Genomic DNA, 230,686 nt, shown 5'->3' on the forward strand with positions numbered 1-230,686 from the left:
GATATAAGCAAGAACCATTTCTCTTATCGATTGAATTTTTATCAATGAAAACTGACAAGGAATGAATCATTCTCTGGAAGGGGCGTTGACCAATGAAGCAAATCGTGAAGCAGGGGTATAGACAGGAGAAGAAAAATCGCATCGCTGTGTGGAGATTAGAGGTTGATTATGAGCTTTCTACGCTTCATGAAGCCATCGAACAAAAAGATGACATACAAATCGAACGCAGCAAACGAAAGCTTGAGCGCCTAAGAAAAGAATGGGAGCAGCTTCAAGGGTAAAACAGGGTGAGGTAAAAACGAACCAATTCATCGGTTCGTTTTTGTATGAAGCTGCTTTTTTCTTGCTTTTACGTACATAATATCAGTATGCTATTACAAATAGGTCCTACATAGAAAAGAGGTTTACAATCTGATGACAAACTGGGTGGAAATTGACCGTCTTGCAAAGCTCTGGGTAAAAGAAGCAGGGAGCCGTATTAAAGCGTCCATGCAGGAAGGTCTATCAATTGAAACAAAATCAAATCCAAATGATCTAGTCACGAATATCGATAAAGAAACAGAACGTTTTTTTATTGAAAAAATACAGTCGGCATTTTCAGATCATCACATTTTAGGAGAAGAGGGACAAGGGGAAGAGGTCACCTCACTCGATGGAATTGTGTGGATTATTGATCCGATTGATGGCACAATGAACTTTGTCCATCAAAAGCGCAACTTTGCCATTTCAATCGGGATATTTGAAAATGGTGTGGGGAAAATCGGTCTTATTTATGACGTCATTCATGACGAGCTCTACCATGCCATTAAAGGAGAAGGAGCCTATATGAACGATATCCTGCTCCCTCCATTAAAAGATGTGGAGATTGAAAAAGCCATTGTGGGTATTAATCCGACATGGGCGATTGAAAGTCCTTATTTTGACGCCAAACCATTTGCCCGTCTAGTGCGTGACGTGAGAGGGACACGAACGATTGGATCAGCTGCCCTTGAGCTTGCTTATATTGCAAGCGGCAGAAGTGACGCATATGTCACCTTAAGGCTTGCACCGTGGGATTATGCAGCGGGCTGCGTGCTGCTTGATGAAGTAGGGGCCGTTTACTCAAATATTCACGGAGAACGTCTTACGTTCCTAGACAAAAACAGCATAGTGGCTGGAAATCGATCCATTTGTGAAAAAATCTTGCATGATTACATAAAAGGAAGCGGAAATAAAAAATAAACGACATCACTTCATGAGAATGAAGTGATTTTTTGTTTTTCCTGAAACTTTTTGGTAAGGCGGATGTCTATACGAATGAGGCCTTAATTTCATGTAAAGGATTGTGTATCAATGTTTGATTTGTTTAGTGATTTATCGCTCCATTTTGAAAGGTATTTTATTTTAAATGAGTACAGTATCCACATCATTCAATGGTGTGTACTTGGACTATTTGTCCTTTTCGTGACACTCCCCATATGGAAAGAAAAGAGGAGTAGTTATGTATTCTATGCTGGTATCGTATTAAGAGTAGTGCTATTAGGCGGGATGACAGTTGAAATGATCCACCAAGTCCTGTCTAGACAGTATACGATCGAAACATTTGAAGTGCTGACAGATTTCATGCAATTTCTCATTTATGGGTACGTCTTGCTTGCATCACTGTACTATGTCATTACTCTTCCTTATTTAAAAAATAAAGGTATGTTCTTTGCTTTTGATTTATCTGTATTACTTCTGCCTTTATGTCAAACAGTGTTTATTGTGTTTGCTGAAAGCAAAAAGTTCTTTCTTAGCAGTGATACGGGGTTAGTATGGAGAGATATGATCACCATTTTGGCTATGGCTTGCTTTGCCGCTTTGCTGCTCCACCTTTTCTTTCGCTTGTTTTGGCATTGGAAGTGGAAGGAATTGCTTTTGTTTTATATCTTGATTTTCGCAGCCTTGCTTTATATATTTTATCCTTCTATTTCGAAGTATGAGCTTCAATCTACATTTAAATCGATTGTCATTTTAGTAGCAGCGGCAGGAAGCTTTATGACGATTGATTTGTTATCTGCTTTACTACGGGACAAGGTGAGATTAAGGCAGTGGGGCGCTGGTTGTATAGCTGTCTTTTTTCTGCTATTACTCAACCCGATTGTCAATATTCCTCATACCATGCTCCAATTCACCAAAACGGAACTGGTAGATACTTTTTCAGAAGAATATCGCCCTTTATCAGCAGTAAGTGCAAAAGCATTCGCTTCAAAATTTGTACCAGAGGATCAATCGCTTTATTTAAATGCTAGTCATCAGCCTATCCCTTATCATTACGTGTTTGCAGATGATCAGTATGAAGTGAATATTTCTGCGTTTACAGGCGATTTAAGCGGATATTCTTATCGAGGTCGTGTAGAGGGGAAGGAACTGACCGATAAAGAATATAAGAAAAAAACCATTGAATTTTTCGAAAGAAGCGGGCGGTCAATCGATCTACAGCGCATTCAATTAGCTGTAAAAAAAGAGGACGGAGAGACGAATGTTCTTCTTCTGCCAAAAATGTCTCAGAATGAACGTGACAGCTTTGCGTTTGCCACTTGGAAAAAAGGGACCCTTCGACAAGCGCAATACGAAAACGCCATCTTTCAATTAAAGGATATAGACGGCTTCCGTTTAACAGAAACTGAGATAAAAAACAGGGTCAACAGTATTTATCAAAATTTAAATCTAAAGCCGCCAGTATATCAAATCACAGGCATTGATGATTTTTATTATGATTGGCAGCATGAAGTGAGGGTCACAACAAAAGATCAATCGGAGTTTCTGTTTAATGGCTCATCAAAAGAACTCATCAGCTTCAAGTTGTCAAAAGCGTTTCTTCAACAGAAAAAAGAGAACGTCAGCGATGAAGATTTGTTAAAAATCATAGGGAAAAAGCCAAAAGACGTAAGAAAAGTAACAGGCACTAGTGAAAGTAAACAATATATATTTAAACGCTCCTCTCATGTCGTCAATCTGTTTAAAGGGGATGATGGAATTGAGTTGAGAGTACAAGCAGATTCTTCAATCCCGCACGCAGTATCTAATCAAGATCGGGAGGGGGTCTATCAGCAAGTACTTAAAAGGTATAAACCATATACGATCTATAAAAAACAAATAAAACCTGTGAGGATGATCGACAAAGAAGGGAACATCGACATTTCATGGCTTGTCATTATACAAACCTTCGGATCAAATGAGCATAAAATCTATGAAGTGAATGGGCGAACAAAAGAGGTGCATCGTTTTGACAGATAAAGAAAAACAAGCCATCTTTCAAGACTTATATGAACTGTATCAAGAAGGGGATCTAGGAGCCGAGGCAGCCAGCTGGATGAAGGCACACGAACAGCAATTTCAGCATACGGCCGCGGGAAGAAAGCAGTCTTCAGCGCCGATGGAAAGCCATAATGACTATGACGAGTTAAAACGCATGAAAGGGTTTATTTACTCGTTATACTTCTTTTTTATCGTTTTATCGATTTGGATGACTGTGTGGTTTTATTTTTGATGTCCAGACCAGCCGACCAAATTGAAAAAATCTATGAAGAATATTTTCAGGAAATCACCAAATATTTATATCGCCGGACGGGAAATATGGAAACGGCCAAGGACCTTGCGCAAGACGTATTTATGAAGGCACTGCATGGGTTGTCCTCCTTTAAGGGACATTCTAGTATGAAAACATGGCTTTATACCATTGCGTATCACACATTTGTGAATGACTATCGCCGAAAAATAAAATGGACTTTTACGAACGTAGAAGAAATGGATTTCTTAGAGCAGCAGTCGTTCACAACACCAGAAGATTACATCGAAACACAAGCCGACATAGAAAGGCTGTGGCATCATATTCATCAGCTGAAGGATTCATATCGGGATGTCCTCATTTTAAGAGATATTCAAGAATTATCATATGAAGAAGTAGCTGAAATTTTGAATTGGACTTTATCTAAAGTCAAAACAACCCTTCATCGAGCGAGGTTAGAGCTGAAGCGAATGCTACATTGTGAGGAGTTCAATAAATGAGCTGTTATTTGATTGAAGAATTGTTACCACTTTATATAGAGGGAGACACAAGTGCAGAAACAAATAAAATTGTTGCAGAGCACATACAATCCTGCGAAAGCTGCCGTCACCTTTATCACGAAATGAAAGAGCCAATAACTCTTATACAGGCTCCTGATCTCGTGCCATATATAGATGAAAAGGAAGAAAAAAGAAAATTTGAAAAGCGCTACTATGGTAAGCTGCTTTATCGAGCAAGTATCGCGTTTGGTATAGGGTACGTCATGATGATCATTCTTTATTGGCTGAAATAAAAAACCCCCATCTGGATGAACCAGGTGGGGGTTTTTCTGAGATTAGCTTAATTTTTCTTTCGCAATTTGAACTGCATCATAGAACGTTTTCAATTGCTCTTGAGGAATTTTCTTAAGCATTTGGTTGAAAACAAGTAATTCAGTAGAGCTGAATCCAAGACCTTTTGCGATTTTTGAATCAATCACAACGTTTCCTTTTTTGTCTAGAACAAGGGCATCACCAGCAAGATCAGCAATTCTGATCACTGATTTGAAAAGCTTTTCAAATTTAGCCGCTTCTTCTTTTGTAAGACCAAGTTCAACAGCTTTTGCTGCATCAAAAACCAATTTCCCTTTTTCGTTTTTAGTGATGCTTTCACTGAAAACGATTGTAAGAACAGCTGCGCGATCTAAGAATTTCTCAGCAGTCGCCGCTTCTTCTTCAGTTAGTCCGAGCTCAACAGCTTTTTTCACATCAAATGTGTAGCTGTTGTCTTCCTCAACAAATGAATTGATGAGAATGTTGATGACACGCTCGTTTTTCTCCAATAATTCTTTAATGATTTGCTGCTGTTCAAAAGGAATTCCTTTGAAAGTTGCAGCGCTTGCTTGCCCAGGAGCTACTGTTGTGAAAGTAAGAATGATAGCTAAAGCGAAAAATACAACAGAGCTGAGCGATTTGCTCAAAAACTTCTTCATGCTTCTTTTCTCTCCCTTTTCTGTTAAATTTTGTTGCAAGAAAAGCATACCATGAGAAACTTTGTGGAAGAATAGGAAAAATGTAACTTTCTGTTTGATTTTGGAGAACTATAAAAGTTCTTGTCGAAAAATATAGGGGTGCAGATTGCTTACTTTTGTCAATTCTTCAAGATACGTTCCGTCTGATGAATGGAGCTTTCATAGGTGATTTGTCTTGTTTTTACTCAAAATAAAAAGCCTTCTACATATAGAATGTAAAAGGCTTTTAACTAATTTTATGATTGCACGTTTAATTTTCTTTTTAATGTAAATCCTGTACCCATGAAAATCATGGCGAACACGATACTAAAACATATACCCAGTATGTTTTTTTCTGCAAGAGATACCCCAATAAACGCCATACTGACAACTGCAAGTAATGCACATAATAATAGAAGCCATTTGATTTGTTTCATTTGTCTCCATCCCTTTTTTTAGAGTTAATATAAGTTTACAGAAAAACGATCGGCATTTAAAGGGGATTGTGATATAATATGAAAGTTATCTAATTATTTTAGGAGATGAAAATGTGAAACTTCGAAAAGACCTTCGCAACATCGCAATTATTGCCCACGTTGACCATGGTAAAACGACGCTTGTTGACCAATTGCTCCATCAAGCTGGTACTTTCCGTGCGAATGAAAATATCGCTGAGAGAGCCATGGATTCAAATGATTTAGAGCGAGAGCGCGGTATTACGATTTTAGCTAAAAATACTGCGATCCATTATAAAGATACACGCATTAATATTTTAGATACACCAGGACACGCCGATTTCGGTGGTGAAGTTGAGCGTATCATGAAAATGGTAGATGGTGTACTCCTCGTTGTGGATGCTTATGAAGGCTGTATGCCTCAAACACGCTTTGTGCTGAAAAAAGCACTTGAGCAAAACTTAACACCAATCGTTGTCGTCAATAAAATTGACCGCGACTTTGCTCGTCCGGCTGAAGTAGTTGATGAAGTGATCGACTTGTTCATTGAATTGGATGCAACAGAAGAACAGCTTGAATTCCCAGTTGTCTATGCATCAGCAATCAATGGTACAGCAAGTAACGATGCGAGCAAGCAAGATGAAAACATGGAATCTTTGTTTGAAGCCATTGTGAACCATATTCCTTGCCCAGTTGATAACCATGAAGAGCCGCTTCAATTCCAAGTGGCACTACTTGATTACAATGATTATGTTGGCAGAATTGGAATTGGCCGTGTATTCAGAGGAACAATGCAAGTAGGACAGCAGGTAGCCTTGATGAAAGTCGACGGCACTGTGAAACAATTCCGAGTAACAAAGATCTTTGGTTTCCAAGGGTTAAAACGAGTGGAAATCAACGAAGCGAAAGCGGGAGATCTTGTCGCTGTATCTGGAATGGAAGACATCAACGTAGGTGAAACGGTTTGTCCGGTAGAACACCAAGAAGCACTTCCAATCCTTCGTATTGATGAGCCGACACTTCAAATGACGTTTGTTGTAAACAACAGCCCATTTGCAGGCCGTGAAGGAAAATACGTGACATCACGTAAAATTGAAGAGCGTTTAGAGCAGCAGCTTCAAACAGACGTCAGTCTTCGTGTGGATCCAACTGATTCACCTGATGCTTGGGTTGTTTCTGGACGCGGAGAGCTTCACTTATCCATTCTCATTGAGAATATGAGACGTGAAGGTTTTGAATTACAAGTATCGAAGCCAGAAGTTATTGTAAAAGAAGTTGATGGTGTTCGATGTGAGCCTGTAGAGCGCGTTCAAATTGATGTACCAGAAGAGCATACTGGCTCTGTTATGGAATCAATGGGTGCAAGAAAAGGTGAAATGATTGACATGATCAATAATGGTAACGGTCAAGTTCGCCTGATCTTTACAGTGCCATCACGTGGTTTAATTGGTTATACAACTGAATTTCTTTCATTAACTCGTGGTTTTGGTATTTTGAACCATACGTTTGACAGCTACCAGCCAATGCAGTCTGGTCAAGTTGGCGGACGCCGTCAAGGTGTACTTGTTTCAATGGAAACAGGTAAAGCGACTGCTTACGGAATCCAAGGTGTTGAAGAGCGCGGTGTGATCTTCGTTGAGCCGGGTACTGAAGTATACCAAGGGATGATTGTTGGGGAGCATAATCGTGAGAATGACCTTGTTGTAAACGTAAGCCGTATGAAACAACAAACAAACGTACGTTCAGCGACGAAAGATCAAACGGTTAGCATGAAAAAACCTCGTATTATGTCACTTGAGGAATCTCTTGAGTACTTGAATGAAGACGAATACTGTGAGGTTACACCTGAATCAATTCGTCTTAGAAAGAAAATTTTAGACAAAAACGAACGTGAGAAAGCAGCGAAGAAGAAAAAGCTAGCAGGATTATCTTAATTCCATGAAGAATTAAAAAGATAGAACCCTGAAAGATAAGGGGAGGGAATCTTTTTGAATGATCAGGAAGTAAGTGAAAATCTATCCTTTTTCGCGATGCTGTTTCGTGTCGATGAAAATCCGCAAACAGGGATGTGGCTCCTATATGGCACCATCCTTGTTTTAGCGATTATTGTTTTTAAGCTCGGCTTTGCAAGACGTTTACCGATTTTAAAAGCGCTCGTGATTTATTTGTTTTTGATTTTTGGCTGCACGTTTCTCACATTTCTAGGTATCTTCCTTCCAGTAGCGGAAGGACTGGTTGTGGCAGCTGCCATTTTGATTATTTATAAAATACGGCTGCATCGTGCGAAAAAAGAAGGAACAGTTAATACGTAAAAAAAGACCTGAACATGTGTCAGGTCTTTTTTTATGTCTTTTGTTCTTTCTTTCCTTTTTTCTTCTTTTTCTCTTTCGTCGCAGGATCCTGATAAAGAGAGAATCTGCCAGTTTTGATGCGGGCTTCAGTCTTTATTTTAATGCGTTCTTGGCAGTCATCGCACATATATGTATGAATTGGCCGGTTTCTTAACCGTTTAGCAACAAGTGTATCATCATCAATGGTTTCAAGCTTTTCACATAATGAGCACTTCACTCTCATCATTTTCACCTCACTTTATTGCATTTATTATAGCATGTTTTCCAGCTACTTAAAATCAGCGTAGAAAAAGGCTTATATCACAGGAGATATAAGCCGTTCTCATTATTTCTTCTGATTCATATGATGGTTTGATTGGTCGTTTTGATTTTTTTCTAACTGCTTTTGATCCTGTTCTTTGAGCTGATTATTCGGATCATTTGTCGGGTCTTTTTCGTTACGCTCGATCTCATTTCTCGGCATCTCTGGCATCACGCGGCCGACAATGGCAGCCAGTTCGTCCATAATACCGCTTACCGGACGGCCTGCTTGGATTTCTTTGCCCATTTCTTTTAAACGGCTGACTGTATCTGGATCAGCAACCACAACAGCATTTGCACCTTCAGGGTCATTTCTCAGCGCTTTTGCAACTGAATATTTAATGGTTTCTACTTTGCTTCTATCTAAATCATCTTTTACATCAATACCAACAACAGCATAGCGGCCGATGACAATTGCCGTTGCATCATTGACATCTGCTACATGCTCTGTCACATTGACAAGATGCTGCGCAACATCTGTAGATGGGCGGGCTTGATTTGTCTTTTTCTTGGATGAGTCTGACACCCGTACTAAGTGCTGGCGTCCATCTTGCTTGTCCAGCGCTTCTGGCTTTTCCTGCTGCTGGCAAGCGCCTAACAGAATGATCGTTTGAATCATGAATAATGTTAAAAATAGTCGCATCTAAATTCCCTCCTTCACAAACTGCATGATTTATTTTATTGTTGAATTAACCTTCTAACTTTATTCATGAAAACATATATTTTAACAATCGTTTTGGGAAAGACAAGGATGAATGAAACCCCGATCAGGAGGCGAAGGACCTGAGTAAAATTTATGTATTAGACACAAATGTCTTATTACAGGATCCGAATTCAATCTTTTCATTTGAAGACAACGAAGTCGTCATTCCGGCCGTTGTGTTAGAAGAAGTAGACTCGAAAAAGAGATACATGGACGAGGTTGGGCAAAACGCCCGGCGCGTCTCACGGTTAATCGACGGTTTGAGATCGAAAGGGAAACTGCATGAAAAAATTACGCTAGAGTCAAAAGGGACGCTGCGCATCGAGCTGAATCATCGCTCTTTCCATGAGCTTCAAGAAATCTTTATTGAAAAAACGAACGATAATCGGATTTTAGCGGTCGCGAAAAATTTGAGCTTAGAGGAAGAAACAAAGCCTCACGGCCGGCCTGTCATTTTGGTCAGTAAGGATGTCTTAGTCAGGGTAAAGGCAGATGCGATAGGTCTTCAGGCAGAGGACTTCTTAAGTGACCGTGTGCTGCAAAACGAAGACATTGATAACGGCTATCATGAGCTCTATATTCCGACCGAGCAATTGAATACATTTTATAAGCAAAGTCAATTGCCGATAAAAGAGGTCACAAGTGCACCATTAAACCCTCATCAATTTGTCATTATGAAGGGGAATGAAGGCGGTTCTGCTTTAGGAATGCTTGATCAAAAGGCAGAGCACGTGAAACGCCTCATTTATGATCAAGAGCATGTTTGGGGAATCCGTCCGAAAAATGTTCAGCAGACGATGGCCCTAGAGCTGCTATTGCGCCGTGATATTCCGCTTGTGACATTGATCGGAAAAGCGGGTACTGGTAAAACACTGCTTGCACTTGCTGCCGGATTAATGCAGACAGAGGATCTCGGCATGTTTAAAAAACTGATCGTAGCCCGTTCCATTGTTCCTGTCGGCAAGGATTTAGGCTACTTGCCAGGTGAAAAGGAAGAGAAACTCAGACCATGGATGCAGCCGATTTATGACAACCTGGAATTTTTATTTAATACAAAAAAACCTGGTGAACTTGATGCGATTTTGGCGGGTATTGGTTCTATTCAAGTCGAAGCTTTAACGTATATCCGCGGAAGAAGTATCCCTGATCAATTTATTATCATTGATGAGGCGCAGAATTTAACGAAACACGAGGTGAAAACATTATTAACGCGCGTCGGAGAGGGAAGTAAAATTGTGCTGATGGGGGACCCGGAGCAGATTGATCATCCTTATTTAGACAGCTTAAATAATGGGCTTACGTATGTCATTGAGCGGTTCAAAGGACAGCAAATATCTGGACATGTCAAGCTTGTCAAAGGAGAAAGGTCTGGACTTGCACAGCTTGCAGCTGATTTGCTGTAGTCCAGACCCTCTGTCTTATGTAATGATGAGCTCTTTGACACCTTTTATCGGCTGAGTGAGGTTGGACTGATCTGCGAAATAAACGTGGATTGGTCCTTCTTCAGTCATCGGCTTCCCATTTTGGCTGAAGTGTGCAATGCTTTCCATTGCCTGAGAAAGCGGAACAGCAATTGTCTCTGTTTCTGTGACAAATTCGCATGTGTCTGCATGTTCAAGCGGTTCTGCATTTTTCAGCATATCACCCAGCTTCATTCCGAAGCTGCCTGTGACGAGTCTTTCCTTTTCGTACTTCTTCTCTGTTTTTAAAGTGGGTGGAAGTGTTTGACCTTCTCTGATCACCCGCTCTTGGTCAAGCTCCTGATCCAGCTGATTTTCTTCATTTGCTGCGCTGTTTTCAAAAAATGAATCCATTAAAAATTTGCGGTCATCAAAAATCCATACACTTGGATCAATGGTGATCTTGTACTTTACGTTCCCCTTAATTTGAATGATACTCATGTTCAAGACAACCCCTTTCCACCATAAATTATAGAAGTTTTCTCCTGCTTTGTCACTTTCATAAACATGCTTCTCCTTGTACACACTAATCGTACATGAAACATAGGGAGGATATTGGGCATGGCATGTCGCGACAATGAAGAGCTTCAGCGATTTGTAGAAGAAGCAAAAAAAGTGGCCAAAGATGGCAAAGTAGCATCCTATATTCCCGCTCTTGCCAAAGCGGATCAGACGGATTTATCTGTGGCTGTGTACCATGTGAGTAATACTTGCCACTCGGCAGGAGATGTAGATAAACGCTTTACCCTGCAAAGTATTTCTAAAGTATTAGCCCTTGCGCTCGTACTCTCAGAAGAAGGGCCAAAAAAAGTCTTTCAATTTGTTGGACAAGAGCCTACAGGTGATCCGTTTAATTCAATGATTAAGCTGGAAACAGCAAGTCCGAATAAGCCGCTAAATCCAATGATTAATGCAGGAGCGCTTGCAGTCACAAGCTTAATAAGAGGAGCGACTCCGCAAGATCAGCTGAACCGCCTTCTTGGCTTTATTAGAGAGCTCGCAAATGATAAAAGCATTACATACTGCAAAGAGACAGCGGCATCCGAATTTGAGACATCGATGATTAACCGGGCTATGTGCTATTATATGAAGCAATATCATATTATTAGAGGGAACGTAGAAGAGGTCATGGACGTGTATACGAAACAATGCGCCATCATGATGAACAGCTTAGATTTGGCGAAAATTGCTTGTGTTTTTTCATTAGATGGCAGACATCCAGAGACGGGCCAGCAAATTCTTTCAAAAGATGTCGCTAGAATTTGTAAAACCTTTATGGTGACGTGCGGCATGTATAATGCAAGCGGGGAATTTGCCATTAATATCGGCATACCTGCTAAAAGCGGTGTTTCAGGCGGGATTATGGGAGCGGCACCATATGATTTTGGGATCGGAATTTTCGGTCCTGCCCTGGATGAAAAAGGGAATAGTATTGCTGGGATTAAGCTGCTTGAGCTCATGAGTGAAAAATATGAGATGAGTATCTTTTAATGTGGAATGTCTTCTTTTTATTTTTACAAAGCGAACTGTACAAATCTGCTTGCAATTTTGGGCGTTTCGCTTTATGATAAATAGAAGAATTAGGTACTCGCCTGGGGAACGGAGGGATACTTTTGGCGTCAGAAATTTTAGTCGATCATCGGCAAAAAGCACTGGCTTTATTAAAATTGGATGCAGATAAAATTTTAAAATTGATCCAAGTGCAAATGGACAACTTAACGATGCCGCAATGTCCTCTTTATGAAGAGGTTTTAGATACTCAAATGTTCGGATTATCGAGGGAGATTGATTTTGCTGTCCGGCTTGGATTAGTTGATCAACATGAAGGCAAGAAACTACTCGATAAACTTGAGAGAGAGCTTTCCGCACTTCATGATGCGTTCACAAAAAAATAACGATTGAAAACTCAAACTTCCACAACATAGGTTTGAGTTTTTTTGTCCTCTCATTTCTTTTGATGGATTGACGGCAAACGGACTTGATTCTTTCATGAATGACGAACAATATAAAAGAGGTAAAACGGGATCAAACGGAGAAAATGTAGTAGAATAAGAACAGCTAAGAAGATATCAAGCAGTAGAAACAGACGTTAGGAAGAGGATTATATGTTAAAGAGAATGCTAAAATCGTATGACTACTCATTATTGTTCGCCATCATCTTAATCAGCGCATTCGGTTTGGTTATGGTATATAGCTCAAGTATGATTACATCTGTTATCAGATACGATGCCGCGCCAGATAACTTTTTTAAGAAACAGCTCTTATTTATGATTGTTGGAGCAGCCATCTTAATCTTTACAGCATTAGTTCCATATCAGCTGTTTTCAAATAAGAAATTCCAGATTGGTATGCTGCTGATTTCAGTTTTTTCCCTCATCTATGTGTACTTTCTCGGTCATGTTGCAGGGAACGCAAGAAGCTGGATCAAATTAGGCCCTTTTAGTCTTCAGCCAGCTGAATTTGTGAAGATTGTCGTCATCATCTATCTTGCTGCGGTCTATGCCAAAAAGCAGCATTATATTGATCATATTTTAAGAGGTGTCACGCCTCCAATCGTGATTGTCTCTATCCTGTGCGGATTTATCATTTTGCAGCCAGACTATGGGACAGCCTTTATTATTGGCATGATTGCCCTTGCGATGATTTTATGCTCAGGCTTTAGCGGCAAAACGCTTGCCAAGCTGCTGGCGCTATTTAGTGCAGTGATGGTCGTCGTGACCCCGTTTATTATTCTTTTTTGGGATAAAATTTTCACGCAAAATCGTCTCGGACGTTTTGAGAGTTTCCAAGATCCATTTAAAGATGCAGGGGCTACTGGGCATCAATTGATTAATTCATATTATGCGATTGGATCAGGCGGCTTTTTTGGACTCGGTCTAGGGGAAAGTGTTCAAAAGTACGGGTATCTTCCAGAACCGCACACAGATTTTATCATGGCAATTATCTCAGAAGAGCTTGGTTTTTTCGGCGTGTTTTTTGTTCTCGCTCTTCTTGGTTTCATCGTCGTGAAAGGTTTTTATATTGCGAGAAAGTGTGAAGATCCGTTTGGAAGTTTGCTTGCAATAGGAATTTCCTCCATGATTGCGATCCAAACTTGTATCAATTTAGGCGGTGTTTCAGGTCTTATTCCAATTACTGGGGTGACACTTCCGTTTATCAGCTACGGGGGATCGTCTATCATTTTACTTAGCATCTGTATGGGAATGCTGCTGAATATCAGCATGTTTACTGAATATAAAGAGCGTTATAAAAAGAAAAAATCAATGAGCAAACCATCGGTTGAAAAAAATGGATTGCAGAAAACTTTGAATCTTTAGAAAACAAAAGTGTACAGTTTTCATTTCTTCCTTTATTATAGAGTACATATAAAATTTTAAGGGATATGGAGGAGTGAGAATGTCACAGAGAACAATTCAAAAGGTTCTAGTTGCAAACAGAGGGGAAATCGCTATCAGAGTCTTCAGGGCCTGTACGGAGCTCAACTTACGTACAGTAGCCATTTATTCCAAAGAAGACTCGGGCTCTTATCATCGCTATAAAGCTGATGAAGCATATCTAGTTGGAGAAGGGAAGAAACCGATTGATGCCTACCTCGATATCGAGGGGATCATCGAAATTGCAAAACGAAATGACGTGGATGCGATTCATCCAGGCTACGGATTTTTATCCGAAAACATTCATTTTGCAAGACGATGCGAAGAGGAAGGCATTCAATTTATCGGTCCAACTTCTCAGCATTTAGATATGTTTGGAGATAAAGTAAAGGCGAGAGATGAAGCGAAAAAAGCTGGTATTCCAGTCATTCCAGGAAGTGACGGACCAGTTGATTCGGTCGAAGAAGTCGAAAAATTCGGTGAAGAATACGGTTACCCGTTTATTATTAAAGCTTCACTAGGCGGCGGCGGCCGGGGTATGCGCATTGTCAGATCAAAAGAAGAGCTGAAGGAAGCCTATGACCGTGCGAAGTCAGAGGCAAAAGCTGCTTTTGGAAATGACGAAGTATACGTTGAAAAGCTGATTGAAAATCCAAAACATATTGAAGTGCAGGTGATTGGAGACAATCACGGCAATATCATTCATTTATATGAGCGTGACTGCTCTGTTCAAAGGCGGCATCAAAAGGTCATTGAAGTGGCGCCAAGTGTGTCTCTAACAGATCAATTGCGTGAAGATATTTGCGAAGCAGCTGTCCAGCTGGCCAAGAATGTATCGTACATTAATGCAGGGACTGTAGAATTCCTTGTTGCAAATGGAGAGTTTTACTTTATTGAAGTCAATCCAAGGGTGCAGGTAGAACACACGATTACAGAAATGATCACAGGTGTCGATATCGTTCAAACCCAAATTCTTGTTGCAAAGGGGCATAACCTTCACAGCAAAGAAGTTGGTATTCCAAAGCAAGAAGATATCTTTACACACGGCTTTGCCATTCAATCAAGGGTCACAACAGAAGATCCTTTAAATGACTTTATGCCAGACACAGGAAAAATTATGGCCTACCGCTCAGGTGGGGGATTTGGTGTACGTCTTGATACAGGGAACAGCTTCCAAGGTGCGGTCATTACACCTTATTACGACTCACTATTGGTCAAGCTGTCTACATGGGCGCTCACGTTTGATCAAGCGGCTGCTAAAATGGTCCGAAATTTACAAGAATTCAGGATTCGCGGGATTAAAACTAACATCCCATTTCTTGAAAATGTGGCTAAGCATGAGAAGTTCCTAAAAGGGGAATACGATACATCATTTATCGACTCAACGCCAGAGCTATTTAATTTCCCTAAGCAAAAAGACCGCGGAACGAAGATGCTGACTTATATTGGTAACGTTACCATTAATGGGTTCCCGGGTATTGCGGAGAAAAAGAAGCCTCATTTTGACAAGCCAGACGTACCGAAGCTTCCTCTTAATCAAGAGATTCCGTCTGGGACAAAACAATTGTTAGATACGCATGGACCTGAGGGACTTGCCAACTGGGTAAAAGAACAAAATAACGTCCTTTTAACTGACACAACCTTTAGAGATGCGCATCAGTCTCTGCTTGCGACACGCTTCAGAACACATGATTTAAAGAAAGTTGCCCAGCCGACAGCAGGTTTATGGCCAGAGCTGTTTAGTATGGAAATGTGGGGCGGTGCTACATTTGATGTTGCGTACCGTTTCTTAAAAGAAGATCCTTGGGAACGATTGAAAGAGCTTCGTCAAGAAGTGCCAAACACGCTGTTCCAAATGCTGTTAAGATCATCAAATGCTGTCGGATATACAAACTATCCGGATAATGTGATCAAAGCATTTGTAAAAGAATCAGCCGAGGCAGGCATTGATGTGTTCCGTATTTTCGACAGCTTAAACTGGGTCAAAGGCATGACGCTTGCCATTGATTCTGTTCGGGAATCAGGCAAAGTGGCAGAGGCGGCGATTTGTTATACGGGAGATATTCTTGATCCATCTCGTCCAAAATATGATCTTGATTACTATGTATCTCTTGCAAAAGAGCTTGAATCTGCCGGCGCGCATATTTTAGGTATTAAAGATATGGCGGGGCTATTAAAACCGCAGGCAGCCTACGAGCTAGTCTCTGCTTTAAAAGATGAGCTTACGATCCCTATCCATCTTCATACGCATGACACGAGTGGAAATGGACTGTTCACCTATGCAAGAGCGATTGATGCAGGTGTTGATATTGTGGATGTTGCCGTCAGCTCTATGGCAGGACTCACATCGCAGCCAAGTGCAAGCTCACTTTATTATGCTTTAGATGGTCATGAAAGAAAGCCAGACATGAACGTCCAATCTGTCGAACGCCTTTCTCAATACTGGGATTCCGTCAGAAAATACTATCATGAATTTGAAAGCGGCATGAATTCGCCTCATACAGAAATTTATGAGCATGAAATGCCTGGCGGTCAATATAGTAACTTGCAGCAGCAGGCGAAAGGTGTCGGTCTTGGCGAGCGCTGGAATGAAGTAAAGGAAATGTACAGACGTGTGAATGACATGTTTGGTGATATTGTAAAGGTAACACCATCCTCTAAAGTAGTTGGAGATATGGCACTTTATATGGTGCAAAATGATCTAACAGAAGAAGATGTTTATGAAAAAGGCGCAACACTAGACTTCCCGGATTCTGTTGTGGAATTATTTAAAGGCTATTTAGGCCAGCCGCATGGCGGATTCCCAGAAAAGCTGCAAAAGCTGATTTTAAAAGGGGAAGAGCCTCTTACTGTCAGACCTGGTGAGAAGCTGAAGCCAGTGGACTTTGAAGACATTAAGAAGCAGTTCAAAGAATCTCATGACCTGACGTTAACAGAGCAAGACGCAATTGCGTATGCCTTATATCCGAAAGTCTTTTCTGAATTTGTCCAAACAGCAGAAAGCTATGGTGACATCTCTGTTCTTGATACACCAACGTTCTTCTACGGGATGAGGCTTGGAGAAGAGATTGAGGTAGAAATCGAAAAAGGAAAAACCCTGATTGTCAAACTCGTATCAATTGGTGAACCGAATCCAGATGCCACAAGAGTTCTTTACTTTGAGTTAAATGGCCAGCCGCGTGAAGTGGTGATTAAGGATGAAAGCATCAAATCCTCCGTTCAAGAAAAAATGAAGGCGGACCGTTCAAATCCAAATCACATCGCCGCATCGATGCCAGGCACTGTCATCAAAGTACTCGTGGAAAAAGGGCAGAAAATTTCACAAGGTGAGCATTTGATGATCAATGAAGCCATGAAAATGGAAACGACTGTACAAGCACCATTTTCTGCGGTCGTAGATGAAATACATGTGACAAATGGAGAACCGATTCAAACCGGTGATCTGTTAATCGTATTAAAGCCTGAATAAGAAGTGAGACACATCCACCGTGATGTGTCTTTTTTGAGCGCATTAAAATGTGCAGCAGCCAGTGAGAGTGATTACACTATAGAGTGAGGTGAAGAAAGTTGGACAACATTGTTGTGATTTGGTTTCGCCGGGATATGCGATTAGATGATCATATCGCCTTGTCAAAAGCGATCACATATGCAAAAAAACACGAGTACAAATTATTTGCTCTTTATCATCTAGATCCATTTTTTACTGAAATGGACCTCGATTTAAACAACGAACATTTTTTTCAAAGCTTGGCGCATTTTATCAAGAAAGCAAGAGAATCTCAAATGTATGTTCATCTTCTCTATGGCGATGTCTTGCGTGCCTTTCAGCAAGTTATCGATGTGTATGACATCAAAGCTGTCTTTTTTAATGAAGATCAAGTGGGAATCGGTCAAAAGCGTGACCATCAAGTAACCGATTTTTTAGAAAAGAAGGGCATTCATGTATCAAAATGGCAAGATACACACCTTCACGGGGCGCAAGATATTTTAAAAAGGGATGGCACTCATTATCAAGTGTTTACTCCATACTATCAATCATGGCGAAAGCAAGAGAAGCAGCCTGTGATAAAAGTTGACAAATCATTTCTCAATAGCGCTCATACGATTTGTGATGAGTCACTTTCACACAAAGGGAATGACAAACTGCGCAGTCTAATCATGAGATGCTCAAGAAAATTTGATCAAATCGGCTCACACAAAGCGATGAACACGCTGCAAGACTTTATCCAAAAAAGACTAACACGTTACCATGAAAAACGAGATATTCCATCTGTTTTTGGAACGAGTAAGCTGTCACGTTTCTTAAAAACAGGGACCATCTCAATTCGAACGATCTTTCATGCGATTCATGAGGAGGGGCTGTTTGACGACGAGGGCAGAGAAACCTTTATCAAAGAGCTGGCGTGGCGAGATTTTTACCATATGATTTATGCTCATTATCCAGAGATGAAAGAAAAAGAAATCAATTCAGCATTTCAAGGAATGAAATGGAATGAAGATGAGACGCTGTTTGAAGCATGGTGTAAGGGTGAAACAGGCTTTCCTCTCGTTGATGCAGGGATGAGACAATTAAATGAGGAGGGCTGGATGCATAATCGTTTAAGAATGGTTACCGCTTCATTTTTAACAAAGGACTATTTGATTGATTGGAGAAAGGGAGAAGCGTATTTTGCAAAAAAGCTTGTGGATTATGATGAGGCTTCGAATATTGGAGGATTTCAGTGGGCAGCTTCTGTTGGGACAGATGCCGTGCCGTACTTCCGTATTTTTAACCCAACGACCCAGTCGAAGCGGTTTGATCCAAGCGGGGAATATATTAGAAGATATGTACCAGAGCTAGAGCATGTTGAGGAAAAATGGATTCATGAACCAAGTAAAATGCCGGTAGATGAACAACTGAAATCGAGCTGTGTGCTGGGTGATACATACCCGCTGCCGACAGTTGATCACAAGGAAAGACGCAAAAAAGCCATCTCGCTATTCGAAGAAGCAAAACGACAATAAAGAATCCCCCTCTCTACATGAAAGGGGGATACAATTTTTATCTAAATGGCTCTTTGCTTTCATATTTAAACCGGGCAATAAGTAAGCAGAAGTAGCATAGCACCCCAAACAAACAAGAAATAAAGAATGAATGAGCCAGCGCGTAACCAAGTGCAAGCTGAGAATAAACAGACATCACACCTGAAATGGCTTGAAGTGTAATGAGAATGGCTGAAATGATCCATCCATAATACAGCTGCTTCTGTTCTTTATAATGTTTCAGGGCATGGAACATAGCGACAAATATCCAGACGAATAAAAGAAGTGCTGCTGCTCGGTGAGACATTTGAACCCACTGATTAAAATACGCTGGAAGCGCACCGTCTTTTGAACAAAACGGGAAGACAGAACAAGCAAGGCTTGACTTTGTATGTCTCACATAAGCGCCCGTATATACCACGATATACGTATACGTGATCAACCCATAAATATGGAACTGCATTTTTTTGCCGATATGAAGCGGCTTCACAAGCTTTGTTTCAGATCTGGTTGCTTCAAAGACAAGAAGTGCAAGCAGTAATACTGAAGCAAATGAAATGAGTGAAATACCGAAGTGCAGTGCCATCACAAGTGCGTTAGAACCAAATACGACGGCAAGAGCTCCTAACAGCGCTTGAAGCATTAAAAATATAATGGACATGATGACCAAAAATTTGGTTTCACGGAATACTGGACTAATTTTTTTCCAGCATAAGACCGCCAGTGCCAGAACAAGAATGGTGGAAACCCCTGTTGACATGCGGTGACTCCATTCGATGATGGAAGCGGGGTTCATTTCAGGAAAGAAACGACCGTGGCAAAGGGGCCACTGTCTACCGCAGCCAAGACCCGAACCGGTTTTCGTCACAAGCGCACCGCCAATCAGCACGATCAGCATCACAAACGTTGTGATCACGCTCAATAGCCTTAAAGCAAATTTCATCAAATTATTTCACCTTCTCTAAAAAACTTCTGATGTAAATGAAAACCTCACATGCTCTCAAGTTTAAGCCAAATGCGTGTTCTGTTGCAATTCATAATGACCAAAGTTCACAAAAAAATGATATGTTAGTTCACAAAGTTTACAGATTTAGAGTGCTTGATCTTTCTTTGACAGTCTGATAGAAATAGAGGAGAGAATATTTCATTTTGCACCGCCTTCTGAAACACACATATATCCTAATAAATTCACGAAAAGTTCACAAATAACTTCAAGTTTGTCGTTTATTATTTAATAGGATGTTTTTTTACAGCTGTTTATCTTGTATGATAGAGTTGTAATGATTTTACGTGTCATTCGTTCGTTTGAAGGTTTGGGCAAGGGAGGTTATACACATTGGCAAATTCCAAAACAGCCGCGGAAGCAGCTATTCATGGACAAATAGAAGAAACAACAGCGTGGAAAGATTTTCTTGCTCTGATTAAAATGGGCATCGTCAATTCCAATTTCATTACGACATTTACTGGAATGTGGCTTGCTTTTTATTTTACAGGTATGAGTTTTCTTGGAAATCTTGATATTGTGCTGTTAACAATGATTGGTTCTTCTCTTATTATTGCCGGTTCATGCGCAATTAATAATGCGTTTGACCGTGATATTGATATATTAATGGAAAGAACAAAAACAAGACCGACGGTTACAGGTAAAATTCAGCCGGGGCAAGCGTATGCATTTGGCATTCTGCTTGTTGTATTAGGACTCATTATGCTTCTGATGACAACCATTACATCAGCAGTGATTGGATTTATTGGAGTCTTTACTTATGCGGTTCTTTACACCATGTGGTCTAAACGCCATTACACGATCAATACAGTTATCGGAAGTGTATCTGGCGCGGTTCCGCCATTAATCGGCTGGACAGCTGTCACAGGTACAATCGACACAACGGCTTGGGTTTTGTTTATGATTATGTTCATTTGGCAAATCCCGCACTTCCTGTCACTTGCGATTAAGAAAACGGAAGATTACCGTAAGGCGGGCATTCCAATGCTGCCAGTTGTTTACGGCTTTGAAGTCACAAAACGCCAGATCATCATTTGGACAGCATGTCTTCTACCGCTTCCATTTTTCTTAGGTGGATTAGGATGGCCGATTGTCGCACTTGGTACATTGCTTAATATTGGATGGCTTGTTATTGGCCTTATGGGCTTTAAAATGAAAGACATCATGAAGTGGTCGACGCTCATGTTCGTTTATTCATTAAACTACTTAACCATCTTTTTCGTAGCGATGATTATTATTACACTATTCTAGAGTGAAATACACTTTGATCACATCAAAACAAAGGCTATATCTTATAACACAACATTTTCTAACAACTATGAAAGCCGCCTGATATTCAGTTCTATTTAGGCGGCTTTCTGTTTATACATAGATGGTATTTTGAGTAAAAACATCATTTTTTTATGAAAAGAGGAAATGTAAGTGCTTTTATAAGAGGCGGGGGTTATAGATGGGTGAGAAGTGATTTTATAAATAAGAGGTAAAAAGCGAAAGGCAAAGGAGATCAAGCAAAAGGGGTTGGGACAAATTATGATAAGAAAATGGCGTGTTTATTCACTGTTTCTCTTACTGACGCTCGTTTTGGCGGGCTGTGGTGAACCATACTTATCAACACTCAAGCCAGTTGGGGAAGTAGCAGATAAACAGTTTTTCCTAACGGTACTGAGTACACTTATTATGGTTCTTGTCGTCATTGTTGTATCGATCATTTTCTTTTACGTCATCATTAAATTCAAACGTTCTAAAGTGGGAGAAGATACGATTCCAAAGCAGGTGGAAGGGAACCGCAACTTGGAAATCACATGGACAGCGATTCCGATTCTTCTACTCATTATTCTCGTTGTACCTGTTGTTGCATACACGCTTGAACTAGGGGACACAAGCGCTATGGATAAGAAAAAACGAGATCCTGAAAAGACACTTGTTGTTAATGTAAGGGCCAGCTTATATTGGTGGGAATTTGAATACCCTGATTATGGGATTGTCACAAGTCAGGAATTGATCGTACCAACAGATCAAAAGGTGTATTTTAAGCTGAAAGCATCCGATGTCAAACACTCATTCTGGATTCCATCGGCTGGCGGTAAAATTGATACAAACACAGATAATGAGAACAAATTTTACTTAATCTTTGACTCGAAACGAACGAAAGATGCAGGGGAATATTTCTACGGGAAATGTGCGGAGCTTTGCGGGCCGTCACATGCTTTAATGGACTTTAAAGTTAAAACGCTTTCTCAAGATGAGTTCTTAGGATGGACGAAAAAAATGGCTGATTACAAGAAGCCTGAATCCACAAAGGATCTCGCTTTAGAGGGTGAAAAGCTATTTAAAGAGAAAAACTGCTTAAGCTGTCACGCAGTAGAGCCTGGTGACAAGCGGCCGGAAGCAGCAAGGACAGCACCAAACCTTGCGACCTTCGGAGAGCGAACGAAAGTAGCTGGAATCAAAGACATGAACAAAGAAAATGTGAAAGCATGGCTGAAAGATCCGGAAAGCTTTAAACCAGGTAATAAAATGACAGGAACGTACCCTAAATTAAATGACTCAGAAGCAGATGCACTTTACGAGTATTTAAAAGGTCTTAAAATCGAGTAACGCCTAGAGCAGATATTCAAGAGGGTATGGACATCTATATGAAAAGGGGCAAATGGGAGATAAGAGGGGGATTTCATGGTGAGTACAATAGCTAAAAAGCGGGGGTTTGGCGCTGTCTTATGGGATTACTTGACAACGGTTGACCACAAAAAAATTGCCATATTATATTTAGTGGCAGGGGGATTTTTCTTTTTGGTTGGCGGGATAGAAGCGATGTTTATCCGTATTCAGCTAGCCATCCCTGAAAGTGATTTTGTCAGTGCAGGGGTTTACAATGAAATCATGACGATGCATGGAACGACAATGATTTTCCTTGCAGCTATGCCGCTTTTATTTGCATTAATGAATGCGGTTGTACCAATTCAAATTGGTGCACGTGACGTAGCATTTCCGTTTGTGAATTCACTTGGTTTTTGGTTATTCTTTTTCGGAGGAATTTTCTTAAACCTTGGATGGTTTATGGGCGGAGCACCTGATGCTGGCTGGACTGCATACGCTTCGCTCACGCTGAATTCAGAAGGGCATGGAATGGATTTCTATATTTTAGGTTTGCAGATTGCGGGTATTGGTACGCTGATTGCCGGGATTAACTTTCTTGCAACGATTATTAATATGAGAGCGCCTGGCATGACGTATATGAGAATGCCGCTCTTTACTTGGACGACATTTGTCGCCTCTGCACTTATTTTATTCGCATTCCCGCCGCTGACAGCAGGGCTTGCGATGCTGATGCTTGATAGAATGTTTGACACGAGCTTTTTCAATCCAGAGCTTGGAGGAAATACAATCATCTGGGAGCATTTGTTCTGGATTTTCGGACACCCGGAAGTATATATCTTGATCCTGCCGGCATTCGGGATCTTCTCTGAGATCATTCCGGTGTTTGCAAGAAAAAGATTGTTTGGTTACTCGTCCATGGTGTTCGCTACTGTATTGATTGGTTTCCTTGGATTCATGGTATGGGCGCATCACATGTTCACTACGGGGCTTGGACCTATCGCCAATGCGATCTTTGCTGTAGCGACCATGGCAATTGCGGTGCCAACAGGAATTAAAGTATTCAACTGGCTGCTCACGATATGGGGCGGTAATGTGAAGTTTACAACGCCGATGCTTTATTCTGTTGCCTTTATTCCGTCGTTCTTACTTGGCGGGGTAACTGGGGTCATGCTTGCGGCAGCTGCAGCGGATTATCAGTTCCATGATACGTATTTTGTTGTGGCGCATTTCCATTACGTCATTATCGGCGGGGTTGTATTCGGTATTCTAGCAGGTGTGCATTACTGGTGGCCGAAGATGTTTGGGAAAATACTGAATGAGAAGCTTGGAAAAATTGGCTTTGTGCTGTTTTTCATCGGTTTCCATTTAACTTTCTTTATCCAGCATTTTCTCGGTCTATGGGGCATGCCGCGCCGGGTCTTTACATTCCTGCCAGGTCAGGGTCTCGAGCTTGGGAACTTGATCAGTACGATTGGGGCACTGTTTATGTTTGTAGCTGTTGTGATCATGCTGATTAATATCATCTGGACAACAGCCAAAGGGGAGCGTGTATCGAGCGATCCTTGGGGAGATGGAAGAACACTTGAATGGGCAGTGTCTTCGCCTCCGCCAGAATATAACTTTAAACAGCTTCCGCTTGTCAGAGGACTAGATCCATTATGGATTGAAAAAATGGATGGTAAAAAAGGAATGACAGCATCTGAACCGCTCGATGATATTCACATGCCGAATAACTCCATCTTGCCTGTCATCATCTCATTCGGTCTATTTGTGTCAGCGTTTGGTTTCATGTATCGTCAAGAGCACAGCTGGGGGCTTCCGGTGATCTTCATTGGTCTTGGCATTACGTTTGCGACCATGCTGGTTAGGTCTCTGAAAGATGATCATGGATACCATATTCACAAAGAAGATTTGACTGACGACGATGATAAAGGGGTGAAAGCATAATGGAACCACAAAAAATGACGGCGGAAACCTTTCCGGCTTCTCCTGAGAAGGCCACGTTAGAAGGGAAGAATAAGTTTGTCGGGTTCTGGCTGTTTCTTGGAGGAGAAACCGTTCTGTTTGCATCGCTTTTCGCCACTTATTTGGCGCTGAAAAACTCAAATGCAGGCGGAGCAAAAACAACTGATATGTTTGACCTCACACTTGTCTTTATTGCCACAATGCTTCTATTAACGAGCAGTTTAACGAGTGTGTATGCCATGTATCATATGAAAAACTTTGCATTTAAAAAGATGCAGCTTTGGCTTGGTATCACAGTCCTTTTAGGTGCTGGATTTTTAGGGGTTGAGATTTATGAGTTTTATCACTATGTGCATGCGTATGAGTTTACGATTACCAGCTCAGCTCTTGGTTCTTCCTTCTATACACTTGTAGGAACTCACGGAGCTCACGTTGCCTTCGGACTTTGCTGGATTACCGCTCTTATGATTCGAAATATGAGACGCGGACTTGATTTATACAATGCGCCGAAATATTATGTGGCAAGTCTCTATTGGCACTTCATTGATGTTGTGTGGGTCTTCATCTTTACCGTTGTATATTTAATGGGAATGGTGGGATAAGAATGGGAAATAAAAACACAAATCAGTCCAAAGTCGATCTTGTATATCGTAAAAAGAAAAATGCCGAGGAAATGAAGCATCAGCTCATTTCCTTCGGCTTGATGATTGGATTAACATTTGTTGCGTTTTTAACGATCGCCTCAGAAGACGTTGGAAATTGGTTCGCAGTACCATTTATTTTACTGCTTGCAGGCATTCAGGTAGCTTTTCAGCTTTATTATTTTATGCACATGAACCAAAAAGGGCATGAAACACCCGCCTTGTTTCTATACTCAGGTGTGTTTGTTGCGTTTATTACCGTATTAGCCTTTTTGACCATTATATGGTGGTAAACCCGCTTTGCCCTTGAAGGAGGCGCAGCAATGGAGAACTTAGAAATATTCGGATTTCGGGCATTATGGAGCCCTTATTATTTGACTTGTATTGTGATAGCAGCTGCTCTTTATCTGCTTCTTGTGACAAAGGGAAAGCACCGTGCGACGGTGAAAGAGAAAACGTTATTTCTGACGGGGCTTGTTCTGTTATATGCTGTGAAAGGGAGCCCAATTGATTTAATGGGGCATATTATGTTTAGTGCACATATGGCGCAAATGGCGGTGCTGTACTTAGTCATTCCGCCTCTCCTTATTACAGGATTGCCTCCAGCCATATGGGAGCGGATCATTCAAACACCAGGTATTCAAGCTGTTTTCCGTTTGTTTTCCAAACCTTTAATTGCGCTGCTTGGATTTAACGGCTTGTTTTCGCTGTATCACATTCCGCTTGTGTTTGATTTTGTGAAAACAGATCCGTTTTACCACGCATTGATGACGGTGGTTATTTTTATCGCTGCCTTTTTCATGTGGTGGCCGCTTGTCCATAAAGTCCAAAGTCAGCCGCAGATCACAGGCATTTTGAAGCTTGGATATATCATGGCAGACGGGATATTGATGACTCCGGCCTGTGCACTCATCATGTTTAGTGAGGCACCGATCTATGCAACCTATTCAGATGCAGGCGCATGGATACAAGCACTGCATTTATGTGTGCCAAGTGATATGCTTGCAGGCCTTGCTCTCACTGGCCCTGATATGTTCCACACATTGCCGCTGCTAGAGGACCAGCAGCTAGGTGCCATTTTAATGAAAATTATTCAGGAGATTGTGTACGGCTCTATTCTTGCTGTTGTCTTCTTTGACTGGGCAAGAAAAGAAAGAGCGAAAGATGCCGTACCAGATGCGCTTATTCCGAAATATGAATAAAAAAAGCACAGCCATCTGGCTGTGCTTTCATCGTATGAGGAAAAGGGCTAAAAAATCATTTTAGCTCTTTGTTTTATGCTTCAGCCGTCATGGCTTCTAGTTTTTCCTTCAGCTGTGCAAGTGTTTTTTTGCTCGATTGGATGAGAGACTTAGGGAATTCTTCGCCTTCGCCGTATTCAACGCCATGTGGATAATAGTGTTTTCCAAGTAATGGTGTTAGAAGCTGAATGTGTGCCTTTTTGGCACCGACATCTCCTTCAGTAGCGTAGCCGGAAATCCGTAAATAAAAGGTTCCCTCTACCATGCTGTACTTTCTGTCGTATGTCACACGCTCATAATCCCATTGATCGGCTCGTACAAATCCTTCGCTTTCCATAATGAAATCTAATTTATTTAAGTCAGCTGATACCTCTTCAATCCCCGTACCTTCAAACTTCACCCAAAACCCCTCCTTATAAAATTTCCCTTTACTGACAATCATAGTATGAAAGCGTTAAACTTTCAACTGTGAAAGGTATGTTCTTTTATAAGCTGGTTACAGTAATAAAGAAAATAACGGATGGAGGAATCAACGTGAAAACGAAAAAAATCAAAGATATTATGACAAAAAAAGTAGTGACATGTCAGCAAGATGACAATACGTATGAAGCAGCAGTCAAAATGAGAGATGCTGATATCGGTGCCATTCCAGTGGTTGACGGAGATCAGCTCGTTGGGATAGTGACAGACCGTGACCTTGTGCTTAGAGGCATTGCAGAAAAAAAGCCAAACTCACAGGAAGTGGGCTCGCTGATGACAAAGGAAGTACTAACAGCTGAAGAAGATGCAACACTTGAAGAAATTGTCCGGCTCATGTCAGAGCATCAGCTCCGCCGCATTCCTGTTGTAAAAAACGGCGCATTAACAGGGATTGTCGCTCTAGGTGATTTATCAGTCGAAGATTTATCAAATGATCGCGCGGGAGAGGCACTGACAGAAATCTCTCAACAGGATCAAGATCATGGACAAGGATTTCTTCATTAAGAGGGGCATATTTTAAATTCGTGTTAAATAGGCTGTATTGTCGTTGATAAATGGAGCAAGTTTTGTTTAAATGACAGTAGAAGGTACTTTTTGTACCTTGCCAATTTAACGGAGGTGTTTATTTGAAAACTGTGCTCAAAACACTCCTCATCCTCCTGATTATATCTGGAACATACGTTCTGTTTATTCAATATGGATCTTCACCAGAAAAAGAAAACAGCAATGAACCGAAGGTGTCTAATGAAGAAACATCTAGCGATAAGCCGATCAACATCCCAAAAAAGGGACTCATGTCCTTTATGGGGAAATCTTCAAACGAAGTGCTTAAACAGCTGGGAGAACCAGATCGCATTGATCCTTCCGCATATGATTATGACTGGTGGATTTACAACCAATCGAAGAAGCACTATATTCAAGTAGGGGTAAAGGATAGTAAAGTGGTGACCTTGTTTGCAACAGGAGACGGACTGAATGTAGAACCGTTTAAAATCGGTCAAGCCACAAGTGAAGTATTTAAGAAAACACAAATTGCACCTTACATTCATGTAGAGGATGAACAAAATTCATACCGCTTTGAATTCTCAGAAGATGATATGAATACAAGACCCACTGTGAAAGTCGGAGATGATGTGTATGTTCAGCTTTACATGGATAAGTTTGAAAGCACCCTTTCAAGTATCAGGGCCTTCAACGCAGATACATTTGTGAAACAAAAGCCGTATGAGGTGGTCTATCGAGGTCAATTGATAGAACCTGAGGCGATATCAGGCGAAAAGTGGAAAGATATCGAAGCTTCCAGTCAAAAACAAATTTTTGATATGACCAATATTATCCGCCATAAGTACAACCTGCCGATCTTAAAGTGGGATGATGAAACCTCTGAAGTGGCCTTCATGCATAGTGAGGACATGAAAGAGAATCATTATTTCTCCCATGAATCTAAAAAATACGGTACGCTGAAAGACCGGTTAGAAAGAGGCGAGGTGGGCTTTCAGCTCGCAGGTGAAAACATTGCTTATAACTATGTCGATGGACCCGCAGCGGTAGAGGGCTGGCTCAATAGTGAAGGTCACAGGAAGGCATTATTAAATAAAGATTACACGCATCTTGGCGTAGGGGTAAAAGAAAAATATTACACCCAAAATTTCATCAAGAAAACATCTTAAACGAAAGCAGCTGCATGGTCGCAGCTGCTTTTTTGATGGTTAAAAAGAGGCTCACCAAAACAGATGCTGATGTATATAGTATAGTAGGCATTTGTATGGGGGGTGAGGATATGACAAACAAGCAAAAACAAACATCCATTGATGAATTTAAACAATTCGTCAGACGCCATCCGAAGTTAATTCAAGAAGTGCAATCGCAAGAAAAAAGCTGGCAAAGTGTATACGAGAATTGGGTCATGTTTGGTGAGGAAGATGAGATGTGGTCACCTTACCGGCAATCGAAATCTGAAGATGCGAAAGAAGAAAAAGCCTCTAAGCCAAGTGAAACAGGAAAAGCAGATTTTATGTCTAAAATGGTTTCTGCTGTGAAAAAAATGGACGCTGATCAAATGAATGAACAGATTAACAAAATGAGCCAGTCTATTTCCTCTTTACAAAGCTTACTCGGCCAATTTTCATCCAATGGTTCAAAGAAAGGTTCATCTGGAGGCAGTCAGCACCCATTCTCCTTCAGGAAAGATTAAGTGAAAGGGGATGCTTCTGGTGCGAAAAGAAGTACAGGAATTTGTCATGGCCGAAGAGGAGCGAATCAAATTCATAAGGCAGCGTCCTATCTGGTACAGACAGCTGACGCGGCATCCTGAAAATCTAACGTCCTTTGAATTAGATAAAATGAACTTTTACGAAAAAACCATTCCTCATCGTGTGAGTCAGTTGAGCAATAGCGTCCAAATGGCTGAAATGATGATTCAAATGTTCCAAGCAATGCGCAATCAAAATGGAGCCGGCTGAGGCTTTTTTTGAGTTGATTAAGATGTCTATTTCCTGAGCATCCTATAAAAGTAGATGAAAGGAGAATCAGATGATGAAATGGATGCTGTCAATAGGCGCATTGCTTTTTCTTGTTACCGGGTGTCAAAGTCAACATGGAGAAGAGCAAGTGATTAAGCAAGACCCAGCAGTACCAGTCATGCAGCAGGCCCAAAGCGAAATGAAGCAGCAAGGCTTTTTGAAATACAAAGTGCAAGGGTCATCTGTCTATATAGAAAGTACACTTCAAGATTTTCATCTTCAGCCAGAGCGTCTGAAAAAGAACGAGAAGGCGGGATATTTTACAGTGTATGTAGACGGGAAACGTGCAGGGAATGAGTATACCGCGGCATTTGTGGTCAAGCATCTTTCAAAAGGAAAGCATAAAATGACCGTTGTGCTGAATTCCCGTCATCCAGAATATAAACAGAAAAGAGAAACATGGGATGTATTTGTCACGTAAAAGCATTTTCTGATCCATAGGTTTCGTGGTAAACTATGAATTGGAGGTGCAACATTTATGTATGCGACAATCGAATCTGTGGAGCTCCAAGAGGAAGCAAATCAATTGGCTGCTATGATTCTTCAGTCGGAGGAGGCTGAACATTACCGCAACTGCTTTAAGCGTCTCCAGCAAGACGAAGAAGCCCAACAAATTATTGCCCATTTTACAAAAGTAAAAGAGCAGTATGAGGATGTGCAGCGGTTCGGCAAGTATCATCCGGACTATAGAACGATCTCAAAGGAAATGCGTGAGGTCAAAAGAAAGCTAGATCTTCACGATACAGTGGTTGATTTCAAAAAAGCAGAAACAGCGATTCAATCCATCTTAGATGAGATTAGTATTGAAATCGGTCAAGCTGTATCAGCATATATTAAAGTTCCAACAGGGAACCCATATTTTGATGGTCTATCATCATGCGGCGGCGGCTGTGGATCAGGTGGCAGCTGCGGCTGTAAAGTATCTTGACGAGACTTGAATGTCTCGTCTTTTACATAATGAATGAAAAGAATTGAAAAGCGGCAGGTGAAAAGATGGAAACCAAACGTCAAGGGATGGTTGTCTGGCTGCATTCGTTAAAGCAGTCAAAAGCGCTAAGAAAATTCGGGAATGTTCACTATATTTCAAGGAAAATGAAATATGCCGTGATCTATTGTGATATGGATGATCTTGAGCGCCATATGGCTAAACTCAGCTCGTTACCATTTGTGAAACGTGTTGAGCCTTCATATAAACCTTTTATTAAATTAGAGTACGAATCCAAATTGGACAAAGCAAAAGAGTATGATTATAAGGTGGGCTTTTAAAGACACAAAAAAATCCCCGCGGCATCACCCGCGGGGTCCTTCTATTCTTAATGATTCATTAAGGAGAAGGCAAAGGGAGAGGAGAAACCGGAGGAAGAACTTATGGGGAAACGTAAGTCTTCTCCGCGGTTGGCAACAGCACCACATCAGATGCTGTTATAAGTAGTATGACCCCGGATTTCTTGATCTATACATAGAAAATGAATGAATATCCGCGCATTGTTCCTTGAGGAGTGATGTGATAAGATAATGTTGAATTTTTTGTCATAAACAATGACGAATAGAAGCAAGCAGAAAAAGTGGTGGAAAAATGAGAGTCATCTCTGGAACGAGAAAAGGCCGCACACTTAAAGCGGTACCAGGTCAATCAACAAGACCGACGACAGATAAAGTAAAAGAATCAATATTTAATATGATCGGCCCGTATTTTGATGGCGGATGGGCTCTTGATTTATTTGCAGGAAGCGGTGGTTTAGGGATTGAAGCGCTTTCTAGAGGATTCGATCATTGCATATTTGTTGATCGAGATATAAAGGCGATTCAGACGATTAAAGGAAACCTGAATCAATTGTCGCTAATGGATCAAAGTGAAGTGTTTCGAAATGAAGCAAAGCGTGCACTCGCAGCTGTTGTGAAACGAGAGGAATCCTTTCAAGCCATTTTCCTTGATCCGCCCTATAAAGATCAACAGCTAAAAGCACTTCTTGAAATGATTGACGAGCACGCCTTGTTAACAGATGACGGCGTGATCGTGTGTGAGCATGATAAAGATGTGAAGCTGCCAGAAGAAGCAGGGCAGCTCCACATCACAAGACAGGAACTGTACGGATTGACTGGTATTACGATTTATAGAAAGCGGGGAAATTAGCATGGGGAACATAGCCGTTTGTCCGGGCAGCTTCGATCCAGTTACATTGGGGCATTTGGATATCATCAAAAGAGGTGCAAAGATTTTTGATGAAGTGTATGTATGTGTATTAAATAACTCATCTAAAAAACCGTTATTTACTGTTGAAGAACGGTGTGAGCTTATTCGCCAAGCGACGAAGGAGCTGCCAAATATCAAAGTTGAATCGTTTCACGGCCTGCTTGTTGATTATGCAAAGCAAAAAGAAGCCAAAGTCATTTTACGCGGATTAAGGGCTGTGACGGACTTTGAGTATGAGATGCAAGGCACCTCAATGAACAAAGTGTTAGACGATGAAATTGAAACGTTTTTTATGATGACCAACAATCAGTATTCCTTCTTAAGCTCCAGTATTGTCAAAGAAGTAGCGAAATATCATGGGGCAGTCAAAGATCTTGTACCAAAAGAGGTAGAAGCAGCGCTGAAGGAAAAATTTAATGGATGAGTGCACCCAGCACTCATCCATTTTTTAATTTCCGATAGTACAGTGCGATATACACAATCAAGCTGCAAAGTGTGATCAAAGGACCAGCTGTCACAAGCTGATTCCAAACCACGCTGCTGAACATGACGACCTGCTGGCCTGCATCAAAGGCACCCGCTGGGAGAGCCATGTCTGATCGAGAGACATAAAGAGGCTTGAATAATAAAAAGGCAAAAACAGCTGCATAAATTCCGTGAAGCAAACGGGCGAAGAAAAACGGTTTAAAGCGGATATCGGTTGCCGCCAAAATGCCGGCGACTTGGGCTTGAACAGAAAACCCGCTGAATCCTAAAATAAAGCTGACGACAATGGTTTTAGCGAGAAGGGTGACTTCCTGTGACCCCGCCATCTGGCTTCCTAATGTGATTTCAAATAAACCGGCAATCATGGCAAGGTCTAATTCTGGCGGAAGATGCATCGTTTGCAGCATATATCCGAGCCCGATGGATAAAAGGTCTGTCACATGGACAACTGACAGCATTTTGCTAAACACAGAAAATAAGATAATAAAGCCGCCAATCATAAAGAGTGTTTGGACTGATGACATGACTGCATCACTTAAAATTTGGCCGAGCGGTCTTTTCTCTGCGAGTCTTGCTGTATGAAGAGCATTGAATGCCTCTTTAAACGGCGGGAATAAAAACTTCTTGCGGCTTCTTAGGTGTGCATCATGCCGCGCTTTATACGCGCGCATCGTCACACCAACAGCGAGATTCCCTAAATAATGAGCGCTGGCGAGTACAATGCCTAAAGCTGGGTGATGAAAAAAACCAACAGCCACCGCACCGAAAATAAACAATGGATTTGATGAATTTGTAAAGGAAACGAGACGCTCTGCTTCGATCCGCGTCAGCTGCCTTTCCTGCCTCAGTCTTGTCGTTAATTTCGCACCAGAAGGAAACCCTGAAGCCATTCCCATAGCCAGTACAAATCCGCCTACACCCGGCACCCGGAAGATGGGGCGCATAAATGGCTCTAATAATACCCCGACAAATCTGACAATCCCGAAACTAATTAATAGCTCGGACAAAATAAAAAAAGGAAGCAATGATGGAAATACAACCTCCCACCACATTGCAAGTCCATTTTTCGACGCTTGCAAAGAGGCTTGTGGATGTGTAATCACAGTGGCTGTTAAAAAAATAAAAAAAGCAGCGATGAACAGAGTGTTCCATTTTTTCATGGAGATTTCGCCCCTTGCCGTTATGATCTATTGGCGAGCTCGTGATATTAGAAAAAGAAACTAGCCGAGCCTGTCTTCTATTACTATACGAGCAGTAGGGGCATGTTTAGACCTATAGATTCGTATATATGCATAGAAAGAGGAGGGTGGATTTTCATGAAGCGACCGATCATCGGGCTTGCACTAGGCTCCGGGGGTGCGAGGGGAATGGCGCATATCGGGGTATTGTCTAGTCTTGAGAAGCAAGGAATACAGGTAGATATGATTGCTGGAAGCAGTATTGGCGCACTTGTTGGGAGCTTTTATGCAGCAGGACAAGACGTAGAAAAAATGAAAAAACTTGCACTTGTCTTCAGAAGAAAGTATTATGCTGACTATACACTGCCAAAAATCGGTCTTTTAAAAGGAAATCGAATTTTGCAGCTGATTCACACGTTTACATATGGGAAAACATTCGAAGAATTAAGAATGCCCCTTGCGGTGGTTGCCTGTGACCTCGAAACAGGGGAGAAGGTTGTGTTTAAAGAAGGGTCTGTCTCACAAGCAGTCAGAGCAAGCATCAGCATTCCAGGCGTGTTTGTTCCTCACGAAATGGGCGGCAGACAGCTAGTGGATGGAGCGGTTGTTGACCGCATTCCTGTGTCTGTTTTAAAAGAAATGGGCGCAGACCTTATTATCGCCTCTGATGTATCAAGGGTGAAAAAAACAGAAAAGGCGACGAGATTATCGGATGTAATTATGCAAAGTTTGGACATCCTTCAAAATGAATTGGTCCGTCATCAAACCATTCATGCAGATCTCATGATCCGGCCGAGGCTTGAAACATTTAGCTCTAGTTCGTTCACCCAGGTTCAGGAGATGATTGAAGCTGGTGAGCTCGCCGCAGATCAACTAGCAGGTAAACTGAAAGATGTCATTGATAAATGGGAGTGTTAATCGAATGAAAAAATTGAATATTGGCTGGCTCAGCTTTTTTGTCGTTGTTCTTGTCTTATTTGGCTTAACTTTTGTTAAACTGCCGTATTACGTGACAAAGCCGGGTGATGCAACAGAGATTGCCCCTCACATTCAAGTGGACGGTGGATACGGCGAGAAGGGCAGCTTCTCTCTTATGACGATAAAAGTAGGTCCAGCCAATCCGTATACGTATTTACTTGCTAAAATGAATAAATATGACGAGATCGTCCCAGAAGAAAATATTAAAGCGGACGGAGAGTCGGATGAAGATTATATGAAAAGACAGCTTCAGCTGATGAAAAGTTCTCAAGAAAATGCCATGATTGCAGCGTATACAAAAGCAGGCAAAAAAGTAGATTATACGTTTAATGGGGTATATGCCAGCTACGTCATGAAAGGCATGCCTGCTTATGGCAAAATTGAAGTGGGCGACCGGATTAAAAGCGTTGATGGCAAGACGTATGATTCTGCTGATAAAATGGTGTCGTATATCAGCCGTCAAAAAGCTGGTACATCTGTCCGTTTTGTCCTTGAACGAAACGGCAAGGATATCACGCAGAAAGTGAAGTTAAAACCTTTTAAAGAAGAGCCGAACCGAGTTGGAATTGGCGTATCATTATTTACAGACCGAAATGTGAAAGTCTCGCCTTCCATTAAGGTCGATATTGAAAATATCGGCGGCCCGTCGGCAGGTTTAATGATGTCACTTGAAATTTATAACCAGCTGACAAAAGAAGACGAAACACATGGTTATGCGATTGCAGGGACTGGAACGATTGACGCTGATGGCACGGTCGGGCCAATTGGCGGAATAGATCAAAAGGTTGTTGCAGCAGATAAAGCAGGAAAAGATATCTTCTTTGCACCAAACGATAAAGGTGATCCAAATTCAGACTACAAAAATGCAGTGAAAACAGCAAAAGATATCAAAAGTAATATGAAAATCGTTCCTGTGGACACAATGCAGGACGCACTGAACTATTTAAACAAGTTAAAAGAGAAAGCATCTTAAGTGAAAAAAGAGCAGCCTTTATCAAAAGCTGCTCTCAGCGTGTAGAAAAACCCTCGCATTCGGTGTCAGGTCTCTGCGCCGGTACTCACGAATGTCAAATTCGCTCCGTTCCGGTGCTCGCCCTTCCTAGACTTCAAAGGTTTTCTATCACGCTGAAAAGAGGACAAAGGACTAAAATAAAGATCCTTTTAGCCCTTTGTCAACAATCAGAGAGCAGCCTTAGGCTGCTTTTTTTATCGAGATTGGAAGAGACCAGTCTCTTCATCATAGCGGATCGGTGAGGTTTTAAATTCTGCTTCTGTTAACTTTGTTTGCATTGGTTCGCTGATGGGAAGGCTGAAGACGCGGGAAGCGCGAATGTCAAGATCAAGGGCAGGATGTGAAAAGGAAGACAGCTTGCTGACAAGCGGTACGTCCAATTCCTTTTTTACAAGAGATAAGTATTGCTGACCTTTCTTTGACATACCAAGTAAACGAATGTATGGTGCTTGTTTCTCCTTTAGCAGCTCATGCATGACCGTTTTCTTCACCCTCATTAAAAGGTGCGTATTCATCCGCTGCAGCCTTGTCCACGTATATCGTTTTGTTTTCACAAGTGATAGATATTCCTCGTAGGAGGACGCATGTGTGATCGCCTTTTGCATGCGGTGTTCGATGCCTTCTTCAATTTCATAGATGCCTTCTAGTTCTGCTGTATCCATTGTGTGAAACACATGTTTTAAGAAGCTGAAATAGTCTTCTTGCGTATGTAAAAGATCATAAGAAGAATAATAGTCATGTAATTGCTTAAGCGAGGCTTCCGGGAGATAAGAGGCGACAGTTTCAAATGACCCATTCTCTTTTAAGGCTTTTCGGATGCTTGTAGCGCTTGCGATTTTCTGATGTTTAGGAAGCTCTTGATCATGATAACCGGATGCAATTCTTTGAGAGGTAGAGGGCTCTATGTGAGGAGATCTCTCTAAGATGGCTTTGACATAATGGAAGCCTAAAATGTTATTAGGCCTAGACAGATCCAGTAAGTGTTTCGGATCAATGACCTCTTGAAACGCAGCGGCAGCGGCAGCCGGATAACTAAGACCTTCTTTTACCTTTGCTTTTGTGAAAAGGTCGATTTCTTCTTTTTTCTCATGCCAAGCGTGAGCTGTTCGCTCAAATGCTTTGATGTTTCCGTCCTCACTTCCGAAAAAAAGGGAGCGGCATTTTAAAGCATCTAGAATAGACACAGCGCCGTTTGCGAAGGTTTCTGCCTTTTGCACTGCATATATGTATGGAAGCTCACACACGATGTCTACACCGTTTTGCAATGCCATTTTTGTTCGTGCCCATTTGGAGACGATAGCGGGCTCTCCGCGCTGGAGAAAGGATCCGCTCATGACGGCAATGGCTACATCTGAGGAGGTATGTGTTTTCGCCTGGCGAACATGATAGGCATGTCCATAATGAAATGGATTGTACTCGACAACAACTCCTGTTGCTTTCAATAGATGTTCCGCCTTTCTTGCTATGGTTAAATGGTCTATGCTACAGTAGCATAAGGGAAAAATGAAGCCCATTTTTTTCAGTGTAGGCATTCCGTGAACTGATGTCAAACAACGCTCTGACATCACAAAGGACTGTAAAGAAAAAATATTGACAAATAGCATGATGAAAGCTATAATCATGTTTGTTGCTCTTAGAGGTGATACAATTGAAATGGACAGTTTATCAGTTACATCAAAAAGCTAAAAACAGCTTCGATTTTCATGAGACGGTTGACTTAAATGAACTTACTAGCCTTCATTCAGATATACGTCGTATTTCACCGGTAGAGGTGAAAGGGACTGGAGTGATCGAATCAAAGCAAGTCGCATTTGATTTAACCATCACAGGTGAAATGACACTGCCTTGTTCAAGAACGCTTGTTGATGTAAATTATCCATTTGCGATTTCAACGAAAGAACTATTTGTACTTCATAAGACAGACGATATAGAAGATGAAGACGTATCTGTTGTAGAAGACGATATCATCGACTTAACGCCTATAGTCAAGGAAGAAATTCTTCTTGAAGTGCCGATGCAAATCTTTTGCGACCAAACAGACGTAAAAGGTGCTGCACCACAGGAAGGGAATGACTGGGCGGTCATTTCGGAAGATGCACATCAAAACCGAATTGATCCGCGTCTGGAAGGCTTGAAGAAGCTCTTAGAAGAAAATAATGAATCTTAACTCTTTAAGGAGGTGGGAATAATGGCTGTACCTTTTAGAAGAACTTCTAAAATGAAAAAAAGATTGCGTCGTACGCATTTCAAACTACAAGTACCTGGTATGGTAGCTTGCCCAGAATGCGGTGAAATGAAAATTTCTCATCGTGTCTGCAAATCTTGCGGAACATACAAAGGCAAAGACGTAAAAAGCAACTAATGCTTGATAAAAAAGCGTAAGGGAATCTTCCCTTGCGTTTTTTTATTTGTCTATTTTTTAGGTTTCTCTCCTGCAAATAGTCTATCTACTCTAGTAAGCGCATATGATGTGGTATTCAGATTCAGGGGGGATGATCAATTGACGATTACAAGGCAGGACGCATGGACACAAGATGAAGATTTACTTTTAGCAGAAGTCGTCTTAAGGCATATTCGAGATGGAGGAACGCAGCTTTCCGCATTTGAGGAAGTCGGGAAAGCATTGTCAAGAACAGCGGCAGCATGTGGCTTCAGGTGGAATTCATACGTCAGAAAACAATATCAGGCAGGCATTGAGCTGGCGAAAAAACAGCGAAAAGAACTGCGTAAAAAGATTGGGATTCATTCCTCGGGTTTACCACAGAATACGTTAACGATAGAAGAAAAGGCAACTTCAGATCAGGCTGAATTGACCTTGCGAGAAGTGATTCAGTTTTTAGAGAAGCTTGAAAAAGAACCGTCTGGCTCAGCTTATTTACGCGAAGAACTGGCGGACACGCAGCATCAACTGAAGTCGCTCACAGAAGAAAATGAACATTTGAAGCGGCAATTAAAAATGACGGAAGAAGATTACCGGGCACTCATTGGGATTGTTGAAAGAGTCAAACAGAATATCAACTTAAAAGAATATGCTAAATAAGAAAGCGCCCCTCACAGAGAAAGGAGGGGCGTTTTGCCATCAGTGATTAAGCGGATTCACCTGTATTCTTTTGAATATGGGCAGGTTCCCAGATGAGTGGATTTTCACCTTTGTCGCGTTCCATATCATATTTTACCGCTTCAAAGCCCATTTTATCCCAAAAACCAGCAGATTTGACGCGTGGATTGGTCCGGATTGGCAGTCCGAAAGATTTGGCGAAATCAACAAGTGCCTCGCCGTACCCTTTACGCTGATACCCAGGAAGCACTTCCAGCTTCCACAGCTCTAAATAATCATGATTGTGGTCAAAATACGTTGTCGTCGAGCCGTCCACTTGATAAAGGCTCATACGTGCAACCAGCTTATCTCCAAAATAAATCCCGTAAAATGGAGAGTTGCTGTCATTTTCAATCATATTACTTTCAAGGTCTTCAAGCATGGATAGTTCTTGTATGCCATATTCCTTAAATTGTTTAAATTCCTCTAAAGTTTTGTAATTGATTAGAAGTCGTTTTACTTGTGTCATATGATCTTCCCCCTTACACACATAATGTTGACAGTGATGTCGTTGAAGGCGTTTTCATCCCATCCGCCTCAAAAAGTTTTTACACTTATTATTATAGTTTTTAAATTAAAAAAATTCAATCGCGGCGCGCCATCTGCTTTTTGCATCGCGGCTTGAAACTGTTAAAATGGTGAATATGATGAAGTAAACAGAAAAAGGGAAGTGCGGCAGTTGAACATAGGAATCATTGGCGGCGGTGCGATTGGTCTGCTTTGTGCCAGTTATTTATCACAGCATCATGACATCACTGTTTTGACAAGAAGAAAAGAACAAGCAGAGGAGATTCGAACATCAGGTATTAAGCGAACGGTAAAAGGAGACACATTCCTGGCGTCTGCGGAGGCAAGGGCAGGGATTACAGGAGTATTTGATCTGCTGATTGTGACGGTGAAATATCACCAGCTGCAAGAGGTGCTCGATGAACTATCCACATTACCTCGTCAACGAATCTTATTTTTACAAAATGGCATGGCCCACTTATTAGATTTAGAAAACTGGGAAACGCCGCATTCAATATATATAGGTGTCGTAGAGCACGGGGCGATGAAGGTATCAGATCATGCAGTAAACCATACAGGGATTGGTGTCATCAAGTGGGGGGCTTTTCATCCTGAGGATGCAGCTGCTGTGAGAAATGCTTTGAATGAAACGCCGGCCCAATTTCAGATGATTTATACGGATGAATGGAAAAAAGTGCTGGAGGAAAAACTGCTGGTCAATGTCTGTATTAACCCGCTCACGGCTTTATTGCATGTGAAAAATGGAGAATTGATCGCAACTCCTGCATATGAATACATGATGAAATGTGCATTTGAAGAAGCATTGTCCATTCTAGGTCTGGCTGAAAAAGAGCGGCTCTGGTCACACGTCGTTTCGATTTGTAAGAAAACGGCCGCCAATCAATCGTCAATGCTTCAAGATATCGTCAAAGGCCGTGAAACCGAAAGAAAAGCCATCGTTGGCTATCTTTTAAAAAAGGCTCAAGCTCAAGAAATTCTGGCGCCACATCTTACTTTCTTCAATCGAAGCTTGGAAGTATTGGAAAAAAAGCAAACAAAATCTTTTGAGTGAGCTCATTTACATGCTATACTTTTTTCGGGAAACTAACTATTTATTGAAGAAAGGAAGTTCTAAACATGCAATTGACTGAACTTTCCATCCGAAGTCAGAATTTATTCATACGTGATTATATAGAAGAAAAAAAAGAGATGACTGCTTTTTTTGATTATGATATACATTCTGAGCACACATGGAAAAAAAGATACGACGATCTCATGGAAATGAGCTTCCCGCGCGAGGCTTTAGCGGATTATATGAGCGCATACCACGCAAAGTTTGAATCGGCAGCGATGCGTCAGAACATTGAAAAGATCCGTGATGAACGGAGTGTCATGGTGGTTGGAGGACAGCAGGCAGGCCTACTGGCAGGACCGCTTTATACCATACATAAAATCATATCCATTATTCAGTTCGCAAAAGAAAAAGAATCAGTGCTTGGCGTTCCTGTGATTCCAGTCTTTTGGGTAGCAGGTGAGGATCATGACGTAGATGAAATTAATTTTGTCTACACATCTGGCGAAAAAGGTCCAGTCAAGCAAAAGCTGCCATTACATAACGTCAAAAAAACTGCTGCCAAAAGAACACCTCTGCATCAAGAAAAAACAGAGAAATGGCTCCGCGATGTGTTTTCAACATATGAAGAATCTGCGTATACAAATGACTTGCTTGATCAGCTTCTTCGATGTTTACGCAAATCACAAACATTTACGGATTTCTTTGAATGGATTGTATGCGACCTTTTTGAAGAAGATGGACTGCTTCTATTTAATTCAGGAGACTTAGGCGTCAAACCACTTGAGCGTACGTTATTCAAGCATATTGTTGAGACAAATGATGCGGTCACAGCTCGTTTGAATGAAACGCAGGCTGCCATGAAACGAGCGGGATATCAGCCGATCATAGAAGCTGGTGACAATCAGGCGAACCTGTTTTACGAATATGATGAAGAGCGTTTCCTTATTGAAAAAGAAAACGGCCAGTTTTCTATATCAGAAGTGGGGCTTACGTGGACAAAAGAAGAGCTTTTGCAGGAAATTGAGGAGCACCCAGAACGGTTCAGCAACAATGTGGTGACGCGTCCCTTAATGCAGGAAACCCTTCTCCCAACACTTGCTTTTATGGCAGGACACGGTGAAGTCAACTATTGGGGAGAACTGAAAGGAATTTTTGAGCATTTTGAATTAAAGATGGCACCCGTTCTTCCAAGACTGCACGTGACCATTCTTGAAAGGCACATCGATAAGAAGCTGCCGGTCAGAGAACTTTCTCTAGAAGAAGTGCTCACAAACGGAGTAAAAGAAAAGAAAGAGGCTCACTTTGAGCAAAGCCTTCCAGACAGCTTTGTTCAAGCCGTTGATCAGGCGAAACGTGAATTAGCGAATGTTCATGGCGTATTGAGGCAAGAAGCACTGGAGGTTGAACCAAACTTCGAACAGCTGCTGGATAAAAATGCCAAATTTATCGAAGACCAGCTTCAATTTGTTTATCAAAAGGTGGCGCAGCGTGTGGAAGAGAAGGAAGGATATATCCTTCGAGATTTTGAACGGATTGAAAACAGCTTAAAACCATTAGATGCCCCGCAAGAAAGAATTTGGAATATCATGTACTTTTTAAACAAATATGGTCCAGAATTCTTCAAAACGTTCAAAAATCTGCCATTTTCATTTCAAAACAAGCAGCAAATTGTCAAACTTTGAAATAAAGTTTTAATGAACCCTGACTAGTTCAGGGTTTTTTTTTATGTAGAAACAGTGTAAAATAAGTTTTGTGGAGAGAAGTGGTGGATAGTGGAGAGTAAGGGTGAGAAAGTGGGGCTCTGATTATCATGTTCATGGGTGAATACCAACATACGATTGATACAAAAGGGCGCATGATCATCCCTGCTAAATTTAGAGACGGTCTCGGAGAACAGTTTGTGCTGACGAGAGGGCTTGATCAATGTTTATTTGGCTACCCTATGAGTGAGTGGAAACTAATCGAAGAGAAACTCAAAGCACTGCCGCTAACGAAAAAAGATGCACGTGCGTTTACCCGGTTCTTCTTCTCTGGCGCAGTTGAATGCGATCTGGACAAGCAGGGGCGTATTAACATCGCATCAAACCTACTCCAATATGCAAAACTCGAAAAAGAATGTGTGGTCATCGGCGTTTCAAATCGAATTGAGTTGTGGAGTAAGTCGATCTGGGAACAATATACAGAAGAGCAAGAAGATTCTTTTGCTGAAATTGCTGAAAACATGATTGGATTTGATATATAATAATCCCTTGTGCAGCAAGCTTTCTACACATTCATTTCTATTTGAAAAAGGTGGGACCATAACATCATGTTCCAACATGAGACAGTATTATTAAAAGAAACAGTTGACGGTTTAAACGTCAAAGAAGACGGTACATATGTAGACTGCACGCTGGGCGGAGCAGGTCACAGCTCATATCTACTATCTCAACTATCAGAAAAAGGTACATTGATTGGATTTGACCAAGACGATGCTGCACTGGATCATGCACGAGAGAAGCTCGCGGATTCTAAAGCGAACATTCTTTTCATAAAGAGCAACTTCCGATATTTAAAAGAACGTCTGAATGAACAAGGCATTACAAGCGTAGACGGTGTGATTTTTGACCTTGGGGTTTCATCTCCTCAGCTCGACACACCAGAGAGAGGCTTTAGTTATCACCATGATGCACCTCTTGACATGCGAATGGATCAAACAGCCGCATTGTCGGCAAAACAAGTGGTGAATGAATGGCCATTTGAAGGTCTAGTTCGGATTTTCTACAAATATGGGGAAGAAAAATTCAGCAAGCAAATCGCACGCAAAATTGAAGAAGCTAGAAAAAAAGCACCAATTGAAACTACAGGTGAGCTTGTCGACATTATCAAAGAAGGAATTCCCGCACCTGCAAGACGAACTGGCGGACATCCAGCAAAAAGAGTGTTTCAAGCGATCCGAATTGCCGTAAATGATGAATTGAAAGTTTTTGAAGAAGCACTAGAACAAGCAATAGAGTTACTCAATCCGAAGGGGAGAATTTCTGTCATTACATTCCATTCACTTGAAGACCGGATTTGTAAAAGTACATTTAAAGAAATGTCTTCTCTTCCAGAACTTCCGCACGGACTACCAGTGATTCCAGAAGGACTTGAACCAAAGCTGAAGCTGATCACGAGAAAACCAATCGTTGCATCAGAACAAGAGCTGGAACATAACAACCGTGCCCGTTCAGCGAAGCTCCGAATTGCAGAAAAAAAGTAAAACGACACCATAGATGATGATAAAAAGGAGGTTTCTTATGAGTAATTTGGCTTACCAAAGAGAAGTAAAACAATATCAAACAGAGCAGCAAGGCCAATCGGTTGTTATTAAAAGAAGAGGTTCTATCACACTTGGTGAAAAAATCTTACTTGTCATGTTTGTCATGGCTCTTATGTGCAGCTCCATTCTCATCATTTCTAAAGCCTTTGCTGTCTATCACGCTAATATTGAAGTCCAGAAATTAGAACAGCAAGTATCTTTAGAATCGAAGAAGATCACTGAGCTTCAAAAAGAAAAAGACTTGCTGAGTGAACCGGAGAGAGTCATTGATACTGCGAAAAAAGCAGGCTTAAGCATTTCGAAAGATGTTAAGAAGGTCGATTAAGATGGCGATGCCTAAAAAGAATAAAATGATGAACAGAGGCGCGGCAATTGCGAGTATTTGCTTCGCCCTGTTTTTCTTTATCATCCTTGCACGTTTTATCTATATTCAGATTACAGGAACGGTCGATGGCCAAGTATTAGCCGCAAAGGCAAATGAACAATATCAATCGAAGAAAACACTTGAAGCCAAAAGAGGGTCTATTTTAGACCGAAATGGGAATGTGATTGCAGAAGATACGTCTGTTTATAAGCTCATTGCGGTCATGAGCAAGAAAATGACAGTCGACCCAAAGCACCCGATGCATGTCGTCGACAAAGAAAAGACAGCAAAAGAGCTGTCAAAAGTCATTGATATGAGTGAAAGCGAAATTTTAAAGCGTCTGAATACTAAAGGTGCGTTCCAAGTGGAGTTTGGTAAAGCTGGGAAAGACATCAGTTTTTCAACAAAGGAAAAAATTGAAAAGCTAAAGCTTCCAGGGATCGCATTTGAAAAAGACACGAAGCGATATTATCCAAACGGCATGTTTGCGTCGAACCTGATCGGTTATGCAAGATTAGATGAGGCAACGAAGGACATGTCAGGCGCGATGGGACTTGAGAAGGCGCTGAACAAATTTTTAAAAGAAAAAGACGGCTATGTGACATATAACAGTGACAGAAGCGGATGGGCTCTTCCAAATAGTAAAGAAGACATTGTCGCTCCGAAGGATGGGAAAAATGTCACGCTGACCATCGATCAAAAAATCCAGGCGTTCCTTGAAGAAAGTATGACGCAGGTTGCCAAAAAATATAAACCAAAGAAAATCATTGCCACAGTCGTTGACCCAAAAACGGGAAAGGTGCTCGCGATGGGACAGCGGCCAAGCTTTAATTTAAATGAATTAGACATTACGAATTATAACAATGATGTCATTTCATATGCGTTTGAACCAGGTTCAACGATGAAAATCTTCACACTTGCTGCAGCAATCCAAGAAGGGGTCTACCAAGGCAATGATAAATATCAATCTGGTACTTATAAAGTAGGAGGAGGCCTTGTAAGAGACCACAACAATGGAAATGGCTGGGGAAAAATTGACTTTCATGAAGGTGTTCTCCGTTCGTCTAACGTAGCTTTTGCAAAGCTGGCAAAAGAAAAACTAGGCTTCACGCGCTACGAACAATATTTGCAGAAGTTCCATTTCTATGACAAAACAGGTATTGACTTGCCGAACGAAGCGTCTAGTAAAATCAATTACAGATACGAATATGACAAAGCATCGACGGCTTACGGTCAAGCGTCTGCCATTACACCGATTCAACAAATAGAAGCAGCGACAGCGATAGCAAACGGCGGAACGATGATGAAGCCATATGTCATTGATCATATTACAGACCCGAACACAAACAAAACAATTTTACAGCACGAACCAACAGTAGCTGGAAAGCCAATTTCCTCTGATACAGCAAAGCAAGTCCGTGACATTTTAGGTGAGGTGGTTTCCTCGAAGATTGGAACTGGCCAGCCTTACCAAATCAAAGGATTTGACGTTGCTGGGAAAACAGGAACAGGACAAATTGGCGGTGCCGGCGGTTATCTCAAAGGAAGAAACGATTACGTCTTTTCATTTATGGGAATGGCGCCAAAAGATGATCCGAAGCTGCTCGTGTATGTAGCTGTACAGCAGCCGCAGCTGTCTGACACAGAAACTGGCTCTGCCCCAGTTGCACAAATCTTTAACCCAGTGATGAAAAATAGTCTGCTATATTTAAATATTGCACCAACAAAAACAGACGATAAAAAATCAGGCGAACAAAAAGTGAAGCAAGAAACAATGCCTTCATTCTTAGATTTAGAAGTGAAGCAGGCGGAAACAGAAGCCAAAAACAAAAACTTAACGCCTGTTGTCATCGGCGACGGCCTCTCCATTAAACGACAGTGGCCAAGTGCAGGCTCTGAATTCTCTGAAAGCCAGAAAGTTTTCTTGAAAACAGCAGGAAAAACGATAAAAATGCCTGATATGACAGGCTGGTCGAGACGGGAAGTCCTTCAATATGCATCCATTTCCGGTGTGCATATCGAAACAAAGGGACAAGGATATGCTGTCAAACAAAGTGTGAAAAGAGGATCGGAGATTTCAGATAAAGTCGTCACTGTGACATTTAAAAGTCCGAATTAACTGCAAAACCTAGCAAACCACTTGCTAGGTTTTTTCTTTTGCCGAGCGGGATAGACGAGACGTTCTACATAAGGACGGGCCTGCATATGATGGAAACAAGCCATATGTATGTAAGGAGTGAACCAGGCGTGCGAGTATCAAGTGTAACAGTGAGAAAACGATTGCTTTTCGTGCTGCTGTTTGGGGTGATCATTTTTTTCATCATAGATACTAGATTAGGATATGTACAGTTTATTATGGGCGAGAAGCTCACAAGCTTAGCAAAAGATTCATGGAGCCGGAACCTCCCGTTCGAACCAGAAAGGGGAGATATTTTGGACCGAAATGGGGTAGAGCTTGCGACGAACAAAAGTGCCCCATCTATATTGGTCGTCCCGCGGCAAATTAAAGATCCGGCAGAAACAAGCAAGAAACTGGCGGCAGTACTGAATATGTCTGAAGAAAAAGCGTACAAGCACGTCACAAAGAAGACATCCATCGAACGAATTTCTCCAGAAGGAAGAAAAGTATCTCATGAAAAAGCAAAAGAAGTCAGAGAGCTTGATTTAGATGGTGTTTATGTTGCAGAAGACAGCATCAGACACTATCCGTTTGGCAGTTTTCTTTCTCATGTGCTGGGCTTCGCTGGAATTGATAATCAAGGGTTACTTGGACTGGAAGCCTATTATGATGATGACCTAAAAGGTGAAAAAGGCTCTGTGAAGTTCTATTCCGATGCAAAAGGGCAGAAAATGCCAGATGAAGCAGATGATTATACACCGCCTAAAGATGGTCTTGATATGAAGTTAACTGTCGATGCGAAGGTGCAAACCATTATAGAACGGGAATTAGACAATGCGCAGGCAAAATATAACCCAGATGGGATGATTGCAATTGCGATGAACCCGAAGAACGGTGAAGTGCTTGGGATGTCGAGCAGACCGGATTTTGATCCAGCGGATTATCAATCAGTTGACTCGAAAGTGTTTAACCGAAATCTACCGGTGTGGAGCACATATGAGCCAGGTTCGACGTTTAAAATTATTACGCTTGCAGCAGCACTAGAAGAGAAAAAAGTCAATTTAAAACGCGATCATTTTTTTGACAGCGGTTCTGTGACAGTTGATGGTGCAAGACTTAGGTGCTGGAAAAAAGGCGGCCACGGATCACAGTCATTTTTAGAAGTGGTTCAAAACTCCTGTAACCCCGGTTTTGTTGAACTAGGCGACCGTCTAGGAAAGGATAAATTATTTTCCTATATTAAAAATTTCGGATTTGGCCAAAAAACAGGAATCGATCTTCAGGGGGAAGGGCGAGGCATTTTGTTCCCGCTGGACCGGGTTGGCCCTGTAGAGCAGGCGACAACTGCCTTTGGTCAAGGTGTATCTGTTACGCCGATACAGCAAGTAGCTGCCGTAGCAGCTGCGGTAAATGGCGGAACACTTTACACGCCGTACATTGCAAAAGAATGGATAGATCCAATCACAAAAGAGGTAGTGAAAAAGCAATCACCAATTGCCAAAAAGAAAGTGATTTCAGCAGAAACATCCAAAGAAATCAGATATGCGCTTGAAAGTGTAGTCGCTCAAGGAACTGGCCGAAATGCATTTGTTGAAGGATATCGAGTTGGCGGAAAAACAGGGACAGCACAGAAAGTAAAAGACGGCAAGTACATGGAAAATAACCACATTGTGTCGTTTATCGGGTTTGCGCCTGCTGATGATCCAAGTATCGTTGTATATGTGGCTGTAGATAACCCGAAAGGCACTATTCAATTTGGCGGGACAGTTGCTGCACCAATTGTGGGTCATATTATGCGGGACAGCCTCCCTGAGATGGGTGTGAAAAAAAGAAAAGGACAAATTGAAAAGAAGTACCAGTGGCTGGACACAAAAACCATTGAAGTACCGAATCTTGTAGGGGGATCTGTTTCAGACCTTGAATCCTTACTGATTAACCTTAAGATCGATGCTTCTGGAACGGGCAGTAAAGTGGTGAAGCAATCACCTGCTGCCGGGACAAAGGTCAAGGAAGGCTCCACCATCAGATTATACTTAAACGATGAATAATAAAGAATGAACAGAGGGTAGCCGCACTCATTCGGCTGCCTCTTTTTGTTGAAAGAGAAGGTCTGTTTGAAAAAAAGAGCCTAAAGTGTGTTTTTTCCAAGAGAAACTTAAGGAATACGCTGGATGTATCCTTTTTTTTACGATAAAATATAGACTGTGTGTTTTTTTCACAAGACATGCACGTGAACGAATTTGAGAGGTTTGATATGAAATGAAATTACAAGAACTCCTTACATACTTTAAAAGTGAAAATAACGAATTAATAAACGAAAATCCTGATATCACTTCCATTGAAATGGATTCAAGAGAGGTGAAAAAAGGAAGCCTTTTTGTCTGTATAAAAGGCTATACAGTAGATGGACACGATTATGCTGAAAAAGCGGTGAAAAGCGGGGCTGCAGCGATTGTAGCAGAACACCCTCTTAACATATCAGATGTACCAGTCATTATTGTAAAACACTCTCAAAGAGCTCTTGCAAGAATAGCTGATGCGTTTTACGAGCAGCCAACTCATAAGCTGAATCTCATCGGGATCACAGGAACAAACGGAAAAACTTCGACAACACACATGATTGAACAAATGATGAGAAAAGCTGAAAAGAAAACAGGCTTAATCGGTACAATGTATATGAAGGTGAATGATGACATTCTCGATGTGAAAAACACTACACCTGAAAGTGTCACACTTCAGAAAACCTTTAAACAGATGCTTGACCAAGATGTAGACACAGCCATTATGGAAGTATCATCACATGCGCTGCATCTTGGCAGGGTACATGGATGTGATTATGATATTGCCGTTTTCACAAACCTTTCGCAGGACCATCTTGATTACCACAACACAATGGAAGAATATAAACATGCGAAAAGCTTGCTATTTTCACAGCTTGGCAGTGCCTTTCATCACGATAAGCCAAAGCATGCGATTTTAAATGCAGATGATGACGCTTCGAGTTATTATGAAAAAGTTACAGCTGCTGAAGTCATGACATATGGCTTAGAGCAAAAAGCAGATGTGATGGCAAAGAATATTCAAATCAAACCGAAGGGAACTCAATTTGATTTGATCACTCCAATTGGCACAAAAAGTGTGACAGTTGCCCTCATCGGTAAGTTTAATGTGTACAACATCCTAGCAGCTGTATCAGTAGGGATCGTATCTGGCTTAACATTTGAAACGATTGTAAGTGCTATTGAAGAGCTGGAGGGAGTCAAAGGCCGATTTGAACTTGTGAACTGTGATCAAGATTTTCCTGTTATTGTCGATTACGCCCATACACCTGACAGCTTAGAAAATGTCCTGACAACGTGTAGAGAATTAACAGATGGCAAAATTTTCTGTGTGATAGGCTGCGGCGGTGACCGTGATAAAACAAAGCGTCCTCAAATGGCCCAAATCGCTGTGAAGTATGCAGATGAACCTGTATTTACATCAGACAACCCAAGAAGCGAAGATCCTTCAGCTATTTTAAAGGATATGGAAAATGGGGTGCCAGACGCATATTATCATAGTTTTGTGAATCGCAAACAAGCCATCTTTTTTGCAATTGCCAATGCGAAAAAAGGCGATACAGTCTTAATAGCGGGTAAAGGTCATGAGACATATCAAATCGTCGGCGATCAAGTTTACGATTTTGATGATGCAAAGGTTGCTATGGACGCTATTTTAGATCTAAACAAATCTTAAAATGATGAAAAGAGTGTAATGAAATGAAGCATTTTGTACAAAAACAACATACGAAGAACTTGAATGAATACCTTAATAATGAATGTAATTTTCTGATGGAAAACGGCTTTGGAAATTCGGAAGGAGTAAAGAACGATGCTTGAACAGGTGATATTGTTTACAATCATAATGGGATTTTTAATCAGTGTTCTTTTATCCCCGATTTTTATTCCGTTTTTAAGAAGGCTTAAATTTGGTCAAAGTATTAGAGAAGAAGGACCACAGTCTCACCAAAAGAAATCAGGTACTCCGACAATGGGCGGAATTATGATTATCTTTTCTATTACAATTACAACGATTGTGATGATCAACAAATTTTCTGAGATTAGTCCAGAAATGTTTTTATTGTTATTTGTCACGCTTGGCTACGGTCTATTAGGATTTTTAGATGATTATATTAAAGTAGCGATGAAACGAAACCTAGGTTTAACATCGAAACAGAAATTAATCGGTCAAATTGTGATCGCAGTGATTTTTTATGCAGTCTTCCATTATTATCAGTTTGCAACGACGATTCGCATTCCAGGAACAGATGTCAGCTTTGATTTAGGATGGGCTTACTTTATCCTTGTCGTTTTCATGCTTGTCGGAGGTTCTAATGCCGTGAACTTAACGGATGGACTGGATGGTCTATTATCTGGAACTGCTGCAATTGCCTTCGGAGCCTTTGCTATACTGGCTTGGAATCAATCACAGTACGATGTAGCAATCTTTTCAGTAGCTGTTGCTGGAGCCGTTCTAGGGTTTCTTGTGTTTAACGCGCATCCTGCAAAAGTATTTATGGGTGATACAGGGTCGCTTGCTTTAGGCGGAGCGATTGTAGCGATTGCCATTTTAACAAAGCTTGAAATTTTGCTTGTCATTATTGGAGGAGTATTTGTTGTCGAAACGTTATCTGTTATTCTTCAAGTGATCTCCTTTAAAACAACTGGAAAAAGAATCTTTAAGATGAGTCCGCTTCACCACCACTATGAGTTAGTTGGCTGGTCTGAGTGGAGAGTAGTTGTCACCTTCTGGACAGCTGGTTTATTACTTGCTGTTTTAGGAATTTACATCGAGGTGTGGTTATAATTGAATAAGATGCAAATGTTAAAAAACGAAAATGTACTAGTATTAGGTCTTGCAAAAAGCGGATATGCGGCAGCTTCAATTCTTCATGAGCATGGAGTAAATGTCATAGTAAATGACCAAAAGCCGTTTGAAGAAAATGAACCTGCTCAGCTTCTTTCTGAAAAGGGGATTGATGTCATTTGCGGCAGCCATCCTCTTCGTATGTTCGATGATAAAAAAATTACGATTTTAATTAAAAATCCAGGAATTCCATATGAAAATGTGATGGTTCAAGAGGCGCTTCGCCGCCAAATTCCAGTTTGGACGGAAATAGAATTAGCTTATCATTTAACCTCAGCTCCTTTTATTGGGATTACTGGATCAAATGGAAAAACCACTACCACGACTTTGATTTATGAAATGTTGAAACAAGACCGTCAAAAAACTTTAGTGGCAGGTAATATTGGCACAGTTGCCAGCGAAGTCGCTGCAAAGGCAGCTGGTGATGAGTGGATCGTAACTGAACTCTCTTCTTTTCAGTTAATGGGAACAGTTGAATTCAGACCTAAAATCAGCTTAATATTAAATATTTTTGATGCACATTTAGACTATCACCACACTCGTGATGAATATGAAAAAGCAAAGCAGAAAGTTTACGCACATCAACTGGATGATGACATAGCAGTCATTAACCTCGATGATCCATCAGTCGTAAAACTGGCTGAAGCTTCAAAAGCAAAAAAAGTGTTTTTCTCCGTGAAAGAGCGAGTAGAACATGGTGCGTATATTAAAAATGGTGCGATCTACTACATGAATGAACATATCATCGATTTAAAGGATGTTGTTCTTCCTGGTGAGCATAACCAAGAAAATATTTTGGCAGCTATTTGTGTCGTGAAAAATGCAGGCTGTTCAAATGAAGCAATCGCACACGTTCTCACGACATTTAGTGGAGTGAAGCACCGTCTGCAGTTTGTAGATACAATTCAAAGCAGAAAATTCTATAACGATAGTAAAGCCACCAATATACTGGCAACAAGTAAAGCATTGTCAGCTTTTGAGCAGCCGACTATTTTATTAGCCGGCGGACTTGACCGGGGCAATGAATTTGATGAATTGAAACCTTTTATGAAAAATGTAAAAGGAATTATTACATTTGGTGAGACGGCACCTAAGTTTGTGAAGCTTGGTGAAGAACTGGGAATACATCACGTAAAACATGTCGATAATGTTGAACAAGCAGTACCTGCGGCGTTTAACATTTCTGAAGAAGAAGACGTGATTTTATTATCCCCGGCTTGTGCAAGCTGGGATCAGCATAAAACATTTGAAGAACGTGGAGACATGTTTGTAAACGCCGTGCATATGCTTAAATAAGGGCTTGTCTCTCGTATGACTGACAGCCCAAATGAAATTATGCTTGGGGTGTCGGTCTCTTGACGAATAAGAAAACTTCTCCGGACTTTTTGCTTGTTGTCATTACGTTACTTTTATTGACGATTGGTTTAATTATGGTGTACAGCGCTAGTGCTGTGTGGGCATCGTATAAATTTGATGATTCGTTTTATTTTGCAAAAAGACAGCTTTTGTTTGCCGGAATCGGAGTTATCGCGATGTTTTTCATTATGCGAGTCGATTATTGGACGTGGCGGACTTGGTCAAAGATATTGATTGCTGTTTGTTTTCTCCTTTTGTTGCTTGTACTTATTCCTGGTATCGGTATGGAGAGAAATGGATCAAGAAGCTGGATCGGTGTCGGTGCGTTTAGTATTCAGCCCTCTGAATTTATGAAGCTTGCGATGATTGCGTTTCTTGCAAAATTCTTATCTGAAAAACAAAAAAATATCACATCCTTTCGTAAAGGTTTCGCACCAGCATTAGGCATTGTGTTTTCTGCATTTGCCATCATCATGCTGCAGCCAGATTTGGGAACAGGGACGGTAATGGTTGGAACCTGTATTATTATGATATTTGTTTCAGGTGCGAGAATTGCTCACTTTATATTTCTCGGTCTTTTAGGGCTCAGCGGATTTGCTGCACTAGTCTTATCAGCGCCCTACCGCATAAAACGAATTACATCGTACTTAAATCCTTGGGAAGATCCACTAGGCAGTGGGTTTCAAATTATTCAATCCTTATACGCTGTTGGTCCAGGCGGTTTGTTCGGGATGGGTCTCGGTCAAAGTAGACAAAAATTCTTTTATTTACCTGAGCCTCAAACAGACTTCATCTTTGCAATATTGTCTGAAGAACTTGGCTTTATAGGAGGATCACTCATTTTGCTGCTCTTTAGTGTTCTATTATGGAGAGGCATACGAATAGCACTTGGAGCCCCAGACTTATATGGAAGTTTCCTAGCAGTTGGCATTATTTCAATGGTTGCCATTCAAGTGATGATTAATATCGCAGTTGTTACTGGACTTATCCCTGTGACAGGTATCACGCTCCCATTCCTAAGTTATGGCGGCTCATCACTGACATTAATGCTGATGGCCATTGGCGTACTCTTGAATGTAAGCAGGTACGCTAGATACTAATGCTGCTAGTTCATGAAACCGTGATGACATTTATTTTGCAAAAGTACAAAAAAATGATTTGAAGAGTGAAAAAGACAGCTTTAGTATCCGAAAACATGTTTTTTACCTCTTCTTTACAGGTTTTAACGGAGCCCTGTTGTTTAAAACAGGGTTTATACTTTGTTCAGAGCAGAAAAAAATTGAGGGGAAATGGTATAATGCGTATAGTAATCAGTGGAGGCGGAACAGGCGGACATATTTATCCGGCCTTAGCTTTTATTAAAGAAGTGAAAAGACTGCATCCTGATGTAGAATTTTTATATATTGGTACTGAAAATGGACTTGAAAAGAAAATTGTAGAAAGAGAAAATATCCCTTTCAAGTCCATAGAAATTTCAGGTTTTAAAAGAAAGCTTTCCTTTGATAATGTAAAAACGGTGATGAGATTTCTAAAAGGCGTTCAAAAAAGTAAATCTTACTTAAAGGAATTTAAGCCAGATGCGGTCATTGGAACAGGTGGTTATGTGTGCGGCCCTGTTGTTTATGCAGCTTCTAAGCTGAAGATTCCGACCATTATTCACGAACAGAACAGCCTGCCTGGTATCACAAATAAGTTTTTAGCAAGGTATGTTGATAAGGTAGCCATCTGTTTTGAAGAAGCAAAGGCACATTTTCCATCTGAAAAGGTTGTATTTACGGGAAACCCTAGAGCCTCTGAAGTCGTCTCTATAAAAGAGGGGAAATCTCTGAAGGAGTTTGGGCTGGATGAAAAGAAAAAAACGGTTCTTATTTTTGGCGGGAGCCGGGGGGCTGCGCCGATTAATAGAGCAGTTATTGACATGCAAGATGAATTAAAGGCTAAGAACTATCAGCTTTTATATATCACAGGTGAGGTTCATTATGAAAAAGTGCTGAACGAACTAAAGGAAAAAGGTGCAGCACCTAATATGATTACAAAGCCTTTCTTGCATCAAATGCCGGAGTACTTGAAATCGATTGATGTGATTGTTGCAAGAGCGGGAGCCACAACGATTGCTGAAGTGACAGCCCTTGGAATTCCAACTATTTTTATTCCAAGTCCATACGTGACGGCAAATCACCAGGAAATCAATGCAAGATCACTAGAAAAGCATGACGCTGCAATCGTTTTAAGAGAATCAGAGCTTTCTGGAGAGAGCCTCCTTCATGCCATTGATGAAATTGCTGGTCATGAAGAAAAATTAAACGAAATGAGCCGTTTAACAAAAGAACTCGGAGTACCAGATGCGGCTGGACGTTTATATAATGTATTAAAAGAAATTACGACTACATGATGGATTGATATTAGGTAAGGCGGAGGGTAATATGGAGAACTTGAAGAATGAATTATTAGAAGCGCAAGTCGGTAAAGTGCTTGAAAATGAGCCGCTTGCAAATCATACGACAATGAAAATAGGCGGGCCGGCAGATCTATTGATCGTTCCTAAAGATATTGATGCAGTTAAAACGATCATGGATCAGATAAAAAAACACCACGCGGACTGGACGGTTATTGGAAGAGGATCAAATTTACTCGTACTTGATAAAGGAATACGCGGTGTCGTCCTGAAGTTAGGCGCTGGACTTGATCACTTAACTGTAAATGGTGAAGAAATTACAGTTGGCGGCGGCTATTCTGTTGTAAGGCTTGCAACGTCTCTTAGTAAGCAGGGTCTTTCAGGGCTGGAATTTGCAGCTGGTATTCCAGGGTCTATTGGCGGCGCTGTTTATATGAACGCAGGTGCGCACGGATCTGATATCAGTAAAATTCTTGTGAAAGCGAGAATCTTATTTGAAGATGGAAGCATCGAGTGGCTAACAAATGAGCAGATGAACTTTAGCTACAGAACGTCTGTCCTTCAAAAGGAACGACCAGGCATTGTTCTCGAGGCCGTGTTTAAGTTAAAACAGGATGATCGCGAGAAAATCACAAAGAAAATGCAGCAAAATAAAGACTATCGCAAGGAAACACAGCCTTATAATCGACCATGTGCGGGAAGTATTTTTCGAAATCCGCTGCCTGAATATGCAGGACAGCTTGTAGAAAAAGCGAATTTAAAAGGGTACCAAATTGGCGGAGCAAGAATCTCTGACATGCATGGAAACTTTATTGTGAACGCTGGCGGGGCTACTGCTCAAGACGTGCTGGACTTAATTCAGTACATCCAAAAGAAAATTAAAGATGACTACAATGTAGATATGCATACAGAAGTAGAAATTATCGGTGAAGCAAATTAAAAGCAAGATTTATGAATGATGGCATCACAGGAAAACAAACGGCATGAAGAATGCCGTTTGTTTTCTCATCAAAATGATGACCCAAAGGTGTGGACAAGCAGCTTTGAATGGGGTGAAGAATATATATGCGGCCTGATCATGAAAATGAAAAGATCGTCAATATAGAAGAACGGATTCCTAAAATTAAAGAACAAAGGAAGCAGAAAGCGAATCGGAGACTAATCTCTTTTATTCTACTGTTTTTTATCATGGTTTTAATCATTATTTATTTGCAGACACCAATCAGTAAAATTTCTTCTTTAACTATTACGGGTAACGAGCATGTCCCTACAAAACAGCTTGTGAAACTTTCCCAGATTAAAGAAGGCGAAACAGAGTTTTGGAATTTAAATAAAGATTTAACAGCAGATCATATTAAACAAAACAAACTGATTAAAAGTGTCAGTATCAAAAAACATTTTCCAAATAAGGTTAGTATTGCTGTCAAAGAATATGCCAATATTGCTTATCTTCAAAAGGGAAATCTATACTATGAGCTTCTTGAAAATGGGACAGTATTGCCAGAAGAAGTCACACCAAGTCATGCAGGACCTATTTTTGTTGATTGGGACAATAAAGAGAAGCTGAAGCAAACGGTTAGAACTTTAAATCAGCTGCCAGCCTCTATTCAGGAACTCATCTCAGAAATATATTATGTGCCGACAAGCTCAAACCAGTGGCTCGTTAAATTTTATATGAATGACGGGAACACCGTGATTGCATCAATTAAAACATTCGCTGATAAAATGAAAACCTATCCTGCCATTGTAAAAGAACTTTCGCCATCTGAAAAAGGCACAATCCATATGGAAGTCGCGACGTATTTTGAAGCGTTTAAATCTAAGAAAAAGGAAGATGAACGTTGAGAGGCAAAACAGTTATATTCTCAATTGTAATGCTTGTTCTTGGTTTTCTGATTTCTTTTTCATACCAATATACAAAGCAGCATCAGGCAGATGTCATCCGAACAGAGCAATGGAAAAAAGAATATTCCTTGAAAAGTCAGCTGACAAAGCAAGAAAAGGCGAATCAGAAACTTGAAAAAGAATTATATAGCCTACAATCACAGGTTCAAGCCACTGAGGCCAATTTGAAAAATGAAAAAGAGCAGTATTTTAATGTATTGGAAGATGTTGAGAAATACAGGATGTTTACAGGAGAGATCGGTGTAAAAGGAAAAGGGGTAAAAGTATCCCTTGAAGATGCATCTTATATCCCGAGTGGACAAAATGTCAATAATTACATTGTTCATGAGAGCCACATTTTTCATGTGATAAACGAACTGTTTATATCAGGGGCCTCTGCTGTATCTATTAATGGACAGAGAATTACACACCAATCGTACATACATTGTAACGGCCCAGTTGTCACAGTTGACGGGGTTCAGCATCCAGCGCCATTTGTTATTTCTGCTATTGGTGATCCGGCTGTGTTAATACCTGCATTAAATATTGCAGGAGGAGTAGTCGATCAGCTGACAAGTGATCACATTTCGATGACGATTGAAAAAAAGGATATTCGTATGAATCCTCTTTTAAAACACAAAGATTAAAAGTGAAAAGGTGAGTGGTGTTGAGGAAAAAGAAGCCTTTACTTAGTTTGACAGCCTTAATGGTGATATTCGGCATCATGGTCTCCATCCAATTTAATTCATTGCAAAAGCCCAAAGTTCGTGATACTCGCGATGTGTGGGAGCTAAGAGAGGATTTATCTGCATCTAAAAGTAAAGAATTGGATTTACTGAAAGAAATTGATAAATACGATGAAATGCTGAAAAAGTATGGTCATCAAGGAGATCAATCAAAAGAAGCTCAACTGACAAAAACATTAAAAGATTTAAAAGAAAAGGCTGGTTTTACAGAAGTGACAGGGGAAGGAATTGAAGTTGACATCTCTCAGCTTTTCTCCAAGGAACTGACCGGGGAAGAAGTGAAAAATATCCCGCCTGATCTTCTGAAAAAGTTAATCAACGAAGCAAATATGTATGGGGCAAAACATATTTCCATTAATGACCACCGTGTGATTAATACAAGTGTGATTCGAGATATTAATGGCACGACGAAAATGGATGGCTACAGCTTAGATGGTGATGAAGTGACCATCAAGATGATCAGCGACCAGGCCGACAAATTATATAGCCGTTTAAATGTATCAGATATTGGTGATTTGTTTGCTCAGGAAAATTTCGGCTTGAGTATTAGCCAGCCGAAGCAGCAAATTCAATTAAAAGCATATGACGGTGCGATTCAGTTAAACGAGTTGAAGCCTCTTGACGATGTAAAGGAGGGAAAATCTTAATGTGGCTTCCTGTACTTGGCTTAATCATAGGAGTTGCGATCGGTTTCTTAACAAATTTTACGATACCGAATGAGTATTCTAATTATCTTTCCCTCGCTGTACTTGCTGCGCTTGATACATTGATTGGTGGAATCAGGGCACATCTGCAAGGGGCATACGATGAACTAGTGTTTGTATCAGGCTTTTTCTTTAATATTATACTTGCAATAAGTTTAGCTTTTCTGGGCGTCCATCTTGGTGTAGACTTGTATTTAGTCGGAATGTTTGCTTTCGGCGTTAGATTGTTTCAAAATATAGCAGTTATTCGAAGAATTCTACTAACAAAATGGACAATTTCTAGAGAAAAAAAGAAAAAAAGTGAGTCATAAAAAAGGATATACATATGATGTAACGAATATTTTCAGTAATCCTAATAAAAAATGTTGATTTTTTAAGTTTTGTTACACACTTGTAAAAACACATTCATTGTATTGTTGTTCAGCAAATAATAGAATAGAAAGTATTGATATGTGAGGAGGTGCCATAGAATGAACAACAATGAAATTTACGTCAGCCTTGACATCGGTACATCCAATATAAAAGTCATCGTCGGAGAAATGGCGGATGATTCGCTTAACATTATAGGTGTTGGAAATGTCCCTTCAGAAGGGTTAAAAAAAGGATCGATTGTTGATATAGATGAGACAGTTCATTCTATTAGACAAGCATTTGAACAGGCTGAAAGAATGGTAGGTTTTCCTTTACAAAAGGCGATTGTCGGAATTAACGGAAACCACATTCATATTCAGAACACGAGCGGCGTGGTCGCAGTATCTAGTGAAAACAAAGAAATACATGCTGAAGATGTGAGACGTGTCTTAGATGCTGCACAGGTAGTATCTATTCCTCAAGAACATCTCGTCGTAGACGTCATCCCGAGACAATTTATCGTCGACGGAAGAGATGAGATCACTGATCCGAAAAAAATGCTTGGTGTTCGGCTAGAGGTGGATGGAACGTTAATTACAGGTTCTAAGACGATTCTACATAACTGGCTCCGATGTGTAGAAAGAGCTGGAATTGAAATTATGGATATTTGCTTGCAGCCGCTCGCATCGGGCTCAGCAGCATTATCGAAAGATGAAAAAAATCTAGGGGTAGCTCTCGTCGATATTGGCGGCGGATCTACAACGATTTCCGTATTTGAAAACGGGCATCTCTATTCTACTCACAGTATCCCTTTGGGCGGAGAGAACATTACAAAAGATTTGTCTATAGGACTTAGAACTTCTACTGAAGAAGCTGAACGAATCAAAAAACAATTTGGACATGCGTTTTATGATGAGGCATCGTCTGAGGAAACATTTGAAGTTTCTGTCATCGGTACCGATCAGAAACAGACGTATACACAGCTTGAAGCGGCTAATATCATCGAGGCGCGGCTGGAAGAAATCTTGCTCTTTGTGGCAGAGGAATTAAGAAATATGGGTGTCCATGATTTGCCTGGAGGATTCGTTTTAACAGGTGGACAGGCAGCTATACCAGGTATCCTTTCTCTTGCACAAACGGTCTTGCAAAACAATGTTAGAATTGCAAGTCCGAATTATATTGGGGTGAGAGAACCTCAGTATATGACAGGAGTGGGTCTGATCCACTTTGCTTATCGCAATGCAAAGATTCAGGGCAGACAGGTTGGATTCCAAATGCCGGATGAGGCGTTTCATGAAGTAGGCGCGTCCATGGAGCCGGTTTCTTCTGCACCACAAGTAAAAGAAGCGCAGCCAAGACCGAAAGTAAAACAAAAAGCACAAGAAGAGACAAATAAAAAACCGGGCAAAATGAAAAAACTATTTAATATGTTCTGGGAATAGAATTAGATTTTCGACGGATTAGGAGGATTCAGCATGTTGGAGTTTGAAACAAATATAGACGGCCTAGCATCAATTAAAGTAATCGGAGTAGGTGGAGGCGGAAATAACGCTGTCAACCGAATGATCGAAAATGACGTACAAGGTGTCGATTTCATTGCAGTCAACACAGATGCACAGGCGTTAAATCTATCAAAAGCAGAAACGAAAATGCAAATCGGTGCTAAGCTGACAAGAGGGCTTGGAGCAGGTGCGAATCCTGAAGTCGGTAAAAAAGCTGCTGAGGAAAGCAAAGAACAGATTGAAGAAGTATTAAAAGGCGCAGACATGGTCTTTGTTACTGCTGGTATGGGCGGTGGAACTGGTACGGGTGCTGCACCTGTCATTGCAAAAATCGCAAAAGATTCTGGTGCATTGACAGTTGGAGTCGTGACTCGTCCTTTCACATTTGAAGGAAGAAAGCGTCAGCTTCAAGCAGTCGAAGGAATTGCTTCTATGAAGGAAGCAGTTGACACATTAATTGTGATTCCAAATGATCGCTTGCTTGAAATTGTTGATAAAAACACGCCAATGCTTGAAGCATTCCGTGCAGCAGATAACGTGCTAAGACAAGGTGTTCAAGGGATCTCAGATCTTATTGCTACACCAGGTTTAATCAACCTTGACTTTGCTGACGTGAAAACGATCATGTCCAATAAAGGTTCTGCTCTTATGGGTATCGGTGTTGCGACTGGTGAAAATCGTGCCGCTGAAGCTGCGAAGAAAGCTATTTCTTCACCACTTCTGGAAACGGCAATCGACGGTGCACAAGGTGTCATCATGAATATTACTGGTGGTACGAACCTAAGTCTTTATGAGGTACAAGAAGCAGCGGACATTGTGGCTTCTGCATCTGATGAAGATGTAAACATGATTTTCGGTTCTGTCATTAATGATAACTTGAAGGATGAAATTGTGGTAACCGTGATCGCAACGGGATTTATTGAGCAAGAGCCAGAGGTGTCAAAACCACAAAGAAATCCATTAGGGCAAGGATTAAAGCAAAATCAATCCATTCCTCAAAAACGTGAAGTCAAGCGTGAGGAACATCAGCAGTCATCATCTCAGCCGAGACAAAATACACAATCAAGCGATGATACGCTGGATATCCCAACGTTCTTGCGCAATCGTAATAAACGCTAATCGAGTATCACTCATCCCCTTCCACCGGAAGGGGATTTTTTCATGCCCAATATATAAAGAAACCTGTATCACTCCTAATCAAAAAGTCTTAAATCTGTCTGGGCTACTTTATTCAACATATGTATTTCGGCTTAGAGTGATTAAGTAAAAAGAATCATTTTTAAATCCTATTACAAAAAGCGACAAAATGATGAACTTTATTTGACTACATTAAATAGAACACCATGAATCTTGTCATGAACAAAGGAAAGGGAGGAGTTAAACCCATACACTGTTTGACCATTTGAGGAGGAGGGATTTGATTGAAAGTGAAGTTTCGCAAGACCGCCGGCTATCGTTTGATGAGTCTTTTGGTGATTGGTACTTTAACGATGACAAGCTTTGGGATGGTTCAAGCAAAATCGACTTCTACCTCATATCAAGAGGAAGCTGTTTCCTCCAAGAAAACAAAAGCAAAGATCTCATCTAGATTAATGAAACAGTTTCAACAAGAAGACAAGGTGACCTTTTTAGTCAAAATGAAGGAACAAACCAATGTCAAAAAAGTGGCGAAGGATGCTGTGTCAAAGGCCAAAAAACAGAAGTTAACAGCAGCTAAAACGCAGTACACAAAAAGATCAGCTGTCGTATCAGAACTAAGAGCGACGTCTGAAGAGACGCAAGAAGCGCTGCTTGCTTATTTACAAAAGGCACAAAAGAAAAAGCAAGTGAAGGATATTCATTCGTACTATATTGTAAATGGTCTCGCTGTGACGGGAACGAAAGAAGTCATGGAAAAGGTGGCTTCCTTCCCAGAAGTAGATCAAGTGCTGCCAAATGAAATCCGTCAAATCCATCGTCCTGTTGATTTGAAGACTTCAAAGAAAAACAAACAAATCAAAGCAGCAGATGGAATCGAGTGGAACATTTCTCAAGTTCATGCCCCAGAAGCGTGGGCTTTAGGCTATGACGGAACTGGTACCGTTGTGGCAAGTATTGATACAGGTGTGGAATGGGATCATCCTGCATTAAAAGAAAAATACCGTGGATTTGATCCTGCACGTCCGAATGAACCTTCTCATGAATTCAATTGGTACGATGCAACGACAGGTTCTGAAGCGCCATACGATGATTTAGAGCATGGTACACATGTAACGGGAACGATGGTTGGCTCTGAGCCAAATGGAGAGAATCAAATTGGAGTCGCACCAGGTGCAAAATGGATCGCGGTGAAAGCTTTCTCAGAAGATGGTGGATCAGATGCTGATCTGCTTGACGCAGGTGAATGGATTTTAGCTCCAAAAGATAAAAACGGAACCCCTCATCCAGAAAAGGCGCCAGATGTGGTCAATAATTCTTGGGGCGGTGGGCCTGGTCTTGATGATTGGTATAAAGATGTGGTCAATGCTTGGAGAGCAGCGGACATCTTCCCAGAATTTTCAGCTGGTAATACGGATTTATTTAACCCTGGCGGTGAGGGATCTATTGCAAATCCTGCGAACTATCCCGAAGCCTTTGCGACGGGTGCAACAGATCAAAACAACAAACTGGGTTCTTTCTCTTTGCAAGGTCCCTCTCCATATGGGGTCATGAAACCAGATATTGCGGCCCCAGGGGTAAACATTCGTTCTTCTATTCCAGGGAAAGGATATGAGGATGGCTGGAATGGAACCTCGATGGCAGGTCCGCATGTTTCAGCTGTTGTGGCTCTTCTGCGCCAAGTACAGTCAGATCTGTCTGTTGAAGAGATTGAAGAAATTCTCATTGATACTGCAAAACCACTGACAGATCAACAATTCCCGGAATCCCCTAACAATGGCTATGGGGCAGGATTAGTTGATGCAAAAGAAGCGATTACAGCATTAACAGATGGAATTGGCAAGATTGAAGGGCAGGTAACAAAAGAAGGAGAAGATACAGAACCACCTGTATTTTCTCATAAAGGACCGAATGAAATTTTTGCCTCTACGCCAACACCTCTTAGTATTACAGCAGAAGATGAAGTAGCTGTGACAAATGTCTCCTTGAGCTATCAAGTGGATCAAGGGAAAAGGGAGACGCTTCAAGCAAAACGAACGGATGGAAATCATTTAAAAGGGACATATGTTGTCCAGCTCCCAGAACTTGAGGGAGAAAACGTCACGTACCGATGGATTGTGAAAGATTTTGGAGAAAATGAAGCCGCATCAGAACCGTATACGCTTCCGATTAAAACATCCATCACGACTGGCTACTCGCAAGATTTTGAAGCTTGGCCAAGTGGATGGTTCAGTGGTGGAACAAAAGATCCTTGGCAGTGGGGGAAGCCGACCACAGGTCCGAAACAGGCCTTTACTGGAGATCATGTCTACGCTACAAACCTAGACAGTCCTTATGAAAATCAAACAGATGCTCATTTATCTATGCCGATGATTGCTGTACCTGAGTCAGGCTCCTCCTTTTTACAATTTCAATACTGGCATGACCTTGAAGCAAATTATGACTATGTGCATATTCATGTGCAGCCTGAGGGGGAAGATGCTGTCCAAGTGGCAGCCTACACAGGCAAAACAAGTGGATGGACAAAAGGAGAAGTTGATTTATCTGCTTACAAAGGTCAGAACGTGAGAGTTATTTTTCAGCTAAGAACGGATGGCAGTGTGACAAAAGACGGTTTTTATTTAGATGATGTGAAAATAACAGATCAAGCCTTGCCTCAAAAGGCAAAGAAACAACTTGGCGTCATCAAAAAAGAAAAGCCAGCACAGGAGCAGAAGAAACCCGTCGATCCGAAAAGTGCAAAGCCTGCTAAACTAAAAGAAAAACATGTCCAGATGAAAAAGGAAAAAAGCTTAGATGCCCCATCTATCAAAGCTCTTCCGATGAAGGCAGAAATCAGTGTTCTTGAAAGCGGCAAGTCCACGTACACGGATGAAGCGACAGGGAGATATCAGCTTTCTCATGGTGCAGGGGAATTTACAGTGAAAGCTGAAGCATATGGCTTTGAATCACGCACCCAAAAAGTCAATATTTCTGCAAATGATCAGGCAGAGGCAAATTTCTCCTTACAGCCACTAGAAAAACGAACGATATCTGGCACAATTGTAAGCGAAGCAACGGGTGAAAAAGTAAAGGATGCTACGGTTTATCTTGTAGAGGATGCGAAAGTTGAGCCGGTGAAAACTGATGAATCTGGTGAGTTTTCTCTAGAGGCATTGAGCGGTGTGTATACAGTCAAAGTATTTGCGAAAGGGTTTAAAGGATATTCGTTTACAGCTGATGTGACAGAAAAGCCGCTTGAAAAAGCAATCAAGCTGGAACCTTTCATCGGTTTTGCTGGCGAAATTGGCTACGATGACGGAACAGCTGAAAATGCGCGGGCGTTCTATGATCCTGGTAATGGCTGGGCGGTGAAATTTTCATTAGAAAAAGGGAAGAAACAAGCGCAGGTCGCAGGGGGACTTTTCCGTTTCTGGACAACAGAGTGGCCAGCCCCTGGCGGGAATGAATTTGCGGTTGAAGTGTATGATGCTTCCGGAAAGGACGGTGCTCCAGGTAAGAAAATCGCGGGACCTTTTAAAGCGAATGCGCTGCGTAATGGTGAATGGACAAAAGTAGATTTAGAAGATCAAGCCATTACGGTGGATGGAGATTTCTATCTTGTCTATATTCAAACGAAAAAGAATACGGAATCTCCAGGCCTTGCAACAGATGAAGATGGACCAAATGCTGAAAGAAGCTGGCAGCTGACAAGCGGTGCCTTTTCTCCTTCTCCAAAAGAAGAGGGGAATTATATGATTCGTGCGCTTGTCCAATATGAAGCAGATGTGCCAGAAATAACATCTCCAAAGGCTGGAACGATCACGAACAAAGATGAACTGGAGATTGAAGGTAAAGCCTCTCCAGGGCTTGATGTAGCGATCTATCAAAACGATAAAGAGATTGCCAAAGTGAAAGCAGATCAGTCGGGTGCTTTCAAAGAGAAGGTTACAGTGTCAAGCGGAGAGCATGTATTTACGGCTGCCACTGTTACGGATAAAGGCGCAACGAAAAAATCCAAATCAGTCAAGGTGATCATTGATCAAACAGCCCCAGTGGTAACGATAGATACACCAAAAAAAGGGGAAAAATCTAACAAAGAATCACTCACTGTAGAAGGAAAGGTAACCGATGATCATCTTGATCAAGTCACTGTGAATGGAAAAAAGGCAGCAATAAAAGATGGGAAATATTCTGCAAGAATCCTGCTTGAGAACGGGAAAAATACGATCAAAGTTACAGCAAAAGATGCAGCAGGAAACAAAGCGACTAAAAAAGTCGATATCGATGTTCAATACGAAGCGCCTGAGATTTCTAAGCTGACACCAGCAGAGAATGTCAATCTATCATCAGGTGAGTCTGTTAAAATTTCATTTAACAGCAGAGAAAAGCTAGACGCAACGTTTGTCATTCATATGCCGCTGACAAACGCGAGATCAAAGCTGCAAAATACAACAGAGCTGCCGCTTCGTGAGGTAGCCGGCGGAACATATGAAGGCTACTGGACAGCTACTTCTACCGCTAAAGCAAAAGGTGCAGTCATTGAAGTGATTGTTCGGGATGATTATGGAAATGTTACTCGACAAAAGGCTTCAGGCACATTAAATATCAATGAAAAATAATCCTTAAAAAAAGGCACGACTCCTTGGAGCGTGTCTTTTTCGTTTCGAATAATTGTTTGAAAGCTTGTCCGGAAGCACACTCTCTTGCTTTGTGCTCTCATTCCTCGACAAAAACAATAACAATCCACCAAAAGTTCTCTATCATCCCCAACAAGAATTGACAGACTTCCATCTCTTGGCTGTTTTATACTGGTACAAACAAGTGCAAGTACTGCTTTTGATTCTTTGTTTCAGATGAAAGGAGCAGAAGGTGGTCATTTATTTAGATGTGATTTGGCTGTTAAACTTTTGTTTTGATCTATTGCTTCTCTTACTCACTGCATTTATTCTCAAACGACAAGTAAAAAAACGGCGATATATGTTAGGAGCTCTGATTGGATCGAGCATTGTTCTCTTGCTCTTTACACCATTTGCAATGTTTGTGTCACACCCTTTGGGCAAACTGCTTTTTTCTGTCTTGATCGTGCTTGCCACTTTTGGATTTCAAAGATTTCGATCCTTTTTTCAAAACCTGTTTGCTTTTTACTTTATCACATTTTTGATGGGAGGAGGCATGATCGGGGTTCATTCGTTTTTACAAACCAATACTGTTATTCAAGACGGGCTGTTGATTTCACAAAATGATGGCTTTGGTGATCCCATTAGCTGGCTTTTCGTTTTAACCGGCTTTCCTGCGATTTGGCTGTTTTCAAAGAAAAGATTAGGAGAGGTCGGTGCGAAAAAAAGACAGTTTGATGAACAAGTCCTTGTGGAGATACACATTCACGGGGAGATCATCCGTTTAAAGGGACTCGTCGATTCCGGTAATCAGCTGTATGATCCTATGACGAAAACACCTGTGATGATCGTTCAAGCAGATCAGCTCATGTCCATTTGCGGAGAGCCATTTATAGAGCTTATGAAGCAGTCTCATCCTGTTGAAGTGATGCAAAAGCTCGATGATCAATTTCCGCTTCTTGACCGTTTAAGACTTGTTCCATATCGAGCGGTCGGTCATGATCACGGGTTTCTTCTATGCTTAAAACCAGATACGGTCATCATTTATTCAAAGACGCATATGATCCAGCCAGCCAAGTGTTTTGTAGGCATGAGTCTGAGCGGTTTATCAGCAGATCAGGAATTTCAATCCATCATTCATCCAGATATGTTAGACGGAAAAATCATCCAAGGGGTGTCTTAAGTTTTGGTGATGTCTTTTATCTTACGAGGTCAACTTGACATTTAGAAGGGAGAAGAAGATGAAAAAATTAAAATTTAAACTCACTTACTACTGGTATAAACTCCTCATGAAGCTAGGTCTTAAGAGTGATGAGATTTATTATATTGGTGGTAGTGAGGCGCTGCCGCCGCCATTATCAAAGGATGAAGAGCAGGAACTGCTTGTCAAATTACCAAAAGGTGATCAAACAGCAAGGGCCATCCTGATCGAAAGAAATTTGCGGTTGGTGGTCTATATCGCAAGAAAATTTGAAAACACAGGGATTAATATTGAGGATTTAATTAGTATTGGAACCATTGGCCTGATTAAGGCAGTCAATACATTTAACCCAGAAAAAAAGATCAAGCTTGCGACATATGCTTCGAGATGTATTGAAAACGAGATTTTGATGTATTTGCGCCGAAATAATAAAATTCGTTCAGAAGTGTCGTTTGATGAGCCGCTCAACATTGATTGGGACGGAAATGAATTGCTTTTATCAGACGTACTTGGAACAGATGATGATATTATCACGCGGGATATTGAAGCAAATGTAGATAAAAAACTGTTGAAAAAAGCGCTGGAGCAATTAAATGACCGCGAAAAGCAGATTATGGAGCTCAGATTCGGTTTAGTTGGCGGTGAAGAAAAAACCCAAAAAGATGTCGCTGATATGTTAGGCATTTCCCAGTCGTATATTTCAAGACTTGAAAAAAGAATTATTAAACGATTACAAAAAGAATTTAACAAAATGGTCTAAAAAAATTTTTTTGAAAGCTCTGTCCCTTTACTGTCAAAGGTATCAACTTCTTTTCTCATGATTCTCATCATCACTCGTGCATATTTTTCCATCCCAAGGAGATACTGAACTTTGTACAACAGCTCCTGTAGGGAGGGAAAAAAGTGTCCAGAAATAAAGTGGAAATCTGCGGAGTCGACACCTCCAAACTGCCTGTTCTGAAAAACGAAGAGATGAGAAAATTGTTCAGACAGCTGCAGGATGAGGGTGACGATACAGCAAGAGAAAAGCTAGTCAATGGCAATTTGCGGTTGGTTTTAAGTGTGATTCAGCGTTTTAACAACAGAGGCGAGTATGTGGATGATCTCTTCCAAGTAGGCTGTATCGGATTAATGAAATCAATTGATAATTTTGATTTAAGCCACAATGTCAGATTTTCAACTTACGCGGTCCCTATGATCATAGGAGAAATCCGTCGATACTTGCGTGATAACAACCCAATTCGGGTGTCTCGTTCACTTAGAGATATTGCCTACAAAGCGCTTCAGGTTCGTGAGAGGCTGATAAGTGAGACAAGCAAGGAGCCAACGGCAGAAGACATTGCCAAAGTGCTGGAAGTGCCTCATGAGGAAATTGTCTTTGCCCTAGATGCGATTCAAGATCCTGTTTCTTTGTTTGAACCGATCTATAATGACGGAGGAGATCCGATTTATGTGATGGATCAAATTAGTGATGATCGGAACAAAGACACACAATGGGTAGAGGAATTGGCCTTAAAAGAGGGAATGCGCCGATTGAATGATCGAGAAAAAATGATTCTGCGCAAACGCTTCTTCCAAGGAAAAACGCAAATGGAAGTCGCTGAAGAGATCGGAATTTCTCAAGCACAAGTCTCAAGACTTGAAAAAGCAGCCATTAAACAAATGAATAAAAACATCTTTTAAAGCCGCCGCTTCATGTGCGGCTTTTTTCATTCTTGGAAAGAGCACGTCTCTAGTATTGACTCTGTTATTTTTTTCATTTAATCTGTTTTTAACAAATGTTATTTTAGATATCATTTGTTAGGGAACACTTAAGCGGAAAGAAGGGTTATTATGACATTCCATGATGAAAGAAGGCTGCTCATTAAGGTTGCGCATATGTATTATGAAGAAGGCGCCACTCAATCTAAAATAGCAGAAGCGGTTGGGGTTAGCCGTTCGCTCATATCGAAATATTTGGCAAAAGCACGTGAAGCAGGAATCGTGGAAATCATTATTCATGATGAAGTGAATCAACAATATGGATCGTTAGAAAGAAAAATAGAGCGGAAATATGGGCTGCGAGAAGTCGTCTGTGTGGAAACGCTCAGTCAAGAAACAACAAAAAGCCGAATTGGCGCTGCGGCGGCAGGCTTTTTATTAAAAGTCATGAAGGATGGACAAGTCATCGGTTTTTCCTCAGGAACCACTTTGCATGAAATGGCGAAAGCGCTTACGTCAGTTCAGCACTACCCATCCGTGACATTTGTTCCTCTAGTCGGGGGTGTGGGAAACGAAGATGTTGATATCCATGCCAATTATATTATTGCGAGATGCACAGAGGCACTCAAATCTAAATGTGAGTTTTTACATGTGCCTGTCATGCTTGATACGAAAGAAGCGAAGGATGTACTGATTCGGCAGCCGTCAATCAAAAAAGTGATTGAACTAGGAGAATCATCAAATATTGCAGTTGTCGGGATTGGCGGGGTTCCGCAGCATTCAACGATGGTGAAATCTTATATGACAAGCGGAGAGGAGGATATTCTTCAAGCGAAGGATGTAGCGGGTGACATTTGCTATAACTTTATTGATCACCAAGGGGAAGTGTATCCTCACCCATGGAACGACCGGGTAATGGGCATAAGCCCGCAAAAGCTGAAAGAAATCCCGCTTGTCATTGGTGTTGCTGGAGGAGAAGAAAAAATTGAAGCGATCCGGGCAGCATTAGAAGGTGGATTAATTCATGTATTAATTACGGATGAACGAACAGGAGATGCCTTATTAAAGTAACTACCTAATCATATTAGGTAGTTTTTTTGAGCCTTTAGACTCAAAAAGATTGAAAATTTTATCGATTTTATCTTGACACAAAGTTGACACATCATATAAACTAAGTTCATAACAAATGATAAATAAAATAACAAATGTTACAAGAAACAGATTTTTGTTAATTTTTATAACATTTGTTAAAAGTTTCAGATTATTTTTCTAGCAATCTACCCGAGAAGCAAGAAAACCTGAAAGGATGATTTAGATGTCAATCTATCAACAGTTGTTAGCTCGAGAACGCAGTGGAGATCCAATCAAAGTAGGAATTATTGGGGCAGGCCAAATGGGCTTTGGACTTATTTCACAAATTTCTAAAATTCCAGGCATGATTGTAGCAGGTGTTTGTGATATTCACCTTAGTGCAGCAGAGAAGGCAGCGAATTTTTACAAGCAGCATGCGAAGCCGCATCAAATGGTCGTCACAAATGATTATAGAGAAGTAATTCAATCAGATTTTGTGGAAGTTGTCGTAGATGCAACAGGAGTCCCAGAGGTCGGAGCAAACATTTCTTTGGAAGCGCTTAATTCAAAGAAACATCTCGTTCTTTTAAATGTAGAAGTTGATATTACCATCGGTTTGGTGATGCATAAATTATTCACAAATGCAGGGCTTGTTTATTCTGGATCAGCTGGAGACGAACCCGCAGCTACACTAGAATTATATGAATTTGCAAAAACAATGGGACTTGAGGTGCTCGTTGCTGGGAAAGGCAAGAACAACCCATTCTTCCCAGAAGCAAATCCAGATACGTGTAAAGCAGAAGCAGATAGTAAACATATGAGTGCGCATATGCTCGCTGCCTTCCAAGACGGAACAAAAACAATGGCAGAAATGAACTTATTAAGTAACGCGACAGGGCTTTTGCCAGATAAAGTCGGTATGCACGGAGTCGAAGCAAATTTAGAGAATGTAGCAGATAAATTGAATCAAAAACAACAAGGCGGCGTGCTCGATAACTTCGGAGTCGTGGAATATGTAAACGGACTTGCTCCAGGTGTATTCGTTATCGTCAAGAGTGATCTAGAGCCAGTAGATGAAGAGCTTCGTTACTTAAAAGTTGGAAAAGGTCCTCACTACACGCTTTACCGTCCTTTCCACTTAGCGAGCCTTGAAACACCTGTTACGATCGCAAAAGCGGTCTTACAGCATGATTCATCGATCCACCCGATTGGTGTACCAGTCTCAGAAACAGTCGCTGTTGCGAAAAGAGATATTAAAGCAGGAGAATCACTTGACGGAATTGGTGGATACTCCGTAAGAGGTGTACTTGAAACACATCAAGACATGAAAACGAACGGTCACATTCCAATTGGCTTAATCAGCGGAAAAGTTGTAGCGAAAAAAGACATCAAATTAGGACAGTTCCTTACTCATGATGATGTAGAGCTTGATTCAAACACAACCGTCTGGAAGCTGCGTTCATTACAAGATCACTTATTTCAATCATAAGGACGTGAAGCTATGGAAAAATTAGCAATCGTACTTTGTATCATTCTCATTGTGCAATATGGGTTATCTTTTATCCAAATCAAGTATTACCGTAAAAGCATGGACTCACTAATTGATGACTACAGAGGGAAACAGGGATATCACTTATTCTCAGGAATGGAACGGCGCAAAGTTGGCCCTGGAGCCATTGCGCTCATCATTGTGGATGAATCATATATCATTCAAAAATGCCATGTGCTTGGCGGCGTGTCGATCTTATCTAAATTTAAAGAAGTCCCTGCATATGAAGGCAAGCATGTAGGGACTGTGCTGGACGAGCACCATATGATGAAGAAGACGTTGAAAAAGCGCAAAAAAGCGCCAGCTGTCATGCAAGCACTTTCCATGGCGGCTGAGCAGGCACTTGTCTCGATTTCGAAAAAAAATATAACAAATGTGAACTAAGGAAAGGGGAGATGAAACATGGAATGGATTCAATGGTTTGGAGAGCACTTTATCGGAATGTTTGAAGCCGGCGGAAAGCAGTTCATGGGTCTAATTACAGGTATCGTTCCAACGCTTGTTGTGTTACTTACTTTCACTTATGCTGTCATGAAATTTATTGGAGAAGAGCGAGTGAATAGAGCCATTCAGTTTGCAGCGAAATATACCATTTTGCGCTACACGTTAATGCCGATCTTATCTGTTCTTATTTTGACAAACCCAATGGCTTATACGTTTGGCCGCTTCTTACCTGAAAAACAAAAACCAGCATTCTATGATTCAGCTGTTTCATTTGTTCATCCGGTGACATCACTGTTCCCGTATGCCAACGCAGGAGAACTATTTGTCTACTTAGGAATTGCGAACGGGATTAAAGAAGCTGGATATTCAATGTCAGAGCTTGCTGTTCGTTACTTCTTAGTCGGGATCGTCGTCATTTTACTACGCGGAATCATTACTGAATGGATTACAAAATATTTAGCAGGAAAAATGAAAGCGAATTCACAATAGGGGAGGGTTAGACATGACAAACCACAAAGTATTTGTTGCAAAAGGTGCTGGCGGATGGGGAGAAGGCTTAGAGCTTGAACCAACTGGTAAAAGAAGAAAGGTTGTTTCCATTACAGGGGGAGGCATTCACCCGGTTGCACGTAAAATTGCAGAAATGACAGGGACAGAAGCATGTGACGGCTTTAAAAACTCTATACCAGAAGATGAAATGATGTGTGTTGTCATTGACTGCGGTGGAACAGCGCGAATCGGACTTTATCCAATGAAACGCATTCCTACTGTAGACGTTTTGGCATCCTCTCCTTCTGGGCCGCTTGCTAAACATATTACAGAAGATATCTTCGTATCAGGCGTAACAGAAAAAGATATTTCCTATGCAGAAGCATCTGATGGTGAGGCGAAAGCAGAAGGTCAGGAAAACAGTGAGTCGATTGACAAAGAGAATTTCAAAGAAACGTATGCAAAGCTGAAAGAGGAGAATATTGAGCGGCAGGAAAAAGGCAATTTCCTGATGAGATTCTCACGCGGAATCGGGAAAGTCACCGGTACGTTCTACCAGGCCGGCCGTGATTCTGTTGATATGCTTTTGAAAAACATTATTCCTTTCATGGCATTTGTCAGTATGTTAATTGGAATTATCAATTATACAAAAATCGGTGACCTGATTGCCCATTTTCTATCACCTTTGGCAGGATCTCTTTGGGGGCTCTTACTGCTCGTTGTGGTCTGTACACTGCCGTTCCTATCACCTGTCTTAGGACCTGGAGCAGTCATTGCCCAAGTCATCGGTGTTCTGATTGGTAGTCAAATTGCACTAGGAAACATTCCGCCTCAATTTGCACTTCCTGCACTATTTGCCATCAACGGCCAAGTAGGGTGTGATTTTATTCCAGTGGGGCTGTCACTTGGTGAAGCGAAGCCGGAAACGGTACAATATGGGGTACCAGCTGTTTTGTATAGCCGTCTTATTACAGGGGTTCTATCTGTTGTGATCGCATACGTTGCCAGCTTCGGTATGTATTAAGTATTAAAGGAGGAATCGAGATACATGGTAACACAATCTGTCGTAAAAGAAATTGGGATCTTAGTCCCTCAATTTAAAGAAGATAAGCTGATTGTTTTATTTGGACCCGCAGCGCCGCAGGAATTAAGAGATATGTCTGTCATTCATGAGTTCGAGCATCTAGAAGAAGAGCCGCTGAAGCTAGGCGGAACCATTCAAGTGGGCGATCAAACGTACACGATCACAGCCCTCGGCAATAAAGCAAATGAGAACTTTAAAGAGCTCGGCCATATTTCGATCTACTTCCAAGAGCCGTTTGATGATGTATTACCAGGCGCTGTTTTTGCATCCCCCCACACGTTTCCTGATATAAAAGAAGGCGTACGAATTGAAATTTCGTAACCATGTAAAAAAAGCTGTTCCTAATTAGGAGCAGCTTTTTTATATGAGGTTTACCAGAAAGAGCATTTACGATATGCTGTAAACATTCATTATTTGTATATTCAGAATTTTTAATCAGGAGGAAGTTATGGTGTCACTTGAATTGAAGAATGTTTCATTAAAAAGAAATGGGAAATGGCTGCTGCAGTCTATTGACTGGCAGGTGAACAAGCAGGAACACTGGGTGCTTTACGGTTTAAATGGTGCGGGAAAAACCGCTTTATTAAATATGCTCTGCTCCTATTATTTCCCCACGTCAGGCGAGATGACAGTGCTGGGACATGTCTTTGGCAAGGAAGCTCTTGGTGAAAAGCTCAGGAGGAAAATTGGTCTCATCTCAGCGGGACTTGAAAAGAAATTGCATAGAGACGACAATGCTTTTGAAATTGTACTTAGCGGCGCATTTGCTTCTATCGGGCTTTATGAAACCCCGACAGATGAAATGAGAGAGAATGCCATTGATCTATTAAAAGCATTTGGTTCATTCAAATATGCCAACAGAACATATGAAACCCTCTCACAGGGAGAGAAGCAAAAAGTCTTGATTGCGAGGGCTTTAATGAATGATCCGCAGCTTTTGATTTTAGATGAACCTGTGACGGGTCTTGATTTTTTAGCAAGAGAGCAAGTGCTGGAGACCATCTCATTTATTGCAGCAAAGCCTGATGCGCCTACTTTGCTCTATACGACCCATCATGCAGAGGAGATTCTGCCTGTTTTTCAGCACACCTTATTATTAAAAGATGGATCTGTTTTTGATCAAGGAGAAACAAAAGAAATGATGACAAGCGGCTTGCTTTCTTCTTTTTTTGAATGTCCGGTAGATGTCATGTGGAGAAATGGCCGTCCGCATTTAAGTAAATTGTAGATAAAAGAAACTATTGGTCTGCGTCCCTGCTTTTCCATCATACATATTATAGTAGAAAACGAAAGGCGGGGAAGGACAGATGATCAGTATTTCTGAATTCCAAATCAAGGATGTCGTCGATGTATCCAGCGGAAAAAAACTAGGCACCATTGGGGACATTGATATTAATGTGACAAGCGGCAAAATACAAGCGATTATTATTGGCGGCACAGGGAAAATGATGGGATTTTTCGGAAAAGAAGAGGAAATGATCGTCCCTTGGCGAAATATAGTAAAAATTGGCGAAGATGTGATACTTGTCCGATTGTCTTCTTAATTCATATAACTCCTCAATGAATCATTCAATTTTTCCTTAAAACAAACTCTCCATTCTCAGCAAACAATGTCTTTTTCGGGTAAAAAGATTACGTTTTCATATCAATTTGAAAAAAAACCTGCAGAAAGGGCACATTTGAGTGTAATATTTAATGAATCCCACTAACTGTCTATGCATGTCTTGTGGTAAAATAGGAGCGATATAAAGAGAGATGAATGAAAGGTGGGAGGCAGCTTTGACACACAAATATGACCCCTTTCAGCAGAAATCACCATATGCAATGACCATTCATGATTGGACGAACATGACATGTTCTGGAAAAGAGGTATTGGCCGGATTTACGACAAAAAATGGCGGCTTCAGCCTACCTCCATATCAATCATTGAACACTGGACTCCATGTAGGAGATGATGCTTCTAGTGTTCAAATGAATCGTCAAGTCATAGCAGATGCTGCTGCTGTGCCGCTCTCTGATTGGGTGTTTGCAGACCAAACACACGAGGATCGCATCCTGAAAGTCACCAAGGAGCAAAGAGGAAGAGGAAGTCTTCATTATCATGAGGCACTGCCTGGTACAGACGGTTTATATACCTCTGAGACGAACATGATGCTCGCTCTTTGTTTCGCTGATTGTGTTCCGCTTTATTTTCTAGCTCCGCAAAACGGATTAATTGGAACGGCTCATGCCGGCTGGAAAGGAACCGTCAAGCAAATTGGTGCAAAGATGGTTGATGAATGGGTCCGCCAAGAAGGTGCCAAGGCCGATCATATTCAAGTCGTCATTGGACCATCCATTGGCAGCTGCTGCTACATAGTCGATGACGCAGTCATGGATCAAGTGAAACAGCTTCCTTTTTCAACAGAGGATGTGTATTCCGAGATTTCACAAGGACAATATAAAATTGATTTGAAAACATTAAACAAAAACGTATTGCTTCATGCAGGAATAAAAGAAGAAAACATACATGTCAGTTCGATGTGTACAAGCTGCAATGATCAGCTATTCTTCTCACACCGGCGTGATCAAGGCAAAACAGGACGTATGATGTCTTTTGTCGGGTTTAAGGAGGCATAAGTGCAATTGAATGTACGAGAGAATCTCAGACAAATAAATGAACAAATAAACGAAGCATGTAAAAGAGCCGGTAGACATCCAGCAGATGTATCGGTCGTTGCTGTGACAAAGTATGTCTCAATTGAACGAGCACAAGAAGCCAAAGAAGCAGGAATTATGCATTTTGGTGAAAATCGTGACCAAGGGTTACTTGAAAAGCAGGCGGCCATAACCGATGAAAACATTAGCTGGCACTTCATCGGCAGTTTACAAACACGTAAAGTGAAATCTGTCATTCAGACAATTGACTACTTACATTCGCTCGACAGGATGTCTCTTGCGAATGAAATTGAAAAAAGAGCGGATCACACAGTTCGCTGTTTTGTACAAGTGAACACGTCACTTGAGGAGTCAAAACACGGCTTGAAAAGTGAAGACGTCATTCCATTTGTGAAGCAGCTCGCTGATTTCAAACAGATTGAAATTGCAGGACTGATGACGATGGCTCCATTTACAGATGATCACACTGTGATTCGAAACTGTTTTAAAACATTAAAAAACCTTCGAGAAGAAGTAAAACATCTTAACCAAGTAAATGCACCTTGTCAGCATTTATCGATGGGCATGTCAAATGATTTTGAAATCGCAATTGAAGAAGGTGCGACATTCGTTCGGATTGGCTCTTCACTTGTTGGAAATGAAACAGGAGGTGCGTGACATGAGCATAAAAAATAAGTTTAAAAGCTTTTTCACTCTCGATGATGAAGAGTATGAGTACGAATATATTGATGAAGAAAGAGAACCCGTTCAAGAAGAAAAAGGAACGAAGGACAAAGCAGCATTTCAAGATCGTCCGCAGACAGGAAAACAAAATGTTGTCAGCTTGCAAAGCGTGCAAAAATCCTCTAAAGTGGTGTTAAGTGAGCCGCGTGTTTATGCAGAAGCGCAGGAGATTGCAGACCATATTAAAAACAGACGTGCAGTCGTCGTGAATTTGCAGCGCATTCAGCATGATCAAGCAAAGCGAATCATTGACTTCTTAAGCGGAACCGTTTATGCAATCGGTGGAGACATCCAGCGTATTGGCTCGAATATATTCCTCTGCACACCTGATAATGTAGATGTATCTGGCACAATATCAGAGCTATTGACAGAGGAAGAACCTCAGAGGTGGTAAATCATAGTGATTCTAAATTTCATTTTTAATATTTTAGGAACGGTATTAACGATTTACTCATTCGCGATTATTATTTACATCTTTATGTCATGGGTGCCATCTGCAAGAGAAACTGTGTTTGGCCGTTTTCTGACAAATATTTGCGAACCGTATTTAGAACCATTTCGTAAAATTATTCCGCCAATCGGCATGATTGACATCTCGCCGATTGTGGCATTGCTTGTGATTCGTTTTGCATCATCATATGGACTAACTGGTCTTTACAATATGATTGTGCGCTTCATGTAAACAGGCTGCCGGGCTTGGCACTGCCAGGCTCTTTTACATAAGAGGGGAACAAAATGAGCGATATCTATCAGCATTTTAGAAAAGACGAACAGCCATTTGTTGACCAAGTGTTAGGCTGGAAAAAAATCGCACTCGACCAATATCGAATGAAATTAACAGATTTTCTTGATCCGCGTGAGCAATTTATTACTGAATCCGTCATCCAGCATGGCGAAGAACTTGGGATCATGTTTTTTGGCGGGTATGAGGGAGCGGAGCGCAAAAGAGCTCTCATTTATCCTGATTATTTAGAACCTTCTATTCAAGATGTTGAGCTGTCATATTTTCAGGTGAACTATGCGAAAAAGTTTATTTCCTTAGAACACCCGAAGCTTCTCGGCTCATTGATCGGGACAGGCTTGAAGCGTCAAAAATTCGGAGATCTATTATTTTCAGAGGAAGATGTGCAATTTATTTGTACAAGTGATGTCGCCGATTTTGTGCGGGCGCAGCTGACACATGTCGGCAGAGCAGCCGTTTCATTAGAGGAAATCACGCAGGCAGAAATAAAGCCAGTGATCACGAAGACTGATATCAAAGAAGATACCATTTCTTCACTTCGGCTGGATGCTGTATGCGCTGCTGTCAGCCGTCAGTCTCGGCAAAAAGCACAGCTTTTAGTCAAAAATGGGCTTGTCAAAGTCAATTGGAAAGTCACTGAGGACCCTTCCTTTACAATCGGTGAAGGCGATCAGCTCTCTGTTCGGGGATTTGGCCGCTTTAGCCTCAAAACGATTGATGGGAAGACCAAAAAAGATAAATTCAAAGTAACATTTGAGCTTCTGACATAACGAACTTGAATCTGGAGGTGGCGAGGTTGCCATTAACACCTAATGATATTCATAATAAAACGTTCACAAAAAGCTTTCGCGGCTATGACGAAGACGAAGTAAACGAGTTTTTAAGCCAAGTACGTAAAGACTACGAGATCGTACTTCGTAAAAAGAACGAGCTTGAAGACAAAGTAAACGAGCTTGACGAAAGACTAGGTCATTTTGCAACAATTGAAGAGACATTAAACAAATCGATTCTTGTGGCGCAGGAAGCAGCGGAAGACGTAAAGCGTCATTCTGATAAAGAAGCAAAATTGATTATTCGTGAAGCAGAGAAAAATGCAGACCGTATTATCAACGAAGCGCTGTCAAAATCAAGAAAGATTGCAATGGAAATCGAAGAGCTGAAGAAACAGTCGAAGGTCTTTAGAACTCGCTTCCAAATGCTCATCGAAGCGCAGCTTGATCTTCTGAAAAATGACGATTGGGATCATTTACTGGAATATGAAGTAGACGCTGTCTTTGACGAAAAAGAATAAGCGCATCATCTTGACATGACGTGCTCATGTTGCATATAATACCATCATAAATTAACAAGAGATAAACGTTTGAAAGGGACACTCGCAGCTGTCACATGCGTAATAAAGCGAATCAGGGATGGTGGAAGCCTGACATTACGAGACGCTGCAATGAGATCACCCCTTTAGTTCCTTTTCTGAAAAACCAGTAAGAAAAGGCGTCTGATCACGTTACGATTTTTGAGTGGATAAGCGGCTCTTTCATATCGCTTGTCTAAAAGGGTGGTACCGCGAGACAAGCCTTCTCGTCCCTTATGGGATGAGAGGGCTTTTTTTATTGTTTTTTAATCAGAATTTGCATGTGGAGGAATGGGTATGAACTACAAAGACACCTTATTAATGCCGAAAACAGAATTCCCGATGAGAGGGAACTTGCCGAACAAAGAGCCTGAAATCCAAGAGGAATGGGCAGAGAAAGACATCTATCAAATGGTTTTAGAGCGGACTAAAGGACGCCCGACGTTTATTTTGCATGATGGACCTCCATATGCGAATGGTGACATTCATATGGGGCATGCACTCAATAAAATCCTAAAAGATTTTATCGTCCGTTTTAAATCAATGAACGGGTACCATGCACCGTACGTACCGGGCTGGGATACACACGGGTTGCCAATTGAAACAGCTCTCACTAAAAATAAAAAAGTAAAACGCAAAGAAATGTCTACAGCAGAATTCCGCAAACTATGCGAGGAGTATGCTTGGAAGCAAATTGAAGGTCAGCGCAGCCAGTTTAAGCGATTAGGCGTCAGAGCAGACTGGGACAATCCATATGTCACATTAAAGCCTGAATACGAAGCGCAGCAAATTCTTGTCTTTGGTGAAATGGCGAAGAGAGGCTATATCTATAAAGGATTAAAGCCTGTTAACTGGTCTCCTTCAAGTGAATCAGCCCTCGCTGAAGCGGAAATTGAATATAAAGACAAACGTTCACCATCGATTTACGTTTCGTTTAAAGTAAAAGATGGCAAAGGCGTTCTTGAAAACGGCGAACAATTCATTATCTGGACAACAACACCTTGGACGCTTCCTGCAAACCTTGGCATTTGTGTTCATCCAAACTTAGAGTACAGTGTTCTTCAAGTAGGTGCTGAGCGATATGTTGTCGCATCTGAGCTCGTTGAACAAGTGGCAAAAACGCTTGGCTTTGAAGAGTATGAAGTCGTGAAAACATTAAAAGGAAAAGAATTAGATAACGTCGTTGCAGAGCATCCGATTTATGGTAGAGATTCTCTTGTGATGCTTGGTGACCACGTGACAACTGATGCGGGAACAGGCTGTGTTCACACAGCACCAGGCCACGGGGAAGATGACTTTATTGTCGGTATGAAATACGGTCTTGATGTGCTCTGTCCAGTGGATGAAAAAGGTGTGATGACAGATGAGGCGCCTGGTTTTGAAGGACTATTCTACGAGGATGCCAATAAAGCCATCACAGAACAGCTTGAAGCAAAAGGTGCGCTGAAAAAGCTCGACTTTATCACACACTCCTACCCGCATGACTGGAGAACGAAAAAACCAACGATTTATCGTGCGACAGCTCAGTGGTTTGCATCCATTAAAGATTTTAGAGAAGCGTTATTAGACAATATTAAAGAAACGAAATGGGTTCCAGCATGGGGAGAAACACGCCTGTTCAATATGGTGCGTGACAGAGGTGACTGGTGTATTTCAAGACAGCGTGTATGGGGCGTTCCAATTCCAGTCTTTTATGCGGAAAATGGTGAGCCGATCATCACGGACGAAACCATTCAGCATGTATCTCAATTATTTAGAGAGCATGGCTCGAATATTTGGTTTGAAAAAGAAGCAAAAGAGCTATTGCCAGAAGGCTTTACACATCCAGGCAGCCCGAATGGTGAATTCACAAAAGAGCAGGACATCATGGATGTATGGTTTGATTCCGGGTCTTCTCACCAAGCTGTTTTAGAAGAAAGGGATGACCTAGTCCGTCCGGCAGATCTTTATCTTGAAGGCTCTGATCAATATCGCGGCTGGTTTAACTCCTCTTTATCAACAGCAGTTGCTGTTACTGGAAAAGCACCATATAAAGGGGTCCTAAGCCACGGCTTTACGCTTGATAAAGAAGGACGTAAGATGAGTAAATCATTAGGCAATACGATTGATCCAACGAAGGTCGCGAAGCAGCTTGGTGCAGAAATTCTTAGACTTTGGGTATCTTCTGTCAACTATCAAGCCGATCATCCAGTGTCTGATGATATTTTGAAACAAGTAGCAGAAGTCTATCGTAAGATCCGTAACACCTTCCGCTTCCTGCATGGAAACTTATTTGACTTTGACCCAGCAGTTAATGCCGTGCCAGTAGAAGAGCTTCGCGAAGTGGATCAATACATCATGATCAAATTAAACAAATTGATTGATAAAGTGAAAAAAGCTTATGATGATTACGAATTTGCGGTCGTCTATCATGCGATTCACAATTTCTGTACGATTGAGCTCAGCTCTTTCTATCTCGATTTTGCAAAGGACGTCGTCTACATTGAGCATGCCGATCATCCAGACCGCCGCAGCATGCAGACGGTCTTCTACGAAACATTAATGGCTTTAGTGAAGCTGACTGCACCAATTCTTCCGCATACCGCAGATGAATTATGGAGCCACTTAAGCTTTGTTGAAGAGCCAAGTGTTCAGTTAACAGATATGCCAGAAGGTGTGCTAGTTCCTCAAGCTGAAGCGACAGAAACGAAGTTTGACCGCTTTATGGAGGTACGTGACGATGTGCTAAAAGCGCTGGAGATTGCGCGTAATGAGAAAGTCATCGGACGTTCACTTGAAGCAAGTGTGACGCTTTATGCGACAGATGAAGTGAAAAACCTTCTTGCATCCATTAAAGAAGATGTGAAGCAGCTCTTTATCATCTCTGAATTAACGGTAGAAGATGAGCAGCATGCAGATACATCAGCGCCTGAATATGCATCAGGACGAATTGTGGTTCAAAAAGCAGAAGGAGAACTGTGCGAGCGTTCCCGCATTATTTCAAAAGACGTTGGGGCAAATCCGAAATACCCAACATTGTCGCTGAAAAATGCTGAAATCGTGGAGAAATATTACCAGAATTAACAGTGCGATATCACAAGCTGGCGCCCCGTCATATGCGGGGCGTTTTCTTTTATGAGAAAATGACAGCGTTTAGAACGAAAGGAAAAATCTTATGGCTTTAAAGTGACCAGTCGGGGCAACAATATGATTATCACGACAGGGCAGGAGTTGAAATAGCGACATGAATGGCGATCTAGAGACGATTTACACGGAACTCCTTCAAATGAAAGAAGAGCTGCAATCTAAACTGTTTGAATACGCATCATTTCGTTCACCCGCTGAGCATGTCACATTGAATGAGGTCAAAACGACCACGCTTCTTTATCACATCAAAGAAGAGCTACAAGATGTGTCTCTCGCTATTGCAAAAATTGAACAAGGAACCTATGGCATATGTGAGGCAACAGGAGATGTAATTCCGCTTGAACAAATGAGCATTCTTCCTACCGCCCGCACGGCTGACGACTTTTTATATCATAAGCAATACGAGAAAAAAGCATTCACTCCTTATCCTTACGAATCGAATGATTCTCATTTTGAAGCCTTCCACATGTAGGGAGGTTTTTGTCTGTCAACTAAAGTTTCTTTACTCCTTCCTGTTTTCTTGATAAAATGCTTAAAGATCAAAGTATGAAGATGGAGGAACGTGTGTGTTCTATTACATAATCGCATTCGTTATCATTTGTTTAGACCAATTAACAAAATGGCTCATTGTCAAAAATATGATGCTCGGTGATTCTGTTCCAGTCATTGATGGATTCTTTTATATCACGTCTCACCGAAATTCAGGAGCCGCATGGGGAATTCTCCAAGGGCAAATGTGGTTTTTCTATGTGATCACACTCGTTGTTATTGCGGGAATTGTTTATTACTTACAAAAACATGGACAAAAGGACAAGCTGCTGGGAGTAGCGCTGGCCTTAATGCTTGGCGGAGCGATCGGCAACTTTATTGACCGTATTTTCCGTCAGGAAGTGGTTGATTTTGCTCATTTCGTATTTGGGGATTATCACTACCCAATCTTTAATATTGCAGATTCTTCTCTTTGTGTAGGGGTTATTCTGCTCTTCATTCAAATGCTGTTAGATGGAAAGAAAAATAAGGAGTCAACTACATGAATCAAGTAAATATTGCCGTTTCAGAAGAACAAACGAGTGAACGGCTAGATAAATTTCTAAGCACGACAGAACCAGAATGGTCAAGAACCCAAGTCCAGCAATGGGTAAAAGATGGGCTGATCGAAGTAAACGGGAAACAAGTAAAGGCCAATTACAAAGTACAAGCTGGGGATCAAATCAAAGTGGAGATTCCAGATCCGGAAGCGCTAGATGTAGAAGCAGAACCAATGGATCTTGATATTTATTATGAGGATGCAGATGTGTTAGTCGTAAATAAACCACGAGGAATGGTCGTTCATCCAGCGCCGGGTCATGTGTCAGGAACACTTGTAAATGGACTGATGGCACATTGCAAAGACTTATCAGGGATTAACGGTGTGATGCGTCCTGGAATTGTCCACCGAATTGATAAAGATACGTCTGGGCTGTTAATGGTCGCGAAAAACGATATGGCACATGAGTCACTCGTCAATCAGCTGGTGGCTAAAACTGTTACAAGAAAGTATACGGCTGTTGTCCACGGTATTATCCAGCATGATACAGGCACAATTGATGCACCAATTGGCAGAGACAAAAAAGACCGTCAAAGCATGACGGTCACAAAAGAAAATGCAAAACAAGCCGTTACTCACTTTGATGTGATTGAACGCTTTAAAGACTTCACGGTTGTCGAATGCCGTCTTGAAACAGGAAGAACACACCAAATTCGTGTTCATATGAAATATATCGGCTACCCTCTTGCAGGAGATCCGAAATATGGGCCGAGAAAAACAGTCGATTTTAATGGACAGCTGCTGCATGCAGGTGTTTTAGGATTTGATCATCCTAGAACAGGAGAATATATCGAGTTTACAGCACCAATTCCAGCTGATATGCAGGCTTTTATCGATTCATTAAGAAATAACGATTGACAGGACGTGCTTTTTCTGAAATAATAAACAAAGAAATTGAGATTCTTTAAAACAGTCCAGAGAGGCTGAGAAGGATAACGGATCAATTTGTGCACGCGTATGCACAAATGAACGCCCCTCTCTGCCCTTTGCAGAAGGGGCTTTTTATTTGTCAAAAAGAGGTGTAATAGATGGAACAAAAAGCAGTCATTCTTGATGAACAAGCGATCAGACGAGCGCTTACCCGAATTGCACATGAAATGATTGAGCGCAACAAAGGGATGAAGGATGTCATCCTTGCCGGGATCAAGACAAGAGGCATACATCTTGCAAAGCGCCTTGCAGAGCGCATCGAGCAAATTGAAGGGAATCCAGTCACTGTAGGTGAACTTGATATTACGCTATACCGTGATGACCTGACAAAAAAGACAGACAACCAAGACCCGCTTGTAAAGGGTGCAGACATACCAGCTGACATTAATGACAAAACACTTATTGTTGTTGACGATGTCCTGTTTACAGGCAGAACCGTCAGAGCCGCTATGGATGCCCTTGTGGATGTAGGAAGACCATCTTCCATTCAGCTGGCTGTGCTCGTTGACCGGGGACACCGGGAGCTGCCGATTCGAGCGGATTATATCGGGAAAAACATTCCGACTTCAAAAGCAGAGACAGTCATGGTTCAGCTCAATGAAGTAGATCAGAACGACCTTGTCGCTATATATGAAAAATAACCTTTTTAAATGCATTCCAGTGAGTTTGCAAAGAGGGCAATAACAGAGACACCGTGCACACGGCTAACATGACGTGTCTGGTTTATCTAGGCCTCTTTGCGCATACTCGCAAAGAGGCTTTTTTAATGAAAAAGGACACATCTAGGAGGAAAATCATGAGTCAGCAAAAAGCCAATTTAGGCATTCGAGATATCCCAAAACCATTCACATGGCTGTCACTTAGCCTTCAGCATTTGTTTGCGATGTTTGGTGCGACCATTCTTGTACCAAAAATCATTGATATGAGTCCAGCCGTCGCGCTCATCTCAAGCGGTGTGGGAACGATTGTTTACTTAATTATCACAAGAGGACAGATTCCGGCGTATCTTGGATCGTCCTTTGCCTTCATCGCCCCCATACTGAATGTTAAAGCAACGGGCGGCCCTGGAGCCGCAATGGTTGGCGCCTTCATGGCGGGTGTCGCTTATGCACTCATCGCCCTGTTCATTAAATGGCTCGGCACAGGCTGGCTGATGAAGCTTCTGCCGCCGGTTGTCGTAGGACCAGTTATTATGGTCATCGGACTCGGACTCGCTGGAACAGCAGTCAACATGGCGATGTATGTTGATCCGAATGCCACCGAGCTAGTTTACAGCCTCAAGCACTTAATGGTTGCTGGCTTCACACTGGCTGTGACCATTATTAGTATGATTTTCCTAAGAGGATTCCTTAGCTTAATCCCAGTATTAATCGGCATCATCAGCGGCTATCTCTTTGCCTTAACACAAGGCATCGTGAACTTCCAGCCGGTCATTGACGCAAAATGGTTTGCTGTACCAGACTTCGTCGTGCCATTTGTCGACTATACACCTGCTGTGACATTAAGCATTCTCACGGTGATGGTGCCGGTTGCCTTTGTCACAATGTCTGAGCATATCGGCCACCAAGTGGTGTTAAGTAAGGTCGTAGGACAAGATTTTATTAAAAAACCAGGTCTTCACCGCTCCATTTTAGGAGACAGTGCGGCAACGATCTTCGCTTCACTTATTGGCGGACCGCCAACAACAACTTATGGAGAGAACATTGGCGTACTTGCCATCACAAGAGTGTTCAGTATCTTCGTCATCGGCGGAGCAGCGGTGTTTGCGATCTGCTTCGGTTTTGTAGGAAAAATATCAGCATTAATCAGTACAGTGCCGTCCGCGGTGATGGGAGGCGTTTCGTTTCTGCTCTTTGGAATCATTGCTTCAAGCGGCCTGAGAATTCTGATTGATCATAAAGTGAATTTTGAAGAAAAGCGTAATCTCATTATCGCATCAGTCATCCTAGTCATTGGGATTGGCGGGGCATTCATTGAGGTGAAACAAATCAATCTCACCCTATCTGGAATGGCACTTGCTGCGATTACGGGTGTCCTGTTAAATCTGATCCTACCGCATCAAAAAGCAGAAGATGACAACTCAAATGAATCAAATACAGAAAACCTTTTAAAAGAAGTCCAGTGAGGCTGACAAGGGTTCTAAATGGAGCAGAATGCACGAAAGTGCCGCTGCTTCTTTTGGAGAACCCTAAGCTGCCGAGGCTTAGGGTTTTTTTGAACCTGAAAGTGATGAAAAACTAGAGGGGGAAGAAAAAATGAATGATTTATCGACAATGAGCAGCTTATCAAAAGAAGAGATTTTACAGCTGATTGAAGAAGCAGCTGCACTCAAAAAGGGGAAACAAGAACATGGATTAGCCGGAGAATTTGTGGCAAACCTCTTCTTTGAACCAAGCACAAGAACACGTTTTAGCTTCGAAGTAGCCGAGAAGAAACTTGGGATGAATGTCCTGAGCTTAGATGCGGCTAGCACCTCCGTTCAAAAGGGCGAAACACTTTACGATACGGTAAAAACACTCGAATCGATCGGAGTAAAGGCATGTGTGATCAGAGACAGCACCGATGAATATTATAACGAGCTGATTGGGAAGGTTGGAATTCCCATCATCAATGCAGGAGATGGCTGCGGGCAGCATCCAACCCAATCACTGCTTGACCTCATGACCATCTTTGAAGAGTTTGGCGGCTTTGAAGGCTTAACGATTTCGATTCATGGAGACATCAAACATAGCAGGGTGGCAAGATCAAATGCTGAGGTTTTAACGAGGCTGGGAGCGACAGTCCTCTTTTCAGGACCTGCTTCCTTCCAGGATGAACAAAACCCTCACGGAACGTATGCCCAAGTAGATGAAGCCATCGCACAATCTGATGTGGTGATGCTGCTTAGAATCCAGCATGAACGGCACGCTGAAAAAATGGGCAGTGAAGATTACTTATCAACTTATGGATTAACAGTAGACAGAGCAAACAAAATGAAAGAACGCGCGATTATTATGCATCCAGCACCAGTAAACAGAGGTGTTGAAATAGATGATTCATTACTAGAGTCCAAGCAGTCAAGGATTTTCAAACAAATGGAAAATGGTGTTTATATCCGAATGGCCGTATTAAAAAGAGCTTTTCAAAATAGCACACTACATCAAAAAGGGAGAGATTCTGTCTATGTCATATCTCATTAAAAACGGTTTTATCTTAACAAGCACAGGTGAAAGAGTGCAGCAGGATATTAGGGTAAAAGGAAAAGTGATTCAAGCGATTGGTCACCTAGAAAGAGAAGACGGAGAAGAGGTTATTGATGCAGCAGGGCTATTTGTGTCACCAGGCTTGATCGATCTGCATGTGCATTTAAGAGAGCCGGGCGGAGAGAAAAAGGAAACGATTGAAACAGGCTCTAAAGCAGCCGCAAGAGGCGGATATACGACGATTGCAGCGATGCCGAATACAAGGCCGGTTCCAGATACAAAAGAGCAAATGGAATGGCTGATGAATCGAATCGAAGAGACCTCATCTGTGAGAGTGCTGCCATACGCCTCCATCACAACGAGGCAAATTGGGGAAGAGATGACGGATTTTGCAGCACTAAAAGAAGCAGGTGCCTTTGCTTTTACAGATGACGGTGTCGGCATCCAAACAGCAGGCATGATGTACGAAGCGATGAAACAGGCAGCAAGTCTTGATCAAGCGATTGTGGCGCACTGTGAAGATAACTCGCTCATTTACGGCGGGTGCGTTCATGAAGGAGAATTTTCAAAAGCAAATGGGTTACACGGAATACCGTCCATTTGTGAATCGGTGCATATTGCAAGAGATGTTCTTTTAGCAGAAGCGGCGAACTGTCATTATCATGTATGTCATATCAGTACGAAAGAATCTGTGCGGGTCGTACGCGATGCAAAAAAAGCAGGCATCCGTGTGACGGCTGAGGTGTCACCGCATCACCTGCTGTTGTGTGATACGGACATTCCAGGTCTTGATACAAATTATAAAATGAACCCGCCGCTCAGAGGAAAAGAAGATCGCGAGGCATTGATCGAGGGACTGTTAGATGGAACGATTGATTTCATCGCAACAGACCATGCGCCGCATACAGAAGAAGAAAAGAACGAAACCATGCAGCGTGCCCCGTTTGGAATTGTGGGACTTGAAACAGCGTTCCCGCTTCTGTATACACGATTTGTCAAAACAGGCGAATGGACATTAAAAGAACTCGTTGATTATATGACAATCAAACCAGCAGAAGCATTTTCCCTTCCATACGGAAAGCTTGAAGAAGGGCACATAGCTGATATCACACTTATTGATTTAAACAAAGAAATGGCAATCGATAAAACAAGCTTCTTATCTAAAGGGCAAAATACACCGTTTGACAAATTGACTGTATCAGGATGGCCGGTCATGACACTTGCATCTGGGAAAGTCGTTTATGAAGAGGGGAGACTAGTAAAATGAAGAGACGTTTAGTGCTAGAAAACGGAACAGTATTTGAAGGAACAGGCTTTGGCAGCTTAGAACCATCAGTCGGAGAAGTCGTCTTTAATACAGGGATGACGGGCTATCAAGAAATTTTATCTGATCCATCATACTGCGGACAAATTGTCACACTGACTTACCCGCTTATCGGCAACTATGGCATTAACCGTGATGATTTTGAATCGATCACACCGTTTGTGAAAGGGCTGATTGTGAAAGAGCTTTGTGAAAAGCCCTCAAACTGGCGCTCTTCATATTCACTCGATGAATATTTAAAAATGAAAAACATTCCGGGGCTGAGCGGAATCGATACACGGAAGCTGACTCGAATGATTCGAAGTGCAGGCACTTTAAGAGGGGCATTTGCAGGACCTGATGAACAAGTAGAAGACGTTGTCCGCCGCCTTCAAACATTGCAGCTGCCAACAGATCAAGTGAGTCAAGTATCTGTGAAAAATGCGTACCCAAGCCCAGGCAGAGGAAAAAGAATTGTCCTTGTCGATTTCGGCATGAAGCACGGTATTTTGCGCGAGCTCAATAAACGTGACTGCGACGTCATTGTGGTGCCATACAATATCACTGCAGATGAAGTGCTGCAGCTAAAGCCTGATGGCATCATGCTTTCAAACGGACCTGGAGATCCCGTGGATGTACCGGAAGCCGTTGAGATGATTCAGCAATTGATTGGAAAGGTGCCGCTCTTTGGAATTTGCCTCGGACATCAATTATTTGCTCTAGCGTGTGGTGCAAGCACAGAAAAAATGAAATTTGGCCACAGAGGATCAAACCATCCGGTGAAAGAACTAGCAACTGGCAAGGTGACACTGACGTCTCAAAACCACGGCTACACGGTTAGCAGTATTAACGAAGACGTGCTCGAAGTCACACATATTGCCCTAAACGACAATACGATTGAAGGATTAAAACATAAAGAAGCACCAGCATTCACTGTTCAGTACCACCCAGAAGCATCACCGGGTCCAGAAGATGCAAACTACTTATTTGACCAGTTCATGGAAATGATTCATACGACTGAGAAAGAAGGGGAAGAAGTATGCCAAAACGCGTAGACATCAAAAAGATTTTAGTAATCGGATCAGGTCCTATCATCATCGGTCAGGCAGCGGAGTTTGACTATGCAGGCACACAGGCTTGCTTAGCGCTAAAAGAAGAGGGCTATGAAGTCGTTCTTGTCAACTCTAACCCTGCAACCATCATGACAGATACAGAAATGGCTGATAAGGTATACATCGAACCACTGACACCAGAATTTTTAAAACGAATCATTCGAAAAGAACGCCCTGATGCAATCTTACCAACGCTTGGCGGGCAAACTGGATTAAACCTTGCAGTTGAATTATCAGAGCTTGGCGTATTAGCTGAATGCGGCGTTGAAGTACTCGGTACAAAGCTGTCAGCCATCCAAAAAGCAGAGGATAGAGATTTATTCCGTAATTTAATGAATGAACTAAATGAGCCAGTACCAGAAAGTGAAATCATTCATAACCTTGAAGAAGCGATGGCGTTCACGGATCAAATCGGTTTCCCTGTCATTGTCAGACCAGCCTATACATTAGGCGGAACGGGCGGCGGTATTTGTACAAACGAGCAAGAACTGAAGGAAATCGTTGAAAACGGTCTGAAGCTTAGCCCAGTCACACAATGCTTACTTGAAAAAAGCATTGCCGGCTTTAAAGAAATTGAATATGAAGTCATGCGAGACAGCGGTGACCATGCAATCGTTGTTTGTAACATGGAAAACTTTGACCCTGTCGGCATCCATACAGGTGACAGTATTGTTGTAGCACCAAGCCAAACGTTAAGTGACCGAGAATATCAGCTGCTTCGAAATGTGTCGCTTAAGCTGATCCGTGCACTTGGCATTGAAGGCGGCTGTAATGTTCAGCTGGCACTTGATCCAAACAGCTTTCAATACTATATCATCGAAGTAAACCCGCGTGTGAGCCGTTCCTCTGCGCTTGCGTCAAAAGCAACAGGCTATCCAATTGCCAAATTGGCAGCGAAAATTGCTGTCGGCTTAACGCTTGATGAAATGATGAACCCAGTCACAGGTAAAACCTATGCAGCCTTCGAGCCGGCACTTGACTATATCGTTTCTAAAATACCGCGCTGGCCGTTCGATAAATTTGAATCTGCCAACAGACGTCTTGGTACGCAAATGAAGGCAACTGGTGAAGTCATGGCGATCGGCCGTACATTAGAAGAGTCTCTTCTAAAGGCAGTACGTTCACTTGAAGCCGATGTGCATCACATTGAATTAAAAGATGAAGCAGACATCACAAATGAAGTGCTTGAAAAGCGGATTATCAAAGCGGGAGACGAACGATTATTTTATATCGCTGAGGCACTTAGAAGAGGCTATACAGTCGAACAAATACATGAATTCTCAAAAATTGATTACTTCTTCCTTCATAAGCTGGAAGGCATTATCGTCTTTGAGAAGACATTAAAAGAAAACAAAGGCAATACAGACGTATTAAAAGAAGCAAAAGAAAAAGGCTTCTCAGATATCTACATTAGCCGCGAGTGGAATATGAACGAAGCGGATGTCTACAAGCTAAGACAAGAAGCAGGCATTGTACCTGTATACAAAATGGTGGATACATGTGCAGCAGAATTTGAATCAGAGACACCATATTTCTACAGCACGTATGAAGATGAAAATGAATCAGAACGGACTGACAAGAAAAGCGTCATCGTATTAGGTTCAGGTCCTATCCGAATTGGACAAGGAGTTGAATTTGATTATGCGACCGTTCACTCTGTGTGGGCAATTAAACAAGCAGGCTATGAAGCGATCATTATTAACAACAACCCTGAAACGGTCTCAACAGACTTTAGTATTTCAGATAAGCTTTACTTTGAACCACTCACTGTAGAAGATGTCATGCACATCATCGACCTTGAACAGCCTGAAGGAGTCGTTGTTCAGTTCGGCGGACAAACGGCGATCAACCTAGCAGACGAATTATCAAATAGAGGGGTTGAAATTCTTGGAACTTCTCTAGAAGACCTAGACCGCGCAGAAAACCGGGACAAGTTTGAACAAACGTTAGAAACACTCGGTGTGCCGCAGCCTAAAGGGAAAACAGCAACGTCTGTGCCTGAAGCTGTAGCGATTGCCAATCAAATCGGCTACCCAGTCCTTGTCCGTCCTTCCTATGTATTAGGCGGCCGCGCGATGGAAATTGTGTATCAAGAAGCTGAGCTTCTTCACTACATGGAGAATGCAGTGAAGGTCAACCCGCAGCATCCGGTGTTAATTGACAAGTATTTGACAGGAAAAGAAATTGAAGTAGATGCCGTGTCTGATGGAGAAACTGTCGTGATCCCAGGCATTATGGAACACATTGAAAGAGCCGGAGTTCACTCTGGTGACTCGATTGCGGTCTATCCGCCGCAAACATTGTCTGAGGACATCAAAGCGAAGATCGCAGAATACACGATCAAGCTTGCCAAAGGACTCAACATTATTGGGCTTTTGAACATACAATTTGTCCTATCAAAAGGTGAAGTGTATGTACTTGAAGTGAACCCGAGATCAAGCCGGACGGTTCCTTTCTTAAGTAAAATTACAGGCATCCCGATGGCAAACCTTGCGACAAAAGTCATCTTGGGGGACAAGCTCAAAAATTATGGCTACGAAGAAGGGCTTCACACAGAGCAAGAAGGAGTGTACGTCAAAGTTCCAGTCTTCTCTTTTGCAAAATTAAGAAGAGTGGATATTACACTCGGGCCTGAAATGAAATCAACAGGTGAAGTCATGGGGAAAGATGTCACGATCGAAAAAGCCTTATATAAAGGATTGATTGCATCAGGCATTCAAATTCCTAAAGACGGAGCAGTTCTTCTGACAGTGGCTGATAAGGATAAAGAAGAAGGACTTGAGATCGCAAGAAGATTCCATTCGATCGGCTATCATATTTTAGCAACAGAAGGAACGGCGAATTATTTAAAACAAGCCTCCATTCCATCAAGTGTGGTCGGCAAAATTGGAGAAGAAGGCAAAAATCTTCTCGATGTCATTCGAAACGGGGAAGCCCAATTCGTGATCAACACATTAACAAAAGGAAAACAGCCGGCAAGAGACGGCTTTAGAATTAGACGTGAATCTGTTGAAAACGGAGTGGCCTGCTTAACGTCCCTAGACACAGCAGAAGCCATTTTACGAGTGCTTGAGAGCATGACATTTAGAGCGGATGAAATGCCAGAAGTGAAAACGAATGCTGAGGTGACAGTAACGATATGAAAAAAGCATACTTGACGGTCGTCTCGAACCGAGAGATCGCTGATCATATTTACGAAATGACATTAAAAGGTGACCTTGTGGACTCCTTTCAAACGGCTGGACAATTTCTTCATCTAAAGGTCAGTGAATCCATGACACCGCTGCTGAGAAGACCGATCAGTATTGCCAACATTCATGCCGAGCAAAAAGAAGCAACCATCATTTACCGCGCAGAAGGAGAGGGCACAAAGCTCCTCTCCCAAAAGCGGGAGGGAGAAACAGTTGATGTATTAGGGCCGCTTGGAAACGGGTATGATCCTTCAGTCGTCAAGCCCGGAGAGACGGCATTACTAGTCGGCGGCGGAATTGGCGTACCGCCTCTATATGAGCTGTCCAAGCGTTTAACGAAAAAAGGCGTCATCGTAAAGCATGTCCTCGGCTTTCAATCGAAAAAGGATGTATTTTACGAGGAGAAATTTCAAGCACTCGGCGATACGTTTATTGCAACGGTTGATGGCACATATGGTGCTAAAGGCTTTGTAACAGATGTGATAAAAGAGCAAAACCTGAGCTTTGATGTGCTGCTCTCCTGCGGTCCAACACCTATGCTAAAAGCGCTGAAAGACACGTATCCTGATAAGCCCGTCTACATTTCGATGGAAGAACGAATGGGCTGCGGGATTGGTGCCTGCTTTGCATGTGTCTGTCATACCGATCAGCTCGACAAACCTTACGTCAAAGTCTGTCTTGATGGACCTGTTTTTAAAGCAGAGGAGGTGGCATTGTCATGCTAAACGTTGAGTTACCGGGATTATCTTTAAAGAATCCAATTATCCCTGCATCAGGCTGCTTTGGATTTGGGAGAGAATTTGCATCCTTATATGACCTATCATTACTGGGCGGTATCATGATCAAAGCCACAACCCTTGAACCGAGATTTGGCAACCCAACTCCAAGGGTAGCTGAGACAGGAGCCGGTATGCTCAATGCAATCGGTCTTCAAAACCCAGGTCTAAAAGGCGTGCTTGAAAATGAATTGCCTTGGCTCGAGCAGTTTGATACACCTATTATTGCGAATGTTGCTGGCTCACAGGTCGAAGATTATGTTGAAGTAGCCAAGCAAATCAGTCAAGCCAAAAATGTTCATGCCCTTGAACTGAATATTTCTTGCCCAAATGTTAAAACAGGAGGGATCGCCTTTGGTACAGATCCAAATATGGCGGCGTCATTAACAAAAGCAGTCAAGGAAGTCTCTTCTGTTCCTGTCTATGTCAAACTGTCACCTAACGTAGCCAATATTGTGGAGATTGCTCAAGCGATAGAAGCTGCTGGAGCGGATGGACTCACCATGATTAACACATTAATCGGGATGCGTTTAGATTTAAAAACGGGGAAACCCATTCTTGCCAATAAAACAGGCGGATTATCAGGACCAGCTGTCAAACCTGTCGCTGTGCGCATGGTGCATGAGGTGAGTCAAGCGGTTTCTATTCCGATTATCGGGATGGGCGGAGTGCAAAGTGCTGAAGATGTACTTGAATTTTTACTAGCAGGTGCAAGTGCAGTAGCTGTCGGTACAGCCAATTTTGTGAATCCATTTATTTGCCCGGAAATCATTGAAGAGCTGCCAAATGTGTTAGCGGCATATGGTTATTCATCTGTAGAGGAATGTATCGGAAGGAGCTGGAAACATGAAGCACTTGCCCATCATCGCGCTTGATTTTCCATCAGGGCAGGAGGCGCTTGCCTTTTTAGATCCCTTTGAAGGGACACCATTATTTGTGAAGGTCGGCATGGAGCTGTTTTACCAAGAAGGACCTGCCATCCTTGATGAGCTGAAAGAAAAAAATTGCCGCATTTTTCTCGATTTAAAATTACATGACATTCCAACAACGGTGCAAAAAGCGATGAACCGGCTTTCCGCACTTGGCGTTGATTTGGTCAATGTGCATGCTGCTGGCGGGAAACGAATGATGCAGGCTGCATTAGAGGGACTTGAAAGCGGGACTCCTGCTGGACAAAGCCGCCCGGGCATTATTGCAGTGACCCAGCTGACTAGTACGTCAGAAGACATGATGAGAAAAGAATTACTCATTGACCGTCCGCTGCAAGAGACTGTTATCCGGTACGGACAATTAGCATATGAAAGTGGGCTGGACGGGGTTGTTTGCTCTGTTCATGAATCTAAAGCACTTCATGAGCATATCTCACCCTCTTTTCTCACTGTAACGCCAGGAATTCGCTTACCAAATGATCAAACCGACGACCAACAGCGTGTGGCGACACCTGCCTATGCAAAAGAGCAAGGTGTTTCACAAATCGTTGTCGGAAGATCAATCACAAAAGCGGATAAACCAATAGAAGCCTATCATCAAATTTTGAAAGAGTGGGAGTGACTGCCAGATGAAATCAAAAATCGCGAAACATCTATTACAAATCAAAGCGGTCTCATTAAAACCAGACGAACCGTTTACATGGGCGAGCGGTATAAAATCACCGATCTATTGTGATAACCGCCTGACATTATCATATCCAGAAGTCAGACACGACATTGCGGAAGGTCTAAAAGATTTGATTCTCACTCATTTCAAGGGAGCAGAGGTTGTCGCGGGTACTGCAACAGCAGGCATTCCGCATGCGGCATTAGCAGCAGACCGCTTGAACATCCCGATGTGTTATGTCAGAAGTAAGCCGAAAGCACACGGCAAAGGAAATCAAATTGAAGGGGCCGTATCGAAAGGCCAAAAGGTTGTCGTCGTTGAAGACCTTATTTCCACAGGAGGCAGTGTGCTTGAAGTGGTCGCTGCTCTTCAAGCTGAGGGCTGCGAGGTACTAGGAGTTGCCGCAATCTTCACATACGGACTGCCAAAAGCAGCGGCCGCTTTTCAAGAAAAAAATATTCCGTATGTCACCCTGACAGACTATGACACATTGACAGACGTGGCACTTGAACTGAAAGCGATTGAGCCGTCTGCGATGAACAAACTAAAACGCTGGAGACAGGATCCGTCCTCTGAATCTTGGATGGAAGAAACGGTCTGAAAAGAAGAAAAAGGACTAGAATGAAGAGCATTTTAGCCTATCGTTAACAAAAGCTGTGCCTGCCCGCACGGCTTTTTTATTTGGGTAAAAATAGTAAAATAGACTCAAATTTTAATAAAAACTAATCCTATCAATAAAGTCGGGTTGACTTTTGTTTGAATTGTGTTAATATTTAAGACAAATTGAAACTCTTATCCAGAGAGGTGGAGGGACTGGCCCGATGAAACCCGGCAACCTGCGATCCGCAAGGTGCTACTTCCTGCAAAATGATTCTATTTTGAAAGATAAGGAAATCGTGAGCTTCCTCATCTTTCTTTCGGACTGAAAGAAAGTTTTTTTATTTTAACGGTGAGGAGGAAGAGGAGATGGAAGTGAAACAAAATCAGGATGAGGACTTAGTAAAGCATATGCAAGAACTGATTGGGGATATGAAATTCGGTTCAATTACGTTAATTGTTCAGGACGGTCAAGTGATTCAAGTGGAAAAAAACGAAAAAATTAGATTGAAGTAGTGCGGAAATTAGCAATATGAGCGGTACTCCGGAAGGGGAGAAATCATGTTAACTTATGAAAATTGGCAAGAGCCGTCCATTACATTTCAAGAGGATGATTTGTATAAAGGAGCCCTGTCTGTACTGAAATGGGCGTACGGTCATTATGGTGACCAGCTCGTGTATGCGTGCAGCTTTGGCATCGAGGGCATCGTTCTGATTGATCTGATTGCAAAAGTAAAAAAAGATGCGAGAATTGTCTTTTTAGATACAGGTCTGCATTTTAAGGAAACATACGACACAATTGATGCGGTTAAGGAAAGATACCCGGGTTTAGACATTGTATTGAAAACGCCTGAGCTGACGGTTGAACAGCAAAATGAGCAGCACGGTGATGAATTATGGAAAACAAATCCTCAAAGCTGCTGCCATATGCGTAAGGTCATTCCTTTGCAAGAAGCCCTCTCTGGTTATCCAGCATGGCTTTCCGGTTTAAGAAGAGAGCAGTCACCAAAACGAGCAGGGACGAATTTCTTAAATAAGGATGAAAAATTCAAATCAGTGAAAGTATGTCCGCTCATCCATTGGACGTGGAAGGACATATGGAGATATGCATCTAGAGAGGAACTTACTTATAATCCGCTGCATGACCAAGGATATCCAAGTATCGGCTGTGCACCGTGTACACAGCCAGCATTTACTGCAGATGATCTGCGTTCTGGCAGATGGTCAGGAACAGCAAAGACAGAGTGCGGATTACATGAGTAAGGGAGCATAATGTATGGAAATCGCCGCAATTTTATTTAGTCTATTCTTTGCTTTAAACATAGGCGCAAGCGGGGCAGCTGCTTCTATGGGCATTGCGTATGGATCAGGTGCCATTCAAAAGCCCATTTATGCACTCAGTTTTTGTGCAGTGGGGATTTTAGCAGGTTCAGTGATTGGCGGCGGCGAGGTCGTCAAAACGATCAGCTCTGGTATTATGCCAGAATCAGTCATTACACTTGAAATCGTTTGTATTATCATTGGTTCTGCTGCACTATCACTTTTCATAGCGAATCTCATGGCGATTCCTTTATCAACAAGTGAGGTCACAGTAGGGGCTGTGGTTGGTGTGGCAGTCGCGTATAAAGTATTGTTTGTGAAATCCATTTTAGTGATTGTAGCATTTTGGATCATCATCCCGCTTTTTGCCTTTCTTTTTACCTTTGCTGTCGTCAAAATCATCAGAATGTTCCCTAAACGGAAGCTGTCTAAAAAAGGCACAGCTATTTTATCTGTCGTATTAATCCTCAGCGGATTTTTAGAGGCATTTTCAGCCGGTATGAACAATGTGGCAAATGCCGTCGGCCCGCTCGTCGCTTCAGGCGTTTTGTCAGTTGGGCAGGGAACACTTTACGGCGGAATCTTCGTCGCAGCAGGGGCCCTCTTGCTAGGCAGAAGAGTGCTGGAAACAAACGGAAAGAAAATTACCCGCTATCAAACAGGCGAAGGGATTTTACTTTCGAGTACCGGTGCCGGGCTTGTCATCGTCAGCTCTATTTTTGGGCTGCCCGTTCCACTTACGCAAATCACCTCCTCGTCTATCATCGGGCTTGGAATGGCAAAAGGCGGGCCTAACATTTTTCACAAACATGTTGTGAAAAAAATGCTGAAAGTATGGGTGGTCTCACCTTTTTTATCACTCAGCCTCTCGTATTTGCTTGTGAGCCTTTTCTTAAAAGGAGACTATTACTCTATCTTTATCATGATGAGTGTACTGCTTGCCTCACTTGGTGCGCTGAGTCTGATGAAGGCAGTCAAAAATGAAAGCAGCTCTATTCATGAACAGGGCGGCGGGATTTAATCATAAATCCGACTATTAACATCTAATAAATATGAACATTGAGAGGAAGATGAACAAATGAGTTTAACACCACATGGTGGCGTATTAATTAATCGAGTAAATGAAGAATATGATCTCAGCACGGCTGCGAAGGAAATTGAACTAGATGCGATTTCCTTTGCAGACCTTGAACTCATTGCAATTGGCGGATATAGTCCAATTGAAGGGTTTTTAACAAAAGCTGATTATGAAGCAGTTGTAAGCAGTATGCGGCTAGCAAGTGGTGTCGTTTGGTCTCTTCCTATTACACTGCCAGTAACAAAAGAAAAGGCGGCGGAAATCCATCAAGGCGATATCGTGCGCTTATCCTACAATGGAACTGTATATGGGGTCATTGAAGTAGAGGATCAATACACACCAGATAAAGAAAAAGAAGCGGTGAATGTCTATAAAACAGATGACCGCAATCATCCAGGCGTGAAAAAATTATTTGAACGCGGCGATACTTACATTGGCGGAAAAATTACACTGACGAAACGCAGTGAAAAACCATTCCCTCAATTTACGTATGAACCAGAAGAAACAAGACGTCATTTTAAAGATAATGGCTGGAAAACCATTGTTGGTTTCCAAACGAGAAACCCTGTTCATCGTGCTCATGAATATATTCAAAAAACAGCACTGGAAACAGTCGATGGTTTATTTTTAAATCCGCTTGTCGGTGAAACAAAATCTGACGACATCCCGGCAGATGTAAGAATGAAAAGCTATCAAGTATTATTGGACGGTTATTATCCAAAAGACCGCGTCTTTTTAGGTGTTTTTCCTGCTGCAATGCGTTATGCTGGACCAAAGGAAGCCATTTTTCATGCGCTAGTGCGGAAAAATTATGGCTGCACCCATTTTATTGTTGGAAGAGATCATGCAGGTGTTGGTGACTATTACGGCACATACGAGGCGCAGGAACTATTTGATCAATTTACAAGCGAAGAAATCGGCATTACTCCATTAAAATTTGAACACAGCTTCTACTGTAATACATGTGAAGCGATGGCCACTCCAAAAACGTGTCCTCACGACAAAAGCGAGCATGTCATTCTTTCAGGTACAAAGGTTCGAACAATGCTGAGAAACGGTGAATTACCACCAAGCACGTTCAGCCGAAAAGAAGTCATTGAAACATTAATCGAAGGATTAAAAACGACGGTATCTTAATGGGAGGGTATGACATGAGCAACGAACATATCGTGTGGCATGATTCATCAATTACAAAAAAAGAATATCAGCAGAAAAACAATCATACGAGCGGCATTATCTGGCTTACAGGTCTAAGTGGGTCAGGTAAATCAACGATCGCGAATGCAGCCGCGAGAGAGCTGTTTGAACAAGGCTACCAAGTCACAGTTCTTGACGGCGATAACGTGCGGCACGGACTCAATAAAGATCTAGGGTTTTCAGATGATGACAGAAAAGAAAACATCCGCCGGATCGGAGAAGTAGCAAAATTATTTGTGGAGCAAGGGACGATTGTCATCACTGCTTTTATTTCTCCATTTCAAGAAGACCGCCACACTGTCAGACAGTTGGTCGAAGATGGGGAATTTCACGAAGTATTTGTCAAATGTGATCTGAACGTGTGTGAAGAGCGTGATCCAAAAGGGTTATATAAAAAGGCGAGAAACGGTGAAATTCCGTTTTTCACTGGAATCGATTCACCGTATGAAGAGCCTGCTGCGCCTGAGCTCGTATTAGATACAGGGGAATTATCCCGTGAGGAATCTAAACAGCGTCTTGTTGATTATGTAAAAGGAACAACGAAATAATCGCCTGATGGCAGGGGGAGAAAAGCAAGATGGGGAAAGTATACATTGTGGGTGCTGGACCCGGTGACCCAGATTTAATAACATTAAAGGCCCATAAGGCGATACAGCGGGCAGATGTCATCTTATATGATCGTCTTGTCAATCAAGAAATTCTCGCCCATGCCAAACCGGAGGCGGAATTGATTTATTGCGGCAAGCTGCCAAATCATCATACAATGAGACAGGAAGCTATCAATGAAGCGCTTGTGGCTCATGCAAAGGAAGGGAACGTTGTCGTTCGGCTGAAAGGCGGCGACCCCTTTGTCTTTGGCCGCGGCGGTGAAGAAATCGAATGCTTAGCTGAGCACGGAATTCCGTATGAGGTCGTCCCAGGAATTACTTCTGGGATTGCAGCGGCTGCTTATGCGGGCATCCCTGTGACACATCGTGAATTCAGCTCAAATGTTGCTTTTGTCACGGGTCACTATCAAAAGGATGAACATTTTGAAGAAAAGTGGGAGGCGCTGGCTACAGGGATTGATACTCTTGTGATTTACATGGGTGTCAAAAACGTGGAAAGAGTGCAGCGCCTGCTTTTGAAAAATGGACGGGACCCAGAAACACCCGCTGCATTTATACACTGGGGAACCACAACAAGGCAAAAGACAACGTGCTGCACGGTGGCGACACTGTCTGAAACCGTTGAAAAAGAAGGGATCGAGCATCCAAGTTTAATTGTTGTTGGAGATGTCGTTCATTTTCATCAAAAGCTGAACTGGTTTGAACCTGCATTCATTGAGAAATGAGAATGATAGAGAAAAGACACGTGCATACATCGTGTCTTTTCGTCTGATGAAAACAAGTGAGAGGGAGGAGCCGCATGAAACAAGCTGTCCTTTATGTTGGGCATGGAAGCAGGGTAAAAGAAGCACAAGATAAGGCCATTTCTTTTATGAAAAGCTGTATGCCGTTAGTGAAAGCAGATATACAAGAAATTTGTTTTTTAGAGCTGACGGACCCTTCTATAGAAGAAGGATTTGAGGCCTGTGTGAAAAAAGGAGCGACACACATTGCAATCGTCCCGCTCCTCCTTTTAACTGCCATGCATGCCAAATCGGATATCCCGGTCGAAATTGAGAAAGTGCATGCGCGTTTCCCGCAAGTGAAGGTCACATATGGAAAGCCAATCGGCGTGAATCAAGAAGTAACAAAAGCGGTTGCCGCAAGAATTGAAGAAGCAGGATATCAAGGCGCGCGCGCGCGGATTCTTTTAATTGGCCGCGGGAGCTCTGATCCGGATGTGAAGCGAGATGTGTTTGGCATTGCAGACGATGTCCGAAATCTGCTTCCGCATGCAGAGGTTCTTCCGTGTTTTATTACAGCATGTGAGCCAAATTATCGAGATGTTCTCGCGCAGTTATCAGCAGATGACGATGGGCCTGTCTATCTCGTTCCTTACTTGCTGTTTACGGGGATTTTAATGAAAGAAATTGAAAGTGAAGCCGCTCAGGCGAGAAAGCGGCTGAAAGATGTCCGGGTATGCCGGTATATTGGCTTTCATCCGCATGTCAAATCGGCTTATATTGAACGCGTGCAAGAAACCATTTTAAACAAAGACGATGCGTTTCGTTTCCGAGGAGAAATCCATGCTTCCAGTCCATCTTGATTTAACCGATAAACAAGTGGTCATCGCCGGCGGCGGATCTGTCGCGTTAAGAAGAGCAAAGGCATTGTGTACGGAGTCTTGCCAGATAACCGTTGTGAGTCCTAATATTTCTGAAGAGATGGAACGCCTCATTGATACATATGCGCTCAATTGGAAGGAAAAGAAAGTAGACGCTGAAGATTTAAAGGATGCGTTTTTCATTGTTGCTGCTACAAACGACCCTTCGGTAAATGAATGGATTGCACAAACAGCACAGCCTCACCAGCTCGTGAATTGTGTGAGCCAATCTGAGCTCGGCAATGTGATGGTGCCGAAGGTTGTCAAAGCAGGAAAAGTGACGATTTCAGTTTCTACAAGCGGTGCAAGCCCCGCCCGGACAAAACAATTGGCTGCGGCAATTGAATCCTTGCTTGAAGAAGAGGATATTGACGCACTTGATGCCCTTTACATCGAAAGAAAAAAACGACAAAGAAAAAGCCGATAAAATCGGGGACTGACCCTCGATTTTATCGGCTTTTTTATTTATTTTCTCAGCTTGAGCACAAGATCTTCGTCAGGCGTGACAAATAATGTTTGCTGCTGATCATACGTAACAAAGCCAGGCTTTGCTCCGTTTGGTTTTTTCACATGCCGGATTTTCGTATAATCGACAGGAACGGAGCCGGACTCTTTTGCCTTCGAGAAGTAGGCGGCAATTTGAGCCGCTTCAAGCAGCGTTTGTTCATCAGGTGCTTGGTGGCGGATGACGACATGTGATCCAGGAATATCCTTTGTATGCAGCCAAATATCATCACGAGCAGCTGCCTTTGTAGTCAAATACTCGTTTTGTTTGTTGTTTTTTCCGACTAAAATTGGTATGCCTTGGGACGATTCATACGTTTCGAGCTGAATGGCCGCCGGTTTTTTCTTTTTGGCGTGGCGCTTTTGTTTGGCGCGCAAATATTTTCCTTCAACAAGCTCTTCTCTCATTTCCTCTAAATCCTTCGGCGAAGCAGAGGACAGCTGCTGAATCAGCTCTTCAAAATAAGCAATTTCTTCATGTGTCCGCTTAATTTGTTCATTTACAGCTTCTACAGCATTTTTTGCCTTTTGATATTTTGTGAAATATGCCTGTGCATTTTCAGAAGGGGTTTTATTTGTTTTGAGCGGGATCGTGATTTCTCCGCCGTCTTCATCGTAATAATTGATGACAGTCGCTTCTTTATCCCCTTTTTTAATCGCATATAAATTGGCTGTTAACAGCTCACCATAGAGCTGATATTTGTGTGCATCTTGAGATTCTTCAAGTGTTCTTTTTAGCTTTTTAAGCTTGTTTTCATTTTTCTTTTTTTCATTGACGACAAATCGTTCAAGGTCTGCCGCCTGCTGTTTGACTCTGTCTCTCTCAGCTTTTCCGAAATAAAAGCGGTCAAGCAGCTGGCTGAGTGAGTCGAATGTCTTCATCTCGCCATGGACATGCTGAAGCTCTAATAAATAAAAATACTCTTTCCCGTCTTTTCTTGTGAGCTGCGGCGTAAAAGAATGCATGCGAATGAGCTGGAACATGTCGAGCAGTGTATTTGGAATTGTTTCTTGATTGGCAAGGCCGGCCCGGTGTACTGCTTCCTTTGCAAACAGCGGGGAAACCCCAGAGAAGGTATCGACAATTTGATTCGCGATCTTTCCTTCTTGAAAGCGTAAATGCTTCAAAATATCATCCTTTGTCACGTCAAAAGGATTCAATTTTTGCTGCGCAGGCGGCAGAAGGTATTCATGACCAGGAAGCACCGTTCGATAGCTGTTCACAGATGGAGAAAGGTGTTTTAAACCATCAATGATCTGCTGCGTTCCATCCTCTACAAGAATCAAATTACTATGACGTCCCATGATTTCAATGTAAAGCTTACGCGTCTGTTCATCACCGATTTCATTTCGGCTTCTCACATGAAGCACGATCACCCGGTCAAACCCAATCTGTTCAAAACGTTCAATAAAGCCACCCTCAAGATGCTTTCTGAGCAGCATACAAAACATCGGCGGCTCGCTTGGATTGTCGTATTGATGCTCTGTGAGCTGCACTCTCGCATAGCTCGGATGAGCCGATAAAAGCAGCTTGTGATTTTTCCCGTTTGCCCGAATATGAAAAATCAGCTCGTGTTTATATGGCTGATGGATTTTTGAAATCCTCCCGCCAGTTAAAGTCTCTTGCAATTCATTTGTCATACCATATGTAAAAATGCCGTCAAATGACATGTTGGATACACCCTCTTCTTTCACACAAATCTACTGAAAGAACCTTCCGTTTTCTCGTTCTTTAGGCAGTCTTATTATTATAGCATGATTTAGGACGAGTCTGAATAAACTGGCTTATAGAACACTGCATATGAGAGAGAACAAAAGAGGAGTGGACGAGGTCAAATGAATTGGCATGAACTGAACCAAACCGATTTATTAAAAACAATGAATACATCGATAGGTGACGGACTGTCAGAAAAAGATGTACAAAAGCGGCTTGAAAAACACGGGCCAAATGAATTGCAGGAAGGAAAAAAGGCGTCGGCTCTGATCATTTTTTTAGCACAGTTTAAAGATTTCATGGTGTTAATCTTGCTGGCAGCAACAATCATTTCTGCCTTTTTAGGAGAATACATTGATGCTGTTGCAATTGTAGCCATTGTTTTAATTAATGGTGTACTCGGCTTTTATCAAGAACGCCGGGCGGAAAAATCCCTTCAAGCGTTAAAAGAATTATCAACTCCGCACGTGTATGCAAGGAGAAATAATGAATGGGTCAAGATCCCGTCTAAACATCTCGTGCCAGGGGATATTGTGAAATTTTCAAGCGGAGACCGGATTGGGGCAGATATTAGATTACTAGAAACAAAGAGCTTAGAAATCGAGGAGTCCGCTCTCACTGGTGAGTCCATCCCAGCGGTCAAACACGCAAGTCCGCTTTCAAGCGGTCATGTCTCTCTCGGAGATTTGACGAACATGGCCTTTATGGGGACGCTTGTCACTAGAGGCAGCGGCGTAGGGATTGTCATTGGTACAGGGATGAATACGGCGATGGGACAAATTGCCGGCATGCTGGATGCAGCAGGTAACATGGAAACGCCGCTGCAAAGACGTCTCGAGCAGCTTGGGAAAATTCTGATTGTGGCTGCTTTATTTTTAACGGTGCTCGTTGTTGTTCTCGGGGTTGTGCAAGGACATGAATTGTATCATATGTTCCTAGCGGGAGTATCTCTTGCTGTTGCGGCGATTCCAGAAGGCCTGCCGGCGATCGTCACTGTTGCACTTTCCCTAGGGGTGCAGCGGATGATCAAACAAAAATCGATTGTCAGAAAGCTCCCCGCGGTGGAAACACTCGGCTGCGCGTCAATCATTTGCTCAGATAAAACAGGAACGATGACGCAAAATAAAATGACCGTGACCCATGTGTGGGCAGAGGGGAAAACGTGGAATATTTCTGGCACAGGCTACGAGCCATCCGGTGACTTTACCTTGAACGGAGAAATCGTCCATGCTGACAAGCACCCAAGCCTGCAAAAGGTGTTATTATACGGGGCGCTTTGTAATACATCGACCATCGTTGAAAAAGACGGGGAGATGAGGCTTGATGGAGATCCGACAGAGGGGGCGCTTCTCACCGCAGCACGTAAAGCGGGTTTTACAGAGCAATTCATCGAAGCTGGATTTCATGTCATTGAGGAGTTTCCTTTTGATTCAGAAAGAAAGATGATGTCAGTCGTCGTTGAAACGAATCAAAAAGAGCGGTATGTCATTGCAAAAGGTGCGCCGGATGTACTAATGAACCGTTCAAGTCATATCATGCACGGCGGGCGCACAGCTTCTTTTTCAGCCACTCACAGGCAAGAAACAGAAGCTGCAATTCAAGGCTTAGCAAGACAGGCGCTTAGAACCATTGCCATTGCCTATAAAAAAGTCGGTCTGACGGAAAAAATCACCTCTGTAAAGCAGGCTGAAACCGATTTAACATTGATCGGGTTAGAGGGCATGATCGATCCACCGCGCCCTGAAGTCAGACGAGCGATTAAAGAGTGCCGGGATGCCGGGATTAAAACGGTCATGATTACAGGCGACCACGTAGAAACGGCCAAAGCGATTGCCAAAGACTTAAGCCTTTTACCGAAGCAAGGACAGGTGCTCGACGGAAAAGCGCTTGATCAGATGAGCGACAAAGAGCTTGAGCAAACGGCTGAAAATGTATACGTCTTTGCCCGGGTTTCCCCTGAGCATAAACTGAGAATTGTCAAAGCCTATCAAAAAAATGGTCATGTTGTGGCGATGACAGGTGACGGGGTCAATGATGCGCCTGCCATTAAACAAGCAGATATTGGCATTTCCATGGGCATCACTGGAACAGACGTAGCCAAAGAAGCGTCTTCTCTTATTTTACTTGACGACAACTTTGCGACCATAAAATCCGCCATTAAAGAGGGCCGGAATATTTATGAAAACATTCGTAAGTTTGTCCGTTATTTGCTGGCATCAAATGTCGGAGAAATTTTGGTCATGCTGTTTGCGATGCTCCTCGCGCTTCCGCTTCCGCTCGTTCCTATACAAATCTTATGGGTAAACCTTGTCACAGATGGTCTGCCGGCTATGGCACTTGGCATGGATAAGCCAGAAGGCGATGTCATGAAGAGAAAGCCGCGGAATGTGAAAGAGGGCATTTTTGCTAGAGGGCTTGGCTGGAAGGTCATCTCAAGAGGATTCCTCATCGGGCTTGCGACCCTTTTGGCATTTATATTTGTGTATCACCGCGATCCAAACAACCTGCAATATGCACAGACTGTCGCATTTAGTACGCTTGTTTTGGCGCAGCTCATTCATGTATTTGACTGCCGCAGTGAACGGTCCATTTTTGAACGTAATCCATTTGGGAACCTTTATTTGATCGGTGCGGTTTTGTCATCACTTTTACTCATGTTTGTGGTCATTTATTACCCGCCGCTTCAGCCGATTTTCAAAACGGTGGCGGTTGCACCAATTGATTGGCTGCTGATCATTGGGATGTCAGCACTGCCAACTTTTTTACTGGCAGGATCACTTTTGACAAGAAAAAAATAATTGATTATGGTATAATTTTGAGGTAATAGTGTCTGCTATTACCTTTTTCATTTTATTAATATGAAAGAATTGGGTGTTTTGACATGATACGCAGTATGACGGGATTCGGCCAAGCGAGTAAAACGGATGGAGAACTGACAGTGTCAGTTGAGCTAAAATCGGTCAATCACCGTTTTAAAGAGGTTCATGCCCGTTTGCCGAGGCCGCTTTTATATTTCGAAGATACATTAAAAAAGATCATTCTTCGTCACGTGCAGCGCGGTAGAATTGAGCTGTTTGTCACGATTGAAGGCGGTAAACTAGCAAGCCGGTCCTTACAGATCGACTGGCCGCTGCTTGATGAATACATGAAAGCCGCAAAAGACCTCGAGGAACGCTATCACATTTCAGGCATTCAGCATGCACATGACTTATTGGGGCTGGAGCTTGCCGTTCAAGTGGAAGAGTCAGCCAGCCGAAATGAACAGTTAGAGCAGCTGCTGATGGAAGCTTGCGAGGCTGCTGTCAAGGAGCTTTGCTTCATGAGAGAGCAAGAGGGCGCATCACTTCAAAAAGACTGTGAACTGAGGCTTTCTGAACTAGAGGCCTATACAGAAGAAATCAAAGTCTTTGCACCAGAGGTTGTGAGTCAGTACAAAGAACGATTGAATCAGCGATTGCAAGAATGGATCGGAGAGGCGCTTGACGAGAGCAGACTAACGACAGAGGCTGCCATTTTTGCTGACCGGTGTGACATTACAGAAGAGATTACGAGACTGAAAAGTCATTTTCAGCAGTTTCAGCAAATCTTGCTGCAAGGCGGTGCTGCCGGCCGAAAACTTGACTTCCTTGTACAGGAGCTCAACCGTGAAGTGAACACCATTGGATCAAAAGCGAACCATCACCATTTAACAAAGCTGGTGGTTGAAATGAAAAGTGCTATTGAAAAAATAAAAGAACAAGTGCAAAATATAGAATAGTCATTGTGTATGCTGTTTACAGTGCGTCTCTTTCGGCGAGACTAGAGACGTTTATATTACAGGGGGACGAAAGAAGATGACCATAAAGTTGATCAATATCGGATTTGGAAACATCATTTCAGCGAATCGGATGATTTCGATCGTCAGTCCGGAATCAGCACCGATTAAACGAATGATACAAGACGCAAGAGATCGAGGCATGCTCATAGATGCTACATACGGAAGAAGAACCCGTGCTGTTGTCATTATGGACAGTGACCATGTCATCTTATCTGCCGTTCAGCCTGAGACTGTCGCGCAAAGACTTTCTGTAAAAGAAGAAATCATAGATGAAGGGCAGGGGTAATACGCCATTATGAAAGAAAGAGGACTTTTAATCGTTCTCTCTGGACCTTCGGGAGTTGGAAAAGGAACGGTCAGACAAGCCATTTTCTCCCAGGAAGATACGAAATTTGAATACTCTATTTCTGTGACGACACGCAAACCGCGTGAAGGTGAAAGAAATGGTGTCGATTATTTCTTTAAAACCAGGGAAGAATTTGAACATATGATTGAAAACAAAAAGCTGTTAGAATGGGCAGAGTACGTCGGGAATTACTACGGCACGCCTGTTGACTATGTAGAACAGACATTAAGCGAAGGAAAAGATGTTTTCCTTGAAATTGAAGTGCAAGGTGCACTTCAAGTAAGAGAAGCATTCCCGGAAGGTCTTTTTATTTTCCTTGCACCGCCTAGTCTTTCAGAACTTCAAAACCGTATCATTACTCGCGGTACAGAATCTGAGGAGCTCATTCGAAACCGAATGGCTGCTGCGAAAGAAGAAATTGAAATGATGGATGCTTACGACTATGTCGTTGAAAACGATGATGTCGAGCTTGCTTGTGAAAGAATCAAAGCGATCGTCCTTGCAGAACACCTGCGCAGAGACAGAGTCGCACCAAGATATAAAAAAATGCTGGGGGTAGAATAAACCATGTTAGATCCTTCAATTGACTCATTGATGAACAAACTTGATTCAAAATATACACTTGTAACAGTGTCGGCACGTCGTGCACGTGAAATGCAGATCCATCAAGATCAGCAGATTGAAAACACAAAGTCTTACAAATTCGTAGGCAAAGCACTAGAAGAAATTGACGCTGGTCTTTTGACATTTGAAAAAGAGGATCAAGAATAACACATCGCTTCTGCAATGCAGATACGATACGTTCAAAAAAGTCAAAACTATGATTGGTTTTGACTTTTTTGAATTGTAGACGAATTTGTGAAAAAGGCCGTTAAGGGGGACAAACAAATGTTACAGTCAAAAAATATATTGCTCGGTGTCAGCGGAGGAATCGCCGTATATAAAGCAGCAGCACTTACTAGTAAACTCGTACAAGCAGGCGCAAATGTAAGAGTGATTATGACGGAATCTGCTCGTGAGTTTGTGTCTCCGCTTACCTTCCAAGCACTGTCTCGGCATGAGGTATATGTAGATACATTCAAAGAAAACAATCCAAAAGTCATTGCACATATTGACGTAGCTGACTGGGCCGATCTCATTCTTGTTGCCCCTGCAACAGCACATACGATTGGTAAAATGGCCGCTGGACTTGCAGATGATATGCTCACCACGACTTTGCTTGCTTCTACAGCGCCTGTATGGGTCGCACCAGCGATGAATGTGCATATGTATGATCACCCGGCTGTGAAACGGAACATTCGCACATTATATGAAGACGGCTACCGGTTTATTGAGCCGAGTGAAGGTTATTTAGCTTGCGGGTACATTGGAAAAGGGCGATTAGAAGAGCCTGAAAAAATTGTGGAACACATCCGGGCCTTTTTTGAAGAGCCAAAAAGCTTACCGCTCTCAGGTAAAAAAGTCGTGGTGACAGCAGGTCCTACACGTGAAGTGATCGATCCTGTCCGGTTCTTTACAAACCGTTCTAGTGGAAAAATGGGCTATGCGATTGCAGAGGCTGCTCAGCAAATGGGTGCAGATGTTACGCTGATTTCTGGACCTGTTTCTTTAACTGAACCTGACCATGTACATGTAGTGCACGTTGAATCAGCTGAAGAGATGTATCAAGCTGCGCTAGATGTATACGGGGAAGCTGATCTTGTCATTAAATCAGCAGCTGTCGCCGATTACACCCCTGTCACGACATATGCTCATAAAATGAAAAAACAGGCCGGCGCTCTGGACATTGAATTCACCCGGACAAAAGATATTTTAAAAGAGCTGGGGAAAAGAAAAGAGCATCAAGTGCTGGTCGGATTTGCAGCTGAAACGCAGGATGTAGAATATTATGCGAAAAAGAAAATTGAATCCAAGCATCTAGATATGATTGTGGCCAATAACGTCACTAAAGAAGGTGCAGGCTTTGGCACAGATACCAATGTGGCAGCGATCATCAAAGCAGATGGAACGAAAAAAGAGCTGCCGATGATGAGCAAAAAAGACCTCGCTTTTGAAATTTTAAAGGAGGCAATAATGCTGCTTCCAAAAGAGCGTGATCGCGCATGATTGCTGAAGTCATCGTAGATGTCACAACGAAAGCCATTGACCGGCCATTTGATTACCGGGTACCAGATCGATTCAAAGATCTCGTCAAAGCGGGAATGAGGGTGGTCGTTCCCTTTGGTCCGCGGAAGATTCAAGGGTTTGTGACAAAAGTCAAAGAGGAAACAGACATCAAGACAGGAAGCATTAAAGAGATAGTCGATTTATTTGATTTATCACCTGTTCTGACAGATGAGCTACTGGAGCTTTCTCACTGGCTGACGGAAAAAACATTGTCCTATCATATTACGGCACTTCAATCGATGCTGCCCGCAGCCATGAAGGCAAAGTATGAAAAAGAAATACAGGTGCTATCAGAGGAAGAACTTCCGCAGTCATTGAAAGAGCTTTTCGGTCAGCGAGAGAGCATTCTTTATGCTGACATCCCGTCTGAACAATTAAAACAGATTCAAAAGCATGTCCAAAAAGGTCATCTAGAGGTGAGATACCATGTCTCGCAAAAATCTGGAAAGAAAAAGGTCCGCATGCTCCAGCTGGCTGTATCGAAAGAAAAACTTGAAGAAAAGCAGCAGCAGCTAAAGAAAAATGCGGTAAAACAAAAGGCACTGATTTCCTACTTGCTTCAAGCGGGAGAGGCAACCTTTTTAGCGAAAGACTTGCAGCAGCAAACAGGCGCGAGTTCTCAAACGCTTAAAACCTTTATTCAAGAAGGGCTGTTAACAGAAAGCTATGAAGAGGTCTACCGGGATCCTTACCGTGACCGGGAGTTTACACCATCTGCATCACTTGATCTCACGCCTGAGCAAAGAGAGGCGGCAAAACATATTCATCAAGCAGTCAGTGAGGATCAGCACGCAACCTTTTTACTGCACGGAGTGACAGGAAGCGGCAAAACGGAGATTTACTTGCAGACAATTGATCATGTTCTTCAAAAAGGCAAAGAAGCGATCGTTTTAGTTCCTGAGATTTCGTTAACCCCTCAAATGGTGCAGCGATTTAAAGAACGATTTGGCTCAAATGTGGCTGTTCTTCACAGCGGCTTATCGACAGGAGAAAAATATGATGAATGGCGGAAGATTCATCGCAAGGAAGTCAAGCTTGTCGTTGGCGCAAGATCTGCTGTTTTCGCTCCATTTGAAAATTTAGGCATGATTATTATAGATGAAGAGCATGAATCCTCTTATAAACAAGAAGAAATGCCTCGTTACCATGCCAAGGATGTCGCCATTGAACGAGCAGTGCGGCATCAATGTCCAGTCGTATTAGGCAGTGCAACACCTTCACTTGAAACCTATGCACGTGCAAAAAAAGGCGTCTATACATTGCTGCCGCTCAAGCACCGCGTCAACCAGCAGCAGATGCCGCACGTTTCGTTAATTGATATGAGAGAAGAACTAAGAAATGGCAACCGCTCCATGTTCTCAGAAGAATTAATGATCAGGTTAAAGGAAGTGCTTGAAAGAAAAGAACAAGCCGTTTTATTTCTGAACAAAAGAGGCTATTCATCCTTTGTGATGTGCCGTGATTGCGGATATGTGGAGCAATGTCCTCATTGCGAAATTTCTCTCACCTATCACAGATATCAAAAACGGCTGAAGTGCCATTATTGTGGTCACGAAGCTCCAGTACCTTCTGAATGTCCAGAATGCCACAGTGAGCATATTCGCTATTTTGGAACTGGCACGCAGCGAGTAGAAGAAGAACTGACAAAGGTATTGCCTGAGGCGCGTGTGATCCGAATGGATGTGGATACAACGTCTCGTAAAGGTGCTCACGAAAAGCTTCTTACGTCTTTTGGCAATAAAGAAGCGGACATTTTGCTCGGGACGCAGATGATTGCAAAGGGGCTGGATTTCCCAGATGTCACACTTGTTGGTGTTCTCAGTGCGGATACATCCCTTCACATCCCTGATTTTCGTTCAAGTGAAAAAACATTTCAGCTTCTCACACAGGTCAGCGGCAGAGCAGGGCGCCATGAAAAAGCGGGCTCGGTTATTATTCAATCGTATACGCCTTCTCACTATAGTATTGAATTAACGAAGCAGCATGACTATGAAGCCTTTTATGAACAGGAGATGCTGCATCGCCGCCACCAGTCCTATCCGCCTTATTACTTTTTGGCGATGGTGACAGTGTCACACGAAGAAGTGACGAAGGCAGCACATGTCACTGATCAAATTGTCCAGTTCCTAAAAATGAACTGTGCACCGAATACTCGAATTCTTGGTCCGGCCGCATCGCCAATCGCTAAGATCAAAGATAGATATCGGTATCAATGCGTGATAAAATACAAAAGGGAAAATGAACTGGCAAGTTTACTACGGAAAATACAAGACCATTATCAAAAGGAAATGGAACAAAAACAATTGATGATTTCAATAGATATGAATCCATATATGATGATGTAAAACGGAGGGCTGTAAGTGGCAGTAAAACCAATAGTCATACATCCGGCAGAAGTGCTTGAACAAATGACAGAGCGCGTCGAGACGTTCGATAAAAAGCTTAAAAAACTGCTGGATGATATGTATGATACAATGCTTGAGCTGGATGGAGTTGGACTAGCAGCACCACAAATCGGTGTTTCAAAAAGAATCGCTGTTGTAGATATCGGAGAAGAATCTGGCAGAATTGACTTAGTGAACCCCGAGGTGCTTGAAGTAGAAGGAAGCCAGACAGATATTGAAGGCTGCCTGAGCTTTCCATCTTTATACGGCACTGTAGAGAGACCGAACTATGTGAAGGTAAAAGCCTTTGATAAGAAAGGCAAACCATTTACAATAGAAGCAGACGGATTTTTAGCAAGAGCTTTATTGCACGAAATTGATCATTTAGACGGCATTTTATTTACGTCAAAAATCATTGAGACTTATACAGAAAAAGAACTTGCGGAAATGGAAGGGTGAAGAAAATGGCACGTATCGTATTTATGGGAACCCCTGATTTCTCAGTACCTGTGCTGCAAACACTGATAACAGAAGGATACGAAGTGGTAGGGGTTGTCACGCAGCCAGACCGCCCAAAAGGAAGAAAACGAGTGCTCACACCGCCTCCTGTGAAAGTGGAAGCCTTAAAGCACGGCATTCCTGTGTTGCAGCCTGAAAAGGTGCGCCTTGATGAAGAAATTGATAAGGTGCTTGCATTACAGCCGGATTTAATCGTCACAGCGGCATTTGGACAAATTTTACCAAAACGATTACTCGATGAACCTAAGTTTGGCTGTATCAATGTTCATGCCTCGCTGCTGCCAGAACTAAGAGGCGGCGCGCCGATCCATTATGCGATCCTTCAAGGCAAAAAGAAAACAGGCGTTACCATCATGTACATGGTGGAAAGACTTGATGCAGGTGACATGATCAGTAAAGTAGAAGTAGAAATCGATGAATTAGACAATGTCGGAACATTGCATGACAAATTAAGTGTTGCAGGTGCCGCGCTGCTAAAAGATACGGTGCCAAATGTTCTGAGCGGGTCTATTTCTCCGATTCCGCAAAATGAAGAAGCGGCCACATATGCACCAAATATTAAGCGGGAGCAAGAAAGATTAGACTGGACAAAAACCGGCGAAGAGCTTTACAACCAAGTTCGCGGGCTAAATCCTTGGCCAGTTGCCTATACTGAATGGAACGGCGCTCATCTAAAAGTATGGGAAGCGAAAAAGGTTCCGCTTCAAGCGCAAGAAGAACCCGGGAAAGTGATTGAGCTTCAAAAAGAAGGTCCGGTCATTGGAACTGGGAATGAGCAAGGCCTTTTATTAACAGGTGTGCAGCCAGCTGGTAAGAAAAAAATGAGCGGCGAAGACTTCTTAAGAGGCGCAAATATCGAAATTGGACAGAAATTAGGGTTAATGAATGAAGAAAAGTAATGTGAGAGAAGTAGCGCTGGACGCTTTAATCAAACTCGAACAAAACCAGGCTTACAGTAATTTGCTGTTGCAGTCAGTCATGAAAGATAAAGACTTAGCTGATCAGGACAAACCGCTGTTAACAGAGCTTGTATATGGTACACTGCAAAATAAGCTGGCATTAGATTATATGCTGACGCCCTTTGTGAAAAAACCGCAAAAGGTCGCTCCATGGGTGATGCAGCTTTTGCGGATGTCCCTTTATCAAATGGTGTACCTTGAAAAAATTCCAGATCGTGCAGCGATTCATGAAGCTGTCGAGCTGACGAAAAAACGCGGGCACAAAGGGATTTCTTCACTTGTGAACGGTGTTCTTCGTTCCGTGCAAAGAGAAGGCGTTCCGTCATTTGATGCGATCAAAGATCCCGTAAAGCGGCTGTCCATTGAGACAAGCCACCCATTATGGCTTGTGCAGGAGTGGGTTCAGGCGTACGGGTTTGAAGCGGCAGAAAGCATGTGCCGCATTCATTTAGTCCCGCCAAAGCAAACCCTTCGTGTCAATCGAATGAAAATTGACCGCACGGCACTGCAGCAAAAACTAATGGATGCAGGTATTGAAACGGAGCTTGGCGACTTATCTGAAGATGCACTTAAGCTCATGAAAGGGTCCATCGTCTCAACCCCTTCTTTTCAAGAAGGCTATGTGACGATACAAGATGAAAGCTCGATGCTTGTCGCAAGAGCGCTCGACCCTCAGCCGGGAGAAACGGTGCTTGACGCCTGTGCGGCTCCTGGCGGAAAATCAACACATATTGCAGAACGTATGAATGATGAGGGCAAAATTGTTTCACTTGATTTACATGAACATAAAGTGAAACTCATCAAACAAGCAGCAAAACGTCTGAACCTTACTCACATTGAGGCAAAAGCACTTGATGCAAGGAAAGCGGCAGACTATTACAGCGAAGCTTCGTTTGACCGTATTCTCATTGATGCACCGTGTTCCGGTTTTGGCGTCATTAGACGAAAACCAGATATGAAATATACAAAGTCTAAAGAAGACTCAGCAAGGCTTGCAGCTATCCAGCAGGCCATTTTAAAGGAAGCGGCCCCGCTTTTAAAACCGGGCGGAACCCTTGTATACAGTACGTGTACAATGGACCCAACAGAAAATCAACAAGTGATTCATGCGTTTTTACAAGAACACCAAGACTTCGAACCCGATCTATCTCTTAATGAACGGCTGCCTGAGCAGGTTGCTCCGTTTGTTCAAAACGGAAGTGTACAAATTCTTCCTCATTATTTCGGAACAGATGGTTTCTTTATTTGCAGCATGAGAAAGAAGGGATAAAAAATGACAGAACAAAAAGTAAGAAAAGAACTGAAGACAGAAATGCCGTCGATCTACTCATTTGAGCTTCACGAAATGAAAGAATGGTTAAAAGAACAAGGCGAAAAGCCTTTCCGCGCAGCCCAAATTTTCGAGTGGCTTTATGAGAAACGTGTGACATCCTTTGACGATATGTCTAACCTTTCAAAGGATTTAAGAGAAAAATTAAAAAATCAATTTGCGATCACCACATTAAAAACCGTGATCAAACAAACGTCTCAAGACGGAACGATCAAGTTTTTATTTGAATTACATGATGGCTATACGATTGAAACAGTGCTGATGCGCCACGAATACGGCAACTCTGTCTGTGTCACAACTCAGGTTGGCTGCCGAATTGGCTGTACATTCTGTGCATCTACACTTGGCGGGTTAAAACGAAATCTTGAAGCAGGAGAAATCGTTGCTCAAGTATTGAAAGTGCAGCAGGCACTTGACGAAACAGATGAGAGAGTCAGCTCGGTTGTCATCATGGGAATTGGCGAACCGTTTGATAACTTTGACGAAATGCTTGCTTTCCTTAAAATCATCAACCATGACAACGGCTTAAATATTGGTGCGCGTCATATTACAGTGTCGACAAGCGGAATCATTCCAAAGATCTATCAATTCGCTGATGAGCAAATGCAAATCAATTTTGCTGTCTCCCTGCATGCACCGAACACAGAGATCAGAAGCCGTCTGATGCCGATCAATAAGGCATATAAGCTGCCAAAATTAATGGAAGCCATCGAATACTATATTCAAAAAACGGGTAGACGTGTCAGCTTTGAATACGGCCTGTTTGGCGGAGTAAATGATCAAGTTCATCATGCAGAAGAGCTTGCAGACTTATTAAAAGGAATCAAGTGCCACGTGAACCTCATTCCGGTGAACTATGTACCGGAAAGGGATTATGTAAGAACACCGAGAGAACAAATCTTCCTATTTGAAAAAACGTTGAAAGAACGCGGCGTAAACGTAACGATTAGACGAGAGCAAGGCCATGATATTGATGCTGCTTGCGGTCAGCTAAGAGCGAAGGAGCGTCAGGAAGAGACGAGGTGACGAATGTTGATAAGGGCAGCCTTTCAAACCGATACAGGAAAAGTCCGTCAGCATAATGAAGATGATGCAGGTATTTTTGAAGCAAAAGAAGACACCCTTCTAGCTGTTGTAGCAGATGGAATGGGAGGTCATCTTGCTGGTGATGTCGCCAGCAGGATGGCCGTCTCTTCTTTAAAAGAATACTGGGAAGAAACATCTTCAATTCCAGCAAAACCAGCAGAGCAAGAAAGCTGGTTAATCTCAAAAATTAGTGACATTAATGATCAAGTATATGAACATGCGAAAAACAATGAGGAGTGCCAAGGAATGGGGACAACCATTGTTTGTGCGCTCGTTCATTTGCAAACGGTCACAATTGCCCATATTGGCGACAGCCGCTGCTACTTGCTGAGAGAAGGAGCACTGACCCAGCTAACGGATGACCATTCACTTGTAAATGAGCTTGTGAAAACAGGTGAAATTTCTAAAGAGGATGCAGAATATCATCCAAGAAAAAATGTGCTCACGAAAGCATTAGGAACAGATAAGCACGTTCAAATTGATGCACATACTTTTGAAGTAGACCCAGGAGATCAAATCCTGCTTTGCTCAGATGGTTTATCCAATAAAGTAGAAGAAGAGAATTTGATTCATATTTTAACGCAAACGACCGCACCAGATGAAAAAGTAACAGCATTAATCCAAACAGCGAATGACAACGGCGGTGAAGATAACATTACAGCAGTATTGTTAGAAATCTCCTCCCAGCCAGAGGAGGGTGACAGCAAGTGTTGATCGGAAAACGGATCAGCGGCCGTTATCAGATTCTTCGCGTCATAGGCGGAGGCGGAATGGCAAACGTTTATTTGGCGGAGGATATGATTTTAGATCGCGAAGTCGCGATTAAAATTTTGCGCTTTGACTTTGCAAGCGATGATGATTTTATTAGACGTTTCCGGCGCGAGGCGCAGTCAGCCGCAAGTTTAGATCATTCAAATATTGTCAGCATCTACGATGTAGGGGAAGAAGATGACATTTATTATATTGTCATGGAATATGTCGAGGGGATGACGCTGAAAGAATACATACATGCCAATGGCCCGCTTCATCCGAAAGAAGCCGTTCGCATTATGGAGCAAGTCGTTGCGGCAATGGAAGAAGCCCATGCAAAGCAGCTCGTCCACCGGGACATTAAGCCTCACAATATATTAATAGACAACATGGGGAATATTAAAGTCACTGATTTTGGGATTGCCATTGCACTCAGCTCAGCGACCATCACCCACACAAATTCGGTTCTAGGATCCGTGCACTATTTGTCTCCAGAGCAAGCCCGCGGAGGTCTTGCGACGAAAAAGTCAGACATCTATTCACTTGGAATTGTGCTCTATGAACTCATTTCTGGACGCATGCCATTTGAAGGGGAATCAGCTGTCAGTGTTGCGCTGAAGCATTTGCAATCAGAGCCGCCATCTGTAAGAAGGTGGAATCCTTCTGTTCCACAAAGCGTGGAAAACATCATTTTAAAGGCAATGGCCAAAGATCCATTTTATCGATATGAAGATGCATCTGAAATGCAAAAAGATCTGCAAACTGCTTTCGACCCTTCAAGACTAAAAGAAAAACGCTTTGTCATTGAAGAGGATCATGAAGCAACGAAAGCGATCCCAATCATTCAAGATCATCAAGTCGATCAAGACAATGAAAAAACAGCTGTCCATCCGGTGAAAAAACCGAAGAAAAAAGAGAAACAAAAGCCGAAAAAGAAACGAAAAAAATGGCCTTGGGTTGTGGCATCCATCCTGTTTATTCTAACTGCTGCGACCATTTTAGCTATCACTGTGTTTCCCGGACTGCTCTTTCCAAAAGATGTTGAGGTCTCTGATGTATCTGGCATGACGATTGAAAAAGCAGAGGACACCTTGAAGAAAGCCGGTTTTACCGTCGCCTCTGAACCAATTGAGATTGCTGATGAAAAAATTGAAAAAGGGCTTGTCGTCAAAACAGACCCGAAAATCGGCACAAAGGTAAAAGAAGGAACCGAGATTCAGCTTTACCAAAGTACTGGCAAAGAAAAGACCGAATTACCTGATGTAACAGGTGAAAAGGTTGATAAAGCAAAAGAATTATTAGAGAAAAAAGGGTTTAAGCAAGTTGTTGTGGAGGAAGTAAATGATAATGACACCGAATCTGGGATTGTCATGGAACAGAAACCTTCAGCGAGTACTGAGCTGGTGGCAGCAGATGAAGAAGTGACGTTGACGGTCAGCATAGGTCCTGCCGATATTACTTTGCGGGATTTAACGACATATAGTAAACAGGCTGCATCGAATTATTTAGAGGATAACGGATTAAAGCTTGATGAAAAAGAAGCGTATTCTGATGATGTGCCAAAAGGTGAGGTAATGAAGCAGGAACCAGGAGCTGGTACTGCTGTGAAACCAGGTGATACGGTTAAAATCACCTTCTCACTCGGACCGAAGAAAAAACCGGCTAAAACGGTGACTGAGAAGATTGCCATCCCGTATGAACCAGTCACTGAAGGGCAAGAAATGACCGTTCAGATTTCCATTGACGATGCTGAGCATAGCATTTCTGATTCATATGAAACCTTTAACATCACTGCACCAACTGAACGGACCATTAAATTTAAGATTGAACCAGGTCAAAAAGGATACTATCAAGTGACAGTTGATGATAAGGTCGTAAGCTCTAAAACGATCGAATACCCTGACGATGAATAAAGGAGGGACTTTATGCCTGAGGGCAAAATTATTAAAGCATTAAGCGGATTTTATTATGTGCTCGATGAGTCTCTAGAAAGTGGAAAAGTGATTCAGTGCAGAGCGAGAGGTATTTTTCGGAAAAACAAAATCACACCTCTTGTTGGAGATTATGTTGTATATCAAGCGGACAACGATAAAGAAGGCTACTTATTAGAAGTAAAAGAGCGGACAAACGAACTTGTTCGTCCGCCTATTAGTAACGTCGATCAAGCGGTGCTCGTTTTCTCTGCGACAGAACCAACCTTTAGCACATCGCTTTTAGACAGATTTCTAGTGCTGGTGGAAGCAAATGATATTAAGCCGATTATCTGTATCACAAAAATGGACTTATTGAAAACAGATGAAGAGCTTGAAAGTATTCAAGGCTATGCAGAGGACTACCGGCAAATTGGATATGATGTTCATGTAACATCCACGATCGAGGGAGACGGAATTGAAAAGCTGACCTCGCATTTTCACAATAAAATCACTGTATTTGCCGGTCAGTCTGGTGTAGGTAAGTCCTCTCTTTTAAATGCGATGAGTCCTGATTTGGCGCTGAAAACCAATGATATTTCCTCTCATCTTGGAAGGGGGAAGCATACGACAAGACATGTCGAACTCATTCGTACAGCAGAAGGGCTCATTGCAGATACACCTGGCTTTAGCTCGCTCGAATTTACCGGCATCGAAGCGGAAGATTTAGGCCTTTACTTTTTAGAAATTAAAGAGCGGAGTGCAGATTGTAAGTTTAGAGGCTGTCTGCACGTGAAAGAGCCTGGCTGTGCGGTAAAAGGCGCGGTCGAACAAGAGCAAATCAGAGCGTATCGCTATCAGCATTATTTAGAGTTTTTAACTGAAATCAAAGACAGAAAGCCGAGGTACTAACTCATGGTTTATATTGCCCCTTCCATTTTATCAGCAGATTTCGCCAATTTGGAGAAAGATATCCGTGATGTGGAACAAGGCGGAGCGGATTACATTCATATCGACGTGATGGACGGCCATTTTGTACCGAATATTACATTTGGACCGAATGTTGTGGAAGCGATCAGACCGCATACAAAGCTGCCGCTCGATGTTCACTTAATGATTGAGCAGCCAGACCGGTATATTCCTGCATTCGCAAAAGCAGGTGCTGACATTATTTCTGTCCATGTAGAAGCTTGTCCGCACTTGCACAGAACGATACAGCACATAAAAGAACAAGGCGTAAAAGCAGGCATCGTCTTGAACCCGCACACACCTGTTTCTCAGATTGAGCATGTATTAGAGGATGTAGACCTTATCTTATTCATGACGGTGAATCCTGGTTTTGGCGGACAGGCGTTTATTCCATCTGTCCTCACGAAGGTAAAAGAAGTGAAGTCCCTTAGCGAACAAAAGGGCTTATCAGACTTACTCATAGAAATAGACGGCGGTGTCAATGTAGAGACTGCAAAGAGCTGTAAAGAGGCGGGCGCTAACTTACTTGTGGCCGGCTCAGCGATATACGGTAAAAACAACCGTGCAGCAGCCATTCAGGCCATTCGAGAAGCGTAAAAAAAGGAACCAAAGTCACTCTGATCTTTGGTTCTTTTTACATGGAGAGGAGCGTATATCATGCACATACATATCGTAGCCGGCGGTCCTTTTGATTACATCCCGCCCCTTGAACATGAAGCATCACAGGACGATATTCTCTGGGTCGGTGTAGACCGGGGGACGCTCTTTTTACTAGAGCACGGCATCATGCCTGCCAAGGCTTTTGGTGATTTTGACAGTGTGACAGAAGAAGAGCTTTGCGAGCTGAAAAAGAAATTGCCTGCCTTGAATGTATTTCAGGCTGAAAAAGATGAAACCGATTTAGAGCTTGCGCTGAACTGGGCCATGCGCCAGCACCCTGCGCATATTCACATTTACGGCATTACAGGAGGAAGGGCTGATCACTTTCTAGGAAATATTCACCTTCTATATCAAGGCATTCAGCACAAGCAGAACGTCACTCTTGTAGATAAGCAAAATATCATTCAAATGTTTGGTCCTGGTACATACGAAATAAAAGAAGACCCTGATAAAAAATATGTGTCGTTTCTGCCCTTTGGTACATCGGTTGAAAAGCTGACATTAAAAGGTTTCAAATATCCTCTGAAAAATTGTCATATTGAGCCTGGTTCCACACTATGTATTAGTAACGAACTCATCCACTCAAATGGTACTTTTTCTTTTCATGAAGGCATATTAATAATGGTAAGAAGCAAAGATTGACCAACCTATCAATGTGGATGGCTGATTAAGCTCAATTGTGCTGCAAGCGGTACTTTTAGGAGGGGGACAAAATGAAATTTTATACAATCAAACTGCCTAGATTTCTTGGCGGCATTGTCCGTGCGATGCTTGGTTCATTTAAAAAAGATTAATGAGTAATCTCCTTTATTTCCACATAAAAACGCCTGCTACAGTTTATTGTAGCAGGCGTTTACTCTTCTTGCTTATACACGCTCAACTTTACCAGATTTCAAAGCTCGAGCTGATACATATACTCTTTTAGGCTTACCGTCCACTAGAATACGAACTTTTTGAAGGTTCGCGCCCCATGTACGTTTTGTAGAGTTCATTGCGTGAGAACGGTTGTTCCCAGCTTTTGTTTTTCTGCCTGTAATAACGCATTTACGTGCCATTTGTTTCCCTCCTAACTGCGAAAACATCATCATATTCTTCATATACGTACTTAGAGATGCCTCAAGATACTTTAATAATTTACCACAGCTTCAAGGGGTTTGCAAGGATTGTTTACTCCTCTTTCAAGAAAAATACCTTGACATCTTGATAAAAAATCAAGGCTATAGTATAAGTAGGATTGGGTCGGATTGAATGATTTCTTTTAAAAAGAAGGGTCTTATAGTAAAATAGTGATAACTCAGGGCAATTTCTCAAAAAGGGGGAACCAATGTGTCCATTGAACTTAGAACGAAATACGGACAAATTGATATATCAAATGAAGTCATTGCAATGGTGGCAGGAGGCGCTGCGATCGATTGCTATGGTATTGTTGGCATGGCGTCCAAAAACCAAATTAAGGACGGCTTGACGGATATTCTCCGCAAAGAGAACTTCAGCCGGGGTGTTCTTGTGCGTCAGAAAGAAGACCGCATTCATATTGATATGTACATCATCGTCAGCTACGGTACAAAAATATCAGAAGTCGCACATAATGTTCAAACGAAAGTCAAATATACGATTCATCATACAATTGGACTTTCTGTTGACTCGGTCAACATTTATGTACAAGGAGTAAAAGTTACGAACCCGTAGTAAGGAGGAAATATATTGTCTATTAGAAATCTTGATGGCCGCTCATTTGCAAAAATGATTCTTGCAGGTGCTCACCATCTTTCTCAAAACGCACAAATTGTGGATGCGTTAAATGTTTTTCCAGTGCCAGACGGAGACACGGGGACAAATATGAATTTGTCGATGACTTCAGGGGCAAAAGCAGTTGAAGAAACAAACACCGATCATATTGGGAAGGTCGGCGTGGCCCTGTCAAAAGGGTTATTGATGGGCGCAAGAGGAAACTCTGGCGTGATCCTGTCACAGCTCTTTAGAGGTTTCAGTAAACATATTGAACAAAAAGAAACAATTGATGCAAAAGAATTTGCTCTTGCCTTACAGGCGGGTGTTGATACAGCATATAAAGCCGTGATGAAACCGATTGAAGGAACGATCTTAACAGTTGCAAAGGATGCAGCAAAGAAAGCGGTTGCTGTTTCAGCAGCAGAGGATCAAATTGACCGCGTTCTAGAGTTAACGATTGAGGAAGCAAGAGCATCACTTGATCGAACGCCAGATCTGCTTCCTGTCTTAAAAGAAGTGGGTGTTGTCGATAGTGGAGGTAAAGGACTTCTATGCGTATATGAAGGTTTCCTTGCTTCATTAAGAGGTGAAGAACTTCCTCCTAAATCGGCTTCTTTACCTACGCTAAAAGAACTCGTTAGTGCAGAGCATCATAAAAGTGCACAAAGCCATATGAACACAGAAGATATCGAATTTGGCTACTGTACTGAATTTATGGTGAAATTTGAAGAAGACAAACAGTCCTTTGATGAGAATGCCTTCAGAGAAGACTTAAGTGAATTCGGAGATTCACTTCTTGTGGTGTCTGACGATACACTGGCGAAAGTTCATATTCATGCCGAGCAGCCAGGAGATGTTTTATCATATGCACAGCGCTACGGCAGCTTGATTAATATGAAAATTGAAAACATGAGAGAGCAGCATAGCTCAATCGTGAACGAAGAAAGAGAACATGTGCCTACTGCACCAAAAGCACCTGCTGCTGAAAAACAGCGCTTTGGTGTGGTCAGTGTCGCAATGGGAGAAGGAATTGCTGACTTGTTCAAAAGCATCGGAGCTTCCGTCGTCATTGAAGGCGGGCAGACGATGAATCCGAGCACAGAAGACATTGTCACAGCAATAGAAAGCGTACATGCCGAAACCGTCTTTATCTTACCTAATAATTCTAATATTGTCATGGCAGCTAAACAGGCGGCAACTGTCTCAAACCGTGAGGTCGTTGTCATTCCGACGAAGACCGTTCCTCAAGGAATGTCGGCACTTCTTTCTCTCAATGAAGCAGCTTCAAATGAAGACAATGAAAGAGCGATGCTAGAAGCGATTGACCATGTGAAAAGCGGGCAAATTACCTTTGCAGTAAGAGATACTCAAATTGATGGAATCGACATTGCGAAAGGTGACTATATGGGTCTGTTCAACGGGAAAATCACGTTAACAGCGAAAAATCAATTAGATGCAGCAAAAGAACTTCTAACCAAAATGGTGACAGAAGATGATGAGATTGTCACCATCATTAAAGGAGAAGATGCATCATCTGATGAGCTGGATGTGTTACAAGCCTTTATTGAAGAAACATTTGAAGATGTAGAAGTTGAAGTCCACGATGGAAAACAGCCGCTTTATTCATATATTTTAGCGGTTGAATAACGAAAGAAGGGCAAATAAAGCCCTTCTTCTTCTTTTGCAATTTTTTACTAGCCATTCAACGGTGAAATGAGTTGCGGGAAACGAATGAATCCATTAGTCTAAAGAAAGAACCAAACCATACGCGAGTGGTGATGAGAGGGGAAGACCTATGAAATTTAGAAGTGTGTTTGATATTATTGGACCTGTCATGATTGGGCCATCAAGTTCGCACACAGCGGGTGCGGCTCGTATAGGGAGAGTAGCCCGCAGCTTATTTGGAAGAGAACCGAAACGAATTGTCGTTTCATTTTATGGTTCTTTTAAAGATACGTATAAAGGACACGGTACAGATGTCGCCATTATCGGCGGTGTTCTTGACTTTGATACATTTGATGAACGAATCAAAACAGCGATTGATATTGCAAAAAGCAAAGAGATTGACATTGAATTTAAAGAAGAAGAGGCGGTGCCGGCGCATCCGAATACAGCAAAAGTAGAGATTTCAGATGCGAACGGAAGCCTTGAACTAATCGGGATTTCCATCGGCGGAGGTAAAATTGAAATCACAGAATTAAATGGCTTTGAGCTCAGGCTCTCAGGGAATCATCCTGCTATTCTTGTGGTTCATAACGATCGCTACGGGACGATTGCGGCAGTTGCCAATGTCTTAGCGAAATTCGCCATCAACATCGGTCATATGGAAGTGGCGCGTAAAGATGTCGGGCAAGAGGCACTGATGACGATTGAAGTAGATCAAAATATTGACCCAGCTGTCCTATCAGAGCTAGAAACGCTGCCAAACATTATTCAAGTCACACAAATTGCAGAGTAACAACAAGGAGGTTATGAATGATGTTTAAAAACGTCAAAGAACTCGTGCAGCTAACAGAAGAACGGAATACCTCCATTTCAGAAATTATGATTGTGCAAGAAATGGAAGTGACAGGGAAGTCACGTGAGGAAATTTTCTCCCAGATGTACCGCAACCTAGAAGTGATGGAGCAGGCCGTTGAAAATGGGCTGAAGGGTGTGAAATCATTATCAGGCTTAACAGGCGGAGATGCAGTCAAACTTCAAGCCTATATCGCATCAGGCAAAACACTGTCTGGTCATACGATATTAGATGCTGTCAGTAAAGCAGTTGCAACAAATGAAGTCAATGCTGCAATGGGAACCATTTGTGCCACGCCTACAGCAGGCTCAGCAGGTGTTGTACCAGGTACGTTATTTGCAGTAAAAGAAACATTAAAGCCAACAAAGGAACAAATGGTCAGATTCCTATTTACTTCTGGCGCATTTGGTTTTGTTGTGGCGAATAACGCCAGCATTTCCGGTGCAGCAGGTGGCTGTCAGGCAGAGGTAGGTTCTGCATCAGGGATGGCGGCAGCAGCTATTGTCGAGATGGCAGGCGGGACACCGCAGCAATCTGCAGAAGCGATGGCGATTACACTGAAAAATATGCTTGGACTTGTTTGTGATCCTGTAGCGGGACTTGTCGAGGTACCGTGCGTGAAACGAAATGCAATGGGTGCATCTAACGCCATGATTGCAGCAGACATGGCTCTTGCCGGCATCACAAGCCGCATTCCATGTGATGAAGTCATTGATGCGATGTACAAAATCGGTCAAACGATGCCAACGGCTCTTCGCGAAACAGCCCAAGGCGGTCTCGCAGCGACACCGACAGCAAGAGAGCTTGAAAAGAAGATTTTCGGAGGTGTGACCTCATCTCGTGATACAGAAACTGCAAGATAATGTCTCTGTCCTGAAGGGGATTGGAGAGGAAACCGAAAAAACACTCAATGAACTTGGAATCTACACAGTAGCCGATTTACTCGGCTACTTTCCTTATCGATATGACGACTATGAGCTTCGTAACTTAGAAGAAGTAAGGCATGACGAACGTGTCACAGTTGAAGGAAAAGTACATAGTGAGCCCGTTCTCACCTATTATGGCAAAAAACGAAGCAGGCTGACATTCAGGCTGCTTGTCGGGCGTTTTCTCATTACGGCGATTTGTTTCAATCGCCCGTATTTAAAACGAAGTCTTGTGTTAGGTGATACAGTTTCCGTCACAGGAAAATGGGATAAAAACCGTCAATCTATCATGGTGCAGGAATTTAAAAAAGGGACGCACGAGCAAGATGGCAGTATAGAGCCCGTTTATTCAGTAAAAGAAAATGTGACCGTGAAAATGATGAGGCGCTTTGTAAAGCAAGCCTTGTCACTTTATGCAGACAAAGCTGAAGATCCATTGCCAAAGCAGCTTGTTTCTGCCTATAAACTCATGTCCTATCAGGAAGCATTAAAAACCATTCATCTCCCAGAAACAAGAGACTCGCTCAAGCAAGCAAGACGCCGTTTTGTGTACGAGGAATTTCTCATCTTTCAGCTGAAGATGCAGGCGATTAGAAAGAAAGAACGAGAGAGAACATCAGGCATCCAGCATCCGTTTTCCAAAGAGGCAGTTTTTGAGTTTGTTGACAGCCTGCCATTTCCGCTGACGAAGGCACAATCAAGAGTGCTTGATGAAATCATGTCGGACATGGCGTCTCCATATCGAATGAACCGGCTGCTCCAAGGAGATGTAGGTTCAGGGAAAACAGCTGTTGCGGCCATTGCGCTTTATGCCGCTCATTTATCAGGTTTTCAAGGTGCATTAATGGTCCCAACAGAAATTTTGGCAGAACAGCATGCCGATTCACTTTACCAGCTGTTTGAAAAATGGGGGCTGAATATTGCCCTTTTGACAAGCTCTGTGAAAGGAAAGCGACGCAGAGAATTGCTTGAACGTTTAAAAGAAGGCGAGATTGACATATTAGTCGGCACGCACGCACTCATTCAAGACGAAGTCGAATTTCAGCAGCTCGGTCTTGTCATCACAGATGAGCAGCACCGGTTTGGCGTAGAGCAGCGGAAAAAACTAAGAAGCAAGGGGCAGGACCCAGATGTCTTGTTTATGACGGCCACACCTATTCCGCGAACACTTGCGATTACTGTCTTTGGAGAAATGGACGTCTCCGTCATTGATGAATTGCCAGCTGGCAGAAAACAAATTGAAACGTATTGGGTGAAGCATGACATGCTTGAGAGAATTCTTGCTTTTGTGGATAAAGAGCTGAGAAAAGGCAGACAGGCATATATTATTTGTCCGCTCATTGAAGAATCAGACAAGCTGGATGTCCAAAATGCGCTTGATGTCCATAGCATGCTCACTGAGGCATACCGCGGCAAGTGGTCGATTGGCTTAATGCATGGGAAGCTGGCGAGTGATGAAAAAGATCAGGTCATGAGAGCCTTTACCGCAAATGAAGTACAAATTCTTGTTTCAACCACAGTTGTTGAAGTCGGGGTCAACGTACCGAATGCAACCATCATGGTCATTTATGATGCAGACCGCTTCGGACTGTCTCAGCTTCATCAGCTAAGAGGCCGGGTCGGACGAGGAGAGCATCAATCATTTTGTATTTTAATGGCTGATCCAAAATCCGAAACGGGGAAAGAGCGGATGCGGATCATGTCCGAAACAACTGATGGCTTTGAGCTGTCCGAAAAGGACTTAGAACTAAGAGGACCCGGCGACTTCTTCGGTAAAAAACAAAGCGGGATGCCTGAATTTAAGGTAGCAGATATGGTTCACGACTATAGAGCGCTGGAAACGGCTAGAAAAGATGCAGCTGACCTTGTCCAATCGGACGCCTTTTGGACTGATCCCGAATACAAAGAACTCCGGCAAACGCTGATAGACAGCGGTGTGCTGGGAGGAGATAAATTAAGCTGATCAAATGCTGGAGGAATTTTCTTGTCTTTTTGAAACAAGGATTGATTTATCATCTATGAGATTATATACTACTATTAGTACCTAGTCATAAATGTACGGATGGTGTCTGCATATGAAACTAAATAAAAAAGAACGTCAAAAGCTTCTCCAGCAAACGATCAGCTCGACTCCATTCATTACTGATGAAGAATTGGCAAGTAAATTCGGTGTCAGCATACAAACGGTTCGTCTTGATCGTTTAGAGCTGTCGATCCCTGAATTACGCGAAAGAATTAAGCATGTGGCCGAAAAGACATTAGAGGATGAAGTAAAGTCACTTCCACTGGATGAAGTGATTGGAGAAATGATTGATGTAGAACTTGATGACCAAGCCATTTCCATTTTAGAAGTGAGAAAAGAGCATGTATTCAGCCGAAACCAAATTGCCAGGGGACATCATCTCTTCGCCCAGGCAAATTCGCTGGCAGTTGCCGTCATCGACGATGAACTGGCTTTGACAGCAAAAGCGAATATCAGGTTTACAAGGCAGGTGAAACAAGGCGAAAGAGTCGTCTCTAAAGCCAAAGTAGCCTCACATGATAAAGAAAAAGGAAGAACCGTAGTTGAAGTAAACAGCTATGTTGGTGAGGAAGTTGTCTTTTCAGGTGACTTCGTCATGTATCGCTCAAAACAAAAGTAAAAGGTGGCACGTAATATGAGAATTGCAGTCGATGCAATGGGGGGAGATCATGCCCCTAAAGCCATTATTGACGGTGTGCAAAAAAGCTTAACAGCATTTTCAGATATCGAGATTACACTTGTCGGCGATGAAAACAAAATCAAACCATACATAACAAACAACGACCGCATCACGATTTTAGATGCAAAAGAAGTGATTGAACCGACGGATGAACCAGTGCGTGCAGTTAGACGTAAAAAGGATTCATCTATGGTGAAAATGGCGCAGGAAGTATCCGAGGGACGAGCAGATGCCTGCATCTCAGCAGGAAATACTGGCGCCCTCATGACAGCTGGACTGTTTATCGTAGGCAGAATTGACGGTATTGACAGACCGGCACTTGCCCCAACTTTGCCAACACTGGATGGCAGCGGCTTCTTGTTACTAGATGTTGGTGCCAACGTTGATGCTAAACCAGAACATCTCGTGCAATATGCCATGATGGGATCAATCTACGCAGAGCGTGTCTTCCCAAAGAGCAATCCGCGTGTTGGACTGTTAAATGTAGGAACAGAAGATAAAAAAGGCAACGATTTAACGAAAAAAACCTTTGAATTATTAAAAGCATCAGACTTGAATTTCGTAGGAAATGTAGAGTCTCGTGACTTATTAGAAGGTGTTGCTGACGTTGTTGTCACAGATGGTTTCACTGGAAATATTGCGCTTAAAACGATTGAGGGCACAGCCCTTTCTGTCTTTAAAATGCTGAAAGAAACATTAACATCCAGTTTTACAGCAAAAATAGCAGCAGGCATGATGAAGCCAAAATTAATGCAGATGAAATCTAAAATGGATTACTCCGAATATGGCGGTGCCGCTTTATTTGGTTTAAAGGCACCTGTCATTAAAGCGCACGGCTCCTCTGACGAAAATGCCATTTTCCATGCAATTCGTCAGGCACGTGATATCGTAGAAAAAGACGTTTCAGCCATCATTCATCAAGAAGTCCAAAAAGAAACAACGAATGAGTCTTAATGGAGGTAAAGCAGCATGACTAAAATTGCATTTTTATTCCCTGGCCAAGGCTCTCAAAAAATTGGCATGGGAAAAGATTTATTTGACCAAGAAGCAATATCTAAAGCTGTTTTTGAAGAAGCAGACAAGACCCTCGGGTTTGACTTATCTTCTATGATTTTTGAAGGGGTTGCAGAAGAACTGACGCTCACCTTTAACGCGCAGCCAGCTCTTTTGACGACAAGTATCGCCATCTTAAAGAAATTTGAAGAGAGCGGAATCAAAGCAGATTATACAGCAGGACACAGTCTTGGCGAATACACGGCCCTCGTTGCAGCAGGCGCACTTTCGTTTAAAGATGCTGTTTATGCAGTCAGAAAGCGCGGAGAATTAATGAATGAAGCTGTTCCAGCAGGAGAAGGCGCCATGGCAGCAATTCTTGGCTTAGACAAAGCGGCACTTGAAGAAGTGACAAAAGAAGTGACAGAGAGCGGTCACCTGGTAGAGCTCGCTAACTTAAACTGTCCTGGTCAAATCGTGATATCTGGTACAGCAAAAGGGGTAGAACTTGCTTCAGAGAAAGCGAAAGAAAAAGGCGCAAAACGTGCAATTGCCCTTGAAGTGAGCGGACCTTTCCATTCTGCATTAATGAAACCAGCCGCTGAAAAATTTACGGATGTTTTGTCAAAGCTGGATATTGCGGATGCGAAAACACCGGTCATCTCAAATGTAACAGCAGACATCGTGACTTCCCGAGATGAAATTGAGACAAAACTGATTGAACAACTGTATTCTCCTGTTCGTTTTGAAGAAAGTGTGGAACGCCTTATTGATTTAGGCGTCACAACATTTATTGAAATTGGTCCTGGCAAAGTGCTTTCAGGTCTTGTGAAAAAAGTGAATCGCCGCCTGACGACGATTTCCGTTTCAGATCAAGAAACAATTGAAGCAGCCATTCAAACATTGAAGGGGGATTCTTGATGCTTACAAATAAAACAGCCGTTGTAACAGGAGCATCACGCGGGATTGGCCGATCCATCGCGATTGATTTAGCGAAAAGTGGTGCAAATGTTGTCGTGAACTATTCTGGAAACGAAGCAAAAGCAAATGAAGTCGTAGATGAAATCAAAGCACTCGGCCAGCAGGCATTTGCTGTGAAAGCTGATGTCTCAAATGCTGAAGAAGTACAAGCCATGATGAAACAAGCGATTGATACCTTTGGTTCAATTGACATTCTTGTGAATAATGCAGGGATCACAAAGGACAACCTGCTCATGAGAATGAAAGAGAATGAATGGGATGATGTCATTAACATAAACTTAAAAGGTGTTTTTAACTGTACAAAAGCTGTGACACGTCAAATGATGAAGCAAAGAAGCGGAAGAATCATCAATTTGGCTTCAGTCGTTGGTGTGTGTGGAAACCCTGGACAAGCAAACTATGTTGCAGCAAAAGCTGGCGTCATCGGATTAACGAAAACAACAGCAAAAGAGCTGGCAACTCGTCACATTACTGTTAATGCAGTAGCACCAGGCTTTATTTCAACAGATATGACAGACAAGCTTGATGAAAATGTACAGACGGAAATGCTCAAGCAAATTCCGCTCGCACGCTTTGGTGCACCTGAAGATATTAGCAACGTCGTTGTCTTTTTAGCTTCAGAAGGAGCAGGTTATATTACAGGCCAAACCATCCAAGTAGATGGCGGAATGGTCATGTCCTAAGAAATATCAAAATTTCATTAGGTTTTCTCTAGTTTTTTAAAAACAATTCAACTATAATACTTTGAGGGGAGGTGAAAGGCAATGGCAGACGTATTAGAGCGTGTATCAAAAATTATTGTAGACCGCCTTGGCGTTGATGAGGCTGACGTGAAAATGGAAGCTTCATTTAAAGAAGATTTAGGCGCTGATTCCCTTGATGTAGTTGAGCTAGTTATGGAACTTGAAGATGAGTTCGATATGGAAATTTCTGACGAAGATGCTGAAAAAATTGCAACAGTCGGTGACGCTGTGAACTACATAAATAACCAGCAATAAGTGTAACAAAGTCCCGTCTACTTTTGACGGGACTTTGAAAATTTATGTTAGTTTCAACACATTCAGCTGATCAATTGTCAGCCTTTTTCAGATGCTGGGAGCAATGTTTCCCTGCATGTAGAAAGAGAGACTCCATATAATCAGTATCCTTAAAGGCGATTACGCCTACCTGGAGGTTGCTATGCCAAAACAATATAAAGACAAACAGAAACAGAGCAAAAAACTAGAGCAATTTAGAGAATTCCAGCAGCGCATTTCTGTACAATTTAAAAATGAAAAGCTTCTATATCAAGCCTTTACCCATTCCTCTTATGTGAATGAACACCGGAAAAAGCCATACGAGGATAATGAAAGACTTGAATTTTTAGGAGATGCTGTTTTAGAATTGACCATCTCTCAATTTTTATTTGCAAAATATCCAGCGATGAGCGAGGGAGATTTAACGAAACTAAGAGCGGCGATCGTATGTGAACCGTCACTTGTATCACTAGCACATGAGCTGTCCTTCGGAGACCTTGTTCTTTTAGGAAAAGGCGAAGAAATGACAGGCGGCAGAAAACGCCCAGCACTCTTAGCGGACGTATTCGAGGCGTTTATCGGTGCACTTTATTTAGATCAGGGGCTTGAGCCGGTTGAACGTTTCCTAGAAGCGTACGTCTATCCGAAAATTAACGATGGAGCATTCTCGCACGTCATGGACTTTAAAAGCCAGCTGCAAGAATTTGTGCAGCGCGATGGAAAAGGTGTGCTCGAATACCGTATCCTGCATGAAAAAGGGCCTGCACATAACCGGGAATTTGAAGCAAATGTATCCCTTCGAGGTGAAGTGCTCGGAATTGGAAATGGACGCTCTAAAAAAGAAGCAGAACAGCACGCTGCACAGGAAGCACTTGCTAAATTGCAGAAACATCATATGAACCAATAAAATCCCCCTCGTTATTCAGGGGGATTTCACTCTGTTTTCCATCATCTTTTTTCACTTCATATGGTAAGATGATAGTACTTTAAATACATAAGGAGGATCACTCTCATGTTCCTCAAACGTTTAGACGTGATAGGATTCAAATCATTTGCACAGCGAGTGACCGTGGACTTTGTTAAAGGGGTCACAGCTGTGGTTGGACCAAACGGGAGCGGCAAAAGTAATATTACCGATGCTATCCGCTGGGTACTTGGAGAACAATCAGCGAAAAGCCTCCGCGGAGGAAAAATGGAAGATATCATTTTTGCAGGAAGTGACTCAAGAAAAAGAGTCAATCTAGCAGAGGTGACTTTAACATTAGATAACGAAGATCACTTTTTACCGATCGATTTTCACGAAGTCAGTGTGACAAGAAGGGTTTATCGTTCAGGAGAAAGTGAATTTCTCATAAACAATCAATCTGTCCGCTTAAAGGATATTATTGATCTTTTCATGGATTCAGGTCTTGGAAAGGAAGCTTTTTCCATCATCAGCCAAGGAAAGGTAGAGGAAATTCTATCAAGTAAGGCAGAAGAGAGAAGAAGCATCTTTGAAGAAGCGGCTGGCGTTTTGAAATATAAAACAAGAAAGAAAAAAGCCGAGAATAAACTGTTTGAAACGCAGGACAACTTAAACCGAGTAGAAGATATTCTGCATGAACTAGAAGATCAAGTAGAACCATTAAGAATGCAAGCATCCATTGCAAAGGACTATTTGCAAAAAAAAGAAGAGCTTGAAAATGTGGAAATTGCCTTAACTGTCCATGACATCGAAGCACTTCATGAAAAATGGACAACACTTGGTGAAGCAGTCGAGCGCTTCAAACAAGATGAAATGAAGCAGTCTACAGATATCCAAGCAAAAGAAGCCAAAATTGAAGAGTCGAGAGACCGCATTCAAGCGCTTGACGAATCAATTAATGACCTCCAAGAAGTTCTTCTTTTCACAAGTGAGGAATTAGAAAAGCTTGAAGGAAAAAAAGAAGTGCTAAAAGAGCGGAAAAAAAATGCGGCCGCAAACCAAGGACAGCTTGAGGAAACGCTCGTTCGTTTAACTGAAAAGCAAGCGCTGTTAACCGAAAAGATTGAGCAGCAGAAAATCACGCGTGACAGCCTGCAAAAAGAAGTGCAGCAGCTAAAAGATGAAGTGAACACAAAGCAGCATCAACTGTCGCTTCATAGTGAAGATGTGGAAGGTCAAATTGAACAGCTGAAAAGCGATTATTTTGATCTGCTCAATGAACAGGCTTCCATCCGTAATGAACGTAAATTACTAGAAGAACAGCAGCGCCAAGCTGCCATGCAGCTAGAGCGGCTGACGCAAAATAACCAAAAACATATCGAAGAACGAGTGTCTGTTAAAGAAAAGAAAACAGAAGCTGAGCAGCAGCTTTCAGCACTGGAAGAAGACATTCTAGCTCAAGTAAAACGCTTTAGAGAAGCAGAACAAAAGCTTGAGCAAATGAAACGTCAATACGAGAAAAAAGAAACGGCTCTTTACCAAGCCTATCAATACGTACAGCAGGCAAAATCCAAAAAAGAAATGCTTGAATCCATGCAGGAAGACTTCTCAGGCTTTTTCCAAGGAGTGAAAGAAGTCTTAAAGGCAAAAGAACGGTTAGGCGGTATTCATGGTGCCATTGCAGAGCTGATTCAAACGGATCAGCAGTATGAGACAGCGATTGAAATTGCGCTGGGTGCAGCCACGCAGCACGTCGTTACAGAAAATGAAGCAGCTGCGAGACAAGCGATTGGATACTTAAAGCAGCATTCCTTTGGACGTGCAACCTTCCTGCCAATGAACGTGATCAAAGAAAGAACCATTCAGCTCAGAGATGTTCAAACAGCAGAGCAGCATGCTGCATTTATCGGCATAGCGAGTCACCTCGTTTCCTTTGACGAAAAGTATCAAAAGGTGATTCAGAATTTGCTTGGAACTGTGCTGATCGTTAGAGACTTAAAAGGCGCCAATGAACTGGCGAAAATGCTTGGACATCGTTACCGCATCGTGACTCTTGATGGAGATGTCGTAAACCCCGGCGGTTCAATGACCGGTGGCGGCGTAAAGAAAAAGAACAACTCTCTTCTTTCAAGAAACCGGGAGATCGAAACGTTAACAAAGCAGCTCGTTGAAATGGAAGAGAAAACAACGATCCTTGAAAAGGAAACAAAAGAAACGAAGCAATTGATCGGAGCAAACGAAAGCCAATTAAACGAACTGCGTCAGCGCGGCGAAACGCTTCGTGAAAAGCAGCAAGATCTCAAAGGGAAGCTATACGAACTGCAAGTTGCAGAAAAAAATATCAATGCTCATCTTGAACTTTATGATCAAGAAAAAGAAGAATTGCAGCAGCGTTCTACTGAACTCGCGGAGAAGGACAAAAAGCAGGTCGCTCTTGAAGTCTCTATAGGTGAGAAACTGACGGCTCTTGATCAAGAAATCAATACATTAACAAAGCGTAAGCAGACGCAAAGCTCAACGAAAGAAACCATTTCTGCTGAATTAACTGAGCTGAAAATCTCGCTTGCCAAAAAAGAGCAGTCCTTAGCGAATGAACAAGAAAAGCTTTCGAGCTTAATGGCTGAATTAGAAGAAGCTGAACAGACGCTGATGGAAACAAAAGAAGATTTGTCACTCTTAACAAGTGAAATGTCATCTAGTTCAAGCGGAGCCGAACAACTGGAAGAAGCGGCGAAAGAGAAGCTGGAAAACAAAAACAAAACAACCGCACTCATTTCAGAGCGCCGTAAGCAGCGTCTCGCTCTTTCTGAAACATTAGAATTTGCTGAACGTGAGCTTAAAGAACAAAAACGTTTGTATAAGCAGCTCACCACAAGCTTAAAAGATGAAGAGATTAAGCTTGGCCGTATGGAAGTCGAGCTCGATAACCTGATCGCTTATTTGAACGATGAATATGCTCTTTCATTTGAAGGAGCAAAAGAGATGTATCAGTTGACGTTATCGCCAGATGAAGCAAGAAAACGAGTGAAGCTGATCAAACTAGCCATTGAAGAGCTTGGAACAGTAAACTTAGGCAGCATTGACGAGTATGAACGTGTGAATGAACGCTATCTCTTCTTAACAGAACAGCGAAATGATCTGACAGAAGCGAAAAATACATTATTCCAAGTCATCGAAGAAATGGATCAAGAGATGACAAAGCGTTTCTCTGAGACATTCTCTCAAATCCGCGGTCACTTTGAATCTGTTTTCCAAGCATTATTTGGCGGTGGAAGAGCAGATCTTAAGCTGACAGATCCAAATGATTTACTCAACTCTGGCGTTGATATTGTCGCGCAGCCGCCAGGGAAAAAACTGCAAAACTTAAGCCTTCTTTCAGGCGGAGAGAGAGCCTTAACAGCGATCGCTTTACTATTCTCTATCTTAAAAGTGAGACCTGTTCCATTCTGCGTGTTAGATGAGGTAGAAGCGGCGCTTGATGAAGCAAATGTTTTCCGTTTTGCGCAATATTTAAAGAAATACAGCCAGGAAACACAGTTCATTGTCATTACGCACCGCAAGGGAACAATGGAAGAAGCCGATGTGCTTTACGGCGTGACCATGCAGGAATCAGGTGTTTCTAAGCTTGTATCTGTCAAACTAGAAGAAACGAAAGAGCTTGTCCAGTAATTAAAGGAGGTTTTTGAACCAATGAGCTTTTTTAAGAAATTAAAAGAAAAATTTACGCAGCAAACCGATTCAGTATCAGAAAAGTTTAAAGATGGACTCGAAAAAACGAGAAACTCCTTCCAAGGAAAAGTAAATGAACTGATTTCCCGCTACCGCAAAGTCGACGAAGACTTTTTTGAAGAGCTGGAAGAGGTTCTGATCGGCGCTGATGTCGGTTTCACAACTGTGATGGAACTGATTGATGAGCTGAAAAAAGAAGTGAAATTAAGAAACATTCAAGACCCAAGCGAAGTACAAGCGGTCATTTCTGAAAAACTGGTTGATATCTACAATAGCGGAGAGGAACAAATCTCTGCGCTGAACATTGAAGACGGGCGTTTGAATATCATTTTATTTGTAGGCGTCAACGGTGTTGGGAAAACAACGACTATCGGCAAACTTGCAAATAAGCTGAAAAATGAAGGGAAATCCGTCATTTTAGCAGCAGGTGATACGTTCCGTGCCGGTGCCATCGAGCAGCTTGAAGTGTGGGGAGAACGTTCAGGTGTTCCTGTCGTCAAACAAACGGCAGGCTCTGATCCAGCAGCGGTGATCTATGATGCCGTTCAATCAGCAAAAGCGAAAAATGCGGATGTCCTCATCTGCGATACAGCAGGAAGACTTCAAAACAAAGTCAACTTGATGAAAGAACTGGAGAAGGTCAAGAGAGTCATTGAACGCGAGGTTCCAGATGCACCTCATGAAGTATTGCTCGCTCTTGATGCGACAACGGGTCAAAACGCCATGGCGCAAGCTAAGGAATTTTCTAAAGCGACAAATGTGACAGGGATTGCTTTAACAAAGCTTGACGGTACTGCAAAAGGCGGAATTGTTCTTGCGATTCGAAATGAGCTGAACATTCCCGTGAAACTTGTCGGTTTAGGTGAAAAGGTGGACGATCTGCAAGAGTTTGATGCAGAATCGTATGTGTATGGATTATTCTCAGACGTAATTGATCAACAAGACTAACAAAAAAATGCCGGCAAATCTGCTGGCATTTTTATTTATGCGTAGCTTCATGAAGTGACAAGATAAAAACTTGACACACAGTAGAGAACCGTGTAAACTTAGTTGATGTAAAGGGAATGAACTTAACAAAGGGGAGAGAGCCCATGACGCTTGAAAAAACAACGAGAATGAATTACTTGTTTGACTTCTATCAATCGTTGTTGACCGCAAAGCAAAAGAGCTACATGTCGCTTTACTACCTAGACGATTTTTCCCTCGGTGAAATTGCGGATGAATATGAAGTATCAAGGCAGGCTGTTTATGATAATATTAAACGGACTGAAGCGATGCTTGAACAATATGAAGAAAAGCTGCTCTTGTTTAAGAAATTTAAAGAGCGTAAAGAACTTCTCAAAAAAATGAGAGAGCTTGTAGCTGATTCTGCGCAAACAGAAGAAGCAGAAGCTTTAATTGAATCGCTTGAGAAATTAGATTAGGAGGCGGCACAGTATGGCATTTGAAGGATTAGCCGACCGACTGCAGCAGACGATTTCAAAAATCCGCGGCAAAGGAAAAGTGTCAGAACAAGATGTAAAAGAAATGATGCGCGAGGTACGCCTTGCCCTTCTTGAAGCTGACGTCAATTTTAAAGTAGTCAAAGACTTTGTGAAAAAAGTAAGTGAGCGGGCAGTTGGACAAGAGGTCATGAAAAGCCTTACCCCTGGACAGCAGGTCATTAAAGTTGTAAAAGAAGAACTCACTGAATTAATGGGCGGAGAAGAGAGTAAGATCGCTGTAGCGAAAAAATCTCCAACAGTCATTATGATGGTTGGTCTTCAAGGGGCGGGTAAAACAACCACAACAGGGAAGCTTGCCAATTTACTTCGCAAAAAACATAATCGCAAGCCGATGATGGTAGCTGCTGATATTTACCGACCAGCAGCGATCCAGCAGCTTCAAACGCTTGGGAAACAGCTTGATATGCCGGTGTTTTCATTAGGTGATCAAGTCAGCCCTGTCGAAATTGCCAAACAGGCAATTGAAAAAGCGAAAGAAGAACACCATGATTATGTCATTTTAGATACAGCAGGACGTCTTCATATCGATGAAGAATTAATGGATGAACTTCAGAAAGTAAAAGAAGTAGCAAATCCAGAAGAAATTTTCCTAGTTGTTGACTCTATGACAGGTCAAGATGCTGTCAATGTCGCGAAAAGCTTTAATGAACAGCTTGGTTTAACAGGTGTCGTTCTAACAAAACTAGACGGTGATACAAGAGGCGGTGCAGCACTTTCTATTCGAGCTGTCACCAACACGCCGATTAAATTCGCTGCGCTAGGAGAAAAGCTTGATGCGATTGAGCCATTCCATCCGGAGCGGATGGCCTCAAGAATTCTTGGCATGGGAGATGTGCTCACGCTGATTGAAAAAGCACAGGCAAACGTCGACCAAGATAAAGCGAAAGAGCTTGAGCAAAAAATGCGGACAATGAGCTTCACGCTCGATGATTTCCTCGAGCAGCTTGGCCAAGTTCGAAATATGGGTCCACTTGATGAACTGATCCAAATGATGCCGGGAGCCGGTAAAATGAAAGGGCTCAAAAACGTCCAAGTAGACGAAAAGCAGCTCAATCATATCGAAGCGATCATTAAATCAATGACGACCGAGGAAAAAGAACAGCCAGAGGTCATCAATGCAAGCCGGAGAAAACGGATTGCAAAAGGAAGCGGAACATCTGTACAGGAAGTCAATCGCCTTTTAAAGCAATTTGATGAAATGAAAAAGATGATGAAGCAAATGACCAACATGTCCAAAGGAAAGAAAAAGGGCTTTAAATTACCATTTATGTAATTGGTTATACATGATAAAACCGTTGTTAAGAAAAAACACTTTACAAACCCTTTTATCATTGTTAATATACTATCTTGTTGAAATATTTTCGGAGGTGCTAGTAAAATGGCAGTAAAAATTCGTTTAAAACGTATGGGAGCAAAAAAATCTCCTTTCTATCGTATTGTTGTAGCAGATTCTCGTTCACCACGTGACGGTCGTTTCATTGAAACAGTTGGAACTTACAACCCAGTGGTATCACCAGCTGAGGTGAAAATCAACGAAGAATTAGCGCTTAAATGGCTTCAAAATGGTGCGAAACCATCTGATACAGTTCGCAATCTTTTCTCAAGCCAAGGAATTCTTGAAAAATTTCATAATGCGAAAAACAGCAAATAATGAATGAGCTGTCCTTGGAAGAATTGATTGTGTCCATCGTCGAGCCACTTGTTGATTTCCCTGAAGATATTCACGTATCTTCATTAGAAAAAGATGAGCAGGTGATTTACACACTGTCTGTCAATGCTGAAGATACCGGAAAAGTGATCGGAAAGCAGGGACGTACAGCAAAAGCGATACGAACAGTCATTTTTGCAGCAAGTGCAGAGTCTTCTAAGAAAGTTCAACTTGAGATTGCTGACTAAAAAGGGAGAGGGCTTAGGACCTCCCCTTTTTTTACACGTTTAAATCTATTTTTCGTTATACTGTAGAGGACAAATGCCTTCGGATAGGGGGACAAAAGGAAGATGCAGATCATTCAACATGTCACCGTGATGCAAGTATTAACTGAAAGCAGTAAGGACAAACTGTTAACGACTTTTTTGGAGAAAAAAGAAAGACTAGAACGTGAATGCAATCAACTATATTTTCAACTAAAAAAACATGAAAAAGAACCACATCAGCAAGAAGCCATCCCTCAATTTCAAAAAGCGATCGATAAAAGGCAAGAGAAGATCCGGCAAATTGATTTTCAAGTAGAGCAGCTGCATATTTTGCCGCTTGGAAGTGAAATGAAAGAAACAGAAGTGGATGCACTGGTTGAAGTAAAAATAGGTGATAAATGGGATGACAAGATGCAAGATAATGTCATCGTCGTGAAAGACGGCACCATTGTGGAAATACGTCAGGGGTGATTGAGAACATGGAGCTAGAATGGTTGAATGTTGGAAAGATCGTCAATACACACGGAGTGCGCGGAGAAGTACGCGTCGTGTCAAAGACGGATTTCCCAGAAGAGCGCTACAAAAAGGGAAGCGTCCTCTATATTTTTAAGCAAGGTCAAAGCGAGCCGCTGAAAGTGACTGTCGCATCGCATCGCCAGCACAAACAGTTTGATTTGCTCACATTTGAAGAAATCAACTCATTAAATGAAGCAGAGCATTTGAAAGAATCAATCTTAAAGGTAGAAAAAGAACATCTTGGGTCATTAGACGAAGGAGAATTTTATTTCCACCAAATCATTGGCTGTGAAGTATACGATGAAGAGGACAAGCTGATCGGCCAAATCAAAGAAATCCTTACGCCAGGGGCAAATGATGTGTGGGTGGTTGGAAGAAAAGGCAAAAAAGATGCCCTCATTCCATATATACCATCTGTCGTCAAAAAGATCGATATCTCATCCAAAACCGTACACATTGAAGTGATGGAAGGACTTATTGACGAATGAAAATCGATTTCTTAACCCTTTTTCCTGAAATGTTCGAAGGTGTGCTTCACTCATCGATCTTAAAAAAAGCACAGGAGAAAGAAGCTGTCTCATTTCAAGTCGTCAATTTTAGAGAGTATTCGGATCATAAGCATAAAACAGTGGATGACTATCCGTATGGCGGCGGTGCTGGTATGGTACTGAAAGCGCAGCCCGTATTTGATGCGGTAGAAGATTTAACGAAGAAAGCAAGCACGAAACCCCGAATCATTCTTGTCTGTCCTCAAGGGGAAAGATATACACAAAAGAAAGCAGAAGAACTTGCAAAAGAAGAGCATCTTATGTTCATTTGCGGCCACTATGAAGGCTACGATGAGCGCATCAGGGAGCATCTTGTCACAGATGAGATCTCAATCGGAGATTTCGTCCTCACAGGCGGAGAGCTGCCAGCGATGATGATTGCAGACAGTGTGGTCAGGCTTTTGCCTCATGTGCTTGGAAAAGAAGCGTCTCACATCGAAGATTCATTCAGTACAGGTCTGCTTGAGCACCCGCACTATACAAGGCCGGCGGATTATAAAGGACTAAAAGTGCCGGATGTGCTCCTCTCTGGAAATCATGCCAAAATTGAAGAGTGGCGGCGCAAAGAATCCTTGAAGCGAACCTATACAAGACGGCCAGATTTGATCGATTCTTGCAAAACATTAACGGATGAAGAAAAAAGATGGCTTTGGCAGCTTCATAATGACTAGATTGTATTGCACACGGCATAGAGGTATGATATGATACTACTTGTGACTTGGACGGCTTGCTGATCCAAGTTTGAAAACGATGTTCCGCTGCAATGAAGAAAGAGGACATGAGCATCTGTTGGAAGGAGTTGAAAACGATGCAACATTTGATTGAAGAAATCACAAAAGAACAATTACGCACTGATCTTCCTGCGTTCCGTCCTGGTGACACTTTACGTGTACATGTTAAAGTTGTCGAGGGTACTCGTGAGCGTATCCAGATCTTTGAAGGTGTTGTAATTAAGCGTCGTGGTGGTGGAATCAGCGAAACTTTCACAGTTCGTAAGATCTCTTACGGTGTAGGCGTTGAGCGTACATTCCCTGTACACACACCAAAAATCGCTAAGATCGAAGTTGTACGTCACGGTAAGGTACGTCGTGCGAAACTTTACTACCTACGTGAACTTCGCGGTAAAGCGGCTCGTATCAAAGAAATCAGACGATAATGATATCAAAGGAAAGAGCTTGTTACCTGTAACAGGCTCTTTTTTTGTACAATGTATAGAGATAACAGGTAGAAGAAAGAAGGTGCACATATGACGATTCAATGGTTTCCAGGCCATATGGCAAAAGCAAGACGTGAAGTCACAGAAAAATTAAAGCTCATCGACATCGTATTTGAATTAACCGATGCAAGAATTCCGATGTCCTCTAGAAACCCAATGATCGAAGAAATCCTTCAAAACAAACCCAAAATCATGCTCTTAAACAAAGCAGATAAAGCAGATCCTCGTATGACAAAGGAGTGGCAGGCGCATTTTGAGCAGCAAGGCGTTCGGTCACTTGCTATTAACTCTGTCGATGGACAAGGGTTAAATCAGATCATCACGACTTCAAAAGAAATTTTAAAAGAAAAATTCGACCGCATGAAAGCAAAAGGCGTCAAACCACGTGCCATTCGAGCACTGATTATCGGGATTCCCAACGTCGGCAAATCGACCTTAATCAATCGTTTAGCAAAAAAGAACATTGCCAAAACAGGAGACCGGCCTGGTATTACGACATCACAGCAATGGGTGAAGGTAGGGAAAGAACTAGAACTGCTTGATACCCCTGGAATCCTCTGGCCAAAGTTTGAAGATGAGCAGGTAGGACTCAGGCTTGCGGTGACTGGAGCGATCAAAGATTCGATCATCAACTTACAGGATGTCGCTGTGTATGCACTTCGTTTTCTAGAAGAGAATTACCCGGAGCGATTAAAAAAACGCTATGACCTAGCGGAGATACCTGAAGATACGGTTGAGCTGTTTGATGCAATTGGCACTAAGCGCGGCTGTCTAATGAGCGGGGGATTCATAAACTATGACAAAACCACCGAAATCATTATTCGGGATATTCGAACAGAAAAATTTGGTCCCCTCACATTTGAGAAGCCTGAAAGCTAAAAGACACGCAGCTCATGCGGGTCTTTATTTTTTGCGAAAAACTGCCGATATAAAGAAGGAGGCTGCGAAAAAGCCTATGTACACGGTGAAGCAAATAAAAGAACTAATAGAAAAGCATGCAGGCGACGAGTCATACATTCGCGAGCTTGTGAAAGATGATACGAGAAAAAGTGTCCAAAAACTGATAGAAAAATGGCGCAAAGAGAGAGAAAAGCAGCAAGCACTTCGCGCGGCATGGGATGACATGCTGCAATTTGAAAACAAAGCAAAGGCGCAGGGATACACATGTATTGCTGGAATAGATGAAGCAGGAAGAGGACCGCTTGCCGGCCCAGTTGTGGCAGCAGCCGTTATATTAAAGGAAAATACCGTCCTGCTCGGTTTAAACGACTCAAAGCAATTATCTGAGAAAAAAAGATTGGCTTATTATGATTTAATTCAAAAAGAAGCACTTGATATCGGAATCGGCATTGTTGATGCGGCTACGATTGATGAAATCAATATTTATGAAGCATCAAGACTGGCGATGGTAAGAGCTGTAGAGCAGTTAACTCATACACCTGATTATCTACTCATAGATGCCATGACACTCCCGCTTTCTACTCACCAAGAGAAGATCATCAAAGGAGATGCAAAAAGTGCATCCATTGCAGCAGGTGCATGTATTGCGAAGGTGACAAGGGATCAGATGATGGAAGAGTACGGGCGTAAGTATCCTGAGTATCAATTTGAAAAACATAAAGGGTACGGAACGAAAGAGCACCTGGCTGCGATTCAAACACATGGTGCTACCCCCATCCACCGGTTATCGTTTGCGCCAGTGAAATCTGTTATATCATAAATTTTAATCTAAGGAGGCTGCCTGTGATGACAAGAGTTGAGGACATACATACAGCACTGAATAGCCGGCTGAATACGGCCGAATCGGTTCCATTAAACACCGAAGGGAAGGATAATGTTCATCGGCTGATTCTCGGTAAAGTACTAAAAATGCTTGGAGATGATACAGCCCTTGTTCAAATAGGTTCAACGAAAATAAAAGCACAGCTGGCGGCTCAGCTTAAAGCAGACGCATTTTATTGGTTCCAATTTGAACAAGAGGGTGGAGGCAGCCTCAATAAACTAAGACCCGTTCAGCAATTTGATCAAGATCCTAAGACATTAAAGGATGCAGCAGCCAAACTATTAGAAGGTCTCTCACTGAAAAATGGGCTTGAAAACATGCTGACAGCTACAGCTTTTTTAAAGGAAAAGTCCGTCATCAACGAAGGAGAGTTAAAAACGGCAGTGAAGTGGATCGAACAGCTTCAAGGAGCTGATGTGAAGAAAGGGCTCCAGGCCCTCCTCTTTGCTTTAAAGAAAGATTTACCGATCCAGCAAGGGGTGCTTCAATCTATTTTAGCCGTAAAATCACCCTCTGCCCTTCATCAGGATATAACAGCGCTATTAAATCAATTAACACAGCTTCCGAAGCACACAGATGCCACACGGACCCTTATACAAGCCGTTCGGTCAGTTGTAGATACAGAGACAGCCGTCCATGCAGAAAAGCTCTTATCGGTCCTTCTAGCAGCGAGAGAAGGCGAGGCGAAGCAAGGTGGCAATTCACCAGTAACGACTCAGCTCAATCCTTCTCAGCAAAAAGAAAATAGCCATGCCGCAATCGTTCAAGAGCGTCAGCCGTCCCAAGTTCCTCAGACAAACGTGCAGCAGTCAACAAGTCCAAAAGAAGAGCTGCAAATCCCGCCTCAGCAAATTGAGCGGATACTGGCAAGTTTGATGAAACAAGGTGCAGACGGGCAGCAAGAACCTAACTTAAAACAGCTCACAGCATTGCTGCACGGGCTCCAGCAGGCAGGATCTCAGCCTGACGCAAAAGCAGCTGTGCTTCAAAAAGAGTTTCCCTTCCTGTCAAAAGCAGAGGCAAAAGCTTTGGCCCAGGTAGTGCAGCAGACAGAACCAACATTAAGTAATAAAACCGATGTGCTCGATTTACTTATGACGATGAAAAAGGCAATAGGTGTACGTGATGAAATTGGTATGCTGAAACTGCTTGAAAAAGGCAGCCAGGATGTCAAAAGTCAGGAGCTGCACCAATTAAAGCTCACCTTAAATGATGTGAGACAGGCGGATTTACCAGAGCCCGTTAAAAAAGAAGTGGATCAATTGTTTCATAGATTGAATGGGCAGTTATTTGTGCAGCAGGAGAACCAAACCGTCAGTCAAATGATGATTTCCTATCCGCTTTTCTCAAAACATAGTGTTCAAGATTTAACCTTTATTCTAAAAGGACATAAGAAAAAGGATGGCTCTATTGATATTTCTCAGTGCCGCCTCATGTTTTATTTAAACATGGAAAACCTTGAAGAAACCTTGATAGACTGTACGATTCAGCAAAAGGTCATGTCCATTACAGTCGAGACAGCCCATGAACTGCAAGGCACCATTAATCCAATGATTCCGGCTGTTCGAGAGAATTTAAATGCGCTAGGATACAGTTTAACGGGAATTACAGCAAAAAAGAGACAAGAGCCAGTAGATCCGTCTTTATTTCTAGATGAACACTTTCATAAAATCAGCGAGAAAGGGCTGGACTTACGAGTATGAAGGATTCAAAACCGCTTAGAAGAGCGGTCGCTCTGCATTACGATGAAGAAAAACAAAAGGCGCCAAAAGTCGTTGCAACAGGCAGCGGCTATGTGGCAGATCATATTATTGAAGAAGCAAAAAAGTCGGGAGTCCCAATCCAGGAAGACCGTAATTTAGTCGAACTCATGCGCCACTTAACATTAGATGAGGAGATCCCTGAAGCGTTATACGATACTGTAGCAGAAATTTTTTCGTTTATCTACAGGTTAGATCAAAAAATGAAAAAATAAGGTAAAATAAGTGATTTGGCTGAAAAATTTATATTTTTAATAAAATAAAAGTTTGAATGTTTAGAAGGATTTTACGATTTTACATAGAACCCTAGACATTCTCTTTTTTATTCTTTAAAATGAAAGCGCAGTCTATTTTATAATTTTTGTTTCTACATATGTTGGGAGGATGGGAAATGAATATCCATGAGTACCAAGGAAAAGAAATCCTAAGAAAATATGGGGTTTCAGTTCCAAATGGTAAAGTAGCATTTACACCTGATGAAGCAGTGAAAGCATCAGAAGAGCTAGGGAGCTCTGTATATGTCGTAAAAGCACAGATTCATGCAGGCGGCCGTGGTAAAGCAGGCGGGGTAAAAATTGCAAAAACGAAAGATGAAGTGAAAGGGTTTGCAGAGGAATTGCTCGGCAAGACACTTGTCACACATCAAACAGGGCCTGAAGGGCGCGAAATAAAACGCTTACTTATTGAAGAAGGCTGCGATATTCAAAAGGAATACTATGTTGGACTAGTTTTGGACAGAGCGACATCAAGAATTGTATTGATGGCATCTGAAGAAGGCGGTACTGAAATTGAAGAAGTAGCAGAAAAAACGCCAGAAAAAATCGTCAAAGTGGTCATCGATCCAGCGATTGGTCTGCAAGGCTATCAGGCGAGAGAAGTGGCATTTAAAATTAATATTCCAACAAAATTAGTTGGCCAAGCTGTTAAGTTTATGACAAGCCTTTACAATGCGTTTATTGAAAAAGATTGTTCAATTGCTGAGATTAATCCACTTGTTGTAACAGGCGATGGAAAAGTCATGGCACTTGATGCAAAATTAAACTTTGATAGTAATGCCTTATATAGACAAAAAGATATATTAGAATACCGTGACCTTGATGAAGAGGATCCAAAAGAAATTGAAGCATCTAAATATGACTTAAGCTACATTTCTTTAGATGGAAATATTGGCTGTATGGTCAATGGAGCAGGTCTTGCGATGTCTACAATGGATATCATCAAGCATTACGGCGGGGACCCTGCAAACTTCCTAGATGTTGGCGGCGGTGCAACAGCTGAAAAAGTAACGGAAGCATTTAAAATCATTTTATCTGATCAAAATGTCAAAGGGATTTTCGTGAACATTTTTGGCGGCATCATGAAATGTGATGTGATTGCAGAAGGTGTTGTTGAAGCGACGAAACAAGTCGGCTTAACATTACCACTTGTTGTACGTCTTGAAGGAACAAACGTTGAATTAGGGAAGAAAATCCTGAGTGATTCAGGCTTAAATATCACTTCTGCTGAGTCTATGGCTGACGGGGCAGAAAAGATTGTATCTTTAGTCAAGTAGAGCAGAAAGGCAGGGAACCTAAATGAGTGTATTTATTAATAAAAATACGAGAGTAATTGTTCAGGGGATTACCGGTTCAACCGCATTGTTCCATACAAAACAAATGATTGAGTACGGAACTAATATTGTTGGCGGTGTCACACCTGGAAAAGGTGGAACTGAAGTAGAAGGAGTTCCTGTATTTAATACTGTATCTGAAGCAGTTCAGACTACTGGAGCGAACGCTTCTGTTATCTATGTACCAGCACCATTTGCGGCAGATGCCATTTTAGAGGCTGTTGACGCAGAAGTCGATCTCGTCATTTGTATCACAGAACATATTCCAGTGCTTGACATGGTCAAAGTGAAACGGTATATGGAAGGGAAAAAGACAAGACTAGTTGGACCAAACTGCCCAGGTGTCATCACACCTGAAGAATGTAAAATTGGTATCATGCCTGGCTACATTCATAAAAAAGGTCATGTGGGTGTTGTTTCTCGTTCTGGAACGCTTACATATGAAGCGGTACATCAGCTTTCAGAAGCTGGTGTTGGTCAATCGACAGCTGTAGGAATCGGGGGGGACCCGGTAAATGGGACAAACTTTATTGATGTGTTAAAAGCATTCAATGAAGACCCTGAAACACATGCTGTGATTATGATCGGTGAAATCGGCGGTACAGCTGAAGAAGAAGCAGCTGAATGGGTAAAAGCAAATATGACAAAACCAGTCGTTGGCTTTATTGGCGGTAAAACGGCGCCTCCAGGAAAACGTATGGGACATGCTGGTGCTATTATTTCTGGTGGTAAAGGAACAGCTGATGAAAAAGTAAAAACAATGCGTGAATGTGGAATTGAAGTGGCAGAAACACCATCTGTCATGGGAGAAACGTTGATTAAAGTATTAAAAGAGAAGAATCTCTTCGAAGCTTGTAAAACGCATTAATGACACAAGAAGACTTGTTCTTTGACAAGTCTTCTTCTTTCTATCTTAAACTGGAGGAATGGTATGTACAACGTGTCCGAAAGAATGATTTTTCACCGCTTAAAAGGCCTCATCTCACCCTCATTATTAACAAAATGGTGGAAAGTCGATCCTGAACTATATATAAATGAAGAAACACATCATTTTAAACAGGATCGAGCATTACAAACGATCGACTTTACCCGCTTAAAACAAGCTGAAGAAAATGAATTCCCCATTTTTCAACACATCGTTCAAGCCTATTTAAAGCAAAACATTCACATGATTCCCATCACATCACCCTTATATCCCAGCACATTAAAAAATATTTATGATCCTCCCCCTGTGTTATTCCTAAAAGGAAACGTATCATATTTAAATGAAGAAAAAAGTTTAGGTGTAGTCGGCACGCGAGCTCCATCGTCTTATGGAGAAGCATGTGTGAAGAAAATTGTTGGTGAGCTTGTCAAGGAAGAGTGGATGATTGTCAGTGGTTTAGCTAAAGGAATCGATGGACTGGCACATAAAGAGTGCATCAGGAAAAAAGGGAAAACAATCGGCATTATAGCAGGCGGCTTTCAGCATGTATACCCAAAAGAACATGCACAAATGGCTCAATACATGGGCGAACATCATTTGCTTTTGTCAGAGCACCCGCCTTATGTCAAACCAGAAAAGTGGCATTTTCCAATGAGAAATCGTTTAATTAGTGCATTGACGAAAGGGACCATCGTGATTCAGTGCAAAGAAAAGAGCGGTTCTCTTATTACAGCCTATCAAGCGCTTGAGCAAGGCAAAGAAGTATTTGCGGTTGCTGGATCCATCTTTGATTCTAATTCCACAGGTCCGGCAAGACTCATTCAGCAGGGGGCAAAGCTTGTTCATTCCACAAAGGATATTTTAGAGGAATTCTCCTTCCACAGCGTTCAATATACTGAACTCTCATAAAAATATCGTTTGACAAAAGACATCGGAATATTTAATAATAGTGAGGATTTAAGTTTACACTTTGTTTTTCGTGTTTATAATGATGTTCATCATAAAGAATTTTTAATGATTGCCTGTTAGATAGGTGCAATTAACATAAATATGAATTGTGAAATGTATAAAGAGAGAACACCTCTTAAGGGGGATTTTGAGTATGGCTGATTATTTAGTCATCGTTGAGTCGCCAGCAAAGGCGAAAACGATTGAGCGTTATTTAGGAAAAAAGTATAAAGTAAAAGCTTCAATGGGGCACGTAAGGGATTTACCGAAAAGTCAGCTCGGTGTTGACACTGAGCATGACTTTGAACCGAGATATATTACGATTCGCGGGAAAGGCCCAGTTTTAAAAGAATTAAAAACAGCAGCGAAAAAAGCAAAGAAAGTCTATCTCGCAGCTGACCCCGATAGAGAGGGAGAAGCGATTGCTTGGCATTTAGCACACAGCCTTGACCTTGACCTCTCTTCTGACTGCCGCGTTGTTTTTAACGAGATTACAAAGGATGCGATTAAAGATTCCTTTAAGCATCCACGTATGATCAATATGGACTTAGTTGATGCGCAGCAGGCAAGACGGATCTTAGATCGTCTCGTTGGGTATAAAATCAGTCCGATTTTATGGAAGAAAGTGAAAAAGGGCTTAAGTGCCGGACGTGTTCAATCAGTTGCACTCCGCCTGATTATTGATCGCGAGAATGAAATTAATGAATTTAAACCAGAAGAATACTGGACAATTGACGGTACATTCCTAAAAGGAAAAGAAAGCTTCGAAGCGAGTTTCTTTGGCCTCAATGGCAAAAAACATCCATTGAAAACAAAAGAAGATGTAAAAGAAATCCTTTCGAAATTAAAGGGAAGCAAATTCTCTGTAGAGAAAGTAACGAAAAAAGAGCGTAAACGTAATCCAGCTGTTCCGTTTACGACTTCTACTTTACAGCAGGAGGCTGCAAGAAAATTAAACTTCCGTGCGAAAAAGACAATGATGATTGCACAGCAATTATATGAAGGAATTGATCTTGGTAAAGAAGGTACAGTCGGTCTCATTACATATATGAGAACGGACTCAACACGTATTTCCAATACAGCGATTGAAGAAGTATCTGCCTTCATTGATCAGACGTACGGCAAGAATTTCTTAAACACAACAAAACGAACAGCTAAAAAGAATGAAAATGCACAAGATGCTCACGAAGCCATCCGTCCGACTTCGACGTTAAGAAAACCGGCAGATGTCAAGCACGTGCTAAGCCGCGATCAGCTTCGTCTGTACAAATTGATTTGGGAACGATTCGTGGCCAGCCAAATGGCGCCGGCTGTTCTTGATACAATGAGTGTGGACCTTGATCATAACGGTCTTACTTTCCGTGCGAATGGCAGTAAAGTAAAATTCCCTGGGTTTATGAAGGTTTATGTGGAAGGAAAGGACGACCAGCTAGAGGAAAAGGACAAAATGCTTCCTGATCTGAAAGAAGGGGACACAGTTCTTTCAAAAGACATCGAACCTGAACAGCACTTCACACAGCCGCCTCCGCGTTACACTGAGGCAAGATTGGTCAAAACACTTGAAGAGCTCGGTATAGGCCGTCCATCTACGTATGCACCAACATTAGATACAATTCAAAAGCGCGGCTATGTCGCACTTGATAATAAACGATTTACTCCGACAGAGCTTGGAGAGATTGTACTCAACTTAATCATTGAATTCTTCCCTGAAATCATTAACGTTGAATTTACAGCGAAAATGGAAAAGGAACTTGATAGTGTTGAAGAAGGTACGATCGAATGGGTTCGTATTATCGACAGCTTCTATCAAGACTTTGCAAAACGGGTAGAAAAAGCTGAAGCAGAGATGCAAGAAGTTGAGATTGAGCCGGAATACGCAGGTGTTGATTGTGAAGAGTGCGGACATCCGATGGTGTACAAAATGGGTAGATACGGCAAGTTCATGGCGTGCTCTAACTTTCCTGACTGCCGCAACACAAAGCCAATTGTCAAAGATATCGGGGTCAAATGCCCGTCATGTCATGAAGGAAACATTGTTGAACGAAAATCGAAAAAACGCCGCATTTTTTACGGCTGTGATCGTTTTCCAGAGTGTGAATTCGTCTCTTGGGAAAAACCAATTGAAAGAAAGTGTCCAAAATGCGAAAATATGCTTGTAGAGAAAAAGCTGAAAAAAGGCGTTCAAGTTCAATGTGTCAACTGTGATTATAAAGAGGAACAACAAAAATAGCGGTGAGCAGCCTTGTTCACCTGCTTTTTTATGTCATCAAACAGACCTTACGAAATAGGAGAGTTGTACAATGAGTCAATTTGTAAATGTGATCGGAGCCGGTTTAGCTGGAAGTGAAGCTGCATGGCAAATCGCTAAACGAGGAATTAAAGTCAATTTATATGAAATGAGACCTGTGAAACAAACGCCGGCTCACCACACAGATAAATTTGCGGAGCTTGTATGCAGCAACTCACTGCGTGCGAATGCTTTGACAAATGCAGTAGGTGTATTAAAGGAAGAAATGCGTCATTTAGATTCAGCCATCATCGCAGCAGCAGATGAAAGCTCAGTTCCTGCTGGCGGCGCGCTTGCAGTAGACCGTCATGAATTTGCAGCAAACGTGACAGACCGCGTGAAAAATCATCCGAATGTTACTGTCTTTCAAGAAGAAGTGCAAAGCATACCAGAAGGTCCGACAATTATCGCGACTGGCCCGCTGACATCAGAAGCACTTTCAAAAGAATTAAAATCGTTAACAGGAGAAGAATATCTCTATTTCTACGATGCAGCGGCACCTATTCTAGAGAAAGACAGCATTGACATGGATAAAGTGTACTTGAAATCACGCTATGACAAAGGAGAAGCCGCCTATTTAAACTGTCCAATGACAGAAGAAGAATTCGATCGTTTTTATGAGGCACTCATTTCTGCTGAAACTGTGCCATTAAAAGAATTTGAAAAAGAAATCTTCTTTGAAGGCTGTATGCCAATTGAAGTCATGGCGAAAAGAGGAAAGAAAACGATGCTGTTTGGTCCGATGAAGCCAGTAGGACTTGAAGATCCGAAAACAGGCAAAAGACCTTACGCTGTTGTTCAATTAAGACAGGATGATGCAGCAGGTACTTTATATAACATCGTTGGCTTCCAGACACATCTGAAGTGGGGCGATCAAAAGGAAGTATTCCGTTTGATTCCAGGTCTTGAAGAAGCAGAGATTGTCCGTTACGGCGTGATGCACCGTAATACATTTATTAACTCGCCAAGCCTTTTAAGACCGACTTATCAGTTTAAAAATAGAGATGATCTATTCTTTGCCGGACAAATGACAGGCGTTGAAGGGTATGTCGAGTCCGCAGCGTCGGGACTAGTGGCTGGTATTAACGCCGCTCGTTTTGTCAAAGGAGAAGAGCTTGTGACACTTCCGGAGGAAACGGCGATTGGCAGTATGGCTCACTACATCACATCGACAAACAAGAAAAGCTTCCAGCCGATGAATGCGAATTTTGGTTTGCTGAAAGATCTAGGAGTTCGAATTAAAAACAAACAAGAACGTTATGCAGAGTACGCTAAGCGTGCAATCGAAACTATTCAAACTATTTCGAAATCTCTGTAGTAAAACATTGCACGGAAAGCAAGATATGTGATACCATTTAAAAGCCTTAAAGAGGTGTAAAAATGACGAATAAACAGCGTCTTGTCCACTTATTCATTGAATATCTGCAAATTGAAAAAAACTATTCAGCTTTAACGATCTCAGGATATACAGAAGCCATTGAAGAGTTTGTCAGATTTATGAACATTCAAGGAATAGACGGTTTTGAAGAGGTATCCTATCAAGATACGAGAATTTATTTAACAGAAGCTTATGAAAAAGGCCTGACAAGAAGAACGATTAGTAAGAAAGTCTCTGCGCTTCGCAGCTTTTATAAATTTTTATTAAGAGAACAGCTTGTGAAAGAAAATCCTTTTTTACTCGTTAGCTTACCAAAGCAGGATAAGCGGATTCCTTCATTTTTGTATGAAGAGGAACTAAAAGAGCTTTTTACAGTTTCTGATGTCAGCACACCACTTGGGCAAAGAAATCAAGCCATTTTAGAACTTCTTTATGCAACAGGTATGAGGGTCAGTGAGTTATGTTCATTAAAAGAATCTGATCTTGATTTATCGATGGATACAGTGCTTGTTCATGGGAAAGGCAGCAAGCAGCGGTATGTTCCTTTCGGGTCATATGCTCATGAAGCGCTCATTACTTATTTAGAGGATGGAAGGCAGAAGCTGAAAGCTAAGGGGAAAGACCGCGCTGATACTCATGTGTTTTTGAATCAGCGCGGGACGCCTCTTACAGACAGAGGTGTTCGATTCATTCTCACTGAATTAATGAAAAAGGCGTCAGGTACATTACATATCCATCCTCACATGTTGAGGCACACCTTTGCCACGCATCTCTTAAACGAGGGAGCAGATTTGAGAAGTGTTCAAGAACTTCTCGGTCATTCAAATTTATCATCTACACAGGTGTACACGCATGTATCAAAAGATTCTTTAAGAAACACGTACATGTCTCATCACCCAAGGGCTTTTAAACGATCCTAAAAGGAGGTTTTTTCATGTCATCATTTCATGCAACAACCATCTTTGCCGTTCAACATAAAGGAAAAAGTGCAATGGCTGGCGACGGTCAAGTTACTTTCGGGCAGGCTGTCGTGATGAAACACACAGCAAAAAAAGTGCGCCGTCTTTTCGGAGGCAAGGTGCTTGCAGGTTTTGCAGGTTCAGTAGCAGATGCTTTTACACTCTTTGAAAAGTTTGAAACAAAGCTTGAAGAATATGGTGGTAACTTAAAGCGGGCAGCCGTAGAACTAGCGAAGGAATGGCGAAGTGACAAGATGCTAAGGCAGCTTGAGGCTATGCTCATCGTCATGAATAAAGAAAGTATTTTGCTCGTCTCTGGTACTGGAGAGGTCATTGAACCAGATGATGGGATTTTGGCAATTGGCTCAGGCGGCAACTATGCGCTTAGCGCCGGGAGAGCTCTCAAAACCCATGCAGGTGATCATCTCACAGCGAGAGAAATTGCAAAGGCCGCTCTTGAAACGGCCGGAGAAATCTGTGTCTACACGAACGATCAAATCACTTTAGAAGAGCTTGAATAGAAAGGACATGAGACGTATGGAGAAAAAGCCGTTTACCCCAAGAGAGATAGTTGAAAAGCTTGATCAATACATCATTGGTCAGCTTGATGCGAAAAAAGCAGTGGCGGTGGCTTTAAGAAACCGTTACAGAAGAAGTCTTTTACATGATAAGCTAAAGGATGAAGTCGTTCCTAAAAACATTTTAATGATCGGCCCAACAGGTGTGGGGAAAACAGAAATTGCCCGCAGAATTGCTCGAATTTCTGGTGCGCCTTTTATTAAAGTGGAAGCGACGAAGTTTACTGAAGTGGGTTATGTCGGCCGTGACGTAGAGTCCATGGTGAGAGATTTAGTTGAAACAGCGATTAGACTTGTCAAAGAAGAAAAGATGAAAGATGTTCAAGAAGAAGCAGAAAAACAAGCAAATAAACGTCTTGTTCATTTACTTGTTCCTGGTAAGAAAAAGAGCCAGTCTGTGAAAAATCCTTTTGAGATGCTGTTTGGCGGTTCTGATGAAGATGACCGTGATCGAGATCATTCAAATGAAGAAGTGGAACTCGAATCGACAAGAAAGCGAATCGCTCATCAGCTGGCTATGGGAGAACTTGAAGATCATTACGTCACGATTGAAGTAGAAGAACAGCAGCCTTCCATGTTTGATATGCTTCAAGGCTCGGGTATGGAGCAAATGGGTATGAACATGCAGGATGCGCTCGGCAATCTCATGCCTAAAAAGAAAAAACGCAGAAAGCTGACTGTTAGAGAAGCAAGAAAGGCGTTAACGGCTGAGGAAGCTTCAAAACTGATTGATATGGATGAAGTCAGTCAGGAAGCGGTCTACAAAGCAGAGCAGCAAGGAATTATTTTTATCGATGAAATCGACAAAATTGCCAAAAGCGGTGGTGCATCATCTGCAGATGTTTCTCGTGAAGGGGTTCAGCGTGATATTTTACCGATTGTAGAAGGTTCAACTGTGATGACGAAATATGGTGCCGTTAAAACTGATCATGTGCTGTTTGTTGCAGCAGGTGCATTTCATATGGCAAAGCCATCAGATTTGATTCCGGAGCTTCAGGGACGTTTCCCAATCCGTGTAGAATTAGATAAATTAAGTATAGAAGACTTTGTGAAAATCTTAACGGAACCAGATAATGCATTATTAAAGCAATATAAAGCTTTACTTGAAACAGAAGGTATATCTCTTGAATTTTCTGACGATGCTATTCATAAGATTGCCGAAGTGGCTTATCATGTCAATCAGGAGACAGATAACATCGGTGCAAGAAGGCTTCATACCATACTTGAGAAGCTGCTTGAAGAGCTTTCATTTGAGGCGCCTGATATTACGATGGAGACAGTGACCATTACCCCTCAGTATGTCGAAGAGAAGCTAGGAAAGATTGCAAATAACAAAGATTTAAGTCAATTTATACTTTAACAAATGAATAAAGTAATCTAGGAGGATCATTATTATGGCGTTACTACAAAAAACAAGGATTATTAACTCAATGCTGCAAGATGCAGCGGGGAAACCAGTTAATTTTAAAGAAATGGCAGAAACACTAAGAGATGTCATTGATTCAAACATTTTCGTATTAAGCAGAAGGGGAAAGCTTCTTGGCTACTCCATTAATCAGCAGATCGAAAATGCACGTATGAAAAAAATGCTTGAAGATCGTCAATTCCCTGAGGAATATACAAAGAGTCTATTCAATGTCCCTGAAACGTCTTCAAACCTTGATATTAACAGTGAATATACAGCTTTCCCGATTGAGAACCGTGACTTATTCCAATCAGGCTTAACAACAATTGTCCCAATTATCGGCGGAGGAGATCGTTTAGGTACGTTAATCCTGTCCCGCTTACAAGATACATTCACAGATGATGATTTAATTCTTGCTGAATACGGGGCAACAGTTGTTGGAATGGAGATTCTTCGCGAGAAAGCAGAGGAAATCGAAGAAGAAGCAAGAAGCAAAGCGGTTGTCCAAATGGCGATTAGCTCTCTTTCATATAGTGAGCTTGAAGCGATTGAACACATTTTTGAAGAGCTGGATGGAAACGAAGGTCTTCTTGTCGCAAGTAAAATTGCAGATCGTGTAGGGATTACGCGTTCAGTGATCGTAAACGCCTTACGTAAGTTGGAAAGTGCAGGCGTAATCGAATCTCGTTCTCTTGGAATGAAGGGAACGTACATCAAAGTGTTAAACAACAAATTTTTAATTGAACTCGAAAATTTAAAATCTCATTAATCAAAAACCCTTTTTGGCCGAAATAAATGCTGAAAAGGGTTTTTTTATGTGAAAAAATGAGGATTTGTCCGAAAAATGTCACTCTTTTTTCCAAGAAACCCCTTACAAATCTGTAGTGCTTTGAATCTAGGCCTTTATACCTATTCGTAAAATAGATATATATTACGAGTTTTTTTTACATATACATCATAGACTTTAATCCTATTATTTCTTACAATGAACATATGGTTTTACAAATCTCGACATGATTAAATGGAATGAAATACATATGATTGGAGGTATATGGTTTTGGATATATTTTCTGGAACGATAAGCAACCTTGAGAATGCCTTGGGCAGAGCGAATGTTAAGCAAAAAGTCATAAGCAATAATATCGCGAATATAGATACACCGAACTACAAGTCGAAAAACGTCGCATTCCATGACATGCTAAATGATGCGTCAATCAAATTAGATGCTAAAAAAACATACCAAGGTCACATTGATTTTTCAAAAACAGGGTCTAATTATTCAGTTGTTTCGAGCAACCGTACTTCTTATCAAGAAAACGGAAATAATGTCGATATTGATCAAGAGATGAGTGAACTCGCTAAAAACCAAATTCAGTATAATGCGCTGGTGGAAAGAATGAGCGGGAAATTCAATTCTCTTAAAACAGTTTTGACAGGAGGTAAGTGATGTCGATCTTTTCAGGAGTGAACGCTTCGGCCTCAGCATTAACGGCACAGAGGCTCAGAATGGACGTTGTATCCTCAAACCTTGCAAATATGGATACGACAAGAGCTAAACAGGTTGATGGCAACTGGGAGCCTTATAGACGTAAGCTTGTCACATTACAGCCGTCAGGTGAATCGTTTTCATCTATATTGAACTCAAGTATGAATTCGAGCGGCAAATTAGGAAACGGCGTCAAAGTAACAAAGATTACTGAAGACGAAACTCCATTCAACCTTCAATATGATCCTACAAATCCCGATGCCAATGAAAATGGATATGTTCAAACACCAAATGTCGATCCATTAAAAGAAATGGTCGACCTCATCAGCAGCTCAAGATCATATGAAGCAAACGTGACTGCTCTAAATGCGAATAAAAGCATGCTGATGAAAGCTTTAGAAATAGGAAAGTAAGGTGAAAACAATTGGTTAATGCAATATCTCCTTTCCAGCTTCAAACTGCTCAGCAAGCAAGTGAATTGACGAATGCAACGCCCATTCAGGCGGCTGCACCTAAAAGTCAAACGAATTTCTCTGATGTGCTGAAGAATTCCATTGAGGCATTAAATCAATCACAGCTGAAATCAGACCAGTATACAAATGCGCTTGCACAAGGAAAAGATGTCAATCTCGATGAAGTCATGATTGCTTCACAAAAAGCGAGTGTCACACTCACAGCTGCAACAGAGTTTCGAAATAAAGCAGTCGAAGCGTACCAAGAGATTATGAGAATGCAGATGTAGGAGGTGCTGGTGGACAAAAAAAGACTGAATGGAATGACCGGGGGTTAAGATGAATCGTACTTTAATGCAATTAAGAACAAAAACAGTTGAGTTTTGGCGAAATCGATCAAAATTACAAAAAATACTCATGATTGGCGGCGTTGCTGCCCTAGCAATCATTATTACGGTTGTTAGCATCTTTGCTTCTTCTGAAAAAATGGTTCCGCTCTTTAGAGACTTGTCTGAGGCAGAAGCTGGACAAATCAAACAGGAACTAGATGGCAAAAACGTTAAATCGGAACTTGCAAACAATGGAACAACGATTCTCGTTCCAGAAAAGCAAGCAGATTCTTTAAAAGTAACACTCGCATCCGAAGGGCTCCCTAAGACAGGCAACATTGATTATTCCTTCTTTGCAAACAATTCAGGCTTCGGTTTAACAGATAATGAATTTGATGTTCTGAAAGTAGACGCAACTCAGACAGAACTATCCAATCTGATCAACACAATTGATGGGATTAAAGATTCAAAAGTGATGATTAACCTGCCAAAAGATTCCGTTTTTGTTGGAGAAGAGCAAAGTAATGCATCAGCATCCATAGTGCTGCAAGTTGAGCCGGGCTACACGCTCACACCGCAGCAAGTAAAAGGCCTTTATCATCTTATTTCAAAAAGTGTGCCGAATTTAAAAACAGAAAACATTGTCATTATGGACCAAGATTCCAACTACTACGACTTAAACACCAGCTCCGATTCCTATGCAAGTGGAATGGATGCACAGCAGCAGAAAAAAGAGGAAATCGAAAAGAATCTTCAAAGAAAAATTCAGCAGCTGCTCGGAACAATGATGGGTCAAGATAAAGTGGCTGTATCGGTCACAACAGACATTGATTTTACTGAAGAAAAAAGAAAAGAAGACCTAGTAGAACCTGTTGATAAAGAAAACATGCAGGGGATTGCTGTCAGCGCTGAAAAGATTGCTGAAACTTATTCAGGTAACGGCGCAGCAGCTGGAGGCACCGCTGGAACAGGTGACGATGATGTCACAAATTATCAAGGTGCCGATGGAGCGAATGGAAGCGGAGATTACGAAAAGAGCGAAGATCGCATCAATTATGAAGTCAACCGCATTCATAAAGATATCAAAGAAAGCCCTTATAAAATTAGAGATGTTGGCATTCAAGCATTGGTCGAACCACCAACTGCAAACGATGTAAACTCTTTAACGGCTGAAAGACAAGATGATATCAAAAAGATTCTTTCAACGATCATTAGCACATCGATTGATAAAGAATACACAAATGGTCAAGCGCTCACTCAAGCCGACTTAGATAACAAAATCGTTTTATCTGTATCAAAATTAGACGGTAAACAGCAAACTGCGGCAGATAACCCTTCAAACAATATTCCAATTTGGGTTTATATTGTAGGCGGTGTGCTTCTACTTGCAATTATCGCTCTTATCATTCTTCTTGTACGCAAGCGTAGAAGAGATGAGGAAGAAGAGTTTGAGTTTGATGAACGTACACCAATCGATGTTCCTGATATCGACACTGAACCAGAAACAGAAGAAATGGTGAGAAAAAATCAGCTTGAAAAAATGGCAAAAGAAAAACCAGAAGACTTTGCTAAATTGCTACGCAGCTGGCTGTCCGAGGATTAGGAGGAATACACATGTCGAGAAAAGATCCAAATCGACTAACAGGCAGACAAAAAGCAGCAATCCTAATGATTTCCTTAGGGCTAGACGTGTCAGCATCTGTATACAAACATCTGTCTGAAGACGAAATAGAAAAATTAACATTAGAAATTTCCAATGTACGAAGTGTAGATACTGCTAAAAAAGATGAAGTCATCGAAGAGTTTCACAGCATTGCCATCGCGCAGGACTACATATCGCAGGGCGGTCTTATGTACGCAAGACAAGTGCTTGAAAAAGCGCTTGGTGAGGACAAAGCGGACAGCATCTTAAACAGGCTGACATCCTCTCTTCAAGTGAAACCATTTGATTTTGCTCGAAAGGCTGACCCAGAACAAATTTTAAACTTTATCCAGCATGAGCATCCACAAACGATAGCACTTATCCTTTCCTACCTGGATCCAGTGCAGGCTGGGCAAATTTTATCTGAGTTAGGCGAGGAAGTACAAACTGAGGTTGCGAGACGTATTGCCTTAATGGACCGTACATCTCCAGAGATCATCAATGAGGTGGAGCGTATTCTTGAACAAAAGCTCTCTTCAACCTTTACGCAGGACTATACGCAAACGGGCGGAGTCGAAGCGGTTGTAGAAGTGCTAAATGGTGTAGACCGTGCAACTGAGAAAACCATTTTAGACACACTTGAAATTCAAGATCCAGAGCTTGCTGATGAAATTAAGAAACGTATGTTTGTCTTTGAAGATATTGTCACTCTTGACAGCAGAGCGATTCAGCGTGTCATCAGAGATGTTGAAAATGATGACTTATTGCTCGCACTCAAAGTGGCAAGCGAAGAAGTCAAAGAAATTGTCTTCCGCAACATGTCACAGCGGATGGTCGAAACATTCAAAGAAGAAATGGAGTTTATGGGGCCTGTCCGGCTTAGAGATGTCGAGGAAGCACAAACCCGTATTGTCAGCATCGTAAGACGACTTGAGGAAGCTGGAGAAATCGTCATAGCTCGAGGCGGAGGAGACGATATCATTGTCTAGGATTATCAAACATGAAACATCTGTTATTCCTGAACAAGGGCGGCAAACGATTCCTTTACAGCAAGTAAACTTTAAAAGAGAACATCACGAAGAAGAGCTTGTCAATGAAACTGAAGCATCGCAGCTAGTACTCAGTGATGCAGAAGATCAAGCGAGCCGTATATTAGAACAAGCAAACAGTGAGCTGGAAAAAACAATGGCTGAAATCAATCAGCGCCGGACTGATTTTGAAGAGGAAAGAATGCAGCTCATTGAAGAAGCGAAACAAGCAGGTTATCAAGAAGGCTTCCAAAAGGGCGAAGCAGATGCGAATATGCAGTACCAAGCTATTCTTGATCAAGCAAATGACATCGTCAGTCTTGCAAGGCAGGATTACGAAGAAAAAATTGAAAGCTCTGCTGAGCAAATTGTAGAACTCGCTTTTGAACTCGCCAAACGCGTTTGGAATGCAGCTGAGGACACGAAAGATCCATTTTTGGCTCTTGTGAAGCAGGTCATTTCAGAAGTGAAAGAATATGATGATATTTCCATCTATGTTGACCCTGGACATTACGAGCATGTGATGGAATATAAAGACGAATTGATTAGAATCCTTCAAAAGGATACACACCTTGCCATTTACTCGGATGAAAAAGCGCCAAAAGGAACTTGTTACGTAGAAACAAGTTTTGGAAAAGTGGAAGCGAGTGTTGATACCCAAATGAATCAGTTGAAAGAAAAATTATTAGAAGTCATTGATTCAGGTGATCACAAATGAAAATGGATGTACTAAAAGAAACGATTGAAACCGCCGATCCTTATAAACGATTTGGTAAAGTCAATCGAGTGGTTGGGCTCATGATTGAATCTAAGGGGCCGGAGAGTTCGATCGGTGATGTTTGTCTCATTCATAAAAAAGGGAGCAAGCACCATCCGATAAAAGCAGAGGTCGTAGGGTTTAGAGATGAAAACATTTTGCTCATGCCTTATGTAGAAGCATCCAATATTTCACCAGGAAGTCTTGTTGAAGCGACGGGTGAGTCGCTGAAGGTCAAAGTAGGGACTGGATTAATTGGTGAAGTCGTTGATGCCTTCGGTCATCCGCTTGATGGCAGTATTCTTCCAAAGGGACTTGCACCTGTTTCGACAGATCAGTCACCCCCAAATCCAATGGACAGGCCGCCTATTCGAGAAAAGATGGGTGTTGGTGTTAGAGTCATCGACAGTCTGCTCACAGTTGGCACTGGTCAAAGGATCGGGATTTTTGCCGGAAGTGGTGTTGGAAAAAGTACCTTAATGGGGATGATTGCAAAGCAGACAGAAGCAGACCTGAATGTCATTGCCCTTGTTGGAGAGCGTGGCCGTGAAGTTCGTGAGTTTATTGAAAAGGATTTAGGTTCTGAAGGACTGAAGCGATCAATTGTTGTCGTTGCTACTTCTGACCAGCCTGCACTGACGAGACTGAAAGCTGCGTATACAGCAACAGCTATTGCGGAGTATTTCAGGGACAGAGGCAAAAATGTCATGTTCATGATGGATTCTGTTACGAGGGTCGCCATGGCGCAAAGGGAAATAGGACTCGCAACTGGCGAGCCGCCAACAACAAAAGGATATACACCTTCAGTGTTCGCTATACTGCCAAAATTGCTCGAACGAACTGGGACAAATCAGCTTGGTTCCATCACAGCGTTTTACACAGTGCTTGTTGATGGAGACGATATGAACGAGCCGATCGCTGATACAGTGAGGGGGATCCTTGACGGGCACATTGTACTTGATCGTGCTTTAGCCAACAAAGGACAATTTCCCGCTGTTAACATTTTGAAAAGTATCAGCCGTGTCATGAGTAATATCGCAAGTCATGATCACAAGGAAGCGGCTAACCGGTTCCGCCAGCTTTTGTCCACTTATCAAAACGCTGAAGACCTCATTAATATTGGAGCATATAAAAAAGGCTCCTCCAAAGATATTGATGAGGCCATGCAGGCTTATCCTCATCTGATTTCATTTTTGAAGCAGGATGTAGAAGAGGCTGTATCTATTGAAGACAGTGTGAGTTTATTGCTCAGTTTGATGAATAGAGAGGATTGACAAAAATAGTGAGATATCAATACAAATTTCAAAAGCTCCTAGAATTGAAAGAAAGTGAAAAAGACAAGTCACTCGCAGCGTACCAACAATCCGTTTCGGCATTTGAGCAAGTCGCTGAAAAACTCTATGAAAATATGAGTAAAAAAGAGCTGATGGAAAAAAGCAAAGAAGAAAAACTGAGAAGTGGAATGAGTGTTCAAGAAATGCGTCATTACCAGCAATTTGTGACCAACTTAGATAACACCATTCAGCATTATCAGCAGCTTGTGATCATGAAACGTCACCAAATGAATGAAAAACAATCTGATTTAACTGAAAAAAACATTGAGTTTAAAAAGTTTGAAAAAATGAAAGAAAAGCAATTTGAAAAGTTCTCCCTTGAACATAAGGCAATTGAAATGAAAGAAATGGATGATATCTCTATCAGCCAATTCATGTTTCAAGGACATTAGGAGTCGAGATGAATGCCTAAGAAGGAAAAAACGAAGGAATCAGGCGGCGGAAAATTTCAATGGATCTTGTTTATTGTCATCATCCCATTGATTGTGCTTGTGATTGTCACTGGCACGATCCTTTATATGGCAGGTTTTGATCTAAAAAAACCGCTCCAAAACATTCCTGGGATCAGCAGTTTGGTTGGTTCAGATGACACCTCAAAAACGTCATCTTCACCTAATGATCAAAGCGATGCAGAGTTGAAAGAACTGAAAAAGACCATTAAAGAGCAAAAAAATGAGCTCGAAATTGCACAAAAAGATTTGAAAACAAGTGATGAAGAGATTAAAAGATTGAATCAAAAAATCAACTCACTTGAAAAAACATCTGAAAATGATGCAAAGAATACGTCAGCCAATGACAGTTCATCGAATAACGGCTCATCGAATAACAGCTCATCAAATAACACGTCAGGTAATAACTCAGCAGGGGCGTCCTCTGATACAGCGGCTTCCTCTAATCAGCAGACAAAAGGAAAGGTCGCCAGCATTTATGAAAGCATGGACCCAGGGAAATCCGCCAAAATTTTATCAGAATTAAGTGATAAAGAGGCGTTAAAAATCCTTGAAGAGCTGAGCAAAAATAAACTGACAGACATATTAGCAAAACTGACACCTCAGAAGGCAGCAACGTTTACAAAAGAGCTTGCCAAAAAAGAAGAAAGTGAAAATGGGGGTGGACAATAAGTGAAGCTATTGGATATTGGAGCCTTACAGCAATCTTCTCAAGGTCTCTCAGGGCTAAAAGGAGACGGCGCTGCATCTGCACGCGGTTTGTTTAAACAATTGCTTAGCGGAGCAGGCGCTCAAAGCGGTCCTGTTCATGCTGAAACAGCCGCTCTTGCCTCTCTTTCTATCAATGATGCGATGCAAATTGTTGAAAAATGGATGCAATCACCTGAAGAAGGAATGAGCGCAGACTTACTCAGTGCGCTTCAAACACTACAAGGTCAAACGCTTGAATCATCTGATCTCAAGTCACTTGAAGAACTATTTCAAAAAATGGAATCTTCCATTTACGGTGATCAAGCTGAAAAGCCAGGTTCTGAGCATAGTGAACAGCTCATACAAGTCCACTTTTTCATCTATCAGTTGCTCAATCAACAGCCGCTCAGCTTTGATGCGAAACTTGTGCAGGATATTGAAGGGAAAGGTCAAGACTTTATCCACTTTCTTTCTAAAAACGGGGTAGATGAAAAACTCATTCAGCAAGTAAAAGAGCAGTTCTTCTCGCAGGGTTCAGCGCCAAAGCTGAATTCGATGACTCAAAGTGAGCTAAAGCACTTTAATCAGCTAATCGACCATATGATGGCGAATGCGAAAGGGTCTGACAAAGAGTGGAAAATTTCACTAGGAGAGTTGAAGGAACTAATCTCTCCAAAACAAGAATCTACACTCGCTTCTCCGGCAAAAGGGAATGCATCTCTTGATTGGCTCATCAAAAAAGAAGTCGTTAAAGGACAAAGCGCTGCTGCACCAGCTTCTGAAAAAATAATGACCCACTCGCTTCTGCCAGGTCATAAGCAGTTTTTCCAACTGCAGTCAGCGGCTCCTGTTCAGCAGACACAAACGACTGATGAAAAGCCAGGAACGGTTGATCAGCAAATTCTAAACACGTGGAAGCAAATGAAATTCACGCCGTTTGGCAATTCAAGCGGACGCTTTACCGTTCGGTTAAATCCGGAAAATCTTGGATTCATTACCATTCAGCTAACAAAGCAAAACGGGATGTATGCGAGTAAAATTACAGCTTCAACGCAAGCAGCGAAAGAGCTGTTAGAGCATCATCTGCCGCAGCTCAAGCAGGCGCTTCCGAATATGTCGGTTCAAGTGGACCGTTTCCATATACCGCTTCAATCAAATGAGCAGCCGTTATTTGGACAGTTTAGTGAAGAAAACAAGCAGCAGCAGCCAAAAGGACAGAATTTCCAGCAGACTGATGAACAGGAAACAGAATTCCAAGATGTACTGGATGCTCTTGTTGGGTCAGATGAAGAAGAGGAGGAGATCTAATGGCAACAGTTGATGCTACGAATAGAACAGCCGCACAAGCAGACACTTCTTCAAAAGCAGAAAAGAAAACAGATACGCTTGGCAAAGATCAATTCTTGAAAATTTTGCTCACGCAGCTTCAAAACCAAGATCCTACAAACCCACTTGATGACCGTGAGTTTGTCACGCAGCTGGCGACATTTTCATCTTTAGAACAGCAAACCAATATGAACGATTCGATCACCAAGCTGAATCAGCTCATGTCTACATTTGTTGCACACCAAGATCCGTTTACGACGTATGTAGGCTGGATTGGTAAAGAAGTATCGGGCAAATTGGATGATAAAGAGATATCGGGCACTGTGAAGTCTGTTAAAAACATAGACAATGAATACTTACTTGTTTTAGAAGATGGAACGAAAATCAGCCCTTGGGATGTTACAGCAGTTGGAGAAAAAACGAAGTAATTCGAGGAGGAAAATAAATGTTACGCTCACTTTACTCAGGAATTAGCGGAATGAAAAACTTCCAATCAAAATTAGATGTGGTAGCCAACAACGTAGCCAACGTCAATACACACGGATACAAAAAAAGCCGTATCACGTTTAAAGATATGGTCAGCCAAACCATTGGAAGTTCAGGTGGACCAACGAACAACTCTGGTTCAATCAACTCAAAACAAATTGGTTTAGGGTCATCTTTATCTTCTATTGATAAAATCATGTCAGCGGGATCTTCTCAAAATACAAATGAACCTTACGACTTCTATATCAATGGCGATGGGTTTTTCCGTATTGAAAGTCAAGGAGAAATTCTTTATACAAGAACAGGGAATTTCGACACTGATTCAGAGGGAAGCTTAGTCACCCCTGATGGAAATTATCTACTTGGAATGAATGGACAAAAGATAACGATTCCAGATGGCGTTTCAAGTGTAAGTGTTGGTCCAGATGGAACGGTTTCGGTTGTTGAAAACAACGTATCTAGAAATGTTGGACAGATTTCACTCGTATCTTTCCGTAACGCTGGAGGATTAGACAAAGTTGGTGACAACCTTTACCGCCAAACGTTAAGCTCAGGTGCACCAAGTAATCCTATCGTACCTGGTGAAGAAGGAACTGGCGTGATCCAAACAGGGAAACTTGAAATGTCAAACGTTGATTTAACAGACGAGTTTACCGAAATGATTATCGCGCAGCGTGGATTCCAATCGAATGCAAAGACGATTACAACATCTGATGAAATTCTGCAAGAGCTTGTGAATCTGAAACGATAGGAGGTAGGGGGAGCGGATGCTCGCTTCTCTGCTTAATATGATTGAAGTGACAAGATTAAATGGCAAAGGATTTATGCTGAACGCTCTCCATATCGAGCAAATCGAAAGTTTTCCAGACACGACCATTACTTTGGCCAATGGAAAGAAATTCGTTGTGAAAGAAGATGAAGAGCAGCTTCAAGAGAAAATCATTTCTTTCTACAGAAAAATCCAAGTCATTTCATTGAATCAAGGAATAGAGGAGTTTGAATGAAGAAGAAATTAGTCGTAGTAATGCTAATCATGATTATTGCCATCGTCGGAATTGGAGCAGGCATCTTTTTTCTGCTGAATGGATCAGACGAAGCAAAAGCTGAAAAAGAGCCAACAGCAGATGAAGTCGTAAAAGCTTCTGTTGAAATTCCTGAGATTATCACCAATTTAAAGTCTGAAGGAAATGCTGTCAAACTTGTCCTGAATATTGAAACGGACTCTGAAAAAGCAAAATCAGAGCTTGAGAAAAGAAGTTTCCAGGTAAAAGATGCTGTAATCGACATTTTATCAGACACGAATGCAGATGAACTTGATGGCAAAAAAGGCAGAGAACATTTTAAAACACAAGTCAAAAACAAAGTGAATAACTATTTGCAAGATGGCAAGGTGAAAGAAGTATATATAACCTCCTTTAATCTGCAATAGAGGCGATTAATTAACGCGATGGAGGTGAAGAAATGTCAGGAGAAGTGCTTTCCCAGAATGAGATCGACGCATTATTATCCGCCATCTCAACAGGCGAAATGGATGCAGAAGAGCTGAAAAAAGAGGAAACGACGAAAAAAGTGAAGGTGTATGACTTTAAACGTGCACTGCGCTTTTCAAAAGACCAGATTCGAAGTTTAACAAGGATTCATGATAACTTCGCTAGACTGCTCACCACGCATTTTTCAGCGCAGCTAAGATCATATATTCAAATTACTGTCAGCTCGGTTGACCAAGTACCATACGAAGAATTTATTCGTTCGATTCCTAATATGACATTATTAAACTTATTTTATGTCAGCCCGCTTGAAGGAAGAATCATGCTTGAAGTAAACCCAACAATCGGCTATGCGATGATGGACAGGCTGATGGGCGGGATTGGCATTAGTCATAATAAGACAGAATCACTTACAGAAATTGAAACAAAGATTATCTCAAACATGTTTGAGGGAGCTTTGGAAAATTACAGAGAAGCGTGGCAGTCCATAACCGACATCGAGCCTGAAATGGCAGATTTCGAGGTAAATCCCCAGTTTGTTCAAATGGTGTCACCAAACGAAACAGTTGTCGTCATTTCTCTTAATACACAGATTGGCGAGGTAAGCGGGGTTATTAACCTATGTATTCCTCACGTTGTATTAGAGCCTATTATTCCGAAGCTGTCTGTACACTACTGGATGCAGTCTGAACGAAATGAACCAAAACAGCAAGAAACAAAGGCCATTGAAAAACGGATTATGAAGGCAAAAATACCGGTAGTCGCAGAGCTGGGACAATCGGAAATGACGGTGGAAGAGTTTTTGAATTTGGAAATTGGTGATTGTATTGCCTTGGACAAACCAGTAAATGCGCCTCTTACTGTTATGGTCGGAAATAAACCGAAATTCTTGGGACAGGCCGGCCGCGTGAATCGGAAACAGGCGATTCAAATTCTAGATCACGACATAAGAGGTGAAGAAGATGGAGAATAACGGAAGTAAATTATCACAAGACGAAATCGATGCGCTCCTTAAAGGAGGCAGCAATGACGATATAGAGCCTGATACAGTCCTTTCTGCAATGGAGCAAGATGCTATTGGAGAAATCGGAAATATTTCATTCGGCAGCTCTGCAACAGCACTTTCAACCCTATTAAATCAAAAAGTGGAGATTACAACTCCAACTGTTACAGTGATTCAAAAAAGTATGCTGAATGAGGAATTTCCTCATCCGTATGTTGCTATTGAAGTGAATTATACGGAAGGCTTCAGCGCAAGTAACCTGCTTGTCGTCCAGCAAACAGATGCAGCAGTTATTGCGGACTTAATGATGGGTGGAGACGGGACAAATGCTGACCCTTCTTTAAGCGAAATTCACTTAAGTGCAGTACAAGAAGCAATGAACCAAATGATGGGTTCTGCTGCGACATCCATGTCGACTGTCTTTAATAAAAAGATTGATATTTCTCCGCCGCGCGTCGAATTACTTGATGTGAAAGAAGGAGAAGGGACAGACCGCATTCCAGCTGAAGAAATGCTTGTCAAAGTATCCTTCAGATTAAAAATAGGTGAACTCATCGATTCAAATATTATGCAGCTTTATCCTATTACATTTGCGAAGGATTTAATCGCAGAATTAACAGATCCTGCGCAAGAAGAAGAGCCGGTTCAAGAAGAAGTGAGTGCACCTGAACCTCAGCCGGCAGCTCCGCAAACGCAGTCTGCCCCAGCGCAGCAAGCAGCACCGCCGAAAAGACAGGCGAAGCCAAAGCCGGCAGCACCTGTAAATGTGGCGCCAGTTGAATTTGAATCGTTCAGTGAGCCTCAGCATACAACAAACCAGCTTGGAAACCTTGACATGCTGATGGACATTCCGCTTTCCATTACGGTGGAACTTGGAAGAACTCAGCGCAGTGTAAAAGAAGTTCTTGAGCTTTCAGCAGGAAGTATCATTGAACTGGACAAACTTGCTGGTGAGCCAGTAGACATCCTAGTTAACAAACGAATCGTCGCCAAAGGGGAAGTCGTTGTCATTGATGAGAACTTTGGTGTTCGTGTGACTGACATTTTAAGCCAGTCAGAAAGACTTTCTAATTTAAAATAAACAAACATACAGGGAGAGAATAAGTAAATGGCTACTAAGGTATTAATCGTAGATGATGCAGCATTCATGAGAATGATGATCAAGGATATTCTTGTAAAAAACGGATTTGATGTAGTAGGAGAAGCAGAAAACGGTGCACAAGCAGTTGAAAAATATAAAGAAACATCTCCTGATCTTGTCACAATGGATATCACAATGCCAGAAATGGACGGAATCACTGCACTAAAAGAAATTAAACAAATCGATGCTTCTGCAAAAATCATCATGTGTTCTGCAATGGGGCAGCAGTCAATGGTTATTGACGCGATCCAAGCAGGTGCAAAAGACTTTATCGTGAAGCCATTCCAGGCAGACCGCGTACTTGAAGCAATTAATAAAACGTTAGGCTAAAAAAGGGTGTAAGATTTGTTGAAAAAACGTTTGATATGTATAGCAATGATCAGTTTTATGCTTTTCTTGACGATGCAGCCTGCCTCACTGTTTGCCGAAACGAAAGATCCTGAGAATGGCACAGTGAATGACTGGCTCAAAGGTGAGAAAGAAAGCAAAAAGGATACAGAGAAGAAAACCACTGACAATCAAACGAATCCGGCAGAAGAAGTTCCCTCTTCTTCTGTCTCCATTATGGATTTTGTCAAAATGATTGGTGCCTTACTTTTTGTCATCCTGCTTATTTATGGTTTAGTGAGATTTGTTGGTAAGCAAAACCGCTTACTCAAACCATTTCGCTATGTTGAAAATATCGGCGGAACGACAGTCGGACAAAACCGTTCAGTCCAGCTGATCAAAGTGGGAAAACGAGTATTAGTTGTCGGCGTAGCAGACTCAATCCAGCTGCTAAAAGAAATTGATGATGAACAAGAATGTGAAGCGATCGTGAAACAATATGAAGAAGCGATGGAAAGCAAAACCGATTTACCAAAAATGGTTCAAAAATTCACATCGCAGATAAAGAAACATGATCAGCCGACCACTTCTTCTTTTTCAGCCAATTTAAAGGCGCAGCTAGCCGAATTGAAAAAGACCCAATCAGAAGTCAGAAAGAAAGGCCCGAAACAAAATGAATGAGTTTATTGATTTATTTAATTCCAGCGGTGCAGGAAACATCAGCACATCTGTCCGTCTTCTTTTACTTTTAACAGTATTTTCGGTTGCACCGGGCATTCTCATTTTAATGACGTGTTTTACACGGATTGTGATTGTTCTTTCATTCGTCAGAACATCACTTGCAACCAACTCAATGCCGCCAAACCAAGTGCTTGTTGGACTTGCGTTGTTTCTCACATTTTTTATCATGGCACCCACGTTCTCACAGATTAATAAAGAGGCGCTGACGCCGCTTTTAAATGATGACATCACGTTAAATCAGGCGTATGAAAAAGCCGAAGTGCCTATTAAAGAGTTTATGAGTAAACATACAAGACAAAAAGATTTGGCTTTATTTCTTAGCTACGCAAAAATGGATACACCTGAATCGATTAAAGATATTCCTTTAACGGCGATGGTTCCCGCTTTTGCCATTTCAGAATTAAAGACGGCATTTCAAATTGGTTTTATGATCTTTATTCCATTTTTAATTATTGACATGGTGGTCGCAAGTGTTCTGATGTCAATGGGGATGATGATGCTTCCGCCGGTTATGATATCGCTCCCTTTCAAAATATTGTTATTTGTTTTAGTCGATGGATGGTATTTGATTGTTAAATCTTTGCTGCAAAGCTTTTAGAGTAGGTGCTTAAAACATGAGTTCAGAATTTGTCATTACGATGGCTGAAAGATCAGTGTATGTGGTATTGCTTGTGAGTGGGCCGCTTCTAGCGCTTGCACTCATTGTGGGACTGATTGTCAGTGTGTTTCAGGCGACAACCCAAATTCAAGAACAGACGCTTGCGTTTATTCCTAAGATTGTTGCAGTACTCATTGGACTTGTTGTGTTTGGTCCATGGATGCTTTCAACAATCGTGTCCTTTACGACAGAGCTGTTCTCGAATTTAGATCGATTTGCAGGTTAATAAGCGATGTCAATCATAGAATTATTCCCTGCTTTTCTTTTAGTTTTTATTCGGATCACCGCTTTTTTTGTGACAGTACCGCTTTTAGCGCATAGAACGATCCCGGCTGTACACAGAGTTGGATTCTCACTGTTTTTAGCTGTCATTAGTTTTAGCACCATAAAAGAACCGCCAGCACTCGACATAGACGGTCTTTATATGATGCTTGCGGTGAAAGAAGCAATGGTCGGACTTCTGCTTGGGCTGATTGCATACATCATGGTGTCCGCTGTTCAAATTGCCGGCTCATTCATTGATTTTCAAATGGGTTTTGCGATTGCCAATATTATTGATCCGCAAACAGGGGCGCAGACGCCGCTGATGGGACAGTTTTTTTATACGGTCACATTGCTGTTGATGCTGGCAACAAACGCACATCACCTGCTGCTTGATGGAATCTATTACAGCTTTCAATACATTGCAGTTGATCAATACGCATTGAATTTCGGCAGTGAATCCTTTGCTTACTTTATCGCAAAGAGCTTCAACCAAATGTTTATCATCGCCTTTCAAATCTCGGCACCTGTCGTGGCAAGTCTGTTTTTAGTCGACTTGGCGCTGGGGATTGTGGCACGTACAGTTCCGCAAATGAACGTATTTGTGGTTGGACTTCCTATTAAAATGGGTGTGAGTTTTATTATGATCATCATCTGTATGGGCGTCATCTTCGGTGTTGTCCAAAATACATTTGAAACGATTGTACTCACCATGAGGAATTTCTTAGCATTGGTCGGTGGTTCGTCATGATGACAAGGCTTAGACTAGACTTGCAATTTTTCGCAGGTGAAAAAACAGAAAAAGCAACGCCGAAAAAAAGGCGGGATTCACGTAAAAAAGGACAGGTTGCCAAAAGCACCGACGTCAATACAGCCATCTCATTTCTATTAATCTTTTTATCATTCTTTTTTATTGGGCCTTTTATGAAAGAGCGGATTATCGCGCTCATAGAACGTTTTTATTCAACAACCATGCTAATGAAGGTTAGCACATCTAATATTCATCAATTATTCTTGGAATTGCTTCAGGAAACAGGGCTCCTCCTCATGCCAATCCTTGGTGTTGGTATGCTGGCGGGCATTATCAGTAACTATTTACAAGTCGGCTTTCTCTTTTCACCAGAAGTGATCAAACCGAAATTAGAAAAGCTTGACCCAATCAAAGGGTTTAAACGGATATACAGTATTCGAGCCCTCGTAGAGCTATTAAAATCCATTTTGAAAATTGGCTTTGTAGGCTTTGCGACATTTATTGCTCTTTGGATGCACTTTGACGAAATTCTGCGGCTTCCTTTATTAACAGCAGAGGAAACCCTTCATTTCGTTGCAAATATGACCTTAATTATGGGGCTGTATGCTGCTGGTGCTCTTCTGATTTTAGCAGGGCTTGATTATATGTATCAGAAATTTGATTATGAAAAAAACTTGCGGATGTCCAAACAAGACATCAAAGATGAGTATAAAAAATCAGAGGGTGACCCGCTCATCAAATCTAAGATTAAACAGCGTCAGCGGGAAATGGCCATGAGACGGATGATGCAGGAAGTCCCAAAAGCGGACGTCATCATTACAAACCCAACCCACTATGCCATTGCTTTAAAGTATGACGAAGAAAAAATGGACGCGCCCTTTGTTGTGGCAAAGGGAACGGATATTTTGGCTTTGAAAATTAGAACGATTGCGAAAGAGCACGATATCATGACCGTAGAAAACCGGCCGCTCGCCCGCGCGCTCTATGATCAGGTCGACATCGACCAAGCGGTGCCGGAAGAATACTTTAAGGCCATCGCAGAAATTTTAGCTTACGTCTATAAAACGAAACAAAAGATTTTATGAATTTTTGGTTTTAAAAGGAGAGAACAGGCATGTCAGCAAGAGATTTATCTGTTTTATTCAGTGTTATTTTAATTGTGGCGATGCTGGTCATACCGTTTCCGCCAATGCTATTAAGTATTTTAATCATTATTAATATTTCTCTTGCGCTTATCGTGCTTCTCACCACAATGAACATGCAAGAACCACTGCAATTTTCAATTTTTCCATCATTGCTTTTGCTCTTAACGCTGTTTCGTTTAGGGCTTAACATCTCTACAACACGTTCTATTCTTTCAACAGGAGATGCTGGAAAGGTTGTAGAAACGTTCGGTTCATTTGTTGTTGGAGGAAATATCCTCGTTGGTCTCGTTGTTTTCCTTATCCTGATTATCATTCAGTTTATTGTTATCACAAAAGGGGCAGAGCGTGTATCAGAGGTTGCGGCAAGATTTACTCTCGATGCGATGCCAGGTAAACAAATGAGTATTGACGCAGATTTAAATGCAGGTATGCTGACAGAAAGTGAAGCAAGAAACCGCCGTGAAAAAGTAGCGAGAGAAGCAGACTTTTATGGAGCGATGGATGGTGCAAGTAAGTTCGTTAAAGGGGATGCCATCGCAGGTATTATCATCGTCATTATTAATATTATTTTTGGAATCATTATTGGGATGCTTCAGCAAGGAATGTCGATTCAAGAATCAGCTTCCCACTTTACGCTATTAACGGTAGGAGACGGGATTGTTTCACAAATTCCTGCACTTCTCATTTCAACAGCAACAGGGATTGTCGTCACAAGGGCTGCTTCTAATGGGAACCTTGGTTCAGATATCACTGAACAACTGTTTGCATTCCCTGCTATGCTTTACGTCACAGCAGGCACGATCTTCCTTCTTGGGCTGTTTACGCCAATCGGCGTACTTTTGACAGGACCGATCGCAGGTTTACTTGCCCTCGGCGCATACTTGATGTCGAAAAACAAACAAGACCAAGAAGAAATTGAAGAGGTACTGGAGGAACAGGCAGAGGTAGAAGAGATGAAAAGTCCAGAAAGTGTCATTCATCTCCTGCAAATGGATGCCATTGAATTTGAATTTGGCTACGGCCTCATCCCGCTCGCTGATGCAAACCAGGGCGGTGACCTGTTAGACCGGATTGTGATGATCCGAAGGCAGCTTGCCCTTGAACTTGGTCTCGTCATTCCAGTCGTCCGAATCCGGGACAATATTGCACTGAACCCAAATGAATACCGGTTGAAAATTAAAGGGAACGAAGTAGCAAAAGGAGAGCTGCTGCTTGATCATTACTTAGCGATGTCCCCAACGCCTGATGATGATCCGATTGAAGGAATTGAAACAATCGAACCATCCTTTGGCCTGCCGGCTAAATGGATATCAGAAGCAGAAAAAGATCAGGCTGAGATGCTAGGCTATACGGTTGTGGATCCAGCGTCTGTTGTGTCTACTCACATCACAGAAAAGATTAGACAAAACACACACGAGCTGCTCGGACGCCAAGAAACGAAGCAATTAATCGATCATCTGAAAGAAAGTTACCCTGTCTTAGTGGATGAGGTAACGCCAAATCCGCTGGCAGTCGGTGATATTCAAAAAGTACTGGCGAAGCTGCTGAAAGAAAAGGTCTCTATCCGAAACCTTGTCACCATTTTTGAGACGCTTGCAGACTACGGAAAATTAACGACTGATACAGATTTATTAACAGAGTATGTGAGACAGGCGCTGGCAAGACAGATTACCGCACAGTATGCAAGAGAAAATGAATCACTCAAAGTCGTGACATGCTCAGGCCGAGTAGAAAAGGTGATTGCAGACAGCGTTCAGCAGACAGAGCATGGCAACTACTTATCGTTAGATCCAGAATCCTCTGAAAGTGTGATTCAATCAGTGGCGAGAGAAATTGAACAGCTTTCGCTTCGTCAGGAAACGCCGGTTCTATTATGCTCACCTCCTATAAGAATGTACGTTAAGCAGTTGTTAGAAAGATATTTCCCAGATTTACCGGTACTATCTTATAACGAACTAGAAGCGAATGTGGAAGTACAGAGCATCGGAGTGGTGGATATCTAATGAAAATGAAAAAAATCACAGCAAATTCTATGCAGGAGGCAACGATTCAAATCAGGCAGCAGCTTGGGAAAGATGCCGTTATTTTAAATTCTAAAACCGTTGTCAAACGCAAACTGTTCGGTTTGAAGAAACAGCAAATGGTCGAAGTGATTGCAGTGCTGGATCAAGATTTCGAGGAAAGAGCTGGTAAAGGGTTAAACCCTGCGCCGCCTCTTCCAGTGTTGCCAAAAAAGGAAAAGCTGCCCGAAGAGCCTTCATTTGTTCCCAAGGCGGCGAAACCAGCGCCTTCTCATACCCAGCCTTTAGAATATGTGAGGAATGAACGGCATGCGGGTATTCTGCCTGATCCTCTTATAGCAATCGATCAAAAGCTAAAGGATCAAGGGCTTGATGATGCCATTCGAGACGAATGCCTGAAGGGTCTTTTAACAAAGGGTGCGGTTAAAGAAAATCACATAAAAAAAGAACTTGAACAACTGCTGACAAATATGCTGCCAGCTAAAACCTCTGATGAGCCGATGATTTCGTCAAAATACATTGTACTGTTCGGTTCAACCGGAGCTGGTAAAACGACAACGATTGCAAAGCTGGCTGCTAAAACAGCCATTCAGCAGCAAAAGAAGATTGCTTTTATTACAACCGATACGTACCGTATTGCAGCAATCGAACAGCTGAAAACTTATGCTGAACTGCTGAATGCACCGCTTGAGGTTTGTTATTCGAGAGAGGATTTTGTAAAAGCCCAAGAGACCTTTAAAGAATATGATCATATTTTCATCGATACAGCAGGCCGTAACTTTAAAGAAGAAGCGTATATCAAAGAGCTGACCGACATTATTCCATTTGATGAGAGCATTCAAAGTTTTCTCGTGATGAGTGCCACATCGAAGTATCAAGACATGAAAGCCATGGTCAAACGCTTTGAGCACGTTCCAATCAATCAATTCATTTTTACAAAAGTAGACGAAACGGACACGATGGGAACCATTTTTCAAATCATTGCTGACTCTCAAATCAAACTTGGTTTTTTAACAAATGGTCAAAATGTGCCTGAGGATATTCTTGAAGGTTCTCCTCTTGAACTTACAAGGATGGTTTTACAATCATGAAGCCTGACCAAGCAGAAGGGTTAAGAAAACTAGTTCAGCAGAGTCAAATCATCACACCCTCTCCTCTTAACGCCAGCGGACAGGCAAAGACCATTGCCGTCATGAGCGGTAAAGGCGGGGTAGGTAAATCGAATTTGACCCTGAATATGGCACTGTCTATCGCAAGTACAGAGAGAAGAGTGTTAGTGATTGATCTTGATTTTGGGATGGGGAATATTGATATTTTACTAGGGAAAACATCGACTAGTTCTATATTAGATGTTCTCGTTAGAAAAAAATCCTTCCAAGCAGCCATGACAAAAGGAACGGACAACCTATATTACATTTCTGGCGGAAGCGGGCTTGAACAGCTGTTTTCTTTAGATAAAGATCAATGGTCGTTCTTTTTGGAAGAGATGGAAAGAATCATGCAGGACTTCGATTGTATTTTTTTCGATATGGGTGCCGGCCTGTCAAAAGATCAGCTGCCTTTTGTCTTATCGGCAGGAGAAGTGGTCGTTGTGACTACGCCAGAGCCAACATCCATCATGGATGCCTACAGCGCGATTAAACACTTAGCCATTCATCAGTTTGAACGGTCTGTGCAAATCATTGTCAATCGGTGCAAAACCCCGTCAGAAGGGTCTGAAACCTACCGGAAATTAGCAGGAGTGGTCACATCTTTTCTTCACAGAAAACTTGTATTTGCTGGCGCTGTGCCTGATGATCCTGCGGTTCCTAAAGCAGTATCAGAACAAATTCCATTTTATATGAAGCAGCCTCATTCAAGGCTGAGTAAAACCATTAAGATGCTGGCAGAAACACTATATCATCAGCAGATAAGAGAGGCACGGAGAGAACAGCATACGTTTATAGATAAGTTGTCCTCTTTTTTTAAAAGGAGGAAGGTGGACTCATGATTAGAGTGCTAGTAGTAGATGACTCGGCCTTTATGAGAAAGCTCATTAGTGATTTTCTAAGTGCCGAGCAAGAAATAGAAGTCGTCGGAACGGCGCGAAATGGGGAAGATGCCTTAAAACGGATCAAGGAACTGAATCCAGATGTTGTCACGTTAGATGTGGAAATGCCTGTTTTAAATGGAACAGAAGCATTAAAACAAATTCTGGCTGAACACGACCTTGCCGTGATTATGGTGTCAAGCCAGACAAAGCAAGGAAAAGATTTAACCATCCATTGCTTAGAACTCGGTGCTTTTGACTTTGTGACAAAGCCTTCGGGAAGTATTTCTCTCGATTTGCACAAAGTGAGGGGGCAAATTGTAGAGCGGGTACTTGCAGCAGGACTGTCAAGGAAACGCACTGAAGAGAAGGTGTCTCCTAAGCCGGTGATAAAGCCGCCAAGTCCAGTGGCTGCACCCCGGCTGCCATCTGTAAAAGGCAGCTCACTCCGAAAGATTATTACTATCGGAACATCTACAGGGGGACCAAGGGCACTTCAACGAGTCGTAACGAAGCTGCCTAAGGACATCGAGGCCCCTATATTGATTGTGCAGCATATGCCAGCAGGATTCACGGCATCACTTGCTACTAGGTTAGATCATTTATCACAAATTACGATTAAAGAAGCGCAAGATGGAGACATCGCGAAAAATGGAGTGGCTTACATAGCTCCTGGTGGAATGAATATGTCACTTCATGACCAAGGGGGGTCACTTGTCATCAGGCTGTCCCCTGAAGACACGGAAAGCCGGCACAAACCATCTGTTAACTATTTATTTGAATCCATCAGCAGCATAAAGGGTTACGAGAAAATCGCTGTCATTATGACAGGTATGGGCAGTGATGGTACTGAAGGTGTCAAAAAAATGGTCGCAAGCGGTCATACGAAAGTCATTGCAGAAAAAGAAGAATCATGTGTTGTTTTCGGAATGCCTAAATCAGTCATTAAAGCAGGCCTTGCACATGAAACAAGGCATGTGGATGACATCGCACATGCAATTATTAGCTCCATGAAAAAAGAGAGGGCGTGAACACGTTGGATGTAAACCAATACTTAGATATCTTTTTAGATGAAAGCAGAGAACACTTACAAACTTGTAATGAAAAACTTCTTGATTTAGAAAAGAACCCAACCGACTTGCAGCTAGTGAATGATATATTCAGAGCGGCTCATACATTGAAAGGAATGAGTGCAACGATGGGCTTTGATGATATGGCTCATTTAACGCATCATTTAGAAAACATGTTTGATGCTATCCGTAATGAACAAATGATTGTCACTCCTGAGTCAATGGATACGATGTTCGAAGCACTCGATCATCTTGAAGCAATGGTTCAATCGATTGCAGAAGGAGGAGACGGGAAACGTGATGTCACAGAGATTAGTAAAAAGCTAGATGTGACAGGAAGCCATGCTGAAGCAGCTTCTAGCGTTGAAACAGCAGATGCATCAGCTGCTGCTAATGACTTAGATTATAACGAATTTGAACGTACGGTTCTTGATGAAGCGAGAGAGCAAGGCTTCAAATGCTATGAACTTAACGTGACATTAAGCGAAGCGTGCTTACTAAAAGCTGTTCGTGTCTATATGATTTTTGAAAGACTAAATGAAGCAGGCGAGGTTGTCAAAACCGTTCCAAATGCAGAACTGTTAGAATCAGAAGATTTTGAATCTGAATTCAGCATTTCTTATCTTTCTAAACAGCCGATGGACGAAGTGCAGAAAATCGTCACGGCGATCTCAGAGGTTGAGAAGGTTGAGATCTCTGAAGTCTCCGCATTTGAAGAAGCAGCTCCGGCTGAAAAGCAAGAGGTGCAGCCTGAACAGAAAAAAGAAGAAACATCCGTTCCTGCTGTAAAAGCGCCAGCAAATGATGCGCCAAAAGCAAATGGCAGTAACGGTGCAGCTGCCGGCGGAACGAAAACAATTCGTGTCAACATCGACCGTCTTGATTCTCTTATGAATCTATTTGAAGAACTTGTGATTGATAGAGGCCGATTGGAACAGATTGCTAAAGAACTAGAAAATAACGAACTCACAGACACAGTCGAAAGAATGACCCGTATTTCTGGAGACCTGCAATCAATCATCCTGAACATGAGAATGGTACCTGTGGAAACTGTCTTTAACAGATTCCCGCGTATGATTCGTCAATTGACGAAAGAGCTTAATAAGAAAATTGAACTGATTATTGAGGGTGCTGAGACGGAGCTTGATCGAACAGTGATCGACGAGATTGGAGATCCGCTGTTGCACTTACTTAGAAACAGTCTAGATCACGGGATTGAATCACCAGAAGAACGTGTGAAAAAAGGCAAGCCGGAAAAAGGTACGGTTCTATTAAAAGCGTATCATAGCGGAAACCATGTCTTCATTGAAGTAGAAGATGATGGAGGCGGGATTAACCGTAAAAAGGTGCTTGAAAAAGCGTTAGAGCGCGGGGTTATTACAGAAAGAGAAGCAGAAACGCTTGAAGATCATCAAATTGATTCATTGATCTTTGCAGCAGGATTCTCTACAGCTGATACGATTTCTGACATCTCAGGCCGCGGTGTAGGTCTTGACGTTGTGAAAAACAAGCTGGAATCACTTGGCGGATCTGTGAGCATTAACTCAACAGAAGGACAGGGTTCACTATTTTCGATCCAGCTTCCGCTTACATTATCGATTATTTCCGTTCTTCTTGTAAAACTAGAAGAGGAAACATTTGCGATTCCGATTTCTTCTATTATTGAAACGGCGGTCATTAAGAAAAGTGACATCCTGCAAACGCATGATCGTGAAGTGATTGATTTCCGCGGATTTATCGTACCGGTCGTGTACTTGAAGAAACAATTCCACGTACCAAATGCGAATGAATTAGAGGAAGAACTGCACATCATTGTTGTTCGTAAAGGAGACAAGCTGACAGCATTTGTGGTCGATTCATTTATTGGTCAGCAAGAGGTTGTATTGAAATCACTAGGAGATTATCTGCCAAACGTATTTGCGATATCCGGCGCAACGATCCTAGGTGACGGTCAAGTTGCACTCATCGTTGACTGTAATGCACTGATCAAGTAAAAAACAATAGAGGAGCGGTCTGAAATGAGTACAGATATCAAAACTGGCGAAAAGATGATTGTGTTTATCGTAAACAAAAAAGAATACGCCATTTCAGTATCAGAAGTAAAGTCCATTGAAAAATGGCAGCAGCCGACAAGAGTTCCTGGCGTTGCCCCTTATATATGCGGTGTTATTAATTTACGCGGTGTCGTGACGCCTGTCATTGACCTGAGAGTCAGACTTGGTTCTACTGACAACGAGATTACAGATGAAACAAGAATGATCATTGTACAAGTTGGTGACATTGAAGTCGGCTGGATTGTTGACGAAGCAAATGATGTTATTACCGTCCATCAGGAAGAAGTAGAATCTTCTCCTGAATCAGCTGAAAAAGAAGGACAGTCATGGGTGACAGGTATCATTAAGCATGATCAGCGTCTTTTCAATATTATTCATGCCGGTGCTGTCCTCGACAAGAGCGTTCAAGGTGCACCTGTTCATTAAGGGGGATGTGAAATGAGCATTTTCAACGAAATTAAAGATGAACAGCTAGATATTTTAGGAGAGGTTGGGAATATCGGGGCAGGCCACGCAGCGTCTGCTCTTGCCAACCTATTGGATCGCAAAATAGATATGGCTGTTCCTTTTGTCAAGGTTCTCTCGTTTGAAGATTTAATGGATTTCTTTGGCGGTGCAGACCTTCCTGTTGCAAGTATTTTCCTGCGAATGGAAGGGGATTTAACCGGCTCAATCTTTTTCATTATGCCGTTTGAGCAAGCGGAGCAATTTGTAAGAGAGCTTGTCCAGGACCCTGCATTTGATATTGATACGATTCATGAACATGAGATGGGGACGTCAGCACTTCATGAACTGGGAAATATTTTAGCGGGCTCTTATTTATCAGCCCTTGCCGATTTAACCAAATTGCAGCTTTACCCAAGTGTTCCAGATGTGACGCTCGATATGTTCGGGGCTGTCATTAGTGAAGGGTTGATGCAATTCAGTCCTCTTGGCGATCAGGCGATTGTGATTGATACATCTATTTTTGATGATCAAAATAAGCAAGAGCTGAAAGGAAATATGTTTCTATTACCAGACTTTGAATCGTTTGAAAAACTATTCAAAGCATTAGGTAACCTATAATGAACGTGCAAATTCCGGCAGTTGTAAAGGTTGGTATTGCGGATGTTCAGCTTGTTAAATCACCGGACCGCATTCGGACATCCGGTCTTGGTTCCTGCGTAGGGCTTGTCTTGTTTGATCAAGACAAAAGGCTGGCAGGCCTTGTCCATGTTATGCTTCCAGACTCCTCTCTTTCAAAAGGGGCGGTGGAGAACTTGGCTAAATATGCAGATACAGGTGTCAAGCATACAATTGATCTGCTCCTAAAAGCAGGCGCACGCAAACATGCGCTAAAGGCAAAACTTGCTGGCGGGGCGGAAATGTTTAAGTTTAAGTCAACCAATGATCTAATGAGAATTGGACCTAGAAACGTTTCAGCTGTAAAAGAACATCTGTCTCTTCATCATATCCCGATTATTAGTGAGGATACAGGCGGAAACAGTGGCCGTACGATTGAATTCGATCCGCTTACGGCAGAGCTTGAGATCCGTACTGTGAAGCAAGGCATTATGAAGATATAACTAAGGAAGTATAGGGGGATAAAGATGCAATCCTTAAATTACGAAGATCAGGCGCTATGGGCTAGATGGAAAGAGTGGAAAGACCCAGCTGCTGGAGATGATCTTATGCGCCGCTATATGCCGCTCGTCACATATCATGTTGGAAGAATTTCCATCGGTCTCCCGAAGTCAGTGCATAAAGAAGACTTGATCAGTCTAGGGATGCTCGGTTTATATGATGCCCTTGAAAAATTTGATCCCGGAAGAGATCTGAAGTTTGATACATATGCATCCTTCAGAATCCGCGGGGCCATTATCGACGGTCTTCGTAAAGAGGACTGGCTGCCTCGTACATCAAGAGAAAAAACAAAAAAAGTAGAAGCGGCTATTGAAAAGCTTGAACAGCGGTATTTGCGTAATGTGACGCCGACAGAGGTGGCTGAGGAACTCGGCATGAGTGAACAGGATGTCGTCACAACGATGAATGAAGGATTCTTTGCAAATCTGCTCTCAATTGATGAGAAGCTGCATGATCAAGAAGACGGAGAGAACGTCCAAGTCATGATTCGCGACGAGAAGTCTGTGACTCCAGAAGAGAAAATGCTGAAAGATGAATTAATTGAACAGCTTTCTGAAAAAATCACAGAGCTTTCAGAAAAAGAAAAGCTTGTGATCAGTCTTTTCTATAAAGAAGAACTGACATTAACGGAAATCGGTCAAGTGCTCAATTTATCTACCTCGCGCATTTCGCAAATTCATTCAAAGGCCTTGTTCAAGCTTAAGCATCTGCTTGATAAAGCCATTCAATCTTAAAGAGTTAGTGAGTGAAAAAATATGTTATGGCTGATTAGCTTCATGCTTCATGCTGCACTTATTTATTTTGTGATTATTTTATATACGAGAATGAATTCGCTGAAGGCAACAGAACAAAAGCAGCGAGAACTTCTAGAAGAAACGGAAAATACCCTGGCTGCATTTTTGTTGGAGGTCAAAGAAGAGAATGACAAACTATCAAAAGTGGCAGCCGCTTCCCCTGATTTTTCTGCTGAAGAGCTGAAATCGGATCTTCAGACACCAAAGCAGCCACAACCACCAATTGAATCCCAGCAATCGGTCGAAAGTGAAGATCCCGTACCAGAGCACCTGTCGGCTCTCCTTAGCGAAGTTGAGGTGCAGGAAGAGAAGGTAAACGAACCCGTTCCACAACTCGAAACAGAGGCTTCTATGCCTTCTAAAAGTGAAATAGAAGAAACATTCGAGGACCAAGTGAAGACCCTATATGATGAAGGGCGGTCACTAGAAGAAATAGCGAAAGAAATGAAAACTGGCAAGACAGAAATCGAGCTTTTATTAAAATTTAGCGGAAAGCTGTAAAGGATTCTTGATTGTCAGTCCATCATGTGTTATATTATTTCTTGGTGTTAAATACACACGCTTAATGATTCGTATGAAGGTGCTGCCGTGGCGCAGTTTTATGTGAACATGACTTAAGCGGAGGAAAAAAACCATTATATTAGGAGGCAACAAAATGTCAGTTATTTCTATGAAACAATTGCTAGAAGCTGGTGTTCACTTCGGTCACCAAACTCGCCGTTGGAACCCAAAAATGAAGCGTTACATCTTTACAGAGCGTAACGGTATCTACATCATCGACCTTCAAAAAACGGTGAAAAAAGTAGAAGAAGCTTACAACTTCACGAAAAACCTTGCTGCTGACGGAGGAAAAATCCTTTTCGTTGGTACGAAAAAGCAAGCACAAGATTCAGTGAAAGAAGAAGCAATCCGTTCTGGTATGTTCTATGTGAACCAACGCTGGCTTGGTGGAACTTTAACAAACTTTGAAACAATCCAAAAACGTATTAAACGTTTAAAAGATATTGAAAAAATGCAAGAAAACGGTACGTTCGAAGTTCTTCCTAAGAAAGAAGTCGTTCAACTGAAAAAAGAATTAGAGCGTCTTGAAAAATTCCTAGGCGGAATCAAAGACATGAAGAGTCTTCCGGATGCACTTTTCATTATCGACCCTCGTAAAGAGCGTATTGCAGTTGCAGAAGCTCGTAAATTGAATATCCCAATCATCGGTATCGTTGACACAAACTGTGATCCAGACGAAATTGATGTTGTGATCCCTGCAAACGATGATGCAATCCGTGCTGTAAAACTTCTAACTGCTAAAATGGCAGATGCGATTCTTGAGTCTAAACAAGGCGAAGAAGAAGCTGTTGTAGAAGAAACGACAGAAACTGAAACAACAACTGCGTAACCTATTCAAAAGGTGATAAGAGGGAAATGCCTTTTATCACCTTTTTTTCACCTAGTAATCCGTGTTTTAACATAGAAGGAGGAAATGTAAAATGGCAATTACTGCTCAATTAGTTAAAGAACTGCGTCAAAAAACTGGTGCAGGTATGATGGACTGTAAAAAAGCGTTAACAGAAACTGATGGTGACATCGAGAAAGCAATCGACCTTCTAAGAGAAAAAGGAATCGCAAAAGCTGCGAAAAAAGCAGACCGTATTGCGGCAGAAGGATTAACTCTTATCAAAACTGACGGCAACACAGGCGTGATCCTAGAAGTGAACTCTGAGACTGATTTCGTTGCGAAAAACGAAGGATTCCAAGCACTTCTTAACGAACTTGCTGATCATTTGCTTGCTGCTAAACCTGCAACACTTGAAGAAGCTCATGCTTCTAAAATGGAAAACGGTTCAACAGTTGAAGAGCATATCACATCTGCAATTGCGAAAATCGGAGAGAAAATCACTCTTCGCCGTTTCTCTGTCATCACAAAAGAAGATAATGCTGCATTCGGTTCTTACCTGCACATGGGCGGACGTATCGGTGTGTTAGCTGTTCTTAACGGAACAACTGACGAAGAGCTTGCAAGAGACATCGCTATGCACGTTGCAGCTGTAAACCCTAAATACATTTCTCGTGACCAAGTGTCAGAAGAAGAAGCAAACCGTGAGCGTGAAGTATTAACACAGCAAGCTCTTCAAGAAGGAAAGCCTGAAAACATCGTAGCTAAAATGGTAGAAGGCCGTCTAAACAAATTCTTCGAAGAAATTTGCTTACTTGACCAAGCGTTCGTTAAAAACCCAGATGAAAAAGTGAAACAAGTTGTAGCAGCGAAAAACGCAACTGTTCAAACTTATGTTCGCTATGAAGTGGGCGAAGGTATCGAAAAACGTCAAGACAACTTTGCTGAAGAAGTTATGAGCCAAGTGAAAAAATAATGTTTGAAAAGCTCTCTGGGGCTTTTTTAGGGAGCACAAGCACTGTGTTCCCTATTTTTTAGAGGATATTGATTTACAAAAGACAGTTTCTTACGCATAATAAGAGACGGTATAGTTTACACTTGGAGGTTATCATGAGCAAACCGAAATATAATCGCATTGTACTGAAGCTAAGTGGCGAAGCACTAGCGGGTGATGCTGGAAATGGAATTAACCCAACTGTCATTCAATCAATTGCAAAGCAAGTAAAAGAAATTGCAGAGCTCGATGTTGAAGTTGCAGTCGTTGTAGGCGGAGGAAACCTTTGGCGCGGAAAGACAGGCAGTGATCTAGGAATGGACCGTGCAACAGCAGACTACATGGGGATGCTGGCAACAGTGATGAACTCACTGGCGTTACAGGACAGCCTAGAAACGCTTGGCATTCAGTCTAGAGTGCAAACCTCTATCGAAATGAGACAGGTTGCAGAACCATACATAAGAAGAAAAGCGATCCGTCATCTTGAAAAGAAACGTGTCGTCATTTTTGCTGCAGGAACAGGAAACCCTTATTTCTCTACAGATACTACGGCAGCACTTCGTGCAGCAGAAATTGAAGCAGATGTCATTTTAATGGCGAAAAATAATGTAGATGGTGTCTACAGTGCTGATCCTCGTACAGATGCGGATGCAGTAAAATATGATAAGCTTTCATATCTTGATGTACTTAAAGAAGGGCTTGCTGTAATGGATTCTACTGCGTCCTCATTATGTATGGACAATGACATTCCATTAATCGTCTTCTCCATTATGGAAGAAGGAAATATTAAACGTGCCGTAAACGGCGAATCAATCGGAACGATCGTGAGGGGGAAATAACGTGTCAAAAGAAGTGTTGAACCAAACGAAAGAAAAAATGGAAAAAGCCGTACAAGCCTACGGACGTGAGCTTGCAACTGTTCGTGCTGGCCGTGCAAATGCTTCACTGCTTGATAAAGTGACAGTGGATTATTACGGTGCACAAACACCGCTTAACCAAATTGCGTCGATCACAGTGCCAGAAGCACGTATGCTGATTATCACACCTTACGATAAAACAGCAATCGGTGATATCGAAAAAGCGATCCAAAAGTCTGACCTTGGCATCACGCCAACAAGTGACGGAAATGTGATCCGCATTGCGATTCCTGCGCTGACAGAAGAAAGACGTAAAGAGCTTGTGAAAGTCGTGAAAAAATACTCAGAAGAAGCAAAAGTAGCTGTTCGTAACGTGCGTCGTGATGCAAACGATGATTTGAAAAAGCTTGAGAAAAATGGGGAGATCACTGAAGATGAATTAAGATCATCGACAGAGGATGTTCAAAAATTGACAGATGAATATGTCGCTAAAATTGATGACGTGACGAAAGATAAAGAAAAAGAAATCATGGAAGTTTAAGAAAAAACTATGTACAATAGATAATAGTGAAAAGACCCTCTTCATGTTTACAGGGGGTTTTTTTGTTAATACTGTTGATGACTATATTATTTAGCGGGAACGCAACCTTTTTGGGTGATGGAGGAATCTCATGCTCAATATACTCAAAAATTGGAAGAATCAGCAAACAGCAGCTTCCAACTTAGAAAGCCTGACAAAAGAAGACATATTAAATGGAGAAATTCCTGAACATATCGCCATTATCATGGATGGGAACGGAAGATGGGCGAAAAAACGTGCTCTTCCACGGGTAGCAGGTCATCATGAAGGAATGAAAGTCGTCAAGCGCATGACAAAGCTTGCAAATGAGCTGAATGTCAAAGTGCTGACTTTGTATGCTTTCTCTACGGAAAATTGGAAACGTCCAAAATTAGAAGTAGACTTTTTAATGAAACTTCCTGAAGAATTTTTAAACATCTACCTGCCTGAACTCATCGAAGAAAATGTCCGTGTGCGTTTAACAGGTGATCCAGACGGCCTCCCGCAGCATACGAAAAAAGCGGTAGAGAACGCAGTAAAGAGTACGGCGAACAACGACGGACTCATTTTGAACTTTGCGCTCAACTATGGTGGGCGCACAGAAATCGTCTCCGCATGCAGACAAATTTCTGAAAAGGTCAAAGAAGGTAAGCTTCGAGCAGAAGACATCACAGAAGAGATGTTTTCAGCTTATTTAATGACAGAATCTCTTCAAGATCCGGATTTGCTCATTCGCACGAGTGGAGAAATTAGATTAAGCAACTTTATGCTTTGGCAAATTGCGTACAGCGAGTTTGTCTTTACGGATGTGCTTTGGCCTGACTTTTCTGATGAGCACCTTATAGGCGCTATCGGGGAGTACCAGCGCCGCGGCCGGAGGTTCGGTGGAATTTAGAGGGTGGTGCAGATGAAACAAAGAATTTTGACGGGTGTTTTGGCAGCTGCAGTCTTTTTGCTAGCAGTTATATATGGACAGATGCCATTTACCCTGCTGATTTATTTAATGGGAAGTGTCGCTCTCTTTGAGCTTTTAAGAATGAAAAAGATCTCGATTTTCAGCTTTCCTGGTATTGTCAGCTTAATATTGCTTTGGCTTTTAATGGGCGGAGACAACAGCTTCTTCCCAAACGTGGACGCATCAAAAATGCAGATTGCTTTATTTGCAGTCTTAATACTTTTAACTTATACAGTTTTGAGCAAAAACTCTTTCACATTCGATGAGGTTGCTTTTGTTGTATTAGCCACATTATATATTGGCGTTAGTTTCTATTATTTTATCCAAATTAGAGGCTTATATGGCATGAGTGCGATCTTCTTCGCAGCAGTGATTATTTGGTCTACTGACTCAGGAGCCTATTTTATTGGGAAATCTATGGGGAAACGAAAGCTTTGGCCAGAAATCAGCCCAAACAAAACAGTAGAAGGATTTATCGGCGGAATCGTCACAGCGGTCGTGTTGTCACTTGTGTTTCAGGCGGTTACAGGATTTTTGCCATCATATCTGCTTGTGATGTTTATTACTCTTTTACTCAGTATCTTTGGACAGCTAGGCGACCTTGTGGAATCTGCTTTAAAGCGTCATTATCACGTGAAGGATTCAGGGACAATTCTCCCTGGCCATGGCGGGATTTTGGACAGGTTTGACAGCTTTTTATTCGTTCTGCCGTTTTTATACTTACTGCTCGCAACGTTTGCCAGCTAACCTCATAGAAACTTATTGAACGAGAGAAGGAGTGGCAATTTGAAATATATTTCGCTATTAGGCGCAACAGGATCAATTGGAGAACAAACGTTAGATGTGATCAGTCAGCACCCGGACAAGTTTAAGCTGAAAGCCATGACATTTGGCAGAAATATAGCAAAGGCGATTCCGATCATTGAGCGCTTTCAGCCTGAATTCGTCGGCTGTGTAGACGAAGAAACCTATCACATGCTAAAAAATCAAAATCATTCATTTGCATACGATGTGAAGCTGGCTGCTGGTGATGAAGCCAACATCGAGGCAGCGACCTATGATGCAGTGGACGTAGTGGTCAATGCACTTGTAGGGAGTGTTGGACTTGTTCCAACATTAAAGGCCATTGAACAAAAAAAGACGATTGCTCTCGCAAATAAGGAAACACTTGTGACGGCTGGTCATATAGTAAAAGAGTACGCTAAAACATATGATGTACCTTTACTTCCTGTCGATAGTGAGCATTCCGCTATTTTTCAATGCCTGCAAGGTGAACAAGCTAAAAATATTGAACGCTTAATCGTGACAGCTTCAGGTGGTAGTTTCCGAGATAAAAAACGAACTGAACTTGAAGGTGTTACGGTTGAAGAAGCGCTGAACCACCCGAACTGGTCGATGGGAGCGAAAATCACCATTGATTCAGCGACGATGATGAATAAAGGGCTCGAGGTGATCGAGGCACATTGGTTGTTTGATATCCCTTATGAACAAATTGATGTGCTGCTACATAAAGAGAGCATTATCCATTCGATGGTGGAATTTCACGACAAAAGCGTCATGGCTCAGTTAGGGACACCTGACATGAGAGTGCCTATTCAATATGCACTCACATACCCTGACCGGGCGCCGTTACAAGAAGCGAAATCATTGAACCTTTGGGAGATTGGACAATTGAATTTCCAGAAAGCGGATTTTGACAGGTATCGCTGCTTACATTTTGCTTATGAATCAGGTAAAATAGGAGGGACAATGCCTGCTGTACTTAATGCAGCAAATGAAATGGCAGTCGATGCATTTCTGAAAGGCAAAGTAACGTTCCTGCAAATTGAAGAATTGATTGAAAAGGCACTAATCAGACATCATGTGATTTCAACGCCTAGTTTGCAAGATATCCATGAAGTGGACAAAGATACACGAGACTTTGTTCAATCAATCCTCACATAAGGTGGTATGTTCGTGAATACAGTGATTGCGTTTATTATTATTTTTGGAACGCTCGTTTTTTTCCACGAGCTTGGCCATTTAATTATGGCGCAGCGCGCGGGGATTTTATGCCGCGAGTTCGCAATTGGTTTTGGGCCGAAGATTTTCTCCTTTAAACGAAAAGAAACCGTTTATACCATTAGACTTCTCCCTATTGGCGGATTTGTTAAAATGGCTGGAGAGGACCCTGAAGTTATCGAAATTAAACCAGGTCATACAGTGGGGCTCTTATTCAATGAGCAAAATGAAGTAGAAAAGATCATTTTAAATGATAAAGAAAAATATCCTGATGCACTTGTCATCGAAGTTGAGCAGATTGATTTAGATCATGCTATGAGAATCTCGGGATATGAAGCTGGAAATGAAGATATTCTGACTGGCTACAATGTCAGTCAAACAAGCTTCTATATTGCAGATGGTGAAGAAATTCAAATCGCACCATACAATCGTCAATTCGGTTCAAAAACGGTTTGGCAGCGAATTAAAGCTATCGCAGCTGGACCGATTATGAACTTTATTCTAGCGTATGTGATTTTGGTTGCTTTAGGTTTTATTCAAGGGGTAACCGTTGATGATCCTGTACTCGGTAAGCTGACGAAAGACGGCCGGGCGGCTGAGGCTGGACTCATGCAGGGAGATCACATCGTGTCCATTAACGGCGAGAAAATGAATTCTTGGACAGACGTCGTTCAAACAGTTCAAAAGAACCCTGAGAAAAAAATGAATGTCGTCATTGACCGAGACGGCAAGGAAAGCACTGTGCAGGTTGTACCAGAAGCTGTGAAAGCAGATGGGAAAAGCATTGGCCGTTTCGGATCATATCCGCCAACGGAAAATGGATTTTTGAAAGTTATTTCATCCTCTGGAACAACTGTCGTTTCAACGGCAGGTCTGATCTTAACGAACTTGCAAAAAATTGTCACAGGACAATTTTCACTAGACATGTTAGCAGGTCCTGTTGGAATTTATGACATGACAGGAGAAGTAGCCAAACAAGGTGTGTTAACATTAATGCAGTTTGCGGCGTTCCTCAGTATCAACCTAGGCATCGTGAATTTGTTACCGATTCCTGCATTAGACGGAGGACGTTTACTATTCTTATTTGTTGAAGCCATTCGCGGTAAACCAATTAATCGTGAGAAGGAAGCACTTGTTGTCTTTATCGGTGTTGCTTTCCTCATGCTGTTAATGTTAGTGGTAACGTGGAATGACATTCAGCGGTTATTTTTATAAAAACCATTCTCTCTTGTTTCTCATTCCGGGAAACAAGAGTTTTTGTGAGAAGTCCTATTTCATAAATGAGGTGTAACGACATGAGACAATCCCTGACTTTTATTCCAACTCTTCGAGAGGTGCCGGCAGATGCTGAGGCAAAAAGTCATCAACTCTTAGTAAGAGCTGGGTTTATTAGACAAAATACAAGTGGAATCTATCATTATCTGCCGCTTGCGCATAAAGTCATTCAGCATATTCAATCGATCGTCCGCAAGGAAATGGAAAAGGCAGGCGCAGCTGAGCTGCTAATGCCAGTGCTGCAGCAGGCAGAAATGTGGCAAGAGTCAGGAAGATGGTATACATACGGTCCAGAACTGATGCGTATGAAGGATCGCCACGGACGCGAATTTGCGCTTGGCCCAACCCACGAAGAAGTGATCACATCATTAGTACGCAGCGAAGTGAAATCGTATAAGAAGCTACCTTTAACACTATATCAGATTCAATCAAAATTCCGTGATGAACAGAGACCACGCTTTGGACTGCTGCGCGGACGTGAATTTATCATGAAGGATGCATACTCATTCCATTCTTCACCAGAAAGCCTTGATGAGACATACAACAAAATGTTTACGGCTTACTCTAATGTGTTCTCAAAAGTGGGTCTCAATTTTAGACCAGTCATTGCAGATTCAGGGGCAATGGGTGGAAAAGATACGCATGAGTTCATGGCGCTCTCAGAAGTCGGAGAGGATACCATCGCTTATTCTGACACGTCCTCATATGCCGCGAATATCGAAATGGCTGAGGCTGTATATCACGGAAAGGAAGCAAATCCTGCGGACTTCAAAGAGCTTGAAAAAGTCCATACGCCGCAAATGAAAACCATTCAAGATGTGGCTGGCTTTTTAGAAGTTGACCCTTCTGCTTGCATTAAATCTGTTTTGTTTAAAGCAGATGATGCGTATGTTCTGATCCTAACTAGAGGCGATCATGAAGTAAATGATGTGAAAGTGAAAAACTTGGTAGGAGCACAGCTTGTCGAGCTTGCTTCACGCGAAGAAGTGCTGAAAGTTATTGGAACTGAGCCTGGATTTGTTGGACCTGTTAAACTGGAAGCAGAAGTCGATATTTATGCGGACCTTGCTGTGAAGGGAATGACAAATGCTGTCGCTGGTGCAAACGAAGCGGATTATCATTATGTCAATGTCAATCCTGCACGTGACGTGTCAGTAAAAGAATTCACAGATCTTCGCATGATTCAAGAAGGAGATGTTTCTCCAGATGGGGAAGGCACAATCCAATTTGCAAAAGGGATTGAAGTAGGACAAGTCTTTAAACTGGGCACTCGTTATTCTGAGTCGATGGATGCAACGTACCTCGATGAGAATGGTCGTGCGCAGCCAATGATTATGGGCTGCTATGGCATCGGCATCTCTAGAACGCTGTCAGCGATTGTTGAACAGCATCACGATGAGAAAGGAATCATTTGGCCGGAAACAGTGGCACCATATGACCTTCACCTTCTTGCATTAAATATGAAAAACGATGCGCAGAAAGAACTGGCTGAAACGTTGTACGAGCGCTTAGAAGATGAAGGCTTTGACGTACTTTTCGATGACCGCCAGGAGCGTGCAGGAGTAAAATTTGCAGACAGTGATTTAATTGGACTGCCAATTCGTATTAGCTGCGGAAAACGTTCAGAAGAAGGTATAGTAGAAGTGAAGTTTAGAAAATCAGGTGAATCACATGAAGTATCTGTTGATGATCTGATTTCATTTATACGCCAAGCATAAAGCGAACAAAAAAATGAAGGTACCTCCTGTAGAAAAGAGGTACCTTTCTGATTGACAAAAGGAGGGTCCTGTCTTGGATGAACAATTACCGATCACACGGCGGCAATTTCATATATTACTCAATCAGATTCAAATGACAGATGATGACCTCAGTCGTTACTTTGAAGAAGGAGAAATCGTTAAATTGACGGTGCATAAGGCGACGAAAACATGGCATTTCCTTTTTAAATTTAAAGCGCTTTTGCCTTACAAAGTATACGCCATGTTTCTCAGCAGGCTGACAAATGCATTTTCACATATTGCACAAATCACTTGTACGATTGAAGTGAGTGATCCGCACATATCTGAAGAACTCGTGCAATCGTACTGGTCACATTGTGTGGAAGAACTTCAAGGAATTTCTCCCCCAATCATCAGCTTGCTTCAGCAGCAAAAACCATCGCTGTCTGGACATAAAATCATTATTAAAACGAAAAGCGAAACAGAGGCACTCGCTATTAAGAAGAAATACAGCCCGATGCTCCAGGCCGCATTTAAACAAGTGGGCTTTCCAGAGCTGCAATTCGATACAGAAATTTTTGTATCAGATCAAGAGATTCAGAAGTTCAGAGAACAAAAGCTTGCTGAAGATCAAGAAAGAGCCATGCAAGCCCTCACTGAGATGAAGAAGAAAGAAAGTGAGGAGCAGAATGAAGCTCCGTCAGGCCCTCTGATGATTGGCTATCAAATCAAAGACAATGAAGAAATTCGTACGCTTGATAGTATCATGGACGAGGAAAGAAGAATTACCGTTCAAGGCTACGTATTCGATGCAGAAACGCGTGAGCTGAAAAGCGGGAGAACGCTTTGTATCTTTAAGATCACAGATTATACAAACAGTATTTTGATCAAAATGTTTGCAAGAGAAAAAGAAGATGCTCAGCTGATGAAATCATTGAAAAAAGGCATGTGGGTGAAAGCAAGAGGAAGCATTCAAAATGATACGTTTGTCAGAGATCTTGTCATGATCGCCAATGATGTCAATGAAATGAAACCGCAGCTGAAAGAAGATACAGCACCTGAGGGTGAAAAGCGTGTGGAGCTTCATTTACATTCCCCTATGAGCCAAATGGATGCTGTGACTGGCATTGGCAGACTTGTTGAACAAGCAAAAAAATGGGGACATGAAGCAATTGCCCTGACGGATCATGCCGTTGTACAATCCTTCCCAGATGCGTATGCAGCAAGTAAAAAGCATGGCATCAAAATGATGTACGGTGTGGAAATCAACTTAGTAGACGACGGGGTACCGATTGCATATAACCCAGAGCACCGCTTGTTAGAGGATGCGACGTATGTCGTATTCGACGTAGAGACAACTGGACTTTCAGCCGTTTATGACACGATCATTGAGCTGGCAGCAGTGAAAATAAAAGGCGGGGAAATCATTGACCGCTTTGAGGCATTTGCTAATCCTCATCACCCGTTATCAGCGACCACCATCGAATTAACAGGTATCACCGATGATATGGTGAGAGATGCACCAGATGTCGTCGACGTCGTGCGGGATTTCAAAGAATGGATTGGACAAGATATCCTTGTTGCGCACAATGCGAGCTTTGATATGGGCTTTTTAAATGCAGCGTATAAACGCCTGCTAAAAACAGATAAAGCGTCAAACCCTGTCATTGATACACTTGAACTTGGCCGGTTCCTTTACCCAGAATTTAAAAATCACCGGCTGAACACTCTTTGTAAAAAGTTCGATATTGAACTGACGCAGCATCACAGGGCGATTTATGATGCAGAGGCGACAGGCTATCTCATGCTGAAGATGCTAAAAGATGCGGCTGAAAAAGAGATTGCCTATCACGATCAATTGAATGAAAACATGGGGCAGTCGAATGCTTACCAGCGCTCACGTCCTTACCACGCGACTTTGATTGCTCAAAATGAGACTGGCCTTAAGAATTTATTTAAGCTTGTTTCACTTTCTCATATACATTATTTCTACCGGGTCCCGCGTATTCCGCGCTCTCAGCTTGAGAAATATCGTGAAGGTTTAATTGTTGGATCTGCTTGTGATAAGGGTGAGGTATTTGAAGGAATGATGCAAAAGTCACCTGATGAGGTGGAAGACATTGCAGCATTTTATGACTATTTAGAAGTACATCCGCCAGAAGTGTATCAGCACCTGCTGCAGCTTGAGCTAGTTCGAGATGAGCGTGCGTTAAAAGAAATCATCACAAACATTGTCAAGCTTGGCGAAAAGCTGAATAAACCAGTTGTGGCGACTGGAAATGTACATTACCTGCATCCAGAGGACAAAATTTATCGTAAAATCTTAATTTCATCACAGGGTGGAGCGAATCCGCTGAACCGCCATGAACTGCCAAAAGTTCATTTTAGAACGACAGATGAAATGCTCGAAGCCTTCTCCTTCCTAGGAGACGAAAAAGCGAAAGAGATCGTCGTAACAAATACGCAAAAGGTATCTGAGATGGTCGAAAGCATTAAACCTATCAAAGATGATCTTTACACACCAAAAATTGAAGGTGCAGATGAAGAAATACGGGAAATGAGCTATCAAATGGCGCGCAGCATCTACGGAGATGATTTGCCGAAAATCGTAGAAGACCGCATTGAGAAAGAATTAAAAAGTATTATCGGTCATGGCTTCGCCGTTATTTACTTAATCTCTCATAAGCTCGTAAAAAAATCACTTGATGATGGATATCTTGTTGGTTCAAGGGGATCTGTCGGCTCATCTCTTGTTGCGACATTAACAGAGATTACTGAAGTAAATCCACTTGCACCTCATTATGTATGCCCAAGCTGTAAGCACTCTGAGTTCTTTAATGATGGATCTGTTGGTTCAGGCTTTGACCTTCCTGATAAGGACTGTCCAGAATGTGGAACGCCGTATAAAAAAGATGGACATGATATTCCGTTTGAAACGTTCTTAGGTTTTAAAGGAGACAAAGTACCTGATATTGACTTAAACTTCTCAGGCGAATATCAGCCGATCGCACATAACTATACGAAAGAGCTGTTCGGTGAAGATTATGTATACAGAGCAGGTACGATTGGTACCGTTGCAGAAAAAACAGCATATGGTTACGTAAAAGGCTATGCAGGAGATCATAACCTTCATATGAGAGGCGCTGAAATCGACCGGCTTGTACAAGGCTGTACAGGGGTAAAACGAACAACAGGCCAGCATCCAGGCGGGATTATCGTTGTGCCTGATTATATGGACATTTACGATTTCTCACCTATTCAATACCCAGCAGATGCGACAGGTTCCGATTGGAAGACGACACATTTTGATTTCCATTCGATCCACGATAACTTGCTCAAGCTGGATATTCTTGGGCACGATGATCCAACGGTCATTCGTATGCTTCAAGATTTAAGCGGAATCGATCCAAAAACGATTCCAACAGATGACCCTGAAGTCATGAAGATTTTCCAAGGGACAGAGCCACTAGGTGTAACAGAAGAGCAAATTGGCTGTAAAACAGGTACACTCGGTATCCCAGAATTTGGGACAAGATTTGTTCGGCAAATGCTAGAGGATACAAAACCAACGACCTTCTCAGAGCTTGTTCAGATTTCTGGACTATCACACGGTACGGATGTTTGGCTCGGAAATGCGCAAGAGCTCATTCACAATAAAACGTGTGAACTAAGTGAAGTAATTGGGTGCCGTGATGATATTATGGTCTATCTCATCTATCAAGGCTTAGAGCCGTCCCTTGCCTTTAAAATCATGGAATCTGTTCGTAAAGGAAAAGGACTTCCTCCTGAATGGGAAGAAGAAATGAAGAATAATAATGTACCAAACTGGTATATTGATTCTTGTAAAAAAATCAAATACATGTTCCCTAAAGCCCACGCGGCTGCTTATGTGTTAATGGCTGTTCGGATTGCTTATTTCAAGGTGCATCATGCACTCCTGTACTATGCAGCTTACTTTACCGTTCGTGCGGATGACTTTGATATTGAAACGATGACAAAAGGATCGAATGCGATACGAGCTGTTATGGATGACATTAACTCTAAAGGTCTAGATGCATCACCGAAAGAAAAGAACCTATTAACTGTACTAGAGCTTGCACTTGAAATGTGTGAAAGAGGCTACCACTTCAAAAAAGTTGACCTCTACCGCTCAAGTGCAACGGAGTTTATCATTGATGGAGACGGTTTAATACCGCCATTCAACTCAATCCCTGGACTTGGTACAAACGTTGCGTTAAATATTGTCCGCGCGCGGCAAGATGGGGAATTCCTCTCAAAAGAAGATTTACAAAAACGCGGAAAAGTGTCGAAGACCATCCTTGAATATTTAGATCGTCAAGGCTGTTTAGAAGCACTTCCTGATCAAAACCAGCTTTCTTTATTTTAATGTGATAAATAAGAGCGCCCTAAAAGGGCGTTCTTTTCTCTATATACAATAATTTTATTATGTTAACTAATAAAGATTTCTCATCAATTGGAATTATTTTCTTATTCATTCATATATCTTGATTTAGCGTGATGTTTTAAGAGAAGAGATTGTATGTCATTCTTTCTACCCAAATAGAGCTCAAAAGAGAATTTCGCCGTCTGAAATGTTCTCAAGCGACATATGATCATTCTGGGTACAGTCAGAAGGAGAATCAAGAGAAAACCTTCGATGAGCGTAAAGCTGATTGCTGTTTACTATGCTTATTTTTGAAACATATTTGATTCTTTTCAAAACTGTACAGATCACGAAATGAAGGATAGAAAGGAGGCGGTCGCGTCTATTGATCAATGTTTCACTAAAAAGAAGGGGTGAGCAATAGAGAAATGGCATCTTACAACTATGTAGAGGTTCTCCAAAAATCCATGCTGTTTTATGAAGCGCAGCGGTCAGGCCGGCTTCCGGAAAGTAATCGTCTTAACTGGCGGGGAGATTCTGGACTAGAGGACGGGAAGGATGTTGGGCATGACTTAACTGGCGGCTGGTATGATGCAGGAGATCATGTGAAATTTGGACTTCCGATGGCTTATTCAGCAGCCGTGCTTGCATGGACAGTATATGAATACCGGGAAGCTTATGAAGAAGCAGAATTGCTTGATGAGATCTTAGATCAAATCAAGTGGGCAACGGATTATTTTTTGAAAGCACATACAGGACCGAATGAATTTTGGGCGCAAGTAGGTGATGGAAACGCCGATCATGCTTGGTGGGGTCCAGCAGAAGTGATGCCGATGAACCGGCCAGCTTTTAAAATTGATGAACATTGTCCTGGCACAGAAGTAGCTGCACAAACTGCGGCGGCTTTAGCAGCAGGTTCTATCATTTTTAAAGAAACAGATGCGTCCTATGCAGCAAAGCTTTTGACGCACGCCAAACAGCTATATGCATTTGCTGACAGGTATCGCGGCAAATATACAGATTGTGTCACCAATGCGCAGCCATTTTACAACTCCTGGAGCGGCTATGTTGACGAACTTATTTGGGGCGGAATCTGGCTGTACTTGGCGACAAATGAAGAAACCTATTTAAACAAAGCATTAAAAGCGGTAGAGGAATGGCCGAAGGATTGGGATTATACGTTTACCATGTCATGGGACAATACTTTTTTTGCTTCACAAATCTTACTAGCAAGAATCACGAAAGAAAACAGATTTATAGAATCGACAGAGCGCAATCTTGATTACTGGACTACAGGTCTTGTTCAAAATGGAAAAGTAGAAAGAATCACTTATACGCCTGGCGGTTTGGCATGGCTTGATCAATGGGGTTCACTTCGTTATGCCGCCAATGCAGCATTTTTAGCCTTTGTCTATGCTGATTGGGTATCTGATCAAGAAAAGAAAAATCGATACCAATCGTTTGCGATCAAGCAAACTCACTATATGTTAGGTGATAATCCGCTGAATAGAAGTTATGTCGTTGGTTTTGGCCAGAATCCGCCGAAGCACCCGCACCACCGTACTGCACATGGCTCATGGTCGAACCAGCTGACAAATCCTCCAGTTCATCGGCACACACTTTATGGAGCACTTGTTGGGGGCCCTAATGCACAGGATCAATATGACGATGATATCTCGGATTATGTATCAAACGAAGTGGCGACTGATTATAATGCCGCCTTTACTGGAAATATCGCCAAAATGGTGCAGCTGTTTGGTCAAGGGCAATCAAAGCTGCCCAATTTCCCGCCTAAAGAACTAGTGGAGGATGAGTTTTTTGTAGAAGCGGCTGTGATGCATAACGATACAACATCTACTCAAGTGAAAGCAGTGCTATACAACAGGTCAGGCTGGCCGGCAAGAAGCAGTCAAACACTGTCCTTTAGATATTACGTCAATCTGAGTGAGGTCTTTGCAAAGGGGTTCACTGAAAAGGATATTCAAGTGACAGCAGCCTACAATGAAGGCGCTTCCTTATCACCTTTAAAGGTATATGACGCATCAAGCCGCGTCTATTTTGCAGAAATCGATTTTACGGGCGTAGCTATTTCTCCTAGGGGAGAATCTGAGCATAAGAAGGAAATACAATTTCGATTATCTGCTCCAAATGGATCGAATATATGGGATGCCTCAAATGATTATTCCTATCAAGGATTAACATCCAATATGCAAAAAACAACAAAGATTCCTGTCTTTGACGATGGTGTTTTAGTATTTGGCACACTTCCAGACAAATAAAAAAACAATGATTTTATTGAAAGGGTGAAGGACTTGTCAAACAAAGAACGGTTTTTAACGCTTTATCATCAAATCAAAAGCGATGCGAATGGATATTTTTCACCAGAAGGAATTCCTTATCATTCAATCGAGACGCTCATTTGTGAAGCACCTGATTACGGACATATGACAACTTCAGAAGCGTATAGCTATTGGCTGTGGCTTGAGGTGCTGTACGGACATTACACAGGGGACTGGAGCAAATTAGAGGCAGCTTGGGACAATATGGAGAAGTACATCATCCCAGTCAATGAAGATGGACATGATGAGCAGCCGCATATGAACGCTTATAATCCGTCCAGCCCAGCCACATACGCAGCAGAGAAACCATTTCCGGATCAATACCCAAGCCAGCTGACCGGTGCTCGTCCTGCTGGTCAAGATCCAATTGATAGTGAATTGAAATCAACCTATGGGACGAATGAAACGTATTTAATGCACTGGCTCCTTGACGTAGATAACTGGTATGGCTATGGCAACTTGCTCAACCCATCACATACAGCTGCCTATGTGAACACATTCCAGCGTGGTCCGCAAGAATCTGTATGGGAGTCCATCCCTCATCCATCACAGGATGATAAATCTTTTGGTAAGCCGAATGAAGGCTTTATGAGCTTGTTCACAAAAGAAAATCAAGCTCCAGCTGCCCAGTGGCGCTATACGAATGCAACGGATGCTGATGCGCGTGCGATACAAGCGATGTATTGGGCAAAGGAGCTCGGCTATAATCAGTCAACTTATCTTGATAAAGCGAAAAAAATGGGGGATTTCCTCCGTTACGGCATGTACGATAAATATTTTCAAACGATTGGAAGCGGGAAGCAGGGGAATCCGTATCCTGGAAACGGAAAGGGCGCCTGTCATTACTTAATGGCGTGGTATACCTCTTGGGGCGGAGGACTTGGGGAGTATGCAAACTGGTCATGGCGTATCGGAGCGAGCCATTGTCATCAGGGATATCAAAATCCTGTCGCCGCTTATGCTTTATCCTCTGATAAAGGAGGCTTAAAGCCATCTTCGTCAACAGGGGCAAGCGATTGGGAAAAAACCTTAAAGAGACAGCTTGAATTTTACGTATGGCTTCAATCGAAAGAAGGAGCCATAGCAGGAGGCGCAACCAATAGCTGGAATGGGGACTATAGCGCTTATCCAGCAGGAAGAAGTACTTTTTATGATATGGCATATGAAGATGCACCTGTTTACCTTGACCCGCCTTCAAATAACTGGTTTGGAATGCAGGCGTGGCCAATGGAGCGCGTAGCAGAGCTTTATTATATTTTTGTAAAAGATGGCGACAAAACATCTGAAAATGTCCAAATGGCCAAATCTGTCATAACAAAATGGGTCAGCTATGCCTTAGATTACATTTTTATCGGCAGCCGTCCTGTGTCGGATGAAGAGGGTTATTTCTTAGATGAGCAAGGACAGAGAATTCTAGGGGGAACGAATGTTTCGGTTGCTACAACAAGTGCGCCTGGAGAGTTTTGGCTTCCTGGAAATATTGCTTGGAGCGGACAGCCTGATACTTGGAATGGGTTCCAGTCTGCAACAGGAAATCCAAATTTAACAGCTGTAACTAAAGATCCGACTCAGGATACGGGCGTATTAGGAAGTCTAGCCAAAGCTTTGATATTCTTTGCTGCAGCCACAAAGCAGGAAACAGGTGATTATACAGCGCTTGGTGCAAGAGCGAAAGATGCAGCCGCGCAGCTCCTAGAGGTTGCATGGAATTACAATGATGGCGTCGGCATAGTGACAGAGGAAGATAGAGAAGACTATGACCGTTTCTTTAGAAAAGAAGTGTATTTCCCAAATGGATGGAATGGGACATTTGGTCAAGGAAATCAGATTCCTGGAGCCAGCACCATTCCTTCTGACCCGCAGCGAGGAGGGAATGGGGTCTATACGAGTTTTGCTGATCTTCGTCCGAAGATTAAACAAGATCCAGCATGGTCTTCACTCGAAAGTAAATATCAGTCTTCATTTAATGAAGCTACAGGCAAATGGGAGAATGGCGCACCAGTTTTCACTTATCACCGCTTCTGGTCTCAAGTGGATATGGCCACTGCCTATGCTGAATACCATCGTCTGATCAACTAAGAGGTTAAAATCAAGCTGCCGGCTTCTAGCCGGCAGTTTGATTAGTAATATCAATCCAATGAAGATAAGGGTGATTTCACATGGTCAAAGAAAGAAGCTTTCTTCATCATTCATTCAATAGAGGCGAAAATGGGCAGGAAAATCTGATGTGGAAAAAAGAGGCGGATGATCGAATCTCAGAGCATAGACAAAGAGATCTTGTGATCAACGTGACAAACGGCGAAAAAAAGCCAATAGCAGGTATAGAGGTTGAAATAAAGCAAATCAGACATGAATTCGCCTTTGGTTCAGCGATGAATGATCAAGTGTTATTTAATCAACAATATGCTGATTTTTTCGTAAAGCATTTTAATTGGGCTGTTTTTGAAAATGAAGCAAAATGGTATGCGAATGAGCCAGAAAGAGGGAAAATCACCTACGAAAAAGCAGATGCGATGCTGAATTTTGCAGATCGACATCAGCTTCCAGTGAGGGGGCACGCTTTATTTTGGGAGGTAGAGGATGCGAATCCAAGCTGGCTAAGGTCACTGCCGAATCACGAAGTATATGAAGCCATGAAAAACCGGCTTGAGCATGCGGGCAATCACTTTAAGGGAAGGTTCCGTCATTGGGATGTAAACAATGAAATGATGCATGGTTCATTTTTTAAAGATCGCTTTGGGAAAACTATTTGGAAGTGGATGTATGAAGAAACGAAAAAAATTGACCCTCAAGCACTATTGTTTGTGAATGATTATAATGTGATCTCTTATGGTGAACACCATGCCTATAAAGCGCATATCAATGAACTGCGTCAGTTAGGCGCACCTATTGAGGCGATTGGGGTTCAAGGCCATTTTGAAGAACGGGTCGATCCAGTCATTGTCAAAGAGAGGCTCGATGTGCTGGCTGAGCTTGGTCTTCCAATATGGGTCACAGAGTACGATTCTGTTCACCCTGACCCTAATAGAAGAGCGGATAACCTGGAGGCTTTATATCGCGTCGCATTTAGTCATCCAGCCGTAAAAGGAGTGCTGATGTGGGGATTTTGGGCAGGTGCCCATTGGAGAGGTGAACATGCAGCCATCGTGAATTATGATTGGTCTTTAAATGAAGCAGGCCGACGTTATGAAAAGCTTCTAAATGAGTGGACGACCCAAAGAGTTGAAAAAACAGATGCTAATGGCCATGTGAAATGTCCAGCATTTCACGGAACATATGAGATTCGAATCGGTAAAGAAAGTAAAATGTTGAAACAGCAGACGATTGCACTTGATTCAAATGAACAAACACCGTATCAACTAGATGTGATCCTGCCTCAAGAAGGATAGAGATAGATTGTGAGGAGAATGTAAATGAAAAAGTTGGCTCAAAGAGTGTCTTGCTTCATACTTGTAGCCGCTATATGGTCTGGCTGGTTTTCGCTTACGATGAAGGCCGCCGCTTATGTGCAGACGTCTGGTACACAATTTACGCTGAACAATCAACCATTTTACTTCGCCGGCACAAATAATTACTATTTCCATTATAAATCTAAAAAAATGGTAGATGCTGTGTTCGATGATATGAAAGCAATGAATTTAAAGGTCATACGAATTTGGGGCTTTCACGACGGGGCCCCTCAAGAAAACTCAGTCTTACAATCTAGTCCAGGCGTCTATGAAGAATCTGGTTTTCAAAAACTAGATTATGCGATTTATAAAGCAGGACAGGAAGGAATAAAGCTTGTGATCCCACTAGTGAACAATTGGGATGACTTTGGTGGGATGAATCAATACGTGAAGTGGTTCGGGGCAGAATCGCATGATGCTTTTTATACAGATCCTCGTATTCAAAAAGCATACAAAAATTATGTGCGTTATGTATTAGAAAGAACCAATACGTATACAGGTGTTCAATATAAAGACGATCCAGCTATTATGACTTGGGAATTAGCCAACGAGCCGCGGATGCAGTCAGATCCCACGGGAAATGTACTAGTCAAATGGGCAGATGAAATGAGTACATGGATCAAATCGCTGGATCGTCACCATCTTGTTGCAGTAGGAGATGAAGGATTCTTTCGCATACCAGGACATGAAGATTGGTTTTACGGTGGAGGAGAAGGCGTCGATTGGGACAGTTTAACATCTCTTCCTAATATCGATTATGGAACCTATCATCTGTACCCAGATCACTGGAATAAGTCTGCTGCCTGGGGAGTGAAATGGATCGAAGACCATATCACCCGCGGGAATTCAATCGGAAAGCCAGTTGTGCTAGAAGAGTTTGGCTATCAAAATCAATCAGCTCGTCCTGACGTATACCAAAGCTGGCTGTCAGCAGTTGAGCGGCTCGGAGGGGCTGGCAGTCAATTTTGGATTTTAACAAGCATTCAGGACGATGATTCGCTCTATCCGGATTATGACGGTTTCCGCATCATAAAAGGGAGCAGGGAGGCAGCACTTATCAGTGAACATGCGAAAAGAATGAATAAAAAGAACCGATGACGAATGCCTGCTGAATAAGGAACTGTTTATACCGCTCACTCCAATTAGTAATTCTTACTTTTCAGACAGAATATTTATCACTTTTTCTATATTTAAATTTCTTGAAATATGAAGCGGTTATGAGACCAAGTTCCAGAAACGATCAAGAAGCAGAAGGTATTTATGAGATTTCGTTGAAAGGAAGGGGGTGGTTATATTTATTTTAATTCATAAAAAGGTATTTCCAATAACTTGACTAAATGGAAATTTAATTCTATACTCTGTAGTACAGAGTTCTTTGTGGAAGAGGAGTTTATTTATGTCTAATGAAAAATTTAATAATTCAGAAATATTAGAGAATTTATCTCATATCAAGACGATTACAAACTATAAAACAGAGTATTGTAAACAAACCAGTATTTATTTTATCATTTGGGGCCTTATTTGGATAATGGGATATTCAATACCTTTACTTTTTGCTCATTCTATAACTGCAGCTGTCTTTTGGCTTATTTTAGGCATTGCTGGCTGGGTTATCACTTTAACTACTTATTTTAAACAAAAGAAAATGATACCGATGCCCTTGTTTTTAAGAACTCAATTGCAATACACATGGCTTGGTATTGGAATCATTTTAGGTATCTTTATTTTTTTAATATGTGTTGGTTTATTACCATATACATTAAATAATTTACCCTTCTATGTTGTTTTATTGGTTTCCATCATGTATTTACTCTTAGGTATTGTTCTGGCTAAAGAGATCTTTATTATGGGGTTCTGGCTAAGTGTTTTAGGTGTAACTACATTTTTATTATTTCCTAGTTTAATGAACATTATCTTCGCTTTTATAGGTGGAGGAAGTTTGTTATTAACTGGTGTGATTTTAAAAAGAAAAGGACAAGGAAATGAGTAATGTCAATAGTTTAAATGATTTAATCCATCCAAAAGTTCGGTTAGGGATTATGAGTTTATTAATGATTTATGAAAAATGTGATTTTAGCTTCTTAAAAGGTTCTTTATCTGTAACAGATGGTAATTTGGGCTCGCATTTAAAAAAATTAGAGGAAGCAGGCTATGTGCTAATTACAAAGACCTTTGTGGATAAAAAACCAAAAACAATCGTTAGTATAACAGATTTGGGAGAGCAAGCCTACAAAGAATATTTGAGTGTTATTGAAGCCATTTTAAAAAATAAATGAGATGAAAGGAAAGGGTGCCGAATGTTGCAAATAGAAAACGTCAGTAAAAAATATGGAACTTCCCAAGCGTTAAGAAGTGTTACATTAACGATTCCAGAAGGAGTTTGTTATGGATTAATAGGTCCAAATGGGTCTGGTAAATCAACCTTGATGAAAATTATATCTCACATCATTAAATCATATGAAGGCAAAGTTGAGCATGTTGGTGAATCTAAAAGTGCGCTCGGCTACATACCGCAAGACATCAGCTTAGAGGAAAAATTAACAGCGAAAGTAAATATGGAGTTTTTTGGACAAATTTATGGTTTAAAAGGGAAAACATTAGATGAAAGAGTAGAAAAAACACTAAAAGATGTAGGATTGTGGGAAAGAGCAAATGATATCGTTGAAAGCTTTTCAGGAGGAATGAAACGCCGTTTGAATATTGGCTGCGCTTTAATGCATGCTCCTAAGTTAATTCTTTTAGATGAACCGACAGTGGGGGTAGATCCTCAATCAAGACGTTATATTTTCGACATCATTAACAAATTGAAGGAAGAGGGAAGAACTATTATCTATGTTAGTCATTATATGGAGGAAATAGAGAGTTTATGTGATTATGTGGCTTTCATTGATAAAGGGAACATTGTTGAAGAAGGCAAAATAGATGAGCTTTTGAATCGTTACGCAGAAACATCAGTCTTTTTTGAATCTAAGATTCCTAATAAAACATTAACTAATCTCGGGTATGATTTTGTAACTTATCAAGGTGGAGTGTTAGTTAAAACTACAAAACCATTAGATACTTTAGAAGATTTGGCTAAACTGAGTAAGAAGGAATCATTGGTTCCCCAACAATTATCTTTGTACAGACCGAGACTTGAAGATGTCTTTTTTCAATTAACAGGAACAGATTTACGTGATCAATTACAATAAAAATGCCCTTTATGAATGAAAACCACTCTCGTATTTCAATGAAAATAACTTAAAAGAGTGACTGATGTAGAAAGAACATAAATCTAACGAACAGAATTAATTTGTGTGTACCGTAGATTTAAAATCATAAGTAATTAGTCAACATTATTTGACTAATTCTAATTCGCCACATCCGCAAATGGTAAAATAAATAAAAAATGTGATTATTTAAGAGTTGTATAGAAGGGAATCAAATGAATATAACGGGAGTGATTTTTATGTGGCCACTAGTCCGCATCGAATCTATAAAACAGGTGAAAGATCGATCATTGTTGTTCTGGACCATTTTATTACCAGTTGCTTCAATTATTCTTTTAATAGAATTATTTACATCAGGTAGTTCTCAAGCACAAAAAACATTGGTTGCTTCTCAATCAGTGACAGGGATGAGCGTGTTTTTCTCCACATTTGTCATTATTTCAATTGTCATTAGTTTTGTAAAAGATCGTGAGAAAGGAATTGTGGCAAGGCTGGCAAGTACTCCTTTACAGCCGCATCATTTTTTTCTTGGAAAATGCGTTCCGTTTTTTATCATTATCTTATTTCAAGTTTTGTTGTTAACCATTTTAGGGGTTTATTTATATGGTATTGAAATAACACAATACAGCTCGTATTTCTTAGTAGTTGTCCTATTATCAATGCAAGTGACTTCATGGGGAGTTGCCATCGCTGCATTTGCTAAAACTGAGAATACAGGCTTAGTGATGACAAACATGATTGCTTTAGGGACAGCAGTTGCTTGTGGTTTATGGACTCCATTTGATCAATTACCTAGTTATCTCAAAATAATTGGTATGCTCTTCCCGCAGTATTGGGCACATCAAGGCTTAGTGCAATCAGTATCAACACTACCAGGAGGAGAGAATTTGATCTTAGTAACAGCAGTCCTTATAGGCTATACACTGTTAGGGTTTATTCTTTCGTTGGTTGGCTATAAAAAATATATAAAGAGAGCCAGAGGCTAGTCACTAAAAATTTCAGCTAAATGTTATGCACCGCCAAATCAATGCATGTATGCTGTCTGTAGAAAAAGGAGTGAGGCAATGTTAAGTGAAGAGTTAGAACTGTATGTTGAAAGTTGTTTTCGCCCATATAAAAAAGACAAAACATATGAAGAAAAGAAAAAAGAATTATTAGAGCTGCTTGGAAATGTTAAATTAAAACTCGAAAATGATGGATTAAAAGATGCAGAGGTTCAGGATATGCTTATTGAAAAGCTGAAATCAGGCGAAATAAGCATTGATAATCATACATTAGTAATTGATGATCATAACCGCGTAGAGCACGTGAAAAAAATATTTGTTAATGCTGATTTAGAATGGTTAACATTTATAAATGTTAAATATAAGTTGTGCGATTTTAAGGGACTATCGATTGTACAAAAAGTAATGAGTCATTCAGATTTTAATGGGTGTTATCTGAGAAAAGTTAATATTAGCCATTCTAAAATTTCCTCAACTACCTTTGAAAAGAGTGATTTGACTCAATCTCATTTTGAACATTGTGAGATAACGAATTCATCCTTATATGGCTGTCATTTACCCAACATTAGTATTGATGAATCATCTTTAATCAATGTTTTATTTGAAAATTGTTATTTTAAAAACATTTCTTTTGAGAATTCTAAATTAATCAATGTTAATTTTAAATCATGTACGATTAAAAAATTAAACTTTATTGGAGTGACAATGGATAAAATGACTTATCATATTTTAGAAGGAGAAGGGGCAGATTTAAGCGGTGTGGAAGTAATCGATATTTAATACAGCAGGGGCTATTGAGAAAAATCTCAATAGCCTTTTATTTTTGTTTTATTCACTATCTCTTGCTGCCCCATTAACATGATATGAATGTTTAATGCAAGGTTTTCGTTAAGCAAATTAAATGTGGAGAACTTCTATTTTCAAATAAAAGATGCCCACCCACCCAGCTAAGTCTTCTTTGCTAGGTGGGCGAGCGATCTTTTCAATGATATGTCGAAAAACTAAAGTTGATTAGAAAGTTGAAGAACTTGAGATGATTGTTGTGCAAGTGCAGCGCGCAGCCATTGGTTCGAATAGATGTTGACCTTCCCCATGTACCTTAGCGGCCAAAGCAGTTGGGATTGTAATTTTAGTCATCTTTAGACCTCCTTATTTAAAATTTATCAACATAGATATGTAGTTGATATATTACATATGATGGTTCATAAGTCTTTATTTGTCAATGATTAAGTGTGAAAGTTTTATATTTTCTGAAAAGTTCGTTGATAACCCTGAAAAAGTGTGGTTTAATATGACTATGTAAAATAATACTATATTTAAAATTTTATGTATTTAAAGGGTTTATATGGTCTTAATGTTGTTTTTTTGATTGAAGGGCGGCGTTATTTTGGATCAAATATTTTGGGTATTTAGATATTAAGTTAATTAAATGTATGAAAAAAGTTGAGGTTACTATGTTATGAAGAACTCGAATAGAAGATTACTTTTTCTATTATAAGTTGATTCACTTATATTTTAACCATTTTATCCCAATGTGATCGGGAAAGAGGGGGCTCTTTATGAGTATTCATTATGTCGGTATTAGAGAACCAATCAAAGCCTATTTAGAGAAGATGAAAGTTGAGTATGAAGACTATCCTGCTCAAATAATCGATTTGGGCGGGGCTGTTAGTTATGACAAAGAATACTTTATAAATAATACTGATTTTCAAACGGAAACGATTATTTTATCTAATAGAAGGCATACTGTTGAGGATGAACTAGGTTCTCTTGAAAGTGAATTATTGAAAATCTATCAGAATAGCATACTTTATAGGACTTCACCGCTTGATATCAATATAGAACTTTATAGAGGATGGGCAGGTGCTACTGGTAAATTAATAACTGCATTTTCTCCCGAGGGAGTTAATTGGATCAATACAAAAGATGTTGTAAAGGCATGTTTAATCCCTAAAAAAGATGTTAGGAATCGTGCTGGAAAGGCATATGATTTAACAGGACCAGAGTTAGTAAGTATGAGTAGGCTGAAGGATATTTTTGAAGAGGATTTAAATATGAAAATTGAATTATATTGTAAAAGTAAAGAAGAGGTCATATCAATATTGTCCCAGAACAATATGCCTTTAGACGTATTAGAATGGTTAGTCGGTTTTCAAGAAGCTTCTTCTTCAAAACAATTACAGCCATTTACGAACACGCTTGAACAAATAATTGGTCACCCCCCAACTCGGGCCCAATTATCTAAAATACAAATTAATTATTCTTAAAGGAGGAATAATATATGTTTGTCAAAGACCAAGAAATGACGAGGTATAAATTAGCACCACACATTACGCTAGGTAAACTAGAAGACAGTTTGATTGGTTTAAAAGCGCAAACTGTCACCAAAATTGAAGGTGACGGAATTATTGAATTTATTCAAGAAATTTCTAATTATCTCACGGAAGATAATGGGGTTTCGATTAAAGAACTAGAGGAGAATTTCGAAGTAGAGAGTGATCAATTAAAACATGTCCTCGAATTTTTAGTTACAAACGGAATGTGTGTTAAGACGGATATGAACTTTGATTTGACGGCGCTTTTGTCTTATGAAAGAGCCGGTGGACAAGTATTGGTTGAAGATATACTAGATCGTTTAAAAACAGGAATTGTTGAAGTTATTACGCGAGATCATAATCCAGTTGCTGCTGAATTTATTCGTCATTTGCAAGAGGCAGGGCTACATGTAGTGCTTAAAGGAGAATTAAATAAGCAGCCGGATATCAGGGTTGCTATTGGCAACTCTCATTTAGACCCGATTTTTGAAGAAATAAATGATCTAGCATTAGAAGACCACATACCTTGGTTGAGCATTGTGCCATATGATGGACAGACATCTTGGGTAGGTCCATTTTTCATACCACATCAATCAGCTTGTTTACATTGCTATAACCTTCGAAAGTCAGCAAACTTTTCTGACGAAGTATTGCGTTCAGACTTAATGAAAATAAAGCCTATAAATCCTGAAAAGAAACCGGTTTATCATATGCCGATTCATTTAGTTCAAATCGGAATTGCAAGTAATTTAATTTTAGAATGGCTCACACTAAAAGATTACGCACCAAGTGCAATACCAGGTGGATTTACAACAATTAATTTAGATGATAAAGGTGTCTCATTTAATCATCATCGTGTCTATAGAGTACCTAGATGCCCGAAGTGTTCCCCAGCTGCAGATACAGGTTTTCCTCAAGTTTGGTTTCATGGTGAGGTGAATAATTAATTATGGCTAATAAATGGACAACGTTAGAAGAGTCATGGGAAATACTCGACCAATTGGCAGATCCTTATGTTGGGATAGTCCGTAGAGAGTATAGAAAACTCAGAGACGTTGATGATATATGGGGTCATTCATATGGAGCGCATGGTACAGACAGCAATATTTTATTTGGGGTACCGTCTAATTCATATAATGGGGGAGGATCTGCTAATCCAGCTGCAGCCAGATTAGCAGCTATAGGTGAAACGGTGGAAAGATATAGTGCCGCTTATTTACCTTTAAACTCTGATGTTGTATGTTTTGGTACTCAAAAGGACTTAATCAATGAAGGCAAATCAGTAATTGGCTTTGATAAGTGGGAGATGTATGCTGTCACTCAATATGAAGACCCGAATTTTCCTCATGATAGATGGAATGAAGATACAAAATTATGGTGGAGAAAAGGTCATATTGCTGAAAATAATGAAGAAGTTTGGACGCCTGCTCAATTAATTCATATTGCAAACTATACTGAGTGGCCAGGAGACCCCAATATTGGTCATGCAACTAGTAATGGACTAGCTTGTGGTATTACATATCAAGAAGCGGCAATCTCAGGTTTATTTGAAACAATTGAAAGAGATGCATTTATGCTTACTTGGTACAATAAGTTAAGTTTACCGCAGATCGATATTAATACCTCACCTAGATTAAAACACTTCTATGAAAGATATATTAAACCTACTTCTCTTGATTTGCATTTAGTAGACATGAGCATTTTTTCTAGTGTTCCTACTATTTTGGCAGTGATAAGAAATCCTCATACAGATTTAGCTCCATTTGCTATTGGCGCGGCCTCTGCTCATTCAATTGAAAGAGCATGTGAGAAAGCTGCGATAGAGGGAATGTATACAAGAACTTGGGTAAAAACAGAACAACGATTAGGGAACGCCTTAGTGGATGTAGATTATCATCGAGATATTAACAGTTTTGAAGATCATATTAAACTCTATGCGGGAACAGCTATTGTGAAAGAAGCTGATTTTTTAACAGCAAGTGAGAAATTAGTGGACGTTAAAGACTATGCACCGTTTGATGATCGTTCTCCAGACATTCTATGGACTAACCTTGTCAGTCATTTATCAAAACAAGGATATCATGTGGCAACTTTTGATTTAACCAGCCCTGATATAAAAGATGCTGGTGCCTATGTCGTAAAATCAATTATTCCTGGATATAAACCGATTGACGTTCTTTATAGAGGTAGAATGTTGGGCGGAGAACGAATTTTAAAACATTCTTATCATTTAGGTTTAGTAGATAAACCTTTTAAGTTAGAAGAACTGAATCCAATTCCGCATCCATTTCCTTAATATCGTAGAAAGGTGATTAAATATATGAATAGTATTGAAAGACATGCTACTAATTTGGCTGATGTTGTGTATGGAAACGAAGCATTACGGTTTGATGATCCTTCTGAAAATTGGTTTGAGGCAACAAAAATCTATAGGGGTTCAATGGCATGGGACGCACCTGGTGTTGCAGGGCTGCTGCGATCTCAAACTTTGCAAAAGATTGCTACACATGCAAGTAAAAGATTTGACGACCTGCCTTTAATTTTACTACCTAAACCATTAAATACAAATATATCTTTAGACGATGTCATTCAGGAACGAAAAAGTGCAGATTATTTTAGCGGGGGGAGTGTTTCATTAGAACAACTCTCAACAGTTTTACAGAAGAGTTATGGATTGGTAGAGCGTAAAGAAGGACCTAGACGCCCTATACCATCTGGCGGGGCACTTTATCCTCTAGATCTATTTATTGTAGCCAACAAAGTGGATTCTTTAGACAAAGGTATTTATCATTTCGATCCGTATAGAAAAGGATTGACTAAAATGGGTGATTACTCTGAAAAAGAATTTGAGAAAATAATGTTACAAGAAGAATCCGTTCAAGATTTTGCATTTGCCGTAGTCATTTCAGCGAATTTTTGGCGTTCTCGATTTAAGTATGGACATCGTTCTTATCGCTTCGTTTTTATGGAGGCAGGACATGTCATGCAAAATATGATTTTGCTATCTACTGCACAGAAGATTAATAGCCGACCATTCGGAGGGTTTATCGATGATGAGTTAATGGAACTGATCGGTGGATTTAATGGAGTAGATGACGCTCCAATTTATACATTGATTGCGGGTACTTAAATAGATGATTTCAATGGTAGCAGCTTTAGGGATCCTCCTTCACTTTTTGGGTCCCTTAAGCTCTAAAATGGTTATCAAAATCAAGAGAGATAAACCAATATCCGATCGAAAGTTAATAACATATATCACTCCTCAGAGGAGCTATGATGGATTCACGATAATCGGAGCATCTATATGCTGTGGAGCATTTTCTCAAGAGCTCTTAGTTGAAATTTCTAATAATAAAAATGTGTATGGTATTTTATTCTTCTTTTTATTAGGTGTCCTATTACCGTCAGTTCTATGGAAATTAAAAAACAAAGTTGTTGCATTTAGAGGCAGATATGCTGTCAATGTTGATTCAATCTTTTTTCTTCCATTAACTGCTCTATCAGAAGAATTGATTTGGCGGTTCTTTCTTCCGTTATTATTACTAACAAATTCTGTGGAATCTGTGGCGGTATCGATTTGTATCAGTTCAATAGGATTTATCTTGCTGCATATACCAATAGGCGGTGTTAAGTCTATTGCTTATATGTCGCTTTTTACATTCATCACAGTTATTTCATACTTAACATTTGGTATTCTAGCAGCGATAGCATTTCATATTTCACATAATCTGTTCATTCATTTTTTTCAACCTCTCAAAATAAACAACTTCAAAACGAAACCTCCCGTATTATCTGAAACTGATTGGTGAGGCTTTTATAAAGGTGGTAAACCCTGTGATAATACTAGAAAAGATGAAAGAGCTTAAAGGAAAAAGAGCGCTGGCTCAGTCATGGTTTTTGGATCCAGAAAAAAGAAAAATAAGTTCAAATTATGATAATCGAGAAACGCCATTTACTCGATGTCTATCAGCTGAAACTTTCATTTCTTATTATCAACTAACATTCAAAAAAAAGCCTGCCTCTATTTTAGATATAGGATGTGGACAAGGGCAGATGCTTGAGTATTTATCTAAGCAATTACCTCTAGCTGATTTGACAGGAATTGATTCATCAGAGGAAGCCATACATTGTGCAAATCAATTGAATATAAAAGCTAATTTTATTTGTACAGATATCGAAAATTTTTCATCACATGCGAAAAGTTATGATGCGATTTTAATACATCTGTGTTTTGGGCTATTTGAAGATCCTGTAGCATTATTAGAACAGTTCCTTCCTTATTTATCAAATGAATCTATTATTTATATAGTTGATTTAAATCGAGATAGTATAGAAAGTGGAATGAGTTCAGTTCAGAACAAAGAAGAAGAACTGTATTTATATGATCAATATCACGCCTCATTGACATTATCTGAGTTCGAGCAGTTACTCACCTATATTACCCAACCTAGAAAAGATGTAAAGTATAAGATTGGTACTTCTATAATTGGAGGATTCAGCCCATTTAGTATGGAATTTTTATCGTTAATAGGAAATGAAAATTTACAGCACACCTTAAGGCAGGTTCCAGATGAATATAGCAGTTCAGCACAGAAGACACCTTTACTTTTACATGCATGGCTGATTAAACAGTCTGGATACATTCATTCCATATAAACATGATTCTTTCTCTATGTATAATATGAAGGTTATCCGTTTAGTCTCTGCCTGCTCTTCGGAGAGTTCAATATGAATGATTTTTAAATTGCGATTCCCTAAAAATGAGAACGCGTTTCTCTGAAGTGAAGGAGAAAGGCAGGGTGATTAAAATTGAACTGCTTATTTCTTTAACGTTGAAGTACTTATCCATTAGGGGGGTTGAGAAAGTGGAAAGTGAAGGCTGTTTACTGATACACTCTTTGCTTCTATATGAATAACCATACTGTGTCATACAAAGTTTTTTGGAATTAGAGATGACTTAGTGTAGATGTTACTTTCTTTCACAGGGAGCTCTGTTGTTCGCTCATTGTATTCAGGTGCATTATTATCAGTCCGCTCTGTTCATAGTGGCTTTCCGTTTATATATAAAGGAAGAGAGAGGTATTAATGGTACTGAACATGCTGCATTAATCGATGAGCGAGTACCTATTATAAGGAGGAACTTCATTTGCATAAAAAAATTGGATATGGTATAGTTTTTATGGAAATGCTAACGATTACCGAGACAAGAGTGGGGAAACCCGCTCTTTTGTATTGAACAGGCAATTTTTGTCTCGACATTATTCATCCGTTTTCTGCTCCCCCTGCTCACATAAAGCAGGGTTTTTATGCAGAATGATTGATAAGAGCGTTTATCGAAAGCACAAGGAGGAAGAGAATGAGCAAAAAAGTAGTGGATGTCGTAAGCGAAATGGTGCAGCCAATTTTAGATGGCTTACAGCTTGAACTCGTTGATGTTGAATTTGTCAAAGAGGGTCAAAACTGGTTCCTTCGCGTGTTTATTGACTCTGATAAAGGTGTCGATATCGAAGAGTGTGCCAAAGTGAGCGAAGCCTTGAGCGAAAAGCTTGATGAGGCAGATCCGATTAGCCAAAACTACTTTCTTGAAGTGTCCTCTCCTGGAGCGGAGCGCCCATTAAAGAAAAAAGCTGATTTTGAAAAAGCACTTGGAAAAAATGTTTTCATGAAAACATATGAACCAATTGATGGTGAAAAAGCATTTGAAGGTGAGCTTACAAGCTTTGATGGTGAGATTGCAACAGTGACAGTGAAGATCAAGACAAGAAAGAAAGAGATCAATATTCCATACGAGAAAATAGCTAACGCAAGATTAGCAGTTTCGTTCAATTAACCTTTTCATTGATATAAGGGGGAACCATAAAAATGAGTAGTGAGTTGTTAGATGCCCTGACTGTTCTTGAGAAAGAGAAGGGTATTAGTAAAGAAATTATAATTGAAGCGATAGAAGCTGCACTCATTTCTGCATATAAGCGTAATTTTAATCAAGCACAAAATGTTCGTGTTGATTTAAACCGCGAAACGGGAACGATTCGTGTGTTCGCAAGAAAAGATGTTGTAGATGAAGTGTATGATTCTCGCCTTGAAATCTCTGTAGATGATGCAGCCAATATTAACCCGAATTACATGGTTGGTGACGTCGTTGAGATTGAAGTCACACCAAAAGACTTTGGACGTATTGCAGCTCAGACAGCGAAACAAGTTGTGACGCAGCGTGTGAGAGAAGCAGAGCGTGGTGTGATCTACACTGAGTTCATCGACCGCGAGGAAGACATTATGACGGGAATCGTTCAGCGGATTGACAGTAAATTTATTTACGTGTCACTTGGCAAAATTGAAGCCCTTCTTCCTGTCAATGAACAAATGCCAAATGAAGAATACAAACCGCATGACCGCATTAAAGTGTTCATTACAAAAGTAGAAAAAACAACAAAAGGACCACAAATTTATGTGTCTAGAACACATCCAGGTCTTTTAAAGCGTTTATTTGAAATTGAAGTGCCAGAAATTTATGATGGTACTGTAGAGCTTAAATCGGTTGCTAGAGAAGCTGGGGACCGTTCTAAAATATCTGTTCGTACAGATGATCCTGATGTTGATCCAGTTGGCTCCTGTGTTGGACCAAAGGGCCAGCGTGTACAAGCAATTGTCAACGAGCTAAAAGGCGAAAAAATTGACATTGTTCATTGGTCTAATGACCCGGTTGAATTTGTTGCCAATGCGCTGAGTCCATCAAAAGTACTTGATGTCATTGTGAATGAAGAAGACAAGGCGACAACAGTTATTGTCCCTGATTATCAGCTGTCATTAGCGATTGGTAAAAGAGGTCAAAATGCCCGCCTTGCAGCGAAGCTGACCAGCTGGAAAATCGACATTAAAAGCGAAACAGATGCAAGGGAACTCGGTATTTTCCCAAGAACTGAAGACTCTGAATCTCTTTTCTTAGAGGCTGAACCAGTAGCTGAGGAATCTGACGAATAAGAGGTGATATTAAAGGTGAAAAGCCGAAAAAAAATCCCGCTTAGAAAATGCGTCGTGACGGGAGAAATGAAACCAAAGAAAGAACTGATCCGTGTTGTTCGTTCTAAAGAAGGAGAAGTGTCTGTTGACGCTACCGGAAAAATGAACGGACGCGGAGCTTACCTTTCTCTCGATAAAGAAACTATTCTTGCGGCAAAGAACAAACGCAGTTTACAGCAGCAATTTCAGACACAGATTGACGAACACATATTTGAAGAATTACTAGAACTAGCTGAAAAGGTGAAAAAACCTAATGAATGAATCTGAATGGTATCCTTTGCTTGGTCTAGCAAATCGAGCTCGTAAAGTCGTGTCAGGAGAAGATCTGGTGATCAAAGAAATTAGACATGCGCGTGCTAAGCTGGTTCTTCTTGCAGCAGATGCCTCATCTAACACAGAGAAAAAGGTATCTGACAAATGCAAATTTTATAATGTTCCGGTTAGAAAAGTTGAAGACCGTTCCGTTCTCGGACGTTCTATTGGGAAAGAAGCTCGCGTAGTTGTCGCTGTCACTGACCAAGGCTTCGCTAAGAAGCTCATAAGCTTGCTCGATTAATTTATTTGGGGGTGAACGAATGGCTAAAGTGAGAGTATATGAATACGCAAAAGCCATAGATGTTTCAAGTAAAGATATTATAGCAGCGCTTAAGGATATGAACGTGGAAGTGAACAACCACATGGCGACGCTTGAAGACGACACTGTGAAAAAGCTAGACGCTATCTATAAAAAAGCCAAAGCAAAAGAGACAGCTAACGAGAAACCCGCAGAACAAAAAAAACAATCATCTAACAAAAACAATGATAGAAAGAAGAATGACGTGCAGAATAATCAATTTAATAAAAACAAAAAAAACAACAACCAAAATAAAAACAAAAACAAACGCGGTGGAAATAACAAACCGCAGCATCAGCAAGCTAGACCTGTGAAGCCTAAAAAAGAGCTTCCTGAAAAAATTGAATTTACAAATTCAATGACTGTCGGCCAGCTGGCTGATGAGCTTGGAAAAGAATCAGCTGAAATCATTAAAAAGCTGATGATGCTTGGTGTCATGGCAACAATCAACCAAGAACTTGATAAAGATACAGTTGAATTAATCGCTTCTGAATATGGTGTTCCAGTTGAGGAAGTCATCATTTTAGAAGAAACTGAACTTGAAAAGTATGAAGTTGAAGATAAAGAAGAAGATATGCAAGTACGCCCTCCAGTTGTAACGATCATGGGACACGTTGACCACGGGAAAACAACTCTTCTTGACAGCATCCGTAAGACAAAAGTCGTCGAAGGCGAAGCAGGTGGAATCACGCAGCATATCGGTGCATACCAAATCGAAGAAAATGGCAAAAAAATTACGTTCCTTGATACACCTGGACACGCAGCATTTACAACGATGCGTGCACGTGGTGCCGAAGTAACGGATACGACAATTCTAGTCGTTGCAGCAGATGATGGCGTCATGCCGCAAACAATTGAAGCGATTAACCATGCGAAAGCGGCAGAAGTGCCAATCATTGTCGCTGTGAACAAAATTGACAAACCAACAGCGAACCCTGACCGCGTGATGCAGGAATTAACTGAGCATGGTCTTGTACCAGAAGCTTGGGGCGGCGAAACCATTTTCGTTCCACTATCTGCGAAAACAGGTGAAGGCATCGACGAATTGATCGAAATGATCCTTCTTGTCAGCGAAGTTGCAGAACTGAAAGCCAATCCAAATCGTGCGGCAAAAGGGACTGTCATCGAGGCTGAGCTTGATAAAGGAAGAGGTTCTGTTGCAACCCTTCTTGTTCAAACAGGTACACTTCAAGTAGGTGACCCAATCGTTGTCGGAAATACATTTGGCCGTGTACGTGCAATGGTCAATGACATCGGCCGCCGCGTGAAAACAGCAGGACCATCTACACCTGTTGAAATCACTGGTTTAAACGATGTACCGAATGCAGGGGATCAGTTCCTCGTATTCAAAGATGAAAAAACAGCTCGTCAAGTCGGTGAGGCGCGTGCTTCTAAACAGCTGGACGAACAGCGTTCAGATAAAGCAAAATTATCTCTAGACGACCTATTTGAGCAAATCAAACAAGGTGACGTAAAAGATATCAACTTGATCGTGAAAGCAGACGTACAAGGCTCTGCTGAAGCATTAACAGCAGCTCTTCAAAAAATAGAAGTCGAAGGCGTAAAAGTGAAAATCATCCATACGGGTGTTGGAGCGATTACAGAATCAGACATCATTTTAGCAAGTGCTTCTAATGCCATCGTAATTGGCTTTAACGTACGTCCTGATGGAAATGCGAAGAGCACAGCTGAGACTGAGAACGTTGATATCCGCTTGCACCGCATTATTTATAAAGTCATCGATGAAATTGAAGCTGCGATGAAAGGAATGCTTGACCCTGAATATGAAGAAAAAGTCATCGGTCAAGTTGAAGTTCGTCAAACGTTCAAAGTATCTAAAATCGGTACAATTGCGGGCGGCTATGTAACTGAAGGAACGATTACAAGAGATAGCGGAATCCGCTTAATCCGTGACGGCGTCGTTATTTTTGAAGGCGAAGTTGACGTGTTAAAACGATTTAAAGATGATGTGAAAGAAGTTTCACAAGGCTATGAATGTGGTATTACCATTAAGAAATACAATGATATCCGTGAAGGTGATGTCATGGAATCATTCGTTATGCAAGAAATCGAAAGAAAATGATCGGTTATACCGAATGTGAGTGCATGATCTATGATGCATCCTCACTGAAGGAAAAACGTGCGGTTCTTCAGCGTATATTGACAAGAACGCGTCATAAATTCAATGTAACCATTGCTGAAATGGATTACCAGGATACATGGCAGCGTACATCAATTGGAATCGCCGTGATTTCCTCATCTCGGGTTCAAGTGGAAAAGGAGCTTCAGCGTGTATTAAGCTTTATCGATTCTTTTCCTGAAATTGAACGAACGATCACGAAAACTGAGTGGTTTTAATTAGAGGTGATAAGATCATGAGTATGAGAGCAACCCGTGTGGGTGAGCAAATGAAAAAAGAATTGGGCGACATCTTAGGCAGAAAGCTAAAAGATCCAAGAATCGGCTTTTTGACTGTAACCGATGTCGAAGTATCCGGTGATTTGCAAATTGCCAAAGTCTACATTTCTGTTCTTGGCGACGAGAAGAAAAGAGAGGAAACCTTAAAAGGCCTTGCAAAGGCTAAAGGGTATATCCGCTCTGAAATTGGCAATCGAATCAGACTTCGCAAAACACCAGAACTGCATTTTGAATTCGACGAATCTGTAGACTACGGAAACCGAATTGAAAGCCTGATTGCTGAATTAAACACAAAAGATCACGAATAAGACGTTGAAATAAGGATAGGCGATGATCGTCTGTCCTTTTTCATCGTTTATGAAAGGAGAGAACGCATATGATAAATGGTGTTCTTTTATTACATAAAGAAAGAGGCATGACCTCACACGACTGCGTGTTTAAAGTAAGAAAAATTTTACACACAAAAAAAGTCGGCCATACAGGCACCCTCGACCCAGAGGTTTCAGGTGTTCTGCCTATTTGTATCGGAAGAGCAACGAAGATTGTAGAATACTTAACAGATAAATCGAAAACATACGATGCAGAAATCACGATTGGCTTTTCTACAACAACAGAAGACCAAACAGGTGAGATCGTAGAAGAAAAAAAGGTGGAAAAACCGATCTCAGAAAAAGAAATTGATGCGGCGCTGAAGCAGTTTGAAGGAACCATTGAACAAATTCCTCCCATGTTTTCTGCTGTGAAAATTGGCGGGAAAAAGCTCTATGAGTATGCAAGAGAGGGTATCGAAATTGAGCGGCCAAGCCGAGAAATTACTATTCACCGTATCGAGCGGACTACACCTGTCACATATGAGGATGGCAGCGTGTCATTTAGGTTTACTGTTCTATGCTCAAAGGGAACGTATGTGAGGACCTTAGCGGTTGATATCGGGAAGAAACTAGGGTTTCCAGCCCACATGTCACATCTTATTCGTACGGGGTCTGGTGATTTTACACTTGATGAATGTATTACGCTGGATGAGCTGCGAGATATAAGCGAGGAAGGAACTGTAGATGAGCACCTTGTCCCGATCGAGCGTGCGCTCAATCATTTGCCGAAATGGGAGATAAATGATACATTAGCAAGTAAAGTGGAAAACGGTGCAGTCCTGCCAATGCCTGATGAATTTGCTCATTTCGCAGAGGCGGATCGTGTCGCTGTTTTTGCTCCTTCAGGTCGTTGTCTGGCAATATATATGAAGCACCCGACCAAACAGAACCTGATGAAGCCGGCGAAGATCTTATCTCAGGACAAGCAATCTTAAAGAAAAGGTGACATCTCGTGAAGACTATACATATTTCACACCCACATACATTGAATCAAAAAGATCAAGTCCCGTCTGTCATGGCTTTAGGGTACTTTGACGGTGTTCACCTCGGGCATCAAAAAGTCATTGACGAAGCGAAAAGCATTGCGAAAAAAGAAGGATTGGCCTTAGCAGTCATGACCTTTCATCCGCATCCATCACATGTTTTGCAAAAGGCACGGGAACCAAAAGACTTAATTACACCGCTTGAGGATAAAATTGATTTTATCGAACAGCTGGGCGCTGACTATTTATACATCGTACAATTCAGCGAGAGCTTTGCAGCTCTATCTCCTCAAGAGTTTGTGGATCAATATTTGGATGAATTGAATGTGAAGCACGCAGTAGCGGGGTTTGATTTTACGTTTGGCCGTTTTGGTGCAGGTACAATGGAAACGTTCGATGAATACGGAAAAGGCCGTATCAATGCAACCATCGTACCTAAGCTGTCCAATCAAGACCGAAAAGTCAGTTCCACTCTCATCCGTTCCGCATTAAAAAATGGGGATGTTGAATATGTGAGCGAGCTTTTAGGAAAACCTTATCAGCTTCGCGGCATTGTCATCCATGGAGACAAACGCGGACGGACGATCGGATTTCCGACAGCTAATGTCGGCTTATCTGCTGAATACATTATTCCGCCAACAGGGGTATATGCAGTAAGAGCAGAAGTAAAAGGTAAAGTATATGACGGCGTTTGTAATGTCGGCTATAAACCAACATTTTATGAAAAACGTCCTGATCAGCCTGCCATTGAAGTAAACCTTTTTGATTTTAACGAAGAAATATATGGCCAGCCGATTAAATTACAATGGTTCAAGCGCATTCGCAGTGAACGAAAATTTAACGGAATCCAGGAGCTGACGGCTCAAATCAGTCAAGATAAAGAAGAAGCGATTCAGTTTTTTCAAGATCAGCTCAAGCAAACAAAAAAATCATAGAAAAACTGCTCTACCATTTGCAAATTCAGCATATTTTTAGTATGATTATTCCTGTAGCTTTAAAACCACTTACTTGGCAGGCCGACTTCACCGACGGTTGCGAGGTAGATGGGGCTAACATGATTTGGAGGTGAAACAGGATGGCTATTACTCAAGAGCGTAAAACGCAATTAATTAATGAGTTCAAAACACACGAATCTGATACTGGATCTCCAGAAGTTCAGATCGCTGTCCTAACAGAATCAATTAACAACTTGAACGAGCATTTACGTACTCATAAGAAAGATCACCACTCACGTCGCGGTCTTTTGAAAATGGTAGGTAGACGTCGTAATCTTCTTACGTATCTACGTAATAAAGACGTAACTCGTTACCGTGAGTTAATTAACAAACTAGGCTTACGTCGATAATCGTAAAAAGCGGGAGGATTCCCGCTTTTTTATCGTATAATCACTAATATTTTATGGTTAAAATGTTGAAAGAATGGCAAAAACCCTTCTACATACAGCTTTCACATTGATATGTGAAAATCATTTTGTTCATAATAAGAACTAACTAAAACTTTACGATAAGAGAGGAGTTTATCTCAGAATGGGACAAGAGAAACATGTCTTCACCATAGACTGGGCTGGACGTCAACTGACAGTTGAAACTGGCCAGCTTGCAAAGCAAGCAAACGGAGCGGTCCTCGTACGCTACGGAGATACGGCTGTGCTTAGCTCAGCAACAGCTTCTAAAGAACCAAAACCACTTGATTTCTTCCCGCTCACTGTGAACTACGAAGAAAGACTATACGCAGTAGGTAAAATTCCTGGCGGCTTCATTAAAAGAGAAGGCCGTCCAAGTGAAAAGGCGATCCTTGCCAGCCGCTTAATTGACAGACCAATTCGTCCGCTGTTTGCAGATGGATTTAGAAACGAAGTACAAGTCATTAGTATCGTCATGAGTGTGGATCAAGATTGCTCATCTGAAATGGCTGCAATGTTTGGCTCATCTTTAGCTTTATGTGTGTCTGACATTCCATTTGAGGGACCAATCGCCGGCGTTACAGTAGGACGAGTGGATGGAAAGCTGATCATTAACCCGAATGTGGAGCAGCTTGAACAAAGTGACATCAATCTTGTGGTTGCCGGAACAAAAGATGCGATCAACATGGTAGAAGCTGGTGCTGATGAAGTACCGGAAGAAACAATGCTTGAAGCGATCATGTACGGTCACCAGGAGATCAAACGCTTAATCGAATTCCAAGAAGAAATTGTGAAGGCAGTCGGTAAGGAAAAAATCGATATTCCTTTATATGAAGTAGATCAAACGTTAGCAGACGAAGTAAAAGCACTTGCTGAAGCTGACCTGCTGAAAGCGATTCAAGTACATGAGAAGCATGCGCGTGAGGATGCAATCAGTGCTGTGAAAAAAGCTGTAGTTGAGAAGTTTGAAGCAGAAGAACGTGACGAAGCAACGATTAAACAAGCGAAAGATGTATTAAACAAGCTTGTCAAAAACGAAGTTCGCCGTCTGATTACTGAAGAGAAAGTACGTCCAGATGGACGCGGCGTAGATCAAATCCGTCCACTTTCTTCAGAAGTAGGACTTCTGCCAAGAACGCACGGTTCAGGCCTATTTACAAGAGGACAAACACAGGCGCTCAGTATTTGTACATTAGGTGCACTTGGCGATGTGCAAATTCTTGATGGTTTAGGTGTTGAAGAATCAAAACGCTTCATGCACCATTACAACTTCCCGCAATTCAGTGTTGGTGAGACAGGTCCAATGCGCGGTCCAGGCCGTCGTGAGATCGGGCATGGTGCACTAGGTGAACGTGCACTAGAACCAGTCATTCCATCCGAAAAAGATTTCCCTTATACGGTTCGCCTCGTTTCAGAGGTATTAGAATCTAACGGATCTACTTCACAAGCAAGTATTTGCGCAAGCACACTTGCGATGATGGATGCCGGTGTTCCAATTAAAGCACCAGTTGCAGGGATTGCAATGGGACTTGTGAAATCTGGTGAATACTACACAGTGCTGACAGACATTCAAGGAATGGAAGATGCACTTGGAGATATGGACTTTAAAGTTGCAGGTACATCAAAAGGTGTAACAGCCCTTCAAATGGACATCAAAATCGATGGTCTATCAAAAGACATCTTAGAAGAGGCTCTTCAACAAGCGAAAAAAGGAAGAATGGAAATTTTAGACAGTATGCTGTCAACAATTCCTGCTTCTAGAGGAGAATTGTCTCGTTATGCACCTAAAATCTTAACGATGACAATCAATCCGGATAAAATTCGCGATGTCATTGGACCAAGCGGTAAACAAATCAATAAAATCATTGAAGATACCGGTGTGAAAATCGATATTGAACAAGATGGTACAATCTTTATTTCTTCTACAGAAGAAGATATGAACCAAAAAGCGAAGAAAATTATTGAAGATCTTGTGAGAGAAGTTGAAGTAGGACAGCTTTACCTAGGTAAAGTCAAACGCATTGAAAAATTCGGTGCCTTCCTTGAAATCTTCAGTGGAAAAGATGGACTTGTTCATATTTCTGAGCTTGCGCTTGAGCGTGTGGGCAAAGTAGAAGATGTCGTGAAACTTGGCGATGAATTACTTGTCAAAGTCACTGAAATCGATAAACAAGGCCGTGTGAACCTTTCTCGAAAAGCTGTTTTACGTGAAGAAAAGGAAAAAGAAGAAAAGCAGTCTTAATGAGATCAAATAAAATGTGTTAGAAGCCAGGTATCCGTGCCAGGCTTCTTTCTTTTCTTGCGCTAACAATAGTTCTAGCTTGTTTCTCCCCATCATAATTTGTGGTATAGGGGAGGGACAACCATTGAAAAAAACGTTACCATTCATTGTGTTTGTATTTTTACTGCTCGTGTCATATCAAACGATGAAGCAGCCGGCTGCTGTTACATATATTGAATCAATGAAAGAGCATGCCGAGGTTGCATCTGTTTCAAAAGATATTTTATTTCAGGAAATTGAATCGAAGTCTTCTGACTATGAAGTAAAGGCGCAAAATGCTAAGATTGATAAAGTGTGGAAAAAGATGCCTGGCTTAAATGGACAGACAGTTGATGTCGATGCCTCTTATGAAAAAATGAAGAAACAGGGGTCATTCGATGAAAAGCTGCTTGTTTTTAATGAAACAAAACCATCTATTCATTTACATGAGCTTGGTCCAGAGCCCATTTATAAGGGACATCCAGATAAAAAAATGAATGCATTCCTCATCAACGTAGCTTGGGGTGACGAGCATTTAATCAACATGTTAAAGACGCTGGAAAAGCATCAAGTCAAGGCGACCTTTTTCTTAGAAGGCAAATGGGTGAAAAAAAGCACAGAGCTTGCTAAAAAAATCACGGCAGATGGTCATGAAATTGGAAATCATTCATACAATCACCCAGATATGCGCACACTGACAAGAGAACGAGCATTAGAGCAGATAACGAAAACAAATCGCCAAATTGAAGAATCCCTTGGGAAGAAACCAAAATGGTTTGCGCCTCCAAGCGGCAGCTTTAAAGAAGAAACAGTCAAGCTTGCCAAACAAGAAGGCATGGAAACCATTATGTGGACAGTAGACACCATCGACTGGCAAAAACCATCCCCGGCTATTTTACAAAAGCGGGTGCTTGGGAAAATTCACAATGGGGCGATGATATTAATGCATCCAACAGATGCAACAGCGAAAAGTCTTGACGCACTTATCACTCAAATTAAAGAAAGAGGATATGAATTAGGGACGGTTTCTGACCTCCTAAGTGAAAAAAGACATCCGTGATGCGATCTGTTTGTTGAATAGGAGGAGCAAAACTTGGTCAAAACGTATACATGCCAAAACGGAGTAAGAATTGTACTCGAAAACAATCCCACTGTAAGGTCTGTCGCAATTGGCGTCTGGATTGGAACAGGCTCTAGACATGAGACACCTGAAATTAATGGAATCTCACACTTTTTAGAGCATATGTTCTTTAAAGGAACAAAGACAAGATCTGCACGTGATATCGCAGAATCCTTTGACCGCATTGGTGGTCAGGTGAATGCCTTTACATCAAAAGAATACACTTGCTACTATGCGAAGGTGCTTGATTCACATGCTGGCTACGCCCTCGATGTATTAAGCGACATGTTCTTTCACTCAGCTTTTGATGAAGAAGAGCTGAAAAAAGAAAAAAATGTGGTGTACGAAGAAATTAAAATGTATGAGGATACTCCTGATGACATCGTTCATGATTTATTAAGCAAAGCCATTTATGGTGATCATTCATTAGGATATCCGATTTTAGGAACAGAGGAAACACTCTCAACCTTTAACGGAGACTCACTTAGAAAATACATGGATGAATTCTATACCCCGGACCGCGTCGTGATCTCAGTTGCAGGGAACGTAGATGAGACCTTTATTCGCGAGGTTGAAAAGCTGTTCGGTTCTTATGAAGGAAAAGGGAAAAAGCAGCCTGTAGAAGCTCCAGCATTTCATTATGGCAAGCTCACACGCAAAAAGGAAACGGAACAAGCGCACCTATGCCTGGGCTTTAATGGCCTTCCAGCTGGAGATAAGGGCATCTATGACTTAATCGTCTTAAATAATGTTCTTGGCGGAAGCATGAGCAGCCGATTATTCCAAGATGTAAGAGAGGACAAAGGACTTGCTTATTCCGTCTTCAGCTATCACAGTTCATTTGCAGATAATGGAATGCTGACGATTTATGGCGGAACTGGAGCGAAACAGCTAAACCTGCTCTCTGAGACCATCTTACAAACATTAGACGTCTTAAAACGTGAGGGAATCACGCAGAAAGAACTAGAGAACTCTAAGGAGCAAATGAAAGGCAACCTTATGCTCAGCCTTGAAAGCACAAACAGCAAAATGAGCCGAAACGGTAAAAATGAACTGCTCCTTGGCAAACATCGGACACTCGATGAAATTATTGATGAAATCAACAGCGTCACATTAGACGGCGTGAATAACTTATCTAAACGCATCTTTACAGAAGATTATGCGCTCTCGCTTATTAGTCCGACGGGTGATGTACCTTCTGCTTAAACAAAAAAGGCATGTCTTTTAAAGAGATGCCTTTTTTTTGATACAAAAAAGATTAATCAGCTAACTTGTTTTGCAGCTGATGAACAATTTTATTGATTGTTGAAAAGTGCTCTGTCAGTAATTCCTCATCTGCAAATTGAATATCAAAAACCTCTTCTAATTCCAAAATGAGTGAAACTGCTTTAATCGAATCGAGACCGTGATTTGTTAATTCCTCATCTGCACCAATAGAAACCTTGCTGCTATCATCCAAAGAACGCAGAACCAAATCTTTTACTTGACTTGAAAGTGAAAGGACATCTGTCGTTTCATTCATCTGCAACGCTCCCTTTTACAAATTTTCTATCATTTACATAAATTAACTATATTAGAATGGAAAAACATTGTAAAGCAGTTTCGACATAAATAGGAATTGTTGATCATTCTATTCAAATGAAATATTTGGTAGAGTGAGAAGAAAAGAGACTGGAAGGATGAATCAATCCATGAATAAAACAGACCTTATGCAGCACATTCCCTTATTAAAAGAAGCGGTCAGCATAGACCACATTGATAAAGGATATTCTCGGGATGAAAAATGGGTCATAACTACGGTGTCAGGTGAAAAATATGTCCTTCGATTCACAGATCAAGACCAGTATGACAAAATAAAGATGCAGTTTGAGCTGCTTTCCGAATTAAGACGTCATGGTGTTCAGTGTGCTGATCCAGTGAATATCGGTGTTATAGAAGCAAAACAGCAAGTGTACTATGTTTTATCGTTTATAGAAGGCCAGGAAGCAAAAGAAATCATGAGTCAGTTAACTGAAGAACAGCAGTATGCTATCGGGGTAAGTGCAGGTCAGGATTTACGAAATATGCACAAATATCCGGCACCTTCACACATTGAACCTTGGGAAGATCGTGTCATTAAAAAGCATCATCGATATTTAACTGCTTACCGAGAAAGCGGTATCTCCCTTGAAGGGGATGAAAAAGTGGCTCAGTTTATAGCAAAGCACTTACATATTGTGAAAGGCAGACCTAATCAATTTCAGCACGATGATTTTCATTTAGGGAACATTATTGTCAACAATCATAAATATGCAGGTGTTATTGATTTTAACAATTTTGACTGGGGAGATCCCATTCACGATTTTTATAAAGTAGCTCTTTTCAGCAGAGAAACAAGTGAAGCTTTTTCAGCTGGTCAAATCAATGGATATTTTGATGGGAACATTCCAGATGATTTTTGGCTGCTTTACTCTGTTTATGTCGCAATGAGTATCTTTTCATCGATTATGTGGGTTATTAAATTCGATCCGGGTCAAATGGATAAGATGATTGAAAGACTAGAAAATGTGCTAAAAGAACATGATTATTTTAATCAAATAGAGCCTCAGTGGTATGCGCGTATCACTAGATAACAGTGAAATATAGGACGATTGGGCAGTGATGGAAGTCACTGCCTTTTTTGTTATAATGATGCAAATTACACATTGTCATGACTAAAAACATTTTATATAATCCAAACAAGGATCGAAAAAGATGTAAAAAAATTCCGTTTTTTGTTGAAAAAGAGCAAAAGGCTGGTGATGGATTGAAACAAATCGACAAGGATTCAAAGCAGTTATGGCGTGTTTATTTATGGACACTTTCATTCTTAAAGCCTTATACAGGTAAAGTGATTCTAGTTATTATGAGTGGTTTCGTTATTACCTTGAGCGAGCTCATCATACCTAAATTTATTCAATATTTTATTGAGACCATTTTGCCAGCAAAAGACTTTTCAAAAATGAATGGTTTATTGTTAGGACTGACTGGCTTAATTGTACTCGGTATTATACTGACAGCCGCACGAAATTTATGGCAAAGAAAATTAATTGAACAAGCCTCAAGAGATTCACAATTTGCTGCCTTCCAGCAAATCCGTCAACTTGGTTTCTCATACTACGAACAACATTCTGTTAGTGAAACACTCTCCTTTGTTAACACACAGACACGAGCTGTACAAGAAATTTACAGACGATACTTCCCACAATTTATCAATCAGATATTATTTATCGCCATCTCACTTTACTTTATGATAAACATTTCTATTTTTCTCACACTAATCATCATTCCAAGTTTTATTCTCTACTATGTCTTTGGGCCATGGCTTGAAAAAAAGGCCACGATCTACGGTAGACAAAGTGCAGAAGGTTTTCGCACGCTGCAAACAAAATTATACGAAAGTCTTGCTTCGATGGAAGAGCTTAGAATTTTAGGCTATATGAAATGGGATATGGAACGAATTCAAAAACTCCATGAAAAAGTGCGCCAAGATCATGAGAAAAATGTTTTTTTCGCCTATTTACGAGGAAGCAACCGCAGGCTGACTTATTATATTGGCGCTCTTGCCACTTTTGGTATTGGTATCCACCTTGTAAAGACTGGACAGCTAACGACAGGTGGTTTTGTGGCATATATATTATATTATTTTTCAGCGATGCATATGCTTACTTCCATTGTCACACTTTTAACAGAACAACGAATATTAACATTTCAAATTGAACCTTTATATCATTTTATGAAAAAAACACCTGATATTAGAGAGCCTCAGCAGCCGGTGTACCTTGATCATGTAGAAGGCGATATCGTGTTTCATGACGTCAGTTTTCATTATCCAAATCATCCTCCTTTATTAAAAGAGATGAATCTACATATTCGGAAGGGTGAAAAAGTAGCGCTTGTCGGTACAAGCGGCGGAGGGAAAACATCGCTTCTTAAGTTAATTGGACGCTTTTATGATCCCTCATCCGGGATGATTACAATGAATGGAGTTGATTTGCGCCGTTTACCTACTAGTCAAATAAGAGGTGCGATGGGATTTGTTTTTCAAGAAACGTTCTTATTTAATATGAGTGTAAAGGACAATATTCGTTTTGGAGATACAAGTCTTTCAGATCAACAGATCATTGAAGCCGCAAAAAAAGCAGACTGTGATTCATTTATAAGAGAGTTAGAAAATGGATACGATACCATACTCGGGGAAAGGGGATTAAAACTTTCCGGAGGGCAAAAGCAAAAAATAGCGATTGCCAGGCTATTTGCTAAAAATCCAAGGGTTGTATTACTCGACGAAGCCACAGCATCTCTTGACAATGTCAGTGAGCAAAAAGTCCAGCATGCATTACACCAAACATTTAAGGAGTCTACTGTCATTGCAGTTGCGCATCGTTTATCAACGGTCAGCCATTTTGACAGAATTATTTTTATAAAAGATGGTTGTGTGTTAGAAACTGGACCATTTCATGAATTGATGAGGAAAAAAGGGCATTTTTATCAATTGGCGTCTGACCGCTCAGAAAAGGAGGCAGGTGTAACATGAGAAAAAATTGGCTGTTTCTTTTGATCACAAGGCAAAAATGGATGCTCATCCTTGCTCTTTTACTCGTTTTGATTGAAGCAGCAGCTAATTTAGCCATGATAGGACTGCAAAAGTGGCTCATTGATGATGTTCTTTTGAATAGTGGTATCAGTCAACATTTCTCCCAGATCTTGATGCTGTTTGCCATTATATTTCTTGTATATGTTGTGATGTTTGTTGCCAGCCCATATGTGATGCATAAAAACTATCTGACCATCCATCATTCATTGCAGAAAATGATGTTAGATCAGCTTCAGCAAGTATCCATGAGATCATATAAAACTCACCCAGTTAGTTTTTATTTACACAAACTTAATCAAGATGTAAAGACAGTTGCTGTTACGGCTGCTTTACATATACCGAAAATTGTACAAACGATTTTTATGGCCATTGTTTTATCTATCATTTTGCTATCTGTGAGTTCTGTCTTATTTTTCTTGCTTCTCTTTGCAAGCGCTTGTTATTTTATTGTCGGTAAAAAAATGGCGAAAACGGCAACAAACATAGCAAAAGATGTGCAGGAGAGAAGATCAGACCTATTCGTGCATGTAGAAGAAGGCATTTCTTCTACAAGGGAAGTTGTCGCATTCGATCGACGCAAGTGGGAAATCGGTTTGTATGAAAAGCTGTTTAACAAAATGATGGATCTTGTCATGAAGGAAGGTAAGTTTCAAAACAAGCTTCTTTTTTTAACAGAGCCATTGAAATGGTTTGGGATACTATCAGTTCTAGTGTTTGGCACATATCAAGTAGCAGCAGGAAACATGTCCATCGGTTTATTTGTCGTCATTTACCAATATGCATCTCAATTAATGAAGAGTTATCAAGAGTTATTCCAGTATGTATTTGAATTTTTCCAGCAGCGTGCATCTGTTCACCGAATCGCAGAAGTGCTGCAAATGGAAAACGAAGAAAAAGGAACAAAACGAATAGATGCTGTAGAAGACGTGGTGTTTGAAGATGTTTGCTTTTCTTATGAACAAACATCTAAAGGCGCTTTAGACGGCTTGAATCTTCATATTCCAAAGGGAAGGAAAGTGGCGATTGTTGGAGCGAGCGGCAGCGGGAAATCAACGATTTCAAAGCTTACACTTGGACTTTACCGGCCAGACAGCGGGGGAATTTTAGTGAATGGGGTTGATCTATCAGAGATCAATCCATCTCATTTATTAAAGCGAATAGCCGTTGTCCCGCAAGAGCCCTATTTTTTCCCAGACACGATACGCCTGAATTTAATCATGGGATTACATGATGTGACCGAAGAACAACTTGAACAGGCTTGTGAAGTTGCACAAATTCTTTCCTTCATCAAAGGGCTTGAAAAAGGTTTTGACACAGTCATTGGAGAGAGGGGAATTTCCTTATCAGGAGGACAAAGACAGCGTTTAGCTATCGCCAGAGCGCTTTTAAAACAGGCTGATTTACTTATATTAGATGAGGCGACCTCCGCGCTAGATCGGCAGACAGAAAGGAAGGTTCAAAAAGGGATAGACGATGCCAAAGGAGGCGGTACCTTGCTTGTGATTGCACACAGGTTATCGACCATACAAAATGCAGATTTAATCTATGTACTTGAAGGCGGTGCTGTTCAAAGCTGCGGTACTCATGAGGAGCTGATGGAAGCCTCCTCGCATTACCGCTCTTTATTTATGGCCC

Annotated in this window: 230 protein-coding genes and 1 riboswitch (1 of these 231 running past the window's edge); of the genes, 217 read left to right on the forward strand and 13 right to left on the reverse strand. The window is 41.6% G+C overall.

Annotated features, from left to right (window positions below):
• Window positions 1–92 precede the first annotated feature (92 nt).
• The 6 genes from NSU13_RS07055 to NSU13_RS07080 all read left to right on the forward strand — a co-directional run bounded on the left by NSU13_RS07055 (window position 93) and on the right by NSU13_RS07080 (window position 4,322).
• Window positions 93–281 carry a hypothetical protein gene (locus NSU13_RS07055; RefSeq protein ID WP_024424761.1) on the forward strand — a complete coding sequence of 63 codons (189 nt, stop codon included), beginning with the start codon at window positions 93–95 and terminating at the stop codon, window positions 279–281.
• Between the two features lie 133 nt (window positions 282–414).
• Entirely contained in the window at window positions 415–1,221 is an 807-nt protein-coding gene (locus NSU13_RS07060; protein ID WP_305933636.1) for an inositol monophosphatase family protein, read from the forward strand.
• Between the two features lie 111 nt (window positions 1,222–1,332).
• Window positions 1,333–3,258: a hypothetical protein gene (locus NSU13_RS07065; protein ID WP_214755227.1), complete on the forward strand. Its 1,926-nt coding sequence runs from the start codon at window positions 1,333–1,335 to the stop codon at window positions 3,256–3,258.
• Complete coding sequence (locus NSU13_RS07070; RefSeq protein ID WP_070325785.1) at window positions 3,248–3,511, forward strand: hypothetical protein; 264 nt, start codon at window positions 3,248–3,250, stop codon at window positions 3,509–3,511. The genes NSU13_RS07065 and NSU13_RS07070 overlap by 11 nt, the downstream gene beginning before the upstream one ends.
• Window positions 3,511–4,029 carry a sigma-70 family RNA polymerase sigma factor gene (locus tag NSU13_RS07075; protein WP_061109971.1) on the forward strand — a complete coding sequence of 173 codons (519 nt, stop codon included), beginning with the start codon at window positions 3,511–3,513 and terminating at the stop codon, window positions 4,027–4,029. Before NSU13_RS07070 ends, NSU13_RS07075 begins: the two co-directional genes overlap by 1 nt.
• Window positions 4,026–4,322: a zf-HC2 domain-containing protein gene (locus NSU13_RS07080; protein ID WP_061109793.1), complete on the forward strand. Its 297-nt coding sequence runs from the start codon at window positions 4,026–4,028 to the stop codon at window positions 4,320–4,322. Before NSU13_RS07075 ends, NSU13_RS07080 begins: the two co-directional genes overlap by 4 nt.
• A gap of 42 nt (window positions 4,323–4,364) precedes the next feature.
• On the opposite strand, the gene NSU13_RS07085 is transcribed toward NSU13_RS07080, so the two are convergent.
• Together NSU13_RS07085 and NSU13_RS07090 are read right to left on the reverse strand one after the other, a co-directional pair.
• Window positions 4,365–5,000, reverse strand: a complete 636-nt coding sequence (locus NSU13_RS07085) for a hypothetical protein (protein ID WP_034281643.1) — start codon at window positions 4,998–5,000, stop codon at window positions 4,365–4,367.
• A 275-nt stretch (window positions 5,001–5,275) separates the two neighbouring features.
• On the reverse strand, window positions 5,276–5,455 hold the full coding sequence (locus NSU13_RS07090; RefSeq protein ID WP_034281645.1) for a DUF5325 family protein: 180 nt from the start codon (window positions 5,453–5,455) through the stop codon (window positions 5,276–5,278).
• Window positions 5,456–5,568: 113 nt separating this feature from the next.
• Between NSU13_RS07090 and typA the strand changes: the two genes are divergently transcribed.
• Together typA and NSU13_RS07100 are read left to right on the forward strand one after the other, a co-directional pair.
• Window positions 5,569–7,407 (forward strand): translational GTPase TypA, encoded by a 1,839-nt coding sequence (typA, locus tag NSU13_RS07095; protein WP_041084955.1) that lies wholly within the window; start codon window positions 5,569–5,571, stop codon window positions 7,405–7,407.
• A 54-nt stretch (window positions 7,408–7,461) separates the two neighbouring features.
• A complete protein-coding gene (locus NSU13_RS07100; RefSeq protein ID WP_003210819.1) occupies window positions 7,462–7,785 on the forward strand; it encodes a YlaH-like family protein in 324 nt (107 codons plus the stop codon).
• Between the two features lie 31 nt (window positions 7,786–7,816).
• Here the strand turns inward: NSU13_RS07100 and NSU13_RS07105 are convergent, their stop codons facing one another.
• Together NSU13_RS07105 and NSU13_RS07110 are read right to left on the reverse strand one after the other, a co-directional pair.
• Window positions 7,817–8,050, reverse strand: coding sequence for a YlaI family protein (locus NSU13_RS07105; RefSeq protein ID WP_223250959.1), 234 nt, complete (start codon window positions 8,048–8,050; stop codon window positions 7,817–7,819).
• 99 nt (window positions 8,051–8,149) lie between these two features.
• Window positions 8,150–8,767: a YhcN/YlaJ family sporulation lipoprotein gene (locus tag NSU13_RS07110; protein ID WP_034281647.1), complete on the reverse strand. Its 618-nt coding sequence runs from the start codon at window positions 8,765–8,767 to the stop codon at window positions 8,150–8,152.
• Window positions 8,768–8,907: 140 nt separating this feature from the next.
• Here NSU13_RS07110 and NSU13_RS07115 point away from each other — a divergent pair, with 140 nt between their 5' ends.
• A complete protein-coding gene (locus NSU13_RS07115) occupies window positions 8,908–10,230 on the forward strand; it encodes a PhoH family protein (protein ID WP_025092370.1) in 1,323 nt (440 codons plus the stop codon).
• A 15-nt stretch (window positions 10,231–10,245) separates the two neighbouring features.
• On the opposite strand, the gene NSU13_RS07120 is transcribed toward NSU13_RS07115, so the two are convergent.
• Window positions 10,246–10,728, reverse strand: coding sequence for a hypothetical protein (locus tag NSU13_RS07120; RefSeq protein WP_034281650.1), 483 nt, complete (start codon window positions 10,726–10,728; stop codon window positions 10,246–10,248).
• A gap of 120 nt (window positions 10,729–10,848) precedes the next feature.
• On the opposite strand from NSU13_RS07120, the gene glsA reads away from it, so the two are divergent.
• From glsA to NSU13_RS07145, 5 genes are all read left to right on the forward strand, one after another.
• Window positions 10,849–11,778 (forward strand): glutaminase A, encoded by a 930-nt coding sequence (gene glsA / locus NSU13_RS07125; protein ID WP_034281651.1) that lies wholly within the window; start codon window positions 10,849–10,851, stop codon window positions 11,776–11,778.
• A gap of 122 nt (window positions 11,779–11,900) precedes the next feature.
• Entirely contained in the window at window positions 11,901–12,182 is a 282-nt protein-coding gene (locus NSU13_RS07130) for a YlaN family protein (RefSeq protein ID WP_003212509.1), read from the forward strand.
• Between the two features lie 210 nt (window positions 12,183–12,392).
• On the forward strand, window positions 12,393–13,604 hold the full coding sequence (gene ftsW, locus NSU13_RS07135) for a putative lipid II flippase FtsW (protein ID WP_046310843.1): 1,212 nt from the start codon (window positions 12,393–12,395) through the stop codon (window positions 13,602–13,604).
• 79 nt (window positions 13,605–13,683) lie between these two features.
• Entirely contained in the window at window positions 13,684–17,130 is a 3,447-nt protein-coding gene (gene pyc, locus NSU13_RS07140; RefSeq protein WP_034281655.1) for a pyruvate carboxylase, read from the forward strand.
• Window positions 17,131–17,228: 98 nt separating this feature from the next.
• Entirely contained in the window at window positions 17,229–18,665 is a 1,437-nt protein-coding gene (locus NSU13_RS07145) for a deoxyribodipyrimidine photo-lyase (RefSeq protein ID WP_328699063.1), read from the forward strand.
• A 37-nt stretch (window positions 18,666–18,702) separates the two neighbouring features.
• On the opposite strand, the gene NSU13_RS07150 is transcribed toward NSU13_RS07145, so the two are convergent.
• Complete coding sequence (locus NSU13_RS07150) at window positions 18,703–19,626, reverse strand: heme A synthase (RefSeq protein WP_041118118.1); 924 nt, start codon at window positions 19,624–19,626, stop codon at window positions 18,703–18,705.
• Between the two features lie 393 nt (window positions 19,627–20,019).
• Between NSU13_RS07150 and cyoE the strand changes: the two genes are divergently transcribed.
• From cyoE to ctaG, 6 genes are all read left to right on the forward strand, one after another.
• Window positions 20,020–20,937: a heme o synthase gene (gene cyoE / locus NSU13_RS07155; protein ID WP_034281660.1), complete on the forward strand. Its 918-nt coding sequence runs from the start codon at window positions 20,020–20,022 to the stop codon at window positions 20,935–20,937.
• Window positions 20,938–21,216: 279 nt separating this feature from the next.
• Window positions 21,217–22,284, forward strand: coding sequence for a cytochrome c oxidase subunit II (gene coxB / locus NSU13_RS07160; protein ID WP_342489962.1), 1,068 nt, complete (start codon window positions 21,217–21,219; stop codon window positions 22,282–22,284).
• A 75-nt stretch (window positions 22,285–22,359) separates the two neighbouring features.
• Window positions 22,360–24,231 (forward strand): cytochrome c oxidase subunit I, encoded by a 1,872-nt coding sequence (gene ctaD, locus NSU13_RS07165; RefSeq protein WP_034281664.1) that lies wholly within the window; start codon window positions 22,360–22,362, stop codon window positions 24,229–24,231.
• Window positions 24,228–24,851 carry a cytochrome c oxidase subunit III gene (ctaE, locus tag NSU13_RS07170; protein WP_087977219.1) on the forward strand — a complete coding sequence of 208 codons (624 nt, stop codon included), beginning with the start codon at window positions 24,228–24,230 and terminating at the stop codon, window positions 24,849–24,851. The genes ctaD and ctaE overlap by 4 nt, the downstream gene beginning before the upstream one ends.
• Before the next feature lie 2 nt (window positions 24,852–24,853).
• Window positions 24,854–25,183: a cytochrome c oxidase subunit IVB gene (gene ctaF / locus NSU13_RS07175; protein WP_024426910.1), complete on the forward strand. Its 330-nt coding sequence runs from the start codon at window positions 24,854–24,856 to the stop codon at window positions 25,181–25,183.
• Between the two features lie 30 nt (window positions 25,184–25,213).
• Window positions 25,214–26,092: a cytochrome c oxidase assembly factor CtaG gene (gene ctaG / locus NSU13_RS07180; RefSeq protein WP_034281665.1), complete on the forward strand. Its 879-nt coding sequence runs from the start codon at window positions 25,214–25,216 to the stop codon at window positions 26,090–26,092.
• Between the two features lie 73 nt (window positions 26,093–26,165).
• Here the strand turns inward: ctaG and NSU13_RS07185 are convergent, their stop codons facing one another.
• On the reverse strand, window positions 26,166–26,531 hold the full coding sequence (locus tag NSU13_RS07185) for a YugN family protein (protein ID WP_024426911.1): 366 nt from the start codon (window positions 26,529–26,531) through the stop codon (window positions 26,166–26,168).
• 161 nt (window positions 26,532–26,692) lie between these two features.
• On the opposite strand from NSU13_RS07185, the gene NSU13_RS07190 reads away from it, so the two are divergent.
• The 9 genes from NSU13_RS07190 to coaD all read left to right on the forward strand — a co-directional run bounded on the left by NSU13_RS07190 (window position 26,693) and on the right by coaD (window position 31,751).
• Window positions 26,693–27,115: a CBS domain-containing protein gene (locus NSU13_RS07190; RefSeq protein WP_029707658.1), complete on the forward strand. Its 423-nt coding sequence runs from the start codon at window positions 26,693–26,695 to the stop codon at window positions 27,113–27,115.
• A gap of 122 nt (window positions 27,116–27,237) precedes the next feature.
• Window positions 27,238–28,281: a CAP domain-containing protein gene (locus tag NSU13_RS07195; RefSeq protein WP_024426913.1), complete on the forward strand. Its 1,044-nt coding sequence runs from the start codon at window positions 27,238–27,240 to the stop codon at window positions 28,279–28,281.
• A 110-nt stretch (window positions 28,282–28,391) separates the two neighbouring features.
• Window positions 28,392–28,805 carry a YlbD family protein gene (locus tag NSU13_RS07200; RefSeq protein WP_024426914.1) on the forward strand — a complete coding sequence of 138 codons (414 nt, stop codon included), beginning with the start codon at window positions 28,392–28,394 and terminating at the stop codon, window positions 28,803–28,805.
• Window positions 28,806–28,824: 19 nt separating this feature from the next.
• Window positions 28,825–29,073: a YlbE-like family protein gene (locus NSU13_RS07205; RefSeq protein ID WP_024424278.1), complete on the forward strand. Its 249-nt coding sequence runs from the start codon at window positions 28,825–28,827 to the stop codon at window positions 29,071–29,073.
• A 73-nt stretch (window positions 29,074–29,146) separates the two neighbouring features.
• Window positions 29,147–29,554, forward strand: coding sequence for a hypothetical protein (locus NSU13_RS07210; RefSeq protein WP_024426915.1), 408 nt, complete (start codon window positions 29,147–29,149; stop codon window positions 29,552–29,554).
• Between the two features lie 57 nt (window positions 29,555–29,611).
• On the forward strand, window positions 29,612–30,061 hold the full coding sequence (locus NSU13_RS07215; protein ID WP_007499807.1) for a YlbF family regulator: 450 nt from the start codon (window positions 29,612–29,614) through the stop codon (window positions 30,059–30,061).
• 65 nt (window positions 30,062–30,126) lie between these two features.
• Window positions 30,127–30,399 (forward strand): YlbG family protein, encoded by a 273-nt coding sequence (locus tag NSU13_RS07220; RefSeq protein WP_024424276.1) that lies wholly within the window; start codon window positions 30,127–30,129, stop codon window positions 30,397–30,399.
• A 280-nt stretch (window positions 30,400–30,679) separates the two neighbouring features.
• A complete protein-coding gene (rsmD, locus tag NSU13_RS07225) occupies window positions 30,680–31,267 on the forward strand; it encodes a 16S rRNA (guanine(966)-N(2))-methyltransferase RsmD (RefSeq protein ID WP_254967935.1) in 588 nt (195 codons plus the stop codon).
• A 1-nt stretch (window position 31,268) separates the two neighbouring features.
• Window positions 31,269–31,751: a pantetheine-phosphate adenylyltransferase gene (gene coaD, locus NSU13_RS07230; RefSeq protein ID WP_024426917.1), complete on the forward strand. Its 483-nt coding sequence runs from the start codon at window positions 31,269–31,271 to the stop codon at window positions 31,749–31,751.
• 13 nt (window positions 31,752–31,764) lie between these two features.
• On the opposite strand, the gene ylbJ is transcribed toward coaD, so the two are convergent.
• Entirely contained in the window at window positions 31,765–32,973 is a 1,209-nt protein-coding gene (gene ylbJ, locus NSU13_RS07235; protein WP_029707660.1) for a sporulation integral membrane protein YlbJ, read from the reverse strand.
• Between the two features lie 156 nt (window positions 32,974–33,129).
• Between ylbJ and NSU13_RS07240 the strand changes: the two genes are divergently transcribed.
• Both NSU13_RS07240 and NSU13_RS07245 read left to right on the forward strand, forming a co-directional pair.
• On the forward strand, window positions 33,130–33,909 hold the full coding sequence (locus NSU13_RS07240) for a patatin-like phospholipase family protein (RefSeq protein WP_041117300.1): 780 nt from the start codon (window positions 33,130–33,132) through the stop codon (window positions 33,907–33,909).
• 4 nt (window positions 33,910–33,913) lie between these two features.
• Window positions 33,914–34,942 carry a SepM family pheromone-processing serine protease gene (locus tag NSU13_RS07245; protein WP_342489963.1) on the forward strand — a complete coding sequence of 343 codons (1,029 nt, stop codon included), beginning with the start codon at window positions 33,914–33,916 and terminating at the stop codon, window positions 34,940–34,942.
• Between the two features lie 233 nt (window positions 34,943–35,175).
• Here the strand turns inward: NSU13_RS07245 and NSU13_RS07250 are convergent, their stop codons facing one another.
• Window positions 35,176–36,423: a nucleotidyltransferase gene (locus tag NSU13_RS07250; protein WP_041118120.1), complete on the reverse strand. Its 1,248-nt coding sequence runs from the start codon at window positions 36,421–36,423 to the stop codon at window positions 35,176–35,178.
• A 206-nt stretch (window positions 36,424–36,629) separates the two neighbouring features.
• On the opposite strand from NSU13_RS07250, the gene NSU13_RS07255 reads away from it, so the two are divergent.
• The 3 genes from NSU13_RS07255 to gerR all read left to right on the forward strand — a co-directional run bounded on the left by NSU13_RS07255 (window position 36,630) and on the right by gerR (window position 38,021).
• Window positions 36,630–37,148: a DUF177 domain-containing protein gene (locus NSU13_RS07255; RefSeq protein WP_019743276.1), complete on the forward strand. Its 519-nt coding sequence runs from the start codon at window positions 36,630–36,632 to the stop codon at window positions 37,146–37,148.
• A gap of 21 nt (window positions 37,149–37,169) precedes the next feature.
• Window positions 37,170–37,343, forward strand: a complete 174-nt coding sequence (rpmF, locus tag NSU13_RS07260; RefSeq protein WP_008354700.1) for a 50S ribosomal protein L32 — start codon at window positions 37,170–37,172, stop codon at window positions 37,341–37,343.
• A 138-nt stretch (window positions 37,344–37,481) separates the two neighbouring features.
• Window positions 37,482–38,021, forward strand: a complete 540-nt coding sequence (gene gerR, locus NSU13_RS07265; RefSeq protein ID WP_041117302.1) for a sporulation-specific transcriptional regulator GerR — start codon at window positions 37,482–37,484, stop codon at window positions 38,019–38,021.
• Window positions 38,022–38,067: 46 nt separating this feature from the next.
• On the opposite strand, the gene NSU13_RS07270 is transcribed toward gerR, so the two are convergent.
• Complete coding sequence (locus tag NSU13_RS07270) at window positions 38,068–38,547, reverse strand: N-acetyltransferase (protein ID WP_007499784.1); 480 nt, start codon at window positions 38,545–38,547, stop codon at window positions 38,068–38,070.
• Window positions 38,548–38,757: 210 nt separating this feature from the next.
• Here NSU13_RS07270 and NSU13_RS07275 point away from each other — a divergent pair, with 210 nt between their 5' ends.
• The 59 genes from NSU13_RS07275 to NSU13_RS07565 all read left to right on the forward strand — a co-directional run bounded on the left by NSU13_RS07275 (window position 38,758) and on the right by NSU13_RS07565 (window position 101,204).
• Window positions 38,758–39,657, forward strand: a complete 900-nt coding sequence (locus NSU13_RS07275; RefSeq protein WP_041117303.1) for a 2-dehydropantoate 2-reductase — start codon at window positions 38,758–38,760, stop codon at window positions 39,655–39,657.
• Between the two features lie 65 nt (window positions 39,658–39,722).
• Window positions 39,723–41,342: a bacillithiol biosynthesis cysteine-adding enzyme BshC gene (bshC, locus tag NSU13_RS07280; protein WP_046310853.1), complete on the forward strand. Its 1,620-nt coding sequence runs from the start codon at window positions 39,723–39,725 to the stop codon at window positions 41,340–41,342.
• Window positions 41,343–41,470: 128 nt separating this feature from the next.
• Window positions 41,471–41,902, forward strand: coding sequence for a division/cell wall cluster transcriptional repressor MraZ (gene mraZ / locus NSU13_RS07285; RefSeq protein WP_003211163.1), 432 nt, complete (start codon window positions 41,471–41,473; stop codon window positions 41,900–41,902).
• 66 nt (window positions 41,903–41,968) lie between these two features.
• Window positions 41,969–42,901, forward strand: coding sequence for a 16S rRNA (cytosine(1402)-N(4))-methyltransferase RsmH (rsmH, locus tag NSU13_RS07290; protein WP_342489964.1), 933 nt, complete (start codon window positions 41,969–41,971; stop codon window positions 42,899–42,901).
• Window positions 42,902–42,938: 37 nt separating this feature from the next.
• Window positions 42,939–43,286 carry a cell division protein FtsL gene (gene ftsL, locus NSU13_RS07295; RefSeq protein WP_024424265.1) on the forward strand — a complete coding sequence of 116 codons (348 nt, stop codon included), beginning with the start codon at window positions 42,939–42,941 and terminating at the stop codon, window positions 43,284–43,286.
• Between the two features lie 7 nt (window positions 43,287–43,293).
• Window positions 43,294–45,444, forward strand: a complete 2,151-nt coding sequence (locus NSU13_RS07300; protein ID WP_046312222.1) for a penicillin-binding protein — start codon at window positions 43,294–43,296, stop codon at window positions 45,442–45,444.
• A gap of 128 nt (window positions 45,445–45,572) precedes the next feature.
• A complete protein-coding gene (locus NSU13_RS07305) occupies window positions 45,573–47,492 on the forward strand; it encodes a stage V sporulation protein D (protein WP_024424263.1) in 1,920 nt (639 codons plus the stop codon).
• 211 nt (window positions 47,493–47,703) lie between these two features.
• Window positions 47,704–49,179 carry a UDP-N-acetylmuramoyl-L-alanyl-D-glutamate--2,6-diaminopimelate ligase gene (locus NSU13_RS07310; RefSeq protein WP_342489965.1) on the forward strand — a complete coding sequence of 492 codons (1,476 nt, stop codon included), beginning with the start codon at window positions 47,704–47,706 and terminating at the stop codon, window positions 49,177–49,179.
• A gap of 135 nt (window positions 49,180–49,314) precedes the next feature.
• Entirely contained in the window at window positions 49,315–50,289 is a 975-nt protein-coding gene (mraY, locus tag NSU13_RS07315) for a phospho-N-acetylmuramoyl-pentapeptide-transferase (RefSeq protein WP_003211854.1), read from the forward strand.
• The gene (gene murD / locus NSU13_RS07320) at window positions 50,290–51,645 is read left to right on the forward strand and encodes a UDP-N-acetylmuramoyl-L-alanine--D-glutamate ligase (RefSeq protein WP_342489966.1); all 1,356 of its coding nucleotides are present in this window, start codon (window positions 50,290–50,292) and stop codon (window positions 51,643–51,645) included.
• Between the two features lie 59 nt (window positions 51,646–51,704).
• Complete coding sequence (gene spoVE / locus NSU13_RS07325; protein WP_024424259.1) at window positions 51,705–52,805, forward strand: stage V sporulation protein E; 1,101 nt, start codon at window positions 51,705–51,707, stop codon at window positions 52,803–52,805.
• A gap of 197 nt (window positions 52,806–53,002) precedes the next feature.
• A complete protein-coding gene (gene murG / locus NSU13_RS07330; protein WP_046310860.1) occupies window positions 53,003–54,097 on the forward strand; it encodes an undecaprenyldiphospho-muramoylpentapeptide beta-N-acetylglucosaminyltransferase in 1,095 nt (364 codons plus the stop codon).
• A gap of 31 nt (window positions 54,098–54,128) precedes the next feature.
• Entirely contained in the window at window positions 54,129–55,040 is a 912-nt protein-coding gene (gene murB / locus NSU13_RS07335; RefSeq protein ID WP_034281685.1) for a UDP-N-acetylmuramate dehydrogenase, read from the forward strand.
• A 125-nt stretch (window positions 55,041–55,165) separates the two neighbouring features.
• Complete coding sequence (locus tag NSU13_RS07340) at window positions 55,166–55,945, forward strand: cell division protein FtsQ/DivIB (protein WP_061109806.1); 780 nt, start codon at window positions 55,166–55,168, stop codon at window positions 55,943–55,945.
• On the forward strand, window positions 55,942–56,631 hold the full coding sequence (locus tag NSU13_RS07345; RefSeq protein WP_034281688.1) for a DUF881 domain-containing protein: 690 nt from the start codon (window positions 55,942–55,944) through the stop codon (window positions 56,629–56,631). The genes NSU13_RS07340 and NSU13_RS07345 overlap by 4 nt, the downstream gene beginning before the upstream one ends.
• A gap of 20 nt (window positions 56,632–56,651) precedes the next feature.
• Window positions 56,652–57,377 carry a DUF881 domain-containing protein gene (locus tag NSU13_RS07350; RefSeq protein WP_034281689.1) on the forward strand — a complete coding sequence of 242 codons (726 nt, stop codon included), beginning with the start codon at window positions 56,652–56,654 and terminating at the stop codon, window positions 57,375–57,377.
• Complete coding sequence (locus tag NSU13_RS07355) at window positions 57,377–57,745, forward strand: small basic family protein (protein WP_003210988.1); 369 nt, start codon at window positions 57,377–57,379, stop codon at window positions 57,743–57,745. The genes NSU13_RS07350 and NSU13_RS07355 overlap by 1 nt, the downstream gene beginning before the upstream one ends.
• A gap of 159 nt (window positions 57,746–57,904) precedes the next feature.
• Window positions 57,905–59,227, forward strand: a complete 1,323-nt coding sequence (gene ftsA / locus NSU13_RS07360) for a cell division protein FtsA (protein WP_034281692.1) — start codon at window positions 57,905–57,907, stop codon at window positions 59,225–59,227.
• 33 nt (window positions 59,228–59,260) lie between these two features.
• Window positions 59,261–60,406 (forward strand): cell division protein FtsZ, encoded by a 1,146-nt coding sequence (gene ftsZ, locus NSU13_RS07365; RefSeq protein WP_024426931.1) that lies wholly within the window; start codon window positions 59,261–59,263, stop codon window positions 60,404–60,406.
• Between the two features lie 308 nt (window positions 60,407–60,714).
• A complete protein-coding gene (locus NSU13_RS07370; RefSeq protein WP_342490027.1) occupies window positions 60,715–65,025 on the forward strand; it encodes a S8 family serine peptidase in 4,311 nt (1,436 codons plus the stop codon).
• 250 nt (window positions 65,026–65,275) lie between these two features.
• A complete protein-coding gene (gene spoIIGA, locus NSU13_RS07375; RefSeq protein WP_046310869.1) occupies window positions 65,276–66,205 on the forward strand; it encodes a sigma-E processing peptidase SpoIIGA in 930 nt (309 codons plus the stop codon).
• Window positions 66,206–66,263: 58 nt separating this feature from the next.
• A complete protein-coding gene (gene sigE / locus NSU13_RS07380; RefSeq protein WP_007499746.1) occupies window positions 66,264–66,983 on the forward strand; it encodes an RNA polymerase sporulation sigma factor SigE in 720 nt (239 codons plus the stop codon).
• Between the two features lie 143 nt (window positions 66,984–67,126).
• Window positions 67,127–67,906, forward strand: coding sequence for an RNA polymerase sporulation sigma factor SigG (sigG, locus tag NSU13_RS07385; protein WP_024424250.1), 780 nt, complete (start codon window positions 67,127–67,129; stop codon window positions 67,904–67,906).
• Window positions 67,907–68,056: 150 nt separating this feature from the next.
• Window positions 68,057–68,995, forward strand: coding sequence for a sugar-binding transcriptional regulator (locus tag NSU13_RS07390; RefSeq protein WP_046310871.1), 939 nt, complete (start codon window positions 68,057–68,059; stop codon window positions 68,993–68,995).
• A gap of 244 nt (window positions 68,996–69,239) precedes the next feature.
• The gene (locus NSU13_RS07395; protein WP_024426935.1) at window positions 69,240–70,484 is read left to right on the forward strand and encodes an SAF domain-containing protein; all 1,245 of its coding nucleotides are present in this window, start codon (window positions 69,240–69,242) and stop codon (window positions 70,482–70,484) included.
• Window positions 70,485–70,496: 12 nt separating this feature from the next.
• Complete coding sequence (locus tag NSU13_RS07400) at window positions 70,497–70,928, forward strand: transcriptional regulator GutM (RefSeq protein ID WP_087977397.1); 432 nt, start codon at window positions 70,497–70,499, stop codon at window positions 70,926–70,928.
• An 18-nt stretch (window positions 70,929–70,946) separates the two neighbouring features.
• Window positions 70,947–71,477 (forward strand): PTS glucitol/sorbitol transporter subunit IIC, encoded by a 531-nt coding sequence (locus tag NSU13_RS07405; RefSeq protein ID WP_024424246.1) that lies wholly within the window; start codon window positions 70,947–70,949, stop codon window positions 71,475–71,477.
• A gap of 13 nt (window positions 71,478–71,490) precedes the next feature.
• Window positions 71,491–72,501 carry a PTS glucitol/sorbitol transporter subunit IIB gene (locus NSU13_RS07410; RefSeq protein ID WP_024426936.1) on the forward strand — a complete coding sequence of 337 codons (1,011 nt, stop codon included), beginning with the start codon at window positions 71,491–71,493 and terminating at the stop codon, window positions 72,499–72,501.
• 24 nt (window positions 72,502–72,525) lie between these two features.
• Entirely contained in the window at window positions 72,526–72,882 is a 357-nt protein-coding gene (locus NSU13_RS07415; protein WP_111927335.1) for a PTS glucitol/sorbitol transporter subunit IIA, read from the forward strand.
• A 130-nt stretch (window positions 72,883–73,012) separates the two neighbouring features.
• Window positions 73,013–73,789 (forward strand): ABC transporter ATP-binding protein, encoded by a 777-nt coding sequence (locus tag NSU13_RS07420; protein ID WP_342489967.1) that lies wholly within the window; start codon window positions 73,013–73,015, stop codon window positions 73,787–73,789.
• Between the two features lie 79 nt (window positions 73,790–73,868).
• Window positions 73,869–74,105, forward strand: a complete 237-nt coding sequence (locus NSU13_RS07425) for a YlmC/YmxH family sporulation protein (RefSeq protein WP_008344958.1) — start codon at window positions 73,869–73,871, stop codon at window positions 74,103–74,105.
• A gap of 235 nt (window positions 74,106–74,340) precedes the next feature.
• On the forward strand, window positions 74,341–75,180 hold the full coding sequence (gene pgeF, locus NSU13_RS07430) for a peptidoglycan editing factor PgeF (RefSeq protein WP_024426938.1): 840 nt from the start codon (window positions 74,341–74,343) through the stop codon (window positions 75,178–75,180).
• A gap of 6 nt (window positions 75,181–75,186) precedes the next feature.
• On the forward strand, window positions 75,187–75,876 hold the full coding sequence (locus NSU13_RS07435) for a YggS family pyridoxal phosphate-dependent enzyme (protein ID WP_041118124.1): 690 nt from the start codon (window positions 75,187–75,189) through the stop codon (window positions 75,874–75,876).
• A 1-nt stretch (window position 75,877) separates the two neighbouring features.
• Window positions 75,878–76,336 (forward strand): cell division protein SepF, encoded by a 459-nt coding sequence (sepF, locus tag NSU13_RS07440; RefSeq protein WP_024424241.1) that lies wholly within the window; start codon window positions 75,878–75,880, stop codon window positions 76,334–76,336.
• A gap of 6 nt (window positions 76,337–76,342) precedes the next feature.
• Window positions 76,343–76,624, forward strand: coding sequence for a YggT family protein (locus tag NSU13_RS07445; protein ID WP_024424240.1), 282 nt, complete (start codon window positions 76,343–76,345; stop codon window positions 76,622–76,624).
• 53 nt (window positions 76,625–76,677) lie between these two features.
• Complete coding sequence (locus NSU13_RS07450; RefSeq protein WP_024424239.1) at window positions 76,678–77,454, forward strand: RNA-binding protein; 777 nt, start codon at window positions 76,678–76,680, stop codon at window positions 77,452–77,454.
• Window positions 77,455–77,480: 26 nt separating this feature from the next.
• Window positions 77,481–77,975: a DivIVA domain-containing protein gene (locus NSU13_RS07455; protein WP_008344947.1), complete on the forward strand. Its 495-nt coding sequence runs from the start codon at window positions 77,481–77,483 to the stop codon at window positions 77,973–77,975.
• 354 nt (window positions 77,976–78,329) lie between these two features.
• The gene (gene ileS / locus NSU13_RS07460; protein WP_065214330.1) at window positions 78,330–81,095 is read left to right on the forward strand and encodes an isoleucine--tRNA ligase; all 2,766 of its coding nucleotides are present in this window, start codon (window positions 78,330–78,332) and stop codon (window positions 81,093–81,095) included.
• A 160-nt stretch (window positions 81,096–81,255) separates the two neighbouring features.
• A complete protein-coding gene (locus NSU13_RS07465) occupies window positions 81,256–81,630 on the forward strand; it encodes a hypothetical protein (protein ID WP_024424237.1) in 375 nt (124 codons plus the stop codon).
• Window positions 81,631–81,724: 94 nt separating this feature from the next.
• Entirely contained in the window at window positions 81,725–82,192 is a 468-nt protein-coding gene (lspA, locus tag NSU13_RS07470) for a signal peptidase II (protein ID WP_024424236.1), read from the forward strand.
• Entirely contained in the window at window positions 82,189–83,103 is a 915-nt protein-coding gene (locus tag NSU13_RS07475; RefSeq protein WP_024426940.1) for an RluA family pseudouridine synthase, read from the forward strand. The genes lspA and NSU13_RS07475 overlap by 4 nt, the downstream gene beginning before the upstream one ends.
• Before the next feature lie 170 nt (window positions 83,104–83,273).
• Window positions 83,274–83,816: a bifunctional pyr operon transcriptional regulator/uracil phosphoribosyltransferase PyrR gene (pyrR, locus tag NSU13_RS07480; protein ID WP_024424234.1), complete on the forward strand. Its 543-nt coding sequence runs from the start codon at window positions 83,274–83,276 to the stop codon at window positions 83,814–83,816.
• Between the two features lie 155 nt (window positions 83,817–83,971).
• Entirely contained in the window at window positions 83,972–85,300 is a 1,329-nt protein-coding gene (locus NSU13_RS07485) for a solute carrier family 23 protein (RefSeq protein ID WP_025092549.1), read from the forward strand.
• A 130-nt stretch (window positions 85,301–85,430) separates the two neighbouring features.
• Window positions 85,431–86,354, forward strand: a complete 924-nt coding sequence (locus NSU13_RS07490; RefSeq protein ID WP_342489968.1) for an aspartate carbamoyltransferase catalytic subunit — start codon at window positions 85,431–85,433, stop codon at window positions 86,352–86,354.
• The gene (locus tag NSU13_RS07495) at window positions 86,338–87,624 is read left to right on the forward strand and encodes a dihydroorotase (RefSeq protein ID WP_061109815.1); all 1,287 of its coding nucleotides are present in this window, start codon (window positions 86,338–86,340) and stop codon (window positions 87,622–87,624) included. The genes NSU13_RS07490 and NSU13_RS07495 overlap by 17 nt, the downstream gene beginning before the upstream one ends.
• Window positions 87,621–88,715: a carbamoyl phosphate synthase small subunit gene (locus tag NSU13_RS07500; RefSeq protein ID WP_024424230.1), complete on the forward strand. Its 1,095-nt coding sequence runs from the start codon at window positions 87,621–87,623 to the stop codon at window positions 88,713–88,715. The genes NSU13_RS07495 and NSU13_RS07500 overlap by 4 nt, the downstream gene beginning before the upstream one ends.
• Entirely contained in the window at window positions 88,700–91,915 is a 3,216-nt protein-coding gene (gene carB, locus NSU13_RS07505; RefSeq protein ID WP_342489969.1) for a carbamoyl-phosphate synthase (glutamine-hydrolyzing) large subunit, read from the forward strand. The genes NSU13_RS07500 and carB overlap by 16 nt, the downstream gene beginning before the upstream one ends.
• The gene (locus NSU13_RS07510; protein ID WP_061109817.1) at window positions 91,912–92,688 is read left to right on the forward strand and encodes a dihydroorotate dehydrogenase electron transfer subunit; all 777 of its coding nucleotides are present in this window, start codon (window positions 91,912–91,914) and stop codon (window positions 92,686–92,688) included. Before carB ends, NSU13_RS07510 begins: the two co-directional genes overlap by 4 nt.
• Window positions 92,682–93,614, forward strand: a complete 933-nt coding sequence (locus tag NSU13_RS07515) for a dihydroorotate dehydrogenase (protein ID WP_046310885.1) — start codon at window positions 92,682–92,684, stop codon at window positions 93,612–93,614. The genes NSU13_RS07510 and NSU13_RS07515 overlap by 7 nt, the downstream gene beginning before the upstream one ends.
• Window positions 93,586–94,290: an orotidine-5'-phosphate decarboxylase gene (gene pyrF, locus NSU13_RS07520; protein WP_342489970.1), complete on the forward strand. Its 705-nt coding sequence runs from the start codon at window positions 93,586–93,588 to the stop codon at window positions 94,288–94,290. Before NSU13_RS07515 ends, pyrF begins: the two co-directional genes overlap by 29 nt.
• Before the next feature lie 7 nt (window positions 94,291–94,297).
• The gene (gene pyrE, locus NSU13_RS07525) at window positions 94,298–94,936 is read left to right on the forward strand and encodes an orotate phosphoribosyltransferase (protein ID WP_024424225.1); all 639 of its coding nucleotides are present in this window, start codon (window positions 94,298–94,300) and stop codon (window positions 94,934–94,936) included.
• Window positions 94,937–95,124: 188 nt separating this feature from the next.
• Window positions 95,125–95,227: riboswitch (SAM riboswitch) on the forward strand.
• Window positions 95,228–95,301: 74 nt separating this feature from the next.
• Complete coding sequence (locus NSU13_RS07530; protein ID WP_073205135.1) at window positions 95,302–95,448, forward strand: YezD family protein; 147 nt, start codon at window positions 95,302–95,304, stop codon at window positions 95,446–95,448.
• 45 nt (window positions 95,449–95,493) lie between these two features.
• A complete protein-coding gene (locus NSU13_RS07535; RefSeq protein ID WP_024426945.1) occupies window positions 95,494–96,195 on the forward strand; it encodes a phosphoadenylyl-sulfate reductase in 702 nt (233 codons plus the stop codon).
• A gap of 13 nt (window positions 96,196–96,208) precedes the next feature.
• On the forward strand, window positions 96,209–97,273 hold the full coding sequence (locus tag NSU13_RS07540) for an inorganic phosphate transporter (RefSeq protein ID WP_024426946.1): 1,065 nt from the start codon (window positions 96,209–96,211) through the stop codon (window positions 97,271–97,273).
• A gap of 57 nt (window positions 97,274–97,330) precedes the next feature.
• Window positions 97,331–98,467 carry a sulfate adenylyltransferase gene (sat, locus tag NSU13_RS07545; RefSeq protein ID WP_024426947.1) on the forward strand — a complete coding sequence of 379 codons (1,137 nt, stop codon included), beginning with the start codon at window positions 97,331–97,333 and terminating at the stop codon, window positions 98,465–98,467.
• A gap of 14 nt (window positions 98,468–98,481) precedes the next feature.
• Complete coding sequence (cysC, locus tag NSU13_RS07550) at window positions 98,482–99,075, forward strand: adenylyl-sulfate kinase (RefSeq protein WP_034281722.1); 594 nt, start codon at window positions 98,482–98,484, stop codon at window positions 99,073–99,075.
• A gap of 29 nt (window positions 99,076–99,104) precedes the next feature.
• On the forward strand, window positions 99,105–99,860 hold the full coding sequence (cobA, locus tag NSU13_RS07555) for a uroporphyrinogen-III C-methyltransferase (protein WP_024426949.1): 756 nt from the start codon (window positions 99,105–99,107) through the stop codon (window positions 99,858–99,860).
• Between the two features lie 74 nt (window positions 99,861–99,934).
• Window positions 99,935–100,720 carry a sirohydrochlorin chelatase gene (locus NSU13_RS07560; RefSeq protein WP_034281724.1) on the forward strand — a complete coding sequence of 262 codons (786 nt, stop codon included), beginning with the start codon at window positions 99,935–99,937 and terminating at the stop codon, window positions 100,718–100,720.
• Entirely contained in the window at window positions 100,701–101,204 is a 504-nt protein-coding gene (locus NSU13_RS07565; RefSeq protein WP_034281726.1) for a bifunctional precorrin-2 dehydrogenase/sirohydrochlorin ferrochelatase, read from the forward strand. Before NSU13_RS07560 ends, NSU13_RS07565 begins: the two co-directional genes overlap by 20 nt.
• 38 nt (window positions 101,205–101,242) lie before the next feature.
• Here NSU13_RS07565 and NSU13_RS07570 read toward each other — a convergent pair whose 3' ends face one another.
• Window positions 101,243–102,952: an NFACT RNA binding domain-containing protein gene (locus NSU13_RS07570; protein WP_034281729.1), complete on the reverse strand. Its 1,710-nt coding sequence runs from the start codon at window positions 102,950–102,952 to the stop codon at window positions 101,243–101,245.
• Between the two features lie 165 nt (window positions 102,953–103,117).
• Here NSU13_RS07570 and NSU13_RS07575 point away from each other — a divergent pair, with 165 nt between their 5' ends.
• The 17 genes from NSU13_RS07575 (at window position 103,118) to spoVM (ending at window position 120,685) form a co-directional block, all read left to right on the forward strand.
• Window positions 103,118–105,793, forward strand: coding sequence for a calcium-translocating P-type ATPase, SERCA-type (locus tag NSU13_RS07575; RefSeq protein ID WP_034281732.1), 2,676 nt, complete (start codon window positions 103,118–103,120; stop codon window positions 105,791–105,793).
• 83 nt (window positions 105,794–105,876) lie between these two features.
• Complete coding sequence (locus NSU13_RS07580; RefSeq protein ID WP_034281735.1) at window positions 105,877–106,752, forward strand: YicC/YloC family endoribonuclease; 876 nt, start codon at window positions 105,877–105,879, stop codon at window positions 106,750–106,752.
• A 76-nt stretch (window positions 106,753–106,828) separates the two neighbouring features.
• Window positions 106,829–107,098, forward strand: a complete 270-nt coding sequence (gene remA, locus NSU13_RS07585) for an extracellular matrix/biofilm regulator RemA (RefSeq protein ID WP_008344898.1) — start codon at window positions 106,829–106,831, stop codon at window positions 107,096–107,098.
• 9 nt (window positions 107,099–107,107) lie between these two features.
• Window positions 107,108–107,722, forward strand: coding sequence for a guanylate kinase (gene gmk, locus NSU13_RS07590; protein ID WP_024424214.1), 615 nt, complete (start codon window positions 107,108–107,110; stop codon window positions 107,720–107,722).
• 3 nt (window positions 107,723–107,725) lie between these two features.
• Window positions 107,726–107,929 (forward strand): DNA-directed RNA polymerase subunit omega, encoded by a 204-nt coding sequence (gene rpoZ / locus NSU13_RS07595; RefSeq protein WP_003211647.1) that lies wholly within the window; start codon window positions 107,726–107,728, stop codon window positions 107,927–107,929.
• A gap of 117 nt (window positions 107,930–108,046) precedes the next feature.
• A complete protein-coding gene (gene coaBC / locus NSU13_RS07600; RefSeq protein ID WP_144496634.1) occupies window positions 108,047–109,264 on the forward strand; it encodes a bifunctional phosphopantothenoylcysteine decarboxylase/phosphopantothenate--cysteine ligase CoaBC in 1,218 nt (405 codons plus the stop codon).
• The gene (gene priA, locus NSU13_RS07605) at window positions 109,261–111,669 is read left to right on the forward strand and encodes a primosomal protein N' (protein WP_034281740.1); all 2,409 of its coding nucleotides are present in this window, start codon (window positions 109,261–109,263) and stop codon (window positions 111,667–111,669) included. Before coaBC ends, priA begins: the two co-directional genes overlap by 4 nt.
• Window positions 111,670–111,684: 15 nt before the next feature.
• Entirely contained in the window at window positions 111,685–112,167 is a 483-nt protein-coding gene (def, locus tag NSU13_RS07610; RefSeq protein WP_217008588.1) for a peptide deformylase, read from the forward strand.
• 5 nt (window positions 112,168–112,172) lie between these two features.
• On the forward strand, window positions 112,173–113,126 hold the full coding sequence (fmt, locus tag NSU13_RS07615) for a methionyl-tRNA formyltransferase (protein WP_034281743.1): 954 nt from the start codon (window positions 112,173–112,175) through the stop codon (window positions 113,124–113,126).
• Complete coding sequence (gene rsmB / locus NSU13_RS07620; RefSeq protein ID WP_120207070.1) at window positions 113,113–114,456, forward strand: 16S rRNA (cytosine(967)-C(5))-methyltransferase RsmB; 1,344 nt, start codon at window positions 113,113–113,115, stop codon at window positions 114,454–114,456. The genes fmt and rsmB overlap by 14 nt, the downstream gene beginning before the upstream one ends.
• Window positions 114,457–114,459: 3 nt before the next feature.
• A complete protein-coding gene (gene rlmN, locus NSU13_RS07625; protein WP_024424208.1) occupies window positions 114,460–115,542 on the forward strand; it encodes a 23S rRNA (adenine(2503)-C(2))-methyltransferase RlmN in 1,083 nt (360 codons plus the stop codon).
• A 3-nt stretch (window positions 115,543–115,545) separates the two neighbouring features.
• Complete coding sequence (locus NSU13_RS07630; protein WP_034281746.1) at window positions 115,546–116,316, forward strand: Stp1/IreP family PP2C-type Ser/Thr phosphatase; 771 nt, start codon at window positions 115,546–115,548, stop codon at window positions 116,314–116,316.
• Window positions 116,310–118,265, forward strand: a complete 1,956-nt coding sequence (gene pknB, locus NSU13_RS07635) for a Stk1 family PASTA domain-containing Ser/Thr kinase (protein ID WP_081124366.1) — start codon at window positions 116,310–116,312, stop codon at window positions 118,263–118,265. Before NSU13_RS07630 ends, pknB begins: the two co-directional genes overlap by 7 nt.
• Window positions 118,266–118,277: 12 nt before the next feature.
• On the forward strand, window positions 118,278–119,174 hold the full coding sequence (rsgA, locus tag NSU13_RS07640) for a ribosome small subunit-dependent GTPase A (RefSeq protein WP_041117357.1): 897 nt from the start codon (window positions 118,278–118,280) through the stop codon (window positions 119,172–119,174).
• 3 nt (window positions 119,175–119,177) lie between these two features.
• A complete protein-coding gene (rpe, locus tag NSU13_RS07645) occupies window positions 119,178–119,828 on the forward strand; it encodes a ribulose-phosphate 3-epimerase (protein WP_041117359.1) in 651 nt (216 codons plus the stop codon).
• A gap of 60 nt (window positions 119,829–119,888) precedes the next feature.
• Window positions 119,889–120,533, forward strand: coding sequence for a thiamine diphosphokinase (locus tag NSU13_RS07650; RefSeq protein ID WP_041117361.1), 645 nt, complete (start codon window positions 119,889–119,891; stop codon window positions 120,531–120,533).
• A gap of 71 nt (window positions 120,534–120,604) precedes the next feature.
• Window positions 120,605–120,685 (forward strand): stage V sporulation protein SpoVM, encoded by an 81-nt coding sequence (spoVM, locus tag NSU13_RS07655; protein ID WP_008354550.1) that lies wholly within the window; start codon window positions 120,605–120,607, stop codon window positions 120,683–120,685.
• 72 nt (window positions 120,686–120,757) lie between these two features.
• Here spoVM and rpmB read toward each other — a convergent pair whose 3' ends face one another.
• Window positions 120,758–120,946: a 50S ribosomal protein L28 gene (gene rpmB / locus NSU13_RS07660; protein WP_003212514.1), complete on the reverse strand. Its 189-nt coding sequence runs from the start codon at window positions 120,944–120,946 to the stop codon at window positions 120,758–120,760.
• Window positions 120,947–121,217: 271 nt separating this feature from the next.
• Here rpmB and NSU13_RS07665 point away from each other — a divergent pair, with 271 nt between their 5' ends.
• The 104 genes from NSU13_RS07665 (at window position 121,218) to NSU13_RS08180 (ending at window position 225,642) form a co-directional block, all read left to right on the forward strand.
• Window positions 121,218–121,580 (forward strand): Asp23/Gls24 family envelope stress response protein, encoded by a 363-nt coding sequence (locus NSU13_RS07665; protein ID WP_008344871.1) that lies wholly within the window; start codon window positions 121,218–121,220, stop codon window positions 121,578–121,580.
• Between the two features lie 15 nt (window positions 121,581–121,595).
• Entirely contained in the window at window positions 121,596–123,269 is a 1,674-nt protein-coding gene (locus NSU13_RS07670) for a DAK2 domain-containing protein (protein WP_041117363.1), read from the forward strand.
• Window positions 123,270–123,417: 148 nt separating this feature from the next.
• Window positions 123,418–124,080 (forward strand): L-serine ammonia-lyase, iron-sulfur-dependent subunit beta, encoded by a 663-nt coding sequence (sdaAB, locus tag NSU13_RS07675; RefSeq protein ID WP_024424201.1) that lies wholly within the window; start codon window positions 123,418–123,420, stop codon window positions 124,078–124,080.
• A gap of 20 nt (window positions 124,081–124,100) precedes the next feature.
• Window positions 124,101–125,003: an L-serine ammonia-lyase, iron-sulfur-dependent, subunit alpha gene (gene sdaAA, locus NSU13_RS07680; RefSeq protein WP_024424200.1), complete on the forward strand. Its 903-nt coding sequence runs from the start codon at window positions 124,101–124,103 to the stop codon at window positions 125,001–125,003.
• A complete protein-coding gene (gene recG / locus NSU13_RS07685) occupies window positions 124,981–127,029 on the forward strand; it encodes an ATP-dependent DNA helicase RecG (protein ID WP_081124367.1) in 2,049 nt (682 codons plus the stop codon). Before sdaAA ends, recG begins: the two co-directional genes overlap by 23 nt.
• 112 nt (window positions 127,030–127,141) lie before the next feature.
• Complete coding sequence (fapR, locus tag NSU13_RS07690; protein WP_024424199.1) at window positions 127,142–127,708, forward strand: transcription factor FapR; 567 nt, start codon at window positions 127,142–127,144, stop codon at window positions 127,706–127,708.
• A gap of 15 nt (window positions 127,709–127,723) precedes the next feature.
• Window positions 127,724–128,722 (forward strand): phosphate acyltransferase PlsX, encoded by a 999-nt coding sequence (gene plsX, locus NSU13_RS07695; RefSeq protein WP_034281756.1) that lies wholly within the window; start codon window positions 127,724–127,726, stop codon window positions 128,720–128,722.
• 15 nt (window positions 128,723–128,737) lie between these two features.
• Entirely contained in the window at window positions 128,738–129,682 is a 945-nt protein-coding gene (gene fabD, locus NSU13_RS07700) for an ACP S-malonyltransferase (protein ID WP_081124368.1), read from the forward strand.
• Window positions 129,682–130,425: a 3-oxoacyl-[acyl-carrier-protein] reductase gene (fabG, locus tag NSU13_RS07705; protein ID WP_024424196.1), complete on the forward strand. Its 744-nt coding sequence runs from the start codon at window positions 129,682–129,684 to the stop codon at window positions 130,423–130,425. Before fabD ends, fabG begins: the two co-directional genes overlap by 1 nt.
• An 81-nt stretch (window positions 130,426–130,506) precedes the next feature.
• A complete protein-coding gene (gene acpP, locus NSU13_RS07710) occupies window positions 130,507–130,740 on the forward strand; it encodes an acyl carrier protein (protein ID WP_008344853.1) in 234 nt (77 codons plus the stop codon).
• A 181-nt stretch (window positions 130,741–130,921) separates the two neighbouring features.
• Window positions 130,922–131,665, forward strand: a complete 744-nt coding sequence (gene rnc / locus NSU13_RS07715) for a ribonuclease III (RefSeq protein ID WP_034281759.1) — start codon at window positions 130,922–130,924, stop codon at window positions 131,663–131,665.
• A 105-nt stretch (window positions 131,666–131,770) separates the two neighbouring features.
• Window positions 131,771–135,331, forward strand: a complete 3,561-nt coding sequence (gene smc / locus NSU13_RS07720; protein WP_268480796.1) for a chromosome segregation protein SMC — start codon at window positions 131,771–131,773, stop codon at window positions 135,329–135,331.
• A gap of 21 nt (window positions 135,332–135,352) precedes the next feature.
• Window positions 135,353–136,339 carry a signal recognition particle-docking protein FtsY gene (gene ftsY, locus NSU13_RS07725; protein WP_024424194.1) on the forward strand — a complete coding sequence of 329 codons (987 nt, stop codon included), beginning with the start codon at window positions 135,353–135,355 and terminating at the stop codon, window positions 136,337–136,339.
• Window positions 136,340–136,482: 143 nt separating this feature from the next.
• A complete protein-coding gene (locus NSU13_RS07730) occupies window positions 136,483–136,815 on the forward strand; it encodes a putative DNA-binding protein (RefSeq protein ID WP_012009935.1) in 333 nt (110 codons plus the stop codon).
• Between the two features lie 13 nt (window positions 136,816–136,828).
• Complete coding sequence (ffh, locus tag NSU13_RS07735; RefSeq protein WP_041117374.1) at window positions 136,829–138,169, forward strand: signal recognition particle protein; 1,341 nt, start codon at window positions 136,829–136,831, stop codon at window positions 138,167–138,169.
• A gap of 105 nt (window positions 138,170–138,274) precedes the next feature.
• Window positions 138,275–138,547: a 30S ribosomal protein S16 gene (gene rpsP, locus NSU13_RS07740; protein WP_008344841.1), complete on the forward strand. Its 273-nt coding sequence runs from the start codon at window positions 138,275–138,277 to the stop codon at window positions 138,545–138,547.
• Window positions 138,547–138,792, forward strand: a complete 246-nt coding sequence (locus NSU13_RS07745) for a KH domain-containing protein (protein WP_024424192.1) — start codon at window positions 138,547–138,549, stop codon at window positions 138,790–138,792. The genes rpsP and NSU13_RS07745 overlap by 1 nt, the downstream gene beginning before the upstream one ends.
• A gap of 102 nt (window positions 138,793–138,894) precedes the next feature.
• Window positions 138,895–139,281 (forward strand): YlqD family protein, encoded by a 387-nt coding sequence (locus NSU13_RS07750; protein WP_024424191.1) that lies wholly within the window; start codon window positions 138,895–138,897, stop codon window positions 139,279–139,281.
• An 8-nt stretch (window positions 139,282–139,289) separates the two neighbouring features.
• A complete protein-coding gene (gene rimM / locus NSU13_RS07755; protein WP_024424190.1) occupies window positions 139,290–139,814 on the forward strand; it encodes a ribosome maturation factor RimM in 525 nt (174 codons plus the stop codon).
• Window positions 139,811–140,545, forward strand: coding sequence for a tRNA (guanosine(37)-N1)-methyltransferase TrmD (trmD, locus tag NSU13_RS07760; RefSeq protein ID WP_024424189.1), 735 nt, complete (start codon window positions 139,811–139,813; stop codon window positions 140,543–140,545). Before rimM ends, trmD begins: the two co-directional genes overlap by 4 nt.
• Window positions 140,546–140,682: 137 nt before the next feature.
• A complete protein-coding gene (gene rplS, locus NSU13_RS07765; RefSeq protein ID WP_008354510.1) occupies window positions 140,683–141,030 on the forward strand; it encodes a 50S ribosomal protein L19 in 348 nt (115 codons plus the stop codon).
• Between the two features lie 90 nt (window positions 141,031–141,120).
• Window positions 141,121–141,969 carry a ribosome biogenesis GTPase YlqF gene (gene ylqF, locus NSU13_RS07770; RefSeq protein ID WP_024424188.1) on the forward strand — a complete coding sequence of 283 codons (849 nt, stop codon included), beginning with the start codon at window positions 141,121–141,123 and terminating at the stop codon, window positions 141,967–141,969.
• A gap of 76 nt (window positions 141,970–142,045) precedes the next feature.
• Entirely contained in the window at window positions 142,046–142,810 is a 765-nt protein-coding gene (locus NSU13_RS07775; RefSeq protein WP_342489971.1) for a ribonuclease HII, read from the forward strand.
• 26 nt (window positions 142,811–142,836) lie between these two features.
• On the forward strand, window positions 142,837–144,576 hold the full coding sequence (locus NSU13_RS07780; protein WP_341053327.1) for a glycosyltransferase: 1,740 nt from the start codon (window positions 142,837–142,839) through the stop codon (window positions 144,574–144,576).
• A complete protein-coding gene (locus NSU13_RS07785; protein WP_003211418.1) occupies window positions 144,573–144,848 on the forward strand; it encodes a FlhB-like flagellar biosynthesis protein in 276 nt (91 codons plus the stop codon). The genes NSU13_RS07780 and NSU13_RS07785 overlap by 4 nt, the downstream gene beginning before the upstream one ends.
• Before the next feature lie 176 nt (window positions 144,849–145,024).
• The gene (gene sucC / locus NSU13_RS07790; RefSeq protein WP_024426972.1) at window positions 145,025–146,185 is read left to right on the forward strand and encodes an ADP-forming succinate--CoA ligase subunit beta; all 1,161 of its coding nucleotides are present in this window, start codon (window positions 145,025–145,027) and stop codon (window positions 146,183–146,185) included.
• A 22-nt stretch (window positions 146,186–146,207) separates the two neighbouring features.
• Window positions 146,208–147,110, forward strand: coding sequence for a succinate--CoA ligase subunit alpha (gene sucD, locus NSU13_RS07795; RefSeq protein WP_007499624.1), 903 nt, complete (start codon window positions 146,208–146,210; stop codon window positions 147,108–147,110).
• A gap of 63 nt (window positions 147,111–147,173) precedes the next feature.
• Complete coding sequence (gene dprA / locus NSU13_RS07800; protein ID WP_224426534.1) at window positions 147,174–148,076, forward strand: DNA-processing protein DprA; 903 nt, start codon at window positions 147,174–147,176, stop codon at window positions 148,074–148,076.
• 193 nt (window positions 148,077–148,269) lie between these two features.
• Window positions 148,270–150,345 carry a type I DNA topoisomerase gene (gene topA / locus NSU13_RS07805; RefSeq protein WP_342489972.1) on the forward strand — a complete coding sequence of 692 codons (2,076 nt, stop codon included), beginning with the start codon at window positions 148,270–148,272 and terminating at the stop codon, window positions 150,343–150,345.
• A gap of 70 nt (window positions 150,346–150,415) precedes the next feature.
• Window positions 150,416–151,720: an FADH(2)-oxidizing methylenetetrahydrofolate--tRNA-(uracil(54)-C(5))-methyltransferase TrmFO gene (gene trmFO / locus NSU13_RS07810; protein WP_024424183.1), complete on the forward strand. Its 1,305-nt coding sequence runs from the start codon at window positions 150,416–150,418 to the stop codon at window positions 151,718–151,720.
• A gap of 62 nt (window positions 151,721–151,782) precedes the next feature.
• Complete coding sequence (gene xerC / locus NSU13_RS07815) at window positions 151,783–152,700, forward strand: tyrosine recombinase XerC (protein WP_034281771.1); 918 nt, start codon at window positions 151,783–151,785, stop codon at window positions 152,698–152,700.
• 14 nt (window positions 152,701–152,714) lie between these two features.
• A complete protein-coding gene (gene hslV / locus NSU13_RS07820) occupies window positions 152,715–153,260 on the forward strand; it encodes an ATP-dependent protease subunit HslV (protein WP_034281773.1) in 546 nt (181 codons plus the stop codon).
• 16 nt (window positions 153,261–153,276) lie between these two features.
• Window positions 153,277–154,677: an HslU--HslV peptidase ATPase subunit gene (gene hslU / locus NSU13_RS07825; protein WP_024424180.1), complete on the forward strand. Its 1,401-nt coding sequence runs from the start codon at window positions 153,277–153,279 to the stop codon at window positions 154,675–154,677.
• A 34-nt stretch (window positions 154,678–154,711) separates the two neighbouring features.
• On the forward strand, window positions 154,712–155,491 hold the full coding sequence (gene codY, locus NSU13_RS07830) for a GTP-sensing pleiotropic transcriptional regulator CodY (RefSeq protein ID WP_007499612.1): 780 nt from the start codon (window positions 154,712–154,714) through the stop codon (window positions 155,489–155,491).
• 288 nt (window positions 155,492–155,779) lie between these two features.
• Window positions 155,780–156,169: a flagellar basal body rod protein FlgB gene (flgB, locus tag NSU13_RS07835; RefSeq protein ID WP_012009952.1), complete on the forward strand. Its 390-nt coding sequence runs from the start codon at window positions 155,780–155,782 to the stop codon at window positions 156,167–156,169.
• Window positions 156,169–156,621 carry a flagellar basal body rod protein FlgC gene (flgC, locus tag NSU13_RS07840; RefSeq protein ID WP_024424179.1) on the forward strand — a complete coding sequence of 151 codons (453 nt, stop codon included), beginning with the start codon at window positions 156,169–156,171 and terminating at the stop codon, window positions 156,619–156,621. The genes flgB and flgC overlap by 1 nt, the downstream gene beginning before the upstream one ends.
• 11 nt (window positions 156,622–156,632) lie before the next feature.
• Window positions 156,633–156,950 (forward strand): flagellar hook-basal body complex protein FliE, encoded by a 318-nt coding sequence (gene fliE, locus NSU13_RS07845; protein WP_034281774.1) that lies wholly within the window; start codon window positions 156,633–156,635, stop codon window positions 156,948–156,950.
• A gap of 49 nt (window positions 156,951–156,999) precedes the next feature.
• A complete protein-coding gene (gene fliF / locus NSU13_RS07850) occupies window positions 157,000–158,592 on the forward strand; it encodes a flagellar basal-body MS-ring/collar protein FliF (protein ID WP_024424177.1) in 1,593 nt (530 codons plus the stop codon).
• 11 nt (window positions 158,593–158,603) lie between these two features.
• Window positions 158,604–159,620, forward strand: a complete 1,017-nt coding sequence (fliG, locus tag NSU13_RS07855; RefSeq protein WP_034281776.1) for a flagellar motor switch protein FliG — start codon at window positions 158,604–158,606, stop codon at window positions 159,618–159,620.
• Window positions 159,613–160,377, forward strand: coding sequence for a flagellar assembly protein FliH (fliH, locus tag NSU13_RS07860; RefSeq protein ID WP_251232135.1), 765 nt, complete (start codon window positions 159,613–159,615; stop codon window positions 160,375–160,377). The genes fliG and fliH overlap by 8 nt, the downstream gene beginning before the upstream one ends.
• Window positions 160,374–161,690, forward strand: a complete 1,317-nt coding sequence (gene fliI / locus NSU13_RS07865) for a flagellar protein export ATPase FliI (RefSeq protein ID WP_251232134.1) — start codon at window positions 160,374–160,376, stop codon at window positions 161,688–161,690. The genes fliH and fliI overlap by 4 nt, the downstream gene beginning before the upstream one ends.
• 8 nt (window positions 161,691–161,698) lie before the next feature.
• A complete protein-coding gene (gene fliJ / locus NSU13_RS07870; RefSeq protein ID WP_024424173.1) occupies window positions 161,699–162,142 on the forward strand; it encodes a flagellar export protein FliJ in 444 nt (147 codons plus the stop codon).
• Window positions 162,143–162,154: 12 nt separating this feature from the next.
• Entirely contained in the window at window positions 162,155–162,871 is a 717-nt protein-coding gene (locus NSU13_RS07875; RefSeq protein ID WP_120207050.1) for a MotE family protein, read from the forward strand.
• A complete protein-coding gene (locus tag NSU13_RS07880) occupies window positions 162,872–164,197 on the forward strand; it encodes a flagellar hook-length control protein FliK (RefSeq protein ID WP_251232133.1) in 1,326 nt (441 codons plus the stop codon). It begins immediately after the preceding gene.
• Complete coding sequence (gene flgD, locus NSU13_RS07885) at window positions 164,197–164,643, forward strand: flagellar hook assembly protein FlgD (RefSeq protein WP_024426978.1); 447 nt, start codon at window positions 164,197–164,199, stop codon at window positions 164,641–164,643. Before NSU13_RS07880 ends, flgD begins: the two co-directional genes overlap by 1 nt.
• 17 nt (window positions 164,644–164,660) lie before the next feature.
• Window positions 164,661–165,452, forward strand: a complete 792-nt coding sequence (gene flgG / locus NSU13_RS07890; protein WP_024426979.1) for a flagellar basal body rod protein FlgG — start codon at window positions 164,661–164,663, stop codon at window positions 165,450–165,452.
• Window positions 165,453–165,489: 37 nt separating this feature from the next.
• A complete protein-coding gene (locus NSU13_RS07895) occupies window positions 165,490–165,705 on the forward strand; it encodes a flagellar FlbD family protein (RefSeq protein ID WP_008344794.1) in 216 nt (71 codons plus the stop codon).
• The gene (fliL, locus tag NSU13_RS07900; RefSeq protein ID WP_024424168.1) at window positions 165,702–166,130 is read left to right on the forward strand and encodes a flagellar basal body-associated protein FliL; all 429 of its coding nucleotides are present in this window, start codon (window positions 165,702–165,704) and stop codon (window positions 166,128–166,130) included. Before NSU13_RS07895 ends, fliL begins: the two co-directional genes overlap by 4 nt.
• Window positions 166,131–166,162: 32 nt before the next feature.
• Window positions 166,163–167,161, forward strand: coding sequence for a flagellar motor switch protein FliM (gene fliM / locus NSU13_RS07905; protein WP_024424167.1), 999 nt, complete (start codon window positions 166,163–166,165; stop codon window positions 167,159–167,161).
• Window positions 167,151–168,272, forward strand: coding sequence for a flagellar motor switch phosphatase FliY (gene fliY, locus NSU13_RS07910; protein ID WP_111927360.1), 1,122 nt, complete (start codon window positions 167,151–167,153; stop codon window positions 168,270–168,272). The genes fliM and fliY overlap by 11 nt, the downstream gene beginning before the upstream one ends.
• 27 nt (window positions 168,273–168,299) lie before the next feature.
• Window positions 168,300–168,662, forward strand: a complete 363-nt coding sequence (locus NSU13_RS07915; protein WP_007499584.1) for a response regulator — start codon at window positions 168,300–168,302, stop codon at window positions 168,660–168,662.
• A gap of 57 nt (window positions 168,663–168,719) precedes the next feature.
• Window positions 168,720–169,340, forward strand: a complete 621-nt coding sequence (gene fliZ / locus NSU13_RS07920; protein WP_231293995.1) for a flagella biosynthesis regulatory protein FliZ — start codon at window positions 168,720–168,722, stop codon at window positions 169,338–169,340.
• On the forward strand, window positions 169,333–169,998 hold the full coding sequence (gene fliP, locus NSU13_RS07925) for a flagellar type III secretion system pore protein FliP (protein ID WP_008354479.1): 666 nt from the start codon (window positions 169,333–169,335) through the stop codon (window positions 169,996–169,998). The genes fliZ and fliP overlap by 8 nt, the downstream gene beginning before the upstream one ends.
• 16 nt (window positions 169,999–170,014) lie before the next feature.
• Window positions 170,015–170,284: a flagellar biosynthesis protein FliQ gene (fliQ, locus tag NSU13_RS07930; RefSeq protein WP_003211206.1), complete on the forward strand. Its 270-nt coding sequence runs from the start codon at window positions 170,015–170,017 to the stop codon at window positions 170,282–170,284.
• 6 nt (window positions 170,285–170,290) lie between these two features.
• Entirely contained in the window at window positions 170,291–171,070 is a 780-nt protein-coding gene (fliR, locus tag NSU13_RS07935) for a flagellar biosynthetic protein FliR (RefSeq protein ID WP_024426982.1), read from the forward strand.
• Complete coding sequence (gene flhB / locus NSU13_RS07940) at window positions 171,067–172,155, forward strand: flagellar biosynthesis protein FlhB (protein WP_029707677.1); 1,089 nt, start codon at window positions 171,067–171,069, stop codon at window positions 172,153–172,155. The genes fliR and flhB overlap by 4 nt, the downstream gene beginning before the upstream one ends.
• A 29-nt stretch (window positions 172,156–172,184) precedes the next feature.
• Entirely contained in the window at window positions 172,185–174,218 is a 2,034-nt protein-coding gene (flhA, locus tag NSU13_RS07945) for a flagellar biosynthesis protein FlhA (RefSeq protein WP_034281791.1), read from the forward strand.
• Window positions 174,218–175,327: a flagellar biosynthesis protein FlhF gene (gene flhF / locus NSU13_RS07950; RefSeq protein ID WP_061109845.1), complete on the forward strand. Its 1,110-nt coding sequence runs from the start codon at window positions 174,218–174,220 to the stop codon at window positions 175,325–175,327. Before flhA ends, flhF begins: the two co-directional genes overlap by 1 nt.
• Window positions 175,321–176,226, forward strand: coding sequence for a MinD/ParA family protein (locus NSU13_RS07955; protein ID WP_051627337.1), 906 nt, complete (start codon window positions 175,321–175,323; stop codon window positions 176,224–176,226). Before flhF ends, NSU13_RS07955 begins: the two co-directional genes overlap by 7 nt.
• Entirely contained in the window at window positions 176,223–177,296 is a 1,074-nt protein-coding gene (locus NSU13_RS07960; protein WP_034281797.1) for a chemotaxis response regulator protein-glutamate methylesterase, read from the forward strand. Before NSU13_RS07955 ends, NSU13_RS07960 begins: the two co-directional genes overlap by 4 nt.
• 5 nt (window positions 177,297–177,301) lie before the next feature.
• A complete protein-coding gene (locus NSU13_RS07965; RefSeq protein WP_317222045.1) occupies window positions 177,302–179,329 on the forward strand; it encodes a chemotaxis protein CheA in 2,028 nt (675 codons plus the stop codon).
• Between the two features lie 24 nt (window positions 179,330–179,353).
• Window positions 179,354–179,815, forward strand: a complete 462-nt coding sequence (locus tag NSU13_RS07970) for a chemotaxis protein CheW (RefSeq protein WP_024424157.1) — start codon at window positions 179,354–179,356, stop codon at window positions 179,813–179,815.
• Between the two features lie 12 nt (window positions 179,816–179,827).
• A complete protein-coding gene (locus NSU13_RS07975; protein ID WP_024424156.1) occupies window positions 179,828–180,454 on the forward strand; it encodes a chemotaxis protein CheC in 627 nt (208 codons plus the stop codon).
• Window positions 180,454–180,954 (forward strand): chemotaxis protein CheD, encoded by a 501-nt coding sequence (locus NSU13_RS07980; RefSeq protein WP_024426989.1) that lies wholly within the window; start codon window positions 180,454–180,456, stop codon window positions 180,952–180,954. The genes NSU13_RS07975 and NSU13_RS07980 overlap by 1 nt, the downstream gene beginning before the upstream one ends.
• Before the next feature lie 24 nt (window positions 180,955–180,978).
• Entirely contained in the window at window positions 180,979–181,746 is a 768-nt protein-coding gene (locus tag NSU13_RS07985; protein WP_024424154.1) for a FliA/WhiG family RNA polymerase sigma factor, read from the forward strand.
• 21 nt (window positions 181,747–181,767) lie between these two features.
• Window positions 181,768–182,307 (forward strand): Swarming motility protein SwrB, encoded by a 540-nt coding sequence (locus NSU13_RS07990; RefSeq protein WP_317222044.1) that lies wholly within the window; start codon window positions 181,768–181,770, stop codon window positions 182,305–182,307.
• Window positions 182,308–182,461: 154 nt separating this feature from the next.
• Window positions 182,462–183,196 (forward strand): 30S ribosomal protein S2, encoded by a 735-nt coding sequence (rpsB, locus tag NSU13_RS07995; protein WP_024426991.1) that lies wholly within the window; start codon window positions 182,462–182,464, stop codon window positions 183,194–183,196.
• Window positions 183,197–183,287: 91 nt separating this feature from the next.
• The gene (gene tsf / locus NSU13_RS08000; RefSeq protein WP_024424151.1) at window positions 183,288–184,169 is read left to right on the forward strand and encodes a translation elongation factor Ts; all 882 of its coding nucleotides are present in this window, start codon (window positions 183,288–183,290) and stop codon (window positions 184,167–184,169) included.
• Between the two features lie 134 nt (window positions 184,170–184,303).
• Window positions 184,304–185,026, forward strand: a complete 723-nt coding sequence (pyrH, locus tag NSU13_RS08005) for a UMP kinase (protein ID WP_008344767.1) — start codon at window positions 184,304–184,306, stop codon at window positions 185,024–185,026.
• A 1-nt stretch (window position 185,027) separates the two neighbouring features.
• Window positions 185,028–185,585 carry a ribosome recycling factor gene (frr, locus tag NSU13_RS08010; protein ID WP_024424150.1) on the forward strand — a complete coding sequence of 186 codons (558 nt, stop codon included), beginning with the start codon at window positions 185,028–185,030 and terminating at the stop codon, window positions 185,583–185,585.
• Window positions 185,586–185,715: 130 nt separating this feature from the next.
• Entirely contained in the window at window positions 185,716–186,498 is a 783-nt protein-coding gene (locus tag NSU13_RS08015; protein ID WP_034281803.1) for an isoprenyl transferase, read from the forward strand.
• 12 nt (window positions 186,499–186,510) lie between these two features.
• Window positions 186,511–187,305 carry a phosphatidate cytidylyltransferase gene (locus tag NSU13_RS08020; protein ID WP_024424148.1) on the forward strand — a complete coding sequence of 265 codons (795 nt, stop codon included), beginning with the start codon at window positions 186,511–186,513 and terminating at the stop codon, window positions 187,303–187,305.
• 39 nt (window positions 187,306–187,344) lie between these two features.
• Window positions 187,345–188,502: a 1-deoxy-D-xylulose-5-phosphate reductoisomerase gene (dxr, locus tag NSU13_RS08025; RefSeq protein ID WP_342489973.1), complete on the forward strand. Its 1,158-nt coding sequence runs from the start codon at window positions 187,345–187,347 to the stop codon at window positions 188,500–188,502.
• A 6-nt stretch (window positions 188,503–188,508) separates the two neighbouring features.
• Complete coding sequence (rseP, locus tag NSU13_RS08030; RefSeq protein ID WP_101677204.1) at window positions 188,509–189,774, forward strand: RIP metalloprotease RseP; 1,266 nt, start codon at window positions 188,509–188,511, stop codon at window positions 189,772–189,774.
• A gap of 80 nt (window positions 189,775–189,854) precedes the next feature.
• Window positions 189,855–191,552, forward strand: a complete 1,698-nt coding sequence (locus tag NSU13_RS08035; RefSeq protein WP_251232131.1) for a proline--tRNA ligase — start codon at window positions 189,855–189,857, stop codon at window positions 191,550–191,552.
• Between the two features lie 133 nt (window positions 191,553–191,685).
• Complete coding sequence (locus tag NSU13_RS08040; RefSeq protein ID WP_342490028.1) at window positions 191,686–195,939, forward strand: PolC-type DNA polymerase III; 4,254 nt, start codon at window positions 191,686–191,688, stop codon at window positions 195,937–195,939.
• A gap of 425 nt (window positions 195,940–196,364) precedes the next feature.
• Window positions 196,365–198,215 carry a glycoside hydrolase family 9 protein gene (locus NSU13_RS08045; RefSeq protein WP_251232130.1) on the forward strand — a complete coding sequence of 617 codons (1,851 nt, stop codon included), beginning with the start codon at window positions 196,365–196,367 and terminating at the stop codon, window positions 198,213–198,215.
• A 33-nt stretch (window positions 198,216–198,248) separates the two neighbouring features.
• Window positions 198,249–200,354 (forward strand): glycoside hydrolase family 48 protein, encoded by a 2,106-nt coding sequence (locus NSU13_RS08050; protein WP_034281817.1) that lies wholly within the window; start codon window positions 198,249–198,251, stop codon window positions 200,352–200,354.
• Between the two features lie 80 nt (window positions 200,355–200,434).
• The gene (locus NSU13_RS08055) at window positions 200,435–201,664 is read left to right on the forward strand and encodes an endo-1,4-beta-xylanase (protein WP_034281819.1); all 1,230 of its coding nucleotides are present in this window, start codon (window positions 200,435–200,437) and stop codon (window positions 201,662–201,664) included.
• A 24-nt stretch (window positions 201,665–201,688) separates the two neighbouring features.
• Window positions 201,689–202,822: a cellulase family glycosylhydrolase gene (locus NSU13_RS08060; protein ID WP_041117402.1), complete on the forward strand. Its 1,134-nt coding sequence runs from the start codon at window positions 201,689–201,691 to the stop codon at window positions 202,820–202,822.
• A 298-nt stretch (window positions 202,823–203,120) separates the two neighbouring features.
• On the forward strand, window positions 203,121–203,714 hold the full coding sequence (locus NSU13_RS08065; RefSeq protein WP_034281824.1) for a hypothetical protein: 594 nt from the start codon (window positions 203,121–203,123) through the stop codon (window positions 203,712–203,714).
• Window positions 203,707–204,000, forward strand: a complete 294-nt coding sequence (locus NSU13_RS08070; protein ID WP_041117404.1) for a transcriptional regulator — start codon at window positions 203,707–203,709, stop codon at window positions 203,998–204,000. The genes NSU13_RS08065 and NSU13_RS08070 overlap by 8 nt, the downstream gene beginning before the upstream one ends.
• A gap of 21 nt (window positions 204,001–204,021) precedes the next feature.
• The gene (locus NSU13_RS08075) at window positions 204,022–204,915 is read left to right on the forward strand and encodes an ABC transporter ATP-binding protein (protein WP_034281828.1); all 894 of its coding nucleotides are present in this window, start codon (window positions 204,022–204,024) and stop codon (window positions 204,913–204,915) included.
• Window positions 204,916–205,148: 233 nt separating this feature from the next.
• Complete coding sequence (locus NSU13_RS08080; protein ID WP_227001718.1) at window positions 205,149–205,919, forward strand: ABC transporter permease; 771 nt, start codon at window positions 205,149–205,151, stop codon at window positions 205,917–205,919.
• 78 nt (window positions 205,920–205,997) lie between these two features.
• Window positions 205,998–206,717 carry a pentapeptide repeat-containing protein gene (locus NSU13_RS08085; protein ID WP_180951433.1) on the forward strand — a complete coding sequence of 240 codons (720 nt, stop codon included), beginning with the start codon at window positions 205,998–206,000 and terminating at the stop codon, window positions 206,715–206,717.
• Window positions 206,718–207,496: 779 nt separating this feature from the next.
• Window positions 207,497–208,204 (forward strand): protein involved in maturation, encoded by a 708-nt coding sequence (locus NSU13_RS08090; protein WP_046310966.1) that lies wholly within the window; start codon window positions 207,497–207,499, stop codon window positions 208,202–208,204.
• Window positions 208,205–208,218: 14 nt separating this feature from the next.
• Window positions 208,219–209,199 carry a TOMM precursor leader peptide-binding protein gene (locus NSU13_RS08095; protein ID WP_034281831.1) on the forward strand — a complete coding sequence of 327 codons (981 nt, stop codon included), beginning with the start codon at window positions 208,219–208,221 and terminating at the stop codon, window positions 209,197–209,199.
• A gap of 2 nt (window positions 209,200–209,201) precedes the next feature.
• A complete protein-coding gene (locus tag NSU13_RS08100) occupies window positions 209,202–210,548 on the forward strand; it encodes a YcaO-like family protein (protein ID WP_081124380.1) in 1,347 nt (448 codons plus the stop codon).
• Between the two features lie 24 nt (window positions 210,549–210,572).
• Window positions 210,573–211,382 carry a SagB/ThcOx family dehydrogenase gene (locus NSU13_RS08105; RefSeq protein ID WP_070325831.1) on the forward strand — a complete coding sequence of 270 codons (810 nt, stop codon included), beginning with the start codon at window positions 210,573–210,575 and terminating at the stop codon, window positions 211,380–211,382.
• Between the two features lie 13 nt (window positions 211,383–211,395).
• Window positions 211,396–212,061: a CPBP family intramembrane glutamic endopeptidase gene (locus tag NSU13_RS08110; protein WP_061109856.1), complete on the forward strand. Its 666-nt coding sequence runs from the start codon at window positions 211,396–211,398 to the stop codon at window positions 212,059–212,061.
• Window positions 212,062–212,086: 25 nt separating this feature from the next.
• On the forward strand, window positions 212,087–212,908 hold the full coding sequence (locus NSU13_RS08115) for a class I SAM-dependent methyltransferase (RefSeq protein WP_131631251.1): 822 nt from the start codon (window positions 212,087–212,089) through the stop codon (window positions 212,906–212,908).
• A gap of 700 nt (window positions 212,909–213,608) precedes the next feature.
• Window positions 213,609–214,082 carry a ribosome maturation factor RimP gene (gene rimP, locus NSU13_RS08120; RefSeq protein WP_003211398.1) on the forward strand — a complete coding sequence of 158 codons (474 nt, stop codon included), beginning with the start codon at window positions 213,609–213,611 and terminating at the stop codon, window positions 214,080–214,082.
• Between the two features lie 32 nt (window positions 214,083–214,114).
• Window positions 214,115–215,230 (forward strand): transcription termination factor NusA, encoded by a 1,116-nt coding sequence (gene nusA / locus NSU13_RS08125; protein ID WP_024424140.1) that lies wholly within the window; start codon window positions 214,115–214,117, stop codon window positions 215,228–215,230.
• 15 nt (window positions 215,231–215,245) lie between these two features.
• The gene (locus NSU13_RS08130; protein WP_024424139.1) at window positions 215,246–215,530 is read left to right on the forward strand and encodes a YlxR family protein; all 285 of its coding nucleotides are present in this window, start codon (window positions 215,246–215,248) and stop codon (window positions 215,528–215,530) included.
• The gene (locus NSU13_RS08135; protein WP_024424138.1) at window positions 215,523–215,825 is read left to right on the forward strand and encodes a YlxQ family RNA-binding protein; all 303 of its coding nucleotides are present in this window, start codon (window positions 215,523–215,525) and stop codon (window positions 215,823–215,825) included. Before NSU13_RS08130 ends, NSU13_RS08135 begins: the two co-directional genes overlap by 8 nt.
• Before the next feature lie 19 nt (window positions 215,826–215,844).
• Window positions 215,845–217,965, forward strand: a complete 2,121-nt coding sequence (gene infB / locus NSU13_RS08140; RefSeq protein ID WP_034281840.1) for a translation initiation factor IF-2 — start codon at window positions 215,845–215,847, stop codon at window positions 217,963–217,965.
• Complete coding sequence (locus tag NSU13_RS08145; RefSeq protein WP_024424137.1) at window positions 217,962–218,240, forward strand: DUF503 domain-containing protein; 279 nt, start codon at window positions 217,962–217,964, stop codon at window positions 218,238–218,240. Before infB ends, NSU13_RS08145 begins: the two co-directional genes overlap by 4 nt.
• Before the next feature lie 17 nt (window positions 218,241–218,257).
• Complete coding sequence (gene rbfA / locus NSU13_RS08150; protein WP_007499525.1) at window positions 218,258–218,608, forward strand: 30S ribosome-binding factor RbfA; 351 nt, start codon at window positions 218,258–218,260, stop codon at window positions 218,606–218,608.
• Between the two features lie 68 nt (window positions 218,609–218,676).
• Window positions 218,677–219,606: a tRNA pseudouridine(55) synthase TruB gene (gene truB, locus NSU13_RS08155; protein WP_061109858.1), complete on the forward strand. Its 930-nt coding sequence runs from the start codon at window positions 218,677–218,679 to the stop codon at window positions 219,604–219,606.
• 17 nt (window positions 219,607–219,623) lie between these two features.
• On the forward strand, window positions 219,624–220,589 hold the full coding sequence (gene ribF, locus NSU13_RS08160; protein ID WP_034281843.1) for a bifunctional riboflavin kinase/FAD synthetase: 966 nt from the start codon (window positions 219,624–219,626) through the stop codon (window positions 220,587–220,589).
• 140 nt (window positions 220,590–220,729) lie between these two features.
• On the forward strand, window positions 220,730–220,999 hold the full coding sequence (rpsO, locus tag NSU13_RS08165) for a 30S ribosomal protein S15 (RefSeq protein WP_008354438.1): 270 nt from the start codon (window positions 220,730–220,732) through the stop codon (window positions 220,997–220,999).
• A gap of 181 nt (window positions 221,000–221,180) precedes the next feature.
• Window positions 221,181–223,298 (forward strand): polyribonucleotide nucleotidyltransferase, encoded by a 2,118-nt coding sequence (gene pnp, locus NSU13_RS08170; RefSeq protein ID WP_024424134.1) that lies wholly within the window; start codon window positions 221,181–221,183, stop codon window positions 223,296–223,298.
• 124 nt (window positions 223,299–223,422) lie between these two features.
• On the forward strand, window positions 223,423–224,376 hold the full coding sequence (locus NSU13_RS08175) for a polysaccharide deacetylase family protein (protein ID WP_342489974.1): 954 nt from the start codon (window positions 223,423–223,425) through the stop codon (window positions 224,374–224,376).
• A 33-nt stretch (window positions 224,377–224,409) separates the two neighbouring features.
• Window positions 224,410–225,642, forward strand: coding sequence for a pitrilysin family protein (locus tag NSU13_RS08180; RefSeq protein ID WP_034281847.1), 1,233 nt, complete (start codon window positions 224,410–224,412; stop codon window positions 225,640–225,642).
• Window positions 225,643–225,694: 52 nt separating this feature from the next.
• On the opposite strand, the gene NSU13_RS08185 is transcribed toward NSU13_RS08180, so the two are convergent.
• A complete protein-coding gene (locus NSU13_RS08185; RefSeq protein ID WP_051627339.1) occupies window positions 225,695–225,958 on the reverse strand; it encodes an acyl carrier protein in 264 nt (87 codons plus the stop codon).
• A 169-nt stretch (window positions 225,959–226,127) separates the two neighbouring features.
• Between NSU13_RS08185 and NSU13_RS08190 the strand changes: the two genes are divergently transcribed.
• From NSU13_RS08190 to NSU13_RS08200, 3 genes are all read left to right on the forward strand, one after another.
• Window positions 226,128–227,048, forward strand: a complete 921-nt coding sequence (locus tag NSU13_RS08190; protein ID WP_342489975.1) for an aminoglycoside phosphotransferase family protein — start codon at window positions 226,128–226,130, stop codon at window positions 227,046–227,048.
• A gap of 173 nt (window positions 227,049–227,221) precedes the next feature.
• Complete coding sequence (locus NSU13_RS08195; RefSeq protein WP_180951431.1) at window positions 227,222–228,991, forward strand: ABC transporter ATP-binding protein; 1,770 nt, start codon at window positions 227,222–227,224, stop codon at window positions 228,989–228,991.
• A protein-coding gene (locus NSU13_RS08200) for an ABC transporter ATP-binding protein (RefSeq protein WP_211042750.1) crosses the window boundary here: on the forward strand, window positions 228,988–230,686 show its 5' portion. 20 nt of this gene lie beyond the right edge of the window; only the first 1,699 of its 1,719 coding nucleotides appear in the window; its start codon is at window positions 228,988–228,990; the stop codon falls past the right edge of the window. Before NSU13_RS08195 ends, NSU13_RS08200 begins: the two co-directional genes overlap by 4 nt.

The sequence above is a fragment of the Bacillus sp. FSL M8-0049 genome (assembly GCF_038593355.1).
GTDB classification, from domain to species: domain Bacteria; phylum Bacillota; class Bacilli; order Bacillales; family Bacillaceae; genus Bacillus; species Bacillus safensis.

Excerpts from the sequence above, each read along its gene's own strand:
- NSU13_RS07560 (WP_034281724.1), top strand. The coding sequence starts at position 99,935 with ATGAAACAAGCTGTCCTTTATGTTGGGCATGGAAGCAGGGTAAAAGAA.
- NSU13_RS07490 (WP_342489968.1), top strand. The coding sequence starts at position 85,431 with ATGAATGATTTATCGACAATGAGCAGCTTATCAAAAGAAGAGATTTTA.
- NSU13_RS07060 (WP_305933636.1), top strand. The coding sequence starts at position 415 with ATGACAAACTGGGTGGAAATTGACCGTCTTGCAAAGCTCTGGGTAAAA.
- fliR (WP_024426982.1), top strand. The coding sequence starts at position 170,291 with ATGTCAATCATAGAATTATTCCCTGCTTTTCTTTTAGTTTTTATTCGG.
- sat (WP_024426947.1), top strand. The coding sequence starts at position 97,331 with ATGAGTTTAACACCACATGGTGGCGTATTAATTAATCGAGTAAATGAA.
- pyrH (WP_008344767.1), top strand. The coding sequence starts at position 184,304 with ATGAGCAAACCGAAATATAATCGCATTGTACTGAAGCTAAGTGGCGAA.
- NSU13_RS08080 (WP_227001718.1), top strand. The coding sequence starts at position 205,149 with ATGAATATAACGGGAGTGATTTTTATGTGGCCACTAGTCCGCATCGAA.
- NSU13_RS08040 (WP_342490028.1), top strand. The coding sequence starts at position 191,686 with ATGACAGATGATGACCTCAGTCGTTACTTTGAAGAAGGAGAAATCGTT.
- NSU13_RS07775 (WP_342489971.1), top strand. The coding sequence starts at position 142,046 with ATGTACACGGTGAAGCAAATAAAAGAACTAATAGAAAAGCATGCAGGC.
- nusA (WP_024424140.1), top strand. The coding sequence starts at position 214,115 with ATGAGTAGTGAGTTGTTAGATGCCCTGACTGTTCTTGAGAAAGAGAAG.
- sucC (WP_024426972.1), top strand. The coding sequence starts at position 145,025 with ATGAATATCCATGAGTACCAAGGAAAAGAAATCCTAAGAAAATATGGG.
- NSU13_RS07055 (WP_024424761.1), top strand. The coding sequence starts at position 93 with ATGAAGCAAATCGTGAAGCAGGGGTATAGACAGGAGAAGAAAAATCGC.
- ctaD (WP_034281664.1), top strand. The coding sequence starts at position 22,360 with ATGGTGAGTACAATAGCTAAAAAGCGGGGGTTTGGCGCTGTCTTATGG.
- NSU13_RS07730 (WP_012009935.1), top strand. The coding sequence starts at position 136,483 with ATGACGCTTGAAAAAACAACGAGAATGAATTACTTGTTTGACTTCTAT.
- remA (WP_008344898.1), top strand. The coding sequence starts at position 106,829 with ATGACCATAAAGTTGATCAATATCGGATTTGGAAACATCATTTCAGCG.
- pyrF (WP_342489970.1), top strand. The coding sequence starts at position 93,586 with ATGAAGCACTTGCCCATCATCGCGCTTGATTTTCCATCAGGGCAGGAG.
- ctaF (WP_024426910.1), top strand. The coding sequence starts at position 24,854 with ATGGGAAATAAAAACACAAATCAGTCCAAAGTCGATCTTGTATATCGT.
- rpe (WP_041117359.1), top strand. The coding sequence starts at position 119,178 with ATGGTTTATATTGCCCCTTCCATTTTATCAGCAGATTTCGCCAATTTG.
- pyc (WP_034281655.1), top strand. The coding sequence starts at position 13,684 with ATGTCACAGAGAACAATTCAAAAGGTTCTAGTTGCAAACAGAGGGGAA.
- NSU13_RS07270 (WP_007499784.1), bottom strand. The coding sequence starts at position 38,547 with ATGACACAAGTAAAACGACTTCTAATCAATTACAAAACTTTAGAGGAA.
- rbfA (WP_007499525.1), top strand. The coding sequence starts at position 218,258 with ATGAGTATGAGAGCAACCCGTGTGGGTGAGCAAATGAAAAAAGAATTG.
- NSU13_RS07530 (WP_073205135.1), top strand. The coding sequence starts at position 95,302 with ATGGAAGTGAAACAAAATCAGGATGAGGACTTAGTAAAGCATATGCAA.
- NSU13_RS07975 (WP_024424156.1), top strand. The coding sequence starts at position 179,828 with ATGAGCATTTTCAACGAAATTAAAGATGAACAGCTAGATATTTTAGGA.
- NSU13_RS08015 (WP_034281803.1), top strand. The coding sequence starts at position 185,716 with ATGCTCAATATACTCAAAAATTGGAAGAATCAGCAAACAGCAGCTTCC.
- ftsY (WP_024424194.1), top strand. The coding sequence starts at position 135,353 with ATGAGCTTTTTTAAGAAATTAAAAGAAAAATTTACGCAGCAAACCGAT.
- NSU13_RS07405 (WP_024424246.1), top strand. The coding sequence starts at position 70,947 with ATGGAATGGATTCAATGGTTTGGAGAGCACTTTATCGGAATGTTTGAA.
- acpP (WP_008344853.1), top strand. The coding sequence starts at position 130,507 with ATGGCAGACGTATTAGAGCGTGTATCAAAAATTATTGTAGACCGCCTT.
- NSU13_RS08070 (WP_041117404.1), top strand. The coding sequence starts at position 203,707 with ATGAGTAATGTCAATAGTTTAAATGATTTAATCCATCCAAAAGTTCGG.
- NSU13_RS07970 (WP_024424157.1), top strand. The coding sequence starts at position 179,354 with ATGAGTACAGATATCAAAACTGGCGAAAAGATGATTGTGTTTATCGTA.
- mraZ (WP_003211163.1), top strand. The coding sequence starts at position 41,471 with ATGTTCATGGGTGAATACCAACATACGATTGATACAAAAGGGCGCATG.
- NSU13_RS07500 (WP_024424230.1), top strand. The coding sequence starts at position 87,621 with ATGAAGAGACGTTTAGTGCTAGAAAACGGAACAGTATTTGAAGGAACA.
- NSU13_RS08135 (WP_024424138.1), top strand. The coding sequence starts at position 215,523 with ATGAATGAATCTGAATGGTATCCTTTGCTTGGTCTAGCAAATCGAGCT.
- NSU13_RS07535 (WP_024426945.1), top strand. The coding sequence starts at position 95,494 with ATGTTAACTTATGAAAATTGGCAAGAGCCGTCCATTACATTTCAAGAG.
- smc (WP_268480796.1), top strand. The coding sequence starts at position 131,771 with ATGTTCCTCAAACGTTTAGACGTGATAGGATTCAAATCATTTGCACAG.
- fmt (WP_034281743.1), top strand. The coding sequence starts at position 112,173 with ATGGCACGTATCGTATTTATGGGAACCCCTGATTTCTCAGTACCTGTG.
- NSU13_RS07575 (WP_034281732.1), top strand. The coding sequence starts at position 103,118 with ATGAATTGGCATGAACTGAACCAAACCGATTTATTAAAAACAATGAAT.
- murG (WP_046310860.1), top strand. The coding sequence starts at position 53,003 with ATGCGTATAGTAATCAGTGGAGGCGGAACAGGCGGACATATTTATCCG.
- fliI (WP_251232134.1), top strand. The coding sequence starts at position 160,374 with ATGAAAATGGATGTACTAAAAGAAACGATTGAAACCGCCGATCCTTAT.
- NSU13_RS07415 (WP_111927335.1), top strand. The coding sequence starts at position 72,526 with ATGGTAACACAATCTGTCGTAAAAGAAATTGGGATCTTAGTCCCTCAA.
- rsmB (WP_120207070.1), top strand. The coding sequence starts at position 113,113 with ATGAAGAAAAGTAATGTGAGAGAAGTAGCGCTGGACGCTTTAATCAAA.
- NSU13_RS07780 (WP_341053327.1), top strand. The coding sequence starts at position 142,837 with ATGACAAGAGTTGAGGACATACATACAGCACTGAATAGCCGGCTGAAT.
- NSU13_RS07540 (WP_024426946.1), top strand. The coding sequence starts at position 96,209 with ATGGAAATCGCCGCAATTTTATTTAGTCTATTCTTTGCTTTAAACATA.
- coaBC (WP_144496634.1), top strand. The coding sequence starts at position 108,047 with ATGTTACAGTCAAAAAATATATTGCTCGGTGTCAGCGGAGGAATCGCC.
- NSU13_RS08095 (WP_034281831.1), top strand. The coding sequence starts at position 208,219 with ATGTTTGTCAAAGACCAAGAAATGACGAGGTATAAATTAGCACCACAC.
- pyrE (WP_024424225.1), top strand. The coding sequence starts at position 94,298 with ATGAAATCAAAAATCGCGAAACATCTATTACAAATCAAAGCGGTCTCA.
- cobA (WP_024426949.1), top strand. The coding sequence starts at position 99,105 with ATGGGGAAAGTATACATTGTGGGTGCTGGACCCGGTGACCCAGATTTA.
- ylqF (WP_024424188.1), top strand. The coding sequence starts at position 141,121 with ATGACGATTCAATGGTTTCCAGGCCATATGGCAAAAGCAAGACGTGAA.
- NSU13_RS07465 (WP_024424237.1), top strand. The coding sequence starts at position 81,256 with ATGAATGGCGATCTAGAGACGATTTACACGGAACTCCTTCAAATGAAA.
- sdaAA (WP_024424200.1), top strand. The coding sequence starts at position 124,101 with ATGTTTAAAAACGTCAAAGAACTCGTGCAGCTAACAGAAGAACGGAAT.
- NSU13_RS08100 (WP_081124380.1), top strand. The coding sequence starts at position 209,202 with ATGGCTAATAAATGGACAACGTTAGAAGAGTCATGGGAAATACTCGAC.
- NSU13_RS08035 (WP_251232131.1), top strand. The coding sequence starts at position 189,855 with ATGAGACAATCCCTGACTTTTATTCCAACTCTTCGAGAGGTGCCGGCA.
- NSU13_RS07065 (WP_214755227.1), top strand. The coding sequence starts at position 1,333 with ATGTTTGATTTGTTTAGTGATTTATCGCTCCATTTTGAAAGGTATTTT.
- rsmH (WP_342489964.1), top strand. The coding sequence starts at position 41,969 with ATGTTCCAACATGAGACAGTATTATTAAAAGAAACAGTTGACGGTTTA.
- ftsL (WP_024424265.1), top strand. The coding sequence starts at position 42,939 with ATGAGTAATTTGGCTTACCAAAGAGAAGTAAAACAATATCAAACAGAG.
- trmD (WP_024424189.1), top strand. The coding sequence starts at position 139,811 with ATGAAAATCGATTTCTTAACCCTTTTTCCTGAAATGTTCGAAGGTGTG.
- plsX (WP_034281756.1), top strand. The coding sequence starts at position 127,724 with ATGAGAATTGCAGTCGATGCAATGGGGGGAGATCATGCCCCTAAAGCC.
- NSU13_RS08105 (WP_070325831.1), top strand. The coding sequence starts at position 210,573 with ATGAATAGTATTGAAAGACATGCTACTAATTTGGCTGATGTTGTGTAT.
- truB (WP_061109858.1), top strand. The coding sequence starts at position 218,677 with ATGATAAATGGTGTTCTTTTATTACATAAAGAAAGAGGCATGACCTCA.
- carB (WP_342489969.1), top strand. The coding sequence starts at position 88,700 with ATGCCAAAACGCGTAGACATCAAAAAGATTTTAGTAATCGGATCAGGT.
- NSU13_RS07215 (WP_007499807.1), top strand. The coding sequence starts at position 29,612 with ATGTATGCGACAATCGAATCTGTGGAGCTCCAAGAGGAAGCAAATCAA.
- flgC (WP_024424179.1), top strand. The coding sequence starts at position 156,169 with ATGTCGATCTTTTCAGGAGTGAACGCTTCGGCCTCAGCATTAACGGCA.
- hslU (WP_024424180.1), top strand. The coding sequence starts at position 153,277 with ATGGAGAAAAAGCCGTTTACCCCAAGAGAGATAGTTGAAAAGCTTGAT.
- rpoZ (WP_003211647.1), top strand. The coding sequence starts at position 107,726 with ATGTTAGATCCTTCAATTGACTCATTGATGAACAAACTTGATTCAAAA.
- NSU13_RS07085 (WP_034281643.1), bottom strand. The coding sequence starts at position 5,000 with ATGAAGAAGTTTTTGAGCAAATCGCTCAGCTCTGTTGTATTTTTCGCT.
- NSU13_RS07395 (WP_024426935.1), top strand. The coding sequence starts at position 69,240 with ATGTCAATCTATCAACAGTTGTTAGCTCGAGAACGCAGTGGAGATCCA.
- sucD (WP_007499624.1), top strand. The coding sequence starts at position 146,208 with ATGAGTGTATTTATTAATAAAAATACGAGAGTAATTGTTCAGGGGATT.
- spoVM (WP_008354550.1), top strand. The coding sequence starts at position 120,605 with ATGAAATTTTATACAATCAAACTGCCTAGATTTCTTGGCGGCATTGTC.
- NSU13_RS08090 (WP_046310966.1), top strand. The coding sequence starts at position 207,497 with ATGAGTATTCATTATGTCGGTATTAGAGAACCAATCAAAGCCTATTTA.
- NSU13_RS07090 (WP_034281645.1), bottom strand. The coding sequence starts at position 5,455 with ATGAAACAAATCAAATGGCTTCTATTATTATGTGCATTACTTGCAGTT.
- cysC (WP_034281722.1), top strand. The coding sequence starts at position 98,482 with ATGAGCAACGAACATATCGTGTGGCATGATTCATCAATTACAAAAAAA.
- NSU13_RS07485 (WP_025092549.1), top strand. The coding sequence starts at position 83,972 with ATGAGTCAGCAAAAAGCCAATTTAGGCATTCGAGATATCCCAAAACCA.
- ftsA (WP_034281692.1), top strand. The coding sequence starts at position 57,905 with ATGAACAACAATGAAATTTACGTCAGCCTTGACATCGGTACATCCAAT.
- NSU13_RS07475 (WP_024426940.1), top strand. The coding sequence starts at position 82,189 with ATGAATCAAGTAAATATTGCCGTTTCAGAAGAACAAACGAGTGAACGG.
- NSU13_RS08110 (WP_061109856.1), top strand. The coding sequence starts at position 211,396 with ATGGTAGCAGCTTTAGGGATCCTCCTTCACTTTTTGGGTCCCTTAAGC.
- rlmN (WP_024424208.1), top strand. The coding sequence starts at position 114,460 with ATGACAGAACAAAAAGTAAGAAAAGAACTGAAGACAGAAATGCCGTCG.
- fliG (WP_034281776.1), top strand. The coding sequence starts at position 158,604 with ATGTCGAGAAAAGATCCAAATCGACTAACAGGCAGACAAAAAGCAGCA.
- ftsW (WP_046310843.1), top strand. The coding sequence starts at position 12,393 with ATGTTAAAGAGAATGCTAAAATCGTATGACTACTCATTATTGTTCGCC.
- rsgA (WP_041117357.1), top strand. The coding sequence starts at position 118,278 with ATGCCTGAGGGCAAAATTATTAAAGCATTAAGCGGATTTTATTATGTG.
- NSU13_RS08075 (WP_034281828.1), top strand. The coding sequence starts at position 204,022 with ATGTTGCAAATAGAAAACGTCAGTAAAAAATATGGAACTTCCCAAGCG.
- fliQ (WP_003211206.1), top strand. The coding sequence starts at position 170,015 with ATGAGTTCAGAATTTGTCATTACGATGGCTGAAAGATCAGTGTATGTG.
- NSU13_RS07650 (WP_041117361.1), top strand. The coding sequence starts at position 119,889 with ATGCACATACATATCGTAGCCGGCGGTCCTTTTGATTACATCCCGCCC.
- NSU13_RS07745 (WP_024424192.1), top strand. The coding sequence starts at position 138,547 with ATGAATGAGCTGTCCTTGGAAGAATTGATTGTGTCCATCGTCGAGCCA.
- dprA (WP_224426534.1), top strand. The coding sequence starts at position 147,174 with ATGTACAACGTGTCCGAAAGAATGATTTTTCACCGCTTAAAAGGCCTC.
- coxB (WP_342489962.1), top strand. The coding sequence starts at position 21,217 with ATGATAAGAAAATGGCGTGTTTATTCACTGTTTCTCTTACTGACGCTC.
- pyrR (WP_024424234.1), top strand. The coding sequence starts at position 83,274 with ATGGAACAAAAAGCAGTCATTCTTGATGAACAAGCGATCAGACGAGCG.
- ftsZ (WP_024426931.1), top strand. The coding sequence starts at position 59,261 with ATGTTGGAGTTTGAAACAAATATAGACGGCCTAGCATCAATTAAAGTA.
- NSU13_RS07400 (WP_087977397.1), top strand. The coding sequence starts at position 70,497 with ATGGAAAAATTAGCAATCGTACTTTGTATCATTCTCATTGTGCAATAT.
- NSU13_RS07750 (WP_024424191.1), top strand. The coding sequence starts at position 138,895 with ATGCAGATCATTCAACATGTCACCGTGATGCAAGTATTAACTGAAAGC.
- mraY (WP_003211854.1), top strand. The coding sequence starts at position 49,315 with ATGCTTGAACAGGTGATATTGTTTACAATCATAATGGGATTTTTAATC.
- fliL (WP_024424168.1), top strand. The coding sequence starts at position 165,702 with ATGAAGAAGAAATTAGTCGTAGTAATGCTAATCATGATTATTGCCATC.
- priA (WP_034281740.1), top strand. The coding sequence starts at position 109,261 with ATGATTGCTGAAGTCATCGTAGATGTCACAACGAAAGCCATTGACCGG.
- NSU13_RS07075 (WP_061109971.1), top strand. The coding sequence starts at position 3,511 with ATGTCCAGACCAGCCGACCAAATTGAAAAAATCTATGAAGAATATTTT.
- coaD (WP_024426917.1), top strand. The coding sequence starts at position 31,269 with ATGGGGAACATAGCCGTTTGTCCGGGCAGCTTCGATCCAGTTACATTG.
- fliF (WP_024424177.1), top strand. The coding sequence starts at position 157,000 with ATGAATCGTACTTTAATGCAATTAAGAACAAAAACAGTTGAGTTTTGG.
- tsf (WP_024424151.1), top strand. The coding sequence starts at position 183,288 with ATGGCAATTACTGCTCAATTAGTTAAAGAACTGCGTCAAAAAACTGGT.
- fabD (WP_081124368.1), top strand. The coding sequence starts at position 128,738 with ATGACTAAAATTGCATTTTTATTCCCTGGCCAAGGCTCTCAAAAAATT.
- NSU13_RS07245 (WP_342489963.1), top strand. The coding sequence starts at position 33,914 with ATGAAAAAATTGAATATTGGCTGGCTCAGCTTTTTTGTCGTTGTTCTT.
- NSU13_RS07355 (WP_003210988.1), top strand. The coding sequence starts at position 57,377 with ATGTGGCTTCCTGTACTTGGCTTAATCATAGGAGTTGCGATCGGTTTC.
- NSU13_RS07240 (WP_041117300.1), top strand. The coding sequence starts at position 33,130 with ATGAAGCGACCGATCATCGGGCTTGCACTAGGCTCCGGGGGTGCGAGG.
- NSU13_RS07895 (WP_008344794.1), top strand. The coding sequence starts at position 165,490 with ATGATTGAAGTGACAAGATTAAATGGCAAAGGATTTATGCTGAACGCT.
- flhB (WP_029707677.1), top strand. The coding sequence starts at position 171,067 with ATGATGACAAGGCTTAGACTAGACTTGCAATTTTTCGCAGGTGAAAAA.
- NSU13_RS07080 (WP_061109793.1), top strand. The coding sequence starts at position 4,026 with ATGAGCTGTTATTTGATTGAAGAATTGTTACCACTTTATATAGAGGGA.
- NSU13_RS07515 (WP_046310885.1), top strand. The coding sequence starts at position 92,682 with ATGCTAAACGTTGAGTTACCGGGATTATCTTTAAAGAATCCAATTATC.
- NSU13_RS07875 (WP_120207050.1), top strand. The coding sequence starts at position 162,155 with ATGCCTAAGAAGGAAAAAACGAAGGAATCAGGCGGCGGAAAATTTCAA.
- rimM (WP_024424190.1), top strand. The coding sequence starts at position 139,290 with ATGGAGCTAGAATGGTTGAATGTTGGAAAGATCGTCAATACACACGGA.
- flhF (WP_061109845.1), top strand. The coding sequence starts at position 174,218 with ATGAAAATGAAAAAAATCACAGCAAATTCTATGCAGGAGGCAACGATT.
- flgG (WP_024426979.1), top strand. The coding sequence starts at position 164,661 with ATGTTACGCTCACTTTACTCAGGAATTAGCGGAATGAAAAACTTCCAA.
- codY (WP_007499612.1), top strand. The coding sequence starts at position 154,712 with ATGGCGTTACTACAAAAAACAAGGATTATTAACTCAATGCTGCAAGAT.
- fapR (WP_024424199.1), top strand. The coding sequence starts at position 127,142 with ATGAAACTAAATAAAAAAGAACGTCAAAAGCTTCTCCAGCAAACGATC.
- rnc (WP_034281759.1), top strand. The coding sequence starts at position 130,922 with ATGCCAAAACAATATAAAGACAAACAGAAACAGAGCAAAAAACTAGAG.
- fliP (WP_008354479.1), top strand. The coding sequence starts at position 169,333 with ATGAATGAGTTTATTGATTTATTTAATTCCAGCGGTGCAGGAAACATC.
- ileS (WP_065214330.1), top strand. The coding sequence starts at position 78,330 with ATGAACTACAAAGACACCTTATTAATGCCGAAAACAGAATTCCCGATG.
- NSU13_RS07120 (WP_034281650.1), bottom strand. The coding sequence starts at position 10,728 with ATGAGTATCATTCAAATTAAGGGGAACGTAAAGTACAAGATCACCATT.
- fliY (WP_111927360.1), top strand. The coding sequence starts at position 167,151 with ATGGAGAATAACGGAAGTAAATTATCACAAGACGAAATCGATGCGCTC.
- rpsB (WP_024426991.1), top strand. The coding sequence starts at position 182,462 with ATGTCAGTTATTTCTATGAAACAATTGCTAGAAGCTGGTGTTCACTTC.
- NSU13_RS08190 (WP_342489975.1), top strand. The coding sequence starts at position 226,128 with ATGAATAAAACAGACCTTATGCAGCACATTCCCTTATTAAAAGAAGCG.
- xerC (WP_034281771.1), top strand. The coding sequence starts at position 151,783 with ATGACGAATAAACAGCGTCTTGTCCACTTATTCATTGAATATCTGCAA.
- NSU13_RS07990 (WP_317222044.1), top strand. The coding sequence starts at position 181,768 with ATGTTATGGCTGATTAGCTTCATGCTTCATGCTGCACTTATTTATTTT.
- pnp (WP_024424134.1), top strand. The coding sequence starts at position 221,181 with ATGGGACAAGAGAAACATGTCTTCACCATAGACTGGGCTGGACGTCAA.
- hslV (WP_034281773.1), top strand. The coding sequence starts at position 152,715 with ATGTCATCATTTCATGCAACAACCATCTTTGCCGTTCAACATAAAGGA.
- NSU13_RS07410 (WP_024426936.1), top strand. The coding sequence starts at position 71,491 with ATGACAAACCACAAAGTATTTGTTGCAAAAGGTGCTGGCGGATGGGGA.
- NSU13_RS07510 (WP_061109817.1), top strand. The coding sequence starts at position 91,912 with ATGAAAAAAGCATACTTGACGGTCGTCTCGAACCGAGAGATCGCTGAT.
- NSU13_RS08145 (WP_024424137.1), top strand. The coding sequence starts at position 217,962 with ATGATCGGTTATACCGAATGTGAGTGCATGATCTATGATGCATCCTCA.
- rpmB (WP_003212514.1), bottom strand. The coding sequence starts at position 120,946 with ATGGCACGTAAATGCGTTATTACAGGCAGAAAAACAAAAGCTGGGAAC.
- rplS (WP_008354510.1), top strand. The coding sequence starts at position 140,683 with ATGCAACATTTGATTGAAGAAATCACAAAAGAACAATTACGCACTGAT.
- rseP (WP_101677204.1), top strand. The coding sequence starts at position 188,509 with ATGTTCGTGAATACAGTGATTGCGTTTATTATTATTTTTGGAACGCTC.
- infB (WP_034281840.1), top strand. The coding sequence starts at position 215,845 with ATGGCTAAAGTGAGAGTATATGAATACGCAAAAGCCATAGATGTTTCA.
- NSU13_RS07495 (WP_061109815.1), top strand. The coding sequence starts at position 86,338 with ATGTCATATCTCATTAAAAACGGTTTTATCTTAACAAGCACAGGTGAA.
- rpsO (WP_008354438.1), top strand. The coding sequence starts at position 220,730 with ATGGCTATTACTCAAGAGCGTAAAACGCAATTAATTAATGAGTTCAAA.
- ctaG (WP_034281665.1), top strand. The coding sequence starts at position 25,214 with ATGGAGAACTTAGAAATATTCGGATTTCGGGCATTATGGAGCCCTTAT.
- NSU13_RS07310 (WP_342489965.1), top strand. The coding sequence starts at position 47,704 with ATGAAATTACAAGAACTCCTTACATACTTTAAAAGTGAAAATAACGAA.
- NSU13_RS07150 (WP_041118118.1), bottom strand. The coding sequence starts at position 19,626 with ATGAAATTTGCTTTAAGGCTATTGAGCGTGATCACAACGTTTGTGATG.
- NSU13_RS07450 (WP_024424239.1), top strand. The coding sequence starts at position 76,678 with ATGAGCGATATCTATCAGCATTTTAGAAAAGACGAACAGCCATTTGTT.
- NSU13_RS07630 (WP_034281746.1), top strand. The coding sequence starts at position 115,546 with ATGTTGATAAGGGCAGCCTTTCAAACCGATACAGGAAAAGTCCGTCAG.
- NSU13_RS07200 (WP_024426914.1), top strand. The coding sequence starts at position 28,392 with ATGACAAACAAGCAAAAACAAACATCCATTGATGAATTTAAACAATTC.
- ffh (WP_041117374.1), top strand. The coding sequence starts at position 136,829 with ATGGCATTTGAAGGATTAGCCGACCGACTGCAGCAGACGATTTCAAAA.
- NSU13_RS07565 (WP_034281726.1), top strand. The coding sequence starts at position 100,701 with ATGCTTCCAGTCCATCTTGATTTAACCGATAAACAAGTGGTCATCGCC.
- NSU13_RS07390 (WP_046310871.1), top strand. The coding sequence starts at position 68,057 with ATGACATTCCATGATGAAAGAAGGCTGCTCATTAAGGTTGCGCATATG.
- NSU13_RS07570 (WP_034281729.1), bottom strand. The coding sequence starts at position 102,952 with ATGTCATTTGACGGCATTTTTACATATGGTATGACAAATGAATTGCAA.
- gmk (WP_024424214.1), top strand. The coding sequence starts at position 107,108 with ATGAAAGAAAGAGGACTTTTAATCGTTCTCTCTGGACCTTCGGGAGTT.
- sigE (WP_007499746.1), top strand. The coding sequence starts at position 66,264 with ATGAAAAAATTAAAATTTAAACTCACTTACTACTGGTATAAACTCCTC.
- NSU13_RS07915 (WP_007499584.1), top strand. The coding sequence starts at position 168,300 with ATGGCTACTAAGGTATTAATCGTAGATGATGCAGCATTCATGAGAATG.
- NSU13_RS07340 (WP_061109806.1), top strand. The coding sequence starts at position 55,166 with ATGCGGCCTGATCATGAAAATGAAAAGATCGTCAATATAGAAGAACGG.
- flgD (WP_024426978.1), top strand. The coding sequence starts at position 164,197 with ATGGCAACAGTTGATGCTACGAATAGAACAGCCGCACAAGCAGACACT.
- ylbJ (WP_029707660.1), bottom strand. The coding sequence starts at position 32,973 with ATGAAAAAATGGAACACTCTGTTCATCGCTGCTTTTTTTATTTTTTTA.
- glsA (WP_034281651.1), top strand. The coding sequence starts at position 10,849 with ATGGCATGTCGCGACAATGAAGAGCTTCAGCGATTTGTAGAAGAAGCA.
- NSU13_RS07785 (WP_003211418.1), top strand. The coding sequence starts at position 144,573 with ATGAAGGATTCAAAACCGCTTAGAAGAGCGGTCGCTCTGCATTACGAT.
- NSU13_RS08055 (WP_034281819.1), top strand. The coding sequence starts at position 200,435 with ATGGTCAAAGAAAGAAGCTTTCTTCATCATTCATTCAATAGAGGCGAA.
- NSU13_RS08185 (WP_051627339.1), bottom strand. The coding sequence starts at position 225,958 with ATGAATGAAACGACAGATGTCCTTTCACTTTCAAGTCAAGTAAAAGAT.
- NSU13_RS07425 (WP_008344958.1), top strand. The coding sequence starts at position 73,869 with ATGATCAGTATTTCTGAATTCCAAATCAAGGATGTCGTCGATGTATCC.
- flhA (WP_034281791.1), top strand. The coding sequence starts at position 172,185 with ATGTCAGCAAGAGATTTATCTGTTTTATTCAGTGTTATTTTAATTGTG.
- NSU13_RS07190 (WP_029707658.1), top strand. The coding sequence starts at position 26,693 with ATGACAAAAAAAGTAGTGACATGTCAGCAAGATGACAATACGTATGAA.
- NSU13_RS07300 (WP_046312222.1), top strand. The coding sequence starts at position 43,294 with ATGCCTAAAAAGAATAAAATGATGAACAGAGGCGCGGCAATTGCGAGT.
- NSU13_RS07980 (WP_024426989.1), top strand. The coding sequence starts at position 180,454 with ATGAACGTGCAAATTCCGGCAGTTGTAAAGGTTGGTATTGCGGATGTT.
- rimP (WP_003211398.1), top strand. The coding sequence starts at position 213,609 with ATGAGCAAAAAAGTAGTGGATGTCGTAAGCGAAATGGTGCAGCCAATT.
- rpsP (WP_008344841.1), top strand. The coding sequence starts at position 138,275 with ATGGCAGTAAAAATTCGTTTAAAACGTATGGGAGCAAAAAAATCTCCT.
- NSU13_RS07105 (WP_223250959.1), bottom strand. The coding sequence starts at position 8,050 with ATGATGAGAGTGAAGTGCTCATTATGTGAAAAGCTTGAAACCATTGAT.
- topA (WP_342489972.1), top strand. The coding sequence starts at position 148,270 with ATGGCTGATTATTTAGTCATCGTTGAGTCGCCAGCAAAGGCGAAAACG.
- NSU13_RS07960 (WP_034281797.1), top strand. The coding sequence starts at position 176,223 with ATGATTAGAGTGCTAGTAGTAGATGACTCGGCCTTTATGAGAAAGCTC.
- NSU13_RS08045 (WP_251232130.1), top strand. The coding sequence starts at position 196,365 with ATGGCATCTTACAACTATGTAGAGGTTCTCCAAAAATCCATGCTGTTT.
- fliZ (WP_231293995.1), top strand. The coding sequence starts at position 168,720 with ATGCTTTTCTTGACGATGCAGCCTGCCTCACTGTTTGCCGAAACGAAA.
- trmFO (WP_024424183.1), top strand. The coding sequence starts at position 150,416 with ATGAGTCAATTTGTAAATGTGATCGGAGCCGGTTTAGCTGGAAGTGAA.
- NSU13_RS07210 (WP_024426915.1), top strand. The coding sequence starts at position 29,147 with ATGAAATGGATGCTGTCAATAGGCGCATTGCTTTTTCTTGTTACCGGG.
- NSU13_RS08065 (WP_034281824.1), top strand. The coding sequence starts at position 203,121 with ATGTCTAATGAAAAATTTAATAATTCAGAAATATTAGAGAATTTATCT.
- NSU13_RS07220 (WP_024424276.1), top strand. The coding sequence starts at position 30,127 with ATGGAAACCAAACGTCAAGGGATGGTTGTCTGGCTGCATTCGTTAAAG.
- NSU13_RS07580 (WP_034281735.1), top strand. The coding sequence starts at position 105,877 with ATGATACGCAGTATGACGGGATTCGGCCAAGCGAGTAAAACGGATGGA.
- sepF (WP_024424241.1), top strand. The coding sequence starts at position 75,878 with ATGAGCATAAAAAATAAGTTTAAAAGCTTTTTCACTCTCGATGATGAA.
- NSU13_RS08060 (WP_041117402.1), top strand. The coding sequence starts at position 201,689 with ATGAAAAAGTTGGCTCAAAGAGTGTCTTGCTTCATACTTGTAGCCGCT.
- fabG (WP_024424196.1), top strand. The coding sequence starts at position 129,682 with ATGCTTACAAATAAAACAGCCGTTGTAACAGGAGCATCACGCGGGATT.
- NSU13_RS08085 (WP_180951433.1), top strand. The coding sequence starts at position 205,998 with ATGTTAAGTGAAGAGTTAGAACTGTATGTTGAAAGTTGTTTTCGCCCA.
- NSU13_RS08020 (WP_024424148.1), top strand. The coding sequence starts at position 186,511 with ATGAAACAAAGAATTTTGACGGGTGTTTTGGCAGCTGCAGTCTTTTTG.
- NSU13_RS07985 (WP_024424154.1), top strand. The coding sequence starts at position 180,979 with ATGCAATCCTTAAATTACGAAGATCAGGCGCTATGGGCTAGATGGAAA.
- sdaAB (WP_024424201.1), top strand. The coding sequence starts at position 123,418 with ATGAAATTTAGAAGTGTGTTTGATATTATTGGACCTGTCATGATTGGG.
- murB (WP_034281685.1), top strand. The coding sequence starts at position 54,129 with ATGGAGAACTTGAAGAATGAATTATTAGAAGCGCAAGTCGGTAAAGTG.
- NSU13_RS07110 (WP_034281647.1), bottom strand. The coding sequence starts at position 8,767 with ATGCGACTATTTTTAACATTATTCATGATTCAAACGATCATTCTGTTA.
- bshC (WP_046310853.1), top strand. The coding sequence starts at position 39,723 with ATGCAATTGACTGAACTTTCCATCCGAAGTCAGAATTTATTCATACGT.
- rpmF (WP_008354700.1), top strand. The coding sequence starts at position 37,170 with ATGGCTGTACCTTTTAGAAGAACTTCTAAAATGAAAAAAAGATTGCGT.
- fliM (WP_024424167.1), top strand. The coding sequence starts at position 166,163 with ATGTCAGGAGAAGTGCTTTCCCAGAATGAGATCGACGCATTATTATCC.